The following is a 230,686-nucleotide window of genomic DNA, read 5'->3' as shown; positions in this document are numbered from 1 at the left end:
TTTACCGACTATTATGCGCCAGCGCCTCTGTGTTCTCCTTCCCGCGCGGGCCTGTTAACTGGCCGTATGCCGTTCCGTACCGGAATCCGTTCCTGGATACCGGAAGGCAAAGATGTTGCGCTGGGGCGTAATGAGCTGACCATCGCCAATCTGCTGAAACAGCAGGGCTACGACACGGCGATGATGGGGAAATTACACCTGAACGCGGGCGGCGATCGCACCGATCAGCCGCAGCCGAAAGACATGGGCTTTGATTATTCGCTGTATAACCCGGCGGGCTTTGTCACCGACTCCACCCTGGACAACGCGAAAGAACGTCCGCGTTATGGCGTGGTGCATCCTACAGGGTGGATACGCAACGGCCAGCATATTGGCCGCGCGGATACGATGAGCGGCGAGTTTGTGAGTTCTGAAGTGGTGAACTGGCTGGATAATAAGAAAGACGATAATCCGTTCTTCTTATATGTCGCCTTTACCGAAGTCCACAGCCCGCTGGCGTCGCCGAAAAAATACCTTGATATGTACTCGCAGTACATGTCCGACTACCAGAAACAGCATCCGGATCTGTTCTACGGCGACTGGGCGGATAAACCGTGGCGCGGCACCGGCGAATACTACGCGAACATCAGCTACATGGATGAGCAGGTGGGTAAAGTGCTGGATAAAATCAAGGCGATGGGCGAGGAAGATAACACCATCGTCATCTTCACCAGCGACAACGGTCCTGTCACGCGTGAAGCGCGTAAGGTGTACGAGCTGAACCTGGCCGGGGAAACCGACGGTCTGCGCGGACGTAAAGACAACCTGTGGGAAGGCGGCATTCGCGTACCGGCAATCATCAAATACGGTAAGCATATTCCACAGGGAATGGTAACGGACACGCCGGTATATGGTCTTGACTGGTTGCCGACGCTGGCCAACATGATGGACTTTACACTCCCGACCAATCGTACCTACGACGGTCAGTCTTTAGTTCCGCTACTGAAGGGCAAGACTTTAAAACGCCAGAAACCGCTGATCTTCGGTATCGATATGCCGTTCCAGGACGATCCGACGGATGAGTGGGCGATCCGCGATGGCGACTGGAAGATGATCATCGATCGCCAGAATAAACCCAAATACCTCTATAACCTGAAAACCGATCGTTTCGGGACGCTCAATCAAATTGGTAAACAGCCGCAGATTGAGAAACAGCTTTACGGTAAGTTCCTGAAGTATAAACAGGATATTGATAACGATTCGCTGATGAAAGCCCGTGGCGATAAGCCGACGCCTGTCACCTGGGGCTAATGAAATAATTATAAAAAATTAAGTATGCCACTTAGGGCGATGCCCACCTGCTCCGGTCACTCTGTGCCGGATCAGGTTCTTTTATTTCAGGGAAGGTAATGATGTCTGGGAAAAGTTGTCAGGTCATGGTTAAACCGACCATTATCGATCCGCAGGCGGGCAGTGAGGCGATGGGGCTGCTAATTTTACAGGAGATTGCGCCTACGGAGAAAACCGTGCTTTTTGAAGCGACCATGACGTCAGGTTACTACAAAAACGCGGCAACGAACGGGGAAGGCTATCGCTACGATATTACCAGCTTCCGGGTGTATAAAATGGATCTGTACGCGTAGCTTTCTATCGTCAATGACTGACTACACTAAAAAGGTTCGGTGCAAATCGGACCTTATTTCGTAAAAAACGAGCTATTCATCATATATAATCTAATTTTAACGATGAGTCAGGCGGGGTAACATAGTGGATTCGAAGAATTCACCTGATAGAGAGAATAAAAAGTGAAACATCTGCACCGATTTTTTAGCAGCGATGCCTCTGGAGGCATCATTCTCATCATCGCCGCTGCGCTGGCTATGCTGATGGCCAATATGGGCGCAACCAGTGGATGGTATCATCATTTTCTGGAGACGCCGGTTCAGTTACGGGTTGGGGCGCTAGAGATCAACAAAAACATGCTGTTGTGGATCAACGATGCGTTGATGGCCGTGTTTTTCCTGTTGGTTGGTCTGGAAGTTAAGCGCGAACTGATGCAAGGCTCGTTAGCCAGTCTGCGCCAGGCCGCCTTCCCGGTGATTGCCGCTATCGGTGGGATGATTGTACCGGCATTGCTCTACCTGGCTTTTAACTACTCCGATCCTGTCACTCGCGAGGGTTGGGCTATCCCTGCCGCGACGGATATCGCCTTTGCGCTGGGCGTGCTGGCGCTGTTAGGCAGTCGGGTTCCGCTGGCGCTGAAAATTTTCCTGATGGCGCTGGCGATTATCGATGATCTCGGCGCTATCATTATTATTGCGCTGTTTTATACCAGCGAGCTTTCTATCGTCTCGCTGGGCGTGGCGGCGTTCGCGATTGCCGTGCTGGCGCTGTTGAACCTGTGTGGCGTCAGACGGACAGGAGTATATATTCTGGTCGGGGCAGTGCTGTGGACGGCGGTACTGAAGTCCGGCGTTCACGCGACGCTGGCAGGCGTCATTGTCGGCTTCTTTATTCCGCTGAAAGAAAAACATGGTCGTTCGCCGGCGAAGCGGCTGGAGCATGTCCTGCACCCGTGGGTTGCGTACCTGATCCTGCCGCTGTTCGCCTTTGCGAATGCCGGCGTTTCTCTTCAGGGCGTCACGATTGATGGCCTGACCTCAATGCTGCCGCTGGGAATTATCGCCGGTCTGCTGATTGGGAAGCCGCTGGGGATTAGCCTGTTTTGCTGGCTGGCGCTGCGTTTCAAGCTGGCGCATCTGCCGCAGGGGACCACTTATCAGCAAATCATGGCGGTTGGCATTTTGTGCGGGATTGGCTTTACGATGTCCATCTTTATCGCCAGCCTGGCATTTGGCAACGTCGATCCGGAACTTATTAACTGGGCGAAATTGGGCATTTTGATTGGCTCATTGCTCTCCGCAGTCGTGGGATATAGCTGGTTGCGTGCGCGTTTGAATGCGCCGGCATAACCAGTACGAAGGAAAGGGGAGCGATGTATCGCTCCCTTACGACATTGATCAGGGAGAGAAATGAGCATGTCTCATATTAACTACAACCATCTTTATTACTTCTGGCATGTTTATAAAGAAGGTTCTGTCGTGGGCGCCGCAGAGGCGCTTTTTCTGACGCCGCAAACCATCACCGGCCAAATCAAAGCACTGGAAGAGCGTTTACAGGGTAAGCTATTCAAACGTAAGGGGCGCGGTCTTGAACCCAGCGAACTGGGCGAGCTGGTTTTTCGCTATGCGGATAAAATGTTTACGCTAAGCCAGGAGATGCTGGATATCGTCAACTACCGTAAAGAATCAAACTTGTTGTTCGATGTTGGCGTCGCCGATGCTTTATCCAAACGTCTGGTCAGTAGCGTTCTGGATGCGGCGGTGGTGGTGGACGAACCCATACATCTACGTTGCTTCGAGTCCACGCACGAAATGTTGCTCGAACAGCTTAGCCAGCACAAGCTGGATATGATTATCTCCGACTGCCCGATAGATTCCACGCAGCAGGAGGGGCTATTCTCAGTCAAAATCGGCGAATGTAGCGTCAGTTTCTGGTGCACGAATCCGCTTCCCGAAAAAGCGTTCCCTGCCTGCCTGGAAGAGCGACGGTTGCTGGTGCCGGGACGTCGCTCGATGCTGGGGCGTAAATTGTTGAACTGGTTTAATTCGCAGGGGTTGCAGGTTGAGATTCTCGGCGAATTTGATGACGCGGCCTTAATGAAGGCGTTTGGTGCGACACACAATGCGATTTTTGTGGCGCCGAGCCTTTATTCGCTGGATTTTTATGCCGATGAGTCGGTAATAGAGATTGGGCGCGTCGAGAATGTCATGGAAGAATATCATGCGATTTTTGCCGAAAGAATGATTCAGCATCCGGCGGTACAGCGTATTTGTAATGCGGATTACTCTGCGTTGTTTACGCCGATAAGCAAATAGCTTATTTATTACGCTGCCATCCGGCAGGTATAAAAAAACCCGCGAAAGCGGGTTTTTTCACAAAGCGTCAACGAACGGGCGATTAAGCCAGCTTGTTGATCTGTGCAGTCAGGTTAGCCTTATGACGTGCAGCTTTGTTTTTGTGGATCAGACCTTTAGCAGCCTGACGGTCCACGATCGGTTGCATTTCGTTAAATGCTTTCAGTGCAGCAGCTTTGTCGCCAGCTTCGATAGCTGCGTATACTTTCTTGATGAAAGTACGCATCATAGAGCGACGGCTTGCGTTGTGCTTACGAGCCTTTTCAGACTGAACGGCGCGCTTCTTAGCTGATTTGATATTAGCCAAGGTCCAACTCCCAAATGTGTTCTATATGGACAATTCAAAGGCCGAGGAATATGCCCTTTTAGCCTTCTTTTGTCAATGGATTTGTGCAAATAAGCGCCGTTAATGTGGCGACGCTCGTTACGTAGTGATGGCGCAGGATTCTACCAGCTTGGCGCCTGTGAATACAGCTTTTCCATGATAAAAATTACATTAAGCGGCGGGTTTTGGAGCGGAGTTTGCCGCATGGCGATGAAAAGCATCTTCTTTATGTTTCATCAGGGCAATCGCCGGTTAACCTTGACCGCTGTACAAGGTATACTCTTGCGATTTTCACTGTTTTGAGTCAGACATGAAGCTGATACGCGGCATACATAATCTCAGTCAGGCCCCGCATGGGTGTGTGCTGACCATTGGTAATTTCGACGGCGTACATCGGGGGCATCGCGCTCTACTGCAGGGTCTGCAGGAAGAAGGACGCAGACTCGGTCTGCCGGTGGTGGTCATGATTTTCGAACCGCAACCGCTGGAGCTGTTCGCGACGGATAAAGCGCCCGCCCGCCTGACGCGCCTGCGTGAAAAACTGCATTACCTCGCGCAGTGCGGCGTGGACTATGTGCTGTGCGTGAAATTCGATCGTCGCTTTGCCGCTTTGACGGCACAAACGTTTATCAGCGAACTTCTGGTGGAGCGACTTGGCGTGCAATTTCTTGCCGTCGGCGATGATTTCCGCTTTGGTGCTAGCCGCGCGGGCGATTTCTTGTTATTACAGAAGGCGGGGGCGGAGTATGGTTTTGCGGTTTCCAGCACCCAAACCTTTTGTGAAGGTGGCGTGCGTATCAGTAGCACTGCAGTGAGACAGGCGTTGGCGGAAGATAACCTGGCGCTTGCCGAAAGCCTGCTGGGACATCCCTTTACTATTTCCGGGCGTGTCGTTCATGGTGACGAGCTGGGACGTACCATTGGCTTCCCGACGGCGAACTTACCGCTGCGCCGTCAGGTCTCCCCGGTAAAAGGGGTCTATGCGGTGGAAGTCACCGGGCTTGGCGATAAGCCGTTACCCGGCGTGGCGAACATTGGCACTCGTCCAACGGTGGCTGGCGTGCGTCAACAACTGGAAGTGCATCTGCTGGACGTTGTAATGGACCTCTATGGTCGCCATATAGATGTAATACTGCGTAAAAAGATACGTAATGAGCAGCGATTTGCGTCGCTTGATGAGCTAAAAGCGCAAATCGCACGCGATGAGTTAACGGCCCGCAAGTTTTTTGGGCTAGCCGGGCAGGTATAACCCTGACGGTGTTTATCAAACCGAAATACGGAACCGAGAATCTGATGAGTGACTATAAATCGACCCTGAATTTGCCGGAAACAGGGTTCCCGATGCGCGGCGACCTCGCTAAGCGTGAACCGGGAATGCTGGCGCGTTGGACCGATGATGACCTGTACGGCATCATTCGTGCAGCCAAAAAAGGCAAAAAAACCTTCATTCTGCATGATGGCCCTCCATATGCGAATGGCAGCATTCATATTGGTCACTCAGTTAACAAGATTCTGAAAGACATTATCGTGAAGTCCAAAGGACTGTCGGGATTTGACTCGCCTTACGTGCCGGGCTGGGACTGTCACGGTCTGCCTATCGAGTTGAAAGTCGAACAGGAGTACGGTAAGCCGGGCGAGAAATTCACCGCCGCTGAATTCCGCGCCAAGTGCCGCGAATATGCCGCCACTCAGGTTGACGGTCAGCGTAAAGACTTTATTCGTCTGGGCGTGCTGGGCGACTGGTCGCATCCCTATCTGACGATGGACTTCAAAACCGAAGCCAACATCATCCGCGCGCTGGGCAAAATCATCCGCAACGGTCATCTGCACAAAGGCGCTAAGCCGGTGCACTGGTGCGTTGACTGCCGTTCTGCGCTGGCGGAAGCGGAAGTTGAATATTACGACAAAACGTCGCCCTCTATCGACGTGGCGTTCCGCGCCGTCGATCAGGATGCGGTGAAAGCGAAGTTTGGTCTGCCTGGCGTGAGCGGCCCGATCTCGTTGGTTATCTGGACGACCACGCCGTGGACGCTGCCGGCTAACCGCGCCATCTCCCTTGCGCCGGAGTTTGACTATGATCTGGTGCAGGTTGACGGACAGGCGCTGATCCTGGCGAAAGATCTGGTAGAGAGCGTGATGCAACGTATCGGCGCGGCGGACTACACCCTTCTTGGCACAGTGAAGGGCGCTGAGCTGGAATTGCTGCGCTTTACCCATCCGTTTATGGGCTTTGACGTGCCAGCGATCCTCGGCGATCACGTCACCCTTGACGCGGGTACCGGCGCGGTACATACCGCGCCTGGTCACGGCCCGGATGACTACGTGATCGGTCAAAAATATGGCCTGGAAACCGCTAACCCGGTTGGGCCGGACGGCGCTTATCTGCCTGGCACATATCCAACGCTTGACGGCGTTAACGTCTTCAAAGCGAACGATATCGTTATTGAACTGCTGAAAGAAAAAGGCGCGCTACTGCATGTCGAAAAAATGCAGCATAGCTATCCGTGCTGCTGGCGTCACAAAACGCCGATCATTTTCCGCGCGACCCCGCAGTGGTTCGTCAGCATGGATAAAGAAGGGCTCCGTCAACAGTCCCTGAAAGAGATCAAAGGCGTTCAGTGGATCCCGGACTGGGGTCAGGCGCGTATTGAATCAATGGTCGCTAACCGTCCTGACTGGTGTATCTCACGTCAGCGTACCTGGGGCGTACCGATGTCGCTGTTCGTGCATAAAGAAACGCAGGAGCTATTGCCGATTGAGCGTACTCTGGCGGCGATGGAAGAGGTGGCGAAACGCGTCGAAGTTGACGGTATCCAGGCGTGGTGGGATCTCGACCCGAAAGAGATCCTCGGCGAAGATGCTGATCAATACGAGAAAGTTCCGGATACGCTGGACGTTTGGTTTGATTCCGGTTCCACCAGTTACTCCGTGGTTGACGCACGTCCGGAATTCGCCGGTCACGCTGCCGATATGTATCTGGAAGGGTCTGACCAGCATCGCGGCTGGTTTATGTCCTCCCTGATGATTAGCGTGGCGATGAAAGGCAAAGCGCCATACCGCCAGGTACTGACTCACGGCTTCACCGTCGATGGTCAGGGTCGCAAGATGTCCAAGTCCATTGGTAACACCGTGTCGCCGCAGGATGTGATGAATAAACTGGGCGCGGATATCCTGCGTCTGTGGGTGGCGTCTACTGACTATACCGGCGAAATGGCGGTCTCTGACGAGATCCTCAAACGCGCCGCCGATAGCTATCGTCGTATCCGTAATACCGCGCGCTTCCTGCTGGCGAACCTCAATGGCTTCAATCCGGCCACCGATATGGTCAAACCGGAAGAGATGGTTGTGCTGGATCGCTGGGCGGTGGGTTGCGCGAAAACGGCGCAGGAAGAGATTCTGAAGGCATACGAAGCTTACGACTTCCATGAAGTGGTACAGCGCCTGATGCGTTTCTGCTCCGTTGAAATGGGCTCGTTCTACCTCGACATCATTAAAGATCGCCAGTACACCGCGAAGGCCGATAGCATCGCGCGTCGTAGCTGCCAGACCGCGCTGTATCACATCGCGGAGGCGCTGGTCCGTTGGATGGCGCCGATCATGTCCTTCACGGCTGATGAAATCTGGGGCTACCTGCCGGGCGAGCGTGAAAAATATGTCTTCACCGGCGAATGGTACGACGGGTTGTTTGGCCTGGAAGAGAATGAAGAATTTAATGACGCATTCTGGGATGATGTCCGTTATATCAAGGACCAGGTCAACAAAGAGCTGGAAAATCAGAAAGCCAATGGCATCAAATCGAATCTGGAAGCAAAAGTAACGCTGAAATATGTTGACGATGCTAACGGTACGATCAAGAAGCTGAAACTGTTGGGTGAAGAGGTCAGATTTATCTTCATTACTTCCCAGTTCGTGATTTCTGAGCAAGCGGGGGGTATTGATGATGAAAATATTCAGTACAATGCTGGTAATACGACAGTTCAGGCAGTGGTAACGCGTGCCGAGGGTGATAAGTGTCCGCGCTGCTGGCACTACACTACTGATGTCGGCAAGGTGGCGGAACACGCAGATATCTGCGGACGCTGTGTCAGCAACATCGCCGGTAATGGCGAACAACGTAAATTTGCCTGATGAGTAAACCACTCTGTTCAACAGGACTACGCTGGCTATGGCTGGTAGTAGTCGTGCTGATTATCGATTTGGGCAGCAAATACCTGATCCTCCAGAATTTCGCTCTGGGGGATACGGTAGGGCTGTTCCCGTCGCTTAATCTGCATTATGCGCGTAACTACGGCGCGGCTTTTAGCTTCCTGGCGGATAGCGGCGGCTGGCAGCGCTGGTTCTTTGCCGGGATTGCGATAGGTATCTGCGTAATTCTTTTGGTGATGATGTATCGCTCGAAAGCGACGCAGAAGCTGAATAACATCGCTTATGCGCTCATTATTGGCGGCGCGCTGGGTAATTTGTTCGATCGTCTGTGGCACGGTTTCGTTGTCGATATGATCGATTTTTACGTCGGCGACTGGCATTTCGCGACTTTCAACCTTGCCGATAGCGCGATCTGTCTCGGCGCGGCGCTGATTGTACTGGAAGGCTTTTTGCCGAAGCCAGCAGCGAAAGAACAGGCATAAGCGTAAATACCGGGTGGCGCTTATCAGGTTTTGTAGGCCTGATAAGCGCAGCGCCATCAGTCAAACGTTGTGCCGGATGGCGGCGAAAACACCTTATCCAGCCTACGGTTTTATCGTTCTTTGTGCCTCCGGGCAAAACACGTGAGCAATTTGCATGTCTAAATCCGTACAGAGCAACAGCGCGATCCTCGTTCACTTCACCCTGAAACTGGATGATGGCTCAACGGCGGAATCTACCCGCAACAATGGCAAGCCTGCCCTGTTCCGTCTTGGCGATACCTCGCTTTCCGAAGGTCTGGAGCAGCAGCTTCTGGGATTGAAAGAGGGGGAAAAGAAAGCGTTTTCGCTGGAGCCTGACGCCGCGTTTGGTGTACCCAGCCCGGACTTGATCCAGTATTTTTCGCGCCGTGAATTTATGGCGGCGGGCGAACCGGAAGTCGGGGCGATTATGCTTTTTACCGCAATGGATGGCAGCGAGATGCCTGGCGTGATTCGCGAAATCAACGGCGACTCGATTACCGTTGATTTTAACCATCCGCTGGCCGGGCGTACCGTTCATTTTGATATTGAAGTGCTGGAAATCGATCCGGCGCTGGAGGCATAAACATGCAGATCCTGTTGGCCAACCCACGCGGTTTTTGCGCCGGGGTAGACCGCGCTATCAGCATTGTTGAAAATGCGCTCGCCATTTACGGCGCGCCAATTTACGTTCGGCACGAAGTGGTGCATAACCGCTATGTGGTGGACAGCCTGCGCAAGCGCGGGGCGATCTTTATAGAACAAATCAGTGAGGTACCGGATGGCGCCATTCTGATCTTCTCCGCTCATGGGGTTTCCCAGGCAGTGCGTAACGAGGCGAAAAGCCGCGATCTTACCGTTTTTGACGCCACCTGCCCGTTGGTGACGAAAGTCCATATGGAAGTGGCCCGCGCCAGCCGCCGTGGTGAAGAATCTATTCTGATCGGTCACGCCGGACACCCGGAAGTGGAAGGGACGATGGGACAGTACAGCAACCCGGAAGGGGGGATGTACCTGGTCGAGTCGCCTGAAGATGTCTGGACGCTGAATGTTAAAAATGAAGGCAAACTCTCCTTCATGACGCAAACCACGCTTTCCGTGGACGATACGTCCGATGTGATTGATGCGCTGCGTAAACGCTTTCCGAAAATCGTCGGCCCGCGCAAAGACGATATTTGCTATGCCACTACTAATCGTCAGGAAGCTGTGCGGGCGCTGGCGGAGCAGGCTGACGTGGTGCTGGTGGTCGGCTCGAAAAACTCTTCTAACTCTAACCGGCTGGCGGAACTGGCCCAACGGATGGGAAGAACCGCGTTTCTTATCGACGATGCGGCGGATATCCAGGAAACGTGGGTGAAAGAGGCCGCCTGCGTCGGCGTCACCGCTGGCGCTTCCGCGCCGGATATTCTGGTGCAGAATGTTATTGCGCGCCTGCGGGAGTTTGGCGGCGGCGAGACTGTCACGCTTGAGGGGCGCGAAGAAAATATTGTTTTCGAAGTGCCGAAAGAGCTGCGTGTGGAGGTTCGTGAGGTAGAGTAAATTTTTCATGCTCCGGTTATGCGAAGATGCCAGATACTCTGTCTGGCATTTTTTATGGAGCAGATATGCGTTTGCCAATCCTACTTGATACCGATCCGGGCATTGATGACGCGGCTGCGATTACCGCCGCGCTGTTCGCCCCCCAGCTTGATCTGCAACTGATAACCACCGTCGCAGGTAATGTCTCGGTTGAAAAAACGACCCGTAATGCGTTGCAGCTTCTGCATTTCTGGAACAGCGATATTCCACTTGCCCAGGGGGCCGCTACGCCGCTGCTGCGTCCGTTACGTGATGCGGCGTACGTCCACGGCGAATCCGGCATGGAAGGCTATGATTTTGTCGACCATCAGCGCCAACCGTTGGCGAAGCCTGCGTTTATCGCTATCCGGGATGTGCTGATGAACGCCCCGGAGCCCATGACATTGGTGGCGATTGGGCCATTGACCAATATTGCGTTGCTACTGATGCACTATCCGGAGTGTGCGTTTAACATTCGCCGTCTGGTGATGATGGGCGGTTCCGCAGGGCGCGGCAATTTTACGCCTAATGCTGAATTTAACATTGCTGTCGATCCGGAAGCTGCCGCCCACATATTTCGTAGCGGCATTGAGATTGTGATGTGTGGGCTGGACGTCACGAATCAGGCGATGCTCTCGCCGGCGTTTTTGGATAAACTGCCCGCGCTTAATCGTACTGGCAAGATGTTGCACGGCCTGTTCAACCATTATCGCAGCGGTAGTATGCGTACTGGCGTCCGGATGCACGATCTCTGCGCGATTGCCTGGCTGGCGCGCCCGGAATTATTTACCCTTAAACCCTGCTTTGTTGCGGTGGAAACGCAGGGGGAATATACCGCAGGCACGACGGTCGTTGATATTGAGGGGCGGCTGGGAAGACCGGCAAACGTGCAGGTGGCGCTGGACATTGATGTTGCCGGATTTCAACAATGGGCCGCAGACACTCTGGCGTTGGCGCCGTGACCTCTTCGCTTATACCCCCATGACGTTACTTATTTCGTAACGTCATGTCTTTTACTGATATCGCTCCCTGTTTATCATTAATTTCTAATTATCGGCGATTTTAGATGGCAGCCTCTTCAGAGGCTGGTTAATCTGAAAACGGTTTACATCATTTTAACGTAAGAGAATAACTATGCATGAAGCACAGATCCGCGTCGCGATTGTCGGCGCGGGAGGACGCATGGGCCGTCAATTAATTCAGGCCGCGTTGCACATGGAGGGTATTCAGCCAGGCGCCGCGCTGGAACGTGAAGGGGCTTCATTGCTGGGTAGCGATGCGGGCGAACTGGCGGGCGTGGGGAAAACGGGCGTCATCATTCAAAGCGATCTGGCGTCCATCAAAGATGATTTCGATGTTCTGGTCGATTTTACCCGTCCTGAAGGCACGCTGGCGCATCTGGCATTCTGCCGTAAACATGGTAAAGCGATGGTGATCGGCACCACCGGTTTTGATGAAGCCGGTAAACAGGCTATCCGCGACGCCGCGCAGGAGATCGCCATTGTTTTTGCGGCTAACTTTAGCGTTGGCGTCAATGTGATGCTTAAACTGCTAGAAAAAGCGGCGAAAGTGATGGGCGACTATAGCGATATTGAGATTATCGAAGCGCATCATCGTCACAAAGTTGATGCGCCGTCAGGAACCGCGCTGGCGATGGGAGAGGCGATTGCCCATGCGCTGAATAAAGATCTGAAAGACTGTGCGGTATACAGCCGGGAAGGGCATACCGGCGAGCGCGTGCCGGGAACGATTGGCTTTGCAACCGTTCGGGCGGGTGATATCGTCGGCGAACATACCGCGATGTTTGCCGATATTGGCGAACGCGTAGAGATTACGCATAAAGCTTCCAGCCGCATGACTTTTGCAAATGGCGCATTGCGAGCGGCATTATGGCTAAAAACGAAGAAAAATGGGCTATTTGACATGCGGGATGTGCTGGGCCTGGATGTATTATAAGGACTAAATACCTTCGTGATGTGGTTATGGTAATCAAGATGAATTGATTACAAAGGGCAATATATTATTGCCCTTTTGTTTTTTGTAGCTCAACCAGTGAGCCAATTTGCCACTGTTCTGTTAAACCATCCTCAAAGGAACCATCAATAATAATATTGTTAATCCCAGCCACGAGATATTTCTTTTAAATAGAATTAATAAAATGTTTACTGGTAAATAAGCGTGGAGGGTTATTCAATATTGAAAACACCGCTCGCAGTAAGCTGTTCATAGGTGGTTTCACAGAGTAAATACTCTTTTCCGGTAAGGCTGTTATAGGCGCGGAACTGGAATACATCGCCGGCAGCAAAGCTGGAATAGCCGCCGGTTTGGTTAAAGTCATCCGGGCCAATGGCATCCATCTGCGCGACGTAATTGCCATTACAATAAATGCGGTTAATTTGCCCCTCAGGCGCATCAGTACGGGTCATGACGTTCAACTGGAAAAAGTTACTGCTTGAACTGACGTTAGTCATATTCACCCACAGCGGTTTACTGTATTCAAAAGGCACCTCGACCAGGCTGATAAGATCGATATCCATTGGGGTGTTGGCGCTGTTCCACGGAACGGAAATCCTGAACGCGGTACGACCAGTATCAGCGCTGGTTGTGAAGACATACTCTTCCCTGTGCCATTCCGCATTTAAGTTAGTATTAATGTCAGAGATAAAAGAGGTATGGACTGGATAAGTCTGAGAAATAGTGACGTTTCCTTTCGCCTCGCCTCTGACGGCGAGAGTCAGTCGATAGGTGGTTTCGGGCTCAATGGTAAAGTATTGCGTAATGGTATTAGTGGGCTCGATTCGACAAAAGTGGTTATTTCCTGTTGCGCCATCTTCGACAAATATGGATGACTGCGATGACAGTACCCAGCCATCAAACCCCTCTTCAAAACCGCCATCGATAATAATATTGCCTTCAGTAGACATGTTTTTTCCTTAAGTTATTGAATTAAAAGAATGTGATAAAGCGAACGAAAGCTATGATGGCCTGCCGGGAGGTAAGATTTTGTGATGGGGGTCACATTAATTCTTAAGGTGATGTTGCTTTATCTCTTTTATCTCAATAGGTTATCTTTTTTATGCTGTAGTGGGGCTGGTTGTGGTCCAATCGTATGCGCTTCTCTTAAATAAAAAGAGGTTTTATCTGCATGTTTTGATTGTAATCCTTACTATATTACATTAATTTGTTTTTTTTTATGGCTTTGCTGTCATTTGATTTTTTATTATTTTGAATAATTCATTGATTTTTAAGTTGTTTTTTATGTTAACTTATTTTATTTTGCATTTTTATGAATTTACTCAATTTAATGGTTATTAAATGATTTTTTGTTGTTGTTTTTTGTTGGTTTAATGTGAAATTTGACCATTTGGTCCACTTTTTATCATGCCATGCAATTTTTTGTGAACTCAAGCAAGCGCAAGCGTTTTCTATCGTTACTTAGTTGATCTTTTTGCCTGTTAAACCGAATAACTTACTTATAATGTACAAAATAACATAAAAAACACCCTCTTTAAGTTGACTTTTATCTGGCTTAACTTCAGAATGCCGCCGTTTGCCAGAAATCCACGGGTAAGCAAATTTGCATTGCTTCATACTGACTGAATGAATTAATATGCAAATAAAGTGAGTGAATATTCTCTGGAGGGTGTTTTGATTAAGTCAGCGCTATTGGTTCTGGAAGACGGAACCCAGTTTCACGGTCGGGCCATTGGGGCAACAGGTTCGGCGGTTGGGGAAGTCGTTTTCAATACTTCAATGACCGGTTATCAAGAAATCCTCACTGATCCTTCCTATTCCCGCCAAATCGTCACTCTTACTTATCCCCATATTGGTAATGTCGGTACCAATGAAGCCGATGAAGAATCTTCTCAGGTTCATGCGCAAGGTTTGGTGATTCGCGATCTGCCGCTGATTGCCAGCAACTTCCGTAACACGGAAGACCTCTCTTCTTACCTCAAACGCCATAATATCGTGGCGATTGCCGATATCGATACCCGCAAGCTGACCCGCCTGCTGCGTGAAAAAGGCGCCCAGAATGGCTGCATCATCGCCGGCGATAATCTGGATGCGGCGCTGGCGCAGGAAAAAGCGAAAGCATTTCCTGGACTTAACGGTATGGATCTGGCGAAAGAAGTGACCACTGCGGAAGCCTACCGCTGGACGCAGGGTAGCTGGACGCTAAAAGAGGGTTTACCGGAAGCGAAATCTGAGGATGACCTGCCGTTCCATGTGGTGGCCTATGATTTCGGCGCCAAGCGCAACATTCTGCGTATGCTGGTGGACCGTGGTTGCCGCCTGACGGTCGTTCCGGCGCAAACCTCTGCCGAAGAGGTGCTGAAAATGAACCCGGACGGCATCTTTCTGTCGAACGGCCCTGGCGACCCGGCGCCGTGCGACTACGCCATCGAGGCGATTGAGAAATTCCTCCAGACCGACATTCCGCTATTTGGCATCTGTCTCGGTCATCAGCTACTGGCACTGGCGAGCGGGGCGAAGACCGTTAAGATGAAGTTCGGCCATCATGGCGGCAACCATCCGGTAAAAGACATGGACCGAAACGTGGTGATGATCACCGCGCAGAACCACGGCTTTGCGGTGGATGAGGCGACGCTGCCCGCCAACCTGCGAGTGACCCATAAATCCCTGTTCGATGGCACCCTACAAGGGATTCATCGTACCGATAAACCGGCGTTCAGTTTCCAGGGCCATCCGGAAGCCAGCCCTGGCCCGCACGACGCCGCACCGCTATTCGACCACTTTATCGAGCTTATCGCGCAATACCGTAAAACCGCTAAGTAATCAGGAGTATTAAGACCATGCCAAAACGTACAGACATAAAAAGCATCCTGATTCTGGGCGCGGGCCCGATTGTTATCGGTCAGGCGTGTGAGTTTGACTACTCCGGCGCTCAGGCGTGTAAGGCGCTGCGCGAAGAGGGATATCGCGTTATCCTGGTGAACTCCAACCCGGCGACCATCATGACCGATCCGGAAATGGCCGATGCCACCTATATTGAGCCGATTCATTGGGAAGTGGTGCGCAAAATCATTGAAAAAGAGCGCCCGGATGCGGTGCTGCCGACGATGGGCGGTCAGACGGCGCTGAACTGCGCGCTGGAGCTGGAGCGGCAGGGCGTGCTGGAAGAATTCGGCGTGACCATGATTGGCGCGACGGCGGATGCAATTGATAAAGCCGAAGACCGTCGTCGCTTCGATATCGCGATGAAGAAAATTGGTCTCGACACCGCGCGTTCCGGTATCGCGCACACCATGGAAGAAGCGCTGGCAGTTGCCGCTGACGTGGGCTTCCCATGCATCATTCGACCTAGCTTCACGATGGGCGGCACCGGCGGCGGTATTGCCTACAACCGCGAAGAGTTCGAAGAAATTTGTGAACGCGGCCTGGACCTTTCCCCAACCAACGAACTGCTGATTGATGAATCGTTGATCGGCTGGAAAGAGTACGAGATGGAAGTGGTGCGTGATAAAAACGACAACTGCATCATCGTCTGCTCTATCGAAAACTTCGATGCGATGGGCATTCACACCGGTGACTCCATCACCGTGGCGCCAGCCCAGACCCTGACCGATAAAGAGTATCAAATCATGCGTAACGCCTCGATGGCGGTACTGCGTGAAATCGGCGTCGAAACTGGCGGTTCCAACGTCCAGTTTGCCGTGAACCCGAAAAACGGTCGTTTGATTGTTATCGAGATGAACCCGCGCGTATCCCGCTCCTCGGCGCTGGCCTCAAAAGCCACCGGTTTCCCGATTGCCAAAGTGGCCGCCAAACTGGCGGTGGGTTACACCCTCGACGAACTGATGAACGACATCACCGGTGGCCGCACTCCGGCGTCGTTTGAGCCGTCTATTGACTATGTTGTGACCAAAATTCCGCGTTTTAACTTCGAGAAATTCGCCGGCGCGAACGACCGTTTGACCACCCAGATGAAATCGGTCGGTGAAGTGATGGCGATTGGTCGCACCCAGCAGGAATCCCTGCAAAAAGCGCTGCGTGGCCTGGAAGTAGGCGCCACCGGTTTTGACCCGAAAGTGAGCCTCGACGACCCGGAAGCGCTGACCAAAATTCGCCGCGAGCTGAAAGATGCGGGCGCCGAGCGTATCTGGTACATCGCTGACGCTTTCCGCGCCGGTCTGTCCGTTGATGGCGTATTTAACCTGACCAATATCGACCGCTGGTTCCTGGTGCAGATTGAAGAGCTGGTGCGCCTGGAAGAGAAAGTGGCGGAAGTCGGTATTACCGGACTCAACGCCGACTTCCTGCGTCAGCTCAAGCGTAAAGGCTTTGCCGATGCGCGTCTGGCGAAACTGGCGGGCGTGCGCGAAGCGGAAATCCGCAAGCTGCGTGACCAGTTCGACCTGCACCCGGTCTACAAGCGTGTGGATACCTGCGCGGCGGAATTCGCCACCGACACCGCCTACATGTACTCCACTTATGAAGATGAGTGTGAAGCGAACCCGTCCGTTGATCGCGACAAAATCATGGTGCTCGGCGGCGGCCCGAACCGTATCGGCCAGGGGATCGAGTTCGACTACTGCTGCGTACACGCCTCGCTGGCGCTGCGCGAAGACGGTTACGAGACCATTATGGTCAACTGTAACCCGGAAACCGTCTCTACCGACTACGACACTTCCGACCGCCTGTACTTCGAGCCGGTGACGCTGGAAGACGTGCTGGAAATCGTGCGCATCGAGAAGCCGAAAGGCGTGATTGTACAGTACGGCGGCCAGACCCCGCTGAAGCTGGCGCGCGCGCTGGAAGCGGCAGGCGTGCCGGTTATCGGTACCAGCCCGGATGCCATCGACCGCGCGGAAGACCGTGAACGCTTCCAGCACGCGGTGGACCGTCTGAAGCTGAAGCAGCCGGCTAACGCCACCGTCACCGCCATCGAACAGGCTGTCGAAAAAGCGAAAGAGATTGGCTACCCGCTGGTGGTACGTCCGTCTTACGTGCTGGGCGGTCGGGCGATGGAAATTGTCTATGATGAAGCCGATCTGCGTCGCTACTTCCAGACCGCGGTCAGCGTCTCTAACGATGCGCCAGTACTACTTGACCGCTTCCTTGATGACGCGGTTGAAGTGGACGTGGACGCTATCTGCGACGGCGAAATGGTGCTGATTGGCGGCATCATGGAGCACATCGAGCAGGCGGGCGTACACTCCGGCGACTCCGCCTGTTCCCTGCCAGCCTACACGCTGAGCCAGGAAATTCAGGACGAGATGCGCCAGCAGGTGCAGAAGCTGGCTTTTGAATTACAGGTACGCGGCCTGATGAACGTGCAGTTTGCGGTCAAGGACAACGAAGTTTACCTGATTGAAGTCAACCCGCGCGCGGCGCGTACCGTGCCGTTCGTCTCTAAAGCTACCGGCGTGCCGCTGGCGAAGGTGGCGGCGCGTGTGATGGTAGGCCAGACGCTTAGCGCACAGGGCATCACCAAAGAGGTCATCCCGCCGTATTATTCGGTGAAAGAAGTGGTGCTGCCGTTCAACAAATTCCCCGGCGTTGACCCGCTGTTAGGGCCGGAAATGCGCTCTACCGGGGAAGTGATGGGCGTAGGCCGCACCTTCGCGGAAGCGTTCGCTAAAGCTCAACTGGGTAGCAGCTCGACGATGAAGAAATCGGGCCGTGCGCTGCTCTCTGTACGCGAAGGCGACAAAGAGCGTGTGGTGGATCTCGCCGCTAAACTGTTGAAACAGGGCTTTGAGCTGGATGCCACTCACGGTACGGCGATTGTGCTGGGCGAAGCCGGTATCAACCCGCGTCTGGTGAATAAGGTGCATGAAGGTCGTCCGCACATTCAGGACCGTATCAAGAATGGCGAATACACTTATATCATCAATACTACCGCTGGCCGCCGGGCGATTGAAGACTCAAGGGTGATTCGTCGCAGCGCGCTGCAGTATAAAGTACATTATGACACCACGCTGAACGGCGGTTTTGCGACGGCGATGGCGCTCAATGCGGACGCTACGGAAAAAGTTATCTCAGTGCAGGAGATGCACGCGCAAATTCAGAAGTAACGTATAGCCCGTCGGGCCATCGAAAGATAACATCCATTATCATGTGTATAAACGGTTCCTGAAAGGGAACCGTTTTTTTTTACGTTATCAGGTAATTCCTGGCCAAAAGTATTTCGTTAACCGTATTTTCAATCTGATAAGCAAGATTTTGCTCACACTAATTGACCGTTAAGTTGCATACTATTCCTCTATATCCACATTTTTAACATGGTTAATGAGGTGATTTAAAGGTTGCCGAAATAAGCCGTAGCGAGATTTTTTTTAATTTGTAAAAATGGTGTGCTTATGAGTAAAGAATATGTTGAAAAACCACTTTATTTGTTAATTGCTGATTGGGTAATGGCGGAGAACCGTTGGGTGAGCGCTAAAGAGATTGCTAAGCAATTTAATATGGACCACTGCAAAGCGATAAACACGGTTTCTTATATTCTTTCAGAAGTGGGAGAAATAAACTGCGAAACTAAAACCATTCCTAATCAACTCGAAGGGCGAGGTTGTCAGTGCCAGCGTCTGGTGCGTATTAAAAGTATTGATTCGCAGCTGTATGCGCGCATTGGAAATAGCGCCCGGGAAAAAATGGCAGGGGCAGAAAAAACGCCACGTATGACGACGGTACCGCCGACGGAGCTTAACCGGGAGCAAAAGTGGCAGATGATGTTGTCAAAAAGTATGCGTCGTTAGACTGTACGCCTGTGTCGGGTAATCTTGGAGTCAAACTGTTTCGGACAGGCGTATCGACATACGTCTGTCCGGAAAAAGTCCACATTTCCGCTTTCTCCACTGCGCTATCCGCTTACATGACGTTACACTCATCGGCATTTCTCTGAATAAAGGCTCAACATTTCCGGGAAAAAGACGTATCGCAGGGCATTTATCCTTATGATTAGGCATAAGGAACAGGAGCCTGTGATGAAAATGAAGCTGATACCCTTTTATTTGTTTGTGCTATTTTCCGCCGCGTCCTGGGCTACGGAGATAAACGCCTGCAAAGACCTGATCGGAACATGGGAAACCACGGCAGATAACCCGCCTTATACCATGACAATATTACCACCGGTAGAAACCTGCGGAGAAAAATGTGTGAAACTGAACGTGCAGTATGAACTTGACGTGACTCACCGCAACGCGCTTTATTGCCATGAAGGACAAGAGGGCGTAAAAGGGCAGGGGCCAATGGTGATAGCATTTGAAGGGGCGTATGGTGGACACGCTATCGGAACCTATAACCGACAGTTGCAATTACTTTGGGCTGGCGTAATACCGAAAAATAAACAGGGGAAATGGATGATGAAAATGGAAAACTACTGGTTCAAACAGGTAAAAGCGCACTAAATATTACCTTAAAACAGCCCCGGGAAACCGTCTTACTCACAAGGGATTTAGTGTCTATGCGCGCGCATTTTACAGGCGTACCTGCTCTTATTTTATTGCTATAACTTAATAAAAAAGGAGGGCCAGCATCTGTTTCCAGACGGCCCTGAGTGGATTGTGATACAATAGGCACCTTGCCGGCACTCTCTTATTGTTTCATGCCTGTGCCATCGCTATGGCGTAATCAGAACATTTTTATTTCGCCGCATCATTATAAACTTCGGCAACGGCTTCAAAATTCGGACCATGCTCTCGCGCAGCAATAATATGGTAATATTTCCCGCCTTTCGCATCTGCTAACTCTGACAGTTTTTCACGCAAATCAGTTGGTGAGGAAATCTGCCCGCCACTCTGGGACACATTTACTGTACCGACCTTAACCAGCTTGAAGTGGCTGATTTCTTGTTTAGAGACCTGTTCTGCTGCAAGCGTACTGAATGAAGAGATCGTTGCCAGTAATGCTACGGCGATAATGCGTTTTTTCATAGTTCTGTTCCTGTTATATTGATGGTAATGTTTGCGCAGTATCAGCAATCCGTACCGAACTTATTTATAAGTTCGGTTGATTATTCTAAATAGACTTGTTTGACATAACAGTCTTATATCTTGTTATAGCCGCCCCTTTATGTTTTTGTCAATGTAAAATAATGCTTTAAAGGTTAAAAAGAAACATAACCCTATATAAATAATGGATTTTATATTGCTGTTTGTAATGACGGAAAGGTTATTGAATCACGCAGTAATGCGATAGTTTTTATCCATAAGCAATATAACAAAATTGAGTTATGTTTTAATTTCGTAGGGTGATATTACCGGTTGTATGTCCGTTGTGGCGCGGCTTGTTGCTAATGGTATGCTTTTCCAGGGAAATTTCATTGCAGCGACATAGGGTAATCGCCGTAGCTGAGGGGAAATGGAGCGAGTATGGTGCTATAAGGTATGTTTAATAATGTATTTTTTTATGAAGTAATGTCTGGAGTTGTATCTCTAAAATAAAAACAATGTACTTTTCGGCTAAATAATTTTCTGATGAATATTGTCATTTGCTAATATATTTCTAATTTGAAATATAAATCAATATATAACACATATTCTTACCCGGAAAACATTGATATATGTCCTCGCTTACTCGTACAGTAATAAATGAATATGTGATAATTTACTGACAACAGGTATAATAATATGAGTAATAAAAAAAATCTGTCTACAGAAGAGACGGATCTTACGCGTAGGAAACTGTTAACCAGCGCCGGTATTCTTGCCGCCGGCGGTATGTTATCCGGCGCGGTAAAGGCTGATGAAAAATGCGCCGTTAAGGCGAAACCGACCTGGGATAAACCGTTTACCGGCGAGATCCCGGAGAAATTGCCAGAAGGATATAATATTCTGTTAGTCGTGACCGACCAGGAGCGTTTTTTCCCTACGTTTCCTTTCCCGGTACCCGGCAGAGAGCGGCTCATGAAAACGGGGGTGACATTCTGTAACCACCAGAATACCAGTAATGTTTGTACGCCTTCCCGCTCCGTATTGTATACCGGCTTACATATGCCCCAGACAAAGATGTTTGATAATCTGGGATTACCCTGGATGCCCTATGACCTTGACCCCGCTCTTGGAACTACAGGACATATGATGCAGGAGCTGGGATATTATACGGCCTATAAAGGTAAGTGGCATCTTACAGAAAAACTGGAGAAGCCTCTGCCTGACGAAAAAGATGAGGATATTGATGTCGGGAATATTCCTGAACCAGAATTACATAAAATTATGGAAAAATATGGTTTTTCTGACTATCACGGTATCGGCGATATTATAGGCCATAGTAAAGGCGGCTATTTTTATGATTCAACCACCACGGCTCAGACTATAAATTGGTTAAGATGCAAGGGGCAGCCCCTGAATGACCAACACAAGCCCTGGTTCCTGGCCGTTAACCTCGTTAATCCCCATGACGTGATGTTTATTGATACCGATAAGGAGGGAGAAAAGGTACAGTGGCGTGGCGAGCTGGATCAGGATGATAATACCCTGGCGCCCACGCAGCCGCCGGAAAACGCGCTTTATCAGGCAAGCTGGTTGAACTATCCGCTGCCGGCAAACAGGCATCAATCATTCAATGAGCAGGGAAGACCGCCAGCGCATCTTGAATACCAGACGGCGCGCGCTGCGCTGGAAGGGCAGTTTCCTGATGAAGATCGTCGTTGGCGTAAACTGCTTGACTATTATTTCAACTGTATCCGCGATTGTGATACTCACCTTGACCGGATATTAAATGAACTTGATGCCCTCAAGTTGACTGATAAAACGATTGTTGTATTTACTGCCGATCATGGCGAATTAGGCGGAAGCCATCAGATGCACGGTAAAGGCGCTTCCGTTTATAAAGAACAGATCCATGTGCCGATGATTATTTCCCACCCGGCGTATCCAAGTAATAAGAAATGTCAGGCGTTGACCTGTCATCTTGATATCGCGCCGACATTAGTTGGACTGACCGGTTTGCCGGAAGAAAAACAGCACAAAGCGTTAGGCAACCGGAAAGGCGTTAATTTTAGCAGATTGCTAAAAAACCCGGAAGGCGTTGCGGTTAATGCGGTGAGAAACGCCAGCTTATATTGCTATGGCATGATCCTGTATACCGATGCCCATTATCTCCACCGCGTTATAGCGCTACAAAGAGATAAGCAAAAAACGGTGGCGCAAATCAAGCAGGAAATCTCCCATTTGCATCCTGATTTCAGCCATCGTTCAGGGACGCGCATGATTAACGATGGCCGTTATAAGTTTGCGCGCTATTTTTCGCTAAGGGAGCATAATACGCCGGAAACCTGGGAGGATCTTATTAAATACAACGATCTTGAACTTTACGATCTTAAAAATGATCCCGATGAGAACCATAACCTTGCTGCTGATAAAGAGAAATATCAGGATCTCATTCTGATGATGAATGAAAAACTGAATAAAATTATCAAAGACGAAATTGGCGTGGATGACGGCAGCTTTATGCCGGATGCCACCCGCGAGCCGTGGGATCTTACCATTGAGCAGTTTAACCGCATGGCGAAAGATTAAGCGCCTGACCCATTAGGTTAATTTATGTGTCGGCGATCTGGCGTCCACCGTGGTCTGGAGGTCAGATGCTGTTGGCGCTGCGCTTATCGGGCCTGTATCATCATTTAATCTATTGATATTGCAATAATTACAGGCATATTTAGCGCAGCGCCGCCCGACAAGAAGACCTTAAACCGGTTTGTCAGCGGTTCAAGGCTGCTATCATCACCGACCTTTCCACACCGGATCGCGCTTTTCCGCAAACGCCTGTGGCCCTTCGAGGGCATCTTCCGAGTGCAGGACGGCGGGATAGTGTCTCAGCGCGCCGCTACGGATATAGCGATAGCCCTCTTCGACTGACATATCGCGAGTGGTGCGGGTCATTTCTTTCAAGGCGGCGACCGCCAGGGGGGCGCTTTGCACCAGTTGTTGCGCCAGTTCACGGGCGCTGTCCATTAACTCATGTGGACTGACGACGCGATTTACCACTCCCCAGCGCAGCGCTTCTTCCGCTGTCATGCGTCTGCCGGTCATCACCATATCATTGACGATCGCAGGCGGCAGGATCTTCGGTAGACGCAGTACGCCGCCGCTATCTGGCACAATACCAAGTTTTGCTTCCGGCAGCGCGAAGCTGGCGTGATCCGCGCAGATAATGAAATCCGCCGCCAATGCCAGTTCGAATCCGCCGCCGAAAGCGTAGCCGTTGACCGCGGCAATCACCGGTTTATCAAGATCAAAAAGCTCGGTTAAACCGGCAAAACCGCCGGGGCCGAAATCCGCATCTGGCGCTTCACCTTCGGCGGCGGCTTTTAAATCCCAGCCGGCTGAAAAAAACGTCTCTCCCGCCCCGGTGACAATCGCTACGCGTAAATGCGGATCGTCCCGGAAGCGCAGAAAGGCCTCACCCATCGCAAAACTGGTTCTGGCGTCAATCGCGTTCGCTTTCGGGCGATCGAGCGTAATTTCAAGAATGGGGCCATTACGGGTCAGGTGCAATGATTCACTCATATCTTCAATCCTTTATTCGCTTATTCCCTTTTCAGGGCCACAGTTATCCGCCAGAAATATCTCTATTTCCACGACAATGTTGATGTATTCAGCGGGCAGTGCCCGCCGGAGAGGTTATTTCAGATTTTTTTTAATGATTTTCCCTGAACAATTACGGGGCAAATCTTTTCTTATTTCCAGATATGACGGTACTTTAAATTTCGCCATATTTGCCTCACAAAACGTAAAAAAATCTTCCTCGGTTAATGTCTCACCTTCATTGAGTACCACAAACGCTTTAATAGCTTCATCACGAATATCATCCTTAATACCGATAACCACGATATCCTGAATTTTAGGATGCCCGGCGATGATATTTTCCAGCTCGACGCAAGAGACATTTTCTCCGCCGCGCTTAATCATGTTGCAGCGACGATCGACGAAATAGAAAAACCCTTCCTCATCCCGATAGCCGGAATCGCCGGTATGCAGCCAGCCGTTAGGCTCAAGCGCTTTGGCTGTAGCGTCCGGGCGTTCGAAATAGGCTTTAAAAAGCGTTTTACCGGGAATGCCTTTAACGCATATTTCCCCGATTTCGCCGGGAGGCAACGCACGATTTTGCTCATCGCGAATCTCCGCTTCATAGCAAAAACCCGGACGACCAATCGACGGCCAGCGTCGCTTATCGCCGGGGCGGTCGCCGATAATACCGACGATGGTTTCCGTCATACCATAAGAGGTGAGCAGTCGGACGCCGAAGCGTTCGATAAATGCCTCTTTCTCTTGCACGGAGAGGTTGAGGTAAAACATCACTTCGCGTAAACAGTGGTGACGATCGTCAGCGGCGGGCGGCTGCGTCATTAACGTTCGGATCATCATCGGGATACATTCGGTGACGGTCGCGCAATATTTTCTCACCTGTCCCCAGAAGGCGCGGGCGCTGTATTTTTCGATCAGCACAAACGTAGCGCCCGCTGAAAAGGCCGCCATCGCCGCCGTACACTGGCAGTCAATGTGAAAGGCGGGCATGACGGTTAGATAAACATCATCTTCGCGCAACGCGCATTGCCAGGCGGAGTAGTAGCCAGCAAAACGTAAATTATAGTGAGTAATCACTACCCCTTTCGGGCGGGACGTTGTGCCGGAGGTAAAAAGGATTTCCGCGGTATCCTCAGGCGTTAACGGCGGCGTATAAAGCAGGACGTCGGGCTGCTGCGCTTTCAGCGTGTGAAAGTGGCTAACGCCTTCTTCGACCGGAAACGTCGCGCCGATCAGACAAATATGCCTGAGCGGCGTGTGCCCTTCCTGTTGAGTCTGACGATACATCGGATAAAACGGCGCGCTGGTGACCAGTAACGATGTCCGGCTATTTTGCAGTATCCAGGCGCTCTCCTCGCGCAATAATCTGGCATTAATCGGCACGACGATGGCGCCGATTTTTGCCAGCCCAAACCAGCAAAAGATAAATTCCGGGCAATTGTCCAGATGCAAAGCAACGTTGTCGCCTTTACGTACGCCTAAGGAATAGAAAAGGTTTGCCGTGCGATTGATCTCTCTATTCAGTGCGGCATAGCTGAAGTGTTGTCCTTCTCCCGCGCAGGATTCAAAAATTAACGCCGTTTTGTCTTCATATATTCCGGCCAGGTCGTCCCACATCTGACGTAAGTGTTGTCCGCCTACAATATCCATTGCACTTTTATCCACAAAATCAGGCGTGAGCGCTAACCGGAAAACCGATTAGCGCATCGCGTTTAATCCTCAACTTTGGCCAGCCCTTTGCCGACCAGTTCCTTAATATCTGCTTCGCTATAACCAATATTTTTCAGAATGGCGGCGGTATCCATGCCGTGTGACGGCATGGCGCGCCAGATTTTCCCCGGGTTGTTTTTGAATTTCGGCATGACATTCGGCCCCTTACAGGTGCGACCGTCCATCGTTTGCCACTGGGTAATGGACTCACGGGCCACGTACTGCGGATGATGTTCCAGCTCCGGAATAGTCAGCACTTTTGCGCAGGCGATATTCAGTTCGGCAAAACGCGCCTGAACGTCAGCAATAGAACGCGTCGCCAGCCAGGTATCCAGTTTTTCTTCCACCAGCGGCCCATAAGGGCATTCGATACGGTGAATCAACTGCGTGCCTTCCGGCACTTCCGGCGTACCGAGAATATGCGCGAGGCCGATATCTTTAAAGCATTCGTTAATTTGCGTAATGCCGACTAACTCCATCACGATATAACCGTCGGCGCATTTATATAATCCGCAACCGGCGTAATAAGGGTCTTTACCTTTGGTCATTCGCGGGCAGATTTCGCCGCCGTTGAAGTAATCCATCATAAAATACTGCCCCATCCGCAACATCACTTCATACATCGCAATATCAATACTTTCGCCTTTACCGGTTTCCCGTACTTTATGCAGCGCCGCCAGCGCCGAGGTCGTGGCGGTCAGGCCGGAAAAATAGTCGGCGGTGTAGGGAAAGGCGGGCATCGGTTGGTCGATATCGCCGTTTTGGATCAGATAGCCGCTGAACGCCTGGGCGATGGTATTGTAAGCCGGCAGATGGGTATACTCTTCGTCGCCAAACTGACCGAAGCCGGAAAGATGGGCGATAACCAGTTTCGGGTTATGTTCCCACAGTACTTCATCGGTAATGCCGCGGCGGGCGAACGCCGGGCCTTTGCTGGCTTCAATAAAGATATCGGTCGTTTCCATTAATTTCAGAAACGCTTCTCGTCCTTCGTTTTTAAAGATGTTCAGGGAAAGGGCGTGCAGATTACGACGTGAAAGCTGCGGATAATTCGGCTGGACACGAATGGTATCGGCCCAGGCCACGTTTTCGATCCAGATAACCTCCGCGCCCCATTCTGCGAACATTTGTCCGGCGAACGGCCCGGCGATTTCTATTCCGGAAAAGACCACCCGCAGCCCCGAGAGGGGGCCGAAGGCAGGCATTGGTAAATGCGTTGTCATGGTATCACTCCTGTTGCCGGATGCGGTGTAAACACCTATCCGGATTACAACATGCACAATCCGTAGACCCGGTAAGCGCAGCGCCACCGGGCGCTTTACTTAGCGGTACTGCTTCAGCACCGCGCGACCGAGCGTCAGGATCTGCATTTCGTCAGATCCGCCGGAAACGCGGTCAACGCGCAGATCGCGCCAGAAACGCGAAATACGATGATTCCCCGCAATGCCCACGCCGCCTAATACCTGCATGGCGCTGTCCACAACCTCAAACGCGGCGTTAGCGCAGAAGTATTTACACATGGCTGCATCGCCGGAGGTGATTGTGCCGTTGTCTGCCTTCCATGCCGCTTCCAGCAGCATATTTTTCATGGCGTTTAATTTGATCGCCATATGGGCGAATTTCTCCTGAATCAGTTGGAAGCGACCAATTGTCTCGCCAAACTGCACGCGCTGATTAGCGTAACGCGCCGCATCTTCAAAGGCGCATAGCGCCGTGCCGTAGTTGGTTAACGCCACCAGGAAACGTTCATGATCGAACTCTTCTTTAACGCGATTAAAGCCGTTACCTTCCCGACCGAACCTGTCTTTCTCGTCCAGTTCAACCTCATCGAAGGTAATTTCGCAGCAGCTATCCATACGCAGACCGAGCTTTTCCAGTTTGGTCACTTTGATGCCCGGTTTGCTCATATCCACAAACCATTCGGTATAGACAGGCTTATCCGGCGATGCGCCATCTCTTGCCATCACCACAATGTAGGGGGTGTACGCGCTACTGGTGATAAAGCACTTGCTGCCATTGAGGTAAACCTTACCATTTTTGCGGGTATAGGTGGTTTTTAAGCTCCCGACATCCGAACCGGCACCCGGCTCGGTAATTGCCGAGTTCCACATCTGCTTACCGGTGCCGCGAAAGGCCATAATCTTATCGATCTGTTCCTGGGTGCCTTCACGCAGGAAAGTGTTGAACCCGCCCGGTAATTGGTACAGCACATATGTCGGTGCGCCCAGACGCCCCAATTCCATCCATACCGCCGCAACGGTAACGAATCCGGCGTCCAGGCCACCGTGCTCTTCCGGGATCAGCAGGCTATCAATCCCCATCTCCGCCAGCGCTTTCACAAAACGTTCGGGATAGATGCTGTCACGATCGCACTCGGCAAAATAGGCTTCCCAGTTCTCACTGGCCATCAATTCACGAATACCGGCGACAAACAGTTCCTGTTCATCATTTAAATTAAAATCCATGTTCCAACCTCTTGATCTCTTGGGGTTAATTTTATTTATCTTTCCAGTGCGTTTTGGCGTCTTTGATAAAGGAGAGCGTCACCATAATGTTGACGAAGAACAGCGGGCAGCCGCCGGCGATAATGGCGGTTTGAATTGGTTTCAGCCCGCCGAGCGCCAACAGAACAATGCCAATAATGCCCACCAGTACCGACCAGCCGATCCGTACCAGCAGCGGCGGTTCTTCGCCGTCGCGTATTTCGCGACAGGTCGACATCGCCAGGGTATAAGAGCAGGCGTTAATCAGCGTGACGGTGGCGATAAAGCACAGGATGAAGAATCCCCACATGGTGGCGGTACTGAGCGGCAGGGCAGCCCAGGTTTCGATAATGGCGCGCGCCACGCCGTGTTGGTCGATCAACTGCGGAATATTGAGGATATTTTTATCCATTAGCAGGAGAGTATTGCTGCCGAGGACGGTCCACAAAATCCAGGTAGAAGCCGTCAGCCCCAGCACCATGCCGAAGCAGAGTTCACGCACTGTCCGACCACGGGAAATACGGGCGAGAAAGATGCTCATCTGGATGGCGTAAATCACCCACCATGCCCAGTAAAAGACGGTCCAGCTTTGCGGGAACCCGCTTTTACCTATCGGATCGGTGTAAAACAGCATCCGCGGCAGGTACATCAACAGTGTACCGACCGAATCGGTAAAATAGTTCATGATGAAGCTGGCGCCGCTGACGATGAATACCCAGCCCAGCATCAGAAAGCTTAAATAGCTGCGAACGTCGCTGGCGATTCTGACCCCTTTTTGCAAACCGCAGGCGACACAGATCGCGTTCAGGATGATCCAGCAGGTAATAATAATGGCGTCCAGCTCCAGGGTGTGCGGAATACCGAACAGATACTGCATACACTCCGTCACCAGCGGCGTCGCCAGACCGAGGCTGGTTCCCATCGCAAAGATCAGCGCCACCAGGTAGAAGTTATCGACGATGGTGCCGAAAAGCCCTTTGGCATGTTTTTCGCCGACCAGCGGTACCAGCGTGGAGCTGGGACGGATAACATCCATCTTACGGACGAAAAAGAAGTAGGCAAAAGCGACGGAGAGGAAACTGTAGGTCGCCCACGGCAGCGGGCCCCAGTGGAACAGGCTATAGGCGAGGCCAATCTCTTTCGCGCCGGTGGAGTTGGGCGCAAGGCCGAACGGCGGCGTAGAAATATAGTAATAAATTTCTATCGACCCCCAGAACAGGACGGCGGCGGAGGTACAGGAGGCGAACATCATAAAAATCCAGCTAGCGGTGCTGAATTCCGGCGGTTCATCGCCTAATTTCTTTTTCGCATAAGGACCAAAGACCAGCCAGAACCAGCCGATGAGCATGACGACCATATACCATTCAAAGGCCCATCCCCATACGTTGGTGACATAACTGAATACGGCGTTAATAACATTATTTGCCGCATCAAGATCCCGAACCGTTAGCCAACAAAGTATCCCTACGATTATAAGTGGCGGGAAAAAAACCTTTGGTTCTATTCCAGACTTTTTCTTGTCAGTTTTCATGAGTTAATTCCAGTGTCAAAACGAAATTTATGCTGCGTTCCTGGCTATTATATTTTGTTTATTTTCCTGAATATTCGACCGGTGATAATTTGACCTCAGGGCGCTTTTGCGAGTAACTCATAATGAGTATTCATCGCACGACGTTCTGTAATCTGGATCACACTTTTTTGTCGTTTATGTTGACGGTTTGTTTTGTATTTATTTCTTTATAATCAATGAAATACAGGGTTGTTGGGCGTTTTTTGCGCGCCTCTCTTTCAATATTGGTGATCCGTAAAACAATATTGAAAATTTTTATATTTTGTCGCTGACTGTTCAATATTGGTGAGGTGCTTAACAATATTGAAAGTTATGAAGAACAGGATGTGACTTTTTCAATATTGGTGATTAATGTTTTATTCCCGAATTTAAGAGCGTGATATCTGTATTTAACACCGCCGATATAGATGATCTTTCCTTCATGATTTCTGGAGATGCAATGAAGATATTGACTTGCTACAAGTGCGTGCCTGATGAACAGGATATTGTGATTAATAACGAAGATGGTTCATTAGATACCCGTAAAGCCGACGCCAAAATTAGCCAATACGATTTAAATGCGATTGAAGCCGCTTGCCAGTTAAAACAGCAGGCCAGCGATGCCGTGGTGACGGCAATGAGCGTGGGCGGCCAGGCGCTGACCAATGCCAAAGGGCGTAAAGATGTGCTTTCTCGCGGCCCTGACGATCTTATTGTCGTAATTGATGAGCAGTTTGAACAGGCGCTGCCGCAACAAACCGCCGCCGCGCTCGCCGCCGCTGCGCAAAAAGCGGGTTTTGATCTGATTATCTGCGGCGATGGCTCTTCCGATCTTTATGCTCAGCAGGTGAGCCTGCTGCTGGGTGAAACGCTGCATATCCCGGCCATTAACGGCGTGCGCAACATCCTTTCGCTGAGTGAAGACGCCCTTATCGTTGAGCGCGAGCTGGAAGATGAAATCGAAACGCTGCATATCCCGTTACCTGCGGTCGTGGCGGTCTCTACCGATATTAACTCCCCGCAAATCCCGTCGATGAAAGCGATTCTCGGCGCGGCGAAAAAGCCCGTCCAGGTCTGGTCTGCGGCGGACATCGGCTTTAGCGCGGCGGCTGACTACTCCAGCCAACGCGTCGCTGCGCCGAAACAGCGCGAGCGTCAGCGAATTGTCATTGAAGGCGAGGGCGAAGAACAGATCGCCGCATTCGCCGAAAACCTGCGCAAAATCATTAACTAAGGGGAAGTTATGAGCAAGTTTTCCAGTGTTTGGGTATTCAGCGATACGTCTTCTCGTCTGCCGGAACTGATGGGCGGCGCGCAGCATACCGGCGAACAGATTAACATTTTCGTACTGAGCGAGGCGGATAGCGAGGCAGCGTTCCATTTTGGCGCGGATCGCGTCTGGTTTTTACGCGGTAAACCTGATGACCGTATGGTGGAAGACTATGCGGAAGCCATAGTGGAAACCCTCCATAAACATGGCGGCGAGGCGGGCATGGTACTACTGCCGAATACCCGTCGCGGAAAACTGCTGGCGGCTAAGCTCGGCTACCGTCTGGCAGCGGCGGTGTCTAACGATGCCAGTAGCGTCGTACCACAAGCGGAAGGGGCTGCGGTAAAACACATGGTTTACGGCGGGCTGGCGATGGGCGAAGAGACGATTACCTCTCCCTGGGCGGTAGTCACGCTGAGCAGCGGCGCTTTCGAACCGGCGCAGGCGGATACGGCGCGCCGCGGCGAGGCGCAGAGCGTGGAGTGGATAGCGCCGGCGATAGCGGTGACGCGTACCGCGACGCAGGCGCGTCAGAGCAACCGCGTCGATCTGGATAAAGCGCGGCTGGTGGTGAGCGTTGGACGCGGGATCGGCAGTAAAGAGAATATCGCGTTGGCACAGGCGCTGTGTCAGACCATCGGCGCGGAGCTGGCCTGCTCTCGTCCGGTCGCGGAAAACGAAAAATGGATGGAACATGAGCGTTATGTCGGTATCTCCAACCTGATGTTAAAACCCGAACTTTATCTTGCCATCGGGATCTCCGGGCAGATCCAGCACATGGTCGGGGCGAATGGATCGCAAACGATCTGCGCCATTAACAAAGATAAAAACGCGCCGATCTTCCAGTACGCGGATTACGGCATTGTGGGCGATGCGGTAAAGCTCCTGCCCGCGCTGATCCAGGCATTAGCACGTTGATTGAGCAAGGCGGGGCAAAGCACGTCCCGCCGCTGACTGGGAGTTTCTATGTCTGAAGATATCTTTGACGCCATTATTGTCGGCGCAGGGCTGGCCGGGTCAGTCGCCGCGTTGGTGCTGGCGCGTGAAGGCGCGCAGGTACTGGTGATTGAGCGAGGCAATTCTGCTGGCGCGAAAAACGTCACTGGCGGTCGCCTCTACGCGCATAGCCTGGAGCGTATTCTACCCGATTTTGCGGCACGAGCGCCCGTAGAACGTCTCATTACCCATGAAAAACTCGCCTTTATGACCGAACAAGGGGTGATGGCGGTTGATTATGTTAATGCGGAGGAGCAAGCGCCTTCACAGCGTTCTTATTCCGTGCTGCGCAGTAAATTTGACGCCTGGCTGATGGAGCAGGCGGAAGAAGCGGGCGCGCAACTGATTACCGGTATCCGCGTGGATAACGTCGTACAGCGCGACGACAAGGTCGTCGGCGTGGAGGCCGATGGCGATATTATCGAAGCGAAAGTCGTGATCCTGGCGGACGGCGTCAATTCCTTGCTGGCGGAAAAGCTGGGCATGGCGAAACGCGTCAACGCCTCGCACGTTGCGGTGGGGGTGAAAGAACTGATCGAATTACCCCAATCCGTTATTGAAGATCGTTTTCAACTTCGGGGCAATGAAGGCGCAGCCTGCCTGTTCGCCGGCGCGCCGACCGCAGGGCTGATGGGCGGTGGATTTTTGTATACCAATGAAACCACGCTGTCGCTGGGGCTGGTGTGCGGTCTGCACCATCTGAACGCGGCGACAAAATCCGTGCCGCAAATGCTGGAAGATTTTAAACAGCATCCGGCGGTCGCGCCGCTGATCGCCGGCGGCAAACTGGTGGAGTATGCCGCGCACGTCGTCCCGGAGGCCGGGTTTGCTATGCAGCCTGAGCTGGTGGGCGACGGGGTGTTGATTGCCGGTGATGCTGGCGGAATGTGCATGAATCTGGGCTTTACTATCCGCGGTATGGATTTGGCCGTGGCGGCAGGAGACGCGGCGGCGAAAACCGTCCTTTCCGCACTGCGCAGCGCTGATTTCAGTCGGCAAAAACTGGCGGAATATCGCCAGCATCTCGACAACGGTCTGATGCGGGATATGCGAATGTACCAGCGTCTGCCGGCGTTTCTCGATAACCCGCGCATGTTTACCCGCTATCCGGAAATGGCGGTCGGTATCGCCCGCGATCTGTTTACCGTTGATGGCGGCGCGCCGGAGCCGATGCGTAAAAAAATCCTGCGTCATGCAAAGAAAGTCGGCCTTATCAATCTGATGAAGGACGGTATTAAAGGAGCGACCGTATTATGACTTCCCCCGTCAATGTTGACGTCAAGCTGGGCGTTAATAAATTCAACGTCGATGAAAATAACCCGCATATCGTGCTGAAAACCGAACCGGATAAGCAGGCGCTGGAGGTGCTGATTAAGGCATGTCCCGCCGGGCTGTACAAGAAGCAGGATGACGGCAGCGTGCGGTTTGACTACGCCGGCTGTCTGGAATGCGGTACCTGTCGGATTCTCGGCCTGGACAGCGCGCTGGAAAAGTGGGAATACCCGCGCGGTACCTTTGGCGTGGAGTTTCGCTACGGTTGATTGACTGCCGGATGGCGCTGCGCTTATCCGGCCTACGCTCACGGACCTGGTCGGCCTGATACGCGCAGCGCCATCAGGCAACCAGGATAAAACAGGACATAACCATGCCGCAGCCCAGGAACTTTGACGACCTTAAATTCTCCGCCATTCATCGCAGAATTATGCTGTGGGGAAGCGGCGGCCCGTTCCTTGATGGCTACGTGCTGGTGATCATTGGCGTGGCGCTGGAACAACTGACGCCGCTATTGCACCTTGATGCTGAATGGATTGGCGCGCTCGGCGCGGCTACGCTTGCCGGACTGTTTATCGGCACCTCGCTGTTTGGCTATATTTGCGATAAAGTCGGGCGGCGTAAAATGTTCCTGCTTGATATTATCGCTATCGGCGCTATCTCCGTGGCGACCATGTTTGTTTCCACGCCGCTTGAATTGCTGGTGATGCGCGTTTTAATTGGCATTGTTATCGGCGCGGATTACCCTATCGCCACGTCCATGATTACGGAGTTTTCCAATACCCGGCAGCGCGCGTTTTCCATCGGTTTTATCGCCGCGATGTGGTACGTCGGCGCGACCTGCGCCAATCTGGTGGGGTATTGGTTGTATGACATGGAAGGCGGCTGGCGCTGGATGCTTGGCAGCGCCTTTATCCCATGCTTAATCATTTTGATTGGCCGCTTTGACCTGCCGGAATCGCCACGCTGGCTATTGCGAAAAGGACGGGTAAAAGAGTGCGAACAAATGATGATCAAACTGTTCGGCGAACCGGTCTGCTTTGACGATGAGCCGCCGCAGGAGACCCGCTTCCTGCAACTGTTTAACCGCCGTCATTTCCCGTTTGTACTGTTCGTCGCGGCTATCTGGACCTGTCAGGTGATCCCGATGTTCGCTATCTATACCTTTGGGCCGCAGATCGTCGGGTTACTCGGCTGGGAACAGGGGCGCAGCGCAGCGCTCGGCAATGTGGTGATTAGCCTCTTTTTTATGCTGGGCTGTATACCGGCGATGTTCTGGCTAAACAGTATTGGCCGTCGCCCTCTGCTTATTGGCAGCTTCGCAATGATGACTATTGCGCTGGCGTTGCTGGGGCTGGTGTCAAATCTGGGCATCATACTGGTAGTGGTGGCGTTTGCGGTGTACGCCTTCTTTTCCGGCGGACCGGGCATACTGCAATGGCTTTATCCTAATGAACTCTTCCCTACGGACATTCGCGCTTCGGCCGTAGGGGTCATCATGTCATTAAGCCGCATTGGAACCATTGTCTCCACCTGGGCATTACCGATTTTTATTACTCGTTACGGTATTAATAACGTCATGCTGATTGGCGCGTTGATTTCGTTAGTCGGGCTTGGCGTATCGGTGATGTTTGCCCCGGAAACTCGCGGCTTGACGCTAACACAGACCGGAAACATGACTTTGCGCGGAACGCCATCGGATAACCCTCGTTAAGAGTGTTCTGCATTTCTCCCCGCTTTTCGCCAATAACGCTAAAGTTAACAGTCACATGCTAAAACAACTGAAAAGCAGGGAGAACACCATGCAAAAACGTCTTATGACCGCACTGTTTACCGCAGCAACCCTATTCACCGTCGCAGGATGCTCTTCTAACCAGGCGGTTGAAACCACGGATGGCAAAACTATCGTCACCGACGGGAAACCCGAGGTCGATAACGATACCGGTATGGTGTCTTACAAAAACGCCGCCACCGGGAAAACCGAACAGATTAACCGCGATCAGCTGAAAAATATGAGCGAGCTGGATAATTAATTCAATTTTTTCTGATTAGCTGCTCAATAATATTCACTATTAGCCTGGTGAATTTGTCACTACACTTTGTGATAAAAAACCGATAATCACAGGCTAATCATGATCCTCATTATTTATGCGCATCCGTATCCGCATCACTCTCATGCGAATAAACGGATGCTTGAACAGGCAGGGACGCTGGAAAACGTCGAAATACGTTCGCTTTATCACCTCTATCCCGATTTTAATATTGACGTTGCCGCCGAGCAGCAGGCGCTGTCGCGCGCGAGTCTTATCGTCTGGCAGCATCCGATGCAGTGGTACAGCGTCCCTCCTTTACTCAAATTATGGATGGATAAAGTCCTCGCCCACGGCTGGGCCTACGGTCATGGCGGTACGGCATTGCACGGTAAACATCTGCTGTGGGCGGTAACGACCGGCGGTGGTGAAAACCATTTTGCTATCGGTTCACATCCGGGATTTGACGTCCTTTCTCAGCCGCTACAGGCGACGGCGCTCTATTGTGGTTTAACGTGGCTGCCGCCGTTTGCCATGCACTGCACGTTCATTTGCGATAACGAGACCTTACAGGCGCAGGCGCGTCAGTATAAACAGCGTTTACTGGTATGGCAGGAGGCGAATCATGGATAGTCATACTCTACTGCAGGCGCTGATCTATCTTGGTTCGGCGGCGTTGATTGTGCCGATTGCGGTACGTTTGGGCTTAGGTTCGGTGCTGGGGTATCTGATTGCGGGTTGCATTATCGGCCCCTGGGGGCTGCGACTGGTGACGGATGCCGAATCTATTCTGCATTTTGCGGAAATCGGCGTCGTGCTGATGTTGTTTGTCATTGGGCTTGAACTGGACCCGCAGCGGTTATGGAAGCTGCGCGCCTCGGTATTTGGCGGCGGCGCGTTGCAGATGGTGGTCTGCGGCGGACTGATTGGTCTGTTCTGTATGTTTCTTGGCCTGCGTTGGCAGGTGGCGGAACTGATCGGTATGACGCTGGCGCTCTCGTCCACGGCTATCGCCATGCAGGCAATGAATGAGCGTAACCTGACCGTTTCGCAAGTGGGGCGTAGCGCATTTGCGGTGCTTTTGTTCCAGGATATCGCGGCGATCCCGCTGGTGGCGATGATTCCGCTACTGGCCGCCAGCGGCGCATCCACCACGCTTGGCGCGTTTGCGCTGTCGGCGTTAAAAGTCGCAGGCGCGTTGGCGCTGGTGGTGCTGTTGGGACGCTACGTCACGCGCCCGGCGCTGCGCTTTGTCGCGCGTTCTGGTTTGCGGGAGGTGTTCAGCGCCGTGGCGCTATTTCTGGTGTTTGGTTTCGGCCTGTTGCTCGAAGAGGTTGGGCTGTCAATGGCGATGGGCGCGTTCCTGGCGGGCGTTCTGCTGGCGAGTTCGGAATATCGTCATGCGCTGGAAAGCGATATTGAACCCTTTAAGGGATTGCTGCTGGGGCTGTTCTTTATTGGCGTCGGCATGTCGATTGATTTCGGCACGCTGGTGGAGAATCCGCTGCGTATTCTGCTGTTGTTGGTCGGTTTTCTGGCGATCAAAATCGTTATGCTGTGGCTGGTCGCGAGGCCCCTGGGCGTACCGGCAAAACAGCGTCGCTGGTTTGCCGTCTTATTAGGCCAGGGAAGTGAGTTTGCGTTTGTGGTTTTTGGCGCAGCGCAAATGGCGGATGTCCTTGAGTCGGAGTGGGCGAAAGCGCTGACGCTGGCGGTCGCGCTGTCGATGGCGGCAACGCCGATTTTTCTGGTGCTGCTGACGCGCATGGAGAAGGCCGCGACGGGCGAAGCGCGCGAGGCGGATGAAATCGATGAAGAGCAGCCGCGGGTCATTGTGGCCGGGTTTGGGCGATTTGGTCAGATAGCCGGGCGTCTGCTGCTGTCGAGCGGGGTGAAGATGGTGGTGCTCGATCACGACCCCGATCATATCGAAACGCTGCGTAAATTCGGCATGAAGGTTTTTTATGGCGACGCGACGCGTATGGATTTGCTGGAATCTGCCGGAGCGGCGAAGGCGGAGGTATTGATTAACGCCATTGACGATCCGCAAACCAATCTGCAACTGAGCGAACTGGTGAAGACGCATTTCCCGCATCTGCAGATTATCGCCCGCGCTCGTGATGTCGATCATTACATTCGCCTGCGACAGGCCGGCGTGGCGATGCCCGAACGTGAAACTTTCGAAGGCGCGCTCAAAAGCGGGCGACAGGCGCTGGAAGCGCTGGGGCTGGGGCGTTATGAAGCCCGCGAGCGCGCGGATCTGTTCCGCCATTTTAATACCCAGATGGTGGAAGAGATGGCGAAAGGGGAAAACGATCCGTTATCTCGCGCCGCCGCCTATAAACGTACCAGCGCGATGTTGAGCGAAATTATTACCGAGGATCGGGAGCATCTGTCGTTGATTCAGCGTCACGGCTGGCAGGGAACGGCGGAGGGCAAACATTCCGGGGAGGTCGCCGATGAACCCGAGGTCAAACCGTCAATCTAAAGTAAAAAATGTGATGTTCTGCAAACTTTACTGCTAATTGGCTGTTTTTGAACTACTGTAATGCTGGCGCTCCACATCAAATGAGTGGCGTCGCCAGCAGAACGAAAAATTTTCGTGCTCATCCTCTTTTCGTCAGTCGACGAAAGATTGCGCTTTACGTATAGTGGCGGCAATTTTTTTGGTATCAGGAAATAATTAATGATCAGTCTGATTGCGGCGTTAGCGGTGGATCGCGTCATCGGTATGGAAAACGCCATGCCGTGGAACCTGCCTGCCGATCTCGCCTGGTTTAAACGTAACACGTTAAATAAACCTGTCGTCATGGGACGTCACACCTGGGAATCTATCGGACGCCCCTTACCGGGACGTAAAAATATTATTATCAGCAGCCAGCCGGGCACCGACGATCGCGTGCAGTGGGTGAAGTCTGTCGATGAGGCGATTGCCGCTTGCGGCGATGCGCCGGAAATTATGGTCATTGGCGGCGGGCGCGTGTATGAGCAGTTCCTGCCAAAAGCACAGAAGCTTTATCTGACGCATATTGATGCGGAAGTCGAAGGCGATACCCATTTTCCGGATTATGAACCGGATGACTGGGAGTCGGTATTCAGTGAGTTTCACGATGCCGACGCGCAGAACTCTCACAGCTATTGTTTCGAGATTCTGGAACGGCGGTAAGCGGCGGCGGATATGTATGTTGCCGGATGGCGACGCATGGCGTCTTATCCGGCCTACGCTCACGGACTGTGTAGGCCAGATAAGCGCAGCGCCATCAGGCGTTGATTGCTTCGCCTTCGCCCATATCCATCTGGCGGTTTGACGGCTGCACAAAATACTGTTTATCTTCCCAACGTAAACAGGTCAACTCTCCGCCCCAGCAGCAGCCGGTATCCAGCGCGTAAATACCCTCCGGCGTCCCTTTCCCTTCCAGCGACGCCCAGTGCCCGAACGCGATGCTGTAAGCCTCGCTCACTGGCCCTGGAATGGCAAACCACGGCTTCAGCGGCGCAGGGGCATTTTCCGGCGACGCTTTGCTGTACATATCCAGTTGACCGTTAGGAAAGCAGTAACGCATACGGGTAAAGGCATTAGTAATAAAGCGTAGCCGCGCCAGACCGCTTAACTCCGGCGACCAGTTATTCGGCATATCGCCATACATCGCGTCGAGGAAAAACGGGTACGAGTCGCTCGACAACACCGCTTCAACATCGCGGGCGCACTCTTTTGCCGTCTGCAAATCCCACTGCGGCGTAATACCCGCATGCGCCATGACCAGCTTTTTCTCCTCGTCTACCTGCAACAGCGGCTGACGACGTAACCAATTCAGCAGCTCATCGGCGTCCGGCGCTTCAAGAAGCGGGGTTAGCCGGTCTTTGGGTTTGTTGCGGCTAATCCCGGCGAATACGGCCAGTAGATGTAAATCGTGATTCCCCAACACCAGACGCACGCTATCGCCAAGTGCTTTGACGTAGCGTAACACGTCCAGAGAACCGGGACCGCGGGCGACCAAATCGCCAGTCAGCCACAGAGTGTCTGTTTCTGGCGTAAATTCCACTTGCTGTAATAAGGCGATCAGTTCGTCGTAGCAACCGTGAACGTCGCCGATGAGGTATGTTGCCATTGCTATAATTTTAGTGAATGAGTGTAGGGACGGCGAGTCGAAACACGGGAATGTCGATGGTAAAGGCGTCGCCATTTTCATCGATCATTTCGTAATGACCCTGCATGGTGCCCAGCGGCGTTTCAATTACCGCGCCGCTGGTGTACTGATACTCTTCGCCTGGCGCAATGCGCGGCTGGACGCCAACCACACCTTCGCCCTGGACTTCAGTTTCACGGCCATGACCATTGGTAATCAGCCAGTAGCGGCCTAGTAGCTGCACTGGCGCCCGGCCCAGATTGCGGATGGTCACGGTATAGGCAAAAACGTAACGTTCATCGTCAGGTGAGGATTGCGCCTCAATATAGACGCTTTGCACCTGAATACACACTCTGGGCGAATTGATCATATTTAACTCTCCTTCAAAGGCGCGTTTTCCGACAGATAGTTGGCCATCTGGCAGTACTGCGCGACAGAGATATTTTCCGCGCGCATTGCCGGGTCAATACCCATTTCCGTCAACGTCTCAACGCTAAAAAGATTGCCGAGGCTGTTACGGATCGTTTTACGGCGCTGGTTAAAGGCCTCGGTGGTAATACGGCTCAACACGCGAATATCTTTAACCGGGTAAGGCATCGTTGCGTGTGGAACCAGACGCACCACGGCGGAGTCCACTTTGGGCGGCGGCGTGAAGGCGGATGGCGGTACTTCAAGCACCGGGATCACCTGACAGTAATATTGCGCCATCACGCTTAAACGACCATACGCTTTGCTGTTCGGCCCTGCAACCAGACGATTTACCACTTCTTTTTGCAACATAAAGTGCATGTCGGCAATGGCATCAGTATAGCTAAAGAGATGGAACATCAGCGGGGTGGAGATGTTATAGGGCAGATTGCCGAACACACGCAGCGGTTGGCCCAACTGCGCAGACAGTTCGCCAAAGTTCATGGTCATGGCGTCCTGCTGATAAATGGTCAGTTTCGGCCCTAAGAACGGATGGGTTTGCAAACGCGCCGCCAGATCGCGGTCAAGCTCGATGACCGTGAGCTTATCCAGTCGTTCGCCGACCGGTTCCGTCAGCGCGGCCAGACCGGGGCCGATTTCAACCATCGCCTGGCCTTTTTGCGGATTAATAGCAGAAACAATACTGTCGATCACAAACCGATCGTTGAGAAAGTTTTGCCCGAAGCGTTTACGGGCTAAATGGCCCTGATGGACTCGATTATTCATTGGGTATTAACAATCATTTTGATGGCGAGATTAAGCGCCGTAATAAAACTGCCGACATCCGCTTTTCCCTGGCCCGCCAGTTCAAGCGCGGTGCCGTGGTCAACGGAGGTTCGAATAAAAGGTAGGCCGAGCGTAATATTCACTCCCCGACCGAATCCCTGGTATTTTAGCACGGGCAGGCCCTGATCGTGGTACATTGCCAGCACCGCATCAGCATGGTCGAGATATTTGGGCTGAAACAGCGTATCGGCGGGCAGCGGACCGGTAAGGTGCATTCCCTGCGCCCGCAGCTCGTCGAGCACCGGAATGATGGTGTCTATCTCTTCCGTGCCCATATGACCGCCTTCGCCCGCGTGCGGATTCAGGCCACAGACAAGAATGCGCGGTTCGGCAATACCAAATTTGGTCCGCAAATCGTGATGCAAAATAGCAATCACTTCGTGCAAAAGCGCAGAGGTGATGGCGTCTGCAATCGCCCGCAGCGGCAAATGCGTGGTCGCCAGCGCGACACGTAACGCTTCGGTCGCCAGCATCATCACCACTTTTTTCGCCTGCGAGCGTTCCTCAAAAAACTCCGTATGTCCGGTGAACGGAATGCCGGCGTCATTGATCACGCCTTTGTGCACCGGCCCGGTGATCAGCGCCGCGAATTCATGTTGCAGACAGCCGTCGCAGGCCCGCGCCAGCGTTTCCACCACATAGGGGCCATTTTCTACCGTCAACTGACCGGGAATAGCAGGCGCGCGCAGCGAGACCGGCAATAGGGTCAGCGTTCCCGCGGGCTGTGGCGCAGCGGGGACATCAGGCGAGTAAGGGAGAAGCGAGAGGGGCAGGCCGAGCATGGCGGCCCGCTCCGTCAGGAGCGCGCCATCCGCACAGACGACCAGTTCAATCGGCCACGCGCGTTGCGCCAGTTGGACAACAAGATCGGGGCCAATCCCGGCGGGTTCGCCGGGAGTGATAACAACGCGTTGCGCACTGCTCATTAGTTACTCAGAATCTTAACGTAAGCACTGGCTCGCTGTTCTTGCATCCAGGTCGCCGCTTCTTCTGAGAATTTACGGTTCATCAGCATACGATAAGCGCGATCTTTCTGCGCCGCGTCGGTTTTATCTACCTTACGCGTATCCAGCAATTCGATCAGATGCCAGCCGAAAGAGGAGTGTACCGGCGCGCTCATTTGGCCTTTATGCAGCTTCGTCAGCGCGTCGCGGAACGCCGGATCAAAAATATCTGGCGTAGCCCAACCTAAATCACCGCCCTGGTTAGCGGAGCCAGGGTCCTGAGAGTACTCTTTCGCCGCGGCGGCAAACGTGGTTTTACCACTCTTAATGTCAGCCGCAATTTCTTCCAGCTTCAGGCGCGCCTGCTGATCGGTCATGATCGGCGACGGCTTAAGAAGAATGTGACGAGCGTGAACTTCGGTCACGGAGATATTCGGGCTCTGACCGCGCAGGTCGTTTACTTTCAGAATGTGGAAGCCGACGCCGGAGCGAATCGGGCCGACAATGTCGCCTTTCTTTGCTGTACTCAGCGCCTGGGCGAAAATCCCCGGCAGCTCCTGAATACGGCCCCAGCCCATCTGACCGCCTTTTAACGCCTGCTGGTCGGCAGAGTAGGTAATCGCCAGTTTGCCGAAATCTGCGCCGTTACGCGCTTCTTCAACAATGCTTTCCGCCTGGCGTTGCGCGTCGTTAACCTGCCCGGAGGTGGGGTTTTCCGGCAGTGCAATCAGGATATGGCTCAGGTTCAGCTCGGTGCTGGCGTCGTTTTGGGTGCCAATCTGTTTTGCCAGCGCGTCAACTTCTTGCGGCAAAACGGTGATACGGCGACGAACCTCGTTGTTGCGCACTTCAGAGATAATCATCTCTTTACGAATCTGGTTACGGTAGGTTGAATAGTTCAGCCCATCGTAAGCCAGGCGGCTGCGCATCTGATCCATCGTCATATTGTTCTGTTTGGCGATGTTGGCGATGGCCTCATCCAACTGCTCATCCGTGATTTTCACCCCCATCTTTTGACCCATTTGCAGGATAATTTGATCCATAATCAAACGTTCCAGGATCTGATGACGCAGCGTGGCGTCGTCCGGAAGCTGCTGACCTGCCTGACCCGCGTTGAGTTTGACTGATTGCATTAAGCCATCAACGTCGCTTTCCAGCACGACGCCATTATTGACGACGGCTGCGACTTTATCGACTACCTGGGGGGCAGCGAAACTGGTATTCGCGATCATGGCGATACCGAGAAGCAGCGTTTTCCAGTTCTTCATACTTTTTCCATTTCAATTAACCGCAATGCGGATTACGTGGTAAATCAATCAGATTACATAGAGCTTTGATACGGCAGAATGTTAGAACGCAACATTTCTTGCGTGCCGAGGCCGTAGTTAGAGCTCAAACCGCGCAGCTCAATGTTGAAGCCGATCGCGTTATCATAAATCGCGTGTTGTTTATCGTTATCCCAACCGTTCAGCTTACGTTCGTATCCGACGCGGATCGCATAGCAGCAAGAGTTGTACTGCAAGCCGAGCATCTGGTCTGCAGGTTTACTCGAATTGGTATCGAAGTAGTACGCGCCGACAATTGACCAGCGATCGGCAATTGGCCAACTTGCCACCGCGCCCACCTGGTTGATGCCGTTTTTATACTGCTCTGCCGTGGAATAATACGAAGGCAACGTGGCCTGAATATATTCCGGGCTGGCATAGCGGTAGTTCAACTGTACCAGACGATCCTGATCCCGACGGTATTCGAGGCTGCTGCTGCTGGTGGCGACGCTATCCAGACGGGTATCGTACTGTACTCCGCTACGCAGACCCCAGCGTTCTGAAATACGCCAGTAAGTGTCGCCTGCCCAAACCAGCGAACCGGTTTTGTCGTCATTCTCCCATTTAATGTTGTCATCGCCGGTGCGAGACTCCGTGAAATAGTAGATTTGACCCACAGAAACGTTAAAACGTTCAACGGCGGCATCATCATAAATGCGTGTTGTGACGCCGGTCGTGACCTGGTTGGCGGAAGCAATACGGTCGAGACCGCCATAAGTGCGGTCGCGGAACAGGCCGTTATAGTCGGATTGCAGTAAAGAAGAGTCGTAGTTATAGATGCCGCTCTGGTCGCGATACGGCACATACAGGTACTGCACGCGTGGTTCCAGCGTTTGGGTATACCCCGGCGCCAGCATCGCCATATCACGTTCGAAGACTAATTTCCCGTCGACTTTAAACTGCGGCATGACGCGGTTAACCGAATCATCCAGCTTATTCACGTTCGCTGAATTATTGTTATAGGCATCCAGATTCGTTTGCTGGTAGTGCGTCGCCATCAGCTTCGCTTCGGTGTTCAGGCTGCCCCAGCGGTTGGAGAGCGGCAAGTTGATGGTCGGCTCCAGGTGGACGCGGGTCGCTTCCGGCATATCGTCTCTGGTGTTGACAAAGTGTACCGCCTGGCCGTAAATCCGGGTATCAAACGGCCCAAGATCGTTATGATAGTAGTTAACGTCTAACTGCGGCTCCGCCGAGTAGCTGCTGTTGTTCTGATCGTTAAATACCTGGAATTGCTTGGTCGACACCGTAGCGTCAAAGTTTTGTACGGCGTAGCCGACGCTGAATTTCTGCGTTGCGTAGCCGTCAGTACTGGAACCGTACTTACTATCGAAATCGTTAAAATAGCTGGAGTCGCTGACTTTGGTGTAATCGACGTTAAAACGCCACACCTGATCCATCACGCCTGAGTGCTGCCAGTAGAATAACCAGCGGTGCTTATCGCCCTCTTTGGGGTGATCGTCTTCATAGACTTTATCAGAAGGCAGATAGTCTAATTCCATCAGCCCCGCGCCCGCCTGCGTGAGATAACGGAATTCGTTCTCCCACATAATATTGCCGCGGCGGTGCATATAGTGCGGGGTAATGGTGGCGTCCATATTGGGCGCGATGTTCCAGTAATACGGTAAGTAGAATTCGAAATAGTTCTTGGTCGTGTATTTCGCGTTCGGGATCAGGAAACCTGAGCGACGTTTGTCACCGACGGGTAGCTGTAAATAGGGGCTATAAAAGATCGGAACCGGACCGACTTTAAACCGGGCGTTCCAGATTTCCGCAACCTGTTCTTCACGGTCATGGATGACTTCACTCCCCACCACGCTCCAGGTATTGGAGCCAGGCAAACAGGAGGTAAAGCTGCCGTTTTCCAGAATGGTATAGCGGTTTTCGCCGCGCTGCTTCATGAGGTCGGCTTTACCGCGCCCCTGACGGCCCACCATTTGGTAGTCGCCTTCCCAGACGTTCGTGTCTTTGGTGTTCAGGTTCGCCCAGCCCTTCGGCCCTTTCAGGATGACCTGATTGTCATCATAATGGACATTACCCAGCGCATCGACGGTACGTACAGGTTCCGGCTGACCTTCCGCCTGCTTCTGATGAAGTTGTACTTCATCCGCTTGCAGGCGACTATTCCCCTGCATAATGTCCACGTTGCCGGTAAAAACGGCATCGTCCGGGTAGTTACCTTTAGCGTTATCGGCATTGATAGTGACTGGCAGATCGTTGGTATCGCCTTTTACCAGAGGACGATCATAGCTCGGCACGCCCAACATACACTGTGAGGCAAGATCGGCTGCCAGACCCTGATGACTATAAAGGGCGCTGGCGATCATGGTGGCCAGAAGAGTGGGAATACGTTTTTTCATACGTTGTATTTATTGTTCCATCATCGGTAGCGTTGCGCGTGACAAACGGTCACAGCCTAACTTACTCATCTTCGCTGCGCCAGTGTTAATCCTGCCGTTTAGCGTCTGTGGTGTTAGGCACGGCATTGAATGACAGGTATGATAATGCAAATTATAGGCGATGTCCCACAATTGACCGTAGCCTTCATTCGCGGAAAAGCACCTTATTTTGTGGGAGATAGCCTCACCGATAGCGTAACGTTTTGGGGAGTCTATGCAGTACTGGGGAAAGATAATTGGCGTCGCCGTCGCCCTGATAATGGGCGGCGGCTTTTGGGGCGTGGTCCTGGGTCTGTTGGTGGGCCATATGTTCGACAAAGCCCGCAGCAGAAAAATGGCGTGGTTTGCCAACCAGCGGGAACGACAAGCGCTGTTTTTTGCCACCACCTTTGAGGTGATGGGCCACTTAACCAAATCAAAAGGACGGGTGACGGAAGCGGATATTCATATCGCCAGTCAGTTGATGGATCGCATGAATTTACACGGCGATTCACGTACTGCCGCGCAGAACGCCTTTCGGGTCGGAAAAGCGGATAATTACCCATTACGTGAAAAGATGCGACAGTTTCGCAGCGTTTGCTTCGGGCGTTTTGATCTGATTCGGATGTTTCTGGAAATTCAGATCCAGGCGGCGTTTGCCGATGGCTCGCTGCACCCTAATGAGCGGGAAGTGCTGTATGTGATTGCGGAGGAGTTAGGCATTTCCCGCGTGCAGTTCGATCAGTTTTTGCGCATGATGCAGGGCGGCGCGCAGTTTGGCGGCGGTTATCATCAACAGTCCGGCGGCTGGCAGCAGACGCAGCGCGGCCCGACTCTGGAAGATGCCTGTAATGTGCTGGGTGTTAAAACCACCGACGATGCGACCACCATTAAACGCGCTTATCGCAAGCTGATGAGCGAGCATCATCCCGATAAGCTGGTGGCGAAAGGATTGCCGCCGGAAATGATGGAGATGGCGAAGCAAAAAGCGCAGGAAATTCAGAAAGCATATGAATTAATTAAAGAACAGAAAGGATTTAAGTAACCGTTTTGCCGGATAGCGACGCGTGGCGTCTTATCCGGCCTACAATCGGGCGTTTTCGCTAAAAATCCGCTGGCGCTTTAAAGGTCATGCTGGTGCCGTAAGCGGGGTGGGTAATGGTCAGCATTTCGGCATGTAACTGCAAACGCGGCGCCAGAGCCAGTGCTTCCGGCGAGGCGTAAAATCGATCGCCTAAAATCGGGTGACCTAACGCCAGCATATGCACACGAAGCTGATGCGAACGTCCGGTGATCGGTTTGAGCACCACGCGGGCGGTATTATCCGCCGCAAAGTCCACCACGTTATATTCCGTTTGCGCCGGTTTGCCGGTTTCATAACACACTTTCTGCTTTGGCCGGTTCGGCCAGTCGCAGATGAGCGGTAAGTCAACCACCCCTTCCGCAGGGGAGGGATGCCCCCATACACGCGCCACATACTGCTTTTTCGGCTCACGTTCGCGGAACTGGCGTTTTAGCTCCCGCTCCGCGGCTTTGGTCAGCGCCACTACAATCACGCCGCTGGTGGCCATATCCAGACGATGCACCGACTCTGCCTGCGGGTAGTCGCGCTGGATACGCGTCATAATGCTGTCTTTGTGCGCTTCCAGACGTCCCGGCACGGACAACAGACCGCTGGGCTTGTTGACCACCATAATGTGCTCATCCTGATACAGGATAACCAGCCAGGGTTCCTGCGGCGGATTGTAGTTTTCCATCCCCATGTACGGCTCCGTTATTGGTGCGTGACGACGATAAGACGCAGCGCGTCCAGACGCCAACCTGCCTGATTCAGGCTTTCCAGCACCTGTTGACGGTTACTGTCGATAGCGGCAAGTTCGTCGTCGCGAATGTTCGGGTTGACGGCGCGCAACGCTTCCAGACGCGACAGTTCCCCGGACAGTTTTTCATCCGCCTCGCGACGCGCGTTATCAATCAGCGCTCTGGCGGACTTTTCAATCTGAGTCTCGCCCAGTTGCAAAATGGCGTGGACGTCCTGTTGAACGGCGTTAACCAGTTTGCTGCCGGTGTGGCGATTAACGGCGCTTAGCTGACGGTTGAAGGTTTCAAACTCGACCTGGGCGGCCAGGTTGTTACCGTTTTTATCTAACAGCATACGTACCGGCGTCGGCGGCAGGAAGCGGTTCAGTTGTAGCTGTTTCGGCGCTTGCGCTTCCACGACGTAAATCAGTTCGACCAGCAGCGTGCCGACCGGCAGCGCTTTATTCTTCAACAGCGAAATGGTGCTACTGCCGGTGTCGCCGGAGAGGATCAGATCCAGCCCGTTACGGATGAGCGGATGTTCCCAGGTAATAAACTGCGCATCTTCGCGAGACAGGGCTACGTCACGTTCAAACGTGATAGTACAGCCGTCTTCCGGCAGACCGGGGAAATCCGGTACCAGCATGTGGTCGGACGGCGTTAGCACGATCAGGTTGTCGCCGCGATCGTCCTGGTTAATGCCGACGATATCGAACAGGTTCATGGCGAACGCGATCAGGCTGGTGTCGTCGTCCTGTTCTTCAATGCTTTGTGCAAGCTGTTGGGCTTTTTCTCCGCCGTTGGAGTGGATCTCCAGCAGGCGGTCGCGCCCCTGTTCTAACTGGGCTTTTAGCGCTTCATGTTGCTCGCGGCAGGACTTGATCAGATCGTCAAACCCGTCGGTTTCTTCAGGTGCCCCCAGATAGTTAATCAGACTGGCGTAGGCTGAATCATAAATAGCGCGACCGGTCGGGCAGGTGTGCTCAAAGGCGTCCAGCCCTTCGTGATACCAGCGAACCAGCACCGACTGGGCGGTTTTTTCCAGGTACGGGACGTGAATCTGGATATCATGCGCCTGGCCGATACGATCCAGACGACCAATACGCTGTTCCAGCAGATCCGGGTTAAACGGCAAGTCGAACATCACCAGATTACTGGCAAACTGGAAGTTACGTCCTTCGGAACCGATTTCGGAACATAACAGCACCTGCGCGCCGGTATCTTCTTCGGCGAACCAGGCGGCGGCGCGGTCGCGTTCGATAATCGACATGCCCTCATGGAACACGGCGGCGCGGATGCCTTCGCGTTCGCGCAGCACCTGCTCCAGTTGTAACGCGGTGGTCGCCTTGGCGCAGATCACCAGCACTTTTTGCGAACGATGGCTGGTCAGATAGCCCATCAGCCACTCAACGCGCGGGTCGAAGTTCCACCAGGTGCCGGTATCGCCTTCGAACTCCTGATAAATTTGTTCCGGATAGAGCATATCGCGGGCGCGATCTTCCGCGCTTTTACGCGCGCCCATAATGCCGGAGACCTTAATGGCAGTCTGATACTGGGTCGGCAACGGCAGTTTTACCGTATGCAGTTCACGTTTCGGGAACCCCTTGACGCCGTTACGGGTGTTGCGGAACAGAACGCGGCTGGTGCCGTGGCGATCCATCAGCATCGACACCAGCTCCTGACGGGCGGCCTGCGCGTCGTCGCGATCGCTATTAGCCGCCTGCAACAGCGGTTCGATATCCTGTTCGCCGATCAGATCGCCCAGCCTGTTCAGTTCGTCGTTGCTGAGCTTATTGCCTGCCAGCAGCATGGCCACCGCATCGGCGACAGGGCGGTAGTTTTTCTGTTCTTCGACAAACTGTTCGAAATCGTGGAAACGGTTCGGATCGAGCAGGCGCAGACGGGCGAAATGGCTTTCCATCCCCAGTTGTTCCGGCGTGGCGGTCAGCAGCAGCACGCCCGGCACGCGTTCGGCTAACTGTTCGATGGTCATATATTCACGGCTCGGCGCATCGATGCTCCACACCAGATGGTGCGCTTCGTCGACCACCAGTAAATCCCACTCGGCGTCGCACAAATGTTCCAGACGCTGCTTATTACGGCGGGCGAAATCCAGCGAGCAGATCACCAGTTGTTCGGTTTCAAACGGGTTATACGCGTCGTGCTGCGCTTCGGTATAGCGTTCGTCATCAAACAGCGCGAAGCGCAGGTTGAAACGGCGCAGCATTTCTACCAGCCACTGGTGTTGCAGGGTTTCCGGAACGATGATCAATACGCGTTCCGCCGCGCCTGATAACAACTGTTGATGCAGAATCATCCCGGCTTCAATGGTTTTCCCTAAGCCCACTTCGTCCGCCAGCAGTACGCGCGGCGCGTGGCGACGACCAACATCATGAGCGATATTAAGCTGATGCGGGATCAGATTGGTCCGCTGGCCGCGCAGGCCGCTGTACGGCATACGGTACTGCTCGCTCTGAAATTTACGGGCGCGATAGCGCAGCGCGAACCGATCCATTCGATCGATTTGACCGGCGAACAGACGATCCTGGGGCTTACTGAAAACCAACTTGCTGTCGAGCAGAACTTCGCGCAACGTCACATTGGTCTCTTCGGTATCCAGTCGGGTGCCGACATAGGCAAGCAGGCCATTTTCTTCTTTTACTTCATCAATATGTAGCTGCCAGCCTTCATGGCTTGTAATCGTATCGCCAGGGTTGAACATGACGCGGGTCACGGGAGAATCACTGCGCGCATACAGACGGTTTTCCCCTGTGGATGGGAAAAGTAAGGTGACGGTTCGCGCATCCATCGCAACAACGGTTCCAAGTCCCAGTTCGCTTTCTGTATCGCTGATCCAGCGTTGACCAAGTGTAAAAGGCATATTTTGTTAGGCTCTATATCTTTGATTGCAGGCATTACTCGTCATACCCAGGCGATAGCGCTGGATAATTGCAAGTATACGACCCCGCTACCAGGCTAATGTGGTAGTGGCGTTAATTAGGTCCAGGAATGGAAAGGGCGCTATGGTACTGGAAGGCGGCGCTTTCGTCACGCGTCAAAATAGCCCCAGTTGCCCGGTCAGTAGTGTAGCAAAATTATCCTCAATGAAGGGAAGAATTCCTTCCGCCACAGGTTGTAGCTGGCGGGTAAGATAGTGTTCGTAATCCAGCGGCGACTGCTGGTAATCCACAGGCTCGGGGCCATTAACGGTCCAGACATATTTTATGGCGCCGCGATTCTGATACTGCGCCGGACGCCCCCGCTTCAGGTTTTGTTCATCCGCCAGCCGGGCGGCGCGTACGTGCGGCGGGACGTTACGCTGGTACTCATGTAAAGGGCGGCGTAGACGCTTACGATAAACCAGTTGCGCGTCCAGTTCGCCCGCCATCAGTTTATCGATAGTCTCGCGCACATAGTCCTGATAAGGTTCATTGCGAAAAACGCGCAGATACAGCTCCTGCTGAAAGCGCTGCGCCAGCGGCGTCCAGTCGGTCCGCACCGTTTCCAGACCTTTAAATACCATGCGCTGGCTGTCGCCTTCCTGAATCAGGCCCGCGTAGCGTTTTTTACTGCCGGTATCCGCGCCGCGGATGGTCGGCATCAGAAAACGGCAAAAGTGGGTTTCAAACTCCAGTTCCAGCGCGCTGGTCAAATTTTGCTGTTGTAACGTTTGTGCCCACCATTCATTCACGTGACGCACCAGCATATGCCCGATTTTCGCTGCGTCGGCTTCTGAATGCGCGCGCCGAAGCCAGACGAAAGTCGAATCGGTATCGCCATAAATCACGTCATAACCCTGCGCCTCAATCAGCGCTTTGGTCTGGCGCATAATCGCATGGCCGCGCATGGTGATTGACGACGCCAGACGGGGATCGAAAAAGCGGCAGGCCGTGGTGCCGAGTACGCCATAAAAGGCATTCATAATGATTTTAAGCGCCTGCGAGAGCGGTTTATTGCCCTGACGTTTGGCTTCATCGCGCCCGTGCCAGATTTGGCTAACAATTTCCGGCAGGCAGTGTTTTTCTCGTGAAAACCAGGCGTCAAGGAAACCTTCGGTACTGTGTTCCGGATTCGGCTGCGCCATGCCTTCGACCAGCCCGACCGGATCAATCAAAAACGTGCGGATAATTGACGGGTACAGGCTTTTATAATCCAGCACCAGTACCGAATCGTATAATCCGGGTTGTGAATCCATCACGTAACCGCCGGGGCTTGCCAGCGGCGGCACTTCGCCGAGATTGGGCGCGACATAGCCGGCGCGGTGCATTCGCGGAAAATAAAGATGCCCGAATGCGGCGACCGAACCGCCGTGGCGATCGACCGGCAGGCCGTTGATCGTCGCGCGCTCCAGCAAAAACGGCATGATTTCGGTTTTATGGAAAATTCGCGTGACCAGCTCGCAGTCTTTCAGGTTGTAGGTGGCGAGGGCGGGTTTATCCTGGGCAAAGCGACGATCGATCTCATCCATACGATCCCAGGGATGATCAATGGATTTACCTTCTCCGAGCAGTTCCTGCGAGACGGCTTCCAGCGAAAAAGACGAAAAATTCCAGAATGCGGATTTAAGTGCGTCAATACCATCGATAATGACTCGCCCTCTGGCCTGGGCGAAAAAAACGCCGTTTTTAAAGCCATGTTCGCGCCACTCCAGTTCGCTATTGTCTCGTCCCAGCCGTAAAGGGGTGCGGTAGCGTTCGGCATGTTTTTGCAGCATACGCAGGTCGAACTGCACAACGTTCCAGCCGATGATGACGTCAGGATCATGTTCGGCAAACCAGGCGTTGAGTTTTTCCAGCAACTGCGGGCGGCTGGCGACATACACAAGCTCGAAGTCCAGTTGGCGGTCATCGCCATTCGCCGGACCAAGCATATAAACAATACGCTGACCGCAGCCTTCCAGACCAATGCAATACAGTTCGCCGTGTCGCGTGGTTTCGATATCCAGCGAGACCCATTTTAGCGGCGGTCGATAGTCGGGATGGGGTTTAAGACGCGCATTGCGGACAACGCCGTTGCGCATCTCGCCGTCCACCCAAACGGGCGAAGTAATAAAGCGTTCCATCAGGTAACGTTCCGGCGGCCGTACATCCGCTTCATAAACGGTGACGCCGTTTTCGCGCAGCAGTTTCTCCATCCGCATAAGCTGGCGATGAGTGCGGCAATACAGGCCGGATACCGGCTGGCGATGAAAGTCTCGCAACTGGAGCGGCGTCAGGCGATAGTCTTTTTCCGCCTGTAGCAGCGAGGCGGCGCGAGAGGTCTGGCTGGTCGGAATAAACGCCACGGACTCCTGCGGCGCCAGAGTCGCCTGCAAAGGGCCGTTGTCTGTCGCCAGCCAGAAAGAGACTTCAGTCCCTTGCGGCGTATCCCGCCAGTGCCGGGTTAAAATGAAACCTGCCTGCGCCACGCTGATTACCTGTCTAAAAAATTCACGCTCATTATAACCTGGTTTAGGGTGAAACACTGTTATTTTGTACAGGCATATAACGTAAAAGTCGGTATTCGTGGAAGAACGATCGCTGCGTTGATGATGTCGTGGTATTTCATGAATGAATTCGTTCCCCGTGATGGGTGTAATGAATATTTTAACGGTAAAAGGACTACTGGCGTCAGATATTTGTGCTGGCGTATGTTTATCAATACGATGATGCTGGTGTATACAGTAGATGTCATTATTCTATAACTGCTAATTTTGAATCATGCTTATTTACAGTTTTTATCTATAGGTTGACTGTTTTGTGTCAAGTCTGTTTTCAGATATTTAGTGTTTTTCAGAATAGTGCTTGTTCGAATCTGTTACTTATTTCTCGGATTAACAAAAAAGCGATGTTTTTGTTTGTGTTAATTAATGAAAAATGTAAGAGTTTTATTTGAAGTATCCTCGCTGCCAGGTTGAAATATAATATTTCAATTGACCGCTATGGTTAAATAAAAATGGATTACAGTGCGAATTTGTCGGGAACTCTCTGCATAATTTACTTTTTATTTTAGAATATGACTTTATTTTCACTTCCAGGTGCGGATGTTTTCATCAAAATTTGTGGTACTCGGGAATTATCTTTTATGAATGTGAATATGCAGGCATGTCTGGTGGGGAACGACCACTATCTTTTCGTCAATACTCAACGCGCCAACCCTTCCATAAAAACCGTGAGTCGATTTTTTGAGTATAAAACATGGACAGATCAGATTTGGCGTACCGAAATTATTGAAAACGGCAATGCTTTTTTTCACTGGCAAGGACACGACAGAAAAAACGGACATCGGGATACCATTATTAACTATCTGCTAAATGGGCAACGCTGGCGGTCAACAATCGAGGATTATATTTTCTTCCATGCGCTGGAAGGAAAAGTGTTGCAGGGACATTATGATAATATTATTGAATATGTGAGTTCTGATAATTACGTCTATCAAAGCGCATTTGCTGAATATATCACCGACCAGATTCATCAACGCGCCCCAAATGGAACGCGTCTTTAGGGACATTACTGCCCGTAATAGGCTTTTGCGCCGTGTTTGCGTAAATAATGTTTATCCAGAAGGGATTGCTGCATGTCGGGTAACTGCGGTGCAAGCTGGCGGCAGAAGATCCCCATATAGGCCACTTCTTCCAGCACGATGGCGTTATGCACTGCATCCTCGGCATTTTTACCCCAGGCAAACGGGCCGTGTGAATGGACAAGCACGCCGGGCATTTGAGCGGCGTCAATGCCGTGTTTTTCAAAGGCTTCGACAATGATATTGCCCGTTTCCCACTCATACTGGCCATTAATTTCCGCGTCAGTCATTTTGCGGGTGCAGGGAATCGTACCGTAGAAATAGTCGGCGTGGGTGGTGCCCGTCGCCGGAATCGACTGACCCGCCTGCGCCCAGATAGTCGCGTGGCGCGAATGGGTGTGCACAATGCCACCGATAGTCGGAAATGACTGGTACAACAGACGGTGGGTTGGCGTATCGGACGAAGGTTTCTTATTACCCTCAACGACTTCACCGGTCTCCAGGCTGACCACTACCATATCGTCAGCGGTCATGACGCTATAATCGACGCCGGACGGCTTAATCACCAATACGCCGCGTTCGCGATCGACGGCGCTGACGTTACCCCAGGTGAGGGTGACCAGGTTGTGTTTTGGCAGTGCCAGGTTGGCTTCCAGTACCTGGCGTTTGAGATCTTCTGGCATGTTGACTCCTGTGTGCCGGATGGCGGCATAAACGCCTTATCCGGTCTACGAATTTCTGTATGCCGGATAAGCGCAGCGCCATCCGGCAACAACGTCACTAACGTTTTAAGCCGTAATACACTTCGTTCCAGCGCAGCGCGTCTTTAAAGCCAGGCAGGCGAGTATCGTTATCAATCACCGCGATTTCGATATCGTGTATTTCCGCGAACTGGCGCATATCGTTCAGATCCAGCGCGTGGCTGAAGACGGTATGGTGCGCGCCGCCAGCCAGAATCCACGCTTCGGAGGCGGTCGGCAGATCCGGCTGCGCCTTCCATAGCGCGTTAGCCACCGGCAGTTTCGGCAGATCGTGCGGCGTTTTCACGGTATCGATGCAGTTGACCAGCAGGCGATAACGATCGCCGAGGTCGATCAGGCTGGCGACGATCGCCGGGCCGGTTTGGGTATTGAAAATCAGACGTGCCGGATCTTCCTTGCCGCCAATGCCGAGGTGCTGGACGTCGAGGATCGGTTTCTCTACTACCGCGATGGACGGACACACCTCCAGCATGTGCGCGCCGAGCACCAGATCGTTGCCTTTCTCGAAGTGGTAGGTGTAATCCTCCATAAATGAGGTGCCGCCCTGCAGACCAGTTGACATCACTTTCATAATGCGAAGCAGAGCGGCGGTTTTCCAGTCGCCTTCGCCCGCAAAGCCGTAGCCCTGCTGCATCAGACGCTGTACGGCCAGACCCGGAAGCTGTTTCAGACCGTGTAAATCTTCAAAGGTAGTGGTGAATGCGTGGAAGCCGCCCTGTTCCAGGAAACGCTTCATACCGAGTTCAATACGCGCCGCTTCCCGCACGTTCTGGCGTTTATCGCCGTGGAGCTGGGTGGCGGGCGTCAGGGTATAGCTGCTTTCGTACTCGTCAATCAGAGCGTTGATATCGCCGTCGCTGATGGAATTCACCACCTGTACCAGATCGCCGACCGCCCAGGTATTGACCGAAAAGCCAAATTTGATTTGCGCGGCTACTTTATCACCGTCAGTCACCGCGACTTCACGCATATTGTCGCCGAAACGGCAGACTTTTAGCTGACGGGTATCTTGTTTAGAGACCACCTGGCGCATCCAGGCGCCGATACGCGTATGGGCCTCTTTGTCCTGCCAGTGACCGGTGACGACCGCGTGCTGCTGGCGCATCCGCGCGCCGATAAAACCGAACTCGCGGCCGCCGTGCGCGGTCTGGTTCAGATTCATAAAGTCCATATCGATGCTGTCCCACGGCAGGGCGGCGTTAAATTGGGTATGGAATTGCAGCAGCGGTTTGTTAAGGATACTCAGCCCGTTGATCCACATTTTGGCCGGGGAGAAGGTGTGCAGCCAGACCACCAGCCCCGCGCAGCGATCGTCATAATTGGCGTCACGACAAATGGCGGTAATCTCATCCGGCGAGGTGCCCAGCGGTTTTAATACCAGTTTACATGGCAGTTTGGCTTCGGTATTCAGCGCGTTTACCACATGCCCGGCATGTTGAGTGACCTGACGCAAGGTCTCTGCTCCATACAAATGCTGGCTGCCAATCACAAACCATACTTCATAATTATCAAAAATCGTCATTGTCGTGTCCTTAATGAGTCAGGATTGCCTGATTGGCCGGGGTGGTTGGCGCCGGCGCGGCAGTCGGAAGATAATGTTGTTCTGCGCTTAGCGCCCACTGTTGGTAACGGCGGTAAAGCTGCTCGAAGCGTTGCGCCTGTTCAGGGCGAGGGTGCAGAGTGCGTTCTACCGCGCTCGCCATGCTTTGCTGGGCGGTGGGAATATCGGCATGTACTTTCGCGGCGACGGCGGCAAAGATAGCGGCGCCTAATGCGCAGCACTGGTCGGAAGCGACGATCTGCAACGGACGATTCAGTACGTCGCAGCAGGCCTGCATAATGACCTGATTTTTACGGGCGATGCCGCCAAGCGCCATCACGTTATTGACCGCGATACCCTGATCGGTAAAACACTCCTGAATGGCGCGCGCGCCGAAGGCGGTCGCGGCGATCAGACCGCCAAACAGCGCCGGAGCGTCGGTGGCGAGATTGAGATCGGTAATCACGCCTTTCAGACGCTGGTTGGCGTTCGGCGTGCGGCGGCCATTGAACCAGTCGAGCACCACAGGCAGGTGGTCCAGCGACGGATTTTTCGCCCACGCGTCGGTCAGGGCAGGCAGTAGTTGCTTTTGGCTGGCGTTAATCTGATCTTTTAGTTCCGGATGCTGCGCGGCAAGCTGTGCCAGCGGCCAACTGAGTACGCGACCAAACCAGGCGTAGATATCGCCGAAAGCGGACTGGCCCGCTTCCAGACCGATAAAGTTTGGCACCACGCTGCCGTCAACCTGACCGCAAATCCCTTTCACGGCGCGATCCCCGACGCTCTGTTTATCCGCAATCAGAATGTCGCAGGTTGAGGTGCCTATCACTTTCACCAGCGCATTGGGTTGCGCGCCTGCGCCGACCGCGCCCATATGACAGTCGAACGCGCCGCCGGAAATCACCACGCTTTCCGGCAGGCTGAGGCGCTGTGCCCATTCAGCGCACAGATTGCCCACAGGCAGATCGGCGGTGAAGGTTTCGCTAAATAACGGGTAGTGCAGATGACGGTTAATACATGGATCGAGCTCATCAAAGAAGCTCACGGGCGGCAGACCGCCCCAGCTTCCATGCCACAGTGATTTGTGCCCGGCGCTACAGCGACCACGGCGGATATCCTGCGGACGAGTGGTGCCGGAAAGTAACGCTGGCACCCAGTCACACAGTTCAACCCACGACACGGCGGCCTGCGCGACGGCGCTATCCTGACGGGTGACGTGCAGAATCTTCGCCCAGAACCATTCGCTGGAGTAAATACCGCCAATATAGCGGGAGTAGTTGACCTTACCTGGCCTATGGCACAGACGGGTGATTTCGTCGGCCTCTTCCACCGCGGTGTGATCTTTCCACAGCACAAACATCGCATTTGGGTTCTCGGCGAACTCCGGACGCAGCGCCAGGACGTTACCGTCGGCGTCAATTGGCGCTGGCGTAGAGCCGGTACTGTCAACGCCAATGCCAACGACATTGGCGCGTTGCGCGGCGCTTAATTGTGCCACAACGGCTTTCAGCGCGGCCTCCATTGATTCTATGTAGTCGCGCGGATGATGACGGAACTGGTTGTTCGGGCCGTCGCAATAACGGCCTTCTTGCCAGCGCGGATACCACTCTACGCTGGTGGCGATCTCGTCGCCGGTGGCGCAGTCCACTGCCAGAGCGCGCACTGAATCACTGCCAAAATCGAGGCCAATTGCAATTGCCATCGTCTTACTCCATCCAGAAAAACAGGTATGGAGAAACAGTAGAGAGTCGCGGCAAAAACCGTCAGGCAGGAACCGCTAATCTTATGGACAAAAATGCTAATGCTTTGCAAAGTGTGACGCTGTGCAAATATTCAATGTGGACATTCCAGCCATAGTTATAGACACTTCTGTTACTTAATTTTATCGCCTGCACTGTACGCTTTTGTTACAAAGCGCTCTTCACAAGCGGGGTTGATGCGTGCTTTCATCAAGCACAAGGTCTTGCGGAGACGTAAGCTCTGTCGTCCTGGTCAATATGGACAATTTGTTTCTTCTTTGAACATCGGGGGGTAGAGAAATAATGGCTGAAACGCAAAATGATCCGCTATTGCCGGGATATTCATTTAATGCCCATCTGGTCGCCGGGCTGACGCCGATTGAAGCGAATGGATATCTGGATTTTTTTATCGATCGTCCGCTGGGCATGAAGGGATATATTCTTAACCTGACCATCCGCGGAGAGGGCGTCATTAATAATAATGGCGAGAAGTTTGTCTGTCGGCCTGGCGATATACTATTGTTTCCGCCAGGCGAGATTCATCACTATGGACGTCATCCGGACGCCAGCGAGTGGTATCACCAGTGGGTTTACTTCCGGCCTCGCGCCTACTGGCAGGAGTGGCTTGCCTGGCCGACAATCTTTGCCCAGACAGGGTTTTTCCGCCCGGACGAGGCGCGCCAGCCGCATTTCAGCGAACTGTTCGGGCAGATCATCAGCGCCGGGCAAGAGGAAGGTCGCTATTCTGAGCTACTGGCGATCAATTTGCTGGAACAGTTGCTGCTCAGACGTATGGCGGTAATTAATGAGTCGTTGCATCCGCCGATGGATAGCCGTGTGCGCGATGCCTGCCAGTATATCAGCGACCATCTGGCGGACAGCCATTTCGATATCGCCAGCGTCGCCCAACATGTCTGCCTGTCGCCCTCCCGGTTGTCGCATCTGTTCCGTCAGCAGTTAGGCATTAGCGTATTGAGCTGGCGCGAAGATCAGCGTATCAGTCAGGCAAAACTCCTGCTTAGTACAACGCGAATGCCGATAGCGACCGTCGGGCGCAATGTTGGATTTGACGACCAGCTCTATTTTTCGCGGGTATTTAAAAAATGCACCGGGGCAAGTCCTAGCGAGTTCAGGGCCGGATGTGAATAAAAAGTGAATGATGTGTCCACAAAGGTGTCATAAGTCGTAACTATTCAGATAATTGACGGCTTGACGAAGAGGGGCGGGGTAAGCAGAATCCCTGCTTCATCACGCTGACGGACACACTATGCAAGCACTGCTGGAACACTTTATCACCCAATCCACTCTGTATTCGCTTATCGCCGTGTTGCTGGTTGCCTTCCTGGAATCGCTGGCGCTGGTGGGGTTGATTTTACCCGGCACGGTGCTGATGGCGGGGCTGGGGGCGCTTATCGGCAGCGGCGAGCTCAATTTTTGGCATGCCTGGCTGGTGGGCATTATCGGCTGTCTGATGGGCGACTGGATTTCGTTCTGGCTGGGGTGGCGCTTTAAAAAGCCGCTACACCGCTGGTCTTTTATGAAAAAGAACAAGTCGCTGCTGGATAAAACCGAACACGCGCTGCATCAGCACAGTATGTTCACGATCCTGGTCGGACGTTTTGTCGGGCCAACGCGGCCGCTGGTACCGATGGTGGCAGGGATGCTGGATCTTCCCGTGGCGAAATTTATTGTGCCGAACTTGATTGGCTGTTTGCTGTGGCCGCCGTTTTATTTCCTGCCGGGCATTCTGGCTGGCGCCGCCATTGATATCCCCGCCGATCAACAAAGCGGCAGCTTCAAATGGCTATTGCTGGCGACCGCATTGTTATTATGGATTGGCGGTTGGCTGTGCTGGCGATGGTGGCGCAGCGGCAAAGCGGCGACCGATCGACTCGCGGCGTTTTTACCGCGCACCCGTCTGTTATGGCTGGCGCCGATGGCATCTGGCGTGGGGGTTATTGCGCTGGTGGTGCTGGTTCGCCATCCGCTGATGCCGGTGTATATTGATATTCTTCACAAGGTCGTCGGCTTCTGATAACGCTGTTCCACTCGCCGGGAGCTTGTAGGCCGGATAAGGCGTTAATGCCGCCATCCGGCATTGTGGGGCCTGATGGCGCTGCGCTTAGCGAGTCGCACGATCAGCCGTTAATCCCCAGCAACGCTGAGGCGCTGGCTCGTCCGCTGAGTAATTCTGTCGTCTTTCCCTGCCACGCGATACGCCCGTCGGCCACGACAATGGCGCGTGACGCGATCCGCGCCGCATCTTCCACGCTGTGCGAGACCATCAACAGCGTGAGCTGTCGCTCGCGGCAGATATCGCTGACCAACGTCAGCATCTCCTGGCGCAGCGCGGGATCGAGCGCCGAGAACGGTTCATCCAGCAGTAGCATCGGCTGTTCACGTACCAGGCAGCGCGCCAGCGCTACCCGCTGACGCTGGCCGCCGGACAGTTCGCCCGGCAAACGCGTCATCAGACTCTCAATGCCCATCTGACGTGCGATAGCGTCCCGTTTTTCCCGCTGGCTGGCGTTGAGCGTTAACCCGGGATTTAGCCCCAGACCGATATTTTGCTGCACATTCAGATGGCTGAATAAATTATTCTCCTGAAACAGCATTGAGACCGGACGGCGTGAGGGCGGCGTAAGCGTATGATCCTCGCCTGCAATCAGTAGCGTACCGCGGGCAGGGGTGAGAAAACCGGCAATTAAATTCAGCAGAGTGCTTTTCCCCGCGCCGCTGGGGCCAAGAATCGCCACTTGCTCGCCGCGTTCTACCGCCAGCGTAAAACGCATCGGCAAATGATGGTAAAGCCAGGTGATATCAATCAGTTTTAGCATGTCGGCCCGGTAGTTTCTCTATGAGGGTAAATAGCGTAAAGCAGAGCAGCAACAGTATCAGCGCGGTCACCGCGCCGTCCTGGCCACGGTAGGAGCCGATCTGTTGATACAGATAAAACGGCAGCGTGCGGAAATTGTCGTTGCCGAAAAGCGCGACGACGCCAAAATCACCGATAGAAAGTACGCAGGCAAACGCCAGCGCTTGCGCCAGTGGACGTTTCAGTGCTCGCAGCTCCACGATCTTTAACCGCGACCAGCCTTCAATTCCTAATGACTGGCACAGCATTCCGTAACGGGCGGTAACATCGCGCATTGGGTTTTCCAGGACTTTTAGCGCGTAGGGGATCGCCATGAGCGCATTGGTGAAAATCACGATGCCGTCGGCGGATTCCGGTAAGCCGAGGCTATTATTGAGCAATAAAAAGAAGCCCGTCGCCAGCACGATCCCCGGCATCGCGAGGATCAACATCCCGCTGAGTTCCAGCGTTTGTCCGGCGAATACCTGCTGGCGTTGGCGTAATTCGCGGCTACTCCACAGCAGCATCATGGTCAGTACCACACACAGAATGCCCGCCGCCAGCGCAATGCGTAGTGATGTCCAGACAGCCTGCCACAGAATAGGTTGCGCCAGCACCTCCGGCAGGCTGCGGTTGACGCCATCGACCACCACGGCGACCAGCGGCGGAAGCAGCAGCAGCAGCGCCAACACGATTAATAAGGCGTCCGTCAGACGGCTGTGGAGACGATCGTCAGGATCGCGCCAGCCCTGCGTCAGCGTCATCCCCGGCGCAATCGCTTTGCTCAACCGCTGGCTTAGCAGCACCAGCGCCAGGCAGCAGACCATCTGGATTAATGCCAGCATCGCCGCGCGGGCGGGATCGTAGTCATAACTGAGTGCCTGATAGATAGCCAGTTCGATAGTGGTGGCCTGCGGGCCGCCGCCGAGTGACAGGACCGTCGCAAAACTGGCGAAGCAGAGCATAAAAATCAGCGCCGCGACGGGCGGAATTTGGCGGCGCAGCCACGGCCATTCGACAAAACGGAAAAAATGCCAGCCGCGCATACCGAGCTGGGCGGCGAGCTGGCGCTGCTCGCCGGGAATGCTTTCCAAAGATTGCAGCAACAAGCGGCTCGCCATTGGCAGATTAAAAAAGACGTGCGCCAGTAAAATGCCCTGCAAGCCGTAGGGGGAGAATGTCCACTGAAGCCCCAGCATCTGCCACAGCGAGGCCAGCCAGCCCTGGCGGCCATACACGCTAAGAATGCCGAACACGGCAACCAGTACCGGCAGAATCAGCGTCATGGCGCACAGACGCAGCAGTGCCAGACGTCCAGGAAAACGGCGTCGATAAAGCGCACGGGCGAGAAAAACCGCCGGGACCACAGACAGCACCGCGGACAGAAACGCCTGCCAGAATGAGAAGCGCACCACATGCCACAGGTAGCTATCCCGCCAGATTGTCGACCATGCGCCCGACGGCGTGCTCAGCCAAAGCGCCAGAAAGGCCGCTAGCGCGACGGTTATCATCAGCGCGGCGGCGCACAGCCCCGGAATTAGCCAGCCGGGAATTAACGGCTGACGGCGCGTTGCCATTCGCTAATCCATGCCTGGCGTTGTGCTGCAACCTGCTGCGGCGTGAATTCCAGCGTTGTGGCGGGTTTTACCAATGATTCAAACCCTGCCGGTAAGGCGACGTCCGCTACCGGGTACATCCAGTTGCCGGTTGGTATGGCGTTCTGAAACGCTGGAGAAACCATAAATTTGAGGAATTTCTCCGCCAGTTCCGGCTGCTTACTGGCGACGGTACGCGCTGCTACTTCTACCTGTAAGTAATGACCTTCGCTGAAGTTCGCGGCGGCGTAATTGTCCTTCTTCTCTTCAATAATGTGATATGCCGGCGAGGTGGTGTAACTGAGCACCAAATCGCTTTCACCTTTCAGAAATAAACCGTAGGCTTCGCTCCAGCCTTTCGTCACCGTGACCGTTTTGGCCGCCAGTTTTTGCCAGGCCTGCGGCGCGTTATCGCCATAGACTTTGTGCATCCACAGTAATAGCCCCAGCCCTGGCGTACTGGTACGCGGGTCCTGATAAATCACCCGCCATTTTTGATCGCTCTCGACCAGTTCTTTCAGGCTTTTCGGCGGATTTTTCAGCTTGCTTTTATCGTAGACAAAGGCGAAATAGCCGTAATCGAACGGAACAAATGTGTCGTTTTTCCAGCCGCCGGGCACCTTGACCGCCTCATTCGCCACGCCGCTTTTAGCAAAGAGTTTAGTTTGCGTAGCCGCTTCCAGCAGATTGTTGTCCAGCCCCAACACCACATCGGCTTTGCTGTTCTTCCCCTCCATCCGCAGGCGGTTGAGCAGCGAAACGCCATCCTCCAGCGCCACCAGTTTTAGCTCGCAGTTACAGTCGGCTTCAAACGCTTTTTTCACCGCCGGGCCTGGCCCCCAGTCGGCGGCGAACGAGTCGTAGGTATAGACGGTGAGAATGGGTTTGGCGAAGGCAGGCGCCGCGCACAGGAGTAAAAGCGGAAGATATTTTTTTAACACTTTGCACCTCAGTTAAAGAGTGGCAAAGGACTTGAGAGGTAGCCTCAAATCCCTTCGCCGGCATTATCCGGATCAGGTTCGACGGGTATTTTCTCAGCGCACGCACGGGCGCGGCACCCCGTTGAGTTCGGCGTTAGTGTAGTGATTTTGTTGCTGGGCAGCAATCAAGAGCCTTGTCCATTAGACTATCTTGTTTGCCAGTTTGAACACGGGCAGTGCTCAAAATCCTCACGTACTACGTGTACGCTCCGGTTTTTCCGCGCTGCCCGTGTTCAAACTGTCTTCACCGATTACGCCTACTGAACAAGGCTTTAAGGATCCGGCGGCGCAAACCATGCCGATTTAAAATCGAACCAGCCGAGGGTATTCATACGCAGCCCGCGCATACTGCGCTGTCCCTGGATAATCAGCCAGTGGTGGATCAGCGGCATAATCGCTTTGCTGGCCAGCAGTTGCTGGCACCAGTTTGCCAGGTTCATTTCGCCAGCGCGCCACTGCGCGGCGTCGCCCTGCCAGTCGCGCGGAATACAGTTCTGCAAGAGCGGTACTTCGCACAGGTGCGCGAACAACGAGAAATCCAGCGGCAGAGTAAAGTTAGCGCTATTGAGCCAGATATCGCTTTCGATCTCGCCGGCGTGCCATTGATCGTAGTCGATCTCCTGAATATGCAGATGCACCTGATGCTCAGCCAGAAGCGCGCTCATGATACGGGCGATAACCCGGTGCTCAATGTGTTCGCGATAGAAGGTCAGCGTGAGGGTTTCCAGCCCGGCGGGTTTTTCGCCTGGGCCTGGATGGGCGTGATGCCAGCGCGGTAAAAGCCCATAGGCAGGGAACCAGAGCTGCTGTAGTGGCTCATCGGCATGATAGAGTAAATTGGTGGGGGAGAGGACATGGCTCACCCATTCTCTGACCTGTGGATGCGCGCCGCGCGGCGTTCTGGCGTCGAATAGCAGATAATAGCACCCCTCTTCCAGACGGCTTTCTATCGCTTTTTCACCACCTTGTATCGGCCCTTCCAGCATCAAGCCGCAGGCCGGTTCTTCACTGATATCCGGCAGTACCCAGACGTTCACTTCGTCTATCAACGCCCGATAGCCGAAGTAGTCATCAAAGGCGAGTATCTTGAGCTGGTTTGGCGTATTACGCCGCACGGCATAAGGCCCGGTGCCGATAGGGTGGCTGGCGAAATTAGTCAGCGTTTCCCACTCCCGTGGCAAAACCATCGCCGGGACCTGGCCCAGCAGCCACGGCAACCATCGATCCGGCTGGGAAAGATGAATATCCAGCGTCCACGCGGTAGGGGAGTCTATCTTTGTAATGTGCGAGTAAAGCGGAAGCGTATTGATACGCGTCAGCGAGGCGATGACATCTTCCATCTCCAGTTCGCGACCATGATGAAAATGAATGCCGGGGCGCAGGTAGAAGCGCCACAGTAAAGGGGAAATTTGCTGCCAGTGGTGCGCAATGTCCGCTTCCAGTTCCCCGTTTTCCTCATTTACCCGCGTGAGCGAACTGAAAATCTGCCGGGCAATATGGGTTTCCGAGCGACGTAATGCGGTTCCCGGCAGGAGATTGTGCATCGGGCGATAGTAAAGAACCCGCAGAATATGCCGCCCCTGGCGGAAGCTGCGTCCCAGATGGGAAATCAGCATTTGCCTGACGGCGCTTTTATCGCCAACCAGTTGTACCAGTTGATCGATTCGATCTTGTTCCAGTAGGTCTTCCGCTCGCTGCTGTTGTAGCGCCAGTCCGGTATACAGGAACGTCAGACGCGAACGCTTTCCGCGTCCAACCTCCGCTTCCCATGTTAGCCAGCCGCGCGCCTGCATCGTATTTAGCAGCGTACGCATATGGCGACGGGAACAGTTCAGCAGATCCGCCAGCTCATTAAGCGTGGTGTCTTGCGTTTTACCGTCACAACATTGCCAGAGACGGATAAATTGTTGTTGCAGGCGACCTGAGGGCATAAAAGGGGAACTCCGATGAAAAACTCAGCAATTTTATTATCCCTATATTAGGCCAATAATACCTTTCGATGAAGCAAGAGGAAGAGGTCGCTATGTACCAGTTCTGGTTGAGATATTTTGCCGCGACGGAAAAAACGTCCTGGCTGGTTTGCCTGAGCGCGCCGCAACGCTTAAAAATGCTCGCAGAACTGATGCAGTGGGAGGCGACCGATTGAAGCCAATTGCAGACATCATGTGTGACTGAGTATTGGTGTAGGCTATAGCCTAAAATCACCCGCCAGCAGATAATACCTGCTGGCTTTTTTTATTTCGGCTGCGCTTAAAGGACTTACTATGCTCTGGATTACGACGATGGGACGGCGTCTCAACGGGATTTATGCGGCGTTTATGCTGGTCGCTTTTATGATGGGCGTCGCTGGCGCGCTTCAGGCGCCGACGTTAAGCCTGTTTCTTAGTCGCGAAGTGGGCGCGCAGCCGTTTTGGGTGGGGCTATTTTATACCGTCAACGCCATTGCCGGGATTGGGGTCAGTCTGGCGCTGGCGAAACGCTCAGATAGCCGCGGCGATCGCCGTAAGCTGATTATGTTTTGCTGTCTGATGGCGATCGGCAACGCGTTATTGTTTGCTTTTAATCGTCATTATTTAACCTTAATTACCTGCGGCGTACTGCTGGCGTCGCTGGCCAATACCGCCATGCCGCAACTGTTTGCGCTGGCGCGGGAGTATGCCGATAGTTCGGCGCGCGAAGTGGTGATGTTTAGTTCGGTGATGCGCGCCCAGCTTTCGCTGGCGTGGGTGATCGGCCCGCCGCTGGCCTTTATGCTGGCGCTGAATTACGGATTCACCGTCATGTTCTCTATTGCCGCCGTTATTTTTGCCGTCAGCCTGGTTCTGATTGCCCTGATGCTGCCTTCGGTGGCACGCGTCGAACAACCGGTCGATGCGCCGCTCGCTCAGATAAACGGCTGGCAGGATAGAAATGTGCGTATGTTGTTTATCGCCTCCACATTGATGTGGACCTGCAATACCATGTACATCATTGATATGCCGCTATGGATAAGCGTTGAGCTGGGTCTGTCGGATAAACTGGCCGGCGTATTGATGGGCACGGCGGCAGGGCTGGAGATTCCGGCAATGATTCTGGCCGGTTTTTATGTGAAGCGCTTTGGCAAGCGGCGGATGATGATTGCCGCCGTGGCGGCGGGCGTGCTGTTTTATGTCGGTTTGCTCTTTTTTCACAGCCGGACGGCGCTGCTGTTGTTGCAACTTTTTAATGCGGTATTTATTGGCATTGTCGCCGGGATTGGAATGCTGTGGTTTCAGGATTTGATGCCAGGCAGGGCAGGGGCTGCCACGACGCTTTTCACCAATAGCATTTCAACGGGCGTTATTCTGGCGGGCGTGATTCAGGGCGCGGTGGCGCAAAGCTTCGGCCATTTTGCCGTTTACTGGGTGATTGCGGCGATTTCTGTGGTCACGCTGGTCATGACCGGGCGAGTAAAAGACGTATAAAAAATGCCGGAATATCCCCTGGCGTTAGCGACCGATGACCACCCCGAAGCCTGATGGCACTACGCTTATCAGGCCTACAGGATATAGTGGCAACCTGGTGATATTGCATAACCTGTAGGCCAGGTAAGGCGTCAAGGATTACCGCATAAACGCCGGTTGTTTATTTTCGTAGGCGGCAATCGCATCTTCGTGTTGCAGCGTCAGCCCAATGCTGTCCAGACCGTTCATCATACAGTGGCGGCGGAAGGCGTCGATCTCAAAGGGATAACGTTTGTCGCCGGCTTTCACGACCTGCGCTGCCAGATCCACCTCAAAATGAATCCCCGGATTAGCCTGCACCAGCGCAAACAGCTCGTTCACCTCTTCTTCGTTTAACTTCACCGGCAGCAGTTGGTTGTTAAAGCTATTGCCGTAGAAAATGTCGGCGAAGCTCGGCGCGATCACCACTTTAAAACCGTAGTCGGTCAGCGCCCACGGGGCATGTTCGCGCGACGAGCCGCAGCCGAAGTTTTCCCGCGCCAGCAGAATAGACGCGCCTTGATATTCCGGGAAGTTCAGGACGAATGCCGGATTAGGCTGCTGACCCTGTTCGTCCAGAAAACGCCAGTCGTTAAAGAGGTGCGCGCCAAAACCGGTACGCGTTACCTTCTGCAAAAACTGCTTGGGGATAATGGCGTCAGTATCGACGTTGGCGGCATCCAGTGGGACAACCAGGCCTGTATGTTGGATAAATTTTTCTGCCATGATTGTTCTCCTTATTTGATGCTACGAATATCGGCAAAACGGCCCGTGACGGCAGCCGCGGCGGCCATCGCCGGGCTGACCAGATGGGTACGCCCGCCACGGCCCTGACGACCTTCAAAATTGCGGTTGCTGGTCGAGGCGCAACGTTCGCCCGGATTCAGACGATCGTTATTCATCGCCAGGCACATCGAGCAGCCTGGCAGACGCCACTCAAAACCGGCTTCGATAAATATTTTATCCAGCCCTTCTGCTTCCGCCTGCGCTTTGACCGGGCCGGAGCCGGGAACCACCAGCGCCTGTACGCCCGGCGCGACTTTACGGCCTTTGGCGACTGCCGCCGCCGCGCGCAAATCTTCAATGCGTGAATTGGTACAAGAGCCGATAAAGACTTTATCGATAGCAACGTCCGTTAACGGTACGCCCGGCTGTAAGCCCATATAAGCCAGCGCTTTTTCAGCGCTGGCGCGTTCAACCGGATCGCTAAAGGAGGCGGGATCGGGGATGATGTCGGTGACGGAAATCACCTGGCCCGGATTAGTGCCCCAGGTCACCTGCGGCGCGATCTCTTCCGCCCGCAGGGTGACGACGGTATCAAAGGTCGCACCGTCATCGGTTTTCAGCGTTTTCCAGTACTCAACGGCGTCGTCAAAATCGCGGCCCTTCGGCGCGTGCAAACGCCCTTTTACGTAGTTGAAGGTGGTTTCATCCGGGGCGACCAGACCGGCTTTGGCACCCATCTCAATCGCCATATTGCACAGCGTCATGCGGCCTTCCATACTCAGCGCGCGGATCGCGTCGCCGCAAAATTCAACCACGTGTCCGGTACCGCCGGCGCTGCCGGTTTTGCCGATGATCGCCAGCACGATGTCTTTGGCGGTAATGCCCGGCGCGGCGTTGCCCGTGACTTCAATCTTCATGGTTTTAGCGCGCCCCTGTTTCAGGGTTTGCGTCGCCAGTACATGTTCCACCTCAGAGGTGCCGATGCCGAAGGCCAGCGCGCCAAACGCGCCGTGGGTGGCGGTGTGGGAGTCGCCGCAGACGATGGTCATGCCCGGCAGGGTGACGCCCTGTTCCGGCCCCATCACATGGACGATACCCTGATACGGGTGATTCAGGTCATACAGTTCAACGCCGAACTCGTTACAGTTCTTAATCAGCTCCTGCATCTGGATACGCGCCATTTCGCCGGAGGCGTTAATGTCTTTAGTCTGCGTCGAGACGTTGTGATCCATCGTGGCGAAGGTTTTCTCTGGCTGACGTACAGGACGATGGTGCGCGCGCAGACCGTCAAACGCCTGCGGTGAGGTGACTTCGTGTACCAGGTGGCGATCGATGTACAGCAACGGCGTTTCGTTTGGCGCCTCAAAGACCACGTGGGCATCAAATAATTTTTCGTATAATGTCTTCGCCATGATTACACCCCTTCTGCGACATAGCGGGCGATAATATCGCCCATCTCATCGGTACTGACCGCGGCAGCGCCCCGGGCTAAATCGCCGGTGCGAATGCCTTCTTCTAATGCGCGATTGATCGCCTGTTCAATGGCTGTTGCCGCCTCATCGGCGTCCAGGCTGTAGCGCAGCAGCAACGCCAGCGACAGGATCTGCGCAATCGGATTGGCGATATTTTTCCCGGCGATATCCGGCGCGGAGCCGCCAGCCGGTTCATACAGACCAAACCCTTGCTCGTTCAGGCTGGCGGACGGCAGCATCCCCATTGAGCCGGTGATCATGGCGCATTCGTCGGACAGAATGTCGCCGAACAGGTTAGAGCACAGCAGTACGTCAAACTGCGACGGGTCTTTAATCAACTGCATGGTGGCGTTATCGATGTACATGTGCGCCAGTTCCACGTCGGGATACGCTTTCGCGACGTCATTGACGATCTCACGCCACAGAATAGAGCTTTGCAGTACGTTGGCTTTATCAATAGAGGTGACTTTACGGCGGCGTTTACGCGCCGATTCAAAGGCGATACGGGCAATACGTTCGATCTCAAAGCGGTGATAAACTTCGGTATCAAAGGCTTTTTCGTACTGACCGCTGCCTTCGCGGCCTTTTGGCTGACCGAAATAGATCCCGCCAGTCAGCTCGCGCACGCACAGGATATCGAAACCGTTAGCGGCGATATCGGCGCGCAACGGGCAAAACGCTTCCAGTCCCTGATACAGTTTCGCCGGGCGCAGGTTACTGAACAATTTGAAATGTTTGCGCAGCGGCAGCAGGGCGCCGCGCTCCGGCTGGCTTTCCGGAGGCAAATTTTCCCATTTCGGGCCGCCGACGGAGCCAAACAGAACGGCATCCGCCTGCTCACACCCTTCAACGGTGGCTTTCGGCAGTGGATGACCATGATTGTCGATAGCAATACCGCCGACGTCATAGCGGCTGGTGGTAATACGCATACCAAAACGGCTGCGCACCGCGTCCATAACTTTCAGGGCTTGCGCCATGACTTCCGGGCCGATGCCGTCGCCCGGCAATACGGCAATATGATAGTTCTTCGACATTACACGGTTTCCTTGTTGTTCTCTTTATTGTGAGCTTTGCGTTGCAATTCTTTTTCAACTTCGGCGGCGCGCCAGATATTGTTCAGCACGTGCACCATCGCTTTGGCGGAGGATTCGACGATATCCGTCGCCAGCCCGACGCCGTGGAAGCGTCGACCATGATGGTTCACCACGATATCGACCTGACCCAGCGCGTCTTTGCCCTGGCCTTTGGCGTTCAGGTCGTATTTAACCAGCTCAACGTCGTAGCCCGTGATGCGGTTAATCGCCTGATAGATAGCATCGACCGGGCCATTGCCATTCGCCGCTTCGGCCTTGATCTCTTCACCACAGGCCAGTTTCACGGAAGCGGTGGCGATATCGCTGGAGCCGGACTGCACGCTGAAGTAGTCCAGACGGAAATGCTCTGGCTCTTCTTGCTGTTTATTAATGAACGCCAGCGCTTCCAGGTCGTAGTCAAACACCTGGCCTTTTTTGTCCGCCAGCTTCAGGAACGCGTCGTACAGGTGATCCATGTTGTAGTCTGTGTCTTTGTAACCCATCTCCTCCATGCGGTGTTTGACCGCGGCGCGGCCAGAGCGGGAGGTCAGATTCAGCTGTACCTGGTTCAGACCGATAGACTCCGGCGTCATGATTTCATAGTTTTCGCGGTTCTTGAGGACGCCGTCCTGGTGGATGCCGGAAGAGTGGGCGAAAGCGCCGCTGCCAACAATGGCTTTGTTGGCCGGAATTGGCATATTACAGATCTGGCTGACGGTCTGGCTGGTACGCCAGATTTCGTGGTGATTGATGTTGGTATGCACGTTCATAATGTCTTTGCGCACTTTAATCGCCATGATGACTTCTTCCAGCGCGCAGTTACCGGCGCGTTCGCCGATACCGTTCATCGCGCCTTCGACCTGACGCGCGCCCGCATGTATCGCCGCCAGTGAGTTGCCTACCGCTATCCCTAAATCGTCGTGGGTATGAACAGAGATGATGGCTTTGTCGATATTGGGGACACGTTCATACAGGCCGGAAATGATTCCCGCAAACTCAAACGGCATGGTATAGCCCACGGTATCGGGAATGTTGATGGTTTTCGCGCCGGCGTTTATGGCGGCTTCCACCACGCGCGCTAAATCGTCAACAGGCGTCCGGCCAGCGTCCTCGCAGGAGAATTCCACGTCATCAGTATAATTACGCGCATGCTTAACCATGTATACCGCGCGTTCGATGACCTCATCCAGCGTACTGCGCAGCTTGGTGGCGATATGCATTGGCGAGGTGGCGATAAAAGTATGGATACGAAACGCGTTGGCGACCTTCAGCGCCTGTGCCGCGACGTCGATGTCTTTTTCTACACAACGGGCCAGGGCGCAAACGCGGCTATTTTTGATGGTGCGCGCGATGGTTTGTACGGACTCAAAATCACCCGGAGAAGAGACCGGGAAGCCCACTTCCATTACATCAACGCCCATGCGCTCAAGGGCCAGGGCAATCTGCAGCTTCTCTTTCGCGCTCAGGCTGGCCTGTAACGCTTGTTCGCCGTCGCGTAAGGTCGTATCAAAAATAATGACTTGCTGGCTCATGATGTGGTCCTTGTCTCCTGGAGCGCCTTGCGTCAGGCATAAAAAAACCCGCGCAACGGCGCGGGTTTTTGTTTGACTTCGAGCTGACTTAATGCTGAATGCCGCCCACCAGTCTACCGCGCACAGTAAATGCGTTTAGTAGTAGCCCAGTGAAACGAACAATATGTGACATTAATTCAACTCCAGCGAATGCGATATGCTTTTAGTGGTACTGGATATGCCATTTGATGTCAACTCTGATTTCTAGCGCCATTGCATTTTGTTGGTCGTATCCGATACTTACTTTAGCTAATTGTGCTAGGTATGGCGTCCAATAAAGGATAAAAGAATGGGTAGACATTCATACTTTTCATTGTTTGAAATATTTAGGCATTTTTGTTTGCAAATTGGTTAGAGGAGCGGTCAGCTAAAGGTATGCTAAAGGTTAGGTTTATCTTTTTGATTTATTTTGTTTTTTAGTAAATAACCTTGTTTACTTAATGGGTAAAGATAATGTTATTGATAAATTAATGTTAACTTTTCCGGCATTAATAATATAAACATTTAATTGAAACTTAAATTATCATTCACTTGGCGTATGATTGTGTATTCGCCATGGTTATGGTTATATTGCTTCCGTAATTTAAACATTATGAATTGCGATGATGTGGCTCAGGGTACATTACGCTTGCGCTGGCATTCTATTTGTCTCTGTCAGCGTCTTTATGTTTTCCGAATTTTAACGCTTTCCCTTTTTCTTATTTTATATGCATGGTAAATCATATTTTCAGGAATTATTTCTGCTTTCAGCCAGAAAAAGGGAGTTAAGCGTGACAGTGGAGTTAGATATGCCAGAGGTCAAAACCGAAAAGCCGCATTTTTTAGAGATGAGCAAACCGCAGCTTCGCATGGTTGATTTGAACCTATTAACCGTGTTCGATGCGGTGATGCAAGAGCAGAATATTACGCGCGCCGCCCACACGCTCGGAATGTCGCAGCCTGCGGTCAGTAACGCCGTGGCGCGTCTGAAGGTTATGTTTAATGACGAACTTTTTGTTCGGTATGGACGAGGAATTCAGCCGACTGCCCGTGCATTTCAATTATTTGGTTCAGTCCGTCAGGCATTGCAATTGGTACAAAATGAATTGCCGGGATCGGGGTTTGAGCCGACCAGTAGCGAACGTGTATTCAACCTTTGCGTGTGCAGTCCGCTGGATAATATCCTGACGTCACAGATTTATAATCACGTAGAACAAATTGCGCCGAATATTCATGTCGTTTTTAAAGCATCGTTGAATCAGAATACCGAGCATCAGCTACGCTATCAGGAAACCGAGTTCGTTATTAGTTATGAAGAATTCCGTCGCCCTGAATTTACCAGCGTACCGCTATTTAAAGATGAAATGGTTTTAGTCGCCAGCCGGAAACATCCGCGTATTAGCGGCCCCCTGCTGGAAAGCGATGTTTATAGTGAACAACATGCGGTTGTTTCTCTCGAACGTTATGCTTCATTTAGTCAGCCATGGTATGACACGTCGGATAAACAGTCGAGCGTGGCTTATCAGGGCATGGCGCTTATCAGCGTTCTGAATGTGGTTTCGCAGACACATTTGGTCGCAATTGCCCCGCGTTGGTTGGCGGAAGAGTTTGCGGAGTCGCTGGATCTGCAAATATTGCCGTTGCCTTTAAAACTGAATAGCCGGACATGCTACCTTTCCTGGCATGAAGCGGCTGGGCGTGATAAAGGGCACCAATGGATGGAAGAGTTATTAGTCTCTGTTTGTAAGCGATAAAACCGGGCAGAATAAATCAGAAATACTTTCTGGTTTATTCTGCTTTTTGTCGTATATCAAAAATTTTATGCTGAATTAGCGCCTGGCGATTCTTTCCGTCACTATGAAAAATAGATGAATTGCTGTAAGTCTGCATTTATAAGCGATTATTTATTACCTGGTGTGATTCAGACGGAGTATTTCTCCACTTCTTCTCTTATTGCTTCCTGATTATTCTAATCTTCTTCCCCTTTACGTCATTCCCCCCAATTGCCAGGCGTGATAGCGAGCGGTTAAGGTGTCCATCAAACCGTGATGACAGGTATAAAGTGGAGGCAAGCCGTGGAGATGTTGTCTGGAGCCGAGATGGTCGTCCGATCGCTTATCGATCAAGGCGTAAAACAGGTGTTCGGCTATCCTGGAGGCGCAGTGCTTGATATTTATGATGCGCTACATACCGTCGGGGGGATCGAGCATGTACTGGTTCGCCATGAACAGGCCGCGGTGCATATGGCGGATGGTCTGGCGCGAGCCACTGGCGACGTTGGCGTGGTGCTGGTGACTTCCGGGCCGGGGGCGACCAATGCGATTACCGGGATTGCTACGGCCTATATGGATTCCATTCCGCTGGTGATTCTTTCCGGCCAGGTCGCTACCTCATTGATTGGCTATGATGCCTTTCAGGAGTGCGATATGGTGGGGATTTCCCGACCAGTGGTCAAACATAGCTTCCTGGTCAAACAGACGGAAGATATTCCGCAGGTACTTAAAAAAGCCTTCTGGCTGGCGGCAAGCGGGCGTCCCGGGCCGGTGGTTGTGGATCTGCCGAAAGATATTTTGAATCCGGCGAAAAAAATGCCGTATGCCTGGCCGGAAACGGTCAGTATGCGCTCTTACAATCCCACAACGTCAGGACATAAAGGACAAATTAAGCGTGCGTTGCAAACGCTGGCGTCGGCGAAAAAACCGGTGGTCTATGTCGGGGGAGGGGCGATAAGCGCAGCCTGCTATGCGCCGCTGCGCCACATAATCGAAACTTTTAACCTGCCGGTGGTCTCTTCATTAATGGGACTGGGCGCGTTTCCTGCTACTCATCGCCAGTCGTTAGGAATGCTGGGAATGCATGGCACTTATGAAGCCAATATGACCATGCATAGCGCTGACGTAATTTTTGCTGTTGGCGTACGATTTGACGACCGGACGACGAATAATCTCGCTAAATATTGTCCGAACGCGACGGTATTACATATCGATATTGACCCGACTTCTATATCCAAAACGGTGAATGCTGATATCCCGGTGGTAGGCGATGCCCGTCTGGTACTCGAACAAATGCTGGAGATGCTGGCGCAGGATGCGCCGTCTCAGCCGCGGGATGATATTCGCGACTGGTGGCAGCAGATAGAGATCTGGCGCGCCCGTCAGTGCCTGAAATATGACGCGGAAAGCGAAAGCATTAAACCCCAGGCGGTGATTGAAACCCTCTGGCGTCTGACGAAGGGCGACGCGTACGTAACGTCCGATGTAGGACAACACCAGATGTTTGCCGCCCTCTACTACCCGTTCGATAAACCGCGTCGCTGGATTAATTCCGGCGGGCTCGGCACGATGGGTTTTGGCCTACCGGCTGCGCTGGGCGTTAAAATGGCCCTGCCGAAAGAAATGGTGGTCTGCGTGACCGGCGATGGCAGTATACAGATGAACATTCAGGAGCTGTCGACAGCCTTACAGTATGAACTGCCGGTGCTGGTTCTGAACCTGAACAACCGTTATCTGGGGATGGTGAAACAGTGGCAGGACATGATCTATTCCGGTCGTCATTCTCAGTCTTATATGCAATCGTTGCCGGATTTTGTGCGCCTGGCGGAAGCGTATGGCCATGTCGGACTTCAGATTAACCGTCCGGATGAGCTGGAAAGCAAACTCAGCGAAGCCCTTGAGCAGGTACGTAATAACCGGCTGGTGTTCGTCGATGTCATTGTTGATGGCAGCGAGCATGTCTATCCGATGCAGATTCGCGGGGGCGGGATGGACGAAATGTGGTTAAGCAAAACGGAGAGGACCTGATGATGCGCCGGATATTATCGGTATTACTGGAAAACGAATCTGGGGCGTTATCGCGGGTTATCGGCCTCTTTTCGCAACGCGGATATAATATTGAAAGCCTGACCGTCGCGCCGACAGACGATCCGACGTTGTCACGCATGACAATCCAGACGGTAGGCGATGAAAAAGTGCTTGAGCAAATTGAAAAGCAACTGCACAAGCTGGTTGATGTGCTGCGCGTCAGCGAGCTGGGACAGGGAGCGCACGTTGAGCGGGAGGTCATGCTGGTGAAAATCCAGGCCAGCGGCTACGGACGAGAAGAGGTGAAGCGTAATACGGAAATTTTCCGTGGCCAGATTATTGATGTCACGCCAATGCTGTATACCGTCCAACTGGCGGGCACCAGCGATAAACTGGATGCTTTTCTGGCCTCGCTGCGAGACGTGGCGAAAATTGTTGAAGTGGCGCGTTCAGGTGTCGTCGGGCTTTCGCGCGGCGATAAGATTATGCGCTGAGCAGATTTGCCGGATGACGACGCGGTCGCGTCTTATCCGGCCTACAGGCTGATATCTGGCCCAGGCCGGATAAGCGTAGCGCCATCAGGCAGATTTGCCGGATATCAGCCAACAGGAATTATCGCCCCCAACCCAATATCACCGGTTGGGCTTTTTTTTTGCGAAATCCGTGGTAACCCGGAATAAAAGCGGTTGCCGGAGTGATCAAACTGCGCTTAGATGTTAAAGATTTTAACCCATGCCGACATAAAGGTTATGGTTTGTACAATTTACACAAGGGGCAATTGTGAAACTGGATGAAATCGCTCGGCTGGCCGGTGTCTCGCGTACAACTGCAAGCTACGTTATAAACGGTAAAGCAAAGCAATACCGCGTGAGCGACAAAACCGTAGAAAAAGTCATGGCGGTGGTGCGTGAGCACAATTACCATCCTAATGCTGTGGCTGCCGGGCTACGTGCTGGACGCACACGTTCCATTGGTCTGGTGATCCCGGACCTTGAAAACACGAGCTACACCCGTATCGCAAACTATCTTGAGCGCCAGGCGCGCCAGCGTGGTTACCAACTGCTGATCGCCTGTTCTGAAGATCAGCCGGATAACGAAATGCGCTGTATTGAGCACCTTTTACAACGCCAGGTGGATGCAATCATTGTTTCAACCTCGTTACCGCCGGAACATCCCTTTTATCAGCGCTGGGCTAACGATCCGTTCCCCATCGTCGCGCTCGACCGTGCGCTGGATCGTGAACATTTCACCAGCGTGGTCGGCGCCGATCAGGATGATGCCGAGATGTTGGCGGAAGAACTGCGTAAATTCCCGGCGGAAACGGTGCTTTATTTGGGCGCGCTGCCGGAGTTGTCTGTCAGCTTCCTGCGCGAACAGGGATTCCGTACCGCATGGAAAGACGATCCGCGGGAGGTGAATTTCTTATATGCCAACAGCTATGAACGCGAAGCCGCCGCACAGCTATTTGAGAAATGGCTGGAAACGCATCCTATGCCGCAGGCGCTCTTTACCACATCGTTCGCGCTATTACAGGGCGTGATGGACATTACGCTGCGGCGCGATGGAAAACTGCCCTCGGATTTGGCGATTGCGACCTTCGGCGATCATGAGCTGCTGGATTTTCTGCAATGTCCGGTGCTGGCGGTGGCGCAGCGTCATCGCGATGTCGCGGAACGCGTGCTGGAGATTGTGCTGGCAAGCCTTGATGAACCGCGTAAACCGAAACCGGGCTTAACGCGTATTCGGCGAAACCTGTATCGTCGTGGCATTCTAAGCCGTACCTAACGGACCGGCGGTAAAAGACCCTCTCTTCTGCCGCCGTCAAACAAAAAGCGTATCAGTAAAAATATCCCTCGAATAATTAAGATTATTCCTTAAAATTATCCGAAAATTCTTTTTTATTACTTTTCTTTTGTCCGCATTCCGATAATTAAGACGTAACAAGTGTTTTCCTTTGTCTTGTTTTGTTACAGGCGGGCAAGAAATCGTCGAATTAACAGCCACTTTCTCTCTCTGGCGCAACAGACGCCCGTAGGCGCTGGTATAGCAGGTGCCGCACACGTTAAACAGACATTGTTAACACAGTGCAATATGTCCTAAAATGCCGCTCGCGTCGCAAACTGACACTTTATATTTTTCTCGGATTATATTGAGTCCGTTTTAAACGGTGGTGGGTCTTTGGTTTTTTTCTTACAAATATTCATAACGTTAATTTGTCTGGTGCGCTGGACGGAAATTAATCAACGCAGATATTCGTCATAAACATTGGCTTTTTTACTTCGGTAAGCGTTGTGACTTGCTTGACAAGCTTTTCCTCCGCTCCGTAAACTCCTTCGAGTGGGAATTTGTGGGATAAAGTGGTAAGAAGGGGTGAGACTGGCATGTTCCGGGGGGCAACGTTAGTCAATCTCGACAGTAAAGGGCGCCTGACCGTGCCGACCCGTTATCGGGAGCAACTGATCGAGAGCGCTACCGGTCAAATGGTATGTACCATTGACATTCATCACCCATGCCTGCTGCTTTACCCCCTGCCTGAATGGGAAATTATTGAGCAAAAGTTATCTCGTCTGTCGAGCATGAACCCGGTAGAACGTCGCGTACAGCGGTTACTGTTGGGCCATGCCAGCGAATGTCAGATGGACGGTGCAGGTCGATTACTGATCGCGCCAGTTCTGCGGCAACATGCCGGACTGACGAAAGAAGTGATGCTGGTTGGACAGTTCAACAAATTTGAGCTGTGGGATGAAACGACCTGGTATCAACAGGTCAAGGAAGATATCGACGCTGAACAGTCAGCTACCGAAACGTTATCGGAGCGGCTGCAGGACTTGTCTCTATAAGATGATGGAAAATTTTAAACACACTACGGTACTGTTGGATGAAGCCGTTAATGGGCTGAATATTCGTCCGGATGGTATCTATATTGATGGCACATTTGGTCGCGGCGGCCACTCGCGCCTGATCCTCTCGCAACTGGGCGAAGAGGGGCGTTTGTTGGCGATCGATCGCGATCCGCAGGCGATCGCCGTTGCGCAGACCATTAATGATCCTCGCTTCTCCATCATTCATGGACCTTTTTCCGCGTTGGCTGATTATGTGGCCGAGCGCGAGCTTACCGGCAAGATTGACGGAGTCCTTCTCGATCTTGGCGTCTCTTCTCCGCAGCTTGATGATGCGGAGCGCGGTTTTTCATTTATGCGCGACGGTCCGCTGGATATGCGAATGGACCCGACGCGCGGCCAGTCTGCCGCCGAGTGGTTACAAACGGCGGAAGAGGCGGATATCGCCTGGGTGTTAAAAACATTCGGCGAGGAGCGTTTTGCCAAACGTATTGCTCGCGCCATTGTTGAGCGCAATCGCGAACAGCCGATGACCCGCACCAAAGAGCTGGCGGAAGTGGTTGCGGCGGCGACCCCGGTAAAAGACAAATTCAAACATCCCGCGACCCGTACCTTCCAGGCGGTGCGCATCTGGGTAAACAGTGAACTGGAGGAGATAGAGCAGGCGCTAAAAAGCTCGCTCAACGTGCTGGCCCCGGGCGGGCGGCTTTCAATCATCAGTTTCCACTCGCTGGAAGACCGTATTGTGAAACGCTTTATGCGTGAGCAAAGCCGCGGTCCACAAGTGCCGGCCGGATTACCGATGACGGAAGCGCAGCTCAAAAAACTGGGCGGTCGTGAGTTACGAGCGTTAGGCAAGTTGATGCCGGGTGAAAAAGAGGTAGCTGAAAATCCTCGGGCCCGTAGTTCAGTTCTGCGTATCGCAGAGAGGACGAACGCATGATCAGCAGAGTGACAGAAGCCCTAAGCAAAGTTAAGGGATCGATAGGAAGCAACGAGCGCCATGCCTTGCCTGGCGTGATCGGTGACGATCTTTTGCGGTTCGGGAAGCTGCCACTCTGCTTGTTCATTTGCATTATTTTAACGGCGGTGACGGTGGTCACGACGGCGCACCATACTCGCTTACTCACCGCGCAACGTGAACAACTGGTTCTGGAGCGCGATGCATTGGACATTGAATGGCGCAACCTGATCCTTGAAGAAAACGCGCTCGGCGATCATAGCCGGGTGGAGCGGATCGCAACGGAAAAGCTGCAAATGCAGCATGTTGATCCGTCCCAAGAAAATATCGTAGTGCAAAAATAAGGATAAACGCGACGCATGAAAGCAGCGGCAAAAACGCTATACGCGAAAGCATTCATGGTGCATCAAAGCGGCAAGCGCATGAATCCTCGGGAGCTTACTCAGGTAAGTGACAGGGGCGAGTATGCGCAGGCAACGCAGAGGCAGCTTGAAGGATGACGCGTATAAAATCGAAACGCCAGGAAGAACAGACCAACTTCATCAGTTGGCGTTTTGCGTTGCTGTGCGGCTGTATTTTACTGGCGCTGGTTTTTTTACTCGGGCGCGCGGCGTGGCTACAGATTATCGCTCCGGATATGCTGGTGCGTCAGGGCGATATGCGTTCGCTGCGTGTTCAGGAAGTCTCCACCTCACGCGGTATGATTACTGACCGTTCCGGGCGTCCACTGGCGGTCAGCGTACCGGTTAAGGCGATCTGGGCCGATCCGAAAGAAGTTCATGACGCCGGCGGCATCAGCGTCGGCGATCGCTGGAAAGCGCTTTCTACTGCGCTCAATATTCCGCTCGATCAGCTCTCCGCCCGTATCAACGCCAACCCGAAAGGACGTTTTATTTATCTGGCGCGCCAGGTAAATCCCGACATGGCAGACTACATCAAAAAACTCAAACTGCCGGGTATTCATTTGCGTGAAGAATCACGCCGCTACTACCCGTCAGGAGAAGTAACCGCTCACCTCATCGGTTTTACCAACGTCGACAGTCAGGGGATTGAAGGCGTTGAAAAGAGCTTCGATAAGTGGCTTACCGGTCAGCCTGGCGAGCGAATCGTGCGTAAAGACCGCTATGGCCGCGTGATTGAGGATATCTCCTCCACTGACAGCCAGGCGGCGCACAACCTGGCGTTAAGCATTGATGAACGCTTACAGGCGTTGGTTTACCGCGAACTGAACAATGCGGTGGCGTTTAACAAGGCGGAATCCGGTAGCGCGGTGTTGGTCGATGTCAATACCGGTGAAGTACTGGCGATGGCGAACAGCCCTTCCTATAACCCCAACAACCTTGCCGGTACGCCGAAAGACGCGATGCGTAACCGCACCATCACCGACGTGTTTGAACCGGGTTCTACGGTTAAGCCGATGGTGGTGATGACCGCGCTTCAGCGCGGTATCGTCAACGAAAATACGGTGTTGAATACCGTTCCATACCGAATTAACGGCCACGAAATCAAAGACGTGGCGCGCTACAGCGAATTAACCCTGACCGGGGTTCTACAGAAGTCGAGTAACGTCGGCGTATCCAAACTGGCGTTAGCGATGCCGTCCTCAGCGTTAGTAGATACTTACTCACGTTTTGGGCTAGGAAAGGCGACCAATTTGGGGTTGGTCGGAGAACGCAGTGGCTTATATCCTCAAAAACAACGGTGGTCCGACATAGAGAGGGCCACCTTCTCTTTCGGCTACGGGCTAATGGTAACGCCGTTACAGTTAGCGCGAGTCTATGCAACGATCGGTAGCTATGGCATTTATCGCCCGCTGTCGATTACCAAAGTCGATCCGCCTGTACCCGGCGAACGCATCTTCCCTGAATCCACCGTGCGCACCGTGGTGCATATGATGGAAAGCGTGGCGCTGCCTGGCGGCGGCGGCGTGAAAGCGGCAATTAAAGGCTACCGTATCGCTATCAAAACCGGTACGGCGAAAAAAGTGGGGCCGGACGGTCGCTACATCAACAAATACATTGCTTATACCGCAGGCGTAGCGCCTGCGAGTCAGCCGCGCTTCGCGCTGGTAGTTGTAATCAACGATCCGCAGGCGGGTAAATACTACGGCGGCGCCGTTTCCGCGCCGGTGTTTGGTGCCATCATGGGCGGCGTTCTGCGCACCATGAACATCGAACCGGACGCGCTGGCAACGGGCGAAAAAAATGAATTCGTAATTAATCAAGGCGAGGGAACAGGTGGCAGATCGTAATTTGCGCGACCTTCTTGCTCCGTGGGTAGCTGGACTACCCGCGCGAGAACTGCGAGAGATGACGCTCGACAGCCGTGTGGCTGCGGCGGGCGATCTCTTTGTGGCAGTGGTGGGTCATCAGGCGGACGGGCGTCGATATATCCCGCAGGCGATAGCGCAAGGCGTAGCTGCCATTATTGCAGAGGCGAAAGACGAGGCGACCGACGGTGAGATTCGCGAAATGCACGGCGTACCGGTCGTCTATCTCAGCCAGCTCAATGAGCGTTTATCGGCGCTGGCGGGCCGCTTTTACCACGAGCCATCTGAAAACATGCGTCTGGTGGCGGTGACCGGCACCAACGGCAAGACCACCACCACCCAACTGCTGGCGCAGTGGAGCCAGTTGCTCGGCGAAACCAGCGCGGTGATGGGAACGGTAGGCAACGGACTGTTGGGCAAAGTGATCCCGACGGAGAACACAACCGGTTCCGCTGTGGATGTTCAGCATGTGCTGGCCAGTCTGGTTGCGCAGGGCGCGACCTTCGGCGCGATGGAAGTCTCTTCTCACGGCCTGGTGCAGCATCGCGTGGCGGCGCTGAAATTTGCTGCCTCCGTATTTACTAATTTGAGCCGCGACCATCTCGACTATCATGGCGATATGGCGCATTACGAGGCGGCAAAATGGATGCTTTATTCAACTCACCATCACGGGCAGGCAATCGTCAACGCCGATGATGAAGTTGGACGCCGCTGGCTGGCGTCGCTACCCGATGCGGTCGCAGTATCGATGGAAGGGCATATCAATCCTAACTGTCACGGCCGTTGGCTGAAAGCGGAGGCGGTGGACTACCACGACCGCGGAGCGACGATTCGTTTTGCTTCAAGCTGGGGTGAAGGCGAAATAGAAAGCCGCCTGATGGGCGCGTTTAACGTCAGCAACTTACTGCTGGCATTGTCGACGCTGCTGGCGCTGGGCTATCCGTTAACGGATTTGCTGAAAACCGCCGCGCGTTTGCAGCCGGTTTGCGGGCGGATGGAAGTCTTTAGCGCGCCAGGCAAAGCCACTGTCGTTGTCGATTACGCGCACACGCCTGATGCGCTGGAAAAAGCGTTGCAGGCGGCGCGTCTGCACTGCGCCGGAAAATTATGGTGCGTCTTTGGCTGTGGCGGGGATCGTGACAAAGGTAAGCGCCCACTCATGGGGGCCATTGCCGAAGAGTTCGCGGATATCGTCGTGGTGACTGACGATAACCCGCGTACCGAGGAGCCGCGCGCCATTATCAACGATATTCTGGCTGGAATGCTGGACGCCGGGCAGGTCAGGGTAATGGAAGGCCGCGCTGAGGCGGTAACCAACGCCATTATGCAGGCAAAAGACAATGACGTCGTGCTGATTGCAGGTAAAGGGCACGAGGATTACCAGATTGTCGGCACGCAGCGTCTTGATTATTCAGACCGCGTGACCGCAGCGCGTTTGCTGGGGGTGATCGCATGATTAGCGTAACGCTCAGCAAAATTGCCGATGTCCTTGGCGCCGAACATCGCGGGGCGGATCTCACTCTCGATACGGTCATTACCGATACACGGAAAGTGACGCCGGGATGCCTGTTCGTGGCGCTGAAAGGGGAACGCTTTGATGCACATGATTTTGCCGATAAAGCAAAAGCGAACGGCGCTGGCGCACTGTTGGTCAGCCGTCCTCTGGATATCGATCTTCCGCAGGTGATTGTAAACGACACGCGTCAGGCATTTGGCCAACTGGCCGCCTGGGTGCGTATGCAGGTACCGGCGCGGGTGGTGGCGTTAACCGGTTCGTCCGGCAAAACCTCGGTCAAAGAGATGACCGCCGCGATGCTTAGCCAGTGTGGAAATACCCTGTATACCGCAGGCAATTTTAACAACGACATCGGCGTGCCAATAACGCTGCTGCGCTTAAACCATGATTATGACTATGCGGTAATCGAGTTAGGCGCTAATCACCAGGGAGAAATCGCCTGGACCGTTAGCCTGACGCGCCCGGAAGCTGCGCTGGTCAATAACCTGGCGGCGGCGCATCTGGAAGGCTTCGGCTCGTTGGCCGGCGTGGCGAAAGCGAAAGGCGAAATCTATACCGGTTTGCCTGAGAACGGTATCGCGATTATGAATGCCGATAATAATGACTGGCTGAACTGGCAAAGCATTATTGGCGATCGCCAGGTGTGGCGCTTTTCGCCGAATGCGGCAAACAGCGACTTTACTGCCGCGAATATCCACGTTACGTCACACGGTACCGAATTTACCCTGCAAACGCCGATGGGCAGCATTGATGTGCTACTGCCGTTGCCGGGGCGGCATAATATTGCTAACGCGCTGGCGGCCTCTGCTTTATCAATGGCGGTGGGGGCGACGCTTACGGCGATTAAAGCAGGGCTGGCAACGTTAAAAGCCGTACCCGGGCGTCTGTTCCCGATTCAGCTAAGTGAAAAACAACTGGTGCTGGATGACGCTTATAACGCCAACGTCGGTTCGATGACCGCCGCAGTGCAGGTCCTTTCTGAAATGCCAGGCTACCGCGTGCTGGTGGTAGGCGATATGGCCGAACTGGGCGCAGAAAGCGAAGCGTGCCACCTCCAGGTTGGCGAGGCCGCAAAGGCGGCGGGTATTGATCGCGTGTTAAGTACCGGAAAACTCAGTCAGGCTATCAGTCACGCCAGCGGCGTCGGCGAACATTTTGCCGATAAAGCCGCGCTGATTGCGCGTTTACACGCTCTGCTTCAGGAGCAACCGATGATGACTATTTTAGTGAAAGGATCACGCAGCGCCGCGATGGAAGACGTGGTTCATGCGTTACAGGAGAAAGGTTCATGTTAGTTTGGCTGGCCGAGCATTTGGTCAAATATTATTCCGGCTTTAACGTCTTTTCTTATCTGACGTTTCGCGCCATCGTCAGCCTGCTGACCGCGCTGTTCATCTCTTTATGGATGGGCCCGCGTATGATCGCTCGTCTGCAAAAACTCTCTTTTGGCCAGGTGGTACGTAATGATGGCCCGGAATCGCACTTCAGTAAACGTGGTACGCCGACGATGGGCGGCATCATGATCCTGACGGCGATTGTGATTTCCGTTCTGTTATGGGCTTACCCGTCTAACCCGTACGTCTGGTGCGTGCTGGTGGTACTGATTGGCTACGGCATTATCGGTTTTGTCGATGACTACCGCAAAGTGGTGCGGAAAGATACCAAAGGGCTGATTGCGCGCTGGAAATATTTCTGGATGTCGGTTATCGCGCTCGGCGTGGCCTTTGCGCTTTATCTCGTCGGGAAAGACACGCCCGCGACCCAGTTGGTGGTACCGTTCTTTAAAGATGTTATGCCGCAATTGGGGCTGTTTTACATTCTGCTGTCCTACTTTGTCATCGTCGGTACGGGTAACGCCGTGAACCTGACCGATGGGCTTGATGGTCTGGCGATTATGCCGACTGTTTTCGTTGCCGCCGGCTTTGCGTTGGTGGCCTGGGCGACCGGGAACATGAACTTCGCCAATTACCTGCATATTCCGTATTTGCGTCATGCGGGCGAGCTGGTGATTGTCTGTACGGCGATTGTCGGCGCGGGATTAGGATTCTTGTGGTTTAACACCTATCCGGCGCAGGTTTTTATGGGCGATGTCGGATCGCTGGCGTTGGGTGGCGCGTTGGGCATTATCGCCGTGCTGCTGCGTCAGGAATTCTTGCTGGTGATCATGGGTGGCGTCTTTGTGGTGGAAACCCTGTCGGTCATCCTGCAGGTGGGTTCCTTCAAACTACGCGGACAGCGTATTTTCCGTATGGCGCCTATCCATCACCACTATGAACTGAAAGGCTGGCCGGAACCGCGCGTGATTGTGCGCTTCTGGATTATTTCGCTGATGCTGGTGCTCATTGGCCTGGCAACGCTGAAGGTACGTTAATCATGGCTGATTATCAGGACAAAAACGTCGTCATTATCGGTCTGGGCTTAACCGGACTCTCTTGCGTGGACTTTTTCCTCGCCCGCGGCGTGACGCCGCGGGTGATGGATACTCGCGTGACGCCGCCGGGTCTGGATAAGCTGCCGCAAGAGGTTGAGCGTCACGTTGGCGGTCTGAACGACGAGTGGCTCTTAGCGGCGGATTTAATCGTCGCCAGCCCTGGCATCGCCCTGGCGCATCCCTCTCTTAGCGCTGCCGCCAGCGCTGGAGTAGAAATTGTCGGCGATATCGAACTGTTTTGCCGCGAAGCGCAAGCGCCGATTGTGGCCATCACCGGCTCTAACGGCAAAAGCACCGTGACCACATTAGTGGGTGAGATGGCGAAGGCGGCGGGCGTCAGTGTTGGTGTTGGCGGCAATATCGGTCTTCCGGCGCTGATGCTGTTGGATGCCGATCGCGAATTGTACGTGTTGGAATTATCCAGTTTCCAACTGGAAACCACGTCAAGTTTGCAGGCGGTGGCGGCAACGGTGCTCAATGTTACTGAGGATCATATGGATAGGTATCCGTTTGGTCTGCAACAGTACCGGTCGGCGAAACTGCGCGTCTACGAGAAGGCGAAAGTGTGCGTAGTGAATGCCGATGACGCGTTGACGATGCCGGTACGCGGGGCCGATGAACGCTGTGTCAGCTTTGGCGTCAATATGGGTGATTATCACCTTAATCGTCAGCAGGGCGAAACCTGGCTGCGAGTCAAAGGCGAGAAGGTGCTGAACGTGAAAGAGATGAAGCTTTCCGGTCAGCATAACTATACCAATGCGTTAGCGGCGCTGGCTCTGGCGGATGCCGCAGGCCTGCCGCGCGCCAGCAGTTTGAAGGCGTTGACGACATTTACCGGTCTGGCGCACCGCTTCCAACTGGCGCTGGAGCATAACGGTGTACGTTGGATCAACGACTCGAAAGCGACCAACGTCGGCAGTACCGAAGCGGCGCTAAACGGTTTGCATGTGGACGGTACGCTGCATCTGCTGCTGGGCGGCGACGGTAAGTCGGCAGACTTTTCTTCGTTGGCGCGCTATTTGACCGGCGACCGTATCCGTCTGTATTGCTTTGGGCGCGATGGTGCGCAGCTTGCCGCGCTGCGCCCGGAAATCGCCCAACAGACTGAGACGATGGAAGAGGCGATGCGTCTGCTGGCGCCACGCGTTCAGCCGGGGGATATGGTGCTGTTGTCGCCCGCCTGCGCCAGCCTCGATCAGTTTAAAAGTTTTGAGCAACGGGGCGATGTCTTTACCCGTCTGGCGAAGGAGCTAGGTTGATGCGTTTATCTCTCCCCCGTCTGAGAATGCCGCGCGTACCAGGTTTTGGCCTCCTGGCCTGGCTGTTTGCGGCGCTTAAAGGCTGGGTGATGGCTTCGCGCGATAAAGACGCCGACAGCCTGATCATGTATGACCGCACGCTGCTATGGCTGACCTTCGGGCTGGCGGCGATTGGTTTTGTCATGGTGACGTCGGCCTCCATGCCAGTCGGGCAGCGCCTGGCGAACGATCCGTTTTTGTTTGCCAAACGTGATGCGCTCTATATCTTCCTGGCATTTTGTCTGGCGATGGTCACGCTGCGTTTGCCAATGACTTTCTGGCAAAAATACAGCACGACGATGCTGATTGCGTCGATCATTATGCTGCTTATCGTGCTGGTCGTCGGGAGTTCGGTCAACGGGGCGTCGCGCTGGATTGCGCTGGGGCCGCTGCGTATCCAGCCTGCGGAGTTTACCAAGCTGTCGCTGTTTTGCTACCTCGCGAACTATCTGGTGCGTAAGGTTGATGAGGTGCGAAACAACCTGCGCGGCTTTTTAAAACCAATGGGGGTGATTCTGGTGCTGGCGGTGTTACTGCTGGCGCAGCCTGACCTCGGGACGGTGGTCGTACTGTTTGTCACCACGCTGGCGATGCTGTTTCTCGCCGGGGCGAAATTATGGCAGTTCATCGCCATTATCGGGATGGGCATCTCGGCGGTGATTCTGCTAATCCTCGCCGAACCGTATCGTATTCGCCGCGTCACCTCTTTCTGGAATCCCTGGGAAGATCCGTTCGGCAGCGGTTATCAGCTAACGCAGTCGCTGATGGCTTTTGGTCGCGGTGAGATATGGGGGCAAGGGCTGGGGAATTCGGTGCAGAAACTGGAGTATTTGCCGGAGGCGCACACCGATTTCATCTTCGCCATTATTGGGGAAGAACTGGGTTATATCGGTGTGGTATTGGCGCTTTTAATGGTATTCTTCGTCGCTTTTCGCGCGATGTCGATTGGCCGTAAGGCGCTGGAGATTGACCACCGTTTTTCCGGTTTTTTAGCGTGTTCTATCGGTATCTGGTTTAGCTTCCAGGCGCTGGTAAACGTTGGCGCGGCTGCGGGGATGCTGCCGACCAAAGGACTTACGCTGCCGCTGATCAGCTATGGCGGGTCGAGTCTGTTGATTATGTCGACGGCCATTATGTTTTTATTACGTATTGATTATGAAACGCGTCTGGAAAAAGCGCAGGCGTTTACACGAGGTTCTCGATGAGTGGTCAACCGAAGCGGTTAATGGTGATGGCGGGCGGTACCGGCGGACACGTGTTCCCGGGACTGGCCGTTGCGCATCATTTAATGGCCCAGGGCTGGCAGGTTCGCTGGCTGGGTACCGCCGATCGTATGGAAGCGGATTTAGTGCCGAAGCATGGTATCGACATTGACTTTATTCGGATCTCCGGCCTGCGCGGTAAAGGCGTAAAAGCACTTCTGGCGGCGCCGTTGCGGATTTTTAACGCCTGGCGGCAGGCGCGGGCGATCATGAAACGGTTTAAGCCGGATGTCGTGCTGGGAATGGGCGGTTATGTTTCCGGCCCCGGCGGTCTTGCCGCCTGGTCATTGGGTATTCCGGTCGTCTTGCATGAGCAAAATGGTATCGCCGGGCTAACCAATCAGTGGCTGGCCAAAATCGCGACCACGGTGATGCAGGCGTTTCCCGGTGCGTTTCCGAACGCGGAAGTGGTGGGTAACCCGGTGCGTACCGACGTACTGGCGTTGCCGCTGCCGCAGACGCGTCTGGCCGGTCGTAGCGGCCCGATTCGCGTGTTGGTGGTCGGCGGCTCTCAGGGGGCGCGAGTCCTGAACCAGACGTTGCCGCAGGTTGCCGCCAGACTGGGCGATACGGTTACAATCTGGCATCAAAGTGGAAAAGGCGCGCAGCACACGGTAGAGCAGGCGTATGCCGGGGCGGGACAACCGCAGCATAAGGTGACGGAATTTATCGATGACATGGCCGCCGCCTATGCGTGGGCGGATGTGGTGGTGTGTCGTTCCGGCGCTTTAACGGTGAGCGAGATCGCCGCCGCCGGGTTACCGGCGATATTCGTGCCGTTTCAACATAAAGACAGGCAGCAGTACTGGAATGCGCTGCCGTTAGAAAACGCTGGCGCAGCTAAGATTTTTGAGCAGCCGCAGTTTACTGTAGAGGCTGTCGCCGACACCCTGGCGGGGTGGTCGCGCGCGACGTTATTAACCATGGCGGAGCGTGCCCGCGCGGTATCTATTCCGGATGCCACCGAGCGCGTCGCCAGTGAAGTCAGCCGGGTTGCCCGGACATAATTTGTAGCGGTGCCTTTTGCATCGTAGGGTTTTTCTACCCTCAATAATTTGGGTTGCAGGAAAGCCAACGCACCTGCAATTTGAAGTATGACGGGTATTGGAGTTAATGGCGTAAAGAATGAATACACAACAACTGGCAAAACTGCGTTCCATCGTGCCCGAAATGCGTCGCGTTCGGCACATTCACTTTGTCGGCATCGGTGGTGCTGGTATGGGCGGTATTGCCGAAGTTCTGGCCAATGAAGGGTATCAGATCAGTGGTTCCGATTTAGCGCCGAATCCGGTGACCCAGCAGTTGACGAGCCTGGGGGCGACGATTTTCTTTAACCATCGTCCGGAAAATGTGCGCGATGCCAGCGTGGTTGTGGTTTCCAGCGCGATTTCCGCGGATAACCCGGAAATTGTCGCGGCGCATGAGGCGCGTATTCCGGTTATTCGCCGTGCGGAAATGCTGGCGGAACTGATGCGTTTTCGCCACGGTATTGCCATTGCCGGGACCCACGGTAAAACCACAACGACCGCAATGGTGTCCAGTATTTATGCCGAAGCGGGGCTGGACCCGACTTTCGTGAATGGTGGACTGGTGAAAGCCGCAGGCGTTCATGCGCGTCTGGGCCATAGTCGTTACCTGATTGCCGAGGCGGATGAGAGCGACGCGTCTTTCTTGCATTTGCAGCCGATGGTCGCGATTGTCACCAACATCGAAGCTGACCATATGGATACCTATCATGGCGACTTTGAAAATTTAAAGCAGACGTTTATTAACTTCCTGCATAACCTGCCGTTCTATGGTCGCGCGGTAATGTGCGTCGACGATCCGGTTATCCGCGAGCTGCTGCCGCGGGTGGGGCGTCAGACCACGACGTATGGTTTTAGCGAGGATGCTGATGTCCGCGTAGAAGATTATCAGCAGATAGGGCCGCAGGGGCACTTTACGCTGCTGCGCCAGGGAATGCCGGATCTGCGCGTGACGTTGAATGCGCCGGGTCGCCACAATGCCTTGAATGCCGCGGCGGCAGTGGCGGTAGCGACCGAAGAAGGCATCGACGATGATGCTATCCTGCGGGCGCTGGAAAGCTTCCAGGGGACCGGGCGTCGCTTTGACTTCCTCGGCGAGTTCCCGCTTGAGCCGGTGAATGGTAAAGCCGGGACGGCGATGCTGGTGGATGACTATGGTCATCATCCGACCGAAGTAGACGCCACCATTAAAGCCGCGCGGGCGGGGTGGCCGGATAAAAACCTGGTGATGCTGTTTCAGCCGCACCGTTACACGCGCACGCGCGATCTGTATGACGATTTCGCTAATGTGCTGACGCAGGTCGATGCGCTGCTGATGCTGGACGTTTACCCGGCGGGCGAAGCGCCGATTCCGGGCGCGGATAGCCGTTCTTTATGTCGCACGATTCGTAATCGGGGAAAAATTGACCCGATTCTGGTTTCCGATCCGGCTCAGGTTGCGACAATGTTAGCACCGGTGCTTACGGGTAACGACTTGATATTAGTGCAAGGCGCAGGAAATGTTGGCAAAATTGCGCGTTACTTATCTGAAATCAAGCTGAAGCCGCAAATCCAGGAGGAAGAGCAACATGGCTGATAAAATCGCGGTCCTGTTGGGCGGAACCTCTGCGGAGCGGGAGGTCTCGTTAAATTCCGGCGAGGCAGTGTTGGCAGGGTTACGTGAAGGCGGCATTGATGCGTATCCCGTCGATCCGCAAGAGGTCGATGTCGCGCAGCTTAAAGCAATGGGCTTTCAGAAGGTCTTTATTGCGTTGCATGGCCGTGGCGGTGAAGATGGCACCTTACAGGGAATGCTTGAACTGCTCGGCCTGCCTTATACCGGCAGCGGGGTGATGGCCTCGGCGCTTTCAATGGATAAACTGCGCAGTAAATTGCTGTGGCAGGGCGCAGGGTTACCCGTCGCGCCGTGGGTCGCGTTGACGCGCGCCGGGTTTGAAAAAGGCCTTAGCGAAGAACAAAAAGCGCGAATTTTGGCGCTGGGTTTACCGCTGATCGTCAAACCCAGCCGTGAAGGCTCCAGCGTCGGTATGACGAAAGTGGTAGAAGAAAATGCTTTGCAGGGTGCGTTATCATTGGCTTTTCAGCATGATGACGAAATACTGATTGAAAAATGGCTGTGCGGTCCGGAATTTACGGTGGCGATAGTTGGCGAAGAAATTTTACCGTCAATTCGTATCCAACCGGCAGGAACCTTCTATGATTATGAGGCGAAGTATCTCTCTGATGAGACACAGTATTTCTGCCCTGCCGGTTTAGAAGCGCCTCAGGAAGCCGCGCTACAGTCGCTCGTCCTGCAGGCATGGAAAGCTTTAGGCTGCACGGGATGGGGGCGTATTGACGTCATGCTGGACAGCGATGGTCAGTTTTATCTGCTGGAAGCCAATACTTCTCCGGGTATGACCAGCCATAGTCTGGTGCCGATGGCGGCGCGTCAGGCGGGAATGAGCTTCTCGCAGTTAGTGGTACGAATACTGGAGTTGGCGGACTGATATGTCGCAGGCTGCGCTGAACACGCGAAACAGTGACGAAGAGACACCTTCTTCACGCCGCAATAATGGAACGCGTCTTGCGGGAATTTTATTCCTGCTGACGGTACTGTGCACCGTGTTTGTTAGCGGGTGGGTCGTGTTAGGGTGGATGGAAGATGCGCAGCGTTTACCGTTATCAAAGCTGGTGTTAACCGGCGAGCGTCACTACACGCGTAACGATGATATCCGCCAGGCGATACTGGCTCTGGGCGCGCCGGGAACCTTCATGACGCAGGATGTGAACATTATCCAGAGCCAGATTGAGCGTTTGCCGTGGATTAAACAGGCCAGCGTCAGAAAACAGTGGCCTGATGAATTGAAGATTCATCTGGTTGAATATGTGCCGATTGCGCGTTGGAATGATCAACATATGGTCGATGCTGAAGGGAATACCTTCAGTGTGCCGTCAGATCGCATCGGCAAACAGGTTTTACCCATGTTGTACGGCCCGGAAGGCAGCGCGAGTGAAGTGTTGCAGGGATACCGCGAGATGGGGCAGGTGCTGGCTAAGGATAAATTCACTCTGAAGGAAGCGGCGATGACCGCACGTCGCTCCTGGCAATTGACGCTTAATAACGGCATTAAGCTCAATCTCGGCAGGGGCGATACGATGAAAAGGTTGGCTCGCTTTGTAGAACTCTATCCGGTTTTACAGCAGCAGGCGCAAACCGATGGCAAACGGATTAGCTACGTTGATTTGCGTTATGACTCAGGTGCGGCGGTTGGCTGGGCGCCGCTCCCCCCTGAGGAATCTAATCAGCAACAGAATCAGGCACAGGCAGAACAACAATGATCAAGGCGACGGACAGAAAACTGGTAGTAGGACTGGAGATCGGCACCGCGAAGGTTGCCGCTTTAGTAGGGGAAGTTCTGCCCGACGGTATGGTCAATATCATTGGCGTGGGCAGTTGCCCATCGCGGGGTATGGATAAAGGCGGGGTGAATGACCTTGAGTCAGTGGTGAAATGCGTTCAGCGCGCCATTGACCAGGCGGAATTGATGGCCGATTGCCAGATCTCCTCGGTATATCTGGCGCTTTCTGGAAAGCATATTAGCTGTCAGAATGAGATAGGCATGGTGCCTATCTCTGAAGAAGAAGTGACGCAGGAAGATGTGGAAAACGTCGTGCATACTGCGAAGTCAGTGCGCGTGCGCGATGAGCATCGCGTGCTGCATGTGATTCCTCAGGAGTACGCCATTGACTACCAGGAGGGCATTAAAAATCCGGTCGGTCTTTCCGGTGTGCGCATGCAGGCGAAAGTACATTTGATTACCTGCCACAACGATATGGCAAAAAACATTGTCAAAGCTGTTGAACGTTGTGGTCTGAAAGTTGACCAACTGATATTTGCCGGACTGGCGGCCAGTTATTCCGTGTTGACGGAAGATGAACGTGAACTGGGCGTCTGTGTCGTGGATATCGGCGGTGGTACAATGGATATCGCCGTTTATACTGGCGGCGCGCTGCGTCATACCAAAGTGATCCCTTACGCGGGGAACGTGGTGACCAGTGATATCGCTTATGCCTTTGGTACGCCGCCGAGCGATGCCGAAGCCATTAAAGTCCGCCACGGTTGCGCGCTGGGTTCTATCGTCGGTAAAGACGAGAGCGTTGAAGTGCCGAGCGTAGGCGGGCGTCCGCCGCGCAGCCTGCAACGCCAGACGCTGGCGGAAGTAATTGAGCCGCGTTATACCGAGCTGCTCAATCTGGTCAACGAAGAAATATTGCAATTACAGGAACAGCTTCGCCAACAAGGGGTAAAACATCACCTGGCGGCGGGGATTGTGTTAACCGGCGGCGCGGCGCAAATCGAAGGGCTTGCTGCTTGCGCTCAGCGTGTGTTCCATACGCAGGTGCGTATCGGCGCGCCGCTGAATATCACTGGTCTGACGGATTATGCCCAGGAACCGTATTACTCAACGGCGGTGGGATTGCTTCACTACGGGAAAGAGTCCCACTTAAACGGTGAGGCAGAAGTGGAAAAACGTGTTACGGCATCAGTTGGCTCGTGGATCAAGCGACTTAATAGCTGGCTGCGAAAAGAGTTTTAATTTTTATGAGGCCGCCAGATATTACGGCCTCAGGCGACAGGCACATGACGGAGAGAGATTATGTTTGAACCTATGGAACTAACCAACGACGCGGTGATTAAAGTCATCGGCGTCGGTGGCGGCGGCGGTAACGCTGTTGAACACATGGTGCGCGAGCGCATCGAAGGTGTTGAATTCTTCGCGGTGAATACCGACGCGCAGGCGTTGCGTAAAACGGCGGTTGGCCAGACCATCCAAATTGGTAGCGGCATTACCAAAGGTCTGGGCGCCGGCGCAAACCCGGAAGTCGGTCGTAATGCGGCGGACGAAGACCGTGAAGCGCTGCGTGCGGCGCTTGAGGGCGCAGACATGGTATTTATCGCGGCAGGCATGGGCGGCGGTACCGGAACCGGCGCGGCACCAGTGGTTGCTGAAGTGGCAAAAGATTTAGGTATTCTGACCGTTGCCGTGGTGACTAAGCCTTTCAATTTTGAAGGCAAAAAGCGCATGGCATTTGCGGAGCAGGGTATCACCGAGCTGTCCAAACATGTAGATTCGTTGATCACCATCCCGAACGACAAGTTGCTGAAGGTGCTGGGCCGTGGTATCTCCCTGCTCGACGCGTTCGGCGCGGCGAATGACGTGCTGAAAGGCGCGGTTCAGGGTATCGCAGAGCTGATCACCCGTCCGGGCCTGATGAACGTCGACTTTGCTGACGTGCGTACCGTGATGTCTGAAATGGGCTACGCAATGATGGGCTCCGGCGTGGCGAGCGGTGAAGACCGTGCGGAAGAAGCGGCTGAAATGGCTATTTCTTCTCCGCTGTTGGAAGATATCGACCTGTCCGGCGCGCGCGGCGTGTTGGTCAACATTACGGCGGGCTTCGACCTGCGTCTGGACGAGTTTGAAACCGTCGGTAACACCATTCGCGCGTTTGCGTCGGATAACGCCACCGTGGTTATCGGTACCTCTCTGGACCCGGATATGAATGATGAACTGCGCGTGACCGTGGTGGCGACCGGTATTGGTATGGACAAACGTCCGGAAATCACTTTGGTGACCAACAAACAGGTGCAGCAGCCGGTATTGGATCGTTATCAGCAGCACGGTATGGCGCCGCTGACGCAGGAGCAAAAAACGGTCGCGAAAGTGGTTAACGACAATACGCCACAGGCGGCGAAAGAGCCGGATTATCTGGATATCCCCGCATTCCTGCGTAAGCAAGCTGATTAAGAATTAGCTGGAATTTGGGATTCTGGGCTCTTTGTGCTAAACTGGCCCGCCGAATGTATAGTACACTTCGGTTGGATAGGTAATTTGGCGAGATTATACGATGATCAAACAAAGGACACTTAAACGTATCGTTCAGGCGACTGGCGTCGGTTTACACACCGGCAAAAAAGTCACCCTGACATTACGCCCTGCGCCGGCCAATACCGGGGTCATCTATCGTCGCACCGACTTGAATCCACCGGTAGATTTCCCGGCCGATGCCAAATCTGTGCGTGATACCATGCTCTGTACGTGTCTGGTGAATGAGCATGATGTACGGATTTCAACCGTTGAGCACCTGAATGCTGCTCTGGCGGGGTTAGGTATCGATAACATCGTTATTGAGGTTAATGCCCCGGAAATCCCGATCATGGATGGCAGTGCCGCTCCGTTTGTCTACCTGCTGCTTGATGCCGGTATTGATGAACTGAACTGCGCCAAAAAATTCGTACGCATCAAAGAGACTGTTCGGGTTGAAGATGGCGATAAATGGGCTGAATTCAGACCGTACAATGGTTTTACGTTGGATTTCACCATCGACTTTAACCATCCGGCTATCGATTCCAGCAGCCAGCGCTATGCGATGAACTTCTCTGCGGATGCGTTCATGCGCCAGATCAGCCGTGCGCGTACCTTCGGTTTTATGCGTGATATCGAATATCTGCAGTCCCGCGGCCTGTGCCTGGGCGGCAGCTTCGATTGTGCCATCGTTGTTGACGATTATCGCGTATTGAACGAAGACGGCCTGCGTTTTGAAGATGAATTCGTTCGTCACAAAATGCTTGACGCGATCGGTGACTTGTTCATGTGTGGTCACAATATTATTGGTGCGTTTACCGCGTATAAATCCGGTCACGCATTGAATAACAAACTGTTACAGGCAGTCCTGGCAAAACAGGAAGCCTGGGAATTTGTGACCTTCCAGGACGACGCAGAACTGCCGTTGGCTTTCAAAGCGCCTTCGACGGTACTGGCATAACGACATACGCTGTCGTATAAATTCGACTGGTAAACCTGGCACTCTCTCCGGCCAGGCGAGCCAGTCGTTTTTTTTACTATTCGTTATCTGCGTTTCTCTTAATACGGCCATTTTAGCGTGGACTCCCGGCGAATTCATTTTTTCATAATAATTTCAGCAGATAATATTAGCGGCCTCTAACCACAACTCTGATGGCATCAGTTGATGTCAAAACCATGCTGAACCATTGAATAAAAAACAACATGTTATTATCTGTCGCGCAGTAACCTGACTGACCAGTAATACTGTGAACTCAACGATATTCCCTTCACATCCTTCGCGAATGGCCAAAAAGTAACGTAAAAATTGAAAACCGGGCAAATGAACATGGCGGATATGCCCTGTCTCTCCGGGCAAGAGCTGTTGCAGCAGCAGAGAAAATCAGCCAGTGACCAGACCGGTACAGGATGACCTGTAGCCATGGTTGGAAATGAGAAATATAAATCAGGTAAATGCCTGGTAACTAAAAGGGGAAAGATATGGAATAATTTTTTACATTATAACTTCTCTAATAAAGGGGAGCACGCAGTATGATGATTTTCTCTCTAATATCTGCCGTAAACGATGGTGTGTTATTACCTGCGCGCGCTCATTTTCCTTTAGATGAGAATAAGTTCGTTGAGCCTGTTATTATTGGAGGCGATGAAGAACGAACAGTGCAATTTGGTATGTTACTTGACCAGCTTAAACTTTATCCACATGAAACAGCAGATCCATTGTGCGTTTCTATAAACGCGGTGACCCCATGCTGCGGTGAGAGTAATGCCTACCAATTGGCGGTATCTACAGGGCAGCTCCCTTTGTATGTCTCTGAGATTAGTGAATTGATGAAAGATTTTCTTTATCAACATGTCGTTGATGCCAACGGTTATGTAAAAATGACCTTCCCCGATATATGTAATGGGCTGAATTCGTTATGGAGAACGTTCGCTGAAGAAAATTTAAGTGGAACTTTAAAAGCTGAAAAGGTTCTGTGTTCGCCTTATATCATGCCTGTATCTGTGCTGGGAGAAACGAGCTCTCTTGAAGAAGAGAAAATGACGTTGAAGGATGTGATGAATTTCAAGAAAATACAATCTGCCTTCAAGCACGAGTTGCACTCCATTCAGAAATCGTTAAACGTGCTTAATAACCATGAAGCTGTTGAGCGTTTTAAAGAGAATAAAACGCTCGAACTCTTGTTGCAAACGGGGGTACACACTGGGATTGGTATCGCTGGTGGCGTGTTGGGCGCTGTCATCGGCACGGCAATCGCTCCCGGCTTGGGGACGTTCATCGGCGCGGGGATTGGCGCAGGATTAGCGTGGGCAGGTAAAAAGCTTTACGATTATGCCGCAGGCGTTGTAAGCAATAAAATAAATCCTAACCCGCATTTAAAAACCCAGGAAATTGACCGGAAAATAAAATCTGCCGAGAAAGGTACCGTCTGGGAGTGTGGGGCAAAAATAAAGTCACTCGTTGTGGAACCCTCGCGGGCGGGCGGTATCCTCGTGGCTAGCCTTATCTCTTCAGTAATAAAAGGGGTCTCGTTACCTATTCATGATATAGCCACTGCTTGTTATGATTATGAAAGAGCCAGTGAAGGATTAACACCTGAAAAAGCGTCTAAGATTGAAGCCTTACTGGTAAAGTATCATAGCAAGCTGAATAAAGAATATGAACAGGTGCTCGGGTATCTCGAAGAGAATCCGACACCGGATAACCAGCGACGTAAAAATAAGATCCTTGAACGGGATGCAGTGATTTGCGAGCGATTAGCTGCTATCCGCGAAAGTATTAAGGACGCTGTGGAATCTCGACGTTAGAGTATTCATAAAGGCCGCAGTGTAATGACGCTGGATGATGAAAATCGTACCAACGAGGCAATATAATTTTCGCCGCTGAAATCATGACGGTTGAACAGATGACGCTAACCATCCGCCACGGTAGCGTCTATACCTGACCGAAGAACGTTGTAAACTGTTTGATCTGCCGATGATAGTGGGGAAACAACGCCAACGCTGTTTTTTGGTCAAGGTGGCCTGGTGCCGGAAGACAATGTTTCTCTCTATATCCGCGCCTGTTTAGCAGGATTAAATCGAAATACGGCGCGTTCGCTGTTTTCTTAGCCATTTTTTATCTTTGTTTCTCGTCATTACTGCTGTAGCGCGTACGCTTTAATGATAAGATTTGTGCGCAAATTGTTTTGATTTCGTAAGCCCACGAGGGGCATATCAGGTGGCAATGACGTGAGTGGAATACTGACGCGCTGGCGACAGTTAGGCAGACGATACTTCTGGCCGCATCTCTTATTAGGGATGGTCGCGGCGAGTTTTGGTTTGCCCGCGCTCAGTAACGCCGCCGAAACCAATACGCCTGCAAGGGCGACCGCCAGCACCGCGTCTAAAGTTAACTTTAGCCATCTTGCGCTGTTAGAAGCCTCTAACCGTCGTCCTAATTTCACCGTAGACTACTGGCATCAGCACGCTATTCGCACGGTGATTCGCCACCTTTCTTTTGCAATGGCGCCGCAAACGCTGCCCGTTGCCGACGCGCCGTCGCCATTACAGGCGCATCATATCGCCTTACTGAATACGCTCAGCGCGATGCTCACGCAGGAGCGGACGCCGCCTGCTATTGTTCGTCACGTCTCCCTGGCATATTTCGCGCCGCGAACCGCGTTTAGCATCCCGGCCTGGATAAGTCAGGCACAGGGTATCCGCGCAGGGCCTCAACGTCTCAGCTAACGAAAAAAGACCTTTTAACTTTATTTGTAGCTCCGCGGCGCGGGGCGTTTGAGACTTTATTATGCTAATCAAACTATTAACGAAAGTATTCGGTAGCCGTAACGATCGTACACTGCGTCGTATGCGTAAGGCCGTCAGCCTTATTAATACGATGGAACCGGAGATGGAAAAACTCTCCGATGACGAACTGAAAGCGAAAACCAATGAATTTCGCGCACGTATTGAAAAAGGCGAAAGCGTAGAGAGCCTGATTCCGGAAGCGTTCGCGGTGGTGCGTGAAGCCAGTAAACGCGTCTTTGGGATGCGTCACTTCGACGTTCAGCTATTGGGTGGTATGGTGCTCAACGATCGCTGCATCGCGGAAATGCGTACCGGTGAAGGTAAAACGTTGACCGCAACGCTGCCAGCCTACCTGAACGCGCTGTCCGGCAAAGGCGTTCACGTGGTGACCGTGAATGACTATCTGGCTCAGCGTGACGCCGAAAACAACCGTCCGCTGTTCGAATTCCTCGGTATGTCCGTTGGCATCAACCTGCCAGGTATGCCTGCGCCAGCCAAGCGTGAAGCTTACGCTGCCGACATCACTTACGGCACTAACAACGAATACGGTTTTGACTACCTGCGCGACAACATGGCGTTCAGCCCGGAAGAGCGCGTGCAGCGTAAACTGCATTATGCGCTGGTGGATGAGGTTGACTCCATCCTGATCGATGAAGCGCGTACCCCGCTGATTATTTCCGGCCCGGCGGAAGACAGCTCGGAAATGTACAAAAAAGTGAACAAAATCATTCCGCACCTGATTCGTCAGGAGAAAGAAGATTCTGACACTTTCCAGGGCGAAGGCCACTTCTCCGTTGATGAGAAAGCGCGCCAGGTTAACCTGACCGAACGCGGTCTGGTGTTGATTGAAGAGCTACTGGTGCAAGAAGGCATCATGGATGAAGGCGAGTCGCTCTACTCCCCTGCCAACATTATGCTGATGCATCACGTCACCGCCGCGCTGCGCGCGCACGCGCTGTTTACCCGCGACGTGGATTACATTGTGAAAGACGGTGAAGTCATCATTGTTGATGAGCATACCGGTCGTACCATGCAGGGGCGTCGCTGGTCTGACGGCCTGCACCAGGCGGTAGAAGCGAAAGAAGGCGTTGAAATTCAGAATGAAAACCAGACGCTGGCGTCTATCACCTTCCAGAACTACTTCCGTCTGTATGAAAAGCTGGCCGGTATGACCGGTACGGCGGATACTGAAGCCTTCGAATTTAGCTCTATCTATAAGCTGGACACCGTCGTTGTTCCGACTAACCGTCCGATGATCCGTAAAGATTTGCCGGATCTGGTCTACATGACCGAAGCGGAAAAAATCCAGGCCATTATCGAAGATATTAAAGAGCGTACCGCGAACGGTCAGCCAGTGCTGGTCGGGACGATTTCTATCGAGAAGTCTGAAGTGGTCTCCAGAGAGCTGACCAAAGCGGGCATCAAACATAACGTACTGAACGCTAAATTCCACGCCAACGAAGCAGGCATCGTTGCGCAGGCCGGTTATCCTGCGGCGGTCACTATCGCTACTAACATGGCGGGTCGTGGTACCGATATTATGCTGGGTGGTAGCTGGCAGGCGGAAGTCGCCGCGCTGGAAGCGCCGACGGAAGAACAGATTGCGCAGATTAAGGCTGACTGGCAGGTACGCCACGACGCAGTTCTGGCTGCAGGCGGTCTGCATATCATTGGTACCGAGCGCCATGAGTCTCGCCGTATCGACAACCAGCTACGTGGCCGTTCCGGTCGCCAGGGCGATCCAGGTTCTTCCCGTTTCTACCTGTCGATGGAAGATGCGCTGATGCGTATTTTCGCCTCCGATCGTGTCTCCGGTATGATGCGTAAACTGGGGATGAAGCCGGGCGAAGCGATTGAGCACCCGTGGGTGACTAAAGCTATCGCTAACGCGCAGCGTAAAGTAGAAAGCCGTAACTTCGATATTCGTAAGCAACTGCTGGAATATGATGATGTGGCGAACGATCAGCGCCGTGCAATTTATACCCAGCGTAACGAACTGCTGGATGTGTCTGACGTAAGCGACACCATTAACAGCATTCGCGAAGATGTCTTTAAGGCGACCATTGACGCCTACATTCCGCCGCAGTCGCTGGAAGAGATGTGGGACATCCCGGGTTTGCAGGAACGCCTGAAAAACGACTTCGACCTGGAGATGCCGATTGCCGAATGGCTGGATAAAGAGCCGGAACTGCACGAGGAGACGCTGCGTGAGCGCATCCTGGCGCAGTCTATTGAGGTGTATCAGCGTAAAGAAGAGGTGGTTGGCGCTGAAATGATGCGTCATTTCGAGAAAGGCGTGATGCTGCAAACTCTCGATTCCCTGTGGAAAGAGCATCTGGCGGCAATGGATTACCTGCGTCAGGGTATTCACCTGCGCGGCTATGCGCAAAAAGATCCAAAGCAGGAGTACAAGCGCGAATCCTTCGCTATGTTCGCTGCGATGCTGGAATCGCTGAAATATGAAGTGATCAGTACCCTGAGCAAAGTCCAGGTACGTATGCCGGAAGAGGTCGAAGCGATGGAAATGCAGCGTCGCGAAGAGGCGGAGCGCCTGGCGCAGATGCAGCAGCTAAGCCATCAGGATGACGATGCCGCCGTGGCTGCCGATCTGGCCGCCCAAACAGGCGAACGTAAGATTGGACGTAACGATCCTTGCCCTTGCGGTTCCGGTAAGAAATACAAACAGTGTCACGGTCGCCTGAGCTAATGCGATAAAGTTATCGGCCTGATAAGACATAATGTGTTGCCATCAGGCCGATGCTGGCATTATTGCCGAATGGCACTACGCTTATTCGGCCTGGCATTGAACACAGATAAAAAGGCGCAGGCGACTGCGCCTTTTTTATGGATGCAACAAGATGAAAAAACTGCAAATTGCGGTTGGGATTATCCGCAACCCGAACGACGAAATTTTTATTACCCGACGCGCCGCGGATGCGCATATGGCGAACAAGCTTGAATTTCCCGGCGGAAAAATTGAAGCCGGAGAAACACCAGAGCAGGCGTTGATCCGTGAGCTACAGGAAGAGGTAGGGATTACGCCAACACAGGTGACCTTATTCGATACTCTGGAATATCAATTCCCGGACCGACACATCACGCTGTGGTTTTGGCTGGTTGAACGCTGGGAGGGCGAACCGTGGGGGAAAGAAGGGCAGCCGGGACAGTGGATCGCGCAAAGCACGTTGAATACGGACGATTTTCCGCCAGCCAATGAACCGATTATTCGCAAATTACGCCAATTTGCGCATTAGTTGGGGATCTCAACACGATCCCCCTCGATGTTATTATCGATTTAATGTGGACATAATTTCCGGCCAGTAGCGGGGGCCGGCCGCGGCGTCGTGAGGAAAAACCGCCTCAATTGCCGCCAGCTCCTGCGGACTTAGGGTCAGTGATAACGCGCCAGGGTTTTCTGGTGCAATGGCGGCTACACTTCTGTTACAGCCTAATCTCACCGGTTTTATTTGTATTATCCCGGCCGCACGCATATGGCGCCAAAACTACGCGTATTTATTGATTATTTTTGTCATAAGGCGATATTGCCGTATCCAGAGAACCATCGCCGTTAGCGCTCTTCGCTCCAGTCGTCGCTATCAGACTGGTCGCCGCTGCTGGCGATTCGCTTCTCTTCGGCGGCCCATTCGCCCAAATCAATTAACTGACAGCGTTTAGAACAAAATGGGCGGAAGGGGCTAATTTCCCCCCAGACGACCGGTTTACCGCAGGTCGGACAGCTTACGACGGTCACGTCAGACATTTTTACTCCTTAGCAACAGGCCAATTCAAAATCAAGACGCTCCGGCACCAGACCATTCTCACTATCCAGCGGCATAAAGCGAATGGCAAAACGGCTCTTATGACCGGAAATTTGCGGATAAAGTTGAGAATCGAGCGTCAGTATAAGACGCAGCAAATCGGCGTCGTCCCCGTTATCCTGATAAAAACCGTTCAGGCTGGTTTGCTTACGGAAAGGCGCTGAATTGCGGATCAGATCAAGCACCAGAGTCAGCGCCTGCGTGAGGGGCTTCAGGCTGGCAAGCCAGGTGTCAATCTGGGCGTCGCGCTGCGGCTGTTGTAGGTGTAACCAGATATGCAGAGTGGGTAAATCGAAACTGCAACAGCCGCCCGGAATACTTAGGCGTTGACGCACAAGGGCAATCAAGCGATCTTCGCGTAGCTGCTGGCCAATCCTCGGGGCAGAGATCAGCACGCTGCCCGCGGATTTTAACTGCTGGCGCAGGGCTTCAATACGGTCTTGATCGACGCCGGGAACCTCAACCCAGGCCTGTAATTTACGCTGCTGGCGCTCCAGTTCTTTCAGCAGTTCGGTACGGACTTCGCCCCGTTCGAAAACATCCAGTAGGTCGCTGATATTACGGAAAAAATGCAGTGCGCCAGCATGGTCTGCAATTGGCAGGTTGATGGAGAGCTGTTGGATCAAAAACTCTATGCGCAGCCACGTACGCATCTTCTCATTGAGAGGGTGTTCAAATAGGACCTGGGTGTGCATTACGGTTTTTCCTGTGAGACAAACTGCGACGCGAGCTTAAGATAACTGGCGTGCAGGCGGGCCACATCTGATGCGATAGCATCCGGTGCGCCGTTATTATCAATAACATCGTCCGCTACGGCAAGGCGCGCTTCACGCGTCGCCTGCGCAGCGAGAATGTGTTCAACATGCTCGCGTGTAACATCATCACGCTGCATTGTGCGCATGAGCTGCGTTTCGGGCGTAACGTCAACCACCAGAACGCGGTTGGCCTTTTGATACAGCCTATTTTCAACCAGCAGAGGCACAACCCATAACACATAGGGCGACGTTGCCTGTTGAAACTGTCGTTGGGTTTCCTGCTGAATTAAGGGGTGAAGCAGAGCGTTAAGCCAGGCTTTTTCTTCCGGATGCGAAAAAATACGCTCACGCAGCGCCCGGCGACGTAACGTGCCGTCGGAGGCGATAAGTTCAGAACCAAAATGTTCCGCTATTGCGTTCAGGGCAGGCTGCCCTGGCTCAACCATCTGGCGCGCGATAATATCCGCGTCGATGACGGTTATTCCGAGGTCAGCGAAGGCATCAGCGACGGTACTTTTACCGCTGCCAATACCGCCGGTTAAGGCTACGGTATACCTCATATCTCCAGCTTCCGGAATTTTAATTTGATAATCAAAAGGTTAAATTTTAAGCATGCAAAGACGATACGGTCTGAGCATTAACCTACTATTCGCCAGGTAAATTTATGGGATTGTAACGTAAAAAAAGAGAATTTCGCAGTCTTGTACGGCCATGATTAGTGCGTATGATAGCGTCACTGGAGTTGTGAGTTTCGATTTTTCGCCATTAACCCCAGGAATCCGTACATGCGTATCGAAGAAGATCTGAAGTTAGGTTTCAAAGACGTTCTTATCCGTCCTAAGCGTTCTACCCTCAAAAGCCGTTCCGATGTCGAACTGGAACGTCAATTCACCTTTAAACACTCAGGTCAGACCTGGTCTGGCGTACCGATTATCGCGGCAAATATGGATACCGTCGGGACGTTTGAAATGGCGCAAGCGTTGGCCGGGTTCGATATTCTGACCGCTGTACATAAACATTATACCGTTGAAGAATGGGCGGCTTTTATCAACACTGCTTCGGCTGATGTTTTGAAGCATGTGATGGTTTCCACCGGGACCTCTGATGCTGATTTCGAAAAAACCGCGCAGATTCTGGCGCTGAGCCCTGTGCTGAACTTTGTCTGCATTGATGTGGCCAATGGCTATTCAGAACATTTTGCGCAGTTCGTCGCGAAAGCGCGTGAAGCATGGCCGACAAAAACAATCTGCGCAGGTAATGTGGTAACGGGCGAGATGTGCGAAGAGCTTATCCTCTCCGGCGCCGATATCGTGAAAGTGGGCATTGGTCCCGGTTCCGTATGCACGACGCGTGTAAAAACCGGCGTCGGCTATCCGCAATTATCAGCGGTTATCGAATGCGCTGACGCGGCGCATGGCCTGGGCGGTATGATCGTCAGCGATGGCGGCTGCACCATGCCAGGCGACGTAGCAAAGGCCTTTGGCGGGGGCGCGGATTTCGTTATGTTGGGCGGCATGCTGGCGGGCCACGAAGAGAGCGGCGGCAACGTGGTGGAAGAAAACGGCGAGAAATTTATGCTGTTCTACGGCATGAGTTCGGAATCCGCGATGAACCGTCATGTCGGCGGCGTCGCGAAATACCGTGCTGCAGAAGGTAAAACGGTTAAATTGCCGCTACGCGGGCCGGTGGGCAATACCGCCCGCGATATCCTGGGCGGTCTGCGCTCAGCCTGCACTTATGTCGGCGCGTCTCGCCTGAAAGAGTTGACTAAACGCACCACCTTTATTCGGGTGCAGGAACAAGAAAACCGCATTTTTAATAATCTCTAATATTTTGGCTGGCGTAAAATGCGCGCCAGCCTTATCCCATCCCGCTCATCGCGTCTCCCAGATGAAAAATCGGTAAATACATCGCCACCACCAGCGTACCGATAATTAAACCAGTGATGATCAATAATGCCGGTTCCAACAGCGACGCCAGATTATCGGCCAGCGCCAACGTAGTTTCACTGTGGTGACGGGCAAGGTTATGCAGCATGATATCGAGTGAACCGGACGCTTCGCCAGTTCTGACTAGTTGCAGGCATAGCGGACTAAATTCCTGGGTATTTTTTAGCGCCAACCAGACCGGGTTGCCCGCGGCGATCTCCTGATGTGCCTGCGTTAAACGCTGTGACCAGTAGGGACAGCCGAGACTGTCGATAGTGCTTTCCAACCCCTGAAGAAAAGGAATGCCTGCGCTTTGGGTTAATGCCAGCACGGTGAATATTTGCGCTAGCTTCTGGCCTCTTATCAGGCGACCCATGATGGGGAGTCGTAGCAGAAGACGCTGGCGCTGCGCCTGCCAGGATGGTTTTTGTTTTACCCTGCGGTGAGCGATAGCCACGAGCATCGTCAGGAGCAAGATGAGCCAACCCCATGTCGCCCCCCATTGCGCTATCGCGATAATACCGCGTGTCAGAAGAGGGAGCGGCGTATCGAAGCTACGGTAAATGGCGGCAAATTCCGGCAGGACAAAGTGCAGCATGGCGAAAACGATCAGGGCGGCCATTGTCAGAATAATGGCGGGATAGCGCAGTGCCTTTTTCACGCTAACCGTAATCTGCCGTTGCGCTTTCTGCTGACGGGCCAGTTCAAAGCAGCATTCGGCCAGTTTACCGGTCAGTTCTCCGGTGCGAATCATCGTCTGGTAGAGCGGCGGAAATACCTGCGGCCAGGAGACTAATGCGCTGGAAAAAGGGACGCCCTGTTCAAGCTCCTGAGCCAGCGTGCGCAACAGCGCTTGCCATTGTCGGTGGGGATGCTGTTTTGCAAGAAGTTCCAGCCCTTCAGAAAGCGTAAGCCCGGCATGAAGGAGCGTTGCCAACTGGTGAATAATTTCAGCGCTTTTCTCTTCTTTCCACAGTGCGGCGTTAACGCCCATGCGCTTGATGCGAAGCGGCATAATGCGCTGATGTTGTAGGATGATGATCAGCGCCAGACGATTGTCTGCCCATACAACGTCTTGTTCCAGTTGACCTTTATCGTTAACGCCTTGCCAGCGCCAGAGCTGTTTAACGGTCATGGGGCATTCCCAGAATGCGCAGTATCTCTTCAAAGGACGTCATGCCTTGCTCAACGGCGCGACAGCCATTTTCAAAAAGCGTTCCTATACCGGTCTGTTGGAGGTGGGCTTCCAGTGCTTGCGCCGATGCGCCGCTCGCAATTAACTGACGTAATGCCGGGGTAACGGTTAATACTTCGAATAACGCAGTTCGGCCATAAAAGCCGTGGTAGCAATGCTGACAGCCGCTAGCCTGCCAGCGCGGTAGCGCGCTGGGCCAAAGATTGGGCGATAGCACCACGGGATCGCTCAGGCACTGTTTGCAGTGTGGGCAAAGTTTCCTTACCAGACGTTGCGCTACCACCAGCGTAAGCGCTGATGAGATCATCCAGCGTGCTACGCCCATTTGCTGCAAACGTATTAGGGTTTCGCTGGTGGAGTTCGTATGGAGTGTTGAAAGCACCAGATGGCCCGTTTGCGCCGCCTTAATGGCGATTTCCGCGGTGTCGCCGTCCCGAATTTCACCCACCATGATGATGTCGGGGTCCTGGCGTAATAGCGCGCGTAGCACATTTTGAAAGGTGAGCCCGGCGCGGGGATGGATCTGGGTCTGGTTAATCCCGTCCAGTGGAATTTCTATCGGGTCTTCAACGCTACAGAGGTTGATACCCGGCGTATTCCGGGTTTGTAGCGCGCTGTATAGCGTGACCGTTTTTCCGCTGCCGGTGGGGCCAGTCACCAGTACCAGTCCCTGAGGTTGCTGTAGGGCTTGTCTAAAAGCGGTAAGTTGCGCCCCGTACATGCCCAGCGTGTCCAGTTTCAGCGTTTGTTCAACCTGATGCAATAACCGTAAGACGACTTTTTCGCCTTCTTTACAGGGAAGCGTGGCGATACGAAAAGAGATGCTGTCGCCCGTCAGGTCAACGGTAAATTGCCCGTCCTGCGGCAGCCGATGTTCGGCGATATCCAAATTTCCCAGAACTTTCAATCTGGCTGTCAGCGCAAGCCCCGTCTCTTTGGGGATGTCCTGCAGGATATGAAGAACGCCATCGATGCGGAGCCTTATCCGGTAGCGGCTGGCGCCTGGTTCGAGATGGATATCAGAGGCGCGTTTCGTCATCGCCGAGCGTAATGTCTGATTGAGAAGCTGGGCCGCGGTTTCTCCGCCTTTCGCGGCGTTTGCCGAGGGTGCCTGATCCGGCTTATGCAGATGACTTTCCATTTGCTGACGAGTCCAGCACACAATATCAATCTGTTTTTGCGTGGCGAAATGCAGAGCGTCCAGTAACGCATGAGAGGGCGCGTCGACCACCGCAACAGTGATGCTGTTGCTGGCGCTATTTATCAGTACAGCCTGATGACGTTGACACAATGTGTTGAGCTGTGCGTCTTTCATCTTGTCTCCTTAGTTGGCGTCAAAACGGAAGACATCTTCACAAGCCTGTTGTAACGCGTTGTCGCTTTGAATATTGCAGTTACGCGTCCAGCCGGTAATGCCGTTAGCATTGTCCCAGGCGGGCGTCATGATGACGCTAAGCCCGCTCAGGCTCTCCTGGCCGGTAAGCGTGATGACGCCTTTTTCCACGCTCATGCCCGAAACATAACGGGTGACGACGGGCGAGGGGATACCGTTGACGCCCGAATCGCATGTGCTCGTCCCTCCATGTTCCAGAGCGCAGAGTTCGACGGCGGTACGGTAGGGGACAAACGTTTGCAACATATCCGTCAGCGCCGCTTTACGCAGATAGTTCTGGTAAGCCGGAATGCCGATGGCGCTTAAAATGGCGATGATGCCTATAACGACCATCAGTTCAATAAGCGTGAAACCGCGTTGTTTTTCCATTGTTCGCTCCTTGAGTTAGCTGGCGCTACTTTGGCAAACGAGGGAATAACGGGCGAGCGGCAAAAGGTAAAACGGGAATGCGGATTCTGAAGATTTTTGTTGCGTTACATGACACGGCAACGTTATTGCGAGGCGCTACGAATATTTTACCGAATAACGATGCGGATCTACGGACAGGTGATTTATAAACCCGACGGCGCAGCGCCATCGGGTGGAGAGGATCAGCAAAAACGCATGGAGAGATCGAGCGCGCGCACGTGCTTGGTCAGTGCGCCAACGGAGATGAAATCCACCCCGGTTTCAGCAAATTCGCGTAAGGTTTCCACGGTGACGTTGCCGGACACTTCCAGCCGCGCCTGGCCGTTGACGCGTTTCACCGCCTCGCGCATCTGGTCGGTGTCGAAATTATCCAGCATGATGATATCCGCGCCCGCTTTCAGCGCATCGTCCAGTTCATCCAGATTTTCGACCTCGACTTCTACCGGCACGTCCGGATGTAGCCAGAACGCTTTTTCCACCGCCTGACGAACAGAACCGGAGGCGATGATATGGTTTTCTTTAATCAGGAAGGCGTCAGTAAGGCCAAGACGATGATTGGCGCCGCCGCCGCATAAGACCGCGTATTTTAGCGCAGTGCGCAGACCCGGCAGCGTTTTACGCGTGTCGAGCAACTGGGTTTGGGTGCCAGCCAACAGTTCAACGTAACGGCGTACTTCGCTGGCGACGCCGGAAAGGGTCTGGACAAAGTTGAGCGCCGTGCGCTCGCCGGTCAGCAATACGCGAGCAGGGCCGTCCAGCTCAAACAATGTTTGGTTGGCGTGAATAGCGTCGCCGTCCTCGACATGCCAGGTGAGGCACACATCATCGCCCGCCAGTTGGATGAAAACCTCTTCAACCCAGCGCTTGCCGCAGAAAACACCGTCTTCACGGGTGATCACCGCGGCATGGGCCCGCGTATCTGCCGGCAAAAGTTGCGCGGTGATATCGTTGTCGGCATCGACTTTTCCACCTAAATCTTCACGCAGCGCCTGAGCAACGGCGGCAGGGATATCCAGATTAATGCGTTCCAGTAGCGCGTCACGTCGGTCGTCTGGGTTATAACGGCGAGGCGGCATGATAAAACTCCAAATTGCTAACGAATCATAAGGTAGAAACATGCTACTCTGAAGCAGCTATAAGCACCACTCAAAAGGAGGCTCCGCATGTTGCTAGACAAGGGTTGGTTGGTAGAGGCGCGACGCGTCCCTTCCTCGCATTATGATTGCCGTCCGGATGACGAAAAACCGTCTTTGCTGGTGGTGCATAATATCAGCCTGCCTCCCGGCGAGTTTGGCGGTCCGTGGATTGATGCGTTATTTACTGGAACAATAGATCCAGATGCCCATCCTTTTTTTGCGGAAATCGCTCATCTTCGCGTTTCGGCCCATTGTCTGATTCGCCGTGACGGTGAAATCGTCCAGTATGTGCCTTTTGATAAGCGTGCGTGGCATGCGGGCGTGTCAAACTATCAAGGGCGGGAACGCTGTAATGATTTTTCCATTGGTATTGAGCTGGAGGGGACGGATACGCTGGCCTATACCGATGCGCAGTATCAGCAGTTAGCCGCCGTGACGCGCACGCTCATCGCTTGCTATCCGGCGATCGCCGACAATATGACCGGACACTGCAACATTGCGCCTGACCGCAAAACGGACCCTGGCCCTGCCTTTGACTGGCCGCGGTTTCGTGCTTTGGTAGCCCCTTCGTCGCACAAGGAGATGACATGACGTTGTTTACGACATTACTGGTGCTGATTGTCGAGCGCCTGTTTAAGCTGGGCGAGCACTGGCAGCTCGATCACCGGCTGGAGGCGCTATTCCGTCGGATTACGCATTTTTCGATGCTGCGCACGATGGGAATGACGGCGATCGCGATGGCGGTGACTTTTATACTGCTTCAGGCGTTGAAAGGGCTGCTATTTAACGTGCCGACGCTGGTGGTGTGGATTCTCCTGGGCGTGCTGTGTATCGGCGCGGGTAAAGTGCGAGTACATTATCACGCCTGGCTGAAAGCGGCGTCCCGTAACGATCCGCATCCTTGCGAGGCGATGGCCAGCGAGCTTACGCTAATTCACGGTGTGCCGCCGGATTGTAATGAACGTGAGTTTCTGCGTGAGCTGCAAAACGCGTTGTTATGGATAAATTTCCGTTTTTACCTCGCGCCGCTATTTTGGTTTATCGTTGGTGGTCCGTGGGGGCCGGTAACGCTGGTGGGCTATGCGTTTTTACGGGCCTGGCAGACCTGGCAGGCGCGCTATCAGACGCCGCACCAACGTTTGCAATCCGGCATTGACGCTATTCTTCATGTGCTGGACTGGATTCCGGTACGTCTGGCGGGCGTAGTGTATGCATTACTGGGGCATGGCGAGAAAGCGTTACCGGCCTGGTTTGCCTCGCTGGCGGATCTGCATACTTCGCAATATCAGGTACTCACACGTCTGGCACAGTTCTCACTGGCGCGCGAACCGCATACAGACAAAGTGGAAACGCCCAAAGCGGCGGTGTCGATGGCGAAGAAGGCCTCATTTGTCGTGGTAGTGATTATTGCCGTGTTGACCCTTTACGGCGCGCTGGTGTAACGCGGTTTTGCCGGAGTGGCGCACGCGCCTTATCCGGCTTACGGTGCGCATTGTTGGCCGGGTAAGCGCAGCGCCCCCGGCAGACGCGAGTTGTGCCGGATGGCGGGTAAAGGGGTCAGGGCGTATCGGCCGGAGGGATGCCGAAATCAGGCATTCCATGCTCATCCCAGCGAATCAGCTTCAGGCGGGTATGGCGGTTGGGATCGTACAGCGGATCGCCTTCTATTTCAGTATAGTTTCGGGCGTGATAAACCAATACCTCTTCACCGTCTGGCGTGGTAGTGAAGCTGTTGTGACCGGGACCAAACTGACGATTTTCAATGCTGGTGGTAAAAACCGGACGTGGTGACTTATGCCAGTTGGCCGGATCGCGCGGATCGGCGCGCAGATCAATCCACAATAAGCCCATACAGTAGTTTTCATCGGTGGCGCTGGCGGAGTAGCTGATAAACAGTTTATCGCCGTGCGCCAGTACAGCCGGGCCTTCGTTAACCCAAAAACCCCGACACTCCCAGTCGTATTCTGGCTTACTGAGTCTTACCGGTTCGCCTTTAAGGGTCCACGGATTTTCCAGTTCAGCCAGATAAATATTTGAGTTACCGGCGATATCCGGCGCTTTTTGCGCCCACAGATACCACTGTTTTCCCTGATGATAAAAAGTGGTTGCATCGAGGGCGAAGGTATCAAACGGCGTCTTAATTTGACCTTTTTCAGTCCAGACGCCGGTGAGCGGGTCGGCATCGGCGCACTCAAGGGCAAACATGCGGTGCTGGAACATATTTAATTTATCCAGCGCCCGGGTATGCGCCGCGGCAAAATAGAGGTACCACTTACCGTTGATGCGGTGCATTTCCGGCGCCCAGATCAGTTCGCTCATCGGGCCGGTTTTCGGCTTGCGCCATACCACGGCGGGGTCGGCGGCGCGCAACCCTTCCAGCGAATCGGCCCGGCGGATTTCCAGCCTGTCATATTCCGGTACGGAGGCAAGAAAGTAGTAATCGCTGCCGTCGCGTAAAATAAACGGATCGGCACGTTGTTCAATGAACGGGTTTGGCCAGTTTGTCATCAGGCTTTCCTTACGCTTTCAGCGGCTTTAACTTCCTGCAACTCACTCAATTCGCGGTAATTAGTGCGACGTTTTTCCAAATCGTCCTGGATTTGTTTCATCAGTTCACGGTCAACTTTCAGCAGACGTACAACGCCTGCGGTAATCAGATAGCCAACCCCGGGGATAATGGAAAACAACAGCATAATACCGTTCATTGCCGAGGCGCTTTGCGCTTTAGCGCTGGCGTCATAACCGTACCAGGAAAGCAAAAAGCCGACCATCGCTCCGGCAATCGCCAGGCCCAGTTTCAGGAAGAACAGATTACCGGAGAAGCTAATACCGGTAATCCGTTTGCCGGTTTTCCATTCGCCATAATCATCGACGTCCGCCATCAGCGACCAGTGCAATGGGGAAGGGATCTGATGCAGAATATTGAGCAGGAAATAGAGCGCCACAATCATCACGGTGGCTTTCGGATCAAAGAAATAGAACGCGCAGGAGAAAATCGCCAGCGCGATATTGGTCCAGAAAAATACCTTCAATTTACACCAGCGATCGGTTAAGACTTTTGCCAGCATACTGCCGATCATCATACCGGCCACGCCGAGACTAATAAAAAGCGTGGCGAAATGGGTGCTTTGCCCCATCACCCAGGTGACGTAATACATGGTTGCCGCCATGCGGATAAACCCCGGACAGACGTTGCATAAGGTCAATAGCAGAATACGTACCCACTGATCGTTCTTCCACACGTCCTTGAAATCATTCTTCATATCATCGTGTGTCGGAACGGCAGGGCGAACGCGTTCGCGGACGCTGGCGAAGCAGAACAGAAACATACCCATACCGATAATCGCCAGCACGGTCATTGCCAACTGATAGCCTTTGGCTTTGTCGCCGCCGCCAAACCAGTCCACCATCGGCAGTAGCGTTAACGATAGCAGTAGCGTCGCGATGCCGACTAACACAAAACGATAAGCCTGACAGGCCACGCGCTCTTTTGGATCGTTGGTGATCACGCCGCCCAGCGAGCAATAGGGAATATTGATGGCGGTGTAGGTTACGGAAAGCAGAAAATAGGTGACGAAGGCATAGACAACTTTGCTGTTATAGCCCCAGTCCGGTGTCGTGAACATCAGAATGCTGAACAGCGCGTAGGGAAATGCAATCCACAGTAGCCAGGGGCGAAAACGACCATATTTACTTTGGGTACGATCGGCAAGTGCGCCCATTATCGGATCGGTAACGGCATCGATAACGCGTACTGAAAGGAGTAGAACACCGACTAACGCCGGGGCAAGTCCAAAAATATCCGTATAAAAATAATTAACAAACAGCATGATAGCGCCAAAAATAATGTTACATCCGGCGTCGCCCATGCCATACCCGATTTTCTCTCTTACTGAAAGTCTACCCTTATCCATTGAGACTTCTCCCCATCAGATGATGGCGGTAATTATTCGCCTGCGAGCTTTTATTTGCGTAGCAGGATCACGCCACTGATATGGATAAAATGGTTATACGCGGGAAACTGTGAAGCAGATAACACCCTCCCCGGGCGGGGAGGGCGGAAAAGTAACGCTACGAATCAGTGGGCTTTCACCGTTTTTGCCGTTTTTTCCTTACACAGGTAGCCGACGCCCAGGACGAGCAGCCATACAGGAATCAGCCACACGGAGATCGCCATACCAGGCGTCATCAGCATAATGATCAATACTGCTGCCATAAACAGCAGGCAGAGAACGTTGCCGAGCGGATAAAACAGGGCCGGGAAGCGGGTTTTCACGCCCTGTTGCTGTTTCGCGCGACGGAACTTCATATGGGCAAGGCTAATCATCGCCCAGTTAATGACCAGCGCGGAGACCACCAGCGCCATTAACAGTCCGAACGCGGATTCCGGCGCCAGGTAGTTGATCAGGACGCACAGCGCGGTGACGACCGCCGACACCAGAATGGTATTGACCGGCACGCCGCGTTTATCAACAGACAATAGCGCTTTCGGCGCATTCCCCTGCTGGGCCAGTCCGAACAGCATACGGCTGTTGCAGTAGACGCAACTGTTATAAACCGATAGCGCGGCGGTGAGAACCACAATATTCAGCGCATTGGCGACAAACGTATCGCCCAGCTCATGGAAGATAAGGACAAACGGGCTGGTATCGGCGGTGACGCGAGTCCATGGCAGCAGCGAAAGCAGTACCGCCAGCGAGCCGATATAAAAAATCAGGATGCGATAGATAACCTGATTGGTGGCTTTGGGAATGCTCTGTTCCGGGTTATCGGCTTCAGCGGCGGTGATCCCTACCAGCTCTAGTCCGCCGAACGAAAACATAATAATGGCCATCATCATCACCAGCCCGGTCCAGCCATGCGGCAGAAAGCCGCCCTGCTCCCACAGGTTGCGCACGGTGGCCTGCGGACCAGCGGTATCGCTGAAGAGTAACCACGCCCCGAACAAAATCATGGCGATGACGGCGATCACTTTGATAATGGCGAACCAAAACTCCATCTCGCCGAACACTTTGACGTTGGTCAGGTTAATGGCGTTGATGACAACGAAGAAAAGCGCCGCTGAGGCCCAGGTGGGGATTTCTGGCCACCAGAACTGAATATATTTACCGACAGCGGTCAGTTCCGCCATCGCGACCAATACGTACAGAACCCAGTAGTTCCAGCCGGAAGCGAATCCGGCAAAGCCGCCCCAGTATTTATAGGCGAAGTGGCTAAAGGAACCGGCGACCGGTTCTTCAACCACCATCTCTCCCAGCTGGCGCATAATCAGAAAGGCAATAAAACCTGCAATCGCATAGCCCAGTATAATTCCTGGCCCCGCCGACTGAATAACGGAGGCGCTTCCCAGGAACAAGCCCGTTCCTATCGCGCCGCCCAAGGCGATAAGCTGAATATGGCGGTTTTTCAGGCCGCGCTTGAGCTGCTCGCCGTGCTGCTGACTGTCCATCATAAAACCTCGTGTATGGTGCGCTGTTTATTCATAACGCGCTTATTTTGAACGATGCAGTAGTGCGTGTGTAAGTTTGCAATTCCGCTTTTTGTATTGATTTATTTACATCGCCTTTTTATTAAATGTCACTGCTACTCTTTTGTCTTTATCAGAATAATGGTATGTGGGCGCGAATGCACCTGCTTTGTGCAGGGGTGATGACGAGTTGCGTAAAAAGAAAGCACTTGTAAATACCTCCTTTTATTTTCCCTTATAGAGGTTGATTTGTTTTTATTCATTATTTATGCATAAAAATACATTCAACTTGTTGTTGAATCGGTTCAAATGCGATTTTTTATCGTTTCAAATACGTTAAATCTACCTCCTGGTGGGTAAATTTAACATTTGTGCGCAGTTACAATTTTGAAACGCGATTTCTGTAATCTTGTTAAAATGTGCCTCCTTTACTGATTTCAATCAAAACCTGTATGGACAGAAGGTGAATACTTTGTTACTTTAGCGTCACAGACATGAAATTGGTAAGACCAATTGACTCCGGGCAAATGGCTTAAGACAGGGAATCATGGCCTACAGCAAAATTCGCCAACCAAAACTCTCCGATGTGATCGAGCAGCAACTGGAGTTTTTAATCCTTGAGGGGACATTGCGCCCCGGAGAAAAACTCCCGCCGGAACGTGAACTGGCAAAACAGTTCGACGTTTCCCGTCCCTCCTTGCGTGAGGCGATTCAACGTCTCGAAGCGAAGGGATTGTTGCTTCGTCGTCAGGGCGGCGGAACCTTTGTGCAGAGCAGCCTGTGGCAGAGCTTTAGCGACCCGCTGGTGGAACTGCTCTCCGATCACCCTGAATCCCAGTTTGACCTGCTCGAAACGCGCCATGCGCTGGAAGGCATTGCGGCTTATTACGCGGCGCTGCGTAGTACCGACGAAGATAAAGACCGTATTCGCGAGCTGCACCACGCCATTGAGCTGGCGCAAGAGTCCGGCGATCTGGATGCCGAGTCCGAAGCCGTGCTTCAGTATCAAATCGCCGTCACCGAAGCGGCGCACAACGTGGTATTGCTTCATCTGCTAAGGTGTATGGAACCGATGCTGGCGCAAAACGTGCGGCAGAACTTCGAGTTGCTGTATGCGCGTCGTGAAATGCTGCCTCTGGTGAGTACGCATCGTACCCGTATATTTGAAGCCATTATGGCCGGAAAACCAGAAGAAGCGCGTGAAGCTTCACATCGCCATCTGGCGTTTATCGAAGAGATTATGTTGGACAGAAGCCGCGAAGAGAGCCGTCGTGAACGCGCTTTACGCCGTCTGGAACAACGCAAGAATTAGTTTTTTCTGGCAGAACGTTAACCAGAAGATGTTGTGAATAACGCGCAAAAATGTGCGCGGCAACTAAACGCAGAACCTGTCTTATTAAGCTTTCTTACGAAAGTTTAATGGGACAGGTTCCAGATAACTCAACGTATTAGATAGATAAGGAATACCCCCATGTCAGAACGTTTCCCAAATGACGTGGATCCGATCGAAACTCGCGACTGGCTACAGGCGATCGAATCGGTCATCCGTGAAGAAGGTGTTGAGCGCGCTCAGTATCTGATTGACCAACTGCTTTCTGAAGCTCGCAAAGGCGGCGTGAAAGTAGCGGCAGGTGCAGGGGCCAGTAATTACATCAACACTATTGCCGTTGAAGACGAACCGGAATACCCGGGCAATCTGGAGCTGGAACGTCGCATTCGTTCTGCTATCCGCTGGAACGCCATCATGACCGTGCTGCGCGCGTCTAAAAAAGACCTTGAATTGGGTGGCCACATGGCGTCCTTCCAGTCTTCCGCCACGATTTATGATGTCTGCTTCAACCATTTCTTCCGTGCGCGCAACGAACAGGATGGCGGCGATCTGGTGTACTTCCAGGGCCACATCTCTCCGGGCGTATACGCTCGCGCGTTCCTGGAAGGTCGTCTTACCCAGGAGCAGATGGACAACTTCCGTCAGGAAGTGCATGGCAATGGCCTCTCTTCCTATCCGCACCCGAAACTGATGCCAGAATTCTGGCAGTTCCCGACCGTTTCGATGGGGCTGGGCCCAATCGGCGCTATTTATCAGGCGAAGTTTCTGAAATATCTGGAACACCGCGGCCTGAAAGATACCTCTAAACAGACCGTTTACGCCTTCCTGGGCGATGGCGAGATGGACGAACCGGAATCCAAAGGCGCCATCACCATCGCCACCCGTGAAAAACTGGACAACCTGGTTTTTGTTATCAACTGTAACCTGCAGCGTCTTGACGGCCCGGTCACCGGTAACGGCAAAATCGTTAACGAACTGGAAGGCATCTTCGAAGGCGCTGGCTGGAACGTGATCAAGGTGATGTGGGGTGGTCGTTGGGATGAGCTGCTGCGTAAAGATACCAGCGGTAAGCTTATCCAGCTGATGAACGAAACCGTTGATGGCGACTACCAGACTTTCAAATCCAAAGACGGCGCTTACGTGCGTGAGCACTTCTTCGGTAAATACCCGGAAACCGCCGCGTTGGTGGCCGACTGGACTGACGAGCAAATTTGGGCGCTGAACCGTGGTGGTCACGATCCGAAGAAAGTCTACGCGGCACTGAAAAAAGCGCAGGACACCAAGGGCAAAGCAACGGTAATTCTGGCCCACACCATCAAAGGTTACGGCATGGGCGACTCTGCCGAAGGCAAAAACATTGCCCACCAGGTGAAGAAAATGAACATGGACGGCGTGCGTTACGTCCGCGATCGTTTCAACGTGCCGGTTGCTGATGCTGATATCGAAAAACTGCCGTACATTACCTTCCCGGAAGGTTCTGAAGAACACAAATACCTGCATGAACGCCGTCAGGCGCTGCACGGCTACCTGCCAAGCCGTCAGCCGAACTTCACCGAGAAGTTAGAGCTGCCTCAACTTTCAGATTTCGGCGCGCTGCTGGAAGAGCAGAACAAAGAGATTTCCACCACTATCGCGTTTGTGCGTGCCCTGAACGTGATGCTGAAGAACAAGTCGATCAAAGACCGCCTGGTACCGATCATCGCCGACGAAGCGCGTACTTTCGGTATGGAAGGTCTGTTCCGTCAGATTGGTATCTACAGCCCGAACGGCCAGCAGTATACTCCGCAGGACCGTGAGCAGGTCGCGTACTACAAAGAAGACGAGAAAGGCCAGATTCTGCAGGAAGGTATCAACGAGCTGGGTGCAGGCGCATCCTGGCTGGCTGCGGCGACCTCTTACAGCACCAATAATCTGCCGATGATTCCGTTCTACATCTACTACTCCATGTTCGGGTTCCAGCGTATTGGCGACCTGTGCTGGGCAGCAGGCGATCAGCAGGCTCGTGGCTTCCTGATCGGCGGGACTTCGGGTCGTACTACGCTTAACGGCGAAGGTCTACAGCACGAAGATGGTCACAGCCACATTCAGTCGCTGACTATCCCGAACTGTATCTCTTACGATCCATCTTACGCGTATGAAGTGGCGGTCATCATGCATGATGGTCTGGAGCGTATGTACGGTGAGAAACAAGAGAACGTTTACTACTACATCACCACGCTGAACGAAAACTACCACATGCCAGCGATGCCGGAAGGCGCCGAGGAAGGTATCCGTAAGGGTATCTACAAACTCGAAACTCTGGAAGGTAGCAAAGGTAAAGTTCAGCTTTTAGGCTCCGGTTCTATCCTGCGTCACGTGCGTGAAGCGGCACAGATTCTGGCGAAAGACTACGGTGTAGGATCTGACGTCTACAGCGTGACCTCTTTCACCGAGCTGGCGCGTGATGGTCAGGATTGTGAACGCTGGAACATGCTGCACCCGCTGGAAACCCCGCGCGTACCGTACATCGCTCAGGTAATGAACGACGCACCTGCGGTTGCTTCTACTGACTATATGAAACTGTTCGCTGAGCAGGTCCGTACTTACGTACCGGCTGACGACTATCGCGTACTGGGGACGGATGGCTTCGGTCGTTCCGACAGCCGTGAGAACCTGCGTCACCACTTCGAAGTTGATGCTTCTTATGTGGTTGTCGCAGCGCTGGGCGAACTGGCTAAACGTGGCGAAATCGACAAGAAAGTGGTAGCGGATGCGATTACCAAATTCAACATCGATGCAGATAAAGTTAACCCGCGTCTGGCGTAAGAGGTAAAAGAATAATGGCTATCGAAATCAAAGTACCGGACATCGGGACAGATGAAGTTGAAATCACCGAGATTCTGGTCAACGTTGGCGACAAAGTGGAAGCTGAACAGTCGCTGATCACCGTAGAAGGCGACAAAGCCTCTATGGAAGTCCCGTCTCCGCAGGCTGGCGTCGTGAAAGAGATCAAAGTCTCTGTCGGCGATAAAACCGAGACCGGCAAGCTGATTATGATTTTCGATTCCGCCGACGGTGCATCTGACGCTGCGCCTGCTCCGGCAGAAGAGAAGAAAGAAGCGGCTCCGGCAGCAGCACCTGCTGCGGCAGCGGCGAAAGAAGTACACGTACCGGACATCGGCGGCGACGAAGTTGAAGTTACCGAAGTGATGGTTAAAGTCGGCGACACCGTTGCGGCTGAGCAGTCTCTGATCACTGTAGAAGGCGACAAAGCCTCTATGGAAGTGCCGGCACCGTTCGCGGGCACCGTGAAAGAGATCAAAATCAGCACCGGCGACAAAGTGTCTACCGGCTCCCTGATTATGATCTTCGAAGTCGCTGGCGAAGCGGGCGCGGCTGCCCCGGCGAAAGCCGAAGCGGCGCCAGCAGCAGCGGCTCCGTCAGCCTCTGGCTCGAAAGAAGTTAACGTACCTGACATCGGCGGCGACGAAGTTGAAGTCACCGAAGTGATGGTGAAAGTGGGCGATAAAATTGCCGCTGAACAGTCGCTGATCACCGTGGAAGGCGACAAAGCCTCCATGGAAGTTCCCGCGCCGTTCGCGGGCACCGTGAAAGAAATCAAAATCAGCACCGGCGATAAAGTAAAAACCGGCTCGCTGATTATGGTCTTCGAAGTAGAAGGCGCAGCGCCTGCGGCGGCACCGGCTAAGCAAGAAGCGGCTGCGTCGGCTCCGGCGGCGAAAGCTGAGAAGCCTGCTGCCCCTGCAGCCAAAGCGGAAAGTAAATCTGAGTTCGCTGAAAACGACGCTTACGTTCACGCTACCCCGCTGATTCGCCGTTTGGCGCGCGAGTTTGGTGTTAACCTGGCGAAAGTGAAAGGGACTGGCCGTAAAGGCCGTATCCTGCGCGAAGACGTTCAGGCTTACGTGAAAGAGGCTATCAAACGCGCCGAGTCTGCATCGGCAGCCGCTGCGGGCGGCGGTATCCCGGGTATGCTGCCGTGGCCGAAAGTGGACTTCAGCAAGTTTGGCGAAATCGAAGAAGTCGAATTGGGTCGTATCCAGAAAATCTCTGGCGCGAACCTGAGCCGTAACTGGGTGATGATCCCACACGTTACGCACTTCGACAAAACCGATATCACCGATCTGGAAGCGTTCCGTAAACAGCAGAACGCCGAGGCTGAGAAGCGCAAACTGGATGTGAAATACACGCCAGTGGTCTTCATCATGAAAGCGGTTGCCGCTGCGCTGGAGCAGATGCCGCGCTTTAACAGTTCGTTGTCTGAAGACGGCCAGCGCCTGACGCTGAAGAAATACATCAACATCGGCGTGGCGGTTGATACCCCGAATGGTCTGGTGGTTCCGGTCTTTAAAGACGTGAATAAGAAGAGTGTGACCGAATTGTCTCGCGAATTGACCACTATCTCCAAAAAAGCGCGTGACGGTAAGCTGACCGCTGGCGAAATGCAGGGTGGTTGCTTCACTATCTCCAGTATCGGCGGCCTGGGAACTACCCACTTCGCGCCGATTGTCAACGCGCCGGAAGTGGCTATCCTCGGCGTTTCTAAGTCGGCGATGGAACCAGTGTGGAATGGGAAAGAGTTTGTGCCGCGTCTGATGATGCCTATCTCTCTTTCCTTCGACCACCGTGTGATCGACGGTGCTGATGGTGCGCGTTTCATTACCATTATCAACAATATGTTGTCTGACATTCGCCGTTTGGTGATGTAAGCAAAAAAGCCGGCCCGACGGCCGGCTTTTTTCTGATAATCTCATGTGGTTTGTGAGGTTATTAGCGAAAGCGATAATTCGTGATCCGTTTGTTGTTTCAAAATTGTTAACAATTTTGTAAGATACGGGCGGATAGAACGACCCGGTGGATGATGGGCGATCAAGTACCCCGGACCGCCGGATACAAATAAAGAGGTCATGATGAGTACTGAAATCAAAACTCAGGTCGTGGTACTTGGGGCGGGCCCGGCAGGCTATTCTGCCGCTTTCCGTTGCGCTGATTTAGGTCTGGAAACCGTAATCGTAGAACGCTACAACACCCTTGGCGGTGTTTGTCTGAACGTCGGCTGTATCCCTTCTAAAGCTCTGCTGCACGTGGCAAAAGTTATCGAAGAAGCGAAAGCGTTGGCTGAGCACGGTATCGTCTTCGGCGAGCCGAAAACTGATATTGACAAAATTCGTACCTGGAAAGAGAAAGTGATCACCCAGCTGACCGGTGGTCTGGCTGGTATGGCGAAAGGCCGTAAAGTAAAAGTGGTCAACGGTCTGGGTAAATTCACCGGGGCTAACACCCTGGAAGTGGAAGGTGAAAACGGCAAGACCGTGATCAACTTCGACAACGCGATCATCGCGGCGGGTTCTCGTCCGATCCAATTACCGTTTATTCCGCATGAAGACCCGCGCGTATGGGATTCTACCGACGCTCTGGAACTGAAAGAAGTGCCGAAGCGTATGCTGGTGATGGGCGGCGGTATCATTGGTCTGGAAATGGGTACCGTATACCACTCGCTGGGTTCAGAGATTGACGTGGTTGAAATGTTCGACCAGGTTATCCCGGCGGCTGATAAAGACATCGTTAAAGTCTTCACCAAGCGCATCGGCAAGAAATTTAACCTGATGCTGGAAACCAAAGTGACCGCCGTTGAAGCGAAAGAAGACGGTATTTACGTTTCGATGGAAGGCAAAAAAGCCCCCGCTGAAGCGCAGCGTTATGATGCAGTTCTGGTGGCGATTGGTCGTGTGCCGAACGGTAAAAACCTCGATGCGGGCAAAGCTGGCGTGGAAGTTGACGACCGTGGCTTTATCCGCGTTGACAAACAGTTGCGCACTAACGTGCCGCACATCTTCGCTATCGGCGATATCGTCGGTCAGCCGATGCTGGCGCATAAAGGCGTTCACGAAGGTCACGTTGCCGCTGAAGTTATCGCCGGTAAAAAACACTACTTCGATCCGAAAGTTATCCCGTCCATCGCCTACACGGAGCCAGAAGTGGCATGGGTTGGACTGACCGAGAAAGAAGCGAAAGAGAAAGGCATCAGCTACGAAACTGCCACCTTCCCGTGGGCAGCTTCTGGCCGTGCTATCGCATCCGATTGCGCAGACGGTATGACCAAACTGATTTTCGACAAAGAATCTCACCGCGTGATCGGCGGGGCGATTGTCGGCACCAATGGTGGCGAGCTGCTGGGTGAAATCGGACTGGCGATCGAAATGGGCTGTGATGCGGAAGACATCGCGCTGACCATTCATGCGCACCCGACTCTGCATGAGTCTGTGGGCCTGGCGGCGGAAATCTTCGAAGGTAGCATTACTGACCTGCCGAACCCGAAAGCGAAGAAGAAATAATCTTCTGAGGGTGGCAATACCGGGTGGTTGTAGGCCGGATAAGACGTCAGTCGTCATCCGGCAAGGCACCGTCCGACCAGAAAAGCGGCTTTGTAGCCGCTTTTTTTACGCGTGGCAAATCAGATGTGTCAAATGATGGCGAAGGATAACGAAACCACAAAATTTATCTTTTCCGCAGAAGTGCGCTTTTCATACCTCATACCGTCAGCAGGGTGTTTGTCGTCTACTCTCAACCAACTAATTGTTTCATAAGAAATATCTCTCCTTACTTTGTCATTACCTCCGAAATTGATAACTTGCTAAAATAATAGCGAGAAAATTATTAGGATTTAACATATGAAACTTTTTCTGACGACAGCAGCGCTAACCGCGACGTTGATTTCCGGCATGGCATTCGCCAGCGATCCCGTTATTCCCTGGGCGACTAACAGCGGTGGTACGGAAAGTACGCATATTGCGGCAATGGGCGAGGATTTGAATGCGCAGCATCAACAGATCACCCACACGCGTGAAGGCGTATGGGCGACTAATTCCGGCAGCATCCAGGCTGATGAAGCCGCTCTGACCAGCAACAAGCCGCCGGTACAAGGCCACCCGGAATTAATGCCGCATCAGGGGTAATGATCATGGCCTGGCGATAACGCCAGGCGCTTACGGGTTATTCGGCGGCCTGCCACTGCGCGTCTGGCGCAAAACGCGTGATAGCCTTAACTTTACTCTCAGTGTCCTTGCCTAAATCCGCCTGATAAATATGATCGTCCTGGTTGACCATAAAACTCATCACCCCGGTTTCGCCGTAATGCATTGGCCAGGCCAGAAGCGCCGTACCGTGACCGTCGTTATCGCTGATAATGCGGAAATGGTAGCCGTGATAACCCTCGTCTGGAGCTGCGGGGCTAAAGTTTGGGCCTAACGGACTGGGGGCTTCGCCTGCTTTGGTTGGCCAGTACAGGCCATCTTTTTGGCCTTCGCTACTGATTATCTTGTGTGCCCAGCGATGGTTTTGCAGGTAATAGTCCTGTTGCGCATCAACGTAAGCATGCATGGCCTGTAAGGTAGAAAGTTCATTTCGCCCAAGGGTACGTGTGAGGATCTCCTCCTGGGCAGCCGCCATATCAAAGCGCCAGCCGCCAGCCTCTTTTACCATCGGTACCGGGAGCTGCCAGTCTTCTCGTCCGACATTCAGGTGCGCCGTATTATCTTTTTGTACAATGCGGTGACCTTCGCGCCAGTCACGATTGAAGCGGGCCACGGCCTCTGGATCGGCGCCTTCTGGCGGCAGAAATTGCCGCCAGTCATCGCCCAGTAGCGCGGTAAGCTGCGTTTCGCTTTTTCCGGCTACCGCTGCGGCGAAGGCGCTGGCGGCTGCTTCCGGGGAGGAGAACCGTTCCTGCGCGTAGCCCAGCCAGGGGAGTGACAGTAACAGAGCGCTTAACATAACCTTTTTCATTATCTGCTCCGGTTAACGGCGATGAAATTCGTGGTGTTCAGAAAAATGTTCCCGCGCGGCGGCGCGTTGCTCGGTGTTTAAATGACCACCCAGGCGGCTTTCCTGGCCGCGTAACTGTTGTGATTGCCATGACGGCGAGCGACTGTCGTTCCCGCTAAACACATTGGCGTGCATATTCTGGTGAAACGCCTGACGCTGTTGCGGCGTAGAGGATGCGATCCGTTGATGCGCCGCGTTACGCTGTTGTAGCGATAAGGGATGCTGCTGCGCTGGCTGCCGCTGCGCGCTGTCATGCTGATTGTCATAACCGCGATAATTATTACGCCGGGCTATTTGATTTAACTGTTGAGAGGCCGCCTTACGCTGGGCATCGCGGGCGTTTGCCGCTGGCAAAGAAGCGTTCGCCGTATGGCTGCGCTGTTGGAATTGCGCCATGGCCGTCTGGCGCTGGCTATCGCGAGACACCGGCGCTTGCTGCGTCGCGCTTAGCCCGCCGCTAACGTTGGTGGGATGGAATCGTTGTGCAACGGTATTATTCGGATAGGGGACGCCATTGCGCCAGGTGGAATTATGCTGCCAGCCCATCGTTTGGCCCGGCAGGTTTTGCCCGGATATCCGGTTGAAATTATTAACATTGATATTGATATTATCGCCATTGTGTTGATAACCGTTACCACCATGATGGTCGTCGTCATGGTGGTGATGATCGTCATCATCCCAGTCTATGCTGCTGAACAAGGCATAGGTGGTGGCGACGCCCAGACTATAACCAAAACCTTTAACAAAACTATCGGCAAACTGCTGTCCCGGAGGGGGCGGTAAATACACCGGCGGATAAGCGGTATTGGGCCAGGCGCCATACACCGTCGCGGGATTATAGTTCGGCACGTACACCACCTGCGGATTCGCGGGTTTAATTTTGATGACGGTCGAAGATGCCGCTGGCGTACTGGCGGATGTGGTGGTTGTCGTCGTGACGGCGGAAGAGGCGCTGGACTTCGGCACGCTGGTGACGATTTGCTGCGGCGTCGATTTTAGCGAACCGGTTTGTTGAGCCAGCAGACGCAGCCTTTGTACCGCATCCATCACATCCTGCGGTTGGGCTAAGAACGCATCGCCCAGGTTTTGCACCCATTGCGGATTCTCGCCCATAAGCGCCATCAACTGGGGAAAGGCGACCAGTGATTTGACGCTGGGGTCCCACGGTTGGCTGGCCACCGCCTGAATAGCGGCGTCGCCCTGCAGCGTGGGGTTATCTCGCGACCACTGGACGGCCTGAACCACGTTTGCCGGGTAGGTGGCGGCCATGAGCACCTGCGAAAGCAGGGAATCGGGATAAAGCGCGACAGGCGCGACCCATTGATCGATTTGCGCAGTGGTAAAGGTCGTTTCCGCGACAGGCGCGGGGACGGATGCCTGCGTTTGTTCAGGGGCGGGAGCCGTCGCCTGCGCGGGCGCTTCGGGGGCGCGGCTTTTAACATACAGTACGCCCGAAGCGGCAAATAACCCGGCACTGCACACAAGGGCGATGAGATGGGGTTTAAAGGGCAACGTCATTTTGTCTCTCCCGATTCCAGGGAATCGCTATGGTCATTATGCCTGCTGCCGACGGGGTGCAGTTTTGCGTGAGTATAAAGGGACGATAGTTTAATTTTTAACTAATGTTGGGATCGGTAACGTTACGTGATGATCAAAGCACGAAATGAGGTAAGCATTTACGGTAGCAGCTCCCGCCTCAGCAGAGCGTTAGACCATCCTTAACGATTCAGCCACTTTTTTATGTTGCTTTTTTGTAAACAGATTAACACCCTACTAAAATCCTGCTATTCTGCCCGTTGCGGTACCCGGGCATTTACCCTACTAACTGCTGTCTCACAGGAGCGTGAAGAGAATCGCCCATACACAAAGCGTATGCCGCACTATGACAATGAGAGCGAGGAGAACCGTCGTGCTAGAAGAATACCGTAAGCACGTAGCTGAACGTGCCGCCGAGGGGATTGTGCCCAAACCTTTAGATGCAACCCAAATGGCCGCGCTTGTCGAGCTGCTGAAAAACCCGCCCGCGGGCGAAGAAGAGTTCCTGTTAGACCTGTTAACCCACCGTGTTCCCCCTGGCGTCGATGAAGCCGCCTATGTTAAAGCCGGCTTCCTTGCCGCCGTCGCGAAAGGCGAAACTACGTCTCCGTTAATCGCCCCTGAGAAAGCTATCGAACTGCTCGGCACCATGCAGGGTGGTTACAACATTCACCCGCTGATTGATGCGCTGGACGACGCTAAACTGGCGCCAGGCGCGGCGAAAGCGCTGTCTCACACCCTGCTGATGTTCGATAACTTCTACGATGTTGAAGAAAAAGCCAAAGCGGGCAACGACTATGCGAAGCAGGTGATGCAATCCTGGGCCGACGCCGAATGGTTCCTGAGCCGTCCGCCGCTGGCGGAAAAAATCACCGTTACCGTCTTCAAAGTGACCGGTGAAACTAACACCGATGATCTCTCTCCGGCGCCGGATGCGTGGTCGCGCCCGGATATCCCGTTACATGCTCAGGCGATGTTGAAAAACGCCCGCGAAGGCATTGAGCCGGATCAGCCAGGCGTTGTTGGTCCCATCAAACAGATTGAAGCATTAGCGAAAAAAGGCTTCCCGCTGGCTTATGTTGGCGATGTGGTGGGTACCGGTTCTTCTCGTAAATCTGCCACTAACTCCGTGCTGTGGTTTATGGGCGACGATATTCCGTTTGTGCCGAACAAACGCGGCGGCGGTCTTTGCCTCGGCGGCAAAATCGCGCCAATCTTCTTTAATACCATGGAAGATGCCGGCGCGCTGCCTGTTGAAGTGGATGTCTCCAGACTGAACATGGGCGATGTGATTGACGTTTACCCGTATAAAGGCGAAGTGCGTAACCACGAAACCGGCGAGCTACTGGCGAATTTCGAACTGAAAACCGACGTGCTGATTGATGAGGTACGTGCCGGTGGCCGTATCCCGTTGATCATTGGTCGCGGCCTGACCACCAAAGCGCGTGAAGCGCTGGGGCTACCGCACAGCGAGGTATTCCGTCAGGCGAAAGACGTGGCGGAAAGCAGCCGCGGCTTCTCGTTGGCGCAGAAAATGGTCGGTCGCGCCTGCGGCGTCGCCGGGGTTCGTCCGGGCGCGTACTGCGAGCCGAAAATGACCTCTGTCGGTTCTCAGGATACTACCGGCCCGATGACCCGCGATGAGCTGAAAGACCTGGCCTGTCTGGGATTCTCCGCCGATCTGGTCATGCAGTCGTTCTGTCACACCGCAGCCTATCCTAAGCCGGTTGACGTCACCACGCACCATACCTTGCCGGATTTCATTATGAACCGCGGCGGCGTGTCGCTGCGTCCGGGCGACGGCGTGATCCACTCCTGGCTGAACCGTATGCTGCTGCCGGATACCGTAGGTACCGGCGGCGACTCCCATACCCGCTTCCCGATCGGCATCTCCTTCCCGGCGGGCTCAGGCCTGGTGGCGTTTGCCGCGGCGACTGGCGTTATGCCGCTGGATATGCCGGAATCGGTACTGGTACGCTTTAAAGGCAAAATGCAGCCGGGTATTACCCTGCGCGATCTGGTCCACGCCATTCCGCTGTACGCCATCAAACAGGGACTGCTGACCGTTGAGAAGAAAGGCAAGAAAAACATCTTCTCCGGCCGCATTCTGGAAATTGAAGGTCTGCCGGATCTGAAAGTCGAGCAGGCGTTTGAGCTGACCGATGCTTCTGCCGAGCGTTCCGCTGCGGGTTGTACTATCAAGCTGAACAAAGAGCCTATCATCGAATACCTGACCTCCAACATCGTCCTGCTGAAATGGATGATCGCGGAAGGCTACGGCGATCGTCGTACGTTGGAACGTCGTATTCAGGGGATGGAAAAATGGCTGGCGGACCCGCAACTGCTGGAAGCCGATGCCGATGCGGAATATGCGGCGGTGATCGACATCGATCTGGCGGATATCAAAGAACCAATCCTGTGCGCGCCGAACGATCCGGACGACGCGCGTCTGCTGTCTGACGTGCAGGGTGAGAAGATCGACGAAGTCTTCATTGGTTCCTGCATGACCAATATCGGCCACTTCCGTGCGGCTGGTAAGCTGCTGGATAACCATAAAGGCCAGTTGCCGACCCGCCTGTGGGTAGCGCCGCCAACCCGTATGGACGCCGCGCAGCTCACGGAAGAGGGCTACTACAGCGTCTTCGGTAAGAGCGGTGCGCGTATCGAAATTCCGGGATGTTCGCTGTGCATGGGCAACCAGGCGCGCGTGGCGGACGGGGCGACGGTGGTCTCTACCTCAACCCGTAACTTCCCGAACCGTTTAGGGACGGGCGCGAACGTCTTCCTGGCCTCTGCGGAGCTGGCGGCGGTGGCGGCGCTGATTGGTAAGCTACCGACGCCGGAAGAGTACCAGACCTTCGTGGCGCAGGTAGATAAAACCGCTGTGGATACCTACCGTTATCTGAACTTCGACCAGCTTTCCCAGTATACCGAGAAAGCCGACGGCGTGATTTTCCAGACCGCGGTGTAATTTGCCCGATGGCGTCAGGCTTACCAGGCCTACGCCTCTTATTACCCGGTGGCGGCTACGCTTACCGGGCCTACAAAACCCATCGCAACTGCGGTGGGTTTTTATTTTCATTCCGCCTGCTGCTCCCGCTTTTTTTCTTCTCCGGTGCTGCGATAATGACTGTAAGGGCTTTGCAGAGGAACACATTATGGATTACGAATTTCTGCGCGATGTGACCGGACGGGTTTTGGTACGTATGTCAATGGGGCACGAAGTGGTCGGCCACTGGTTTAATGAAGAGGTAAAAGAGAACCTGGCCCTACTGGATGAAGTAGAGCAAGCCGCGCGTACGGTCAAAGGTAGCGAACGTTCCTGGCAACGAGCAGGGCATGAATACACGATCTGGATGGACGGCGAAGAGGTGATGATTCGCGCCAATCAGTTGGATTTTTCCGGCGATGAGATGGAAGAGGGGATGAGTTATTACGATGAAGAGAGTTTATCCCTGTGCGGCGTGGAGGATTTTCTGCGGGTCGTCGCCGCGTATCGCAATTTTATGCAGCAGAAATAAGCGTTGACCACGACAGGTGGGGGCTTTTCCTCGTGGAGGAAAAGCCCTGAAGGGTGTGGCATGATAGCGCCAGGATAAATGAATTCAGGGTATTGAATGTGAAGCCAGTCACGCTCTACGACGTTGCAAATCATGCCGGTGTTTCCTATCAGACGGTTTCTCGTGTGGTGAATCAGGCTAGCCACGTTTCGGCGAAAACACGCGCGAAAGTGGAAGCCGCGATGGCGGAACTCAATTACATCCCCAACCATGCGGCGCAGCAGTTGGCGGGGAAACACGTTCCGCTCATCGGCGTGGCGACCACTAATCTGGCGCTGCACGCGCCGTCGCAGATTGTCGCCGCCATTAAATCTCGCGCCGACCAGTCGGGAGCCAGCGTGGTGATTGCGATGGTGGAGCGCAATGGCGTAGAAGCGTGTAAAATCGCAGTTCACAATCTACTGGCGCGGCGTGTTACCGGGATTATTATTAACTTTCCTCTGGAAGAAGACGCGGCGCTGGAGGTGGTCTCCGCAGCGGGTAACGTACCGGTACTTTTTCTGGACGTTTCTGAACAGACCCCAGTCAACAGTATTGTTTTTTCCCACGATGAGGGGGCGAAGCTGGGCGTTGAGCATCTGGTGGCGCATGGGCATCAGCGCATCGCGTTGCTGGCTGGTCCGGCGTCATCCGTCTCCGCACGCCTGCGGCTTGCGGACTGGCGTAAGCACCTTCAACATCGCCAGATTACCCCCGTTGCTGTACTTGAGGGCGACTGGAGCGCGATGTCCGGTTTCCAGCAAACGCAACAGATGCTGAACAGCGGGGTTATCCCAACGGCGATGTTGGTCGCTAATGACCAGATGGCGTTAGGAGTCATGCGCGCCATTACCGAATCCGGCCTGCGCGTGGCGACAGATATCTCCCTTATTGGCTATGACGATACGGAAGACAGTTCCTGCTATATTCCGCCATTGACGACAATCAGACAAGATTTCGCTCAACTGGGGCGGGGGAGTGTCGATCGTATTTTACAGATTGCCGCAGGCGGCTCGGTTTCGCAGAGTCAACTGTTGCCCGTCACGTTGATTGAACGCAAAACCGTATGCGCGCCGCAAACCGATCGCGCCTCGCCTCAAGCGTTGGCGGAAGCGTTAATGCAGTTGGCGCGGCAGGTTTCACGCTTGTCGTAAAGTGTGCTCTGTATTTGCTGGCTTATCGTGCTAATAACGAATTAGTTTGAGCCAGCTCACCAAACGTTAACCTCATCCTTTACCTAAATTGTTATTTCGCAGTATACCTTCAAAAGAAATGTGAGCGAGTAACAATTTTGCGGAAGGATATGATAATGACACCAGAACGTGATTCACTGGCCGCCGTGTTAGCCCGCCGGGATTGGGAAAACCCTGCGGTGACACAGCTTAACAGGCTGGCCACGCATCCGCCGTTTTGTAGCTGGCGCAAGGCAGACGATGCGCAGCGTAACCAATATGCGGCGCAGATACGCAGTCTGAACGGCGTCTGGAAATTTGCCTGGTTCTCCTCGCCGCAAGCAGTGCCGGAGAACTGGCGTCTTGAAGATCTTACGGAGGCTGGCACCATTAACGTGCCGTCGAACTGGCAGATGTACGGTTATGACTCGCCGATCTATTCCAACATTACCTATCCCTTCCCGGTTAATCCTCCCTGTGTTCCGGCAGAAAACCCCACTGGATGTTATTCGCTCACATTTTGCATGGATGATGACTGGCTGACTGAAGGCCAAACGCGCATCATTTTTGACGGCGTAAACTCTGCGTTTCATCTGTGGTGTAACGGTCGCTGGGTCGGCTATGGTCAGGACAGCCGGCTGCCGTCTGAATTTGACCTGAGTGAATATTTACAGGTGGGTGAAAATCGCCTGGCGGTACTGGTGCTGCGCTGGAGCGACGGTAGCTATCTTGAAGACCAGGATATGTGGCGGATGAGCGGCATTTTCCGCGATGTTTCCCTGCTGCATAAGCCGACGACGCAGATTACGGATTTCCACCTCCATACTCATCTGAATGACGACTTTACCCAGGCGGTGCTTGAGGCGGAAGTTCGACTGGCTGGCGGCGTGAACGACGATTTGCAGCTCGTGCTTCATCTCTGGCAGGGAGAAACGCTGGCGGGAGAGGCCCACGCCACGCCGGGAAGTGAAATTATTGACGAGCGCGGCGGCTACGATGACCGCGCCACGCTACGCCTCAATATCAATCGTCCGGCGCTGTGGAGCGCGGAAACGCCTAATCTGTATCGGGCGGTGATCCAATTGCGTACCGCCGATGGCGAGCTGATTGAAGCGGAAGCGTGTGACGTTGGCTTCCGCCAGGTCCGCATCGATAAGGGGCTGTTACTGCTAAATGGTAAACCGCTACTGATCCGTGGGACCAATCGGCATGAGCATCACCCTGAGCGCGGCCAGGTGATGGATTACGATACTATGGTGCAGGATATTTTGCTGATGAAGCAGAATAACTTTAATGCCGTTCGCTGCTCGCATTACCCCAATCATCCGCAGTGGTACGCCCTATGTGACCGCTATGGTCTGTACGTGGTGGATGAAGCTAACATTGAAACCCACGGTATGACGCCGATGAATCGCCTGAGCGATGACCCGGACTGGCTACCCGCCATGAGTCAGCGTGTGACGCGCATGGTGCAGCGCGATCGCAACCATCCGAGCATTATCATCTGGTCGTTGGGCAATGAATCCGGGTATGGGGCTAACCATGACGCGCTTTATCGCTGGCTGAAAGCGGAAGATCCTTCTCGCCCGGTGCAGTATGAGGGCGGCGGCGCGGACAGCGCCGCGACGGATATTATCTGCCCGATGTATGCGCGCGTTGATCAGGATCAGCCCTTCCCGGCTGTGCCAAAATGGTCAATCAAGAAGTGGCTCTCGCTGCCCGGCGAGCAGCGTCCGCTCATTCTCTGCGAATATGCGCATGCGATGGGCAACAGCTTTGGCGGCTTTGCCAAATACTGGCAGGCGTTTCGTCAGTATCCGCGCCTGCAGGGGGGCTTTGTCTGGGACTGGGTAGATCAGTCGTTGATTAAATATGACGCGGACGGCAAACCGTGGTCTGCCTACGGCGGGGATTTTGGCGATACGCCCAACGATCGTCAGTTCTGCATGAACGGGCTGGTCTTTGCCGATCGCACTCCGCATCCGGCGCTGTATGAAGCGAAACACGTGCAGCAATTTTTCCAGTTTCGTTTGCTGCCGGGCGAAGAACGCCGCATTGAAGTACAGAGCGAATATCTGTTCCGCCACAGTGATAACGAGATCCTGCGCTGGATGCTGGCGCAGGAGGGCAATCAGTTGGCCAGTGGTGAAGTTGTGCTGGATATCGCCCCGCAGGGGCGACAAATTATCCTGCTACCTGCATTCCCGCAGCCGGAAACCGCAGGGCAGCTTTGGCTGACGGTACGCGTTGAGCAACCGCTGGCGACAAGCTGGTCGGAGGCCGGGCATATCAGCGCCTGGCAACAGTGGCCGTTGGAAGAAAAGCTCTGCGTATCGAAACCCACTCGCGCCAGCGTTGCGCCCGCCCTGACGGTGCGTGACGGCGAATTCTGCGTCACGCAAGGTAATTTGCGTTGGCAGTTCTGCCGTCAGCAGGGCTGGCTTACACAGTTCTGGCGGGATGATGAAGCGCAATTGCTGACCCCGCTTATCGATCAATTCACCCGTGCGCCGCTTGATAACGATATTGGCGTCAGTGAAGCGACACGCATTGACCCCAATGCCTGGGTGGAGCGTTGGAAGGCGGCAGGACATTACTGCGCGGAGCCAGCGCTGTTGCTGTGTGATGCAGACGAGCTGGCGGATGCGGTGCTGATAACCACCGCGCATGCCTGGCAATATCAGGGGGCAACGCTGTTTATCAGCCGCAAAACCTACCGGATTGATGATCATGGCGAAATGCAGATCGACATCGGGGTGGAGGTTGCCAGTGGAATGCCGTACCCGGCGCGGATTGGCTTGAGCTGTCAACTTGCGCAGGTGAATGAAAGGGTGGAGTGGCTGGGGCTGGGGCCGCATGAGAATTATCCGGATCGCCTGAGCAGCGCTTGTTTTGATCGCTGGAACCTCCCGCTGGACGCGATGTATACGCCGTATGTCTTTCCGACTGAAAATGGCCTGCGTTGCGGTACTCGCCAGTTGCGTTATGGCGCGCACCAGTGGAGCGGCGATTTTCAGTTCAATATTAGCCGTTACAGCCAGCGGCAACTGATGGAAACCAGCCACCGCCATTTATTGCAGGCAGAATCAGGCGTCTGGCTCAATATCGATGGTTATCATATGGGAGTGGGCGGGGATGATTCATGGAGCCCGTCGGTATCGCCGGAATTTCAACTGAGCGCCCGGCATTACCACTACCAGATCGCATGGAAATAAAATACCTCATTGGGCAGATTGATCCTGCCCATTTTTAATGCAAGGAAATCCATATGTATTACCTGAAGAATACAAATTTCTGGATGTTCGGCTTTTTCTTTTTTTCTATTTTTTCATTATGGGCGCTTATTTTCCCTTTTTTCCGATCTGGTTACATGATATTAATCATATCAGTAAAGGGGATACCGGAATTATTTTTGCCTGTATCTCTCTCTTTTCGCTGCTTTTCCAGCCTGTTTTCGGGCTGATGTCCGATAAACTCGGTTTGCGTAAAAATTTACTGTGGATTATTACTGGCATGCTGGTGATGTTTGCCCCGTTCTTTATTTATGTTTTTGGGCCGCTGTTACATTTTAATATTCTACTGGGCTCCATTGTCGGTGGGATTTATCTCGGATTTATCTACAATGCTGGCGCCCCGGCGATTGAAGCCTATATCGAAAAAGCGAGTCGACGAAGTCATTTTGAATTTGGCCGTGCGCGTATGTTCGGCTGTGTGGGCTGGGCGCTTTGCGCCTCCATTGTTGGCGTGATGTTTACCATTAATAATGAGTTTGTTTTCTGGCTGGGGTCAGGGTGTGCGGTGATCCTCGCGCTGTTGCTCTTTTTCTCTCGTACCGATTCTGGCTCATCAGCCGTAGTCGCGGATGCGGTAGGGGCCAATTCATCGCCGTTTAGCCTGAAGCTGGCGCTGGAACTGTTTAAACAGCCTAAACTATGGTTCCTGTCGCTATATGTGGTGGGCGTCTCTTGTACCTATGATGTTTTTGACCAGCAATTTGCCAACTTCTTTACCTCGTTCTTTGCGTCAGGAGAACAGGGAACACGCGTATTCGGCTATGTCACGACAATGGGGGAGTTGCTTAATGCCTGTATTATGTTTTTTGCCCCGTTTATCGTAAATCGCATTGGCGGTAAAAATGCTCTATTGATGGCGGGAATAATTATGTCTGTGCGCATTATCGGTTCCTCTTTTGCGACTACGGCGGGGGAAGTGGTTATTCTTAAGACCTTGCATATGTTCGAGATCCCTTTCCTGATTGTGGGATGTTTCAAATATATCACCAGCCAGTTTGAGGTGCGTTTCTCCGCCACTATCTACCTGGTCTGCTTCTGCTTTTTTAAACAACTGGCAATGATTTTTATGTCCGTACTGGCCGGGAATATGTATGAAAAAATTGGTTTCCAGGGCGCTTATCTGGTGCTGGGGCTGATTGCACTGGTCTTTACGCTTATTTCAGCCGCAACGTTAAGCGGAGCAGGGCCGCTGGCAGTGATGCGAGTCTCACAACAGAAGAGCGCAAGCTGATTCGCGCGGAGGTGGGAATGATGTTATCAATGAGAGAAAAAATAAAAAAGGGCATGTTGTTTACTGACTTAACAGAAGGACTTCCCGAAGAGCGACTACGTGGTAAAGAGCTTATGTATGATTATAATCATACGCGTCCTTCAGAAGAGAACAAACGTAGAGAATTAATTGCTCAGATGTTTGGTAAAATTGGGAGAAATGCGTGGATAGAGCCGCCGATCTCTTTTTCTTATGGCAAGAATATTTATATTGGTGACAACTTTTACGCCAATTTTAATTTAACTATTGTCGATGACTATACGGTTACGATAGGAAATAATGTGATGGTTGCGCCTAACGTCACGATTTCCGTCACCGGGCATCCAGTCCATTTTTCTCTGCGCATGCAGGGCGAAATGTTCTCTTTTCCCGTGACGATTGGCAATAATGTATGGATTGGCAGCCAGGTCGTGATTAATCCCGGCGTAACGATTGGTGATAATTCGGTAATTGGTGCCGGTAGCGTCGTAACAAAAGATATTCCGCCAGATGTGGTCGCCGCTGGGGTTCCCTGTCGTGTACTACGTAAAATTACGCAGCGGGATAAGGAATATTATTATCGTGATTTAAAAATCGGACCCTGACTCTATTTTTGGGCTTTTGCAGCAAAAACCGGAGCTTCCTTGCTCCGGTATCAATTTACACGGCTGGAATATTGCGGCCGTAGTAAATCTCGCGCATCTCTTTCCACAGCGCGGCGGTGATCTCCTGGCGTTCGGTTTCAGTAAGATCTTCCGGTTTGGTGTGAAACATGTAGTGCTTAAGATCGAACTCCTTAAGCAGCATCTTGGTATGGAAAATATTTTCCTGATACACGTTCACATCCACCATGTCATACAGCGATTTCATATCTTCCGACATAAAATTCTGAATGGAATTGATCTCATGATCGATAAAGTGCTTCATACCGTTGACGTCGCGCGTAAAGCCGCGCACGCGGTAATCGATGGTGACAATATCGGACTCTAGTTGGTGGATCAGATAATTGAGCGCTTTCAGCGGTGAAATCACGCCGCAGGTTGACACTTCTATGTCGGCGCGGAAGGTGCAAAGCCCGCCTTCCGGATGGCTTTCCGGATAGGTATGCACACAGATATGACTCTTATCGAGGTGCGCCACCACGGTTTCCGGTAGCGGGCCGGGATGTTCGGTTTGGTCGATAAGCTTCGGGTCGATCGGCTCTTCGCTCACCAGAATCGTGACGCTGGCGCCCTGGGGTTCATAATCCTGACGGGCGATGTTCAGGATGTTCGCGCCGATAATGGAGCAGGTCTCCGACAGGATCTCGGTCAGTCGGTTGGCGTTATAGAGTTCATCGATATAGGCGATATAGCCATCGCGCTCTTCTGCGGTTTTGGCGTAGCAGATATCGTAAATACAAAAACTCAGGCTTTTCGTCAGATTGTTAAAGCCATGCAGTTTCAGCTTTTTCAATTTTTATCACCTCCTTAGCGTCACTGTGCGGACAGTGCGTCATGTAGATATTGCGGTAGCGCAAATGCAGCGGCATGAATCGCCGGGTTGTAATAGCGACATTTGAGGCCGGCGGCATGAAAACGTGCCTGAATAATTTCGCTCGACAGGTGACGAAGGGCGTCGTTGTCTGTCGCCCAGGCGAAGGTCATGATGCCGCCGTAATAGGTCGGAATCGCCGCCTGGTAGAAGCCGACATCGCTGAAGTAATGACTCAGCTTGCGGTGGCTGTCGAGCGCTTCATCCTGTTGCAGGAAGCACACGCCGTTCTGGGCGACAAAAATTCCGCCTGGATTCAGGCAACGCTTACAGCCTTCATAAAAGGCAGAGGTAAACAGGCTTTCGCCGGGGCCGATCGGATCGGTACAGTCGGAAATGATCACATCAAAGGTCTGATGGGTCTGATTGACGAAATTCACGCCGTCGTCGATCACCAGCGTAAAGCGCGGATCGTCGTAGCTGCCGGCATTGTGGTTGGGTAAATACTGGCGGCAAAACGAGACTACGCCAGCGTCTATCTCCACCATGGTGATGGTTTCGACGTTTTTATGCCGGGTGACTTCACGTAGCATTGCGCCGTCGCCGCCGCCGATAATCAGGACATGTTTCGCATGACCGTGCGCCAGCAGCGGGACGTGCGTCATCATTTCATGATAAATAAACTCGTCGCGTTCGGTGGTCTGTACCACGCCGTCCAGTGCCATCACGCGGCCAAAAGCGGCGTTTTCAAAGATGATTAAATCCTGGTGATCGGTTTTTTCATGATACAGAACGTTGTCTACGGCAAAGTACTGACCAAACTGGTCGTGTAGCGTTTCATGCCACATCGTATTTTCGGCCATTGGCTGATACCTCCATTGTTAACACCCGTAAAAAAAGGGCGCAACATCATAGCTAACAATGACCGTGGATGCACGGTCATTATTTCAGCAATATATTCTCGCCATGCTTCAAATTTCAGGTGCGTTGGCTTGACTCGCTCACCCCAGTCACTTACCGATGTAAGCGCCTGGGGATTCACTGCGTCGCTGCCTTCCAGTAATCTGGATTATGTAGAGTATAAAGCGCGAGGATTATTTAACGTAGGCTAACAGGCTCAGGGAATCGCGGGCCAGAGCTTTGCATTTTTTAGCGACCGGAATACCGATGCCGCTAAGATCGCGGTAGCTGTCTTCGCCCAACGATTTCATATCGAAGGTATCGTAGTTACTAAGGTCCCACTGATTTTGCTGGGCAAAAAAGACCAGCGCACGCCGAATCTGACTGTTAGGTAAGTTTTGGTAACCACAGTCATTTTTCAGAAAAACGAAAACCGCCGTTAAATCGGCCATATCTTCAGCTTCGGATTCAGTAAGCGCATAGCTATTTGCGCATAAAGCCATCAGGCTGCCAAACAACACGGGTCTGAAAAACGTCTTCATTGCTTCTACCACGGCATCAGGGAAAGTCAACGTTAGCATACTGCGGACGTAGCGACGACTTTTATTATTAGAATTGGCCGCGGTGTTTTCATTCTTGTTGTATTGCTGTCAGGAACGGTAAAGACGTGTTGCTGGCTTGACCTTCCCGTTAGGGCAGGGTCTAAGCTTAGACACCCGCCTGTTCATTATAAGGAAATGATTATGTTACGCCGTGATTTCTTAAAATATTCAGTGGCGCTGGGGGTTGCATCAGCGCTGCCGCTGTGGAGCCGCGCCGCTTTTGCCGCTGAACGTCCCGCGTTACCTATTCCTGACCTGTTAACGGCAGATGCGAGCAACCGTATGCAGCTAATTGTTAAAGCCGGCCAGTCAACATTCGCCGGTAAGAACGCGACGACCTGGGGCTACAACGGTAATTTGCTGGGGCCAGCGGTACAGCTTCACAAGGGAAAAAGCGTGACCGTTGATATCCATAACCAACTGGCCGAAGACACGACGCTTCACTGGCATGGTCTGGAAATTCCGGGCATCGTCGACGGCGGCCCGCAAGGGATTATTCCCGCAGGCGGAACCCGCACGGTAACGTTTACGCCACAACAACGCGCTGCGACCTGCTGGATTCATCCGCACAAACACGGCAAAACCGGGCGCCAGGTGGCGATGGGCCTTGCCGGACTGGTGCTGATTGAAGATGACGATATTCGCAAATTGCGCCTGCCGAAACAGTGGGGCATCGACGATGTGCCGGTGATCATTCAGGACAAACGCTTCTCCGCCGATGGCCAGATTGATTATCAACTGGATATGATGACCGCCGCCGTCGGCTGGTTTGGCGATACGCTGCTGACCAATGGCGCTATCTATCCGCAGCATTCCGCGCCGAAAGGCTGGTTACGCCTGCGCTTGCTGAATGGCTGTAATGCACGTTCGCTGAATATTGCCGCCAGCGATAATCGCCCGCTTTATGTGATCGCCAGCGACGGCGGTCTGCTGGCGGAACCAGTGAAAGTCACTGAGTTGCCGTTATTAATGGGCGAGCGTTTTGAAGTGCTGGTGGATATCAGCGACGGGAAAGCCTTTGATCTGGTGACGCTACCGGTCAGCCAGATGGGTATGGCGATCGCTCCGTTTGATAAACCGCATCCGGTGATGCGTATCCAGCCGCTGCGGATTACCGCCTCCGGCACATTGCCGGATACGTTGACGACGATGCCGGCGTTGCCGTCGCTGGAAGGGCTGACGGTGCGCAACCTGAAACTGTCGATGGACCCGCGTCTTGATATGATGGGGATGCAAATGCTGATGAAGAAATATGGCGCTCAGGCGATGAGCGGCATGGATCATGACAACATGAACGCGCATATGCAGGGCGGCAATATGGGGCATGGCGAGATGGATCATGGCAACATGGATCACAGCGGGATGAATCATGGCGCGATGGGCAATATGAATCACGGCGGCAAATTCGACTTCCATAACGCTAACTTTATCAACGGCCAGGTATTCGATATGAACAAACCGATGTTTGCGGCGCAGAAAGGCCGCCATGAACGTTGGGTGATTTCCGGCGTGGGCGATATGATGCTGCATCCTTTCCATATTCACGGCACACAGTTCCGTATTTTGTCAGAGAATGGTAAAGCACCAGCGGCGCACAGAACGGGCTGGAAGGATACGGTACGCGTTGAGGGCGGTATCAGCGAAGTGCTGGTCAAGTTCGATCACGACGCGCCGAAGGAACATGCCTATATGGCGCACTGTCATCTGTTAGAACATGAAGATACGGGGATGATGTTAGGATTTACGGTATAACTGATGTATCCGATGTAGGCCGGGTAAGGCGAAGCCGCCACCCGGCATGTCCGATAGCGCAGACCTGATTTACCGGATGGCGCTTATCCGGCCTACAAATACACGTTAACGTAGGCCGGGCAAGCGAAGCTGCCACCTGACAAAACGCCCGGCACGCGCCGGGCATTAATGGTTATTTCGCGTCGTCAGGCAAAGCATATGCGACGATATAGTCGCCCATCTTTGTGCCAAACGAACCGTGGCCTCCGGCAGAAACGACCACGTACTGCTTACCGTTTACCTCGTAGGTCATCGGCGTTGCCTGGCCCCCGGCGGGTAAACGCCCCTGCCACAGCTTTTCCCCGTTGCTCATGTTATAAGCGCGCAGGTAGTTGTCGGCGGTCGCGGCGATAAACAGCACGTTACCGGCGGTTGAGATTGGCCCGCCCAGCATTGGCATCCCCATGTTGAACGGCACCGGAACCGGCATCGGGAACGGCATACTGTCGCGCGGCGTCCCTATACGTTTCTTCCACACGATTTCATTGGTTTTCAGATCCAACGCGGAAATATAGCCCCAGGCCGGTTGTTTACACGGCAGGCCAAACGGCGAAAGGAACGGATTCAGCGTGACGCCGAACGGTACGCCGTACTGTGGCTGAATACCTGCTTCTGTACCGGTACCTTTCGCGTCTTTCGGCGGTTCCATTGGATTGCCAGGGCCGCGTGGGATCAGCTTCGATACAAACGGCAGCGCCATCGGGTTAGCGATAGCGACCTGACGGTCTGGATCGACGGAAATACCGCCCCATTCAAACATCCCCAGGTTGCCAGGGAATACCAATGTCCCCTGCTCGGACGGCGGGGTGAAGATACCTTCATAGCGCAACTGGTGGAACATAACGCGGCACACCAGTTGGTCGAACATGGTCGCGCCCCACATATCCGCGCCGGAGAGATCTTTTTTCGGGCGGAAGGTTAAATCAGAGAACGGCTGAGTTTTGGCGACGTAATCGCCTTTTGCCGCGCCCTGCGGGACCGGTTTTTCCGGAGCGGGCACGACCAGCTCGCCATTACGTCTGTCGAGCACAAAGATATTACCGGTTTTCGCTGGCGCATAGATAACCGGAACGGTAGTACCGTCAACGGTAATATCTGCCAGCGTCGGCTGTGCCGGCAGGTCCATATCCCACAGATCGTGATGGACGGTCTGATAACTCCAGGCCAGTTTCCCGGTGGTGGCATTCAGCGCCAGGATGGAGCTGGCATAACGTTCCTGCTCCGGCGTGCGGTTACCGCCCCAGATATCCGGCGTGGTCACGCCCATCGGCAGATAGACCAGATCCAGTTTCGCATCATAGGCGGCAGGCGCCCACGAGTTCGGCGAGTTAAAGGTAAAAGAGTGCTCATCGGCTGGAATCGCGTTCGGATCTTTCGCCCCCGGATCGAAGGCCCACAGTAGTTTACCGGTATTCACATCAAAACCACGGATAACGCCGGACGTTTCTCGGGTAGAGAAGTTATCCGTGACCGAACCGGCAATGACAATCGTTTTATCGGTGATAATCGGCGGCGACGTCGGTTCATACAGTCCCGGCGTGGTGTCCGGCATATTGGTTTGCAGATTCAGGACGCCTTTGTTGGCGAAGGTTTCACACAGCTTGCCGGTTTCGGCATTCACCGCGAAAAGGCGACCGTCATTGACCGGGAGGATAATGCGGCGCGGACAGTCGGCGATGACCTCCGGCGAGGCGGTATCCGCTTTGGCCTCATGATAAGAGACGCCGCGGCAGGTGACATGCTGGAAGGACTCATTGGTCTTCAACTGGGGATCAAAGTGCCACTTCTCTTTACCGCTGGAGGCATCCAGCGCGAACAGTCGCTGGTGAGCTGTACACAGGTAGAGCGTATCGCCGACTTTAATCGGGGTCACTTCGTTGGTGATTTCGCCCGGATCGTTTGGTTGTTTCAGATCTCCGGTGCGGAAGACCCACGCTTCTTTCAGGTGGTGAACGTTATCCGCAGTGATCTGTTTCAGCGGCGAATAGCGTTGGCCTTCCTGATTACGTCCATAGGCCGGCCAGTCTTCGTCGGCGATCGGCGAGCTTGTTGCAGCGGGTGTGGCGTCGGCGCGAAGCGTACCGTTGATCTCCTGCGGGTCGTTGAAGCCAGCCCAGGTCAGAATGCCGCCGCTAATCAGCAGCGCCACGACCAGCGCCGCCACTGCGCCGCTGGAAGGAACCACCAACCGATGCCAGACAAACGGCAATATTAGCCAGATGCCGAAAAACACCAGGATATCGCTACGCGGCGTGAGCGCCCAGAAGTCGAACCCGACTTCCCACACGCCCCAAATCATTGTCGCCAGCAGCAGGGCGGCATACAGCCACAGCGCGACGCGTTTACTGCGCCATAGCAACCCGGCTACGACCAGCATCACGAGGCCCGCGATGGGGTAGTACCAGGAACCGCCAATAGTAACCAGCCAGACACCTCCGATAAGAAGATACAGCCCACAAAGCGCTGCAAAGAGGGCCGTCAGCGTCACGAGTAATCGTGGCGATCGTGCGTTATTTTCTGCCATAAAAAGACACCATCCCAATTGTTAATTTTTTAGTAGCAATTAAGTATAGGAATTAACATGTGTGATCGTCCTCACAAAATGAGCTTTCTTATCAAATGCCGCGAATGAATACGTTTGCTGGTATACTGCGTGCCTTGCGCGTCAATGCGGCGTTATTATCAACCGGCATTGAGTGATTTGTTTTTAAATCATATGGTTATAAATATGAAACATACTGTTGAAGTCATGATCCCCGAAGCGGAGATCAAAGCACGTATTGCCGAACTGGGTCGTCAGATTACCGAACGTTATAAAGACAGCGGCAGTGAAATGGTGCTGGTTGGTCTGTTGCGTGGCTCATTTATGTTTATGGCGGACCTGTGCCGTGAAGTTCAGGTTCCTCATGAAGTCGATTTTATGACCGCCTCCAGTTATGGTAGCGGCATGTCCACCACCCGCGACGTGAAAATCCTCAAAGATCTGGATGAGGATATTCGCGGTAAAGATGTGCTGATTGTCGAGGACATTATTGATTCCGGTAATACGCTGTCGAAAGTCCGTGAAATCCTGGGCCTGCGCGAGCCGAAATCGCTGGCGATTTGTACGCTGCTGGATAAACCGTCTCGCCGTGAAGTCGATGTCCCGGTGGAATTTATCGGCTTCTCTATCCCCGATGAGTTCGTCGTGGGGTACGGTATTGATTACGCCCAGCGTTATCGCCATCTACCGTATGTCGGTAAAGTGGTGCTGCTGGACGAGTAAGAGCAAAACTGCCGGATGGCGTCGCTAAGGCGACTTATCCGGCTTACGGTAGCTGTTGTAGGCCGGGCAAGCGAAGCGCCCCCGGCAACCCTGCCGGATGGCTTATTGGTGGTTAATGTATTTCAGACTTAGGGCCGAAATACCCTTATGATAGCCGTTCTCCAGCGTTTCTCTGTTGGTGGCGGTGACGTCAAGATCGCGCAGCAGGCCGTCATTGATACTGTACGCCCAGCCGTGAATGGTCACATTCTGCCCGCGTTTCCACGCTGACTGCATAATAGTGGAATGCCCCAGGTTATAGACCTGTTCCATGACGTTCAATTCGTAGAGCGCGTCCAGACGTCGCTCTTCGGGCATTTTTCCCAACAGCGAGCTATGTTTAAGCCAGATGTCGCGGATATGCAGCAGCCAGTTATTAATCAAGCCCAGCTCAGGATTTTCTACCGCAGCCTTGATACCGCCGCAACCGGAGTGGCCGCAAATGATAATATGCTCAACTTCCAGAACATCTACCGCATACTGAACCACGGAGAGACAGTTCAGATCGGTGTGAATAACCAGGTTAGCCACATTACGGTGAACAAACAATTCGCCCGGTTCAAGCCCGGTTAAACGTTCAGCAGGAACGCGGCTGTCGGAACATCCAATCCATAGAAAGCGCGGTTTTTGCGCTTGCGCCAGTTTCTCAAAAAATCCGGGGTCCTCTTCCACCAGCATTTTTGACCATAGTGCATTGTTGCTGATGAGTGTATCTATGTCTTTCATGGAAGTTAACGACCTGTAACCAAATAAGTGCGTTGGGCTAATATAGGGCAACTCCGTAATTATTTAAACCATATATAAAGTGTAAGAACGTAAAGTAAGTGAGAATTTATGACCATTGCGCTGGAACTTCAACAACTTAAAAAAACCTATCCCGGCGGCGTTCAGGCGCTGCGCGGCATAGATTTGCAGGTCGAAGCGGGGGATTTTTACGCGCTTCTGGGACCAAATGGAGCAGGGAAATCGACCACCATCGGTATTATCAGCTCATTGGTTAATAAAACATCCGGGCGCGTTAACGTTTTTGGTTACGACCTGGAAAAAGACGTGGTTAACGCCAAGCGACAGCTTGGGCTGGTGCCACAGGAGTTTAACTTTAACCCGTTTGAAACGGTGCAACAGATCGTAGTGAATCAAGCCGGTTATTACGGCGTGGAACATAAAGAGGCGGTTTTACGTAGCGAAAAGTATTTAAAACAGCTCGATCTGTGGGAAAAACGTAATGAACGCGCGCGGATGCTTTCCGGTGGGATGAAACGCCGCCTGATGATTGCCCGCGCACTGATGCATGAGCCTAATCTATTGATTCTCGACGAGCCGACGGCGGGCGTCGATATCGAATTGCGCCGCTCGATGTGGGGGTTTCTGAAAGATTTAAACGCCAAAGGCACCACGATTATTCTTACTACCCACTATCTGGAAGAGGCGGAAATGCTGTGCCGCAATATCGGTATTATTCAGCACGGCGAGCTGGTGGAAAATACCTCCATGAAAAATCTGCTTTCAAAGCTGAAATCGGAGACGTTTATTCTGGATTTAGCGCCAAAAAGCCCGCTACCTAAGCTTGCGGGTTATCAATATCGTCTGGTAGATACCTCGACTCTGGAGGTTGAAGTGTTACGCGAGCAGGGGGTTAACAGCGTCTTTAGCCAACTGAGCGAGCAGGGGGTTCAGGTATTAAGTATGCGTAATAAAGCCAACCGTCTGGAAGAACTGTTTGTGTCGCTGGTGCATGAAAAACAAGGAGATCGCGCATGATGCAGCTTTACTGGGTTGCCCTTAAAAGCATCTGGGCGAAAGAGATCCATCGCTTTATGCGGATCTGGGTGCAAACGCTGGTGCCGCCTGTCATCACCATGACACTCTATTTTATTATTTTCGGCAACCTGATCGGTTCGCGCATCGGCGAAATGCATGGTTTTAGCTATATGCAATTTATTGTGCCGGGCCTGATTATGATGGCGGTCATTACCAACTCCTACGCCAATGTAGCGTCATCATTTTTTAGCGCCAAGTTTCAGCGCAATATTGAGGAACTGCTGGTTGCGCCGGTACCAACGCACGTGATCATCGCCGGATTTGTCGGCGGCGGCGTGGCGCGTGGGCTGTGCGTGGGGATTCTGGTGACGGCGATTTCGCTCTTTTTCGTGCCTTTCCAGGTGCATTCCTGGGTATTTGTCGCGCTAACGCTGATTCTGACCGCGATTCTGTTCTCGCTGGCCGGACTGCTGAACGCCGTGTTTGCGAAAACCTTTGACGATATCAGCCTGATCCCGACCTTTGTGCTGACGCCGCTGACCTACCTCGGCGGGGTATTTTACTCGCTGACGCTGCTGCCACCGTTCTGGCAAGGGTTGTCGCACCTGAACCCGATCGTCTACATGATAAGCGGCTTCCGTTATGGTTTCCTCGGTATCCATGATGTGCCGCTGGTGACGACATTTGGCGTACTGGTGATCTTTATCGCCGCTTTCTACCTGCTGTGCTGGTCGCTGATCCAGCGCGGACGCGGTTTGCGTAGCTGATACGATTCTCCTCTTCTCCTGGCGGGAAGAGGAGACTTTTGACGGCTGTCATCATTCCTGATTGGTAACCCTGATAAACTACTTGTCTGCTAAGCAACTATGTTAAGTGTGATGTAAATCACAAAAACAATTATAAAAGGTTTAATTAAATCTAGATAGCATAACCTTTATTTTCTCAATCAAATAAACTGTACTGTTAGCACGAATAAAATAAATATTAGCATCCTTCAATGCTTTATAAAAATCATTGTCTTTAGAGATATTATCTTTATCTTTAAATAAAGATTCATTTAACTCTATAGCACAAACAATAAGAGAATCTGACTTTCTAACAATAACAAAATCAAAATAATAATAGAATAACGGGTTATGAGGCGTAAAACTAATTTCATTACCATTTAAAGATGAAATACAATCAAAAATATCAAAGAAATAGGTTTTATATAAAATATAATAATTATCGCCTAATAAATCATGAAGAGGTTTATAATATTCAGAATCAGGAAAAGAAGTAAAATTCTTTTTGCGATAAAAAACATGTTTAGAATCAAAAATACCAGTGGGAAGAACTATATCAGAAACCTGATTATCAACGGAATGAGAAGTGATAATGTTTTTTTTAAACTTAGACTTATTAAATAAATAGGGGAAATCAAAATACACAATAAACAAGAGAATTGATATAAGAAAGATAAAAAGTACAATTGATTCAAAATTAAACATGTTAAATATTCTTCCAGCGCCTTTAAAGGAAATAATTAAATAATACAGGCAGATGAAAAAGTAAAGAAGAATCGTTAATATCAATACGATCGAAAAAATCGATCGTATTGATAAGGGTTGATAATCATAGGAGAGTTAAAAATCAGAAATATTCAAAAAAATAAAGCTTATTTTCGCCAGAAACCGTCATACATGTAGATAATGACCCACAGCATACAGAACACCATCAGGAACGTTACCAGTTTCATAACTCACCCCTTAATCTTCCTGGCCTGCAAGACGATAAGCAAATCCATCCCCGTTTTCTGCTCAGATTTCGTTGACCACGATTTAGGCAGGAATGACAGCCCGGTGCTTTGCTTGCCGTTCTTGTCCTGAGTCAGGCCGGACAGCACGATAATATCCCCATCCTTCATATTAACCGTGGTCGTTATCTGGCGATTGGTGAACGTCGGGGAGTTGTTCACTCCGGTAGTGGTCTCCGAGTAATCGCTCAGTTGTTCGTTAATGTTCATGCTGATTAAGTCCTGAGTAACAACGGGACTGACCTGGAGCGTCACACCTGTATTACGATATTCGACAGACTGGACAGGCGTCCCGTTCTCATAACTGACAGAGCCGAGCGTCGGAACACTGGCACCGCCCGCCAACATTGCAGAACTACCGGAAACAACCTGCGAATGCGCCCCCGTCACCAGTGAAAAACGGTTATCAGTACGAAACAGTTCATACAGCGCATCAAGCGAGCCGCTGGAGAACCGGATAAAATTGCCATAACCCTGGCGGGTTCCCGTGCTGATACTGAAATGACCGTTCAGCAGCTTAGCCGCCAGCGCCAGCCCGGAACCGTTGCGCTCGTCAGTGTTCACCTCATACACATAGGCGGTAACGTCCACCTGCTCAGGCCGGGTATCTATGACAGGCATCAGGGCGCGAATCTGCGCAATTTCCGACGCCGTACCACGGTAGAGGAACGTATCACCGGACTGACTCATAAAATGACCGTCAGATGCGGGCATACCAGAAGATGCGGACATCTGACCATTCCCGCCCTGAAGAGGTGCGCCGCCCCCGGTGGAAAAGCCGACGCCCGCGCCGGTTGCCCCGCCACTCATACCGCCCACGTTGTCAGAGGAACCACTCAGCACCCCGGCAATATAGGCAACTGAACGATAGCGCGGCGTGTAAACGTAGGACTCGATGCGCGGCTGCGGGACTTTCGGAATGTAGGGGGCGATATAGTCCACCCCCTTCTTACGGGTGACACGGATGTGCATATTATCCAGGTAACGAATGATGAACTCGCGTTCATCATTGCCGGGAGCAATGTGCAGCGTCACCAGCCGTGCATCAGTGGAGAGTTCCGGGGCCAGCATGAATGGGGTATGCAGCACCTCACCCCACAGTAAAGAAATAGCGTCCGACAGCGGCATCCGCTTTACGTCAAAGTCCGTACCTTTCGCACTGGCAGTGCGGGCAAACAGGAACATCAGCAGCATCAGCGCCATATACAGAAGCAGCGTTATACGCCGGAACCGTGCGAACTCAGGCGGACAGATGAAACCATCAAAGCGGTCTGCATGTTTACTATGGCATTTTCGGCACATGGTTAACTCCTCCTCAATAACACTGACAACGGTGCGTAAGTGCTCACCTGTAACAGCGGGTGAAATTGCGCTTCCTCGATGAGACAGACTCGTCAAAGCTTCGCAATGACTCCCTAATCTCATCTTGCGGCGAGCGCTGCCTCCTCTCTCTCCGGGCGGCAGATTCTTTGTGTGAATCATGACTTCACGGTTGTCTGTGAGTAAGTTTGTTTGTTTCTTCATTAGTTTGTTTGTTTTGTCTGTCAGGGTGGCGGAGTGCTCCGGTCAGGGTCAGTGCGAGGCGTCACCCATCCCCAGCGCGGACAGTACCGGAGCGGCAGCAGTGGAAAGCGGGCTTTCCCCGCCGCCCTGACTGCCCGGCGCGCGGTCAGTACCCGTCCAGAACGTCACCCGCTCGCCGTCAACAAGAATTTCACTGTACACCCCGTCCCACGGTCTGGCGGAGGCGATGTAGCGCACGTTTCCGGCGTTATCCCGGATAACGTAGCGGGGTTGTCCGGTGCCTGATTTGAGATATCCGGTCAGTCGCCATTGTGTCGAAAGTGGCGGAGGTGAGGGGACAGCCTGCGCGGTTGTACCTGATACGCCGGATACAGAAACGGCAGTCGGTGACGAACTGACGGGCTGAACCTGACCGGGGGCTGTATCCGGCTGTTTATGCGCAACCAGAAAATACCAGCTCAGGAAGGTGCCGGAACCAAAAAACAGAACGGTAAGAAGACGGCGCTTACTGATGACGGGCTTCCTGATTACCGGATCATTCGCGTGATACCACTGCGTAATAGTTCTGCCTGGCAGGAGAGAATACATACAGCGCATATCACAGCGACGGAGCTGCCCGTTAATGGTGAGAGACTCATAACCATCTTCAAAAATATGATTAGTATCATGGATGCCAAAATACCAGTCAGCAAAAAACGAAAACTTATCAAAAGGCTTATCACGGACAGATTTACGCTGAAAATAAGTTTCGACTATTACCCGATGACGAAATAACCCGGACTGTTTTTTCTGCGGTGTGCTGCCGTTAGCGGAACCCTTACCGGAAGTCAGCTTCTTAAACAACTTACGAAAAACACCCTGAGCACGGTCAGAACGTTTACACACCACCAGAACTTCACCCGTTGCAAGTGCTATCTGTTTATCAATCATCTCTTCGTTCTGGACGATAATAAACACGTCCCAGCCGAGATGACGGGAGTGAATAAACCAGTCAATAAGAGCAAGACGACTTTTATCACCATAGGTTCGACTGTTTAACCAGGTTCCCGCCTCATCAAGAAAAATAGCGCCAAACTTTTCTTTCTCTTCATCAGGACAACCACGCCCAAGCGCCTGTAAATCCTGTGGGCGGGGATGAGAAGGAAGAACCATTACCGGATTATCGGAGTCAGGGCCAAGCAGATGGGTATCCACCGGATAATTGGTTACAACACGACGGCCTTCCCGGTAATATTTGACCATTTCATAATCACAGTAAAGACCTTTACCCGCGCCGAGTTTTCCGGTCACCCATTTTACAGTCATTATCTCACCCTCATACGGATATGTTAAAAAGATATAAAGACAGTCAGATATATTTAATAAAGCATTCAGTGTCAGATGTTAAATATTAAAATTAAGTGCATTCAGTATCTGGAATAAATTAAATGTGTCATTCAGCGTAATTAATTAAACTATTCAGTTGTTACGCAGTAACGATTATTACATTATCAGGGTTTCGGTAAACGTCCCTGACCGGGCGGAAGTTGCGCCTGAGTAAACTGTGACGTAATGAGACGTGAAATAAAAATCTTGAAGCGAAACGTCAGATAGACCGTATAGGCCAGAAACACCGCTGACAGGCAGGACAGAATATTAGACGGCAACATAGATAAACCCGTTACCCAGTAATCGTTAGGCAAAGCCAGAGCAGCAATTAAACTGGTTGCCTTATCATTAATAAAAGTCATCACTGCAAGGAAGGTGGAAATATAGAATGCCACCGACAGCCCCATAATCACATAAGAAGACGTTGAGCGGTAAAGCAGCATGGAAATCATTTCTGGAGCAAGATAGCGAATAGCCCACGCACCGACACGAACCAGCAGACCAAATAAAAAATCAAGAGCGACAGCAAGTAAAGGCATAACAACCCCTCCTCATTAATGACGTCCATCCGTCAGAAACTCAGCAGAACGAACAAGCAGACGATGAATCACAAAGAAACTCAGTATGACCAGTACAAAATTCAGTACCGGGCGAATATATTTGTCGTACAGCAAACAAACCTGAGTACCCACAGCATGAAAATGATAGTCAGGAATTCCAACAAGTTTAATATCAAAATCCAGGACTACAGGAATACAGCGTCCGGTTGAAGCAGCTTCAAAGCCGGGAGGCAAATCAAACGATGTTTTAATATCAGGCAGCATAGAGTCAATCCCGGAAAGCCCTTCACCAAATGCAGCTTTACCCGCATCCCATGCAGATTTCACGGAATCCGTAATACCACTCATAGCACCTCCAACCATAGAAGAAAATTCACCTTCCATCCCCGTATAATCCGGATCAGCAGGTTTTTTATTTAAATCATCCATTAACTCTTTATGATTCTTATTATTATCCGCATGAAACGCATTAATAGCCGCCACAACATCACCATTGTCATTATTATCAGTATTACCGGAACCAGAACCGCCACCACCTCCCGGATTAGGATTTAAATCCGTGGTACAGGAACCATCCGGCGAACCCGGCACATGATGAGAGCCGGGAGGACAAGTATCAGGCTGGTCACCTCCATCCGAACCAGTACCACCCCCCGGATTATCAGAAACACAGACACCCGGACGGGAAGCGTCAGGATGATAGCCAGGGCTACAGGTCGTTACGGTATGGTCGCCAGACGAATCACCAGAATCCCCGGAAGAATCGCCAGAGGAATGACAGGACGGGTCATTAGGATTACGCATACAGCGGGTAATACCATTTTTATAATCATTTAAACTTGCATAATTCGGGTCAGGAATATCAAGAGGCTTATACTCATCAGGACAATTACCTTTATAATCAGGTTCAGCACAATTATAAACAGCAATATAAATTGCGCCCCTATAACGATGTTCACCACCAACAAATTTAGTCGCATTCCAGAGATAATAAGGGCCCGCATCAGAAGGTCTCAAATATGAATAAGTTTTCTGCCAGTCATCCATCATAGATTTAATACGGTCAACCGAAGCATAATCAGGCGGAGTAACATCAGATAACTTCTGAAGAAAAGCCTGGGCAACTCTTTTATTATCTTCGAGACTGGATGAAAAATCATAGTGAAAGTAAAAAGAGGAATACAACATAGCAGGAGTTGAATGAGAAATATCAGATAATACCTGAGATAAATAAGAGCCAGAAGGCGGAGTTGGCTTATCAGGTTCAGGGGGCGTTACATCAGGCTGAGGGGGATTAACATCAGGGTTATCAGGATTAGTATCAGAAGATACAGGCTTCTTACCATTTTCATCAAGCGCCGGGGAAAAGCCTGCTTTAGCAGGATTACCCGTAGAAACTAAAGAATCAAATGAACCTAACCAACCATCAGGAGTCCATGTAGCCCCCCCCTTTAGCCCAATACTCACAACCACCAACATTTATATATTTCTCGGAAGTGCCATCAGGATTTTTAATTTCATAATAAGGCTTATAAGTACCAGCGGGAACAGTGACACCAACCGGACAAGAAGCAGCAAAAGAATTAAACGATAATAAACCTCCCATTAACGATAAAATCAGAAGTAAATATCTCATAACTGAATCCCCGAAAGAAATAAAGCCCCCAGTTCAGGGGGCATAATTAAACGTAAGATATGGCACTTACAAAGCGCGGGAAATCATACCCTTGACAGCAGAGAATGCGGATTTACCAACAAGGGTAATCGTCAGCAGACCAAACGCAGACGCCACAGCAACCCCAAAGTTGGAACCAAGCGCATTCACAATCGGGGAAATCATAGTAGCAGTCAGAGTGAACGGCGCTGGCGCAGCCGGGTCGACCGCAAAGGCAGGAGCCGCCATCACAGCCAGTCCGGTAACAGCACTGGAAGCCAGCATTGCCGGAGTAGTGTTCTCTTTCACAAATCCGGCTACTTTCGAAATTTTTTCTTTAAACATATTCAATCCTTAATCAGTCATCGACCGAACGGTGAAACACATCAATTACAGAACGTAAAAAATGCGCAGATAACAAGCCCATTATCCAGGCTAAAAACCATAACCCGAACAAAGAGCCAATTAATGCATACGGTATATTCACTGTTACTACCTCATATATTACCTCCTGTATTAGTAAAGGTCCTTACGGATGAACGAAATAAAAAACGGAAAAAGAACAAACGGCGCAACCATGACGAAACCTATAAGGAATCCAAACAATAAAGGGTCGATTGCCAGTAAATGAGTCATAAACTCATTAATATCAAAATCACACATAAATCACCCCGGCGGAATAAATTCGGCTACAAAACCAAGAGCAAATGCAATATTTATTCAGTCCCCATATAAAAACCCGGTGGCAAAACCTGCAATAAACGCCACAAAGGTAAAACCGCCGAGAAGAACAACCAAATAAAATTCACTGGCGGACATTAAATATTACCCCGACTTATGAAGAGTTGTTTCAGGTAAATCAATGAGCGAATTTAATTTAGCAATCTGCTCATCAGCCGTTTCCCCCCATGACTGAAGACGCAGCCGGTGAAGCAGCCGGAAGCGACAGAACGGTGCAGAACGGCAGTCACTGCGGAATTCATGCCATTCACGTAAAAGGGAGACTAAGCCGCTCATATTAAGGCTATAGGTTTCGCGGAATCTGCTTTTATTAAAGTCATCCTCTTTGAAAAAGTCCCCGGTGCTTTTAAACAGCGACAATAAACGATTGCGCAATGAGTCCATTCGCACATCTTCAACCAGTGACGAGGATATATAAGAGCGATTAGGATTAATTTTAATCAGCGGCATAATTATCCCCCCTGGCTTTTAAAAGCTTATCCATACATTCAGAAATACAAAAATTAGTATTCATCAACATATCAGACAAAGAAACAGCAAGAGATGAATGAGCAGATGAAATAACCTTGCCAATTTCATCCTTTATAAAACAAAAACACAACAACCCATCATGATAATCGCCCCTGTCACACAAATCGCACGCTTCACTGGATAATCTGCGAAGGGATTCAAGCTGCCGTTCTGCATACTGAGAACGAAGGTGATAAAAATCAACAATAATCCTGGTGGTGCAGGTTCTGAATCTGTCCTTCATAATCAACCACCTTTCTTCTCAGTTATCAGCTTGCCATCAAAGCGACGGATTGAATTGGACACGTACCGGAAAAACACACCGTGCTGAGTTGGGGAATTACCCCATGAGCCGGGAACGCAGACAAGATGGACAGGCTGAAATTTCAGCGATTCATACACTGATTTAAGATATTTATAATCCTCCTCAGTACAGGAGAATTTAACCGACTGAGACTCACGGCACTGAGTTTTACGATTTTCAAAAGGAATAGCACAGGAAAACGCATATTTAGCAACGGATTCATGTCTCTTGTCATCCGGGGGTAAATTCAGGTTTTCAGTGTTCGCCACAAACACATTAATAAACGTGCCTGAAAACGTGGTGCCGGTACGAAAACCATCAGGCAGTTCATAGGGGTATAAATCAACCATACCTTCAGGTAATTGAGTTTTAACATTCACATTCATAGTCATAATATTCACCTTATCGGGTCAGCGATAGTTATTGTCACAAGTCCAAGGCAGACGAATCAGCCGCACGTGCCGCGCTGGCGCGCGTCCCGCACGTCTGCTTCATCTGCATAAAAACAACGGATGAAAATCCCTCATCATCTGAACCGCATTCATTCATACATTCAGTAAAATCAGGATTACCATATTCAGATATCCGGTTTAATAACCGGGCCATATTCAGATACTCTGTATCAGATTTAGTCATCTTCCGAACCTCACAGGAGAAATATTTAGTCAGAATCACTTTTCCAGAAAAACTTATTCCATAAACAACGGGATTACACTCTTCACCATAACAATTTAATTTTGTGCCATTCACTGATTGCGGCTGGAAATAATGAGGTCGGACAAATCTGTCTGAATTAAAAAAGCCACCATTCAGCATTATATAAGTTTTAAAATCCCCGGCATCACAGGCGAGGCGAATAGATTCCAGTTGCTCAACCTCAGCAGGCGTAAACTGACGCATCATCACATCCCCCGGATGGAATTCAGTACGGAACGTGCGCAACTGGCGATAGGCCGTTACAGATGGCAGACCAAAAAACTGATACAGACGGATACCCGACGAACGCGCCCAGACAGAAACACGACTCACGGCATCATTGAAATCAATATTGCTTAAACGGTCATTCAGTCCGGCGGTGCCTTTAACGTTCCGGCAGCCGGACATCTTAACGATATATTTCATTACGTAGCTGAAGCCGTTGCCCTTGCGGTAATCGACCTTTTTGATTTTAATGCGGCGCTTTTTAGCCCCCACCTCGTCAGGAGAATCTTTAAGCGCTTCCTCACGGAAAATTTTAATAATTTCCTTTCCTTCACCCGGATAGCAGTAGAAAAGAAAATTCCAGTGAACCGTGCCGTCCTTATGAGGTTCGACAGTACGCAACCCGGGCGGGGTGAGATTCATCTTGTCCAGGCGCTTGCGGACACGCTCAAAAACGGCGTTAAGCCACTGATGACCCGCTTTAATGGACTCAAAACCGCCGCTCTCCCATTTGTAATTAGGCACGGTGAAAGCTTTCTTGCCCTGTTTTACCGTGGTCACAGAATGGAAGCGGGAGGGTGTCGTCAGCACGATAAACCAGCCTTCACAGCCGAGTTCCTGAGCCGCCGCACACAGACCTTTAGCACGTACAAGTAATTCAGCAATACGGTTAGGCTTGTGTGATACCGAGCTTTTATGCGCATCGTCCAGCGTGCAGATTAATTCGCCGTTAATATCGAATATACCCATCGCCTCTAAAAACATCTGAGTCTTACGGTCACGCTGAGAGTACAACCCCATCAGCCAGTCAGTTGTATACGGCTTGTTATCTGACAACATCCCCATGATGCGGGACGTTTCCTGCACCCGTTGAGAACGAATGGCATTCAGGAGACGGCGAACGTAGGTTTCATTACCAAAACGCGCCAGAAAGCCAGGAATATCGTAACGGCCTAAATACTGTTTCAGTACGGGCAGGAAATCGAAGCCAAACTGACAGTGAAACCAGTGGAGCACGTTTGCGAGGTACTCCTCCTCGTCGTCAGAAATAAGCAACGGCTTGTCCAGTCCGGCGACTGAAATCGTCGTGACGTCGCGAACGAAATCAGCCGCAAGCTCTTTCAACTGGTCATCAGTACAGAACAGGTTAAACCCGGCACCGTAACCGTCAGGGGTCTGAAAGGCGTAGCTGAAAGCCTGCTCAAGACGTTCAAGAGCGCGACGGGAGCCGGAGAACTTCACCAGACGACAAAACGCATTAGCGACAGGCACGGAGAAAGTGCCGAAACTGGACGCCAGCAGCGCGGCGCGGGCGCGCTCCTGAAACGTGAACTTCTTACACTCAGGCTCAAAGGTGTAAATAATACGGTCTACAGTAGAGAATAAGCGGGGTAATTCACGCGCGGCATCATCCCCGTTTTCACGGCGATATGCAGCCGATTTAAACTGGAAATTTGACACGGCAGCGCGCAGGTATTTATCCGCTTTTTCTTTTTCCGGCTGAGTCATGACTTCATTATTAAATAACGATGAAGCGTCATTACAGATATCAAGCGCGGAAATAACTGTATCGTACATATTAATTACATCCTGTTAATTGAGAGGTTTAACCAAAAATTAATAGCGTCACACAAAAGAAAAAAATAAGAGAGAAACCCCCGACAGTAAGACGAACTACGCGAGAAAAAAGAAGAACGGCTATTTCTCTCATTTCCTGCCTTTCTTCATCTGTCAAATTATCATCACCCGGCAGTTCAACCGTCTGATGAATCAGAGGATGATAAGGGATACGCATAGCCACCTCCTGTAAATGTAAGATGTAGTAATGTAGTAATGTAGTAATGTAGTAATGTAGTAATGTAGTAATGTTACAGGCTACAATATTACAATCCTACACTACAGAATTAGCGGGGATAATGCCGGCACCGTTTGCTACATTAACTAACGCCTTACCGCAAACAGATACAGAGGAACCGGGCGCATTTCCGGCCGCAGCATTCTTTTTAGTTGCCGCTTTATTCTTTGGCTTGCCGTCTGATTTAATCGCAGGTTTATTCGAAGCAGGGGCTTTTGGTTTTTCCTCATTATTAGTTACCGTTTCAGAATTAACAGTGTCGCCGGATGTTTCAGCCGTTGCCGCAGCACCTTTATTTTCAGCTTCAGCACCAGCCGCAGGAGCAGGGGCAGCCGGAGCGGTATTATTCAGCGCTTTCAGGAACTTTGTGATTTCACCCAACACGGATTCATTATGAGTAATGGATTTTTCACGCGCCGCCAGTTCAGCACGAAGGGAAATATTTTCGCGCTCAAGCTCATTATAAGAATCCTGTAAATTTTTGTGATTAGTGGTGAGCACATTGAAATCAAATTTCAGGTCATCCAGTTCACAGCCGATGCGGTCAGACGCATAAATCAGGTCGTGGCGCTCATTCTCAAGCTCAGTTTTATAATCGCTCAGCAACTGGCGTTCTGTTTCCATTTTTTCAGAAGCAGCCGCCATCGCGGAATTCCAGAGCGTGTTAAGCAGCTCCGTCAGCTTTGCAGGAACGTCAGTGCGGGCAACGCTGGATTCAAGAGAGGCGTTAACGCCGGATTGTTCTGCTTTCCACTCTTTAACCATCGGGGAAATAGTGGAAAACGAGCCGCCAGTAATAGCGCGCACAGCATCAAGAGTTACATTTTGTCCCGCATTATAAATCATATTGCATGCGTCAAATACGTCACTTTTTGAAATTGCCATAATATTCACCTTATTAAATAAATTTAATATTCAGATTCAAAGTTATATTCAGTGTAAAAAATCAGTATCAGATAACAGCATGTAAGTCAGGGTTAAAACTGGTGCCGTCACGAACCATTGCATTAATAATTCTCAGCAACTTATGAATACAGGCGATATAAGCCACCCTTTTCGGCTTGCCTTTATTAATAAGTCGGTCATAAAAAGCCTTAATTACCGGATTGAAACGAGTGGCAGACATTGCCCCCATAAAAAGCACATTGCGCACATTCTGGCGACCACCGGAAATACAGCGCTTACCACGCATTTTCCCGGAGTCATGATTGAACGGAGCCACACCAATCACGGCGCTTAACTGGCGATTACCAATCTGACCGAGTTCAGGAACATCACCAATCAGAAGCCCCACAGCCAAATCACCAATGCCGGGAATTCCTGAAAGCATGTTCGAGAGGTCTGAATAGTTTTTTTTAACGTAGAACGAAATATCGCTATTAATTTCTTTAAGCTGAGACTCAATTAAATTAATAATGATATTTATGCTGGCTTTTGCGTAATCATCAGCATGAGCCAGGCGTTGCTTTTCCGTTGATATCAGGTCAACAACCTGACGACGACGGGCCACCATTTGAGACAGGAATTTACGCTCTTCATCCGTTGGCGGTTTGATGTAACGGGCACGGTCAGGACGGGAATCAATAACAGCAGCGAAATCAGCCAGGATTGCAGCGTCAAGACGGTCAGTCTTGGCGAGCTTGCCCATAGCCTTAGCAAAATTACGGGCGTGGCGTGGATTGATAACAGCTACATCATAGCCCAGAGACTGGAAATTACAGGCGGCGGCGTCTTCATAGCCCCCGGTAGACTCCATAAGGATAAGAGACACGTCATAATCAGCTAACGTTAACGCTATCTGGTCAAAACCCTCATGAGTATTAGGCACCTGAAATGCCTTAGCATCAGCATGAATGTGTACATCAAGCGCAGCTTTGCACACGTCAAACGCTACCGTAGTTTTAACCTGATTTTCTGATTTAGCTTGCCTCATCTTTCCCTTCCTTACATGCGAGCTTAAACTCATTCAACAATACGGGCTTGTAGATAAGGCTACTCCTGATGCGCGGTGTGCTTAGCAACGGGCTTTAAACCCAGGGAGGAATCAGGCTACACCAGAAGCTGCCAAATCAACTACGAGACAGAGTAAAGCACATGCAGAACATATAAGGAGGTAGGCTATGTTAGGTTGGGTGATTACCTGCCATGACGATCGCGCACAGGATATGCTTGATCGCCTGGAGAGAAAAAATGGTCCGCTGGCGCAATGCCGGGCGGTCAATTTTTGGCGCGGCCTGAGCTCAAACATGCTGAGCCGCATGATGTGTGATGCCCTCCATGCCACCGACTCTGGTGAAGGCGTGATATTTTTAACCGACATTTCCGGCGCGGCGCCTTATCGTGTAGCGTCGCTGATGAGCCATAAACATTCTCAATGTGAAGTTATTTCAGGTGTCAGCTATTCATTGATAGAGGAAATGCTTCCTTTGCGAGAGTCGATGAGCAGTTCAGCATTTCGCGACCAGATTGTCGCGCTTGGCGCGCCGGATGTAACCAGTCTCTGGCATCAGCAGCAGAAAAATCCGCCTTTTGTATTGCTGCATGATTTGTATGAGTTTTGATCAATACCATTGACGACGCTTTTGCTACAATAACGGCGTTTTTTCGCCTCGGTTATGATATATGGTTATGCGCGTTGTTCTTATCTTGCTGTTCTTTTTCTCCGGCAATGTGTTGGCTGCCTTGCCCGCTCGTTATATGCAAACGACGAAAGACGCCGCCATCTGGTCGCAGATTGGCGATAAAATGGTGACCGTGGGAAATATCCGTGCCGGACAAATTCTTTCCGTAACGCCCATAGCGGCTGACTATTATGCCTTTAAATTCGGCTTTGGCGTGGGGTTTATCGATAAAGGCCATCTGGAGTCCGTGCAGGGGAAACAAAAGGTGGAAGATGGCCTGGGCGATCTTAACAAGCCTCTCAGCAATCAGAATCTGGTGACCTGGAAAGACACGCCGGTGTATAACGCGCCGGACATCAGTAGCGCCCCGTTTGGCGTACTGGTGGATAATTTGCGTTACCCCATTATTAGCAAGCTGAAAGGCCGGCTACATCAAACCTGGTATCAGATCCGTATTGGCGACAGGCTGGCTTATGTCAGCGCCCTGGATGCCCAGGAAGACAACGGCATTCCTATTTTGACCTATCATCACATCTTACGCGATGAAGAGAATACCCGTTTTCGCCATACGTCCACCACGACTTCGGTTCGCGCATTCAGCAACCAAATGACCTGGCTTCGCGATCGCGGCTATGCCACGTTGACGATGTACCAACTGGAGGATTACATCCATAACCGCGCTAATTTCCCGGCGCGCGCGGTGGCTATCACCTTTGACGATGGCCTTAAATCGGTGAGTCGCTATGCGTATCCGGTGTTAAAGCAGTACGGTATGAAAGCGACAGCGTTTATTATCTCATCGCGTATTAAGCGCCATCCGCAAAAATGGAATCCTAAGTCGTTGCAATTTATGAGCGTGTCCGAATTGCGCGAGATAAGCGATGTTTTTGATTTTCAATCGCATACCCACTTTTTACACCGGGTAGACGGGCATCGGCGTCCGATTTTATATAGCCGCAGCTACCATAATATTCTGTTTGATTTTGAACGCTCGCGGCGGGCGCTCGCACAGTTTACTCCGCACGTATTTTATCTTTCTTATCCCTTTGGCGGCTATAACGCGACCGCGATCAAAGCGGCAAAAGATGCCGGGTTTCATATGGCGGTAACGACGGTGAAAGGGAAGGTGAAGCCGGGGGATAATCCGTTCTTATTAAAACGTCTGTATATTTTAAGAACGGATTCGCTGGAAACGATGTCGCGGCTGATCAGCAACCAGCCGCAGGGATAGCGTAATCAGGCAACCTGAACCGGAATGGCTTTCGCTGTACGCTTCATTTCGTTATCGCCTTCGAAGTAGGCGACGTTTGGGCGCCAGGTGCGCGCTTCTTCATCGCTCATGGTGACAAAGCTGGCGATAATGACAATATCGCCCACAGCGGCGCAATGTGCCGCTGCGCCGTTGACGGAGATAATTTTAGAGCCTCGCTCCGCCGCAATCGCATAGGTTGAGAAGCGCTTACCATTAGATACATTCCAGATATCAATGGCTTCGTTTTCCAGAATTCCGGCCGCGTCGAGAAAATCCTGATCAATAGCGCAGGAGCCTTCGTAATGCAGGTCAGCCTGGGTTACTTTGACGCGATGGAGCTTACCTTGCAACATTGTGCGAATCATAACGTCTACCTTTAACTCATTATCAATGACGAAGCAGGCGGCGCCTGCTTTGAGAAAATTCTCAGGCAGTATTGCCCGATTTTTACAGGGTGTCTATACATCGCGTGTCGTTTCCTGGCGTTGTTTGCGCGCTATTTTCCAGAGTCGACAGTAATGTTTGTATCTTATTGATTTTCATCCCGAGCCGCCTCGTAAAAGAGAAAATGTCTCACTGACCCCGGCAATTTGCGAAGGGATACTGCACGCACTGGACGAGAAAATGCAGGTCAGATGATGGAACTCATAAGCAACACGCCGCACGATGCCTTTTTCAAACAGTTTTTAATGCACCCTGATACGGCCCGTGATTTTCTGGATATCCACCTACCGGCGGAAATACGGGGGATCTGCGATCTGGATACGCTGCGTCTGGAATCGAGTCACTCTGTTGAGGAGAGCCTTAAAGAGCAGTATTCCGATGTGCTTTATTCGGTAAAAATGCAGGGGACATCCGGCTATATCCATGTCTTGATTGAACACCAAAGTACCGCAGACAAAAAGATGGCGTTTCGTATGATGCGTTACGCAATTGCGGCGATGCACCGTCTTTTAAAAGATGAAAACGGGCCGCTCCCGCTGGTGGTGCCCCTGTTGTTTTATCAGGAAAAAACGTCGCCTTACCCGCTGTCGATGAGCTGGCTGGATATGTTCGCCTTACCCGAGCTGGCGCGGCGTATCTATAGTGAGCCTTTTCCGCTGGTGGATATTACCGTTATCCCCGACGATGACATCATGCAGCATCGACGGATCGCGCTGCTGGAGCGGCTGGTAACGCTGATAAGCGCAGAGTACACTACGGAAAGTCAGCTGAACTCGCTGCTCAGCTATATGGTGCAGCGTGGGCATACTGATCAACCACAGGTATTTTACAGGGAGCTGGCGAACCGATTGCCGCAGGAGGAATCTATGATGACGCTCGCTGAATGGTTTGAAGAACAAGGTATGCAAAAGGGGGTGCGGGAGGGCATGCTGGAAGGTAAACGAGAAGGACTTCAGGAAGGCAAAACTGAGGAGCGACGTAATATCGCCCGCCGTATGCTGGAGAGCGGAATGACGCGTGAGGCGGTGGCGCAGATAACCACTTTAACGGATGATGAGATCGAGCAGATAATCCGCTGGCGCTAACGGTGGTGCGCGCCAGCGGCGGCTATTCAGGATAGCTCAATAATTTTATTATCGATAAGCCGCGCTTGTCCCAGCCATGCGGACATCAGGATCACCGCGCGTTTGCTGGCGTCCATCAGTTCAAGCAGCGTGTCGGCATCGCGGATCTGGATATCATCAGGGCGGAAGCCTTTTTCATTCAACTCCTGGCCTGCGATGGCAATCATCTCTTCAAGGTCGCGCTCTCCGGCCTGTAATTTTTCGCCTAAGTCGCTCATCACGTTATATAAACCCGGCGCTAACTTACGTTGTTCCGCCGTCAGATAGCCATTACGCGAGCTAAGCGCCAGTCCATCTTTAGCGCGGACGATAGGCACGCCGACGATCTCAATATCGTAGCCCATATCGGCGACCATTTTGCGGATAAGCCGAAGTTGTTGAAAATCCTTCTCGCCAAAGCAGGCGATGTCCGGCTGTACCAGGTTGAACAATTTGCTGACGATAGTGGCGACACCGCGAAAGTGTCCCGGACGGCTGGCACCTTCCAGCATGGTAGAAAGGCCGGGAACGTCAACATAAGTTTGCCCTTCCGTACCCTGCGGATAGATCTGGTCCGGGGCCGGGGCAAATATGATATCGACTTTGCGCTTATTCAGTTTTTCACAATCTTCTTGCAACGTGCGTGGATAGCGCGTCAGATCGTCCGGGCGATCAAACTGCATCGGGTTGACGAAGATACTGGCCACTACCACATCGGCGCGGTCTTTAGCTTCATCAATGAGTTTCATATGTCCATCATGCAAGTTACCCATCGTTGGCACCAGCGCAATACGTTTGCCTTCCAGACGCAAACGGCGGATATGCTGGCGCAGCAGCGGCAGAGTTTCGATAATCAACAAGTTATGACTCCTGTAGTTGACTGAGTTCCCGTACGTTGTAGGCCTGATAAGCGTCGTGCCATCAGGCATTTTCCCGGATGGCGACGCAATGCGTCTTATCCAGCCTACGAATGCCCTAATTAATGGAAACTGTGTTCTTCGCCCGGATAAACACCAGACTCGACTTCAGCCATATACTGCCGTACTGCGGCGCGGATGTCGCCCGCTGTGCTAAGGAAATTTTTCGCAAATTTAGGGATATGCCCGCCGGTAATACCGAAGGCATCATGCATGACCAGAATTTGCCCATCGGTAACGTTGCCCGCGCCAATACCGATAACCGGAATGGAGAGCGCCTGGGTGACGCGTTTCGCCAGCTCAACCGGTACGCACTCCAGCACTAATAGCTGTGCACCCGCCGCTTCCAGCTCCAGAGCATCGCTGAGTAGTTGATCACCCGCATCACCGCGGCCCTGAACTTTGTAACCGCCAAAAATATTGACCGACTGCGGCGTCAGCCCCAGATGACCACACACCGGTACGGCGCGTTCGGCCAGCATCCTGACGGTATCGGCCAGCCAGGCGCCGCCTTCAATTTTGACCATATTCGCGCCCGCGCGCATTAAGGTCGCCGCGTTTGCAAATGCCTGCTCCGGCGTGGCGTAAGCCATAAACGGTAGATCGGCCAGCAGCAGACAATTCGGCGCGCCCCGACGTACCGCGCGGGTGTGATAGGCGATATCTTCTACCGTAACCGGCAGGGTAGAGTCGTGTCCCTGTACCGTCATGCCGAGTGAGTCGCCAACCAGCATTACGTTGATGCCTTCATCGGCGAACAGCCTGGCAAAACTGTAGTCGTAGGCGGTAATGGTGGCGAAGCGTTTTTTTTCCTGCTTGTATTTGCGCAACAGGGCGATAGTGGTGGGTTTCATAACGTTTCCTGATGGTAAAGGTTATATTTCCCGGCATTCTAACAGTCATATTCAGAGGGGCAATTGATTTAAGCAATCGATTGGAGTGAAAGCAGTAAACGCTAAAGAAAGGGGGAAATCCTTTACCAACTGGCCGGTTTTTCTACTGCCAGAAGCGTAAGTTGCTGGCGCAGAGTGAGCCCGTCCGGAAAGATCAATTCAGGCGCAACTTCAAACAGCGGCCACAGCATAAAGCCGCGGTTTTTCATATCGTAGTGCGGCACTGTCAGACGTTCGGTATTAATGATTTTATCGCCAAACAGCATGATATCGATGTCCAGCGTGCGCGGTCCCCAGCGTTCCGCTTTGCGCTCGCGACCCTGTTGTCGTTCAATACGCTGGGTATAATTAAGCAATTCTTCGGGGGCGAGAGCGGTATCCAGAGCCACCGCGGCGTTCAGGTAGTCAGGCTGATCCTGTGGACCAAGCGGTGGCGTGCGGTAAAACGAAGAAACCGCGACGATACGGCTATCGGGAATATCGGCGATAGCCTTCAGGGCGGCATTGACCTGCTCCAGCGGAGAAGCCAGATTACTGCCAAGCGCGATATATGCGATCGTCATGCGGCACCCTCGCGACGCGGCGTTTTTCGACGCGGACGTGAACGGCGGCGGCGCGGAGCAGGATCGTCGTCCAGCTCGTTAAGCATCCCTTTTTGTTCCGGCGGCGCGGAAGCCTGAAACTCGCCCCACCACTGCGCCAGACGTTGCAGTTCAGTATTATTTTCCACCTGAGCGCGCAGCTCCAGCAAATCAAACGCGGCGCGGAATTTGGGATGTTCCATCAGCTTCCAGGCGCGTTTGCCCTGACGTCGCGACATCCGTAACTGAAGCTGCCAAATATCACGGGTAAGCGTGGTAAGGCGTTTCGGGATCGCCAGCGAGCGGCAGGCTTCATCCAGCACGTCATTCATGGCCAGCGCGAAAGCATCGTAATAGGCAAGGCCGCTCTCCTGAGCGATTTTTTGCGCCATCTCCAGCAGCGGATACCAGAACATGGCGGCAAACAAGAATGCCGGGTTAACGCGCATCTCGTTACGGATGCGGTTATCCGTATTCTTCAACACCTGCGCAATGATGCGTTCCATTGCGCTGTCGCCGTTTTCGGTGAAATAACGCGTAATGGTAGGAAACAAGGGCTGGAAGAGGTTGTATTCCCGCAGTTGTTGATAGGTTTCAAAACCGTTCCCCGCCTGCAACAGCTTCAGCGACTCTTCGAACAGGCGTGCGGGAGGAATGTCGTTTAGCAAGGTCGCCAGACGCGGGATTGGTTCCGCCGTTTCAGGGCTGATACGCATATTGAGCTTCGCGGCGAAACGCACGGCGCGCAGCATCCGAACCGGATCTTCGCGGTAGCGCGTTTCCGGATTGCCGATCAGACGAATCACGCCTTCTTTCAGATCCTGCATCCCGCCGACGTAATCGCGCACGGTAAAATCCGCCACGCTGTAGTAAAGGCTGTTGATGGTGAAATCGCGGCGCTGAGCATCTTCTTCGATAGAGCCAAAGATATTATCGCGCAGCAGCATACCGTTTTGCCCACGCTGGGAAGTAGTACGGTCGCTTTCACTGCCTTCATGATGACCACGAAACGTTGCCACTTCGATAATTTCCGGGCCAAACATCACGTGAGCCAGGCGGAAACGACGTCCCACCAGACGGCAATTGCGGAATAATTTCCGTACCTGGTCCGGCGTAGCGTTGGTGGTCACGTCGAAATCCTTCGGCTTTTTGCCGAGCAGGAGATCGCGGACGCCGCCGCCGACCAGGTAGGCTTCATAGCCCGCTTTGTTCAGCCTGTACAGTACCTTGAGGGCATTTTCACTGATATCTTTGCGGGAGATAGCGTGCTGTTCACGCGGGATAATCGTCATATGTGGACGGGCGACGGCTTGTTCTGCCTCGCTCTCCTCGCGGCTTAACACCTTACGGCAAAAATTAGCGACTCGGGTAAAAATAGCGCACCTCGGTAGTGTCATACATTAATAAGATCAACTTACTCTATGTCTTTCGCATTACGGCAGACGGGCGTAAGAGAACAACGCGACCCGGGCTGTAAGCTTCATTAACGCCGCAGCAATGCGAAAGACGATGAGTAAAAATAGCGGCTAATCATAGCTCAGCGAGACGCATTTGAGAATGCCGGATTTACATTAGCCGATGTGGGTACGGCTGTAAGCCTCCAGTGCGCCACTGCAAAGCGCAGCAACTCCTCAACAGACATCTCCTGCCACGCTACGACGGCGCGCTGGCCTAAAAAGCGTAATGCCTGGACCAGTACCGGGCGCGGATCGCCCGTTGGAAGCGCAGAGGCATGATTCTGCTTGGAAAGTTTAGCGCCTTGTTCGTTGAGCGCCAGCGGAAGGTGAACGTAACCTGGCGCACGCCAGCCAAACTGTTTATACAGTGAAAGTTGTCGGACAGTGGGTTCGATTAAATCCGCGCCGCGGACGATCTCCGTCACCCCCTGAAAATGATCGTCGACCACTACGGCCAGATTATAAGCAAACAGTCCGTCGCGGCGGTGGATAATAAAATCTTCGCTAGCCAGTTGTGGGTCAGCCTGGATGTCGCCGCGCAAGGCATCATGGAAACGCATCACCGGATGCTGCTGTTTAATTCTGACGGCGGCATTCTCCGGCCCGTGGCATAATGTCCGGCAATGGCCGTCGTAAATACCGCCCAGACGTTGAATGCGCGAGCGGGGGCAGGTGCAGTAGTAGCTCAGTCCCTGCTCGTGAAGCCAGGCCAGCGCCTCGCGATAGGCCTCATGACGCTGTGATTGCCATAAGACCTCGCCATCCCAGTGCAGGCCGTAATGTTCCAGTTGACGCAGAATGGTCGCTGCGGCACCGGAAACTTCACGTGGGGGATCGATATCCTCTATGCGAACGCGCCAGACTCCGCGTTGCGCGCGGGCTTGTAGATAGCTGCCGAGGGCGGCGATTAACGAGCCGAAATGCAGTTCGCCGGATGGCGACGGCGCGAAACGGCCAATATAGTGTGAGTCAGTCATGCTGCGGGCAATAAAGAATAAGGCGGGAAAACTCCCGCCTGTCATAAATAGGGTAGAAACGAACGGGATTAACCCGCCATCTGTTTTTCGCGAATTTCAGCCAGCGTTTTGCAGTCGATGCACAGATCGGCTGTCGGACGCGCCTCCAGGCGGCGGATACCAATCTCCACCCCGCAGGATTCGCAATAACCGAAGTCTTCATCTTCCACTTTCTTCAGCGTCTTCTCGATCTTTTTGATCAGTTTGCGCTCACGGTCACGATTACGTAACTCCAGGCTAAACTCCTCTTCCTGCGCGGCGCGATCGACCGGATCGGGGAAGTTAGCGGCTTCGTCCTGCATGTGCGTCACAGTGCGATCGACTTCATCCCGGAGTTGATTACGCCATGCTTCAAGAATACGCTTGAAGTGCGATAGCTGGGCTTCGTTCATATACTCTTCGCCCGGTTTCTCCTGGTACGGCTCCACCCCAGCGATGGCGAGAATACTCAGGGACGATGTTTTACGGTTTTGCCCTTCTTGCATGTTGCTTCTCCTTAACACGCACTATCGATCCCCATGTTCGGGGGAAAATCAGGTCGCTATAAATAGCAGATGCTTTTCCGGATAGCAATTATCTAAACGTAACACTTGACAACCCTGTGAGGAAAAGCGTATTTACGCACGCGGCCAGAATACTTATTAATCAGGCGGTTATTCCACTACAATGTTATGGGTACTGGTTCGTTCAGTTCCATTTTTGTGGCTGAAAGTTCTGCTTTATAAGCTAAAACTTCCACGCCTTTATTCTGAGCCTCGCTCAATAGCTGCGCGTATTTTATATCGATATGACGTGCGGGTGAAAAACGTGTAATGGCGGAGTGCAGCACCGCGAACAACACCACCGCGCGATGACCTGCCGCCGCAACGCCCATCAACTCCCGAAGATGTTTTTGCCCTCGTTCGGTGATGGCATCGGGAAAATAACCGTTTTCTTTTTCCGCTAACGTGACCGATTTCACTTCAATATAGCAGTCCGGGCGGAAATCTGCCTGTAACATAAAATCTATACGGCTGCGTTCGGCGCCATATTTGACTTCACTTTTCAGAATATTGTACCCCGCCAGAGCCGGCAGACGATTCGCTTGAATCGCTTCTTTCGTTAGCCGGTTCGCCCACAGAGTATTTACGCAAATGAATGCGCCGGATTGCGTTTCAGTCAATTCCCAGGTGTGCGGATATTTGCGTTTAGTATTTTCTGATGTTGAATACCAGACGGTATCGCCAGGCGTGGCGCAGCCGGTCATTGCGCCAGTATTAGGACAGTGCAGCGTGAGCGCCGTACCGTCAGGGGTGATCACATCGGCTAAAAAACGTTTATAGCGCTGAATCAGCGTAGCGCGTTGTAAAGGGGGTGAGAATAGCATCGAAATTCCTTCATGATTATTCGCCCAGCGTCCAGCGCTGTAGCTCGGCATAGCGGGTGCGGCCTTGCTCATACGAAGAGGCGTAAAGCGCAAACGACGTGACCGGGAATGACCAGCAAAAGCCCGGCGGCGGGATAGCCACCGCATGGCTGGCGTCGCGCAGCAGCGTAATATGCGGGTGAAAAGGCTGCGGACTTTGGTAACAACCGCTGCGGGCGGCCTGCGCGCGCAGCATGTTCGCCAACTGCAACAACCCGCGCGGCGGCTGGCGCATCCCCAGCCACACAACGCGCGAACGCAGCCACTGACCGGCGTCATTCAGATGCAGCGTAAAGCCCGGCTGGCGAATTCGTCCGGCCAGTTGCGCAAGCGCGCGCTGCTTATCGTTACTGACGTTGCCTAAGAAGGCCAGTGTCAGGTGTAGGTTCGCCGCCGCGACGGGGCGTCCGTCTTCAGATGCAAAATGGACGGCGCGCCAGGCGATAATTTGCGCGCGCGCCTCGTCGGGTAAGTCAATAGCAAAAAACAGCCGTTTTGGCTCAGACATAGGGATACTCGGTTATGGATTAACACGATGCTACAATGCGGCGCAAAGAAAGTTAACCCTGTGGAGCCGTTTGTGACGTCATTGCCCGTTGCCGCCGTATTGCCTGAATTGTTGACCGCCCTAAAAACCGCGCCGCAGGTTTTGTTGTCCGCGCCTACCGGGGCGGGGAAATCCACCTGGTTGCCGTTGCAACTCCTGCAACAAGGTCCGGTTGCTGGAAAAATCCTCCTGCTTGAACCGCGTCGTCTGGCGGCGCGTAATGTCGCGCAGCGTCTGGCGGAAGGGTTGAATGAAAAGCCTGGCGAAACGGTAGGCTACCGGATGCGCGCGCAAAGCTGCGTGGGGCCGCATACCCGGCTGGAAGTGGTGACAGAAGGCGTATTGACCAGAATGATCCAGCGCGATCCCGAATTACGCGGCGTGGGGCTGGTGATACTGGATGAATTTCATGAGCGCAGTTTACAGGCGGATTTAGCTCTGGCGCTGTTGCTGGATATCCAGCAAGGGCTCCGTGACGATCTCAGGCTGTTAATCATGTCTGCGACGCTGGATAACAACAGGCTTTGTCAGCGATTGCCCGATGCGCCGACGATCGTCTCGGAGGGGCGCGCGTTTCCGGTGGAGCGACGTTATCAGCCGCTCGCGGCGCATTTGCGTTTTGATGAGGCCGTCGCGATGGCGACAGCGGAACTGCTGCGCAATGAAAGTGGTTCGCTGCTGCTATTTTTACCCGGCGTAGGCGAAATACAGCGCGTTCATGAACATCTGGCGTCGCGGGTAGGGCGCGATGTCCTGCTTTGTCCGCTGTATGGCGCATTGTCTCTGGAGACGCAACGCAAAGCGATTATTCCCGCACCTGCCGGGATGCGTAAAGTGGTGTTGGCGACTAACATTGCCGAAACCAGTTTGACGATTGAAGGGATTCGTCTGGTCGTCGATAGCGCTCAGGAGCGCGTGGCGCGATTCGACGCGCGAACGGGACTGACGCGGCTGGTTACGCAGCGTATAAGTCAGGCGTCAATGACGCAGCGCGCGGGGCGCGCCGGACGACTGGCGCCGGGTATCTGCGTACATCTGCTGGCAAAAGAACAGGCGGAGCGGGCGGCGGCGCAAAGCGATCCGGAAATCTTACACAGCGATCTCTCCGGTTTGTTGATGGAGGTGTTGCAGTGGGGATGTCACGATCCGGCATTGCTTTTCTGGCTGGACAGGCCGCCAGAAGTGAATCTTCAGGCCGCCCGCCGTTTATTATTGATGTTAGGCGCGCTGGAGGGTGAGAGATTAAGCGCGCGGGGCCGGAAAATGGCGGCACCAGGTAACGATCCGTGTCTGGCGGCGATGTTAGTCAACGCCGGCGAGGGCGATAGCGCCGCCACCGCCGCTATGCTCGCGGCAATCCTTGAGGACCCGCCGCGCGGTGGCGGTACGGATTTAAGCGTGGTATTTTCGCGGCGACAGCCGGGCTGGCAGCAGCGTAGCCAGCAGCTTTTAAAACGGCTGCAGGTACGTAATGGCGAGCCGGATAGCGCGCTTATCGTGCCGCTGTTGGCCAGAGCGTTTAGCGACCGCATCGCGCGGCGTCGTGGTCAGGAAGGGCGCTATCAGTTAGCCAATGGCATGGGGGCGATGCTGGACGCGGATGACGCGTTGGGACGTCATGAATGGCTGATCGCGCCGCTGTTGCTGCAAGGTAGCGCCTCGCCGGACGCCCGAATATTGTTGGCGCAGCCGCTGGATATCGCCTCGCTGATTCAGGCGTGTCCTGATTTACTGCGCCAGTCCGACACGGTTGAATGGGACGAAGCGCAGGGAACGTTGAAAGCGTGGCGCAGAATGCGTATTGGGCAGTTGACGGTTAACGTTCAGCCACTGGCGAAGCCGTCTGAAGAGGAGCTTCATCAGGCGATGCTGAACGGCATCCGCGATAAAGGTCTGGCCGTCCTTAACTGGACGCCGGAAGCGGAGCAGTTCCGTCTGCGTCTGCACTGTGCGGCGAAATGGCTGCCGGAATATGACTGGCCTGCCGTGGATGAGGCGTCGCTGCTGGCGACTCTGGAAAACTGGTTGCTGCCGCACATGACAGGCGTACAGTCGTTACGAAGTCTGAAATCTCTGAATGTGACTCAGGCGTTACGGGGACTGCTTGACTATCCCATGCTGCAACGTCTGGATAGTGAACTGCCTGGGCATTACACTGTGCCGACGGGAAGCCGAATAACGATTCGTTATCATGAAGATAACCCGCCCGCACTGGCGGTCAGAATGCAGGAAATGTTCGGCGAGGCAAGTACGCCGACGCTTGCGCAGGGGCGAGTGCCGCTGGTGCTGGAACTGCTTTCGCCCGCGCAGCGACCGCTACAGATTACGCGCGATTTAAGCGCTTTCTGGCAGGGCGCGTATCGCGAAGTGCAAAAAGAGATGAAGGGCCGTTACCCCAAACATGTCTGGCCGGACGATCCGGCGAATACGGCCCCAACGCGGCGCACGAAGAAGTATTCGTGACGTGTTATACGCTGCCTCCAGCCCGGATAAGGCGTTAATCGCCCTCCGGCGAAAGGGTAAATTGAGAGATTTCTTCTTCTGTCGTCTGGCGGAAGAATAGAGAATCGGGCCTTTGCGCCTGTATGTTGCGGAGAAAAAGCATGGCGGGGAATGACCGCGAGCCGATTGGACGTAAAGGGAAACCGTCACGTCCTGTGAAACAAAAGGTGAGCCGTCGTCGGCAGCATGACGACGATTATGATGATGACTATGAGGATGAAGAACCGATGCCGCGTAAAGGTAAGGGCAAAGGGCGTAAGCCTCGTGGCAAGCGCGGCTGGCTGTGGCTATTGCTAAAACTGTTTATCGTTTTTGTGGTGCTGTTCGCCATTTACGGCGTCTATCTGGATCAAAAAATCCGCAGCCGTATTGATGGCAAAGTCTGGCAACTTCCGGCGGCGGTATATGGCCGGATGGTGAACCTTGAGCCAGACATGCCTGTCAGCAAAAACGAGATGGTGAAATTGCTGGAAGCGACGCAGTATCGTCTGGTGACGAAGATGACTCGTCCCGGCGAATTTACCGTGCAGGCCAATAGCATTGAGATGATCCGTCGTCCGTTTGACTTCCCGGACAGCAAAGAAGGGCAGGTGCGCGCGCGGCTGACTTTCGATGACGGGCGTCTGGAAACCATTGTCAATCTGGATAACAACCGCCAGTTTGGCTTCTTCCGCCTCGATCCGCGGCTTATCACCATGCTTTCTTCGCCAAATGGCGAGCAGCGTTTATTCGTCCCGCGCAGCGGTTTCCCGGATCTGCTGGTCGATACGCTGTTGGCGACGGAAGATCGTCATTTCTATGAGCATGATGGCATTAGTCTTTACTCCATCGGGCGTGCGGTACTGGCCAACCTGACGGCGGGACGCACGGTGCAGGGGGCCAGTACGCTGACCCAACAGCTAGTGAAGAACCTGTTCCTCTCCAGCGAAAGATCATACTGGCGTAAAGCGAATGAAGCCTACATGGCGCTGATCATGGATGCCCGTTACAGCAAAGATCGTATCCTTGAGCTGTACATGAACGAGGTCTACCTCGGTCAAAGCGGGGACAATGAAATTCGCGGTTTCCCGCTGGCAAGCCTGTATTACTTTGGCCGTCCGGTAGAAGAACTGAGCCTCGATCAGCAGGCGTTACTGGTAGGGATGGTAAAAGGGGCGTCGATTTATAACCCGTGGCGCAATCCGAAACTGGCGCTGGAGCGTCGTAATCTGGTGCTACGCCTGCTACAGCAGCAGAAAATCATCGATCAGGAACTCTATGACATGCTGAGCGCGCGTCCGCTTGGCGTACAGCCGCGCGGCGGCGTTATTTCACCGCAGCCGGCGTTTATGCAGATGGTTCGTCAGGAACTGCAGGCGAAGCTGGGGGATAAAATTAAAGATCTTTCCGGCGTGAAGATCTTCACCACCTTTGACTCCGTGGCGCAGGATGCCGCAGAGAAAGCCGTTGTCGAAGGCATTCCGGCGTTAAAGAAACAGCGTAAGTTGAGCGATCTGGAAACTGCGATGGTGGTAGTGGATCGCTTTAGCGGCGAGGTGCGCGCGATGGTCGGTGGGGCGGAGCCGCAGTATGCCGGCTATAACCGCGCCATGCAGGCGCGTCGTTCCATCGGGTCGCTGGCGAAACCGGCCACCTATCTGACTGCGCTAAGTCAGCCGAACTTATACCGCTTGAACACCTGGATTGCCGATGCGCCGATTTCTCTGCGCCAGCCGAATGGTCAGATCTGGTCGCCGCAGAACGACGATCGTCGCTACAGCGAAAGCGGGAAAGTAATGCTGGTGGATGCGTTAACTCGCTCGATGAACGTACCGACGGTAAATCTGGGGATGGCGTTAGGCTTACCAGCGGTAACCGATACCTGGACGAAGCTCGGCGTGCCGAAAGATCAGCTCAATCCGGTTCCGGCTATGCTGCTAGGGGCGCTGAACCTGACGCCGATCGAAGTTGCGCAAGCGTTTCAGACTATCGCCAGCGGCGGAAATCGCGCGCCGTTATCAGCGCTGCGTTCGGTTATTGCGGAAGATGGTAAGGTGCTGTACCAAAGTTATCCGCAAGCTGAACGCGCCGTACCGGCACAGGCGGCTTACCTGACGCTCTGGACAATGCAGCAGGTCGTCCAGCGTGGTACGGGGCGTCAGCTTGGCGCGAAATATCCGGGTCTGCATCTGGCGGGTAAAACCGGGACGACAAACAACAATGTCGATACCTGGTTTGCCGGTATCGACGGCAGCCAGGTAACCATCACCTGGGTAGGTCGTGATAACAACCAGCCGACTAAACTGTACGGCGCCAGCGGCGCGATGGCGATTTACCAGCGCTATCTGGCGAACCAGACGCCGACGCCTTTAGTTCTGACGCCGCCGGAAGATGTGGTGGATATGGGCGTTGATTACGACGGTAATTTTGTCTGTAGCGGCGGCGTGCGAACTCTACCGGTCTGGACGGACGATCCGAATACGCTGTGCCAGCAGGGCGAGATGATGCAGCAACAGCAGCCGTCAGGCAATCCGTTCGATCAGTCATCTCAGCAGCAGCCTGCGCAGCAACAGCCGCCGAAAGAAGAGAAGAGCGACGGCGTTGCCGGCTGGATTAAAGAGATGTTCGGCGGCAATTAATTGCGGTAATAGTGCCGGGTGGCGCAGCGCTTACCCGGCCTACACCGTTACGACCACACTACGCACTCCCGTATGCCGGATAAGACGTCTTGCGTCGCCATCCGGCAAATCCCCCGTAAATAACATTCCAGTCTAATTTATTAACCCTTTCCTTTCATCTGGTTGTTTCTTAACCCCTTAGTTTTCGTAGGGCCGCGTATCGCTTGCCATTGCGACGATATTTCGCCTATTATGCTGCGGTTATAATAATAATTCTCGTTTACGTTATCATTCACTTTTCATCAGAGATATACCAATGGCGCGTCTTAAAACTGCTCAGCCAAACTCCTCACTGCGTAAAATCGCAGTTGTAGTAGCCACAGCGGTTAGCGGCATGTCTGTCTACGCACAGGCGGCGGTTCAACCGAAAGAAGAAACCATTACCGTAACCGCAGCGTCTGCCCCGCAGGAAAGCGCCTGGGGACCGGCTCCGACCATTGCCGCGAAGCGTTCCGCCACAACCACCAAAACTGATACGCCTATCGAAAAGACGCCGCAGTCTGTTTCGGTCGTGACCAACGAAGAGATGCAAATGCATCAGTTCCAGTCGGTGAAAGAAGCGTTGGGTTACACGCCGGGCGTAACGGTAAGCAGTCGCGGCGCTTCCAATACCTATGACTTCGTTATCATTCGTGGTTTCTCATCTGTCGGTCTGAGTCAAAATAACTATCTGGATGGATTGAAGCTACAGGGTAATTTTTATAACGATGCGGTCATCGATCCCTATATGCTGGAGCGTGTTGAGCTGATGCGCGGGCCAACGTCCGTTCTCTACGGTAAGAGCAACCCGGGCGGTATCATTTCGATGGTCAGCAAGCGGCCGACTACTGAGCCGCTGAAAGAAATTCAATTCAAAATGGGGACGGACAATTTGTTCCAGACCGGTTTTGATTTTAGTGATTCCCTGGATGACAACGGTGAGTTCTCATATCGTCTGACGGGGCTGGCGCGTTCGACAAATGAGCAGCAAAAGAGTTCTGAGTCGCAGCGCTATGCTATTGCCCCCTCTTTTACCTGGCGTCCTGATGAGAAAACGAATTTTACGTTCCTCTCTTATTTCCAGAATGAACCAGAGATTGGCTACTACGGCTGGTTGCCGAAAGAAGGAACGGTTGAACCGCTGCCAAACGGCAAACGCCTGCCGACGGATTTCAACGAAGGGGCGTCAAACAACACCTATTCTCGTAACGAGAAAATGGTGGGATACAGTTTCGAGCATGGCTTTAACGACACCTTTACCGTGCGCCAGAATTTACGTTTTACTGAAATGAAAACCGCGCAAAAAAGCGTCTATGGTACGGGGATTGCGGCAGACGGCCATACGCTTAACCGCAGTACTATCGTTGACAACGAGCGTTTACAGAATTTCAGTGTAGATACACAACTGGAAAGTAAATTCGCAACCGGCGATATTGATCATACGTTGCTGACGGGTGTCGATTTCATGCGTATGCGTAATGATATTAACGCCACGTTTGGCAGTGCGCCGTCAATCGATCTCTATAATAACTACCATCCTGAATACTTCGTTTTCGGCGGCGCTGAGCCGTACCAGATGAACGAAAGTAAACAAACAGGCATCTATATTCAGGATCAGGCGGAATGGGATAAGTGGGTGTTTACCCTCGGCGGTCGCTATGACTGGTCTAAACAAGCGACAACGGTACGTCAGAATTCCATAACGCCGATGGAAGGCTATATTGAACGTAATGACCACCAGTTCACCTGGCGCGGTGGCGTAAACTACGTATTCGATAATGGGATTTCACCTTACTTCAGCTATAGCCAATCTTTCGAGCCAAGCGCCTTCGATTTATGGAACATTCCACGCGTTTCTTACAAGCCGTCAAAAGGCGAGCAATATGAAGCAGGGGTGAAATACGTACCGAAAGAGATGCCGGTTGTTGTTACGGGGGCCGTTTATCAACTGACCAAAACCAATAACCTGACCGCCGATCCAACCAACCCAGTAGCGCAGGTGCCGGCAGGTGAAATTCGCGCGCGAGGTGTAGAGCTGGAAGCCAAAGCAGCATTGACGGCTAACATCAATATGACGGCGTCTTACACTTATACTGATGCTGAATACACGAAAGACACTAACCTGAAAGGTAATACTCCAGAGCAGGTGCCTGAACACATGGCTTCGCTATGGGGCGATTACACCTTTAACCAAGGTCCGTTGTCAGGTTTAACGCTGGGAACTGGCGGTCGTTTTATTGGTTCCAGTTACGGCGATCCGGCCAATAGCTTCAAGGTAGGCAGTGCAGCGGTGATGGATGCGGTCATCAAGTACGATCTGGCGCGTTTTGGTATGGCGGGCTCCAGCATTGCGGTTAACGTTAACAACCTGCTTGACCGCGAATACGTCGCCAGCTGCTTCCAGACCTACGGCTGTTTCTGGGGCGCGGAGCGTCAGGTTGTCGCAACGGCAACCTTCCGTTTCTAATTTCTTTTTGGGCACGGCTTGCCGTGCCCGTTTTACAAGTTGGCTGCGATGCAGGAAAACCACATTCATCCCGATACCACCTTTGCGCTGCGAAGCGTCGCCTTTCGCGTGCCGGGCCGCACGCTTTTACACCCTCTTTCGTTAACGTTTCCCGCAGGCCGCGTCACCGGACTTATCGGCCATAATGGTTCCGGTAAATCCACGCTGTTAAAAATGCTGGGACGCCATCAGCCGCCTTCCGAAGGGGATATTCTGCTCGACAATCAGCCGCTGGCGAGCTGGAGCAGCAAGGCGTTTGCCCGCAAAGTCGCGTATCTGCCTCAGCAATTGCCGCAGGCGGAAGGAATGACGGTGCGCGAACTGGTGGCGATTGGCCGCTATCCATGGCACGGTGCGCTGGGACGCTTTGGCGTCGCGGACCGGGAAAAAGTAGAAGAGGCGATTACGCTGGTCGGCTTAAAACCGCTGGCACATCGTCTGGTAGACAGTCTTTCCGGCGGCGAGCGCCAGCGCGCGTGGATCGCAATGCTGGTAGCGCAGGACAGCCGTTGTCTGCTGCTGGATGAGCCGACGTCAGCGCTGGATATCGCCCATCAGGTTGACGTTCTGGCGCTGGTGCATCGTTTAAGCCAACAACGTGGCCTGACGGTGATTGCGGTGCTGCATGATATCAATATGGCGGCGCGTTATTGCGACTATCTGGTGGCGCTGCGCGGCGGCGAAATGATTGCGCAAGGAACACCTGCGGAACTCATGCGCAGCGACACCCTGGAGCAGATTTATGGCATCCCGATGGGCATCCTTCCGCATCCGGCGGGCGCCGCACCTGTGAGTTTTGTGTATTAATGCGTGATTTATATCCTCTTACTCGCCGCCATTTATTAACGGCGATGGCGCTCTCGCCGCTGCTTTGGCAAATGAATACGGCGCAGGCTGCCGCTATCGATCCCCGCCGGATTGTGGCGCTGGAGTGGCTGCCGGTTGAGCTGCTGCTGGCGCTCGGCATTACGCCTTATGGCGTGGCGGACGTGCCAAATTATAAGCTGTGGGTTAGCGAACCGCCGTTGCCGGATTCGGTGATTGATGTAGGTCTTCGCACTGAACCCAATCTTGAACTGCTGACGGAGATGAAGCCGTCGTTTATGGTCTGGTCGGCAGGTTACGGACCCTCGCCGGAGAAACTGGCGCGGATCGCGCCGGGGCGCGGGTTCGATTTTAGCGACGGCAAAAAGCCGCTGGCGGTGGCCCGACGATCGCTGGTTGAGCTGGCGCAGACGCTGAATCTGGAAGCCGCGGCAGAAAAACATCTGGCGCAATACGATCGCTTCATCGCCAGCCAGAAGCCGCGTTTTATCCGCCGCGGGGGACGTCCGTTACTGATGACGACGCTTATCGATCCGCGGCATATGCTGGTGCTGGGCCCGAATTGCCTGTTCCAGGAGGTGCTGGACGAGTATGGCATCCGTAACGCCTGGCAGGGGGAAACCAACTTTTGGGGCAGTACGGCGGTCAGCATCGATCGGCTGGCGATGTATAAAGAGGCGGATGTCATTTGCTTCGACCACGGGAATAACACCGATATGAATGCGCTGATGGCGACGCCGCTGTGGCAGGCCATGCCGTTTGTCCGCGCCGGGCGTTTTCACCGGGTGCCCGCCGTTTGGTTCTATGGCGCGACCCTCTCCACGATGCATTTTGTCCGCATCCTGAATAACGTGCTGGGAGGGAAGGCGTGAATAAACGTGTGGCGCGCTTCCCGGCCTTTCTGCTGGTTGGGTTGTTTATCATCGCGGTCTGGCTGACCTGGACGAATCTCTCCATAGCGCTACCGCGCGACCAGTGGCGGCAGGCGATGTGGTCGCCGGATGTTGATGCCATTGGACAGATGATTTTTCATTACAGTCTGCTGCCAAGACTGGCGATTTCACTGCTGGTAGGCGCGGGGCTTGGGCTGGTAGGCGTACTGTTCCAGCAAGTATTACGTAACCCGTTGGCGGAACCGACCACGCTGGGCGTGGCGACCGGTGCGCAATTGGGGATCACGGTGACTACGCTATGGGCGATTCCCGGCGCGCTGGCGACGCAGTTTGCCGCCCTGACGGGAGCCTGCATCGTCGGCGCGCTGGTGTTTGGTGTGGCGTGGGGCAAACGCTTGTCGCCGGTAACCCTGATCCTCGCCGGGCTGGTGGTCAGCCTCTATTGCGGGGCTATCAACCAGCTATTGGTGATTTTCCATCACGATCAGTTGCAAAGCATGTTTTTATGGAGCACCGGAACGCTGACGCAAACTGACTGGAGCGGCGTGCAGCGTCTGTGGCCCCAGTTGGTGGGCGGCGTAATGCTCACTTTATTATTGTTACGTCCGATGACGCTGATGGGGCTGGATGACGGCGTTGCGCGTAATCTGGGGCTGGCGCTGTCGTTAGCGCGTCTGGCGGCGCTGTCGCTGGCGATTGTGTTGAGCGCGCTGCTGGTCAACGCAGTGGGCATTATTGGTTTTATCGGTCTGTTTGCGCCGCTGCTGGCGAAAATGCTTGGCGCAAGACGTCTGCTGGCGCGCCTGATGCTGGCGCCGCTCATTGGGGCACTTATTTTGTGGCTATCCGATCAGATTATCCTTTGGCTAACTCGCATATGGATGGAAGTCTCCACCGGGTCAGTGACGGCATTAATCGGCGCGCCGCTACTGCTATGGCTGCTGCCGCGGCTTAAAAACATGAGCGCGCCGGATATGAACGCCAGCGATCGCGTGGCGGCGGAACGTCGGCATGTCCTCGCTTTTACCGTTGCCGGTGGGGCGCTCCTGCTGCTGGCAACATGGGTCGCGCTCTCTTTTGGTCGTGACGCGCACGGCTGGACGTGGGCGAGCGGAACGCTGCTTGAGGAGCTGATGCCGTGGCGCTGGCCACGGATACTGGCGGCGTTAATGGCGGGCGTCATGCTGGCGGTGGCGGGCTGTATTATTCAGCGTCTGACCGGTAATCCGATGGCCAGTCCTGAAGTGCTGGGGATCAGTTCCGGGGCTGCGTTTGGCGTGGTGTTGATGCTGTTTCTGGTGCCGGGGAATGCTTTCGGTTGGCTACTGCCTGCCGGAAGCCTTGGCGCGGCGGCGACATTGCTGATCATTATGATAACCGCCGGACGCGGCGGTTTTTCGCCGCAACGGATGTTGTTGGCGGGGATGGCGCTCAGCACCGCGTTTACCATGCTGCTAATGATGCTCCAGGCGAGCGGCGATCCGCGGATGGCGGAAGTGTTGACCTGGATCTCAGGATCTACCTATAACGCTACTGGCGGGCAGGTTACGCGAACCGCGATAGTGATGGTGATTTTGCTGGCAATTGTGCCGTTGTGTCGCCGCTGGTTAACGATTTTGCCACTGGGCGGCGATGCCGCGCGCGCGGTGGGTATGGCGCTCACGCCGTCGCGTATCGCGCTGCTGGCATTGGCGGCTTGTTTGACGGCAGCCGCGACGATGACCATTGGGCCGCTGAGTTTCGTTGGACTGATGGCGCCGCATATTGCGCGGATGCTCGGTTTTCGCCGGACGATACCGCATATGGTCATCTCGGCGCTGGCGGGGGGCGTTTTACTGGTCTTTGCCGACTGGTGCGGCAGGATGGCGCTATTTCCGTATCAGATCCCGGCGGGACTGCTTTCAAGCTTTATTGGTGCGCCGTACTTTATTTATCTGTTACGTAAACAGAGCCGGTAATAAAAAAGCCGGGTGGCGGCTGGCGCCTTACCCGGCCTACAATACTTCATCTCGCCTTTACAGCGTCGCAAGCACCCGACGCGCGGCGTCAATGGTATTATTAATGTCGTCCATGCTATGTGCGACCGACATAAAGCCCGCTTCAAACGCCGATGGCGCCAGATACACGCCTTCCTCCAGCATCAGGTGGAAGAAACGCTTAAAGCGTTCAACGTCGCACGCCATCACGTCCTGATAGCAGGTTACGCTCTCGGCGTCGGTGAAGAAAATCCCGAACATGCCGCCAACATGGTTGACGACCAGTGGGATACCTGCCTCCTGTGCTGCTTCGCACAATCCTTCCGCCAGACGGGTGGTGAGCTCATCCAGCGTTTCATGAATGCCGGGCTGGGCGACTTCATTCAGACAGGCGAAACCAGCCGCCATCGCAATCGGGTTGCCGGAAAGGGTGCCCGCCTGGTAAACCGGGCCCGTCGGCGCCAGCGCATCCATTACATCGCGACGACCGCCAAACGCGCCTACCGGCATCCCGCCGCCGATGATTTTACCCAGACAGGTTAGGTCCGGCACGACGCCGTAGTAATCCTGGGCGCCGGCCAACGCTACGCGAAAACCGGTCATCACTTCGTCGATAATCAGCAGCGCGCCGAACTCATCACACAAGGCGCGCAGGCCCGGCAGGAACGCTGGCAGCGGCGGGACGCAGTTCATATTGCCCGCCACGGGTTCGACGATGATACAGGCTATTTCCTGCGGATATTGTTCAAACGCCGCGCGCACTGATGCCAGATCGTTATAGACGCAGGTCAGCGTATGTTTAGCAAAATCTGCCGGGACGCCCGGCGAGTTCGGCTGACCGAGCGTCAGTGCGCCTGACCCGGCTTTTACCAGCAGGCAATCTGCGTGGCCGTGGTAGCAGCCTTCGAATTTGATAATCTTATCGCGGCCGGTAAAACCACGCGCCAGGCGAATGGCGCTCATGGTTGCTTCGGTGCCGGAGTTCACCATGCGCACCATGTCCATGGTCGGTACCAGGTTTGTGACCAGTTCCGCCATTTTTACTTCCATTTCGGTTGGCGCGCCGAAGCTAAGCCCCCGTTCGGCGGCTTCGATCACCGCATTGCGGATAGCCGGATGGTTATGCCCAAGTACCATTGGCCCCCAGGAACCGACATAGTCGATATACGCTTTGCCATCGACATCATAAAGATAGGCTCCGTCCGCTTTTTCGATAAACAGCGGGGTGCCGCCCACGCCAGTGAAGGCGCGAACAGGGGAGTTCACGCCGCCGGGGATCAGCTCGCGCGCTGCGCTATAGAGATTTTCAGACTTACTCATGGAAAGGTTCCTGGTTCGTAGAAAAAGTGAATACCCGCTATTCTAAGTTATTCAGAGAAGGTTATGAAAGTTTTACGCATTTGAAACAATACGATTTGCAGGGGATTTTCACGGCGTTGGCGAGTAGAATGCCGACTTTAGATTTGTATTACCAATGAATGATCTTCTGATGAAAACAGACACTTCCACCTTTTTAGCTCAGCAAATCGTGCGTTTACGGCGCAGAGATCAGATTCGCCGGTTAATGCAGCGGGATAAAACGCCGCTGGCCATCCTGTTCATGGCGGCCGTTGTCGGCTCACTTACCGGGCTGGTTGGCGTGGCCTTTGAAAAGGCTGTTTCCTGGGTACAAAACATGCGTATTGGCGCGCTGGTTCAGGTCGCGGAGCATGCTTTTTTGCTTTGGCCGCTGGCCTTTATACTGTCGGCATTACTGGCGATGGTCGGCTACTTTTTGGTGCGAAAATTTGCGCCGGAAGCCGGCGGATCGGGTATCCCGGAAATTGAAGGCGCGCTGGAGGAGTTACGTCCGGTGCGCTGGTGGCGCGTGTTGCCGGTGAAGTTTATCGGTGGGATGGGAACGTTGGGCGCAGGAATGGTATTAGGGCGCGAAGGGCCAACGGTGCAAATCGGGGGAAACCTGGGGCGCATGGTGCTGGATGTCTTTCGTATGCGCAGTGCCGAAGCGCGGCATACGTTGCTGGCGACTGGCGCGGCGGCGGGGCTTTCTGCGGCGTTTAACGCGCCGCTGGCGGGTATCCTGTTTATTATTGAAGAGATGCGCCCGCAGTTTCGCTACAACCTGATTTCGATTAAAGCAGTGTTTACCGGCGTGATCATGTCGAGCATTGTGTTCCGCATATTTAACGGCGAAGCGCCGATTATTGAAGTCGGCAAATTGTCTGATGCCCCGGTTAACACGCTGTGGTTATACCTTATCCTCGGCATTATTTTTGGCTGCGTCGGGCCGGTATTTAATTCGCTGGTGCTGCGTACCCAGGATATGTTTCAGCGCTTTCATGGCGGCGAAATTAAAAAATGGGTGCTAATGGGCGGCGCGATCGGCGGCCTGTGCGGTATTCTGGGGTTGATTGAGCCGGAAGCGGCAGGCGGTGGATTTAACCTTATTCCTATCGCCGCGGCAGGTAATTTTAGCGTCGGGCTACTGTTGTTCATCTTTATTACCCGGGTTGTCACGACGCTGCTTTGCTTTTCTTCCGGCGCGCCGGGGGGGATTTTCGCCCCGATGCTGGCGCTGGGGACGCTGCTTGGTACGGCCTTTGGTATGGCGGCGGCAGTGCTTTTCCCGCAGTATCACCTGGAGGCCGGTACTTTTGCGATTGCCGGGATGGGGGCGCTGATGGCGGCGTCGGTGCGCGCCCCGCTGACGGGAATTGTGCTGGTGCTGGAAATGACCGATAACTACCAGCTCATTTTGCCAATGATTATCACTTGTCTTGGCGCGACACTATTAGCCCAGTTTTTGGGTGGGAAACCGTTATACTCAACCATCCTGGCGCGCACTCTGGCGAAGCAGGATGCGGAACAGGCGGCGAAAAGCCAGAATGCGCCTGCGGGCGAGAATACTTGAACGAATTACCAGGGTATTAGATAATGACCGCCAATATTGGGTGGAAATTTATCCAATTACCGATGTCGTTTGGAGCAAAATATGAGTGATGACGTAGCGCTGCCGCTGCAGTTTACCGACGCAGCAGCGAATAAAGTAAAAAGTCTTATCGCTGACGAAGATAACCCGAATCTGAAACTGCGCGTGTATATTACCGGCGGTGGTTGCAGCGGTTTCCAGTACGGTTTCACCTTTGACGATCAGGTTAACGAAGGGGATATGACCATCGAAAAACAGGGCGTTGGTCTGGTGGTTGACCCGATGAGTTTGCAGTATCTGGTCGGTGGTTCGGTAGATTATACCGAAGGTCTGGAAGGCTCCCGCTTCATTGTGACCAACCCGAATGCGAAAAGCACCTGCGGGTGTGGCTCTTCCTTCAGCATCTGATGTATTGCCGGATGACGGCTTAACGCCTTATCCGGCCAACAAGTGACAACTGTACTGTAGGCCCGGTAAGCGTTAGCGCCACCGGGCAATGGGTTCGTTTTATCCGGTCTGCAAATGACGTTTCAATTCTCATCTAAGGCAAAGGTCGGCAGTTTCAGGTGCCAACGTATCGCCGCCAGCCGAATGAACAGCGTGACGACCATGCCCATCATGCTGGCGCTTTCCAGCGGCACGGAAAACGTATAAAACGCGGTGGCGTGAACAATTCCGCCGATAATACAGGCCGTGGCATAGATTTCGGTGCGTAGGATCATGGGAATCTCGCGTGCCAGAACATCGCGAATAATCCCGCCGCCGACGCCGGTAATCACCCCCATACAGACTGCCACTAATGGCCCCGTTTCGGCGAGGAAGGCTTTATTTACCCCAATGCCGACAAACACCGCCAGCCCTACGGCATCCAATACCGGCAGCATCCATTTCGGCAGGCGTCTTGGCTGGCGAACCAGCAGGATGGTCAACATACTGGTAACCATGGCGACAACCAGATCGGTAGGATCTTTAACCCAGAATACCGGGCCGTTATCCAGCGCCATATCGCGGATTGTCCCGCCGCCGACGGCAGTAACGACGCCGAGCACCAGGACGCCAAACGGGTCCATACGTAATTTCCCGGCCAGCAACACGCCAGAGATAGCAAATACAGCCGTGCCTACAATATCCAGCCAATAGACGAGCATTGTTGAATCCCCACTGAGAGCCTGGTGAGACAGGCTCTAATTCACCTGTGAAAGCGCATTACAGAGTTGTTTTGCGGCGAGGATAATACGCGGGCTTGCGCGTTCAAACCAGTCGCTGTTAAGCGGAATAACCGGAATTTTTAGCAGGTTTCCCCAGTATTGTTCAATTTTGAGAATTTCGCCCGCTTTTCCGGCCACGATAATGGCCTGGGGATGCCTTGCCAGCACCTGCTCACGGCTGACTTGCGGCCACGGCACGCGGCTGTCAGCGAAGACGTTTTCTCCGCCGCAGGTCGTCAAAACCTGATGTTGGATAGACCCTTTACCGCTGGTAAACAAAGGATTCATGCCAAACTGAAGAAAGACGCGTTTTTTAGCTTTACTGGCATACTCGGTTTTGAGCGCGGCGTACTCCTTTAGCAACGTCTGCGCTGCCTGCTGAGCCTTTTCCGGCTGCGGGCTCCAGTCGGCCAGTTGACGGAGCGTGTCGGCGATCTGTTCGATGGTTATCGCGTCCACCCACATTACCTTAATACCTAACGAAGTCAGTTGGTTTACCTGACGTTCCGCATTACCGCCGCGCCAGGCGACGACCAGATCCGGCTTCAGCGCCACAATGCGCTCCAGATTCATTCCCTGCCAGGTAGAGACCTGTTCTATTTTTTGCGCTTCGGGCGGGTAGTCGGAATAGCTGCTGACGCCAACGGGCGTAATCCCGGCGGCAAAAGCGAGCTCCGTATTGGCGGGAGAGAGGGTAATTACGCGCGGCGCGGCGTAAAGCCACACCGGGAGCGTAAGCAGCAGGGCGACCAGCGCCCTGAACATTTGCTTAGCCATGCGCCAGTTTCTGTACCAGAGTTTCGACCATCAGAGTCGACTGTTTCGCCGCCACCGCGAGGAATTCGTCAAAGCTGAGGTGCGATTGCTGATCGGCCACGTCAGAGATAGCGCGTACCACCACGAACGGCACGTTGAAGTTATAGCAGACGTGTGCGATAGCGGTGGCTTCCATCTCTACAGCGACCGCTTCGGGGAAGTTATGCCGGATTTTCGCCAGCCCGACGGAACCGTTAATAAACGCGTCACCGCTAACAATAAGACCGCGTACCGCGTTCAGATTCAGCTCCCTGATGCAGGATTCCGCGGCGGCGATCAGTTTGTCATCGGCCTTAAATCCGGCCGGACAGCCCGGTAATTGCCCGTATTCATAGCCGAAAGCGGTCACATCAGCGTCGTGGTAACGCGCTTCGTCAGAGACGACGATATCGCCGACCTTCAGCGTGGACGCCAGACCGCCTGCGGAACCGGTATTGATGATCACATCCGGCTTGCAGTGCTCCAGAAGCAACGTTGCGCCCAGCGCCGCCGCGACCTTACCGATACCGGATTTCAGTAACGCCACTTCGGTGCCGTTCAACTGGCCGGTGTAAATTTCGCAGCCGCCCAGCGTCAGCGTCTGACGGTTATCAATTTTGTCACGCAGCAGCGTAACTTCTTCTTCCATTGCGCCAATGATGCCGATTTTCATAGATTTACTCGCGATAAGTCAGTTTTGGGGGCATAGTTTATCATGCGCTTATGGGGAAGCGCATTTCTCAGGCGGGGAGAGGATATGGCATCGATCGATTTCCGAAATAAAATTAACTGGCATCGTCGTTATCGTTCACCGCAGGGCGTAAAGACGGAACATGAGATCCTGCGGATTTTTGAAAGCGATCGCGGGCGGATTATCAACTCTCCGGCTATACGCCGTTTGCAGCAAAAAACGCAGGTTTTCCCGCTGGAGCGCAATGCCGCAGTGCGTACTCGCCTGACGCATTCGATGGAGGTGCAGCAGGTGGGGCGTTATATCGCGAAAGAGATTTTAAGCCGCCTGAAAGAGCAAAACCGGCTGGAGGAGTACGGTCTGGACGCGCTGACCGGTCCCTTTGAAAGTATTGTGGAAATGGCCTGCCTGATGCACGACATCGGTAATCCGCCGTTCGGTCATTTTGGCGAGGCGGCGATCAATGACTGGTTTCGTCAGCGACTGCATCCGGAAGATGCGGAAAGTCAGCCGCTCACGCATGATCGCTGTGTGGTTTCCTCGCTACGGTTACAGGAAGGCGAAGAAAATCTGAACGATATTCGCCGCAAAGTACGTCAGGATATCTGCCATTTTGAAGGCAATGCACAGGGAATTCGTCTGGTGCATACGCTCATGCGGATGAATCTTACCTGGGCGCAGGTTGGCGGAATTTTAAAATATACCCGTCCGGCATGGTGGCGAGGGTCGGTGCCGGACTCCCATCGCTATTTAATGAAGAAACCGGGCTATTATCTTTCTGAAGAGAAGTATATTGCGAGGTTACGTAAAGAACTTCAGTTAGCGCCTTACAGTCGCTTTCCATTAACGTGGATTATGGAAGCCGCAGATGATATCTCTTATTGTGTCGCCGATCTTGAAGACGCGGTAGAGAAAAGAATCTTTAGCGTTGAGCAGCTTTATCACCATTTATATCACGCGTGGGGCCACCATGAGAAGGATTCGCTGTTTGAGCTGGTGGTAGGAAATGCGTGGGAAAAATCACGCGCCAATACATTAAGCCGCAGTACCGAAGATCAGTTTTTTATGTATTTACGGGTAAATACATTAAATAAACTGGTGCCATATGCCGCTCAGCGTTTTATTGATAATTTACCGCAGATTTTTGCCGGTACCTTCAATCAGGCGTTGCTGGAAGATGCCAGCGGTTTTAGTCGTCTACTTGAATTATATAAGAACGTGGCGGTTGAACATGTGTTTAGCCATCCGGACGTAGAACAGCTTGAGTTACAGGGATACCGGGTAATCAGTGGGTTATTAGATATCTATCAGCCACTATTAAGTCTGTCGCTTAACGACTTTCGCGAGCTGGTGGAACAAGATCGGTTGAAACGCTTGCCCATAGAATCGCGTTTATTTCAGAAACTCTCTACGCGCCATCGTTTGGCCTACGTGGAAGTCGTCAGTAAATTACCCACGGATTCGGCGGAGTATCCGGTGCTGGAATATTATTATCGTTGTCGGTTGATTCAGGATTATATCAGCGGTATGACTGACCTTTACGCATGGGATGAATATCGGCGATTGATGGCGGTCGAACAGTAAATGGACTTTTGTAAAGATGGACAATAAATTTTTACTTTTTCCAGAAACTTTATTCCGGAACTTCGCGTTATAAAATGAATCTGACGTACACAGCAATTTTGCGTTACCTGTTAATCGAGATTGAAACACATGAAAAAAACCACATTAGCAATGAGTGCACTGGCTCTGAGTTTAGGTTTGGCATTGTCGCCTCTGTCTGCCACGGCGGCTGAAACGTCGTCTTCAGCAATGACCGCCCAGCAGATGCCAAGCCTGGCGCCGATGCTCGAAAAAGTGATGCCATCGGTGGTCAGTATTAATGTAGAAGGCAGCACCACGGTGAATACGCCGCGTATGCCGCGTAATTTCCAGCAGTTCTTTGGCGATGACTCCCCGTTCTGCCAGGACGGTTCTCCGTTCCAGAATTCCCCGTTCTGCCAGGGCGGCGGTAACGGCGGCAATGGCGGCCAACAACAGAAATTCATGGCGCTGGGTTCCGGCGTAATTATTGACGCCGCGAAGGGTTACGTCGTCACCAACAACCACGTTGTTGATAACGCCAACGTGATTAAAGTACAGCTTAGCGATGGGCGTAAATTCGATGCCAAAGTGGTGGGCAAAGATCCGCGTTCTGATATTGCGCTGATTCAAATTCAGAATCCGAAAAACCTGACGGCGATTAAGCTGGCGGACTCCGACGCGCTGCGCGTGGGGGATTATACCGTGGCTATTGGTAACCCGTTTGGTCTGGGCGAAACGGTGACGTCAGGTATCGTTTCGGCGCTGGGGCGTAGCGGCCTGAACGTTGAAAACTATGAAAACTTTATTCAGACCGACGCCGCGATTAACCGCGGTAACTCCGGCGGCGCGCTGGTGAACCTGAACGGCGAGCTGATCGGTATTAACACCGCGATTCTGGCGCCAGACGGCGGCAACATTGGTATCGGCTTCGCTATCCCCAGCAACATGGTGAAAAACCTGACGTCGCAGATGGTGGAATATGGCCAGGTTAAACGCGGCGAACTGGGAATCATGGGGACTGAGCTGAATTCCGAACTGGCGAAAGCGATGAAAGTCGACGCCCAGCGTGGCGCGTTCGTCAGCCAGGTGATGCCGAATTCGTCCGCGGCGAAAGCAGGTATTAAAGCCGGGGATGTCATTACCTCCCTGAACGGTAAACCGATCAGCAGCTTTGCGGCGCTGCGCGCGCAGGTCGGCACTATGCCGGTCGGCAGCAAAATCAGCCTCGGTCTGCTGCGTGAAGGTAAAGCTATTACGGTCAATCTGGAACTGCAGCAGAGCAGCCAGAGTCAGGTTGATTCCAGCACCATCTTCAGCGGGATTGAAGGCGCTGAAATGAGCAATAAAGGCCAGGATAAAGGCGTTGTGGTCAGCAGCGTGAAAGCGAACTCACCAGCCGCGCAAATTGGCCTCAAAAAAGGCGATGTGATTATCGGCGCTAACCAGCAGCCAGTGAAAAATATCGCCGAGCTGCGTAAGATTCTCGACAGCAAGCCGTCGGTTCTGGCGCTGAATATTCAGCGTGGCGATAGCTCTATTTATCTGTTGATGCAGTAATCACCTTATCCCCCTTCCACCACGGAAGGGGGCAACTTTTTTCTGTGAAGCCCCCCACAACTCCATACTTCTTTGCTCTGCTTTGTGCATTTGCACAATGTCGAGGTCTGCCATCTTCCTTATGCTTATGCTCTGCTCACTGGAGGGTTTTATGGCTGGCTGGCGTCTTGATACCAAAATGGCGCAGGATATCGTGGCGCGCACTATGCGCATCATTGATACCAATATCAACGTAATGGATGCCCGTGGGCGCATTATCGGCAGCGGCGATCGGGAGCGTATTGGTGAATTGCACGAAGGCGCGCTATTAGTGCTGTCACAAGGCCGGGTTGTGGATATCGACGATGCCGTGGCGCGACACCTGCACGGGGTACGTCAGGGGATAAATCTACCCTTATGCCTTGAGGGCGAAATTGTCGGCGTGATCGGCCTCACTGGCGAACCAGAACATCTGCGTAAATATGGTGAACTGGTGTGTATGACCGCCGAAATGATGCTGGAGCAGTCGCGGTTAATGCACCTTCTGGCGCAGGATAGCCGTCTGCGCGAAGAGTTGGTGATGAACCTGATTCAGGCCGAAGAAAATACGCCAGCGCTGGTGGAATGGGCGCAACGTTTGGGGATCGATTTGAACCAGCCGCGTGTAGCGGCGGTAGTCGAAGTCGACAGCGGCCAGCTTGGTGTCGACAGCGCAATGGCGGAGCTTCAGCAGTTACAGAATGCGCTCACCACGCCGGAACGTAACAACCTGATAGCCATTGTTTCTCTCTCCGAGATGGTGGTACTAAAGCCTGCATTAAACCCGTTTGGTCGCTGGGATGCCGAAGATCATCGTAAGCGTGTAGAGCAGCTTATCTCGCGAATGAAAGAAAACGGTCAGCTACGTTTTCGCGTGGCGCTGGGCAATTACTTTACCGGGCCGGGCAGTATTGCACGTTCATATCGCACGGCGCGTACCACGATGATGGTTGGCAAACAGCGGATGCCAGAGAGTCGCAGCTATTTTTATCAGGATTTGATGCTGCCGGTCCTGTTAGATGGCCTGCGTGGCGGCTGGCAGGCCAATGAGCTGGCGCGCCCGCTGGTAAAACTCAAAGCGATGGATAACAACGGGTTATTACGTCGGACGCTGACGGCGTGGTTTCGCCATAATGTCCAGCCGCTGGCAACTTCTAAGGCGCTGTTTATTCACCGTAATACACTGGAATATCGGCTGAATCGCATTTCGGAACTGACCGGGCTGGATTTGGGCAATTTTGACGATCGGCTGTTGCTGTATGTGGCGCTACAACTGGATGAACAGCGTTAAGCCCGGCGGCGCTTCGCTTACCAGGCCTACGGAGATATAGCTGTAGGCCGGATAAGGCGTAACACGTCGCCATCCGGCAACACACAGCTTACTTACGGGTAAGCTTGTCCAGATCGGCTTCGATTTCACTGATCTTATTCGCGACGACGCTTTCCAGATGGCGCAAGTCGTCGAGGATCTTACGTTTGAGATCGAGTTCTGAGCGGTCGCGCTGGCAGATTTGGTCCAGTTCGTCAATCACATAGCGTAGGTTAGGGCTAATCTCCTGTACTTCTTTATAACCCTGACCGATGCCATCGGCCACCACCGTTTTTCGCTGGCGTGGGTACTTAAACTTCACGCTTTTAGCAAAGAATTCACCTCTATCCTTTTGAAAATAGATTTTCAGGATATCGTTGTTGGCTTCTTGCCGCAGGCTGTAACGATCGATGTCCTCAGGATTGGTAATGCCCAGACTTTTTAGATTGTCATACATAGCGGTATCCTTCATCACACTATAACTTTTGAATAATTAACGAAAAGTTGGTTTTTCGCCACCAATGGATACAAAAAAAGCGCGGTTGATCGCAGAAGACTTCTCGGCAACGTAATGAGTAAAAGGGCGGCGGTTATTGATAGCCTAAGTAATTCAACGCGATATTCAGTTTATAGAGAAAGCGTTTGAGGTCGGTGTGGGAAATTGACCGGAGGCAGCAGTCGATAACCCTGAAAGGCAGAGTCTATGTCTGGAACGTATAATACCACTATTCGCCGGGTGGTGATTTCCGCCTGGATAGGAAACTCCATTGAATATTATGATTTTCTATTATACGGCCTGGCAAGCGCGCTGGTATTTGGCCCGCTTTTTTTCCCTGGCGCCAGCCCATTTACTGTAACGTTATCTTCTTTTGCCAGTTTCGGCGTGGGATTTATTTCCCGGCCGTTGGGCGCGCTATTTTTTGGCAACAGGGGAGATACGCTTGGGCGTAAAAACACGTTATTAATCACGTTAGGGGGGATGGGCGCGGTAACGTTTCTCATCGGTTGCCTGCCTTCTTACGCCAGTATTGGCGCGCTGGCGCCTGCTTTACTGGTTATTCTGCGTTTTCTGCAGGGATTTCTGGTTGGAGGCGAATGGGGCGGCGCCATGTTAATGGTCGTGGAATATGCTGTTGGAAAGCACCGGGGGCGGTTAAGCGCGCTATCGCAAACAGGGGGACTCACAGGACAATTATTGGCGACTGGCGTATTTATATTCGTGACCCAATTACCGGAGGAGGAGCTGTTATCGTGGGGATGGCGTATTCCTTTTCTGCTCAGTGCGCTTTTGGTGTTGCCGGGATTATATATGCGTCATCGTCTGGATGAGACACCTGTCTTCCGTGCGTTTAAAAAGCAGCAAGCTATTAATCATATGCAGCAAAGAGAAGAAAGGCCGGTGGTCAAAGTAGTACGAGAACAATGGCGCAGCATTTTGCTGATTATGATTCTACGTTTTGCTGAAAGCGTTCCCTTTTTTCTTGCCACCGTCTTCGCGGTTTCCTGGGCGACGACGCAGCTTGGGATTGCCAGCCTGACTATTCTGTACATTGTAATGTTCACCTGTCTGCTGGCGTATCCCATGCACATGCTATTTGGCATCGTGTCGGATCGGCGTAGCTGCCGTCAGGTGTACATTTTTGGCGCGCTTTTTGTAGCGGCAATGGCTTTTCCCTTTTTCTGGCTGCTGGAAAGCCGTTCGCTAATACTGATGATAGTGGGCTACGTTCTGCTTATTAACATTGGTCATAATTCACTGAATGCCGTGCAACCTTCTTTTTTCGCCGGACTGTTTCATCCGCCTGTACGCTATAGCGGTTCATCAATTGGCGCTCAGTTGGGGGCGGTTGTGGCAGGGGGATTCACACCGTTTATCGCTAAAGCGTTAAGTGCAGTCTATGATAACAGTTGGACTTTGGTTGCCGGTTATGTCGTTTTGACTGCGTTGGCTTCGGCGTTTGCGGCAAAGATTGCGCCGGAAACCGTTTTGCCGCATTCGCCATAATGCAAAGGGGGCTGTCGCCCCCGCTTTTCACTCGCTTAATCAATAGTGCGCAATAATTCGTTAATGCCCACTTTACCACGCGTTTTGGCGTCGACTTTTTTCACGATCACCGCGCAGTACAGACTGTATTTACCGTCTTTTGATGGCAGGTTGCCGGAAACGACCACGGAACCCGCCGGTACGCGACCATAGTGAACTTCACCGGTTTCGCGATCGTAGATTTTGGTGCTCTGGCCGAGGTATACGCCCATAGAAATGACGGAACCTTCTTCGACAATTACGCCTTCCACGACTTCAGAACGCGCGCCAATAAAGCAGTTGTCTTCAATGATTGTCGGGTTAGCCTGCAACGGCTCCAGTACGCCGCCGATACCCACGCCGCCGGAGAGGTGAACGTTTTTACCGATCTGCGCGCAGGAACCCACGGTCGCCCAGGTGTCAACCATAGTGCCTTCGTCAACGTAGGCGCCGATGTTAACGTAAGACGGCATCAGCACGGTGTTGCGGGCGATAAATGCGCCCTGACGAACGGCCGCTGGCGGAACGACGCGGAAACCTTCTTTCTGAAAACGCGCTTCGTCGTAATCAGCGAATTTCATCGGGACTTTATCGAAGTAGCGGCTTTCCGCACCGTCGATAACCTGGTTATCGTTAATACGAAAAGAGAGCAGAACCGCTTTCTTCAGCCACTGGTGAGTGACCCACTGACCGTCGATTTTTTCTGCGACACGCAACGCGCCGGAATCGAGTAGAGAAATGACCTGGTTTACCGCCTCCCGGGTCACGGTATCTACATTAGCCGGCGTAATATCGGCGCGGCGCTCAAAAGCGGTCTCAATAATGTTCTGTAACTGCTGCATTGTTAAACTCTTTCATATAAATAAACACACTACCCTTTATCGTTTGGATTGAGGGCCGCTGTCAACCGTTGTTGCACCTCAAGTTGCAGCACATTATTAAGTGCGCGCCGATCCGCTGTGGCGATTATGAATAAATCTTCTACTCGTTCACCAATGGTTGTAATTCGGGCGCCATGAAGCGAAATTCCCAGATCGGCAAAAATTTGTCCGACCCTGGCCAACAGGCCGGGTTGATCGAGCGCGATCAATTCCATGAATGATTTTCTGTCGGTATGGGTGGGCAGAAAATTGACTTCCGTTTCGACCGTAAAGTGCCGTAACTTTGCCGGTTGCCGACGCGGCTGCGGCGGCTGCCAGCTACGCTGCGTAATGGTCTGTTCAAGACCGGTGCGAATAACTTCATGGCGATCCGCCGCTAGCGGGCTGCCGTCTGGTTCCAGAACGATAAACGTATCCATTGCCATGCCGTCGCGAGTGGTAAAGATCTGCGCGTCATGGACGCTTAAATTACGCCTGTCCAGTTCGGCGCAGACGGCGGCAAACAGATAGGGTCTGTCCGGACTCCAGATAAAAATTTCGGTTCCGCCGCGCGTGGCCTGCGGACTGAGTAACACTAACGGTTGGTGCAGATCGTGCTGCAATAAATGGCGTGCGTGCCAGGCGAGCTGATTTGGACTATGACGAACAAAATAGTTAGCGCGACAGCGGGTCCAGATTTTGTGCAGCGCGGCTTCATCAATATTGTCCATTCGCAGCAGCGCCAGCGCCTGAAGCTGATGGTGACGCACGCGCTCACGCATATCCGGCGTATTTTGCATTCCGCGCCTGAGCTGTTTTTCAGTGGCGAAGTACAGCTCGCGCAGCAGGCTCTGTTTCCAGCTATTCCACAAGGTTTCGTTGGTCGCGCATATGTCCGCGACGGTCAGGCAGACCAGAAAGCGCAACCGTGTTTCGGTTTGTACCTCTTCGGCAAACTGCTTGATGACTTCCGGGTCCTGGATGTCGCGGCGTTGGGCGGTGACCGACATCAGCAGGTGCTGGCGCACCAGCCAGGCGACCAGTTGCGTTTCGCGCGAGTTCAGGCCATGTAGTTCGGCGAAGGTGAGTACATCCTGCGCGCCCAGTACCGAATGGTCGCCGCCGCGTCCTTTCGCAATATCGTGGAATAGCGCTGCGATCAGAATGAGTTCCGGATGGGGAAGCCGCGGCCAGAGATCGACGCATAGCGGGTGGCGCTGGCGCGTCTCTTCCTTCGCAAAACTCTCCAGCTTGAGCATTACGCGGATGGTGTGTTCATCCACCGTGTATGCGTGGAACAGGTCAAACTGCATTTGTCCGACGATGTGCGACCACTGCGGCATATAAGCCCACAGTACGCTGTGGCGATGCATAGGTAGCAGGCCGCGGCTGACCGCGCCGGGATGGCGCAGCATACTGAGAAACAGCGTGCGCGCCTCCGGGATGTAACAGAGAGGTTGGCTCAGATGGCGGCGGGCGTGGCGCAAATGGCGTAATGTCGTAGAGTAGATGCCGGTGATCGCGCTATTGCGCACCATCATATAAAACATCCGCAGGATCGCTTCCGGTTCGCGGATAAACAGTGTGTCGTCACGCAGATCAATGAGCGTGCCGCGCAGTTGAAACTCATCGTCGATAGGACGTGGTTTTTCATCCGCAGGCAGCGCCAGAATCGCCTCGTCAAATAGCTGAAGCAGCATCTGATTGAGTTCGCTCACCCGGCGCGTGACCCGGAAGTAGTCTTTCATCATCCGCTCAACCGGATCGTTGCCTTCGCCGCTGTAGTTAAGGCGTTGAGCGACGCTCAACTGGCGGTCGAATAGCAGGCGGTTATCGTAGCGGCTGACCACCAGATGTAGCGCAAAACGAATGCGCCACAGGATATGCAGGCACTCGTTGAGTTCCGCGCGCTCAGCCGGGGTTAAAAAGCCGAAGCCCACCATCTCATCGAGCGAGGTAGCGCCGAAGTGACGTCGGGCGACCCACTGCAACGTGTGGATATCGCGCAGACCGCCGGGGCTGCTTTTAATATCCGGCTCCAGATTATAGCTGGTGCCGTGATAGCGCTGGTGGCGTTGGTTCTGCTCTTCTACTTTGGCGGCGTAAAATTTGTCGGATGGCCAAAAGCCTTCGCTGAAAATATGTTTTTGCAGCGCCAGAAACAGAGCGACATCACCGATCAGCAGGCGCGTTTCGATGAGGTTTGTCGCAACGGTTAAATCAGACAGACCTTCCAGCAGGCATTCTTCCAGCGTACGTACGCTATGACCGACATCCAGCTTGACGTCCCATAATAAGGTCAGCAGTTCGCCAACTTTTTGCGCCTGTTCATCGGGCAGCTTTTTGCGGCTTAAAATGAGCAGATCAATATCGGAAAGCGGATGCAGTTCGCCGCGTCCATAGCCGCCGACGGCGACCAGCGCCAGATCGGCAATCTGACCGAAACCAGCCTCAATCCACAGGCGTTGTAACAACTGGTCGATAAATTCGGTACGGGCTTCAATAAGCTGTTCTGCACAAATGCCGCTGTCAAATGCCTCGCCCAGCCAGTGTTGAAAGATGTCGATACGGGCTTTGATACCGGCGACGGTCAGTTCAGCGCGCGGCCAGACGCCAGGGTTTTGCGGCTGGTCGGGAAGGGTGGGGAGTGCGGTATTCGCGTACTGTTCAGGAAGAGTATTCATATGCGCCACCCATTAAAAAGCCGGATGATAGCGAACGCCTTATCCGGCCTACGGTGTGCATTTGATGTAGGCCTGATAAGCGCAGCGCCATCAGGCAAAAAAGTTATGCGTCGTGCGTAATGACCGCCGGGATGGTGTCATCTTTACGCAGCGTCAGAATTTCACAGCCGTTTTCCGTTACCACAATAGTATGCTCGTACTGAGCAGACAAGCTGCGGTCTTTGGTTTTCACCGTCCAGCCGTCTTTCATGGTGCGGATACGGTAGTCCCCTGCGTTCAGCATCGGTTCAATGGTAAAGGTCATGCCAGGCTGCAACACGACGCCGCCATCGTCCGCATCATAATGCAGCACCTGCGGTTCTTCATGGAAGCCGCGACCAATACCGTGTCCGCAGTATTCACGTACCACGGAGAAACCTTCGCCTTCGGCATATTTCTGGATGGCGGCGCCAATGGTGCGCAGGCGGATACCCGGTTTCACCATTTTGATGCCCAGATACAGGCTCTCTTGTGTGACGCGGCACAGACGCTCGCCCAGAATGGTCGGTTTGCCGACGATAAACATTTTAGAGGTGTCGCCGTGGTATTCATCTTTGATAACCGTCACATCAATGTTGACGATATCACCATCTTTCAGATGCTTAGCGTCATCCGGAATGCCGTGGCACACCACTTCATTAATAGAGATACAGACGGATTTCGGATAGCCGTGGTAGCCGAGGCAGGCGGAGATCGCGTGTTGTTCGTTAACGATGTAATCGTTACAGATACGGTCCAGTTCGCCGGTGGTGACGCCCGGTTTGATATACGGTTCGATCATTTCCAGCACTTCGGCTGCCAGACGGCCCGCGACGCGCATCTTTTCGATTTCTTCAGGGGTCTTGATTGAGATAGCCATGAATTCTGTCCATCAGGGTCGATGATTTCGACAATAATTGTGTATGTGCTGTCAATGTTAACAGTCTGAAGCATCCACTACCAGATTGAGAATCAGTTACAGCATGGAGTGCCAACAATTATTGGTGTCGAAGGCGTATTTGTGGTATAAAGCGCGCCGGACTTCCGTTTCATTCCCTGATACACAAGATGGGCGGGAGCGACAAATCTCACTTTGTGTAACAACACACACGTATCGGCACATATTCCGGGGTGCCCTTTGGGGTCGGTAATATGGGATACGTGGAGGCATAACCCCAACTTAATCTATAGAGGTTTTAAATCATGGCAACTGTTTCCATGCGCGACATGCTCAAGGCTGGTGTTCACTTTGGTCACCAGACCCGTTACTGGAACCCGAAAATGAAACCGTTCATCTTCGGCGCGCGTAACAAAGTTCACATCATCAACCTTGAGAAAACCGTACCGATGTTCAACGAAGCTCTGGCTGAACTGAACAAGATCTCTGCTCGTAAAGGTAAAATCCTTTTCGTTGGTACCAAACGCGCTGCAAGCGAAGCGGTGAAAGAAGCTGCTAACAGCTGCGACCAGTTCTTCGTGAACCATCGCTGGCTGGGCGGTATGCTGACTAACTGGAAAACCGTTCGTCAGTCCATCAAACGTCTGAAAGACCTGGAAACTCAGTCTCAGGACGGTACTTTCGAAAAGCTGACCAAGAAAGAAGCGCTGATGCGTACTCGTGAGCTTGAGAAACTGGAAAACAGCCTGGGTGGTATCAAAGATATGGGCGGTCTGCCGGACGCTCTGTTCGTTATCGATGCTGACCATGAGCACATTGCTATCAAAGAAGCAAACAACCTGGGTATTCCGGTATTTGCTATCGTTGATACCAACTCTGATCCGGACGGCGTTGACTTCGTTATCCCGGGTAACGATGACGCAATCCGTGCTGTTAGCCTGTACCTGGGCGCTGTCGCTGCAACCGTTCGTGAAGGCCGTTCTCAGGATCTGGCTTCCCAGGCGGAAGAAAGCTTCGTAGAAGCTGAATAATAAGGCTTGATAACTCCCTAAAATAGTTCGAGTTGCAGGAAGGCGGCAAGCTCGAGAATTCCCGGGAGCTTACATCAGTAAGTGACCGGGATGAGCGAGTGAAGGCAACGCACCTGCGGCTCGAAATATGAAGGGGAGCGCCCCCTTATAAACCAGGTAGTATCACGTTTGGTTAGGGGCCCTTTAGGCCCCTTTTTCACTTTTATATCTGTGCGGTTTGATGCCGGGCAGATCAAATCTTTCGAGGATTTTAGAATGGCTGAAATTACCGCATCCCTGGTAAAAGAGCTGCGTGAGCGTACCGGCGCAGGCATGATGGATTGCAAAAAAGCACTGACTGAAGCGAATGGCGACATTGAGCTGGCAATCGAAAACATGCGTAAGTCCGGCGCTATCAAAGCGGCGAAAAAAGCAGGCAACGTGGCTGCTGACGGCGTAATCAAAACCAAAATCGACGGCAACATCGCTTTCATTCTGGAGGTTAACTGCCAGACTGACTTCGTGGCTAAAGATGCTGGCTTCCAGGCATTCGCTGACAAAGTGCTGGACGCCGCTGTTGCTGGCAAAATCACTGACGTAGAAGTCCTGAAAGCGCAGTTCGAAGAAGAGCGTGTCGCGTTGGTTGCGAAAATCGGCGAGAACATCAACATTCGTCGCGTAGCTTCCCTGGAAGGCGACGTTCTGGGTTCTTATCAGCACGGTGCGCGTATCGGCGTTCTGGTTGCCGCTAAAGGCGCTGACGAAGAGCTGGTTAAACAGTTGGCGATGCACGTTGCTGCAAGCAAGCCGGAATTCGTTAAGCCGGAAGACGTGTCTGCTGACGTGGTAGAGAAAGAGTACCAGGTACAACTGGACATCGCGATGCAGTCTGGCAAGCCGAAAGAAATCGCAGAGAAAATGGTTGAAGGCCGCATGAAGAAATTCACCGGCGAAGTTTCTCTGACTGGTCAGCCTTTCGTCATGGAACCGAGCAAATCTGTTGGCCAACTGCTGAAAGAGCACAACGCTGACGTGACTGGCTTCATCCGCTTTGAAGTGGGCGAAGGCATTGAGAAAGTCGAGACTGACTTTGCAGCGGAAGTTGCTGCGATGTCTAAGCAGTCCTGATTTTCCTGAGGAGCCGCCTGAGGGCGGCTTCTTTTTGCGCCTCTCTTGTAAAATCAGCCGACGCCTGGCGTTTGCGCTGAAATGCGACGTACAATGTCGCCGGAATTAACTCATATCAATCGTTGACAGTCTCAGGAAAGAAACATGGCTACCAATGCAAAACCCGTCTATAAACGCATTCTGCTTAAATTAAGCGGCGAAGCTCTGCAGGGTACGGAAGGCTTCGGTATTGATGCAAGCATACTGGATCGTATGGCTCAGGAGATCAAAGAACTGGTTGAACTGGGTATTCAGGTTGGTGTGGTGATTGGCGGTGGTAACCTGTTCCGTGGCGCGGGTCTGGCAAAAGCGGGGATGAACCGCGTTGTGGGCGATCACATGGGCATGTTGGCCACCGTAATGAACGGCCTGGCAATGCGTGATGCGCTTCACCGCGCCTATGTGAACGCCCGCCTGATGTCGGCAATTCCTTTAAACGGCGTGTGCGACAACTACAGTTGGGCCGAGGCGATCAGCCTGCTGCGTAATAACCGAGTTGTGATTCTGTCTGCAGGTACGGGTAACCCGTTTTTTACTACCGACTCAGCAGCCTGTCTGCGCGGGATCGAAATTGAAGCGGATGTCGTACTGAAAGCGACCAAAGTGGATGGCGTATTCACTGCCGATCCGGCAAAAGATCCTTCCGCGACCATGTACGATCAGCTTACCTACAGCGAAGTGCTGGATAAAGAGCTGAAAGTGATGGATCTGGCGGCGTTCACGCTGGCTCGTGACCACAAACTGCCGATTCGTGTTTTCAACATGAACAAACCGGGCGCGCTGCGTCGTGTGGTGATGGGCGAAAAAGAAGGGACGCTAATCACGGAATAATTCCCGTGAGCGCCAAATACAGGTAAGATTCTGTTCTATTGACGGGTCTTATTACCTGGCAGAAATTAAACGAGACTATACTTAGCACATCTTTGTATTGTGTGACCGTCTGGTCTGACTGAGACTAGTTTTCAAGGATTCGTAACGTGATTAGCGATATCAGAAAAGATGCTGAAGTACGCATGGAAAAATGCGTTGAAGCGTTCAAAACCCAAATCAGCAAAGTGCGCACGGGTCGTGCTTCTCCCAGCCTGCTGGATGGTATTGTCGTAGAGTACTATGGCACTCCGACCCCGCTGCGTCAGCTGGCAAGCGTAACGGTAGAAGACTCCCGTACCTTAAAAATTAACGTATTTGACCGCTCTATGGGGCCTGCCGTTGAAAAAGCGATCATGGCGTCAGACCTCGGTTTGAATCCAAGCTCTGCGGGCACCGACATTCGCGTTCCGCTGCCGCCGCTGACCGAAGAACGTCGTAAAGATCTGACGAAAATTGTCCGTGGCGAAGCGGAGCAGGCGCGTGTCGCCGTACGTAACGTACGCCGTGATGCGAACGATAAAGTAAAAGCTCTGCTGAAAGATAAAGCGATCAGTGAAGATGACGATCGTCGTTCTCAGGAAGAAGTACAGAAAATGACCGACGCGGCAATTAAAAAAGTTGATGCGGCGTTGGCAGATAAAGAAGCAGAACTGATGCAGTTCTGATTGATCTGTACGCAGATATAAACTCATTCCACCGCTAAACCTGGCGGATGAGTGGTGTACAAAGCGCCGCGCAGAAGACATTATCAGGTCTCCTGTGCGGCGCTTTGCTTTTTATCCCGTTTCAACACTTCTGGACGTTTCATGAAGCAATTAACCATTCTGGGCTCGACCGGCTCTATTGGTTGCAGCACACTGGACGTGGTGCGCCATAATCCTGATAGCTTCCGCGTTGTCGCGCTGGTGGCGGGTAAAAATGTTGCCCGCATGGCGGAGCAGTGCCTGGAGTTCTCGCCGCGTTATGCCGTAATGGATGATACGTCGAGCGCAGAACAGCTCAAAATAATGCTTCAGCAGCATGGCAGCCGCACCGAGGTTTTGAGCGGTCAGCAGGCTGCCTGTGAGATGGCGGCGCTTGATGAGGTCGGGCATGTGATGGCGGCCATTGTGGGCGCGGCTGGTTTACTGCCGACCCTGGCGGCGATTCGCGCAGGGAAGACGATTCTGCTGGCGAATAAAGAATCGCTGGTGACCTGCGGGCGGCTGTTTATGGACGAAGTGAAACGCAGCAACGCCCGGCTTTTACCCGTCGATAGCGAACATAACGCGATTTTTCAGAGTTTGCCGCAATCTATTCAGCATAATCTGGGATACGCTGACCTTGAGCAAAATGGCGTAACGTCGATTTTGCTTACCGGGTCTGGTGGCCCGTTTCGTGAAACGCCAATGTGCGATCTGGCAGCGATGACGCCGGATCAGGCATGTCGTCATCCGAACTGGTCGATGGGGCGAAAAATCTCCGTCGACTCCGCCACCATGATGAATAAAGGTCTGGAATACATTGAAGCGCGTTGGTTATTTAATGCCAGCGCACGTCAGATGGAAGTGTTGATCCATCCGCAATCGGTAATTCATTCGATGGTGCGTTATCAGGACGGCAGCGTCCTGGCGCAGCTTGGAGAACCTGACATGCGTACGCCTATTGCGCATACGATGGCATGGCCGAATCGCGTTGCGTCCGGCGCGCAGCCGCTCGATTTTTGCAAACTCAGCGCGCTGACGTTTAGCGCGCCAGATTATCAGCGTTATCCGTGCCTGAAGCTGGCGATGGAGGCGTTTGAGCAAGGTCAGGCGGCAACGACGGCGCTCAATGCGGCAAACGAAATCACCGTTGCCGCGTTTCTGGCGCAACAGATTCGTTTTACCGATATCGCCGGGCTCAATTTAGCGGTGCTGGAGAGGATGGATTTACAGGAACCGGCAAGCGTTGATGACGTATTGCAGGTTGACGCCATCGCGCGTGAGGTAGCCAGAAAACAAGTGATACGGCTCTCACGCTGACGATTATCCCGCGACAGAAGATCGTGCTATTTGTTAGCGTTGGGCTTCGGTGATATAGTCTGCGCCACCTGATCGCAGGTTTTTGGCTTTTTTCGGTCAGGTTAGCCGTGGTTTTACACGGCTTTTTTGTGGATACACAAAATCATTCAGGACGCATCGGGACGGCAGGCGAATACGTTCCCGGCGTGCGCGGACAGCGCACGACAGGGGCGATGACGCGCAGTCATCAGCGAAGCGGACCGAAGAGAATGTGTATAAAGGCTTCAGTATTCCTGAGTACCGCTAAATCCTTTCAGGGACAAAAAACGCGTTATGTTGTCTGCAACTCAACCAGTAAGCGAAAATTTGTCAGCACATGGCTGCCGTCATGTTGCAATAATTATGGATGGCAATGGTCGCTGGGCGAAAAAGCAAGGGAAGATCCGGGCCTTCGGGCATAAAGCCGGGGCGAAGTCCGTCCGGCGAGCGGTCTCTTTTGCTGCCAATAACGGTATTGATGCGTTAACGCTGTATGCCTTTAGTAGTGAAAACTGGAACCGACCGGCGCAGGAAGTGAGCGCGTTAATGGAGCTGTTCGTGTGGGCGCTGGATAGCGAAGTCAAAAGCCTGCACCGCCATAACGTTCGCCTGCGTATTATCGGCGATATCAGTCGATTCAACTCACGTTTGCAAGAACGTATTCGCAAATCAGAAGCGCTTACCGCCCGTAATACGGGGTTAACGCTGAATATTGCTGCGAACTACGGCGGACGTTGGGATATTGTCCAGGGAGTCCGGCAACTGGCGGAACAGGTGCAGGCTGGAGTGCTGCGCCCCGATCAGATTGATGAAGAGAGACTAGGCCAGCAAATTTGTATGCATGAGCTGGCGCCTGTGGATTTAGTAATTAGGACTGGGGGAGAGCATCGCATTAGTAACTTTTTGCTTTGGCAAATTGCCTATGCCGAACTTTACTTTACGGATGTTCTTTGGCCCGATTTCGATGAACAAGACTTTGAAGGTGCGCTGCATGCCTTTGCTAATCGAGAGCGTCGTTTCGGCGGTACCGAGCCTGGTGATGACACAGCCTGATGGGGGTTGCTTTTGCTGAAGTATCGCCTGATTTCTGCTTTTGTGTTAATACCCGCGGTCATCGCTGCGCTTTTTTTATTGCCGCCGGTGGGGTTCGCCATTATTACGCTGGTTGTCTGTATGCTGGCCGCGTGGGAATGGGGACAGTTAAGCGGTTTCGCCGCGCGTTCACAGCGGGTTTGGCTGGCGGTGCTGTGTGGTCTGTTATTGGCGCTGATGCTATTTTTGTTGCCTGAGTATCATCACAACATTCGTCAACCGCTGGTTGAGATGTCGCTTTGGGCATCGTTAGGCTGGTGGGTTGTCGCACTACTGCTGGTGCTATTTTATCCCGGTTCGGCGGCAATCTGGCGCAACTCAAAAACATTGCGCCTCATTTTCGGCCTGTTAACTATCGTGCCATTTTTCTGGGGAATGCTGGCGCTGCGTGCCTGGCACTATGACGAGAATCATTACAGTGGCGCAATATGGCTACTCTATGTCATGATCCTGGTCTGGGGAGCGGACTCCGGCGCGTATATGTTTGGTAAATTGTTTGGCAAACATAAGCTGGCGCCGAAAGTTTCCCCGGGTAAAACCTGGCAAGGGTTTATCGGCGGGCTTGCTACGGCTGCTGTGATCTCATGGGGTTACGGTATGTGGGCGAATCTGAATGTTGCGCCTGTTATCTTGTTGATTTGCTCTGTGGTTGCGGCACTGGCTTCCGTATTGGGTGATCTCACCGAGAGTATGTTTAAGCGCGAAGCAGGAATTAAGGATAGCGGCCACTTGATTCCAGGACATGGCGGTATTCTGGACCGAATTGACAGCCTGACGGCGGCTGTACCGGTCTTTGCTTGCCTGTTGCTACTGGTGTTCAGGACGCTCTAACGGAAGGTTTTATGCTGAGTATTCTCTGGAATCTGGCTGCATTCATCATCGCACTGGGCGTGCTGATCACTGTGCATGAATTTGGTCATTTCTGGGTTGCCCGGCGCTGCGGTGTGCGTGTTGAGCGCTTTTCCATCGGCTTTGGCAAAGCGCTCTGGCGCCGTACTGACCGGTATGGTACCGAGTATGTCATCGCCCTGATCCCGCTGGGCGGCTATGTCAAAATGCTGGATGAGCGCGCCGAACCGGTAGCGCCGGAATTGCGTCGTCACGCCTTCAATAACAAAACGGTGGGCCAGCGCGCCGCAATTATTGCCGCAGGTCCGGTGGCGAACTTCATTTTTGCTATCTTTGCTTACTGGTTGGTCTTTATCATCGGCGTCCCTGGCGTTCATCCGGTCGTTGGCGAAATAACGCCCAACTCGATTGCTGCGCAGGCGCAAATTGCGCCTGGTACGGAACTTAAAGCCGTTGATGGTATCGAAACCCCTGATTGGGATGCCGTGCGTTTACAACTGGTGTCCAAAATTGGCGACCAGCAGACGACGGTGAGCGTCGCGCCCTTTGGCAGCGACCAGCGGCAGGACAAAACGCTTGATTTACGTCACTGGGCATTTGAGCCTGATAAGCAAGATCCTGTATCTTCTTTAGGGATTCGGCCCCGCGGGCCGCAGATCGAACCGGTACTGTCAGAAGTGCAGGCGAATTCCGCAGCCAGTAAAGCGGGTTTGCAAGCGGGCGACAGGATCGTTAAAGTCGATGGTCAGCCGTTAACGCAGTGGATGAAATTCGTTACGTTTGTACGCGATAATCCCGGTAAGCCGTTAGCGTTAGAGATTGAAAGGCAGGGGAGCGCCTTGTCGTTGACGTTAACGCCGGATACGAAATCGGTTAACGGAAAGGCGGAAGGTTTTGCAGGCGTGGTGCCTAAAATTATTCCTCTGCCGGAAGAGTACAAGACTATACGCCAGTATGGGCCTTTTAGCGCCATCCTCGAAGCCACGGATAAGACGTGGCAGTTGATGAAGCTGACGGTCAGTATGCTGGGTAAATTGATAACCGGTGATGTGAAACTGAACAACCTCAGTGGGCCGATTTCTATCGCTCAGGGGGCTGGGATGTCAGCGGAGTTCGGGGTGATTTATTACCTGATGTTCCTTGCGCTAATCAGCGTGAACTTAGGGATAATCAACCTGTTTCCGCTGCCCGTTCTTGACGGGGGGCATCTGCTGTTCCTGGCGATTGAAAAGCTTAAGGGCGGGCCGGTATCCGAGCGAGTTCAAGACTTTAGTTATCGCATTGGCTCGATTTTGCTGGTGTTGTTAATGGGGCTTGCACTTTTCAATGATTTCTCTCGGTTGTAAGAGAGTTAGTTAGGAAGAACGCATAATAACGATGGCGATGAAAAAGTTGCTCATAGCGTCGCTGCTGTTCAGCAGCGCCACCGTATACGGTGCTGAAGGGTTCGTAGTGAAGGACATTCATTTCGAAGGCCTGCAGCGAGTCGCCGTTGGTGCGGCTCTCCTCAGTATGCCGGTGCGCACAGGCGACACGGTTAATGATGAAGATATCAGTAACACCATTCGCGCTCTGTTCGCCACCGGCAACTTTGAGGACGTCCGCGTCCTGCGCGATGGTGATACCCTTCTGGTTCAGGTAAAAGAACGTCCGACCATTGCCAGCATCACTTTCTCCGGTAACAAATCGGTGAAAGACGACATGCTCAAGCAAAACCTCGAAGCGTCTGGCGTACGTGTTGGCGAGTCTCTGGATCGCACCACGCTGTCTGATATCGAAAAAGGGCTGGAAGACTTTTACTATAGCGTAGGTAAATACAGCGCCAGCGTTAAGGCGGTTGTAACGCCGCTACCGCGCAACCGTGTTGATCTTAAACTGGTGTTCCAGGAGGGCGTATCGGCGAAGATCCAACAGATCAACATCGTCGGTAACCATGCCTTTAGCACCGAAGAACTCATTTCTCATTTCCAGTTGCGTGACGAAGTGCCGTGGTGGAACGTCGTTGGCGATCGTAAATATCAGAAGCAGAAGCTGGCGGGCGACCTTGAAACCTTGCGCAGTTACTATCTGGATCGCGGCTACGCGCGTTTCAATATTGACTCTACGCAAGTGAGTCTGACGCCGGATAAGAAAGGGATCTACATCACCGTCAATATCACCGAAGGCGATCAGTACAAGCTTTCCGGGGTTCAGGTGAGCGGTAACCTGGCCGGGCATTCCGCTGAAATTGAGAACCTGACGAAAATTGAACCGGGCGAGCTCTATAACGGCACCAAAGTGACCAAAATGGAAGATGACATCAAAAAGCTTCTCGGTCGCTATGGTTACGCCTATCCGCGCGTGCAGTCACAGCCTGAAATTAACGACGCCGACAAGACCGTTAAATTACGCGTTAACGTCGATGCCGGTAACCGTTTCTACGTGCGTAAGATCCGTTTTGAAGGCAACGATACCTCAAAAGATTCCGTTCTGCGCCGTGAAATGCGTCAGATGGAAGGGGCGTGGCTGGGCAGCGATCTGGTCGACCAGGGGAAAGAGCGTCTGAACCGTTTGGGTTACTTTGAAACCGTTGATACCGATACGCAGCGCGTTCCGGGCAGCCCGGATCAGGTGGATGTGGTCTACAAGGTGAAAGAGCGTAATACCGGTAGCTTCAACTTCGGTATTGGCTACGGTACAGAAAGCGGCGTTAGCTTCCAGGCCGGCGTTCAGCAGGACAACTGGTTAGGTACAGGCTATTCCGTGGGGATTAACGGAACCAAAAACGACTACCAGACCTACAGCGAACTGTCCGTTACTAACCCATACTTTACCGTTGACGGCGTGAGCCTCGGTGGTCGTATCTTCTATAACGACTTCCAGGCGGACGATGCGGATCTGTCCGACTATACCAACAAGAGTTACGGTACGGATGTAACGCTTGGCTTCCCCATCAACGAGTACAACACGTTGCGCGCGGGCGTAGGGTATGTGCATAACTCCCTGTCCAATATGCAGCCTCAGATAGCGATGGACCGTTATCTTGAGTCGATGGGACATGATGACAGCAGTAGCTTTGCTGCAGATGACTTCACCTTTAACTACGGCTGGACCTACAATAAATTGGACCGTGGCTATTTTCCGACGGATGGCTCAAGAGTTAACCTGACGGGTAAAGTGACAATTCCGGGGTCTGATAATGAATACTATAAAGTGACATTGGATACCGCGACCTATGTACCAATCGATAACGATCACAAATGGGTAGTTCTGGGTCGTACGCGCTGGGGTTATGGGGATGGAATCGGTAGTAAAGAGATGCCGTTCTATGAAAACTTCTATGCCGGGGGCTCAAGTACTGTGCGTGGTTTCCAGTCTAATACCATTGGTCCGAAAGCGGTCTATAAATCTGGTGCACACTCGGGTGATGGAGATAACTACGAAGATTGCTCCCGTACTGATGGTGGGGTATGTGATTCAGACGATGCGGTAGGGGGTAACGCCATGGCGGTCGCTAGCCTGGAATTTATCACGCCGACGCCATTTATCAGTGAGAAATATGCTAATTCGGTGCGTACTTCCTTCTTCTGGGATATGGGTACCGTCTGGGATACAAACTGGCAAGACACTAGCCAGACTCGGGCTGCTGGTGTGCCGGACTACAGCGATCCAAGCAACATCCGTATGTCCGCGGGTATCGCATTACAATGGATGTCCCCATTGGGGCCGTTGGTCTTCTCCTACGCCCAGCCGTTTAAAAAGTACGATGGAGACAAAGCTGAGCAGTTCCAGTTTAACATTGGTAAAACCTGGTAATTGTTCACTGCAAAGGAATGCATTGGTAGTGTAGCGATGACTTTTGGCGATGCCTTCAGGGATCGCCAGGCCACGCAAAGAGCTGTACCTTCGGGTGCAAATGGGATGGTAAGGAGTTTATTGTGAAAAAGTGGTTATTAGCTGCAGGTCTTGGTTTGGCGATGGTAACGTCCGCACAGGCTGCTGACAAAATTGCAATCGTCAACATGGGTAATCTGTTCCAACAGGTTGCGCAGAAGACGGGTGTATCCAATACACTGGAAAACGAGTTTAAAGGCCGTGCGGCTGAACTGCAAAAAATGGAAACCGATCTGCAATCCAAAATGCAGCGTCTGCAATCCATGAAGGCAGGCAGCGATCGTACTAAGCTGGAAAAAGACGTGATGTCTGAGCGCCAGACTTTCGCGCAAAAAGCGCAGGCTTTTGAGAAAGATCGCGCTCGTCGCTCCAACGAAGAACGCGGCAAACTGGTGACTCGTATCCAGACTGCGGTGAAAAAAGTGGCTAACGACCAGAGCATCGATCTGGTGGTAGACGCGAACACCGTTGCTTACAACAGCAGCGATGTGAAAGACATCACCGCTGACGTACTGAAACAGGTTAAATAAGTAATGCCTTCAATTCGACTGGCTGACTTAGCAGAACAGTTGGATGCAGAATTACACGGTGATGGCGATATCGTCATCACCGGCGTTGCGTCCATGCAATCTGCAACAACAGGCCACATTACGTTTATGGTGAATCCTAAGTACCGTGAACACTTAGGTTTATGCCAGGCTTCTGCGGTTGTGATGACGCAGGACGATCTTCCGTTCGCAAAAAGCGCAGCGTTAGTCGTGAAAAATCCCTATCTGACGTACGCGCGCATGGCGCAAATTTTAGACACCACGCCGCAGCCCGCGCAGAATATCGCGCCAAGCGCAGTGATTGATGCGACGGCAACGCTGGGTAGCAATGTTTCAGTCGGCGCGAATGCGGTAATTGAATCTGGCGTACAACTGGGCGATAACGTGGTTATCGGCGCAGGCTGTTTCGTCGGAAAAAATAGCAAAATCGGGGCGGGTTCACGCTTGTGGGCGAACGTAACGATTTACCACGACATTCAGATCGGTGAGAATTGCCTGATCCAGTCCAGTACGGTGATCGGCGCGGATGGTTTTGGTTACGCTAACGATCGTGGCAACTGGGTGAAGATCCCGCAACTGGGCCGGGTCATTATTGGCGATCGTGTCGAGATCGGCGCTTGTACCACCATTGACCGTGGCGCGCTGGATGATACTGTTATTGGCAACGGCGTGATTATTGATAATCAGTGCCAGATTGCACATAACGTCGTGATTGGCGACAATACGGCAGTTGCCGGTGGCGTCATTATGGCGGGTAGCCTGAAGATTGGCCGTTACTGCATGATTGGCGGCGCCAGCGTGATCAATGGGCATATGGAAATATGCGACAAAGTCACGGTAACTGGCATGGGTATGGTGATGCGTCCCATCACGGAACCGGGCGTCTACTCCTCAGGCATTCCGCTGCAACCCAACAAAGTATGGCGTAAAACTGCTGCACTGGTGATGAACATTGATGATATGAGCAAGCGTCTCAAAGCGATTGAGCGCAAGGTTAATCAACAAGACTAACGTTTCGCCTTGTAGTTGCCATTCTTTTCCGGCCTGTCACATTCATACGATTGCGGCAGGCCGTGTTATTATTGCCTTTTTGTATATTTGGACAGGAAGAGTATTTTGACTACTAACACTCATACTCTGCAGATTGAAGAGATTTTAGAGCTTCTGCCGCACCGTTTTCCGTTTTTACTGGTCGATCGCGTGCTGGACTTTGAAGAAGGGCGTTTTCTGCGTGCGGTGAAAAATGTCTCCGTCAACGAGCCGTTTTTCCAGGGGCATTTCCCGGGCAAACCAATTTTGCCAGGCGTATTGATTCTGGAAGCGATGGCGCAGGCAACTGGTATTCTGGCGTTTAAAAGCGTCGGTAAACTGGAGCCCGGTGAGCTGTATTATTTCGCGGGTATTGATGAAGCGCGCTTTAAGCGTCCGGTTGTGCCAGGCGATCAGATGATCATGGAAGTCACTTTCGAGAAAACGCGTCGTGGCCTGACCCGCTTTAAAGGGGTTGCGCTGGTCGACGGTAAAGTTGTGTGCGAAGCAACCATGATGTGTGCTCGTAGCCGGGAGGCCTGATTCGTGATTGATAAATCCGCCTTTATTCATCCTACCGCCATTGTGGAAGACGGCGCTGTACTTGGCGCTAATGTCCACATTGGTCCCTTTTGTATTGTTGGGCCGCAGGTCGAAATTGGTGAGGGAACCGTACTGAAGTCTCATGTGGTCGTGAATGGTCAAACCAAAATCGGCCGCGACAACGAGATTTATCAGTTTGCCTCCATCGGCGAAGTGAACCAGGATCTGAAATATGCTGGTGAGCCGACCCGTGTGGAAATTGGCGATCGTAACCGCATTCGCGAAAGCGTCACCATTCATCGTGGTACAGTGCAGGGCGGTGGGCTGACGAAGGTGGGTAGCGATAATCTGCTGATGATCAATGCGCATGTCGCACATGATTGTACGGTAGGTAATCGCTGTATCCTCGCCAACAACGCCACGCTGGCAGGGCACGTATCAGTCGATGATTTTGCGATCATCGGCGGTATGACGGCAGTTCATCAATTCTGCATTATCGGTGCGCATGTGATGGTCGGCGGCTGCTCCGGCGTAGCGCAGGATGTTCCTCCATATGTGATTGCGCAGGGTAACCATGCGACGCCGTTCGGGGTAAATATCGAAGGGTTGAAGCGTCGCGGCTTTAGCCGTGAAGGGCTGGTAGCGATTCGTAATGCCTATAAGTTGTTGTATCGCAGTGGTAAAACGCTCGACGAAGCGAAGCAGGAAATCGCTGAACTTGCTGAAAAGCATCCGGAAGTGAAGGCGTTTACCGAGTTCTTTGAGCGTTCAACGCGCGGTCCGATTCGTTAATGGTGGCACAGCGTCCTTTAACGATTGCTCTGGTCGCCGGCGAAACGTCCGGCGATATTCTTGGCGCAGGCTTAATTCGTGCGCTGAAAGCGCGCGTACCCAACGCCCGTTTTGTGGGCGTTGCGGGGCCGCGTATGCAGGCTGAAGGGTGTGAAGCCTGGTACGAAATGGAAGAACTGGCGGTCATGGGCATTGTTGAAGTGCTCGGACGTTTACGCCGCTTGCTGCGTATCCGCGCCGATCTGACCCGCCGTTTTACCGAACTCAAGCCCGATGTCTTTGTCGGGATTGATGCCCCTGATTTCAACATTACCCTCGAAGGTAATCTGAAAAAGCAAGGGATCAAGACCATTCATTATGTCAGCCCGTCCGTGTGGGCCTGGCGACAGAAACGCGTTTTCAAAATAGGCAGATCCACCCATATGGTGCTGGCTTTTCTGCCTTTCGAAAAAGCGTTTTACGATAAATTTAACGTCCCGTGCCGCTTTATCGGTCACACCATGGCGGATACAATGCCGCTGGACCCGGATAAAAATGCGGCGCGCGACGTGCTGGGTATCCCGCATAACGCTCATTGTCTGGCGTTACTGCCGGGCAGTCGTGGCGCGGAAGTGGAAATGCTCAGCGCCGATTTCCTGAAAACCGCACAATTGCTGCGACAGCGCTATCCCGATCTGGAAGTGGTAGTGCCGCTGGTGAACGCGAAACGCCGCGAACAGTTTGAAAAAATTAAAGCGGAGGTTGCGCCGGATCTCGCCGTTCATTTGCTGGACGGGATGGGGCGTGAAGCGATGGTTGCCAGCGATGCGGCACTGCTGGCTTCCGGTACAGCGGCGCTGGAGTGCATGCTGGCAAAATGCCCGATGGTGGTGGGATATCGTATGAAGCCCTTCACTTTTTGGCTGGCGAAACGTCTGGTGAAAACCGAGTATGTTTCTTTGCCTAACCTGCTGGCGGGAAGAGAATTAGTCAAAGAGCTGTTGCAGGAGGAGTGCGAACCGCAAAAACTCGCCGAAGCGCTGTTGCCGCTACTGGCGAACGGTAAAACCAGCCATGCGATGCACGACACCTTCCGTGAACTGCATCAGCAGATCCGCTGTAATGCCGATGAGCAGGCGGCAGATGCCGTTCTGGAGTTAGCACAATGATCGAATTTGTTTATCCACACACCCATTTAGTGGCGGGTGTGGATGAAGTGGGCCGTGGCCCGCTGGTGGGCGCAGTAGTGACCGCCGCCGTGATCCTCGATCCGGCTCGCCCGATCGTCGGTCTGAATGATTCCAAAAAATTGTCTGAAAAGCGTCGTCTGGCGTTGTATGACGAGATTAAAGAAAAGGCGTTAAGCTGGAGTCTGGGGCGAGCGGAGCCGCATGAAATTGATGAACTGAATATTTTGCACGCTACAATGCTCGCGATGCAGCGTGCTGTCGCCGGTCTGCATATTGCGCCAGAGTATGTGCTGATCGACGGCAATCGCTGTCCGGATCTGCCGGTGCCGGCAATGGCCGTGGTGAAAGGCGATAGCCGCGTGGCGGAGATTAGCGCGGCCTCTATTCTGGCGAAAGTCACCCGTGACGCCGAAATGGCGGCGCTGGATATCGTTTTTCCTCAGTATGGCTTTGCGCAACACAAAGGTTATCCAACCGCTTTTCATCTGGAAAAGTTGGCACAGTATGGCGCGACGGCGCACCACCGACGCAGCTTTGCGCCTGTTAAACGCGCTCTCGGACTTGCGTCCTGATTCTTGTATCGAGAAATCTGAAGATGTCTGAACCACGTTTCGTCCACCTGCGGGTGCACAGCGACTACTCTATGATCGATGGGCTGGCGAAGACCGGGCCGCTGGTGAAAAAGGCGGCCTCATTAGGTATGCCTGCGCTGGCGATCACCGATTTTACTAACCTCTGCGGTCTGGTGAAGTTCTACGGAGCGGGTCATGGTGCGGGCATTAAACCCATCGTCGGTGCGGACTTTAACGTTCACAACGAACTGTTGGGAGATGAACTGACTCACCTGACGGTACTGGCGGCGAATAATACGGGATACCAGAACCTGACGCTGCTGATCTCGAAAGCGTATCAGCGCGGCTACGGTGCGGCAGGTCCGATTATCGATCGCGACTGGCTGGTAGAGCTTAAAGAAGGTTTGATCCTGCTTTCCGGCGGGCGCATGGGTGATGTAGGCCGCTGTTTGCTACGCGGCAACCAGGCTCTGGTGGAGGAGTGCGTTGCCTTCTATGAAGCGCATTTTTCCGATCGCTATTTTCTGGAACTGATCCGCACCGGCAGACAGGACGAAGAGACATACCTGCATGCCGCGGTCGAACTGGCTGAAACTCGCGGTTTGCCGGTTGTCGCGACGAACGATGTCCGTTTCCTTGAAAGCGATGATTTTGACGCCCATGAAATTCGTGTCGCGATCCACGACGGTTTCACGCTTGACGATCCTAAGCGTCCGCGCAATTACTCGCCGCAGCAATATATGCGCAGCATCGACGAGATGTGCGATCTGTTTGCCGATATTCCGGAGGCGCTGGAAAATACGGTGGAGATTGCCAAACGCTGCAACGTAACGGTGCGTCTGGGTGAATATTTCCTGCCACAGTTCCCGACTGGCGATATGACCACCGAAGATTATCTGGTCAAAAAGTCGAAAGAGGGGCTGGAAGAGCGTCTGGCTTTCCTGTTCCCGGACGAAGAAGAGCGCAAAAAGCGTCGCCCGGAATATGACGAGCGTCTGGATATTGAACTGCAGGTTATCAACCAGATGGGGTTCCCTGGCTACTTCCTCATCGTGATGGAGTTTATCCAGTGGTCAAAAGATAACGGTGTGCCGGTAGGGCCTGGACGTGGTTCCGGGGCCGGTTCGCTGGTGGCCTACGCGCTGAAAATTACCGACCTTGATCCGCTGGAATTTGACCTGCTGTTCGAACGTTTCCTGAACCCGGAACGTGTCTCTATGCCTGACTTCGACGTTGACTTCTGTATGGAGAAACGCGACCAGGTGATTGAGCACGTCGCAGACATGTACGGGCGTGATGCGGTATCGCAAATTATCACCTTCGGTACGATGGCGGCGAAAGCGGTTATCCGCGATGTAGGGCGCGTGCTGGGGCATCCATACGGTTTTGTCGATCGTATCTCCAAGCTGGTGCCGCCCGATCCGGGAATGACGCTGGCAAAAGCCTTTGAAGCGGAACCGCAACTGCCGGAAATTTACGAGGCGGACGAAGAGGTCAGAGCGCTAATCGATATGGCGCGTAAGCTTGAAGGCGTCACTCGTAACGCCGGTAAGCACGCTGGCGGCGTGGTGATCGCGCCGACCAAAATTACCGACTTTGCGCCGCTGTACTGCGATGAAGAGGGCAAACATCCGGTAACCCAGTTTGATAAAAGCGACGTGGAATATGCCGGGCTGGTCAAGTTCGACTTCCTCGGCTTGCGTACGCTGACCATCATCAACTGGGCGCTGGAGATGATCAACAAGCGGCGCGAGAAGAACGGCGAGCCGCCGCTGGATATCGCCGCCATTCCGCTGGACGATAAAAAAAGCTTCGACATGCTGCAACGCTCGGAAACCACGGCGGTCTTCCAGCTTGAATCGCGCGGCATGAAAGATCTGATCAAGCGCCTGCAGCCGGACTGCTTTGAAGATATGATCGCGCTTGTGGCCCTGTTCCGTCCCGGTCCGTTGCAGTCGGGGATGGTAGATAACTTTATCGACCGTAAGCACGGTCGTGAAGAACTCTCTTACCCGGACGTTCAGTGGCAGCATGAAAGCCTGAAGCCGGTACTGGAGCCGACCTACGGCATCATTCTGTATCAGGAACAGGTGATGCAGATTGCCCAGGTACTTTCCGGGTATACTCTCGGCGGCGCGGATATGCTGCGTCGTGCGATGGGTAAGAAAAAGCCGGAAGAGATGGCCAAACAGCGTTCCGTTTTTGAAGAGGGCGCGAAAAAGAACGGTATCGACGGCGAACTGGCGATGAAAATCTTTGACCTGGTGGAGAAATTCGCCGGTTACGGGTTTAACAAATCGCACTCGGCCGCCTATGCGTTGGTTTCTTACCAGACGCTATGGCTGAAGGCGCACTATCCGGCTGAATTTATGGCGGCGGTGATGACTGCCGATATGGACAACACCGAGAAAGTCGTCGGCCTGGTGGATGAGTGTTGGCGGATGGGGCTGAAAATTCTGCCGCCGGATATTAACTCCGGGTTGTACCATTTCCACGTTAACGATGAGGGCGAGATCGTCTACGGCATCGGCGCGATCAAAGGCGTTGGCGAAGGGCCGATCGAAGCGATCATCGACGCGCGTAATCAGGGCGGCTATTTCCGCGAACTGTTTGATCTGTGCGCGCGGACCGATACCAAAAAACTCAACCGCCGGGTGCTGGAAAAGCTGATCATGTCCGGGGCGTTCGACCGGCTGGGTCCGCACCGTGCCGCGCTGATGAACTCATTGGGCGATGCGCTGAAAGCCGCCGACCAGCATGCCAAAGCGGAAGCTATCGGTCAGGCGGATATGTTCGGCGTACTGGCGGAAGAGCCGGAGCAAATTGAACAATCCTATGCCAGCTGCCAGCCGTGGCCGGAGCAGGTGGTATTGGATGGGGAGCGCGAAACGTTGGGGTTGTACCTGACGGGCCACCCCATCAATCAGTATTTAAAAGAAATTGAGCGCTATGTCGGTGGGGTAAGGCTCAAAGACATGCATCCGACAGAACGTGGTAAAGTCACCACGGCTGCGGGGCTCGTGATTGCCGCAAGGGTTATGGTCACCAAGCGCGGCAATCGTATCGGCATCTGTACGCTGGATGACCGTTCCGGGCGTCTGGAAGTGATGTTATTTACCGACGCGCTGGATAAATACCAGCAGTTGCTGGAAAAAGACCGCATACTTATCGTCAGCGGACAGGTCAGCTTTGATGACTTCAGCGGGGGGCTTAAAATGACCGCCCGCGAAGTGATGGATATTGACGAAGCTCGCGAAAAATACGCTCGCGGGCTTGCTATCTCGCTGACGGACAGGCAAATTGATGACCAGCTTTTAAACCGACTCCGTCAGTCTCTGGAACCCCACCGCTCGGGGACCATTCCAGTACATCTCTACTATCAGAGGGCGGATGCGCGTGCGCGACTGCGTTTTGGCGCAACGTGGCGTGTCTCTCCGAGCGATCGTTTACTTAACGATCTGCGTGGCCTCATTGGTTCGGAGCAGGTGGAACTGGAGTTTGACTAATACAGGAATACTATGAGTCTGAATTTCCTTGATTTTGAACAGCCGATAGCAGAGCTGGAAGCGAAAATCGATTCTCTGACTGCGGTAAGCCGCCAGGATGAGAAACTGGATATTAATATCGATGAAGAAGTCCATCGCCTGCGCGAAAAAAGCGTAGAACTGACGCGCAAAATCTTCGCCGATCTCGGCGCATGGCAGGTAGCCCAACTGGCGCGCCATCCGCAGCGTCCGTACACCCTGGATTATGTCCGTCTGGCGTTTGATGAGTTTGATGAGCTGGCGGGCGATCGCGCCTATGCTGATGACAAAGCTATCGTCGGTGGTATCGCGCGTCTGGAAGGGCGACCGGTGATGATTATTGGTCATCAAAAAGGCCGTGAAACCAAAGAAAAAATTCGTCGTAACTTTGGGATGCCAGCGCCGGAAGGCTACCGCAAAGCGCTGCGTTTGATGGAGATGGCCGAGCGCTTCAACATGCCGATCATCACCTTTATCGATACGCCAGGCGCTTACCCAGGCGTGGGTGCGGAAGAGCGCGGTCAGTCTGAAGCTATCGCCCGCAACCTGCGCGAAATGTCGCGTCTGAACGTGCCCATTATCTGTACCGTGATTGGCGAAGGCGGTTCCGGCGGCGCATTGGCGATTGGCGTGGGCGATAAAGTGAATATGCTGCAATACAGCACCTATTCCGTTATCTCTCCGGAAGGTTGCGCTTCCATTTTGTGGAAAAGCGCCGACAAAGCGCCATTGGCCGCTGAAGCGATGGGCATCATCGCGCCGCGTCTGAAAGAACTGAAGCTTATCGACTCCATCATTCCGGAGCCGCTAGGCGGCGCGCACCGCAACCCGGAAGTGATGGCGGCATCGCTGAAAGCACAACTGCTGGAAGACCTGGCCGATCTGGACGTGCTGAGTAAAGACGACCTGAAAAACCGTCGTTACCAGCGTCTGATGAGCTACGGTTACGCCTAATCGCTCCTCATTTTTCACAAAAGGGCCGCTTTGTCGGCCCTTTTTTCGTTTATAGCCTGCTGATGCCGAAATGATGTCACGCTGATGTTTGATGATTAGCGTTCGTCTACCGCTCCCCTGAAACTGCGCCTACTGCCCGCATTTGCGCCGGCAGTCTGTTAACGATATTCAAGGAGAATTAGGATGGCATTACGGAAAACAATGGCCTTAAGCGCGGTCGCCGCCGGAATTGTGTTGAGTATGGCTGGGGCACACGCGGCCTCTTTATTGAGCGCCAGCGAACCGGCAACCATGAAAGCCAGCGAACTTGCGGCAAAAGAAAAAGCCCTGACCAATTTCCCGTTAATGAACGCGGTAAAGTCGTCTATTGCCACGCTGCCGAACAGTGAAGTGGAACTGATTTCCCCGGGACGCGTCGCTAACCCGGCAAACGTAAAACGCGTCGAAAGTATGCTTAAAGAGAGCGACTGGGATTATCTGTTCCCGATGCGCGCGCCGGAATATACCTACAGCAACTTCCTGAAGGCCATCGGTAAATTCCCGGCGGTCTGCGGAACCTATACCGATGGGCGTGACAGCAATGCAATTTGCCGTAAAACGCTGGCAACCATGTTTGCTCACTTCGCACAGGAGACGGGCGGTCACGAAAGCTGGCGTGATATTCCGGAATGGCGTCAGGCGCTGGTTTATCTGCGCGAAGTCGGCTGGACAGAAGGGCAGAAAGGCGGCTACAACGGCGAATGTAACCCGGATGTATGGCAGGGCCAGACCTGGCCGTGCGGTAAAGATAAGGGCGGCGACTTCCTCAGCTATTTTGGCCGCGGGGCAAAGCAGCTTTCTTATAACTACAACTATGGGTCTTTCTCTGACGCGATGTATGGTGACGTTCGCCCACTGCTGGATAAACCCGAGCTGGTAGCGGATACCTGGATGAACCTGGCAAGCGCTGTCTTCTTCTTTGTTTATCCGCAGCCGCCGAAGCCGTCTATGCTGCATGTGATTGACGGTACCTGGCAGCCAAACGATCGCGATAAAGCAAATGGCCTGGTATCAGGTTTCGGCGTCACCATTCAGATCATCAATGGCGGCGTGGAGTGCGGCGGGGCAGATGAGAATGCGCAGTCGCTTAACCGTATCGCCTACTACAAAGAGTTCGCCAACTACCTGAAAGTGCCGGTACCGGCTGACGAAGTGCTGGGCTGTAAAAACATGAAGCAGTTCGATGAAGGCGGCGCTGGCGCGTTACCGATCTATTGGGAGGAGGACTGGGGCTGGAGCGCCGATACTGCGGACGGTAAAACCTATTCCTGCCAGTTAGTTGGATATCAGACGCCGTATACCGCCTTTAAAGAGGGCGACTACACGAAATGCGTACAGCATTATTTCAACGTTAATGTCGTCGATGATAACGGGACCGCTGAACCGGATGTCACTCCATCCCCGGCGCCAGTTACGGATGAAAACGTGGCGCCAGTCGCGCGTATTGCCGGACCGGTCGGGGCGGTGGAAGCCGGTAGTGCGGTTTCACTCAGCGCGGAAGGATCGACCGACGCGAATGGCGACAAGCTTACTTATACCTGGATGTCGCAGGACGGCAAAACGCTGAGCGGCCAGGATAAAGCCGTTGTGATTTTCAATGCGCCTGATGTCACTCAGGACACCCAGTATGTGGTGAATCTGACCGTTAGCGACGGTACGCTCTCCAGCACCGCAGTTTATACGCTGAATGTGAAAGCGAAGGCCGCCGCTGCGGATGACGAAGATAAGACCACCAGCTACCCTGCCTGGAGCAGCAGCCAGAAATGGATTCCAGGCGATATCGTCAACAGTAATGGCGCGTTGTACCAGTGCAAACCGTTCCCGGCGGGCTCATGGTGTAATGTTGCGCCAGCTTACTATGAGCCCGGCGTAGGAATTGCCTGGGCCGATGCATGGAGCGCATTGTAATAAGATAAATCCTGTCGGTGCTCTGCATCGGCAGGATTGCTACTATGCTTATCTCAGGTTTTTTTCAGGAGAAAGCATGAACATCATCGCCATTATGGGGCCGCACGGGGTTTATTATAAAGATGAACCCATCAAGGAGCTTGAGCGTGCATTACAATCCCTGGGATTTCAAATTATCTGGCCGCAAAATAGCGTTGATTTGTTGAAGTTTATTGAACATAACCCACGCATTTGCGGCGTTATTTTTGACTGGGATGAATACAGCCTCGACCTTTGTAGCGAAATTAATCAGCTAAATGAATACCTTCCCCTCTACGCCTTTATCAATACCAACTCGACGTTGGACGTTAGCGTTTACGATATGCGCATGGCGCTGTGGTTTTTTGAGTATGCGTTGGGGCAGGCCGAAGATATAGCGACGCGCATTCATCAATATACCAACGAATATCTCGATAATATTACGCCGCCGTTTACCAAAGCGCTGTTTACCTACGCTAAAGAAGGAAAATATACCTTTTGTACGCCGGGTCATATGGCGGGTACGGCGTATCAGAAAAGCCCGCCAGGCTGTCTGTTTTATGACTTTTTTGGCGGCAATACCTTAAAAGCTGATGTGTCGATTTCGGTGACTGAACTGGGGTCACTGCTGGATCACACCGGGCCGCATCTGGAAGCGGAAGAGTATATCGCCCGTACTTTTGGCGCCGAGCAGAGTTACATGGTGACGAACGGTACGTCGACCTCGAATAAAATTGTCGGTATGTATGCCGCGCCTGCGGGAAGTACGTTGCTTATTGACCGTAATTGCCATAAATCGCTGGCGCATTTGCTGATGATGAGCGATGTGGTGCCTCTCTGGCTAAAGCCGACGCGCAATGCGCTCGGCATTCTCGGCGGTATTCCTAAGCGTGAGTTCACCCGTGACAGCATTGCGCGTAAGGTGGCGGAAACCGCGCAGGCGCAGTGGCCGGTTCATGCGGTTATCACCAATTCTACTTACGATGGTCTGCTGTATAACACTAACTGGATCAAGCAGATACTGGACGTTCCCTCGATCCATTTTGATTCCGCCTGGGTACCCTATACCCATTTTCATCCGATCTACCAGGGGAAAAGTGGGATGAGCGGCGATCGGGTGCCCGGAAAAGTGATTTTCGAAACGCAATCCACCCATAAAATGCTGGCGGCTTTTTCGCAGGCGTCGCTTATTCATATCAAAGGGGAATATGACGAAGAGACGTTTAACGAAGCGTTTATGATGCACACCTCTACATCGCCGAGCTATCCCATTGTCGCCTCTATCGAGACTGCGGCGGCGATGCTGCGCGGCAACCCGGGGAAAAGATTGATTAATCGTTCGGTGGAACGGGCGCTCCATTTTCGTAAAGAGGTAAAGCGGTTACGTGAAGAGTCCGATAGCTGGTTCTTTGATATCTGGCAGCCGGAAGAGGTTGATGAGGCCGAATGCTGGCCGGTAGCGCCGGGAAAAACATGGCACGGCTTCACCGATGCCGATGACGATCATATGTTCCTCGATCCGGTTAAGGTGACAATCCTGACGCCGGGAATGGATGAACAGGGCAACATGAGCGAAGAGGGGATACCTGCCGCGCTGGTGGCGAAGTTCCTCGATGAGCGAGGCGTGGTGGTGGAAAAAACCGGGCCGTATAATCTGCTGTTTTTGTTCAGCATAGGGATTGATAAGACCCGTGCAATGGGGCTGCTGCGCGGACTGACGGAATTTAAACGGGCCTACGATCTTAACCTGCGCGTCAAAAATATGTTGCCGGATCTGTATGCGGAAGATCCTGATTTTTATCGCAATATGCGCATTCAGGATCTGGCGCAGGGGATTCATAAACTGATCCGCCAGCACGATCTTCCGGGGCTGATGTTGCGGGCGTTCGAGGTTTTACCGGAGATGATCATGACACCGCACCAGGCCTGGCAGCGTCAGATCAAAGGCGAGGTGGAAACCGTGGCGCTCGATCAACTGCCAGGGCGCGTTTCCGCAAATATGATCCTGCCTTATCCGCCAGGCGTTCCGCTGTTGATGCCCGGCGAGAGGATCACGCAACAGAGTCGGGCCGTGCTCGATTTTCTGCTGATGCTATGTTCGATTGGTCAGCATTATCCCGGTTTTGAAACGGATATTCACGGCGCGAAGCGGAATGAAGATGGGGTGTACCAGGTACGAGTCTTAAAACACGCCTGTTAGCTTGCCTGACGGGAATGTGGCGAGTAACGTACTGATAATCAATAAAGGAGACGCTATGCTGGGATTAAAACAGGTTCATCACATCGCGATCATTGCGACAGACTATGTGGTGAGCAAGGCGTTTTATTGCGATATTCTGGGATTCGAGCTGATAAGCGAAGCCTGGCGGGAAGAGCGTGACTCGTGGAAGGGCGATTTGGCGCTAAACGGGCAGTATGTGATTGAGCTTTTCTCTTTTCCCTTCCCTCCGGCGCGTCCAAGCCGACCTGAAGCCTGCGGCCTGCGCCATCTGGCTTTCAGTGTGGAAAATGTAGAAAACGCCGTTGCGCATCTGGAAAAGCATCAGGTTAAGTGCGAACCGATACGCGTCGATCCGTATACCGGGAAGCGCTTTACTTTTTTCAACGATCCGGACGGTTTGCCGCTTGAGCTGTATGAGCAGTAAGACTTGTCATTAAGGCGCTAGCCAGGTAACGTTGCCGGGCAAAGTCACTATAAGCACGAACCATGACCACTCTCACGCTGAATACTTCGTTACTCTCTTCTCGCCGTATTTTGGCCGCCTTTAGCGGCGGCCTGGATTCTACGGTGCTTTTGCATCAACTGGTGTTGTGGCGAGAACGTCATCCTGACGTCACGCTGCGTGCTATCCATATTCATCACGGTTTAAGCCCTCATGCTGATAGTTGGGTGCGGCATTGCGAAACCGTATGCGAACGCTGGCAGGTTCCGCTGGTAGTAGAGAGGGTGACTCTGGCGGATAATGGCCTGGGTATCGAGGCCCATGCGCGTGAAGCGCGCTACCGGGCGTTCGCACAGACGTTATTGCCTGGCGAAGTGCTGGCAACCGCGCAGCACCGTGACGATCAGTGTGAAACATTCCTGCTGGCGTTAAAGCGCGGTAGCGGTCCGGCCGGACTTTCCGCGATGGGAGAACGCTCGCCTTTTGCCGGAACTCAGCTTCTTCGCCCGCTGTTGAGAGAAACGCGGGAGACGCTGGAACAGTGGGCTGTGTGTCATGACTTATGCTGGATCGAAGATGAAAGCAATCAGGATGATGCCTACGATCGCAATTTTTTACGCCTGCGCGCGCTTCCGCTCTTGCAGCAGCGTTGGCCGCATTTCTCTGCGGCGGTAGCCCGTAGCGCGGCGCTCTGCGCCGAGCAAGAAAGGCTGCTGGACGAACTTTTGGCCTGCGAGCTTACGGACTGTATCACGGCGCGGGGAACATTGCGGCTCTCTCCATTAATGTCGATGAGCGATGTACGGCGGGCGGCGATTCTGCGTCGCTGGCTGGCGACGCGTAATGCGCCGATGCCCTCTCGCGACGCGCTGGAGCGTATCTGGCAGGAAGTAGCGCTGGCGCGCGACGATGCCTCTCCCTGTTTACGTTTTGGCGATCGCGAGATTCGCCGTTATCAGTCACAACTGTGGTGGATTAAATCCGTGGCCGGACAAAGCGAAACGACGGTCGCCTGGCCCGTCTGGCAAACACCGCTGGCGCTGCCTGCCAGCTTAGGGACGGTACAGCTCGTTCCTGGCGGCGAACTGCGCCAGCCGCGAGAGGAAGAATCCGTCAGCATTCGTTTTAAGGCGCCAGGGGTGCTACACATTGTGGGACGTCACGGCGGACGTAAGCTGAAGAAAATCTGGCAGGAGCTGAATGTGCCTTCCTGGCGGCGCGATACCACGCCGCTGCTATTTTATGGCGATACGCTGATTGCGGCGGCGGGGTACTTTGTCACCCATGACGGGCTGGCGAATAATGAAGACGGTGTGGCGTTACTGTGGCGAGAAGACGCATAAAATGCCGGATAGCGGCGAAAATGCCTTATCCGGCAGCAGGATTCAGGATTCGCTGACCACCACTGTACCAATTTCCGGGTGGCTGAAACTGGCGATTTTATCGAGACGAAGCTCACGGGACTCGCCGGAAACCTCGGCAAGCAGATATTCCACGTTTTTACGCAAGATCAAATCGTTCGCTTTTGCCTGCAAAATCTCGCCATCTTTTAACGTTAGCGTCAGTATTAAATGATGCATGCAGGCAAGCTCAAGACTATCGTAGTCATCGCAATTAATGGGTTGATACGTTTCATTCATTGACATAATCGCTCACCAGTAAGTTCGCGGCAGCATAAGCTGCCTTTTCCCTGACCGACTCTGAAAGGGCGCTATCTGCCGCCACTTCATTAAGCACTTTCAATACACAACCCAGCGCATCCGGGACATACCCTAAGTCTCCGCTGGCGATTTCCGCATACCGCTTGCGTACTAACTCACAATATTTTTCCACACGCCCTCCTGTCAGCATTCTGACTTAACCGTGGATGCAAGTCTAAGCCTACGAAGTTAAATCCTGTTTAGCAAGGTGACTATACCATACTCATTTACGCAATATCAGCGCCTGACGCGAGTGAGTAAAAGATTCGTTAACAGCCTTTTAGCGCGGTTTTCGCTACAATGGATGCCTGATTCGAAAGGAGTTTCTCATGGCGCTTAAAGCGACAATTTATAAAGCCGTCGTCAATGTGGCTGACCTTGATCGCAACCAGTTTCTGGATGCGGCATTGACGCTGGCGCGTCACCCTTCTGAAACGCAGGAGCGTATGATGCTGCGCCTGTTGGCATGGATAAAATATGCTGATGAGCGGTTGCAGTTTACGCGCGGACTTAGCGCGGAAGATGAGCCGGAGGCCTGGCTGCGCAACGATCATCTGGGCATCGATCTCTGGATAGAGCTGGGGCTGCCGGATGAGCGCCGTATTAAGAAAGCCTGTACTCAAGCGGGCGACGTCGCGCTCTTTGCTTATAACTCCCGGGCGGCGCAAATCTGGTGGCAGCAGCATCAAAGCAAGTGTGCGCAGTTCGCTAACCTGTCCGTCTGGTATCTGGATGACGGACAACTGGCGCAGCTCAGTGAATTTGCCGATCGTACCATGACGCTACAGGCGACAATTCAGGACGGCGCAATCTGGCTTTCTGATGCTCGGAATAATCTGGAAATACAGCTTACCACCTGGCAACAGCCCTCATGATTGCCATCTCCCGGACGGTCTCCATAGACGATAATGAGCTGGAAATTACAGCCATTCGCGCGCAGGGCGCGGGTGGCCAGCACGTGAATAAGACCTCTAGCGCGATTCATTTGCGCTTTGACATTCGGGCCTCTGGCCTGCCAGAGTATTATAAACAGCGTTTGCTGACGGCCAGCCACCATCTGATAAGCCATGATGGCGTAATTATCATTAAGGCGCAGGAGTACCGGAGCCAGGAGCTCAACCGGGAAGCGGCTATCGCCAGGCTGGTTGCCGTCATAAAAGAATTAACCGCGGAGCAGAAAAGCCGTCGCGCAACTCGCCCGACGCGTGCCTCGAAAGAGCGCCGCTTGTCCTCGAAGGCGCAAAAATCTTCTGTAAAGGCGCTTCGCGGTAAAGTTCGTCGTCCACTGGATTGACGGGCAGGAATAGCAATTTCATAAGGATTTCATGGTGAGAACAGCAATATTGTCAGTAGCGGCAGCCTGCACGCTATTTGCCTTGATAGGGTGTAATAACCGTGCGGAAGTTGACGCCCTGCAACCTGCGCAGGCGGCGGAATTAAAACCCATGCAGCAAAGCTGGCGCGGCGTGCTGCCCTGTGCGGATTGTGAAGGTATTGAAACGTCACTGTTTCTGGAAAAAGATGGCACATGGGTGATGAACGAGCGCTATCAGGGCGTTCGCGAAGAACCTTCCTCTTTTGCGTCATACGGTACCTGGGCGCGGACGGCGGATAAACTGGTGTTAACCGACAGCAATGGCGAGAAATCGTATTATCGCGCAAAAGGCGATGCGCTGGAGATGCTCGACAGAGAAGGCAATCCGGTGGCTTCGCCGCTTAATTATACGCTTGAGCCTGTTACCGCCAGCCTGCCGGTAACGCCAATGCCGCTGCGTGGTATGTATGTATATATGGCCGACGCGGCGACCTTTACCGATTGCGCGACCGGAAAACGGCTCCCTGTCGCCAGTAACGCCCAGCTTGAGCGCGGCTATCTGGCGGCTAAAGGCGAAGCGGAAAAACCGGTGCTGCTGACGGTAGAAGGGCATTTTGTTTTTGCCGCGAATCCGGACACGGGCGAGCCGGTAAAAATGCTAATAGCCGATAAAAATGCGAAGTTTGCGCCAGGTAAAGATTGCACTCACTAATAAAAGGCCTCGCATGGTGCGAGGCCTTTACATATCTGCCGGATGGCGCCGGACAATCCCAACAAGATGCCGTTTAGCCTTTAATGACCTTGACCAGATAGTCAACGATATCGCCGGTTTTAATCAGCGATTTTTCACCGCTACGACGGTATTTATACTCAATATCGTCGTTATCCAGGTTACGATCGCCAATCACGATAGTATGTGGAATACCAATCAGTTCCATATCGGCAAACATCACGCCCGGGCGCTCTTTACGGTCGTCCATCAGCACTTCAATGCCCTGCGCGCGCAATTCGCTGTACAGCTTTTCCGCCAGCTCCTGCACACGGAAGGATTTGTGCATATTCATCGGCAGAATAGCGACCTGGAAAGGCGCAATGGCGTCAGGCCATACAATGCCGCGCTCGTCAAAGTTCTGCTCGATAGCCGCGGCAACGACGCGTGTTACACCAATACCGTAGCAGCCCATTGTCAAAGTCTGGTTACGACCATCTTCACCCTGAACGGAGGCTTTCAGCGCTTCTGAATACTTGGTACCCAACTGGAAGATGTGCCCCACTTCGATACCGCGTTTGATAAGCAACGTTCCCTGACCATCCGGACTCGGATCGCCGGCGACTACGTTACGGATGTCGGCAACAATAGGCGTCGCCACATCACGATCCCAGTTAATGCCAAAGTAGTGTTTACCGTCGATGTTAGCGCCAGCGGCGAAATCGCTCATGGCGGCAACGGTACGATCGATGATGACCGGAATCGGCATATTGACCGGGCCGAGGGAGCCCGGACCGGCGTTAATCACGGCGCGAATCTCTTCTTCGGTAGCGAAGGTGAGCGGGCTGGCAACGTGCGGCAGTTTTTCCGCTTTAACTTCATTCAGTTCATGATCGCCGCGAACCAGCAGAGCCACCAGCGGAGACTTGCTGTCTTTCACCGCTTTAACCAGCAGTGTTTTTACCGTTTTTTCAATTGGCAGGTTGAACTGTTCCACCAGCTCCGCGATGGTTTTGGCGTTTGGCGTATCGACCAGAGTCATTTCCTGCGTCGCCGCTGCGCGCGGCGCTTGCGGCGCGATAGCTTCTGCCAGTTCGATGTTAGCCGCGTAATCAGAAACATCAGAGAAAACGATATCGTCTTCGCCGCTTTGCGCCAGCACCTGGAACTCATGTGAGGCGTTGCCGCCGATAGAACCGGTATCGGCCTGTACCGCGCGGAAATCCAGCCCCATACGGCTGAAGATACGGCTATACGCGGCGTACATGGCGTCATAGGTTTCCTGCAACGATTCCTGAGAGGTGTGGAAAGAATAAGCATCTTTCATCAGGAATTCGCGCGAACGCATCACGCCAAAGCGCGGACGCACTTCATCACGGAATTTGGTCTGGATTTGGAAGAAGTTCAGCGGCAATTGCTTATAAGAGCTGAGTTCATTACGCACCAGATCGGTGATAACTTCTTCGTGGGTCGGGCCGAGTACGAACGGACGCTCGCCACGGTCGACAAAACGCAGCAGTTCCGGACCGTACTGTTCCCAACGACCACTCTCTTGCCACAGGTCGGCTGGCTGAACGACTGGCATCGACACCTCGATAGCACCGGCGTTGTTCATCTCTTCACGCACGATGTTTTCGACTTTTTTCAGGACGCGCAGACCAGTCGGCAGCCAGGTATATAACCCGGAGGCGAGCTTGCGGATCATCCCGGCGCGCAGCATCAGCTGGTGGCTGATAACCTCGGCATCGGCAGGTGTCTCCTTCAGAGTGGAGAGCAGGTATTGGCTAGTACGCATGTTGTTACGGTTCCAGTTGAACGATCGAACAGGCTCAATGTGAGCCTGATACAAAAAAAGTGATTTAGTTTACCAGTGTGCAAGGGATGTCAAAAGAGAAGGGCGTGAAATTACCGTGGTTCCAGCGCAAACACTTCAAATCCAGTGTCAACCACACGCCAGCGCACGTTAAAATCATGCAGCCAGACAGCATAGGTTTTGCCCGTTTCTTCACCCTTACGATAAGCCGGGCGAGGATCTTGCGCCAGCACATCGCAAATAAACGTCCGTAGCTGCGGATAACGGCTTTCCAGCGTCGTGAGCTGTTGAACCACCTCAGCGGTAAAACTCACGGGCATTTCAGCCATCGGCGCCTGTTGCGCATAGCTGGCGACGGCGTCCGGTAAGGCTTCGGCAAACGGTAAATACGGTTTGATATCCACCACCGGCGTGCCATCCACCAGATCCAGGCTGTCTAATTTCAGAATTACGCTCTCTTTCCGGCACTCGATACCTTTTAGCGCAACGAGCGACATGCCAATCGGATTGGGGCGGAACGTGGAGCGCGTGGCAAAAACGCCCATTCTGGCGTTACCGCCAAGACGGGGCGGACGAACTGTTGGCCGCCAGCCGCCGTCCATCGTCTGATGAAAAACGAAAAGCACCCACAAATGGCTGAAGGCTTCCAGTCCGCGAACGGCATCGGCCTGGTTGTAAGGCGCTATCAGATGCAGTTCGCCGCAGGCGCTTTTGACCAGACCGGGCTGGCGCGGAACGGCGAATTTTTCTTTATAGGGGGAGCGAATAACGCCGATTTGTTCAAACTGAAAGCTGCTCATTTCGCCGAAATATTCAGGGCAGACCCGATACAAACCGCCTGACGGTAGCAGCCTGGCGTGCCGCTGGTAATTTCACAGCTGTGCAGCAGGACGGCGTTGGCTTTCATTTTAGATGCATTAATCTGCATACGCTTGCGTGCAGTTGGAATGTTAGGCGGAGAGTCTTGATTTGTCGCCTGACAGGATTCGCCGCTAACCTCGCCAAGATCGCGGAAAGGTTTGCCGACTAAGTCTTCAGCATTGGTGTAAATCCTGACGGGAGCGGCACGCGGCGCTTTAGGTTTCTCCGGCTCCGCTTTTGGCGGGGTTGCGGTGCTTTGAACGGGTTCAACAGGGGATCTGCTTAGCATGGAACAACCGCCCAGCATGAGTGCCAATAAACAGATCGGTAAAGCACGCATAATATTTCCTCAATGAATGTTCTAATTGCCAGATATTGAATCAGGAGCTTGCATAAATGACAAGACGGGCAATAGCCCGTCCTGAATAATATTACAGATTGTGGAATCAGCCTAAAACTTACCAGCCTTTCACCGCTCCACCATTAAAAACTTTATTTGCGGCTTCGTATACTTCATCAGACTGGTAAGCCTGAACGAATTTTTTCACATTCTCGGCGTCTTTATTGTCTTCACGCGTCACGATCAGGTTAACGTACGGAGAATCTTTATCTTCAACGAAGATACCGTCTTTCGCTGGCGTCAGGCCAATCTGGCTGGCGTATGTCGTATTGATGACCGCTAACGCGATCTGCGCGTCATCCAGCGAACGCGGCAACTGCGGCGCTTCCAGCTCAACAATTTTCAGATTTTTCGGATTTTCCACAATATCCAGCGAGGTAGGAAGCAGACCGACGCCGTCTTTCAGTTTAATCAGCCCCACTTTTTGCAGCAGCAGCAGGGAGCGACCAAGGTTGGTCGGGTCGTTAGGCACAGCGACCTGGGAACCGTCCTGGAGCTCATCCAGCGATTTGATTTTTTTGGAATATCCTGCAATGGGATAGACAAAAGTCTTACCAACAGAAACCAGTTTGTAGCCGCGATCTTTGATTTGCTGATCCAGATACGGTTTGTGCTGGAAGGCGTTGGCATCGATATCGCCTTTGCTCAGCGCTTCATTAGGCAGAACATAATCATTAAAGGTCACCAATTCCACGTCCAGACCGTATTTTTCTTTCGCGACTTTCTGCGCCACTTCGGCAACTTGCTGCTCTGCGCCAACGATTACGCCGACTTTAATATGATTCGGATCTTTTTCATCCTGACCGCAACCCGCAAGTGCCAGAGAACCAATCAGAGCACCCACTGCCGCAAAGGTTTTGAATTTGAACGCCATGCTTATTTCCTTAATGAGTATTTGTGTTGTGTTTAACGTTATTTATGCGTGACAGCCCTGACGATGCGATCGCCGGATAACTGAATTAAATAAACCAGAACGACGAGTAATACCAGCACCGTATTCATCACGGTAGCATTGTATCCAATATAACCGTACTGATAGCCGATTTGACCGAGGCCGCCTGCGCCGACTGCGCCGCCCATTGCGGAGTAACCGACCAGGGTGATCAGTGTAATGGTTGCCGCATTCACCAGACCAGGCAGCGCTTCCGGTAAAAGGATTTTACGTACAATTTGCAGCGGCGTGGCGCCCATCGCTCGCGAGGCTTCAATCAGCCCGGCAGGAATCTCTAACAGCGCATTTTCCACCATACGGGCGATAAAAGGCGCGGCGCCGACGGTCAGCGGTACAATCGCGGCCTGCAAACCGATAGAGGTGCCGACAATGATTCGGGTAAAAGGAATCATCCACACCAGCAGGATGATAAAGGGAATCGAGCGGAAAATATTGACCACCGCAGAAAGGGCGCGATACAGCCTGGCGTTCTCCATAATCTGCCCCGGGCGCGTAACATACAGCAATACGCCGACCGGCAGGCCAATCACAAAACCGAAGAAACCGGAGACAAAGGTCATCGCCAGCGTTTCCCAGACGCCACGCACCAGTAACCACATCATTGCCTCAGACATAACCCAGTACCTCTACTTTCACATGGTGATCCTGCAGCCAGGCAATTGCGGCTTGCGTTTCTTCTTGTGTGCCGTGCATTTCCGTTAGCATAATGCCGAACTTCACACCGCCGGCGTAATCCATCTGCGCGCTGATAATATTATTGTTCACGTTGAAACGTCGCGCGGTTTCGGAAAGCAACGGGGCGTCAACAGACTGCCCGGTGAATTCCATGCGCAGCATCGGCACGCTGTCAGTTTCCGGCGACGCTTTCAAGCGCGCCTGGTAATCCTCTGGAATGTCCAGGTGCAGAGTGGACTGAATAAACTTCTGTGCCAGCGGCGTTTTAGGATGCGAGAAGACTTCGCTGACCGTATCCTGCTCAATAAGCTCGCCATTACTGATGACGGCAACGCAGTCGCAGATACGTTTCACGACATCCATTTCATGAGTGATAAGCAGAATCGTCAACCCCAGGCGACGGTTGATATCTTTCAGCAATTCCAGAATCGAACGGGTGGTCGCGGGATCAAGCGCGCTGGTGGCTTCATCGCACAGCAACACTTTTGGATTACTGGCTAACGCGCGGGCAATCGCGACACGCTGTTTCTGACCGCCGGAAAGATTTGCCGGATAGCTGTCGTGCTTGTCGCCAAGACCGACTAAATCCAGCAGTTCTGTTACACGGCGTTTGATCTCTTCCTTTGGTGTGTTATCCAGTTCCAGCGGCAGCGCGACGTTGCCAAACACGGTTCGTGAGGCCAGCAGATTAAAGTGCTGAAAAATCATGCCAATCTGGCGACGGGCTTTGGTGAGTTCCGCTTCAGAAAGGGTGGTCAGTTCCTGGCCGCCCACCATTACGCTTCCTTCAGTGGGACGCTCAAGTAAGTTTACGCAGCGAATGAGCGTACTTTTACCGGCGCCGGATGCGCCGATGACGCCGTAAATTTGTCCGGCAGGGACATGCAGGCTGACATTGTTCAGCGCCTGAATGGTGCGAGTCCCTTGATGGAACACTTTGGTAATATTCGAAAGTTTAATCATTGATTCTTTATTATCGTAATGAAATTAGCGGAGGCATTTTCGTCTGCCTAATACGGTCAACGCCGTCAACAGAATGGATGTTAAGGCATCCAGACGTCTAAATCAATCAGGCTTTATACGATGAGCACTTTCTTGCCTGCTGAAACATGCGATACTAGCGTCACTTGCTTTACTCAGGAGCTATAAAAGGTGGCAAAGTCTGTACCCGCAATTTTTCTCGACCGTGACGGCACTATTAATGTGGATCACGGCTACGTACATGAAATCGATGCGTTTGAGTTTATAGATGGTGTTATTGACGCGATGCGCGAGCTAAAAAAAATGGGCTATGCGCTTGTGGTAGTGACGAACCAGTCCGGAATCGCGCGCGGCAAATTCACTGAGGCGCAGTTTGAAACCTTAACCGAATGGATGGACTGGTCGTTGGCGGATCGCGATGTCGATTTGGACGGCATCTATTATTGTCCTCACCATCCGCAGGGCAGTATAGAAGAGTTCCGCCAGGTATGTGATTGCCGCAAGCCGCATCCAGGAATGCTTATCTCGGCGCGTGATTTCCTGCATATCGATATGGCGGCTTCTTATATGGTGGGAGACAAGCTGGAAGATATGCAGGCGGCTGCGGCGGCAAATGTCGGGACAAAAGTGCTGGTGCGTACGGGCAAACCGATCACGGCAGAAGCAGAAAACGCGGCGGACTGGGTGTTAAACAGCCTTGCCGACCTGCCATCGGCGATAAAAAAGCAGCAAAAATAAGCGTTATGGATAAAAGATGAGCGGTTAAAACAAAAATGCATTTTTCCGCTTGTCTTCCTGAATCGACTCCCTATAATGCGCCTCCATCGACACGGCGGATGTGAATCACTTCACACAAACAACCGGTCGGTTGAAGAGAAAAATCCTGACATTCAGGGTTGACTCTGAAAGAGGAAAGCGTAATATACGCCACCTCGCGACGGTGAGCTGAAAGCCGCGTCGCACCTGCTCTTTAACAATTTATCAGAC

At 53.0% G+C, this 230,686-nt stretch carries 198 protein-coding genes, 6 pseudogenes and 1 riboswitch (1 of these 205 cut by a window edge); of the genes and pseudogenes, 117 read left to right on the top strand and 87 right to left on the bottom strand.

All coding sequences use genetic code 11. The features are described from left to right. The 4 genes and pseudogenes from F4V72_RS10150 to nhaR form a co-directional block, all read left to right on the top strand. Positions 1–1,290, top strand: partial view of a sulfatase family protein gene (locus tag F4V72_RS10150; protein WP_070789392.1) — the 3' portion only. The gene continues 204 nt to the left of window position 1, outside the view; 1,290 of the gene's 1,494 nt are visible here — the last part of the coding sequence; its start codon lies beyond the left edge, outside the window; it ends in the stop codon at positions 1,288–1,290. A 140-nt stretch (positions 1,291–1,430) separates the two neighbouring features. Further along, positions 1,431–1,622 (top strand): annotated as a pseudogene (locus F4V72_RS10145) (aryl-sulfate sulfotransferase); the annotation flags it as partial. Positions 1,623–1,784: 162 nt separating this feature from the next. Further along, positions 1,785–2,951 carry a Na+/H+ antiporter NhaA gene (gene nhaA / locus F4V72_RS10140; RefSeq protein WP_053509911.1) on the top strand — a complete coding sequence of 389 codons (1,167 nt, stop codon included), beginning with the start codon at positions 1,785–1,787 and terminating at the stop codon, positions 2,949–2,951. 60 nt (positions 2,952–3,011) lie between these two features. Beyond that, on the top strand, positions 3,012–3,917 hold the full coding sequence (gene nhaR, locus F4V72_RS10135) for a transcriptional activator NhaR (RefSeq protein WP_000062873.1): 906 nt from the start codon (positions 3,012–3,014) through the stop codon (positions 3,915–3,917). Between the two features lie 82 nt (positions 3,918–3,999). Here the strand turns inward: nhaR and rpsT are convergent, their stop codons facing one another. Next, on the bottom strand, positions 4,000–4,263 hold the full coding sequence (rpsT, locus tag F4V72_RS10130; protein WP_001518655.1) for a 30S ribosomal protein S20: 264 nt from the start codon (positions 4,261–4,263) through the stop codon (positions 4,000–4,002). Between the two features lie 102 nt (positions 4,264–4,365). Here rpsT and F4V72_RS10125 point away from each other — a divergent pair, with 102 nt between their 5' ends. From F4V72_RS10125 to dapB, 8 genes are all read left to right on the top strand, one after another. Continuing rightward, entirely contained in the window at positions 4,366–4,584 is a 219-nt protein-coding gene (locus F4V72_RS10125; RefSeq protein ID WP_023245651.1) for a DUF2575 family protein, read from the top strand. A 7-nt stretch (positions 4,585–4,591) separates the two neighbouring features. Beyond that, positions 4,592–5,530, top strand: a complete 939-nt coding sequence (gene ribF, locus F4V72_RS10120) for a bifunctional riboflavin kinase/FAD synthetase (RefSeq protein WP_053509913.1) — start codon at positions 4,592–4,594, stop codon at positions 5,528–5,530. A 44-nt stretch (positions 5,531–5,574) separates the two neighbouring features. Beyond that, positions 5,575–8,409, top strand: coding sequence for an isoleucine--tRNA ligase (gene ileS, locus F4V72_RS10115; protein WP_070803685.1), 2,835 nt, complete (start codon positions 5,575–5,577; stop codon positions 8,407–8,409). Further along, on the top strand, positions 8,409–8,909 hold the full coding sequence (gene lspA / locus F4V72_RS10110; protein ID WP_023245654.1) for a signal peptidase II: 501 nt from the start codon (positions 8,409–8,411) through the stop codon (positions 8,907–8,909). Before ileS ends, lspA begins: the two co-directional genes overlap by 1 nt. Before the next feature lie 154 nt (positions 8,910–9,063). Beyond that, positions 9,064–9,513: an FKBP-type peptidyl-prolyl cis-trans isomerase gene (gene fkpB / locus F4V72_RS10105; protein WP_000047271.1), complete on the top strand. Its 450-nt coding sequence runs from the start codon at positions 9,064–9,066 to the stop codon at positions 9,511–9,513. 2 nt (positions 9,514–9,515) lie between these two features. Next, positions 9,516–10,466 (top strand): 4-hydroxy-3-methylbut-2-enyl diphosphate reductase, encoded by a 951-nt coding sequence (gene ispH / locus F4V72_RS10100; protein WP_023245655.1) that lies wholly within the window; start codon positions 9,516–9,518, stop codon positions 10,464–10,466. Between the two features lie 65 nt (positions 10,467–10,531). After that, positions 10,532–11,446, top strand: a complete 915-nt coding sequence (gene rihC, locus F4V72_RS10095; RefSeq protein WP_023245656.1) for a ribonucleoside hydrolase RihC — start codon at positions 10,532–10,534, stop codon at positions 11,444–11,446. Positions 11,447–11,618: 172 nt separating this feature from the next. Continuing rightward, the gene (gene dapB / locus F4V72_RS10090; protein WP_150342447.1) at positions 11,619–12,440 is read left to right on the top strand and encodes a 4-hydroxy-tetrahydrodipicolinate reductase; all 822 of its coding nucleotides are present in this window, start codon (positions 11,619–11,621) and stop codon (positions 12,438–12,440) included. 230 nt (positions 12,441–12,670) lie between these two features. Here dapB and F4V72_RS24125 read toward each other — a convergent pair whose 3' ends face one another. Beyond that, the gene (locus F4V72_RS24125) at positions 12,671–13,408 is read right to left on the bottom strand and encodes a hypothetical protein (protein ID WP_023245659.1); all 738 of its coding nucleotides are present in this window, start codon (positions 13,406–13,408) and stop codon (positions 12,671–12,673) included. Between the two features lie 724 nt (positions 13,409–14,132). Between F4V72_RS24125 and carA the strand changes: the two genes are divergently transcribed. The 4 genes from carA (at position 14,133) to F4V72_RS10060 (ending at position 19,855) form a co-directional block, all read left to right on the top strand. Beyond that, positions 14,133–15,281 (top strand): glutamine-hydrolyzing carbamoyl-phosphate synthase small subunit, encoded by a 1,149-nt coding sequence (gene carA / locus F4V72_RS10075; RefSeq protein ID WP_063390105.1) that lies wholly within the window; start codon positions 14,133–14,135, stop codon positions 15,279–15,281. A gap of 17 nt (positions 15,282–15,298) precedes the next feature. Continuing rightward, a complete protein-coding gene (gene carB / locus F4V72_RS10070) occupies positions 15,299–18,523 on the top strand; it encodes a carbamoyl-phosphate synthase large subunit (protein WP_053509920.1) in 3,225 nt (1,074 codons plus the stop codon). A gap of 285 nt (positions 18,524–18,808) precedes the next feature. After that, on the top strand, positions 18,809–19,204 hold the full coding sequence (caiF, locus tag F4V72_RS10065) for a carnitine metabolism transcriptional regulator CaiF (protein ID WP_023245662.1): 396 nt from the start codon (positions 18,809–18,811) through the stop codon (positions 19,202–19,204). A gap of 234 nt (positions 19,205–19,438) precedes the next feature. Then, on the top strand, positions 19,439–19,855 hold the full coding sequence (locus F4V72_RS10060; protein WP_162786046.1) for a hypothetical protein: 417 nt from the start codon (positions 19,439–19,441) through the stop codon (positions 19,853–19,855). 234 nt (positions 19,856–20,089) lie between these two features. Here F4V72_RS10060 and srfN read toward each other — a convergent pair whose 3' ends face one another. Further along, positions 20,090–20,380: a DUF1471 family virulence protein SrfN gene (srfN, locus tag F4V72_RS10055; protein WP_023245664.1), complete on the bottom strand. Its 291-nt coding sequence runs from the start codon at positions 20,378–20,380 to the stop codon at positions 20,090–20,092. Positions 20,381–21,076: 696 nt separating this feature from the next. Here srfN and F4V72_RS10050 point away from each other — a divergent pair. After that, positions 21,077–22,966, top strand: coding sequence for a sulfatase-like hydrolase/transferase (locus F4V72_RS10050; RefSeq protein ID WP_136058494.1), 1,890 nt, complete (start codon positions 21,077–21,079; stop codon positions 22,964–22,966). Between the two features lie 204 nt (positions 22,967–23,170). On the opposite strand, the gene caiD is transcribed toward F4V72_RS10050, so the two are convergent. From caiD to caiT, 5 genes are all read right to left on the bottom strand, one after another. Then, positions 23,171–23,956, bottom strand: coding sequence for a crotonobetainyl-CoA hydratase (gene caiD / locus F4V72_RS10045; protein WP_023245666.1), 786 nt, complete (start codon positions 23,954–23,956; stop codon positions 23,171–23,173). 114 nt (positions 23,957–24,070) lie between these two features. Beyond that, entirely contained in the window at positions 24,071–25,624 is a 1,554-nt protein-coding gene (caiC, locus tag F4V72_RS10040) for a crotonobetaine/carnitine-CoA ligase (protein ID WP_023245667.1), read from the bottom strand. Positions 25,625–25,686: 62 nt separating this feature from the next. Continuing rightward, positions 25,687–26,907 (bottom strand): L-carnitine CoA-transferase, encoded by a 1,221-nt coding sequence (caiB, locus tag F4V72_RS10035; RefSeq protein WP_053508866.1) that lies wholly within the window; start codon positions 26,905–26,907, stop codon positions 25,687–25,689. Between the two features lie 99 nt (positions 26,908–27,006). Then, positions 27,007–28,149: a crotonobetainyl-CoA dehydrogenase gene (gene caiA / locus F4V72_RS10030; RefSeq protein WP_000347100.1), complete on the bottom strand. Its 1,143-nt coding sequence runs from the start codon at positions 28,147–28,149 to the stop codon at positions 27,007–27,009. A gap of 31 nt (positions 28,150–28,180) precedes the next feature. Next, positions 28,181–29,698 carry an L-carnitine/gamma-butyrobetaine antiporter gene (gene caiT / locus F4V72_RS10025; RefSeq protein ID WP_000845326.1) on the bottom strand — a complete coding sequence of 506 codons (1,518 nt, stop codon included), beginning with the start codon at positions 29,696–29,698 and terminating at the stop codon, positions 28,181–28,183. A 478-nt stretch (positions 29,699–30,176) separates the two neighbouring features. Here caiT and F4V72_RS10020 point away from each other — a divergent pair, with 478 nt between their 5' ends. The 9 genes from F4V72_RS10020 to folA all read left to right on the top strand — a co-directional run bounded on the left by F4V72_RS10020 (position 30,177) and on the right by folA (position 38,450). Next, positions 30,177–30,950: an electron transfer flavoprotein FixA gene (locus F4V72_RS10020; RefSeq protein ID WP_023245669.1), complete on the top strand. Its 774-nt coding sequence runs from the start codon at positions 30,177–30,179 to the stop codon at positions 30,948–30,950. 9 nt (positions 30,951–30,959) lie between these two features. Then, positions 30,960–31,904 carry an electron transfer flavoprotein subunit alpha/FixB family protein gene (locus tag F4V72_RS10015; RefSeq protein ID WP_136058493.1) on the top strand — a complete coding sequence of 315 codons (945 nt, stop codon included), beginning with the start codon at positions 30,960–30,962 and terminating at the stop codon, positions 31,902–31,904. A 48-nt stretch (positions 31,905–31,952) separates the two neighbouring features. Beyond that, positions 31,953–33,239, top strand: a complete 1,287-nt coding sequence (locus F4V72_RS10010; RefSeq protein WP_079817150.1) for an FAD-dependent oxidoreductase — start codon at positions 31,953–31,955, stop codon at positions 33,237–33,239. Continuing rightward, a complete protein-coding gene (gene fixX, locus F4V72_RS10005; protein WP_000203755.1) occupies positions 33,236–33,523 on the top strand; it encodes a ferredoxin-like protein FixX in 288 nt (95 codons plus the stop codon). The genes F4V72_RS10010 and fixX overlap by 4 nt, the downstream gene beginning before the upstream one ends. A gap of 104 nt (positions 33,524–33,627) precedes the next feature. Then, the gene (locus tag F4V72_RS10000; RefSeq protein WP_053508856.1) at positions 33,628–34,968 is read left to right on the top strand and encodes an MFS transporter; all 1,341 of its coding nucleotides are present in this window, start codon (positions 33,628–33,630) and stop codon (positions 34,966–34,968) included. A gap of 88 nt (positions 34,969–35,056) precedes the next feature. Further along, positions 35,057–35,287 (top strand): YgdI/YgdR family lipoprotein, encoded by a 231-nt coding sequence (locus F4V72_RS09995; RefSeq protein WP_001172089.1) that lies wholly within the window; start codon positions 35,057–35,059, stop codon positions 35,285–35,287. A 99-nt stretch (positions 35,288–35,386) separates the two neighbouring features. Beyond that, positions 35,387–35,917 (top strand): glutathione-regulated potassium-efflux system oxidoreductase KefF, encoded by a 531-nt coding sequence (gene kefF, locus F4V72_RS09990; RefSeq protein WP_053529490.1) that lies wholly within the window; start codon positions 35,387–35,389, stop codon positions 35,915–35,917. After that, positions 35,910–37,772, top strand: coding sequence for a glutathione-regulated potassium-efflux system protein KefC (gene kefC / locus F4V72_RS09985; RefSeq protein WP_053508852.1), 1,863 nt, complete (start codon positions 35,910–35,912; stop codon positions 37,770–37,772). Before kefF ends, kefC begins: the two co-directional genes overlap by 8 nt. A 198-nt stretch (positions 37,773–37,970) precedes the next feature. Then, positions 37,971–38,450, top strand: a complete 480-nt coding sequence (gene folA, locus F4V72_RS09980; RefSeq protein ID WP_000624378.1) for a type 3 dihydrofolate reductase — start codon at positions 37,971–37,973, stop codon at positions 38,448–38,450. Positions 38,451–38,544: 94 nt separating this feature from the next. On the opposite strand, the gene apaH is transcribed toward folA, so the two are convergent. Genes apaH through lptD form a run of 6 tightly spaced genes read right to left on the bottom strand, consistent with a single transcriptional unit; the run spans position 38,545 to position 45,291 of the window. Further along, positions 38,545–39,393 (bottom strand): bis(5'-nucleosyl)-tetraphosphatase (symmetrical) ApaH, encoded by an 849-nt coding sequence (gene apaH / locus F4V72_RS09975; protein ID WP_023245677.1) that lies wholly within the window; start codon positions 39,391–39,393, stop codon positions 38,545–38,547. A 10-nt stretch (positions 39,394–39,403) separates the two neighbouring features. Continuing rightward, entirely contained in the window at positions 39,404–39,781 is a 378-nt protein-coding gene (apaG, locus tag F4V72_RS09970; protein WP_000610894.1) for a Co2+/Mg2+ efflux protein ApaG, read from the bottom strand. Between the two features lie 2 nt (positions 39,782–39,783). Then, positions 39,784–40,605 carry a 16S rRNA (adenine(1518)-N(6)/adenine(1519)-N(6))-dimethyltransferase RsmA gene (gene rsmA, locus F4V72_RS09965; RefSeq protein WP_001065397.1) on the bottom strand — a complete coding sequence of 274 codons (822 nt, stop codon included), beginning with the start codon at positions 40,603–40,605 and terminating at the stop codon, positions 39,784–39,786. After that, on the bottom strand, positions 40,602–41,591 hold the full coding sequence (gene pdxA, locus F4V72_RS09960; RefSeq protein ID WP_023245679.1) for a 4-hydroxythreonine-4-phosphate dehydrogenase PdxA: 990 nt from the start codon (positions 41,589–41,591) through the stop codon (positions 40,602–40,604). The genes rsmA and pdxA overlap by 4 nt, the downstream gene beginning before the upstream one ends. Next, a complete protein-coding gene (gene surA / locus F4V72_RS09955; protein WP_023245680.1) occupies positions 41,591–42,877 on the bottom strand; it encodes a peptidylprolyl isomerase SurA in 1,287 nt (428 codons plus the stop codon). The genes pdxA and surA overlap by 1 nt, the downstream gene beginning before the upstream one ends. 53 nt (positions 42,878–42,930) lie before the next feature. Continuing rightward, complete coding sequence (gene lptD, locus F4V72_RS09950) at positions 42,931–45,291, bottom strand: LPS assembly protein LptD (protein ID WP_023245681.1); 2,361 nt, start codon at positions 45,289–45,291, stop codon at positions 42,931–42,933. Between the two features lie 253 nt (positions 45,292–45,544). Between lptD and djlA the strand changes: the two genes are divergently transcribed. Further along, complete coding sequence (gene djlA / locus F4V72_RS09945) at positions 45,545–46,354, top strand: co-chaperone DjlA (protein WP_023245682.1); 810 nt, start codon at positions 45,545–45,547, stop codon at positions 46,352–46,354. Positions 46,355–46,412: 58 nt separating this feature from the next. Here djlA and rluA read toward each other — a convergent pair whose 3' ends face one another. From rluA to polB, 3 genes are all read right to left on the bottom strand, one after another. Then, on the bottom strand, positions 46,413–47,072 hold the full coding sequence (gene rluA, locus F4V72_RS09940; protein ID WP_053508846.1) for a bifunctional tRNA pseudouridine(32) synthase/23S rRNA pseudouridine(746) synthase RluA: 660 nt from the start codon (positions 47,070–47,072) through the stop codon (positions 46,413–46,415). A gap of 11 nt (positions 47,073–47,083) precedes the next feature. Next, positions 47,084–49,990 (bottom strand): RNA polymerase-associated protein RapA, encoded by a 2,907-nt coding sequence (rapA, locus tag F4V72_RS09935; protein WP_053529488.1) that lies wholly within the window; start codon positions 49,988–49,990, stop codon positions 47,084–47,086. Positions 49,991–50,164: 174 nt separating this feature from the next. Continuing rightward, positions 50,165–52,516, bottom strand: a complete 2,352-nt coding sequence (polB, locus tag F4V72_RS09930) for a DNA polymerase II (protein ID WP_053508842.1) — start codon at positions 52,514–52,516, stop codon at positions 50,165–50,167. 656 nt (positions 52,517–53,172) lie between these two features. Between polB and F4V72_RS09915 the strand changes: the two genes are divergently transcribed. Next, positions 53,173–53,592 (top strand): DUF4751 family protein, encoded by a 420-nt coding sequence (locus F4V72_RS09915; protein ID WP_053508840.1) that lies wholly within the window; start codon positions 53,173–53,175, stop codon positions 53,590–53,592. Positions 53,593–53,597: 5 nt separating this feature from the next. Here F4V72_RS09915 and araD read toward each other — a convergent pair whose 3' ends face one another. From araD to araB, 4 genes and pseudogenes are all read right to left on the bottom strand, one after another. Continuing rightward, entirely contained in the window at positions 53,598–54,293 is a 696-nt protein-coding gene (gene araD, locus F4V72_RS09910) for an L-ribulose-5-phosphate 4-epimerase (RefSeq protein ID WP_023245687.1), read from the bottom strand. A 14-nt stretch (positions 54,294–54,307) separates the two neighbouring features. Continuing rightward, a pseudogene (locus F4V72_RS24775) lies at positions 54,308–54,385 on the bottom strand (hypothetical protein); the annotation flags it as partial. A gap of 5 nt (positions 54,386–54,390) precedes the next feature. Continuing rightward, positions 54,391–55,893 (bottom strand): L-arabinose isomerase, encoded by a 1,503-nt coding sequence (gene araA / locus F4V72_RS09905; protein ID WP_053529486.1) that lies wholly within the window; start codon positions 55,891–55,893, stop codon positions 54,391–54,393. A 10-nt stretch (positions 55,894–55,903) separates the two neighbouring features. Continuing rightward, positions 55,904–57,613, bottom strand: a complete 1,710-nt coding sequence (gene araB / locus F4V72_RS09900) for a ribulokinase (RefSeq protein WP_070801426.1) — start codon at positions 57,611–57,613, stop codon at positions 55,904–55,906. A gap of 340 nt (positions 57,614–57,953) precedes the next feature. On the opposite strand from araB, the gene araC reads away from it, so the two are divergent. Together araC and F4V72_RS09890 are read left to right on the top strand one after the other, a co-directional pair. Further along, a complete protein-coding gene (gene araC / locus F4V72_RS09895; RefSeq protein WP_023245690.1) occupies positions 57,954–58,799 on the top strand; it encodes an arabinose operon transcriptional regulator AraC in 846 nt (281 codons plus the stop codon). Between the two features lie 118 nt (positions 58,800–58,917). Beyond that, positions 58,918–59,685 carry a DedA family protein gene (locus F4V72_RS09890; protein ID WP_023245691.1) on the top strand — a complete coding sequence of 256 codons (768 nt, stop codon included), beginning with the start codon at positions 58,918–58,920 and terminating at the stop codon, positions 59,683–59,685. A gap of 103 nt (positions 59,686–59,788) precedes the next feature. On the opposite strand, the gene thiQ is transcribed toward F4V72_RS09890, so the two are convergent. The 4 genes from thiQ to sgrR all read right to left on the bottom strand — a co-directional run bounded on the left by thiQ (position 59,789) and on the right by sgrR (position 65,010). After that, complete coding sequence (gene thiQ / locus F4V72_RS09885) at positions 59,789–60,487, bottom strand: thiamine ABC transporter ATP-binding protein ThiQ (RefSeq protein WP_023245692.1); 699 nt, start codon at positions 60,485–60,487, stop codon at positions 59,789–59,791. Beyond that, the gene (gene thiP / locus F4V72_RS09880) at positions 60,471–62,081 is read right to left on the bottom strand and encodes a thiamine/thiamine pyrophosphate ABC transporter permease ThiP (protein WP_023245693.1); all 1,611 of its coding nucleotides are present in this window, start codon (positions 62,079–62,081) and stop codon (positions 60,471–60,473) included. The genes thiQ and thiP overlap by 17 nt, the downstream gene beginning before the upstream one ends. Continuing rightward, positions 62,057–63,040, bottom strand: a complete 984-nt coding sequence (gene thiB, locus F4V72_RS09875; protein WP_023245694.1) for a thiamine ABC transporter substrate binding subunit — start codon at positions 63,038–63,040, stop codon at positions 62,057–62,059. Before thiB ends, thiP begins: the two co-directional genes overlap by 25 nt. Positions 63,041–63,071: 31 nt before the next feature. Then, positions 63,072–63,171, bottom strand: a riboswitch (TPP riboswitch). Between the two features lie 180 nt (positions 63,172–63,351). Beyond that, entirely contained in the window at positions 63,352–65,010 is a 1,659-nt protein-coding gene (sgrR, locus tag F4V72_RS09870; protein ID WP_070801428.1) for an HTH-type transcriptional regulator SgrR, read from the bottom strand. A gap of 92 nt (positions 65,011–65,102) precedes the next feature. Here sgrR and sgrT point away from each other — a divergent pair, with 92 nt between their 5' ends. Together sgrT and F4V72_RS09860 are read left to right on the top strand one after the other, a co-directional pair. Continuing rightward, positions 65,103–65,225, top strand: coding sequence for a glucose uptake inhibitor SgrT (gene sgrT, locus F4V72_RS09865; RefSeq protein WP_023245696.1), 123 nt, complete (start codon positions 65,103–65,105; stop codon positions 65,223–65,225). A gap of 118 nt (positions 65,226–65,343) precedes the next feature. Continuing rightward, positions 65,344–66,522 (top strand): sugar efflux transporter, encoded by a 1,179-nt coding sequence (locus F4V72_RS09860; protein ID WP_023245697.1) that lies wholly within the window; start codon positions 65,344–65,346, stop codon positions 66,520–66,522. Positions 66,523–66,660: 138 nt separating this feature from the next. Here the strand turns inward: F4V72_RS09860 and leuD are convergent, their stop codons facing one another. From leuD to leuL, 5 genes are all read right to left on the bottom strand, one after another. Next, complete coding sequence (gene leuD, locus F4V72_RS09855; RefSeq protein ID WP_023245698.1) at positions 66,661–67,266, bottom strand: 3-isopropylmalate dehydratase small subunit; 606 nt, start codon at positions 67,264–67,266, stop codon at positions 66,661–66,663. Positions 67,267–67,277: 11 nt separating this feature from the next. Then, positions 67,278–68,678, bottom strand: a complete 1,401-nt coding sequence (gene leuC / locus F4V72_RS09850; RefSeq protein WP_023245699.1) for a 3-isopropylmalate dehydratase large subunit — start codon at positions 68,676–68,678, stop codon at positions 67,278–67,280. Between the two features lie 2 nt (positions 68,679–68,680). Beyond that, on the bottom strand, positions 68,681–69,772 hold the full coding sequence (gene leuB, locus F4V72_RS09845) for a 3-isopropylmalate dehydrogenase (RefSeq protein WP_023245700.1): 1,092 nt from the start codon (positions 69,770–69,772) through the stop codon (positions 68,681–68,683). Next, positions 69,772–71,343 carry a 2-isopropylmalate synthase gene (leuA, locus tag F4V72_RS09840; protein ID WP_114048552.1) on the bottom strand — a complete coding sequence of 524 codons (1,572 nt, stop codon included), beginning with the start codon at positions 71,341–71,343 and terminating at the stop codon, positions 69,772–69,774. The genes leuB and leuA overlap by 1 nt, the downstream gene beginning before the upstream one ends. An 88-nt stretch (positions 71,344–71,431) precedes the next feature. Beyond that, the gene (leuL, locus tag F4V72_RS09835; protein ID WP_136058621.1) at positions 71,432–71,515 is read right to left on the bottom strand and encodes a leu operon leader peptide; all 84 of its coding nucleotides are present in this window, start codon (positions 71,513–71,515) and stop codon (positions 71,432–71,434) included. A gap of 655 nt (positions 71,516–72,170) precedes the next feature. Here leuL and leuO point away from each other — a divergent pair. From leuO to mutT, 25 genes and pseudogenes are all read left to right on the top strand, one after another. Continuing rightward, the gene (gene leuO, locus F4V72_RS09830) at positions 72,171–73,115 is read left to right on the top strand and encodes a transcriptional regulator LeuO (protein WP_023245703.1); all 945 of its coding nucleotides are present in this window, start codon (positions 72,171–72,173) and stop codon (positions 73,113–73,115) included. A gap of 321 nt (positions 73,116–73,436) precedes the next feature. Continuing rightward, positions 73,437–75,161 (top strand): acetolactate synthase 3 large subunit, encoded by a 1,725-nt coding sequence (ilvI, locus tag F4V72_RS09825; RefSeq protein WP_053508828.1) that lies wholly within the window; start codon positions 73,437–73,439, stop codon positions 75,159–75,161. Positions 75,162–75,163: 2 nt separating this feature from the next. Continuing rightward, positions 75,164–75,655, top strand: a complete 492-nt coding sequence (ilvN, locus tag F4V72_RS09820) for an acetolactate synthase small subunit (protein WP_023245705.1) — start codon at positions 75,164–75,166, stop codon at positions 75,653–75,655. 286 nt (positions 75,656–75,941) lie between these two features. Next, positions 75,942–76,946, top strand: a complete 1,005-nt coding sequence (gene cra, locus F4V72_RS09815) for a catabolite repressor/activator (RefSeq protein ID WP_070801431.1) — start codon at positions 75,942–75,944, stop codon at positions 76,944–76,946. A gap of 596 nt (positions 76,947–77,542) precedes the next feature. After that, positions 77,543–78,001, top strand: coding sequence for a division/cell wall cluster transcriptional repressor MraZ (gene mraZ / locus F4V72_RS09810; RefSeq protein ID WP_000488294.1), 459 nt, complete (start codon positions 77,543–77,545; stop codon positions 77,999–78,001). A 1-nt stretch (position 78,002) separates the two neighbouring features. Then, complete coding sequence (gene rsmH / locus F4V72_RS09805) at positions 78,003–78,944, top strand: 16S rRNA (cytosine(1402)-N(4))-methyltransferase RsmH (RefSeq protein ID WP_023245708.1); 942 nt, start codon at positions 78,003–78,005, stop codon at positions 78,942–78,944. After that, positions 78,941–79,306: a cell division protein FtsL gene (ftsL, locus tag F4V72_RS09800; RefSeq protein WP_000625651.1), complete on the top strand. Its 366-nt coding sequence runs from the start codon at positions 78,941–78,943 to the stop codon at positions 79,304–79,306. The genes rsmH and ftsL overlap by 4 nt, the downstream gene beginning before the upstream one ends. Before the next feature lie 152 nt (positions 79,307–79,458). Next, positions 79,459–81,213 (top strand): peptidoglycan glycosyltransferase FtsI, encoded by a 1,755-nt coding sequence (gene ftsI, locus F4V72_RS09795; RefSeq protein ID WP_000196885.1) that lies wholly within the window; start codon positions 79,459–79,461, stop codon positions 81,211–81,213. Continuing rightward, the gene (gene murE / locus F4V72_RS09790) at positions 81,200–82,687 is read left to right on the top strand and encodes a UDP-N-acetylmuramoyl-L-alanyl-D-glutamate--2,6-diaminopimelate ligase (protein WP_053508822.1); all 1,488 of its coding nucleotides are present in this window, start codon (positions 81,200–81,202) and stop codon (positions 82,685–82,687) included. Before ftsI ends, murE begins: the two co-directional genes overlap by 14 nt. Next, complete coding sequence (murF, locus tag F4V72_RS09785; protein WP_023245711.1) at positions 82,684–84,042, top strand: UDP-N-acetylmuramoyl-tripeptide--D-alanyl-D-alanine ligase; 1,359 nt, start codon at positions 82,684–82,686, stop codon at positions 84,040–84,042. Before murE ends, murF begins: the two co-directional genes overlap by 4 nt. After that, positions 84,036–85,118 (top strand): phospho-N-acetylmuramoyl-pentapeptide-transferase, encoded by a 1,083-nt coding sequence (mraY, locus tag F4V72_RS09780; RefSeq protein WP_000964138.1) that lies wholly within the window; start codon positions 84,036–84,038, stop codon positions 85,116–85,118. Before murF ends, mraY begins: the two co-directional genes overlap by 7 nt. A gap of 2 nt (positions 85,119–85,120) precedes the next feature. Then, the gene (gene murD, locus F4V72_RS09775) at positions 85,121–86,437 is read left to right on the top strand and encodes a UDP-N-acetylmuramoyl-L-alanine--D-glutamate ligase (RefSeq protein ID WP_053508820.1); all 1,317 of its coding nucleotides are present in this window, start codon (positions 85,121–85,123) and stop codon (positions 86,435–86,437) included. Then, positions 86,437–87,681, top strand: coding sequence for a cell division protein FtsW (gene ftsW / locus F4V72_RS09770; RefSeq protein WP_001239803.1), 1,245 nt, complete (start codon positions 86,437–86,439; stop codon positions 87,679–87,681). The genes murD and ftsW overlap by 1 nt, the downstream gene beginning before the upstream one ends. Next, on the top strand, positions 87,678–88,745 hold the full coding sequence (murG, locus tag F4V72_RS09765; RefSeq protein ID WP_070801434.1) for an undecaprenyldiphospho-muramoylpentapeptide beta-N-acetylglucosaminyltransferase: 1,068 nt from the start codon (positions 87,678–87,680) through the stop codon (positions 88,743–88,745). The genes ftsW and murG overlap by 4 nt, the downstream gene beginning before the upstream one ends. A 118-nt stretch (positions 88,746–88,863) precedes the next feature. Further along, positions 88,864–90,339, top strand: a complete 1,476-nt coding sequence (murC, locus tag F4V72_RS09760) for a UDP-N-acetylmuramate--L-alanine ligase (RefSeq protein ID WP_023245714.1) — start codon at positions 88,864–88,866, stop codon at positions 90,337–90,339. After that, positions 90,332–91,252 (top strand): D-alanine--D-alanine ligase, encoded by a 921-nt coding sequence (locus F4V72_RS09755; RefSeq protein ID WP_136058492.1) that lies wholly within the window; start codon positions 90,332–90,334, stop codon positions 91,250–91,252. The genes murC and F4V72_RS09755 overlap by 8 nt, the downstream gene beginning before the upstream one ends. A gap of 1 nt (position 91,253) precedes the next feature. Beyond that, a complete protein-coding gene (gene ftsQ, locus F4V72_RS09750) occupies positions 91,254–92,084 on the top strand; it encodes a cell division protein FtsQ (RefSeq protein ID WP_000075728.1) in 831 nt (276 codons plus the stop codon). Continuing rightward, on the top strand, positions 92,081–93,343 hold the full coding sequence (ftsA, locus tag F4V72_RS09745; RefSeq protein ID WP_000588463.1) for a cell division protein FtsA: 1,263 nt from the start codon (positions 92,081–92,083) through the stop codon (positions 93,341–93,343). The genes ftsQ and ftsA overlap by 4 nt, the downstream gene beginning before the upstream one ends. Positions 93,344–93,403: 60 nt before the next feature. Further along, positions 93,404–94,555: a cell division protein FtsZ gene (ftsZ, locus tag F4V72_RS09740; RefSeq protein ID WP_000462785.1), complete on the top strand. Its 1,152-nt coding sequence runs from the start codon at positions 93,404–93,406 to the stop codon at positions 94,553–94,555. Positions 94,556–94,655: 100 nt separating this feature from the next. Further along, the gene (gene lpxC, locus F4V72_RS09735; RefSeq protein ID WP_000595487.1) at positions 94,656–95,573 is read left to right on the top strand and encodes a UDP-3-O-acyl-N-acetylglucosamine deacetylase; all 918 of its coding nucleotides are present in this window, start codon (positions 94,656–94,658) and stop codon (positions 95,571–95,573) included. A gap of 569 nt (positions 95,574–96,142) precedes the next feature. Further along, entirely contained in the window at positions 96,143–97,417 is a 1,275-nt protein-coding gene (locus tag F4V72_RS09730) for a hypothetical protein (protein ID WP_023245716.1), read from the top strand. Positions 97,418–97,429: 12 nt separating this feature from the next. Then, positions 97,430–97,595, top strand: a pseudogene (locus F4V72_RS24405) (3,4-dihydroxy-2-butanone-4-phosphate synthase); the annotation flags it as partial. A gap of 245 nt (positions 97,596–97,840) precedes the next feature. Then, on the top strand, positions 97,841–98,338 hold the full coding sequence (gene secM, locus F4V72_RS09725) for a secA translation cis-regulator SecM (RefSeq protein ID WP_023245717.1): 498 nt from the start codon (positions 97,841–97,843) through the stop codon (positions 98,336–98,338). A gap of 61 nt (positions 98,339–98,399) precedes the next feature. Then, entirely contained in the window at positions 98,400–101,105 is a 2,706-nt protein-coding gene (secA, locus tag F4V72_RS09720; protein ID WP_023245718.1) for a preprotein translocase subunit SecA, read from the top strand. 151 nt (positions 101,106–101,256) lie between these two features. Continuing rightward, complete coding sequence (gene mutT / locus F4V72_RS09715; RefSeq protein ID WP_053529478.1) at positions 101,257–101,652, top strand: 8-oxo-dGTP diphosphatase MutT; 396 nt, start codon at positions 101,257–101,259, stop codon at positions 101,650–101,652. Positions 101,653–101,685: 33 nt separating this feature from the next. Here mutT and F4V72_RS24400 read toward each other — a convergent pair. After that, a pseudogene (locus tag F4V72_RS24400) lies at positions 101,686–101,814 on the bottom strand (aldo/keto reductase); the annotation flags it as partial. 42 nt (positions 101,815–101,856) lie between these two features. On the opposite strand from F4V72_RS24400, the pseudogene F4V72_RS24395 reads away from it, so the two are divergent. Next, a pseudogene (locus F4V72_RS24395) lies at positions 101,857–101,970 on the top strand (LysR family transcriptional regulator); the annotation flags it as partial. Here the strand turns inward: F4V72_RS24395 and yacG are convergent. Genes yacG through coaE form a run of 3 tightly spaced genes read right to left on the bottom strand, consistent with a single transcriptional unit; the run spans position 101,967 to position 103,531 of the window. After that, positions 101,967–102,158, bottom strand: coding sequence for a DNA gyrase inhibitor YacG (yacG, locus tag F4V72_RS09700; protein ID WP_023245722.1), 192 nt, complete (start codon positions 102,156–102,158; stop codon positions 101,967–101,969). The pseudogene F4V72_RS24395 and the gene yacG sit on opposite strands and share 4 nt — an antisense overlap. A 9-nt stretch (positions 102,159–102,167) precedes the next feature. Beyond that, positions 102,168–102,911, bottom strand: a complete 744-nt coding sequence (zapD, locus tag F4V72_RS09695) for a cell division protein ZapD (RefSeq protein ID WP_023245723.1) — start codon at positions 102,909–102,911, stop codon at positions 102,168–102,170. Further along, complete coding sequence (coaE, locus tag F4V72_RS09690) at positions 102,911–103,531, bottom strand: dephospho-CoA kinase (RefSeq protein ID WP_053529477.1); 621 nt, start codon at positions 103,529–103,531, stop codon at positions 102,911–102,913. The genes zapD and coaE overlap by 1 nt, the downstream gene beginning before the upstream one ends. A 225-nt stretch (positions 103,532–103,756) precedes the next feature. Here coaE and F4V72_RS09685 point away from each other — a divergent pair, with 225 nt between their 5' ends. Continuing rightward, the gene (locus tag F4V72_RS09685) at positions 103,757–104,800 is read left to right on the top strand and encodes a GMP reductase (RefSeq protein ID WP_079796186.1); all 1,044 of its coding nucleotides are present in this window, start codon (positions 103,757–103,759) and stop codon (positions 104,798–104,800) included. A 31-nt stretch (positions 104,801–104,831) separates the two neighbouring features. On the opposite strand, the gene hofC is transcribed toward F4V72_RS09685, so the two are convergent. The 4 genes from hofC to nadC all read right to left on the bottom strand — a co-directional run bounded on the left by hofC (position 104,832) and on the right by nadC (position 108,971). Then, on the bottom strand, positions 104,832–106,034 hold the full coding sequence (gene hofC / locus F4V72_RS09680; protein WP_079817145.1) for a protein transport protein HofC: 1,203 nt from the start codon (positions 106,032–106,034) through the stop codon (positions 104,832–104,834). After that, positions 106,024–107,409, bottom strand: coding sequence for a type II secretion system protein GspE (gspE, locus tag F4V72_RS09675; protein WP_080070459.1), 1,386 nt, complete (start codon positions 107,407–107,409; stop codon positions 106,024–106,026). Before gspE ends, hofC begins: the two co-directional genes overlap by 11 nt. Before the next feature lie 9 nt (positions 107,410–107,418). Then, positions 107,419–107,856, bottom strand: a complete 438-nt coding sequence (gene ppdD / locus F4V72_RS09670; protein WP_088734365.1) for a prepilin peptidase-dependent pilin — start codon at positions 107,854–107,856, stop codon at positions 107,419–107,421. Positions 107,857–108,077: 221 nt separating this feature from the next. Further along, positions 108,078–108,971: a carboxylating nicotinate-nucleotide diphosphorylase gene (nadC, locus tag F4V72_RS09665; RefSeq protein WP_023245729.1), complete on the bottom strand. Its 894-nt coding sequence runs from the start codon at positions 108,969–108,971 to the stop codon at positions 108,078–108,080. A gap of 87 nt (positions 108,972–109,058) precedes the next feature. On the opposite strand from nadC, the gene ampD reads away from it, so the two are divergent. Together ampD and ampE are read left to right on the top strand one after the other, a co-directional pair. Then, positions 109,059–109,622, top strand: coding sequence for a 1,6-anhydro-N-acetylmuramyl-L-alanine amidase AmpD (gene ampD / locus F4V72_RS09660; RefSeq protein WP_023245730.1), 564 nt, complete (start codon positions 109,059–109,061; stop codon positions 109,620–109,622). Further along, entirely contained in the window at positions 109,619–110,473 is an 855-nt protein-coding gene (gene ampE / locus F4V72_RS09655; RefSeq protein ID WP_023245731.1) for a beta-lactamase regulator AmpE, read from the top strand. Before ampD ends, ampE begins: the two co-directional genes overlap by 4 nt. A 115-nt stretch (positions 110,474–110,588) precedes the next feature. Here the strand turns inward: ampE and F4V72_RS09650 are convergent, their stop codons facing one another. The 3 genes from F4V72_RS09650 to aroP all read right to left on the bottom strand — a co-directional run bounded on the left by F4V72_RS09650 (position 110,589) and on the right by aroP (position 114,483). Further along, positions 110,589–111,539, bottom strand: coding sequence for a glycoside hydrolase family 43 protein (locus tag F4V72_RS09650; RefSeq protein WP_023245732.1), 951 nt, complete (start codon positions 111,537–111,539; stop codon positions 110,589–110,591). After that, positions 111,539–112,945 (bottom strand): glycoside-pentoside-hexuronide (GPH):cation symporter, encoded by a 1,407-nt coding sequence (locus tag F4V72_RS09645; RefSeq protein WP_053508803.1) that lies wholly within the window; start codon positions 112,943–112,945, stop codon positions 111,539–111,541. The genes F4V72_RS09650 and F4V72_RS09645 overlap by 1 nt, the downstream gene beginning before the upstream one ends. A gap of 164 nt (positions 112,946–113,109) precedes the next feature. After that, positions 113,110–114,483, bottom strand: coding sequence for an aromatic amino acid transporter AroP (aroP, locus tag F4V72_RS09640; protein WP_088734363.1), 1,374 nt, complete (start codon positions 114,481–114,483; stop codon positions 113,110–113,112). Positions 114,484–115,045: 562 nt separating this feature from the next. Here aroP and pdhR point away from each other — a divergent pair. The 5 genes from pdhR (at position 115,046) to F4V72_RS09615 (ending at position 122,784) form a co-directional block, all read left to right on the top strand. Further along, the gene (pdhR, locus tag F4V72_RS09635) at positions 115,046–115,810 is read left to right on the top strand and encodes a pyruvate dehydrogenase complex transcriptional repressor PdhR (protein WP_000331771.1); all 765 of its coding nucleotides are present in this window, start codon (positions 115,046–115,048) and stop codon (positions 115,808–115,810) included. Between the two features lie 159 nt (positions 115,811–115,969). Further along, the gene (gene aceE, locus F4V72_RS09630; RefSeq protein ID WP_023245735.1) at positions 115,970–118,633 is read left to right on the top strand and encodes a pyruvate dehydrogenase (acetyl-transferring), homodimeric type; all 2,664 of its coding nucleotides are present in this window, start codon (positions 115,970–115,972) and stop codon (positions 118,631–118,633) included. A 14-nt stretch (positions 118,634–118,647) separates the two neighbouring features. After that, entirely contained in the window at positions 118,648–120,537 is a 1,890-nt protein-coding gene (gene aceF, locus F4V72_RS09625) for a pyruvate dehydrogenase complex dihydrolipoyllysine-residue acetyltransferase (protein ID WP_080070463.1), read from the top strand. Between the two features lie 201 nt (positions 120,538–120,738). Further along, entirely contained in the window at positions 120,739–122,163 is a 1,425-nt protein-coding gene (gene lpdA / locus F4V72_RS09620) for a dihydrolipoyl dehydrogenase (protein ID WP_023245737.1), read from the top strand. Positions 122,164–122,499: 336 nt separating this feature from the next. Next, on the top strand, positions 122,500–122,784 hold the full coding sequence (locus tag F4V72_RS09615) for a hypothetical protein (protein ID WP_023245738.1): 285 nt from the start codon (positions 122,500–122,502) through the stop codon (positions 122,782–122,784). Positions 122,785–122,821: 37 nt separating this feature from the next. Here F4V72_RS09615 and F4V72_RS09610 read toward each other — a convergent pair whose 3' ends face one another. Together F4V72_RS09610 and F4V72_RS09605 are read right to left on the bottom strand one after the other, a co-directional pair. Continuing rightward, positions 122,822–123,613: a DUF2950 family protein gene (locus F4V72_RS09610; RefSeq protein WP_111764589.1), complete on the bottom strand. Its 792-nt coding sequence runs from the start codon at positions 123,611–123,613 to the stop codon at positions 122,822–122,824. A gap of 12 nt (positions 123,614–123,625) precedes the next feature. Beyond that, positions 123,626–125,170, bottom strand: a complete 1,545-nt coding sequence (locus F4V72_RS09605) for a DUF3300 domain-containing protein (RefSeq protein WP_136058491.1) — start codon at positions 125,168–125,170, stop codon at positions 123,626–123,628. Between the two features lie 391 nt (positions 125,171–125,561). Between F4V72_RS09605 and acnB the strand changes: the two genes are divergently transcribed. The 6 genes and pseudogenes from acnB (at position 125,562) to lacA (ending at position 135,046) form a co-directional block, all read left to right on the top strand. Further along, positions 125,562–128,159, top strand: coding sequence for a bifunctional aconitate hydratase 2/2-methylisocitrate dehydratase (gene acnB / locus F4V72_RS09600; protein WP_053508793.1), 2,598 nt, complete (start codon positions 125,562–125,564; stop codon positions 128,157–128,159). A 187-nt stretch (positions 128,160–128,346) separates the two neighbouring features. Next, positions 128,347–128,709, top strand: a complete 363-nt coding sequence (gene yacL / locus F4V72_RS09595; RefSeq protein ID WP_023245742.1) for a protein YacL — start codon at positions 128,347–128,349, stop codon at positions 128,707–128,709. Positions 128,710–128,783: 74 nt separating this feature from the next. Further along, entirely contained in the window at positions 128,784–129,881 is a 1,098-nt protein-coding gene (locus F4V72_RS09590) for a LacI family DNA-binding transcriptional regulator (RefSeq protein WP_269768047.1), read from the top strand. A 155-nt stretch (positions 129,882–130,036) separates the two neighbouring features. Beyond that, positions 130,037–133,114, top strand: a complete 3,078-nt coding sequence (locus F4V72_RS09585) for a beta-galactosidase (RefSeq protein WP_136058490.1) — start codon at positions 130,037–130,039, stop codon at positions 133,112–133,114. Between the two features lie 53 nt (positions 133,115–133,167). Next, positions 133,168–134,423, top strand: a pseudogene (locus tag F4V72_RS09580) (MFS transporter). 17 nt (positions 134,424–134,440) lie between these two features. Continuing rightward, a complete protein-coding gene (gene lacA / locus F4V72_RS09575) occupies positions 134,441–135,046 on the top strand; it encodes a galactoside O-acetyltransferase (RefSeq protein WP_000979670.1) in 606 nt (201 codons plus the stop codon). A gap of 55 nt (positions 135,047–135,101) precedes the next feature. Here the strand turns inward: lacA and speD are convergent, their stop codons facing one another. The 3 genes from speD to F4V72_RS09560 all read right to left on the bottom strand — a co-directional run bounded on the left by speD (position 135,102) and on the right by F4V72_RS09560 (position 137,356). Next, positions 135,102–135,896, bottom strand: coding sequence for an adenosylmethionine decarboxylase (speD, locus tag F4V72_RS09570; protein WP_023245747.1), 795 nt, complete (start codon positions 135,894–135,896; stop codon positions 135,102–135,104). A 20-nt stretch (positions 135,897–135,916) separates the two neighbouring features. Then, complete coding sequence (speE, locus tag F4V72_RS09565) at positions 135,917–136,777, bottom strand: polyamine aminopropyltransferase (RefSeq protein WP_000829968.1); 861 nt, start codon at positions 136,775–136,777, stop codon at positions 135,917–135,919. 231 nt (positions 136,778–137,008) lie between these two features. Further along, entirely contained in the window at positions 137,009–137,356 is a 348-nt protein-coding gene (locus F4V72_RS09560) for a YacC family pilotin-like protein (protein WP_000846613.1), read from the bottom strand. 201 nt (positions 137,357–137,557) lie between these two features. Here F4V72_RS09560 and cueO point away from each other — a divergent pair, with 201 nt between their 5' ends. After that, complete coding sequence (gene cueO / locus F4V72_RS09555; RefSeq protein ID WP_070803639.1) at positions 137,558–139,168, top strand: multicopper oxidase CueO; 1,611 nt, start codon at positions 137,558–137,560, stop codon at positions 139,166–139,168. Between the two features lie 172 nt (positions 139,169–139,340). Here the strand turns inward: cueO and F4V72_RS09550 are convergent, their stop codons facing one another. Continuing rightward, entirely contained in the window at positions 139,341–141,731 is a 2,391-nt protein-coding gene (locus F4V72_RS09550) for a glucose/quinate/shikimate family membrane-bound PQQ-dependent dehydrogenase (protein WP_070803638.1), read from the bottom strand. 204 nt (positions 141,732–141,935) lie between these two features. Between F4V72_RS09550 and hpt the strand changes: the two genes are divergently transcribed. Continuing rightward, a complete protein-coding gene (gene hpt, locus F4V72_RS09545; RefSeq protein ID WP_000683341.1) occupies positions 141,936–142,472 on the top strand; it encodes a hypoxanthine phosphoribosyltransferase in 537 nt (178 codons plus the stop codon). Positions 142,473–142,574: 102 nt separating this feature from the next. On the opposite strand, the gene can is transcribed toward hpt, so the two are convergent. After that, the gene (gene can / locus F4V72_RS09540; protein WP_023245752.1) at positions 142,575–143,237 is read right to left on the bottom strand and encodes a carbonate dehydratase; all 663 of its coding nucleotides are present in this window, start codon (positions 143,235–143,237) and stop codon (positions 142,575–142,577) included. Between the two features lie 108 nt (positions 143,238–143,345). On the opposite strand from can, the gene F4V72_RS09535 reads away from it, so the two are divergent. After that, positions 143,346–144,272 (top strand): ABC transporter ATP-binding protein, encoded by a 927-nt coding sequence (locus F4V72_RS09535; protein ID WP_079797697.1) that lies wholly within the window; start codon positions 143,346–143,348, stop codon positions 144,270–144,272. Then, the gene (locus F4V72_RS09530) at positions 144,269–145,039 is read left to right on the top strand and encodes an ABC transporter permease (protein WP_000983418.1); all 771 of its coding nucleotides are present in this window, start codon (positions 144,269–144,271) and stop codon (positions 145,037–145,039) included. Before F4V72_RS09535 ends, F4V72_RS09530 begins: the two co-directional genes overlap by 4 nt. 141 nt (positions 145,040–145,180) lie before the next feature. On the opposite strand, the gene F4V72_RS09525 is transcribed toward F4V72_RS09530, so the two are convergent. The 14 genes from F4V72_RS09525 to F4V72_RS09460 form a co-directional block, all read right to left on the bottom strand. Continuing rightward, the gene (locus tag F4V72_RS09525; RefSeq protein WP_136058488.1) at positions 145,181–145,762 is read right to left on the bottom strand and encodes a DUF2726 domain-containing protein; all 582 of its coding nucleotides are present in this window, start codon (positions 145,760–145,762) and stop codon (positions 145,181–145,183) included. A 251-nt stretch (positions 145,763–146,013) separates the two neighbouring features. Further along, the gene (locus F4V72_RS09520) at positions 146,014–147,369 is read right to left on the bottom strand and encodes a type II secretion system protein GspD (RefSeq protein ID WP_170245756.1); all 1,356 of its coding nucleotides are present in this window, start codon (positions 147,367–147,369) and stop codon (positions 146,014–146,016) included. A gap of 270 nt (positions 147,370–147,639) precedes the next feature. Then, positions 147,640–148,896 carry a zonular occludens toxin domain-containing protein gene (locus F4V72_RS09515; protein ID WP_136058486.1) on the bottom strand — a complete coding sequence of 419 codons (1,257 nt, stop codon included), beginning with the start codon at positions 148,894–148,896 and terminating at the stop codon, positions 147,640–147,642. Positions 148,897–149,081: 185 nt separating this feature from the next. After that, complete coding sequence (locus F4V72_RS09510; protein ID WP_136058485.1) at positions 149,082–149,498, bottom strand: hypothetical protein; 417 nt, start codon at positions 149,496–149,498, stop codon at positions 149,082–149,084. A 15-nt stretch (positions 149,499–149,513) separates the two neighbouring features. Then, entirely contained in the window at positions 149,514–150,998 is a 1,485-nt protein-coding gene (locus F4V72_RS09505; RefSeq protein ID WP_136058484.1) for a hypothetical protein, read from the bottom strand. Beyond that, on the bottom strand, positions 150,946–151,155 hold the full coding sequence (locus F4V72_RS09500) for a hypothetical protein (protein ID WP_136058483.1): 210 nt from the start codon (positions 151,153–151,155) through the stop codon (positions 150,946–150,948). Before F4V72_RS09500 ends, F4V72_RS09505 begins: the two co-directional genes overlap by 53 nt. Before the next feature lie 66 nt (positions 151,156–151,221). Then, entirely contained in the window at positions 151,222–151,518 is a 297-nt protein-coding gene (locus F4V72_RS09495) for a hypothetical protein (RefSeq protein ID WP_136058482.1), read from the bottom strand. Between the two features lie 480 nt (positions 151,519–151,998). Next, positions 151,999–152,364, bottom strand: a complete 366-nt coding sequence (locus F4V72_RS09490) for a hypothetical protein (protein WP_136058481.1) — start codon at positions 152,362–152,364, stop codon at positions 151,999–152,001. Continuing rightward, positions 152,351–152,668, bottom strand: coding sequence for a hypothetical protein (locus tag F4V72_RS09485; RefSeq protein WP_136058480.1), 318 nt, complete (start codon positions 152,666–152,668; stop codon positions 152,351–152,353). Before F4V72_RS09485 ends, F4V72_RS09490 begins: the two co-directional genes overlap by 14 nt. A gap of 2 nt (positions 152,669–152,670) precedes the next feature. Further along, positions 152,671–153,120 carry a hypothetical protein gene (locus F4V72_RS09480; RefSeq protein WP_136058479.1) on the bottom strand — a complete coding sequence of 150 codons (450 nt, stop codon included), beginning with the start codon at positions 153,118–153,120 and terminating at the stop codon, positions 152,671–152,673. 34 nt (positions 153,121–153,154) lie between these two features. Further along, entirely contained in the window at positions 153,155–155,227 is a 2,073-nt protein-coding gene (locus F4V72_RS09475; protein WP_136058478.1) for a replication endonuclease, read from the bottom strand. Positions 155,228–155,255: 28 nt separating this feature from the next. Then, positions 155,256–155,444 carry a hypothetical protein gene (locus F4V72_RS09470; RefSeq protein ID WP_136058477.1) on the bottom strand — a complete coding sequence of 63 codons (189 nt, stop codon included), beginning with the start codon at positions 155,442–155,444 and terminating at the stop codon, positions 155,256–155,258. A gap of 96 nt (positions 155,445–155,540) precedes the next feature. Further along, positions 155,541–156,389 carry a DNA-binding protein gene (locus tag F4V72_RS09465; RefSeq protein ID WP_136058476.1) on the bottom strand — a complete coding sequence of 283 codons (849 nt, stop codon included), beginning with the start codon at positions 156,387–156,389 and terminating at the stop codon, positions 155,541–155,543. Positions 156,390–156,456: 67 nt separating this feature from the next. Beyond that, positions 156,457–157,437, bottom strand: coding sequence for an IS110 family transposase (locus F4V72_RS09460; protein ID WP_136058475.1), 981 nt, complete (start codon positions 157,435–157,437; stop codon positions 156,457–156,459). A 187-nt stretch (positions 157,438–157,624) separates the two neighbouring features. On the opposite strand from F4V72_RS09460, the gene F4V72_RS09455 reads away from it, so the two are divergent. Then, the gene (locus tag F4V72_RS09455) at positions 157,625–158,065 is read left to right on the top strand and encodes a PTS sugar transporter subunit IIA (RefSeq protein ID WP_000901967.1); all 441 of its coding nucleotides are present in this window, start codon (positions 157,625–157,627) and stop codon (positions 158,063–158,065) included. A 61-nt stretch (positions 158,066–158,126) separates the two neighbouring features. Beyond that, positions 158,127–159,356 (top strand): polysaccharide deacetylase family protein, encoded by a 1,230-nt coding sequence (locus F4V72_RS09450; protein WP_023245754.1) that lies wholly within the window; start codon positions 158,127–158,129, stop codon positions 159,354–159,356. Between the two features lie 5 nt (positions 159,357–159,361). Here F4V72_RS09450 and panD read toward each other — a convergent pair whose 3' ends face one another. Further along, positions 159,362–159,742 (bottom strand): aspartate 1-decarboxylase, encoded by a 381-nt coding sequence (gene panD, locus F4V72_RS09445; protein ID WP_023245755.1) that lies wholly within the window; start codon positions 159,740–159,742, stop codon positions 159,362–159,364. A gap of 270 nt (positions 159,743–160,012) precedes the next feature. Between panD and F4V72_RS09440 the strand changes: the two genes are divergently transcribed. Continuing rightward, complete coding sequence (locus F4V72_RS09440) at positions 160,013–160,906, top strand: Rpn family recombination-promoting nuclease/putative transposase (protein WP_108418444.1); 894 nt, start codon at positions 160,013–160,015, stop codon at positions 160,904–160,906. A gap of 26 nt (positions 160,907–160,932) precedes the next feature. Here the strand turns inward: F4V72_RS09440 and panC are convergent, their stop codons facing one another. The 8 genes from panC to thpR form a co-directional block, all read right to left on the bottom strand. After that, entirely contained in the window at positions 160,933–161,784 is an 852-nt protein-coding gene (panC, locus tag F4V72_RS09435; protein ID WP_023245757.1) for a pantoate--beta-alanine ligase, read from the bottom strand. A gap of 119 nt (positions 161,785–161,903) precedes the next feature. Beyond that, positions 161,904–162,695: a 3-methyl-2-oxobutanoate hydroxymethyltransferase gene (gene panB / locus F4V72_RS09430; RefSeq protein ID WP_053529464.1), complete on the bottom strand. Its 792-nt coding sequence runs from the start codon at positions 162,693–162,695 to the stop codon at positions 161,904–161,906. Positions 162,696–162,817: 122 nt separating this feature from the next. Further along, entirely contained in the window at positions 162,818–163,297 is a 480-nt protein-coding gene (gene folK / locus F4V72_RS09425; RefSeq protein WP_053508777.1) for a 2-amino-4-hydroxy-6-hydroxymethyldihydropteridine diphosphokinase, read from the bottom strand. Next, the gene (gene pcnB / locus F4V72_RS09420; protein WP_205128315.1) at positions 163,294–164,691 is read right to left on the bottom strand and encodes a polynucleotide adenylyltransferase PcnB; all 1,398 of its coding nucleotides are present in this window, start codon (positions 164,689–164,691) and stop codon (positions 163,294–163,296) included. The genes folK and pcnB overlap by 4 nt, the downstream gene beginning before the upstream one ends. Positions 164,692–164,852: 161 nt before the next feature. Further along, positions 164,853–165,749 (bottom strand): tRNA glutamyl-Q(34) synthetase GluQRS, encoded by an 897-nt coding sequence (gene gluQRS, locus F4V72_RS09415; protein WP_023245762.1) that lies wholly within the window; start codon positions 165,747–165,749, stop codon positions 164,853–164,855. 68 nt (positions 165,750–165,817) lie between these two features. Beyond that, on the bottom strand, positions 165,818–166,273 hold the full coding sequence (gene dksA / locus F4V72_RS09410; RefSeq protein ID WP_001155232.1) for an RNA polymerase-binding protein DksA: 456 nt from the start codon (positions 166,271–166,273) through the stop codon (positions 165,818–165,820). A gap of 176 nt (positions 166,274–166,449) precedes the next feature. Continuing rightward, positions 166,450–167,154, bottom strand: coding sequence for a DNA/RNA nuclease SfsA (gene sfsA / locus F4V72_RS09405; RefSeq protein WP_023245763.1), 705 nt, complete (start codon positions 167,152–167,154; stop codon positions 166,450–166,452). Between the two features lie 16 nt (positions 167,155–167,170). After that, positions 167,171–167,701, bottom strand: a complete 531-nt coding sequence (gene thpR / locus F4V72_RS09400; RefSeq protein ID WP_053529463.1) for an RNA 2',3'-cyclic phosphodiesterase — start codon at positions 167,699–167,701, stop codon at positions 167,171–167,173. A gap of 72 nt (positions 167,702–167,773) precedes the next feature. Here thpR and hrpB point away from each other — a divergent pair, with 72 nt between their 5' ends. The 6 genes from hrpB (at position 167,774) to fhuB (ending at position 179,060) form a co-directional block, all read left to right on the top strand. Continuing rightward, on the top strand, positions 167,774–170,203 hold the full coding sequence (gene hrpB, locus F4V72_RS09395) for an ATP-dependent helicase HrpB (protein WP_170245755.1): 2,430 nt from the start codon (positions 167,774–167,776) through the stop codon (positions 170,201–170,203). Between the two features lie 140 nt (positions 170,204–170,343). Beyond that, positions 170,344–172,860, top strand: a complete 2,517-nt coding sequence (gene mrcB / locus F4V72_RS09390) for a bifunctional glycosyl transferase/transpeptidase (RefSeq protein ID WP_023245766.1) — start codon at positions 170,344–170,346, stop codon at positions 172,858–172,860. A 295-nt stretch (positions 172,861–173,155) separates the two neighbouring features. Next, positions 173,156–175,345 (top strand): ferrichrome porin FhuA, encoded by a 2,190-nt coding sequence (gene fhuA / locus F4V72_RS09385; protein ID WP_023245767.1) that lies wholly within the window; start codon positions 173,156–173,158, stop codon positions 175,343–175,345. 48 nt (positions 175,346–175,393) lie between these two features. Further along, positions 175,394–176,191, top strand: a complete 798-nt coding sequence (fhuC, locus tag F4V72_RS09380) for a Fe3+-hydroxamate ABC transporter ATP-binding protein FhuC (RefSeq protein ID WP_053529461.1) — start codon at positions 175,394–175,396, stop codon at positions 176,189–176,191. Next, the gene (gene fhuD / locus F4V72_RS09375; RefSeq protein ID WP_136058473.1) at positions 176,191–177,081 is read left to right on the top strand and encodes a Fe(3+)-hydroxamate ABC transporter substrate-binding protein FhuD; all 891 of its coding nucleotides are present in this window, start codon (positions 176,191–176,193) and stop codon (positions 177,079–177,081) included. Before fhuC ends, fhuD begins: the two co-directional genes overlap by 1 nt. Next, positions 177,078–179,060 (top strand): Fe(3+)-hydroxamate ABC transporter permease FhuB, encoded by a 1,983-nt coding sequence (gene fhuB, locus F4V72_RS09370; protein WP_023245770.1) that lies wholly within the window; start codon positions 177,078–177,080, stop codon positions 179,058–179,060. The genes fhuD and fhuB overlap by 4 nt, the downstream gene beginning before the upstream one ends. Positions 179,061–179,117: 57 nt before the next feature. On the opposite strand, the gene hemL is transcribed toward fhuB, so the two are convergent. Continuing rightward, positions 179,118–180,398, bottom strand: a complete 1,281-nt coding sequence (hemL, locus tag F4V72_RS09365; protein ID WP_053508769.1) for a glutamate-1-semialdehyde 2,1-aminomutase — start codon at positions 180,396–180,398, stop codon at positions 179,118–179,120. A 169-nt stretch (positions 180,399–180,567) separates the two neighbouring features. Between hemL and clcA the strand changes: the two genes are divergently transcribed. From clcA to erpA, 3 genes are read left to right on the top strand one after another with little or no spacing between them, the layout of a single operon-like run. Continuing rightward, positions 180,568–181,989 carry a H(+)/Cl(-) exchange transporter ClcA gene (gene clcA / locus F4V72_RS09360; protein ID WP_053529458.1) on the top strand — a complete coding sequence of 474 codons (1,422 nt, stop codon included), beginning with the start codon at positions 180,568–180,570 and terminating at the stop codon, positions 181,987–181,989. A gap of 23 nt (positions 181,990–182,012) precedes the next feature. After that, entirely contained in the window at positions 182,013–182,078 is a 66-nt protein-coding gene (gene yadW / locus F4V72_RS24770; protein ID WP_366548011.1) for a small protein YadW, read from the top strand. Further along, positions 182,071–182,415 (top strand): iron-sulfur cluster insertion protein ErpA, encoded by a 345-nt coding sequence (gene erpA, locus F4V72_RS09355; protein ID WP_001278668.1) that lies wholly within the window; start codon positions 182,071–182,073, stop codon positions 182,413–182,415. The genes yadW and erpA overlap by 8 nt, the downstream gene beginning before the upstream one ends. A 122-nt stretch (positions 182,416–182,537) precedes the next feature. Here the strand turns inward: erpA and F4V72_RS09350 are convergent, their stop codons facing one another. The 3 genes from F4V72_RS09350 to mtnN are packed head-to-tail and all read right to left on the bottom strand — an operon-like array spanning position 182,538 to position 184,683. Further along, the gene (locus tag F4V72_RS09350) at positions 182,538–183,155 is read right to left on the bottom strand and encodes a TRIC cation channel family protein (RefSeq protein ID WP_000964232.1); all 618 of its coding nucleotides are present in this window, start codon (positions 183,153–183,155) and stop codon (positions 182,538–182,540) included. A gap of 36 nt (positions 183,156–183,191) precedes the next feature. Further along, the gene (gene btuF, locus F4V72_RS09345; RefSeq protein WP_053508762.1) at positions 183,192–183,992 is read right to left on the bottom strand and encodes a vitamin B12 ABC transporter substrate-binding protein BtuF; all 801 of its coding nucleotides are present in this window, start codon (positions 183,990–183,992) and stop codon (positions 183,192–183,194) included. Continuing rightward, positions 183,985–184,683, bottom strand: coding sequence for a 5'-methylthioadenosine/S-adenosylhomocysteine nucleosidase (gene mtnN / locus F4V72_RS09340; protein ID WP_000689829.1), 699 nt, complete (start codon positions 184,681–184,683; stop codon positions 183,985–183,987). Before mtnN ends, btuF begins: the two co-directional genes overlap by 8 nt. 84 nt (positions 184,684–184,767) lie before the next feature. On the opposite strand from mtnN, the gene dgt reads away from it, so the two are divergent. The 3 genes from dgt (at position 184,768) to cdaR (ending at position 189,151) form a co-directional block, all read left to right on the top strand. After that, on the top strand, positions 184,768–186,285 hold the full coding sequence (dgt, locus tag F4V72_RS09335; RefSeq protein WP_053529456.1) for a dGTPase: 1,518 nt from the start codon (positions 184,768–184,770) through the stop codon (positions 186,283–186,285). Positions 186,286–186,414: 129 nt separating this feature from the next. After that, positions 186,415–187,842, top strand: a complete 1,428-nt coding sequence (degP, locus tag F4V72_RS09330; RefSeq protein WP_053508759.1) for a serine endoprotease DegP — start codon at positions 186,415–186,417, stop codon at positions 187,840–187,842. A 151-nt stretch (positions 187,843–187,993) separates the two neighbouring features. Further along, positions 187,994–189,151 (top strand): DNA-binding transcriptional regulator CdaR, encoded by a 1,158-nt coding sequence (cdaR, locus tag F4V72_RS09325; RefSeq protein WP_063390132.1) that lies wholly within the window; start codon positions 187,994–187,996, stop codon positions 189,149–189,151. Between the two features lie 88 nt (positions 189,152–189,239). Here cdaR and F4V72_RS09320 read toward each other — a convergent pair whose 3' ends face one another. After that, positions 189,240–189,626, bottom strand: coding sequence for a DUF3461 family protein (locus tag F4V72_RS09320; protein ID WP_070804329.1), 387 nt, complete (start codon positions 189,624–189,626; stop codon positions 189,240–189,242). A 246-nt stretch (positions 189,627–189,872) separates the two neighbouring features. Between F4V72_RS09320 and F4V72_RS09315 the strand changes: the two genes are divergently transcribed. Further along, on the top strand, positions 189,873–191,174 hold the full coding sequence (locus tag F4V72_RS09315; RefSeq protein ID WP_070803105.1) for an MFS transporter: 1,302 nt from the start codon (positions 189,873–189,875) through the stop codon (positions 191,172–191,174). 35 nt (positions 191,175–191,209) lie between these two features. On the opposite strand, the gene dapD is transcribed toward F4V72_RS09315, so the two are convergent. From dapD to map, 3 genes are all read right to left on the bottom strand, one after another. Next, positions 191,210–192,034 (bottom strand): 2,3,4,5-tetrahydropyridine-2,6-dicarboxylate N-succinyltransferase, encoded by an 825-nt coding sequence (dapD, locus tag F4V72_RS09310; RefSeq protein WP_053508754.1) that lies wholly within the window; start codon positions 192,032–192,034, stop codon positions 191,210–191,212. A 29-nt stretch (positions 192,035–192,063) separates the two neighbouring features. After that, the gene (gene glnD / locus F4V72_RS09305) at positions 192,064–194,736 is read right to left on the bottom strand and encodes a bifunctional uridylyltransferase/uridylyl-removing protein GlnD (RefSeq protein WP_053529454.1); all 2,673 of its coding nucleotides are present in this window, start codon (positions 194,734–194,736) and stop codon (positions 192,064–192,066) included. A 103-nt stretch (positions 194,737–194,839) separates the two neighbouring features. Next, positions 194,840–195,634, bottom strand: coding sequence for a type I methionyl aminopeptidase (gene map, locus F4V72_RS09300; RefSeq protein WP_002946964.1), 795 nt, complete (start codon positions 195,632–195,634; stop codon positions 194,840–194,842). A 323-nt stretch (positions 195,635–195,957) separates the two neighbouring features. On the opposite strand from map, the gene rpsB reads away from it, so the two are divergent. The 21 genes from rpsB to tilS all read left to right on the top strand — a co-directional run bounded on the left by rpsB (position 195,958) and on the right by tilS (position 221,636). Then, positions 195,958–196,683: a 30S ribosomal protein S2 gene (gene rpsB, locus F4V72_RS09295; RefSeq protein WP_000246886.1), complete on the top strand. Its 726-nt coding sequence runs from the start codon at positions 195,958–195,960 to the stop codon at positions 196,681–196,683. 255 nt (positions 196,684–196,938) lie between these two features. Then, entirely contained in the window at positions 196,939–197,790 is an 852-nt protein-coding gene (tsf, locus tag F4V72_RS09290; protein ID WP_000808102.1) for a translation elongation factor Ts, read from the top strand. Positions 197,791–197,934: 144 nt separating this feature from the next. Beyond that, positions 197,935–198,660 carry a UMP kinase gene (pyrH, locus tag F4V72_RS09285; protein ID WP_000224567.1) on the top strand — a complete coding sequence of 242 codons (726 nt, stop codon included), beginning with the start codon at positions 197,935–197,937 and terminating at the stop codon, positions 198,658–198,660. 146 nt (positions 198,661–198,806) lie between these two features. Beyond that, positions 198,807–199,364: a ribosome recycling factor gene (gene frr, locus F4V72_RS09280; RefSeq protein ID WP_000622423.1), complete on the top strand. Its 558-nt coding sequence runs from the start codon at positions 198,807–198,809 to the stop codon at positions 199,362–199,364. 141 nt (positions 199,365–199,505) lie between these two features. Then, positions 199,506–200,702, top strand: a complete 1,197-nt coding sequence (gene ispC / locus F4V72_RS09275) for a 1-deoxy-D-xylulose-5-phosphate reductoisomerase (protein ID WP_053508750.1) — start codon at positions 199,506–199,508, stop codon at positions 200,700–200,702. A gap of 312 nt (positions 200,703–201,014) precedes the next feature. Further along, entirely contained in the window at positions 201,015–201,773 is a 759-nt protein-coding gene (ispU, locus tag F4V72_RS09270) for a (2E,6E)-farnesyl-diphosphate-specific ditrans,polycis-undecaprenyl-diphosphate synthase (protein WP_053508748.1), read from the top strand. A gap of 12 nt (positions 201,774–201,785) precedes the next feature. Next, positions 201,786–202,643 carry a phosphatidate cytidylyltransferase gene (cdsA, locus tag F4V72_RS09265; RefSeq protein WP_000922422.1) on the top strand — a complete coding sequence of 286 codons (858 nt, stop codon included), beginning with the start codon at positions 201,786–201,788 and terminating at the stop codon, positions 202,641–202,643. Positions 202,644–202,654: 11 nt separating this feature from the next. Next, complete coding sequence (gene rseP / locus F4V72_RS09260; RefSeq protein ID WP_136058471.1) at positions 202,655–204,007, top strand: sigma E protease regulator RseP; 1,353 nt, start codon at positions 202,655–202,657, stop codon at positions 204,005–204,007. A 31-nt stretch (positions 204,008–204,038) separates the two neighbouring features. Continuing rightward, positions 204,039–206,456, top strand: coding sequence for an outer membrane protein assembly factor BamA (bamA, locus tag F4V72_RS09255; protein ID WP_053508744.1), 2,418 nt, complete (start codon positions 204,039–204,041; stop codon positions 206,454–206,456). A gap of 122 nt (positions 206,457–206,578) precedes the next feature. Continuing rightward, positions 206,579–207,064: a molecular chaperone Skp gene (skp, locus tag F4V72_RS09250; protein WP_053508742.1), complete on the top strand. Its 486-nt coding sequence runs from the start codon at positions 206,579–206,581 to the stop codon at positions 207,062–207,064. A gap of 3 nt (positions 207,065–207,067) precedes the next feature. After that, positions 207,068–208,093, top strand: a complete 1,026-nt coding sequence (gene lpxD, locus F4V72_RS09245; protein WP_001139265.1) for a UDP-3-O-(3-hydroxymyristoyl)glucosamine N-acyltransferase — start codon at positions 207,068–207,070, stop codon at positions 208,091–208,093. 105 nt (positions 208,094–208,198) lie between these two features. Further along, positions 208,199–208,654, top strand: coding sequence for a 3-hydroxyacyl-ACP dehydratase FabZ (gene fabZ, locus F4V72_RS09240; RefSeq protein ID WP_000210741.1), 456 nt, complete (start codon positions 208,199–208,201; stop codon positions 208,652–208,654). Between the two features lie 3 nt (positions 208,655–208,657). Further along, positions 208,658–209,446, top strand: coding sequence for an acyl-ACP--UDP-N-acetylglucosamine O-acyltransferase (lpxA, locus tag F4V72_RS09235; protein ID WP_053508740.1), 789 nt, complete (start codon positions 208,658–208,660; stop codon positions 209,444–209,446). Beyond that, entirely contained in the window at positions 209,446–210,594 is a 1,149-nt protein-coding gene (lpxB, locus tag F4V72_RS09230; RefSeq protein WP_063390136.1) for a lipid-A-disaccharide synthase, read from the top strand. Before lpxA ends, lpxB begins: the two co-directional genes overlap by 1 nt. Beyond that, complete coding sequence (rnhB, locus tag F4V72_RS09225; protein WP_053508736.1) at positions 210,591–211,187, top strand: ribonuclease HII; 597 nt, start codon at positions 210,591–210,593, stop codon at positions 211,185–211,187. The genes lpxB and rnhB overlap by 4 nt, the downstream gene beginning before the upstream one ends. 23 nt (positions 211,188–211,210) lie before the next feature. Further along, positions 211,211–214,693 carry a DNA polymerase III subunit alpha gene (gene dnaE / locus F4V72_RS09220; RefSeq protein ID WP_063390138.1) on the top strand — a complete coding sequence of 1,161 codons (3,483 nt, stop codon included), beginning with the start codon at positions 211,211–211,213 and terminating at the stop codon, positions 214,691–214,693. Positions 214,694–214,705: 12 nt separating this feature from the next. Further along, positions 214,706–215,665, top strand: coding sequence for an acetyl-CoA carboxylase carboxyl transferase subunit alpha (gene accA, locus F4V72_RS09215; protein ID WP_053508731.1), 960 nt, complete (start codon positions 214,706–214,708; stop codon positions 215,663–215,665). Between the two features lie 183 nt (positions 215,666–215,848). Further along, a complete protein-coding gene (locus tag F4V72_RS09210) occupies positions 215,849–217,612 on the top strand; it encodes a chitinase (RefSeq protein WP_136058470.1) in 1,764 nt (587 codons plus the stop codon). A 76-nt stretch (positions 217,613–217,688) separates the two neighbouring features. Continuing rightward, a complete protein-coding gene (gene ldcC, locus F4V72_RS09205; protein ID WP_085347402.1) occupies positions 217,689–219,830 on the top strand; it encodes a lysine decarboxylase LdcC in 2,142 nt (713 codons plus the stop codon). A 55-nt stretch (positions 219,831–219,885) separates the two neighbouring features. Continuing rightward, positions 219,886–220,275 (top strand): VOC family protein, encoded by a 390-nt coding sequence (locus F4V72_RS09200; RefSeq protein WP_053508727.1) that lies wholly within the window; start codon positions 219,886–219,888, stop codon positions 220,273–220,275. A 62-nt stretch (positions 220,276–220,337) separates the two neighbouring features. Beyond that, complete coding sequence (gene tilS / locus F4V72_RS09195) at positions 220,338–221,636, top strand: tRNA lysidine(34) synthetase TilS (protein WP_070789433.1); 1,299 nt, start codon at positions 220,338–220,340, stop codon at positions 221,634–221,636. Positions 221,637–221,678: 42 nt separating this feature from the next. Here the strand turns inward: tilS and rof are convergent, their stop codons facing one another. Together rof and F4V72_RS09185 are read right to left on the bottom strand one after the other, a co-directional pair. Further along, a complete protein-coding gene (gene rof, locus F4V72_RS09190) occupies positions 221,679–221,939 on the bottom strand; it encodes a Rho-binding antiterminator (RefSeq protein ID WP_000062326.1) in 261 nt (86 codons plus the stop codon). Further along, positions 221,926–222,126 (bottom strand): YaeP family protein, encoded by a 201-nt coding sequence (locus F4V72_RS09185; RefSeq protein WP_001518678.1) that lies wholly within the window; start codon positions 222,124–222,126, stop codon positions 221,926–221,928. Before F4V72_RS09185 ends, rof begins: the two co-directional genes overlap by 14 nt. A 196-nt stretch (positions 222,127–222,322) precedes the next feature. Here F4V72_RS09185 and F4V72_RS09180 point away from each other — a divergent pair, with 196 nt between their 5' ends. From F4V72_RS09180 to nlpE, 3 genes are read left to right on the top strand one after another with little or no spacing between them, the layout of a single operon-like run. Continuing rightward, positions 222,323–222,868 (top strand): YaeQ family protein, encoded by a 546-nt coding sequence (locus F4V72_RS09180; protein ID WP_053508723.1) that lies wholly within the window; start codon positions 222,323–222,325, stop codon positions 222,866–222,868. Continuing rightward, the gene (arfB, locus tag F4V72_RS09175) at positions 222,865–223,287 is read left to right on the top strand and encodes an alternative ribosome rescue aminoacyl-tRNA hydrolase ArfB (protein ID WP_053508721.1); all 423 of its coding nucleotides are present in this window, start codon (positions 222,865–222,867) and stop codon (positions 223,285–223,287) included. Before F4V72_RS09180 ends, arfB begins: the two co-directional genes overlap by 4 nt. Positions 223,288–223,318: 31 nt before the next feature. Next, complete coding sequence (gene nlpE, locus F4V72_RS09170) at positions 223,319–224,020, top strand: envelope stress response activation lipoprotein NlpE (RefSeq protein ID WP_053508719.1); 702 nt, start codon at positions 223,319–223,321, stop codon at positions 224,018–224,020. Positions 224,021–224,093: 73 nt separating this feature from the next. On the opposite strand, the gene proS is transcribed toward nlpE, so the two are convergent. From proS to metN, 6 genes are all read right to left on the bottom strand, one after another. Beyond that, entirely contained in the window at positions 224,094–225,812 is a 1,719-nt protein-coding gene (proS, locus tag F4V72_RS09165; RefSeq protein WP_080070482.1) for a proline--tRNA ligase, read from the bottom strand. A 110-nt stretch (positions 225,813–225,922) separates the two neighbouring features. Further along, positions 225,923–226,630 (bottom strand): tRNA (N6-threonylcarbamoyladenosine(37)-N6)-methyltransferase TrmO, encoded by a 708-nt coding sequence (gene tsaA, locus F4V72_RS09160; RefSeq protein ID WP_063390144.1) that lies wholly within the window; start codon positions 226,628–226,630, stop codon positions 225,923–225,925. Beyond that, positions 226,627–227,031 (bottom strand): Rcs stress response system protein RcsF, encoded by a 405-nt coding sequence (gene rcsF / locus F4V72_RS09155; RefSeq protein ID WP_001202315.1) that lies wholly within the window; start codon positions 227,029–227,031, stop codon positions 226,627–226,629. Before rcsF ends, tsaA begins: the two co-directional genes overlap by 4 nt. A 118-nt stretch (positions 227,032–227,149) precedes the next feature. Continuing rightward, positions 227,150–227,965, bottom strand: coding sequence for a methionine ABC transporter substrate-binding lipoprotein MetQ (metQ, locus tag F4V72_RS09150; protein WP_000874218.1), 816 nt, complete (start codon positions 227,963–227,965; stop codon positions 227,150–227,152). A gap of 38 nt (positions 227,966–228,003) precedes the next feature. Next, on the bottom strand, positions 228,004–228,657 hold the full coding sequence (locus F4V72_RS09145) for a methionine ABC transporter permease MetI (protein ID WP_001287482.1): 654 nt from the start codon (positions 228,655–228,657) through the stop codon (positions 228,004–228,006). Continuing rightward, positions 228,650–229,681, bottom strand: coding sequence for a methionine ABC transporter ATP-binding protein MetN (gene metN, locus F4V72_RS09140; RefSeq protein WP_053508712.1), 1,032 nt, complete (start codon positions 229,679–229,681; stop codon positions 228,650–228,652). The genes F4V72_RS09145 and metN overlap by 8 nt, the downstream gene beginning before the upstream one ends. A gap of 189 nt (positions 229,682–229,870) precedes the next feature. On the opposite strand from metN, the gene gmhB reads away from it, so the two are divergent. Next, positions 229,871–230,437: a D-glycero-beta-D-manno-heptose 1,7-bisphosphate 7-phosphatase gene (gmhB, locus tag F4V72_RS09135; protein WP_001140156.1), complete on the top strand. Its 567-nt coding sequence runs from the start codon at positions 229,871–229,873 to the stop codon at positions 230,435–230,437. Positions 230,438–230,686: the final 249 nt, after the last annotated feature.

The organism is Salmonella enterica subsp. diarizonae (assembly GCF_008692785.1).
Taxonomy (GTDB): domain Bacteria; phylum Pseudomonadota; class Gammaproteobacteria; order Enterobacterales; family Enterobacteriaceae; genus Salmonella; species Salmonella diarizonae.
Note: the sequence above shows the minus strand (reverse complement) of the source record. Positions and strands in the feature narration are given on the sequence as shown.

Excerpts from the sequence above, each read along its gene's own strand:
- murG (WP_070801434.1), top strand. The coding sequence starts at position 87,678 with ATGAGTGGTCAACCGAAGCGGTTAATGGTGATGGCGGGCGGTACCGGC.
- F4V72_RS09730 (WP_023245716.1), top strand. The coding sequence starts at position 96,143 with ATGATGATTTTCTCTCTAATATCTGCCGTAAACGATGGTGTGTTATTA.
- kefC (WP_053508852.1), top strand. The coding sequence starts at position 35,910 with ATGGATAGTCATACTCTACTGCAGGCGCTGATCTATCTTGGTTCGGCG.
- F4V72_RS10050 (WP_136058494.1), top strand. The coding sequence starts at position 21,077 with ATGAGTAATAAAAAAAATCTGTCTACAGAAGAGACGGATCTTACGCGT.
- ribF (WP_053509913.1), top strand. The coding sequence starts at position 4,592 with ATGAAGCTGATACGCGGCATACATAATCTCAGTCAGGCCCCGCATGGG.
- araB (WP_070801426.1), bottom strand. The coding sequence starts at position 57,613 with ATGGCAATTGCAATTGGCCTCGATTTTGGCAGTGATTCAGTGCGCGCT.
- caiB (WP_053508866.1), bottom strand. The coding sequence starts at position 26,907 with ATGACAACGCATTTACCAATGCCTGCCTTCGGCCCCCTCTCGGGGCTG.
- metQ (WP_000874218.1), bottom strand. The coding sequence starts at position 227,965 with ATGGCGTTCAAATTCAAAACCTTTGCGGCAGTGGGTGCTCTGATTGGT.
- F4V72_RS09465 (WP_136058476.1), bottom strand. The coding sequence starts at position 156,389 with ATGGCAATTTCAAAAAGTGACGTATTTGACGCATGCAATATGATTTAT.
- F4V72_RS09755 (WP_136058492.1), top strand. The coding sequence starts at position 90,332 with ATGGCTGATAAAATCGCGGTCCTGTTGGGCGGAACCTCTGCGGAGCGG.
- tilS (WP_070789433.1), top strand. The coding sequence starts at position 220,338 with ATGACCACTCTCACGCTGAATACTTCGTTACTCTCTTCTCGCCGTATT.
- F4V72_RS09180 (WP_053508723.1), top strand. The coding sequence starts at position 222,323 with ATGGCGCTTAAAGCGACAATTTATAAAGCCGTCGTCAATGTGGCTGAC.
- murF (WP_023245711.1), top strand. The coding sequence starts at position 82,684 with ATGATTAGCGTAACGCTCAGCAAAATTGCCGATGTCCTTGGCGCCGAA.
- F4V72_RS09915 (WP_053508840.1), top strand. The coding sequence starts at position 53,173 with ATGAATGTGAATATGCAGGCATGTCTGGTGGGGAACGACCACTATCTT.
- gluQRS (WP_023245762.1), bottom strand. The coding sequence starts at position 165,749 with ATGACTGACTCACACTATATTGGCCGTTTCGCGCCGTCGCCATCCGGC.
- ispH (WP_023245655.1), top strand. The coding sequence starts at position 9,516 with ATGCAGATCCTGTTGGCCAACCCACGCGGTTTTTGCGCCGGGGTAGAC.
- mrcB (WP_023245766.1), top strand. The coding sequence starts at position 170,344 with ATGGCGGGGAATGACCGCGAGCCGATTGGACGTAAAGGGAAACCGTCA.
- dapD (WP_053508754.1), bottom strand. The coding sequence starts at position 192,034 with ATGCAGCAGTTACAGAACATTATTGAGACCGCTTTTGAGCGCCGCGCC.
- aceE (WP_023245735.1), top strand. The coding sequence starts at position 115,970 with ATGTCAGAACGTTTCCCAAATGACGTGGATCCGATCGAAACTCGCGAC.
- ftsL (WP_000625651.1), top strand. The coding sequence starts at position 78,941 with ATGATCAGCAGAGTGACAGAAGCCCTAAGCAAAGTTAAGGGATCGATA.
- araD (WP_023245687.1), bottom strand. The coding sequence starts at position 54,293 with ATGCCAGAAGATCTCAAACGCCAGGTACTGGAAGCCAACCTGGCACTG.
- mutT (WP_053529478.1), top strand. The coding sequence starts at position 101,257 with ATGAAAAAACTGCAAATTGCGGTTGGGATTATCCGCAACCCGAACGAC.
- F4V72_RS09460 (WP_136058475.1), bottom strand. The coding sequence starts at position 157,437 with ATGAGGCAAGCTAAATCAGAAAATCAGGTTAAAACTACGGTAGCGTTT.
- lpdA (WP_023245737.1), top strand. The coding sequence starts at position 120,739 with ATGAGTACTGAAATCAAAACTCAGGTCGTGGTACTTGGGGCGGGCCCG.
- thpR (WP_053529463.1), bottom strand. The coding sequence starts at position 167,701 with ATGTCTGAGCCAAAACGGCTGTTTTTTGCTATTGACTTACCCGACGAG.
- mtnN (WP_000689829.1), bottom strand. The coding sequence starts at position 184,683 with ATGAAAATCGGCATCATTGGCGCAATGGAAGAAGAAGTTACGCTGCTG.
- F4V72_RS09210 (WP_136058470.1), top strand. The coding sequence starts at position 215,849 with ATGGCATTACGGAAAACAATGGCCTTAAGCGCGGTCGCCGCCGGAATT.
- murD (WP_053508820.1), top strand. The coding sequence starts at position 85,121 with ATGGCTGATTATCAGGACAAAAACGTCGTCATTATCGGTCTGGGCTTA.
- F4V72_RS09525 (WP_136058488.1), bottom strand. The coding sequence starts at position 145,762 with ATGTTTAATTTTGAATCAATTGTACTTTTTATCTTTCTTATATCAATT.
- leuB (WP_023245700.1), bottom strand. The coding sequence starts at position 69,772 with ATGTCGAAGAACTATCATATTGCCGTATTGCCGGGCGACGGCATCGGC.
- F4V72_RS09490 (WP_136058481.1), bottom strand. The coding sequence starts at position 152,364 with ATGCCGCTGATTAAAATTAATCCTAATCGCTCTTATATATCCTCGTCA.
- thiP (WP_023245693.1), bottom strand. The coding sequence starts at position 62,081 with ATGGCAACGCGCCGTCAGCCGTTAATTCCCGGCTGGCTAATTCCGGGG.
- aroP (WP_088734363.1), bottom strand. The coding sequence starts at position 114,483 with ATGATGGACAGTCAGCAGCACGGCGAGCAGCTCAAGCGCGGCCTGAAA.
- F4V72_RS09530 (WP_000983418.1), top strand. The coding sequence starts at position 144,269 with ATGATGCAGCTTTACTGGGTTGCCCTTAAAAGCATCTGGGCGAAAGAG.
- F4V72_RS09475 (WP_136058478.1), bottom strand. The coding sequence starts at position 155,227 with ATGTACGATACAGTTATTTCCGCGCTTGATATCTGTAATGACGCTTCA.
- tsaA (WP_063390144.1), bottom strand. The coding sequence starts at position 226,630 with ATGAGCAGCTTTCAGTTTGAACAAATCGGCGTTATTCGCTCCCCCTAT.
- sfsA (WP_023245763.1), bottom strand. The coding sequence starts at position 167,154 with ATGCTATTCTCACCCCCTTTACAACGCGCTACGCTGATTCAGCGCTAT.
- erpA (WP_001278668.1), top strand. The coding sequence starts at position 182,071 with ATGAGTGATGACGTAGCGCTGCCGCTGCAGTTTACCGACGCAGCAGCG.
- leuO (WP_023245703.1), top strand. The coding sequence starts at position 72,171 with ATGCCAGAGGTCAAAACCGAAAAGCCGCATTTTTTAGAGATGAGCAAA.
- lpxC (WP_000595487.1), top strand. The coding sequence starts at position 94,656 with ATGATCAAACAAAGGACACTTAAACGTATCGTTCAGGCGACTGGCGTC.
- yacL (WP_023245742.1), top strand. The coding sequence starts at position 128,347 with ATGGATTACGAATTTCTGCGCGATGTGACCGGACGGGTTTTGGTACGT.
- apaH (WP_023245677.1), bottom strand. The coding sequence starts at position 39,393 with ATGGCAACATACCTCATCGGCGACGTTCACGGTTGCTACGACGAACTG.
- accA (WP_053508731.1), top strand. The coding sequence starts at position 214,706 with ATGAGTCTGAATTTCCTTGATTTTGAACAGCCGATAGCAGAGCTGGAA.
- F4V72_RS10015 (WP_136058493.1), top strand. The coding sequence starts at position 30,960 with ATGAGCAAGTTTTCCAGTGTTTGGGTATTCAGCGATACGTCTTCTCGT.
- ppdD (WP_088734365.1), bottom strand. The coding sequence starts at position 107,856 with ATGGAAAAACAACGCGGTTTCACGCTTATTGAACTGATGGTCGTTATA.
- araA (WP_053529486.1), bottom strand. The coding sequence starts at position 55,893 with ATGACGATTTTTGATAATTATGAAGTATGGTTTGTGATTGGCAGCCAG.
- rsmA (WP_001065397.1), bottom strand. The coding sequence starts at position 40,605 with ATGAATAATCGAGTCCATCAGGGCCATTTAGCCCGTAAACGCTTCGGG.
- F4V72_RS09450 (WP_023245754.1), top strand. The coding sequence starts at position 158,127 with ATGGTTATGCGCGTTGTTCTTATCTTGCTGTTCTTTTTCTCCGGCAAT.
- ftsZ (WP_000462785.1), top strand. The coding sequence starts at position 93,404 with ATGTTTGAACCTATGGAACTAACCAACGACGCGGTGATTAAAGTCATC.
- thiQ (WP_023245692.1), bottom strand. The coding sequence starts at position 60,487 with ATGCTAAAACTGATTGATATCACCTGGCTTTACCATCATTTGCCGATG.
- pdxA (WP_023245679.1), bottom strand. The coding sequence starts at position 41,591 with ATGAGCAGTGCGCAACGCGTTGTTATCACTCCCGGCGAACCCGCCGGG.
- F4V72_RS09685 (WP_079796186.1), top strand. The coding sequence starts at position 103,757 with ATGCGTATCGAAGAAGATCTGAAGTTAGGTTTCAAAGACGTTCTTATC.
- F4V72_RS09505 (WP_136058484.1), bottom strand. The coding sequence starts at position 150,998 with ATGTTGGTGGTTGTGAGTATTGGGCTAAAGGGGGGGGCTACATGGACT.
- F4V72_RS09535 (WP_079797697.1), top strand. The coding sequence starts at position 143,346 with ATGACCATTGCGCTGGAACTTCAACAACTTAAAAAAACCTATCCCGGC.
- ileS (WP_070803685.1), top strand. The coding sequence starts at position 5,575 with ATGAGTGACTATAAATCGACCCTGAATTTGCCGGAAACAGGGTTCCCG.
- F4V72_RS09440 (WP_108418444.1), top strand. The coding sequence starts at position 160,013 with ATGATGGAACTCATAAGCAACACGCCGCACGATGCCTTTTTCAAACAG.
- surA (WP_023245680.1), bottom strand. The coding sequence starts at position 42,877 with ATGAAGAACTGGAAAACGCTGCTTCTCGGTATCGCCATGATCGCGAAT.
- apaG (WP_000610894.1), bottom strand. The coding sequence starts at position 39,781 with ATGATCAATTCGCCCAGAGTGTGTATTCAGGTGCAAAGCGTCTATATT.
- pdhR (WP_000331771.1), top strand. The coding sequence starts at position 115,046 with ATGGCCTACAGCAAAATTCGCCAACCAAAACTCTCCGATGTGATCGAG.
- leuC (WP_023245699.1), bottom strand. The coding sequence starts at position 68,678 with ATGGCGAAGACATTATACGAAAAATTATTTGATGCCCACGTGGTCTTT.
- rluA (WP_053508846.1), bottom strand. The coding sequence starts at position 47,072 with ATGGGGATGGAAAACTACAATCCGCCGCAGGAACCCTGGCTGGTTATC.
- rapA (WP_053529488.1), bottom strand. The coding sequence starts at position 49,990 with ATGCCTTTTACACTTGGTCAACGCTGGATCAGCGATACAGAAAGCGAA.
- F4V72_RS09480 (WP_136058479.1), bottom strand. The coding sequence starts at position 153,120 with ATGACTATGAATGTGAATGTTAAAACTCAATTACCTGAAGGTATGGTT.
- F4V72_RS10010 (WP_079817150.1), top strand. The coding sequence starts at position 31,953 with ATGTCTGAAGATATCTTTGACGCCATTATTGTCGGCGCAGGGCTGGCC.
- lpxB (WP_063390136.1), top strand. The coding sequence starts at position 209,446 with ATGGTGGCACAGCGTCCTTTAACGATTGCTCTGGTCGCCGGCGAAACG.
- F4V72_RS09860 (WP_023245697.1), top strand. The coding sequence starts at position 65,344 with ATGCTCTGGATTACGACGATGGGACGGCGTCTCAACGGGATTTATGCG.
- arfB (WP_053508721.1), top strand. The coding sequence starts at position 222,865 with ATGATTGCCATCTCCCGGACGGTCTCCATAGACGATAATGAGCTGGAA.
- rcsF (WP_001202315.1), bottom strand. The coding sequence starts at position 227,031 with ATGCGTGCTTTACCGATCTGTTTATTGGCACTCATGCTGGGCGGTTGT.
- pyrH (WP_000224567.1), top strand. The coding sequence starts at position 197,935 with ATGGCTACCAATGCAAAACCCGTCTATAAACGCATTCTGCTTAAATTA.
- sgrR (WP_070801428.1), bottom strand. The coding sequence starts at position 65,010 with ATGCCCTCAGGTCGCCTGCAACAACAATTTATCCGTCTCTGGCAATGT.
- srfN (WP_023245664.1), bottom strand. The coding sequence starts at position 20,380 with ATGAAAAAACGCATTATCGCCGTAGCATTACTGGCAACGATCTCTTCA.
- rsmH (WP_023245708.1), top strand. The coding sequence starts at position 78,003 with ATGATGGAAAATTTTAAACACACTACGGTACTGTTGGATGAAGCCGTT.
- ispU (WP_053508748.1), top strand. The coding sequence starts at position 201,015 with ATGTTGTCTGCAACTCAACCAGTAAGCGAAAATTTGTCAGCACATGGC.
- F4V72_RS09500 (WP_136058483.1), bottom strand. The coding sequence starts at position 151,155 with ATGAGATATTTACTTCTGATTTTATCGTTAATGGGAGGTTTATTATCG.
- fhuC (WP_053529461.1), top strand. The coding sequence starts at position 175,394 with ATGCAGGAAAACCACATTCATCCCGATACCACCTTTGCGCTGCGAAGC.
- dnaE (WP_063390138.1), top strand. The coding sequence starts at position 211,211 with ATGTCTGAACCACGTTTCGTCCACCTGCGGGTGCACAGCGACTACTCT.
- ftsI (WP_000196885.1), top strand. The coding sequence starts at position 79,459 with ATGACGCGTATAAAATCGAAACGCCAGGAAGAACAGACCAACTTCATC.
- F4V72_RS09995 (WP_001172089.1), top strand. The coding sequence starts at position 35,057 with ATGCAAAAACGTCTTATGACCGCACTGTTTACCGCAGCAACCCTATTC.
- ampE (WP_023245731.1), top strand. The coding sequence starts at position 109,619 with ATGACGTTGTTTACGACATTACTGGTGCTGATTGTCGAGCGCCTGTTT.
- folA (WP_000624378.1), top strand. The coding sequence starts at position 37,971 with ATGATCAGTCTGATTGCGGCGTTAGCGGTGGATCGCGTCATCGGTATG.
- F4V72_RS09560 (WP_000846613.1), bottom strand. The coding sequence starts at position 137,356 with ATGAAGACGTTTTTCAGACCCGTGTTGTTTGGCAGCCTGATGGCTTTA.
- lpxD (WP_001139265.1), top strand. The coding sequence starts at position 207,068 with ATGCCTTCAATTCGACTGGCTGACTTAGCAGAACAGTTGGATGCAGAA.
- F4V72_RS09200 (WP_053508727.1), top strand. The coding sequence starts at position 219,886 with ATGCTGGGATTAAAACAGGTTCATCACATCGCGATCATTGCGACAGAC.
- F4V72_RS09645 (WP_053508803.1), bottom strand. The coding sequence starts at position 112,945 with ATGGATAAGGGTAGACTTTCAGTAAGAGAGAAAATCGGGTATGGCATG.
- leuA (WP_114048552.1), bottom strand. The coding sequence starts at position 71,343 with ATGAGCCAGCAAGTCATTATTTTTGATACGACCTTACGCGACGGCGAA.
- bamA (WP_053508744.1), top strand. The coding sequence starts at position 204,039 with ATGGCGATGAAAAAGTTGCTCATAGCGTCGCTGCTGTTCAGCAGCGCC.
- ampD (WP_023245730.1), top strand. The coding sequence starts at position 109,059 with ATGTTGCTAGACAAGGGTTGGTTGGTAGAGGCGCGACGCGTCCCTTCC.
- secA (WP_023245718.1), top strand. The coding sequence starts at position 98,400 with ATGCTAATCAAACTATTAACGAAAGTATTCGGTAGCCGTAACGATCGT.
- hofC (WP_079817145.1), bottom strand. The coding sequence starts at position 106,034 with ATGACCGTTAAACAGCTCTGGCGCTGGCAAGGCGTTAACGATAAAGGT.
- caiC (WP_023245667.1), bottom strand. The coding sequence starts at position 25,624 with ATGGATATTGTAGGCGGACAACACTTACGTCAGATGTGGGACGACCTG.
- fixX (WP_000203755.1), top strand. The coding sequence starts at position 33,236 with ATGACTTCCCCCGTCAATGTTGACGTCAAGCTGGGCGTTAATAAATTC.
- carB (WP_053509920.1), top strand. The coding sequence starts at position 15,299 with ATGCCAAAACGTACAGACATAAAAAGCATCCTGATTCTGGGCGCGGGC.
- ftsQ (WP_000075728.1), top strand. The coding sequence starts at position 91,254 with ATGTCGCAGGCTGCGCTGAACACGCGAAACAGTGACGAAGAGACACCT.
- lspA (WP_023245654.1), top strand. The coding sequence starts at position 8,409 with ATGAGTAAACCACTCTGTTCAACAGGACTACGCTGGCTATGGCTGGTA.
- panD (WP_023245755.1), bottom strand. The coding sequence starts at position 159,742 with ATGATTCGCACAATGTTGCAAGGTAAGCTCCATCGCGTCAAAGTAACC.
- F4V72_RS09650 (WP_023245732.1), bottom strand. The coding sequence starts at position 111,539 with ATGACAAACTGGCCAAACCCGTTCATTGAACAACGTGCCGATCCGTTT.
- tsf (WP_000808102.1), top strand. The coding sequence starts at position 196,939 with ATGGCTGAAATTACCGCATCCCTGGTAAAAGAGCTGCGTGAGCGTACC.
- nlpE (WP_053508719.1), top strand. The coding sequence starts at position 223,319 with ATGGTGAGAACAGCAATATTGTCAGTAGCGGCAGCCTGCACGCTATTT.
- F4V72_RS09890 (WP_023245691.1), top strand. The coding sequence starts at position 58,918 with ATGCAAGCACTGCTGGAACACTTTATCACCCAATCCACTCTGTATTCG.
- F4V72_RS09145 (WP_001287482.1), bottom strand. The coding sequence starts at position 228,657 with ATGTCTGAGGCAATGATGTGGTTACTGGTGCGTGGCGTCTGGGAAACG.
- F4V72_RS09520 (WP_170245756.1), bottom strand. The coding sequence starts at position 147,369 with ATGTGCCGAAAATGCCATAGTAAACATGCAGACCGCTTTGATGGTTTC.
- F4V72_RS10060 (WP_162786046.1), top strand. The coding sequence starts at position 19,439 with ATGAAGCTGATACCCTTTTATTTGTTTGTGCTATTTTCCGCCGCGTCC.
- map (WP_002946964.1), bottom strand. The coding sequence starts at position 195,634 with ATGGCTATCTCAATCAAGACCCCTGAAGAAATCGAAAAGATGCGCGTC.
- F4V72_RS09515 (WP_136058486.1), bottom strand. The coding sequence starts at position 148,896 with ATGACTGTAAAATGGGTGACCGGAAAACTCGGCGCGGGTAAAGGTCTT.
- ftsW (WP_001239803.1), top strand. The coding sequence starts at position 86,437 with ATGCGTTTATCTCTCCCCCGTCTGAGAATGCCGCGCGTACCAGGTTTT.
- fhuD (WP_136058473.1), top strand. The coding sequence starts at position 176,191 with ATGCGTGATTTATATCCTCTTACTCGCCGCCATTTATTAACGGCGATG.
- btuF (WP_053508762.1), bottom strand. The coding sequence starts at position 183,992 with ATGGCTAAGCAAATGTTCAGGGCGCTGGTCGCCCTGCTGCTTACGCTC.
- F4V72_RS10125 (WP_023245651.1), top strand. The coding sequence starts at position 4,366 with ATGTGGCGACGCTCGTTACGTAGTGATGGCGCAGGATTCTACCAGCTT.
- dksA (WP_001155232.1), bottom strand. The coding sequence starts at position 166,273 with ATGCAAGAAGGGCAAAACCGTAAAACATCGTCCCTGAGTATTCTCGCC.
- cdaR (WP_063390132.1), top strand. The coding sequence starts at position 187,994 with ATGGCTGGCTGGCGTCTTGATACCAAAATGGCGCAGGATATCGTGGCG.
- rof (WP_000062326.1), bottom strand. The coding sequence starts at position 221,939 with ATGTCAATGAATGAAACGTATCAACCCATTAATTGCGATGACTACGAT.
- caiT (WP_000845326.1), bottom strand. The coding sequence starts at position 29,698 with ATGAAAACTGACAAGAAAAAGTCTGGAATAGAACCAAAGGTTTTTTTC.
- panB (WP_053529464.1), bottom strand. The coding sequence starts at position 162,695 with ATGAAACCCACCACTATCGCCCTGTTGCGCAAATACAAGCAGGAAAAA.
- gspE (WP_080070459.1), bottom strand. The coding sequence starts at position 107,409 with ATGAAAGACGCACAGCTCAACACATTGTGTCAACGTCATCAGGCTGTA.
- murC (WP_023245714.1), top strand. The coding sequence starts at position 88,864 with ATGAATACACAACAACTGGCAAAACTGCGTTCCATCGTGCCCGAAATG.
- rnhB (WP_053508736.1), top strand. The coding sequence starts at position 210,591 with ATGATCGAATTTGTTTATCCACACACCCATTTAGTGGCGGGTGTGGAT.
- zapD (WP_023245723.1), bottom strand. The coding sequence starts at position 102,911 with ATGCACACCCAGGTCCTATTTGAACACCCTCTCAATGAGAAGATGCGT.
- F4V72_RS09550 (WP_070803638.1), bottom strand. The coding sequence starts at position 141,731 with ATGGCAGAAAATAACGCACGATCGCCACGATTACTCGTGACGCTGACG.
- clcA (WP_053529458.1), top strand. The coding sequence starts at position 180,568 with ATGAAAACAGACACTTCCACCTTTTTAGCTCAGCAAATCGTGCGTTTA.
- ldcC (WP_085347402.1), top strand. The coding sequence starts at position 217,689 with ATGAACATCATCGCCATTATGGGGCCGCACGGGGTTTATTATAAAGAT.
- caiA (WP_000347100.1), bottom strand. The coding sequence starts at position 28,149 with ATGGATTTTAATTTAAATGATGAACAGGAACTGTTTGTCGCCGGTATT.
- proS (WP_080070482.1), bottom strand. The coding sequence starts at position 225,812 with ATGCGTACTAGCCAATACCTGCTCTCCACTCTGAAGGAGACACCTGCC.
- speE (WP_000829968.1), bottom strand. The coding sequence starts at position 136,777 with ATGGCCGAAAATACGATGTGGCATGAAACGCTACACGACCAGTTTGGT.
- leuD (WP_023245698.1), bottom strand. The coding sequence starts at position 67,266 with ATGGCAGAAAAATTTATCCAACATACAGGCCTGGTTGTCCCACTGGAT.
- F4V72_RS09605 (WP_136058491.1), bottom strand. The coding sequence starts at position 125,170 with ATGACGTTGCCCTTTAAACCCCATCTCATCGCCCTTGTGTGCAGTGCC.
- nhaR (WP_000062873.1), top strand. The coding sequence starts at position 3,012 with ATGAGCATGTCTCATATTAACTACAACCATCTTTATTACTTCTGGCAT.
- rseP (WP_136058471.1), top strand. The coding sequence starts at position 202,655 with ATGCTGAGTATTCTCTGGAATCTGGCTGCATTCATCATCGCACTGGGC.
- mraY (WP_000964138.1), top strand. The coding sequence starts at position 84,036 with ATGTTAGTTTGGCTGGCCGAGCATTTGGTCAAATATTATTCCGGCTTT.
- F4V72_RS09350 (WP_000964232.1), bottom strand. The coding sequence starts at position 183,155 with ATGCTCGTCTATTGGCTGGATATTGTAGGCACGGCTGTATTTGCTATC.
- yacG (WP_023245722.1), bottom strand. The coding sequence starts at position 102,158 with ATGTCTGACGTGACCGTCGTAAGCTGTCCGACCTGCGGTAAACCGGTC.
- ispC (WP_053508750.1), top strand. The coding sequence starts at position 199,506 with ATGAAGCAATTAACCATTCTGGGCTCGACCGGCTCTATTGGTTGCAGC.
- F4V72_RS09495 (WP_136058482.1), bottom strand. The coding sequence starts at position 151,518 with ATGTTTAAAGAAAAAATTTCGAAAGTAGCCGGATTTGTGAAAGAGAAC.
- F4V72_RS10000 (WP_053508856.1), top strand. The coding sequence starts at position 33,628 with ATGCCGCAGCCCAGGAACTTTGACGACCTTAAATTCTCCGCCATTCAT.
- rpsB (WP_000246886.1), top strand. The coding sequence starts at position 195,958 with ATGGCAACTGTTTCCATGCGCGACATGCTCAAGGCTGGTGTTCACTTT.
- ilvN (WP_023245705.1), top strand. The coding sequence starts at position 75,164 with ATGCGCCGGATATTATCGGTATTACTGGAAAACGAATCTGGGGCGTTA.
- rihC (WP_023245656.1), top strand. The coding sequence starts at position 10,532 with ATGCGTTTGCCAATCCTACTTGATACCGATCCGGGCATTGATGACGCG.
- glnD (WP_053529454.1), bottom strand. The coding sequence starts at position 194,736 with ATGAATACTCTTCCTGAACAGTACGCGAATACCGCACTCCCCACCCTT.
- can (WP_023245752.1), bottom strand. The coding sequence starts at position 143,237 with ATGAAAGACATAGATACACTCATCAGCAACAATGCACTATGGTCAAAA.
- mraZ (WP_000488294.1), top strand. The coding sequence starts at position 77,543 with ATGTTCCGGGGGGCAACGTTAGTCAATCTCGACAGTAAAGGGCGCCTG.
- nadC (WP_023245729.1), bottom strand. The coding sequence starts at position 108,971 with ATGCCGCCTCGCCGTTATAACCCAGACGACCGACGTGACGCGCTACTG.
- F4V72_RS09610 (WP_111764589.1), bottom strand. The coding sequence starts at position 123,613 with ATGAAAAAGGTTATGTTAAGCGCTCTGTTACTGTCACTCCCCTGGCTG.
- ftsA (WP_000588463.1), top strand. The coding sequence starts at position 92,081 with ATGATCAAGGCGACGGACAGAAAACTGGTAGTAGGACTGGAGATCGGC.
- F4V72_RS09615 (WP_023245738.1), top strand. The coding sequence starts at position 122,500 with ATGAAACTTTTTCTGACGACAGCAGCGCTAACCGCGACGTTGATTTCC.
- metN (WP_053508712.1), bottom strand. The coding sequence starts at position 229,681 with ATGATTAAACTTTCGAATATTACCAAAGTGTTCCATCAAGGGACTCGC.
- cueO (WP_070803639.1), top strand. The coding sequence starts at position 137,558 with ATGTTACGCCGTGATTTCTTAAAATATTCAGTGGCGCTGGGGGTTGCA.
- F4V72_RS24125 (WP_023245659.1), bottom strand. The coding sequence starts at position 13,408 with ATGTCTACTGAAGGCAATATTATTATCGATGGCGGTTTTGAAGAGGGG.
- fhuA (WP_023245767.1), top strand. The coding sequence starts at position 173,156 with ATGGCGCGTCTTAAAACTGCTCAGCCAAACTCCTCACTGCGTAAAATC.
- hpt (WP_000683341.1), top strand. The coding sequence starts at position 141,936 with ATGAAACATACTGTTGAAGTCATGATCCCCGAAGCGGAGATCAAAGCA.
- fkpB (WP_000047271.1), top strand. The coding sequence starts at position 9,064 with ATGTCTAAATCCGTACAGAGCAACAGCGCGATCCTCGTTCACTTCACC.
- kefF (WP_053529490.1), top strand. The coding sequence starts at position 35,387 with ATGATCCTCATTATTTATGCGCATCCGTATCCGCATCACTCTCATGCG.
- F4V72_RS09320 (WP_070804329.1), bottom strand. The coding sequence starts at position 189,626 with ATGTATGACAATCTAAAAAGTCTGGGCATTACCAATCCTGAGGACATC.
- caiD (WP_023245666.1), bottom strand. The coding sequence starts at position 23,956 with ATGAGTGAATCATTGCACCTGACCCGTAATGGCCCCATTCTTGAAATT.
- F4V72_RS09455 (WP_000901967.1), top strand. The coding sequence starts at position 157,625 with ATGTTAGGTTGGGTGATTACCTGCCATGACGATCGCGCACAGGATATG.
- sgrT (WP_023245696.1), top strand. The coding sequence starts at position 65,103 with ATGTACCAGTTCTGGTTGAGATATTTTGCCGCGACGGAAAAAACGTCC.
- djlA (WP_023245682.1), top strand. The coding sequence starts at position 45,545 with ATGCAGTACTGGGGAAAGATAATTGGCGTCGCCGTCGCCCTGATAATG.
- dgt (WP_053529456.1), top strand. The coding sequence starts at position 184,768 with ATGGCATCGATCGATTTCCGAAATAAAATTAACTGGCATCGTCGTTAT.
- F4V72_RS10020 (WP_023245669.1), top strand. The coding sequence starts at position 30,177 with ATGAAGATATTGACTTGCTACAAGTGCGTGCCTGATGAACAGGATATT.
- coaE (WP_053529477.1), bottom strand. The coding sequence starts at position 103,531 with ATGAGGTATACCGTAGCCTTAACCGGCGGTATTGGCAGCGGTAAAAGT.
- F4V72_RS09510 (WP_136058485.1), bottom strand. The coding sequence starts at position 149,498 with ATGCCTTTACTTGCTGTCGCTCTTGATTTTTTATTTGGTCTGCTGGTT.
- F4V72_RS09315 (WP_070803105.1), top strand. The coding sequence starts at position 189,873 with ATGTCTGGAACGTATAATACCACTATTCGCCGGGTGGTGATTTCCGCC.
- leuL (WP_136058621.1), bottom strand. The coding sequence starts at position 71,515 with ATGTCACATATTGTTCGTTTCACTGGGCTACTACTAAACGCATTTACT.
- araC (WP_023245690.1), top strand. The coding sequence starts at position 57,954 with ATGGCTGAAACGCAAAATGATCCGCTATTGCCGGGATATTCATTTAAT.
- folK (WP_053508777.1), bottom strand. The coding sequence starts at position 163,297 with ATGACGATCGCATATATCGCGCTTGGCAGTAATCTGGCTTCTCCGCTG.
- F4V72_RS09585 (WP_136058490.1), top strand. The coding sequence starts at position 130,037 with ATGACACCAGAACGTGATTCACTGGCCGCCGTGTTAGCCCGCCGGGAT.
- dapB (WP_150342447.1), top strand. The coding sequence starts at position 11,619 with ATGCATGAAGCACAGATCCGCGTCGCGATTGTCGGCGCGGGAGGACGC.
- aceF (WP_080070463.1), top strand. The coding sequence starts at position 118,648 with ATGGCTATCGAAATCAAAGTACCGGACATCGGGACAGATGAAGTTGAA.
- lptD (WP_023245681.1), bottom strand. The coding sequence starts at position 45,291 with ATGAAAAAACGTATTCCCACTCTTCTGGCCACCATGATCGCCAGCGCC.
- F4V72_RS09485 (WP_136058480.1), bottom strand. The coding sequence starts at position 152,668 with ATGAAGGACAGATTCAGAACCTGCACCACCAGGATTATTGTTGATTTT.
- F4V72_RS09470 (WP_136058477.1), bottom strand. The coding sequence starts at position 155,444 with ATGCGTATCCCTTATCATCCTCTGATTCATCAGACGGTTGAACTGCCG.
- degP (WP_053508759.1), top strand. The coding sequence starts at position 186,415 with ATGAAAAAAACCACATTAGCAATGAGTGCACTGGCTCTGAGTTTAGGT.
- caiF (WP_023245662.1), top strand. The coding sequence starts at position 18,809 with ATGAGTAAAGAATATGTTGAAAAACCACTTTATTTGTTAATTGCTGAT.
- hemL (WP_053508769.1), bottom strand. The coding sequence starts at position 180,398 with ATGAGTAAGTCTGAAAATCTCTATAGCGCAGCGCGCGAGCTGATCCCC.
- lacA (WP_000979670.1), top strand. The coding sequence starts at position 134,441 with ATGATGTTATCAATGAGAGAAAAAATAAAAAAGGGCATGTTGTTTACT.